The organism is Streptomyces sp. NPDC008137 (assembly GCF_042957035.1).
Classification (GTDB): domain Bacteria; phylum Actinomycetota; class Actinomycetes; order Streptomycetales; family Streptomycetaceae; genus Streptomyces.
Genome location: NZ_JBIBHN010000005.1, coordinates 1 through 230,686 on the forward strand (window position 1 = coordinate 1; position 230,686 = coordinate 230,686).

General features: G+C 70.5%; 180 protein-coding genes and 2 pseudogenes (1 of these 182 cut by a window edge). 80 read left to right on the plus strand and 102 right to left on the minus strand.

The annotated features are described in order from the left end of the window. Positions 1 to 125: 125 nt before the first annotated feature. The 9 genes from ACFZBT_RS10015 to ngcE all read right to left on the minus strand — a co-directional run bounded on the left by ACFZBT_RS10015 (position 126) and on the right by ngcE (position 12,474). Positions 126 to 1,625, minus strand: coding sequence for an amino acid permease (locus ACFZBT_RS10015; protein ID WP_391100761.1), 1,500 nt, complete (start codon positions 1,623 to 1,625; stop codon positions 126 to 128). A 145-nt stretch (positions 1,626 to 1,770) separates the two neighbouring features. After that, the gene (gene dxs, locus ACFZBT_RS10020) at positions 1,771 to 3,693 is read right to left on the minus strand and encodes a 1-deoxy-D-xylulose-5-phosphate synthase (RefSeq protein WP_391100764.1); all 1,923 of its coding nucleotides are present in this window, start codon (positions 3,691 to 3,693) and stop codon (positions 1,771 to 1,773) included. Positions 3,694 to 3,945: 252 nt separating this feature from the next. Continuing rightward, on the minus strand, positions 3,946 to 5,247 hold the full coding sequence (locus ACFZBT_RS10025; RefSeq protein ID WP_391100766.1) for a sugar ABC transporter permease: 1,302 nt from the start codon (positions 5,245 to 5,247) through the stop codon (positions 3,946 to 3,948). After that, positions 5,244 to 6,035 (minus strand): ATP-binding cassette domain-containing protein, encoded by a 792-nt coding sequence (locus ACFZBT_RS10030; RefSeq protein WP_391100768.1) that lies wholly within the window; start codon positions 6,033 to 6,035, stop codon positions 5,244 to 5,246. Before ACFZBT_RS10030 ends, ACFZBT_RS10025 begins: the two co-directional genes overlap by 4 nt. A 117-nt stretch (positions 6,036 to 6,152) precedes the next feature. Continuing rightward, the gene (locus ACFZBT_RS10035) at positions 6,153 to 7,259 is read right to left on the minus strand and encodes a substrate-binding domain-containing protein (RefSeq protein ID WP_391101467.1); all 1,107 of its coding nucleotides are present in this window, start codon (positions 7,257 to 7,259) and stop codon (positions 6,153 to 6,155) included. Positions 7,260 to 7,392: 133 nt separating this feature from the next. Continuing rightward, complete coding sequence (locus ACFZBT_RS10040; protein ID WP_391101469.1) at positions 7,393 to 8,604, minus strand: ROK family protein; 1,212 nt, start codon at positions 8,602 to 8,604, stop codon at positions 7,393 to 7,395. A gap of 519 nt (positions 8,605 to 9,123) precedes the next feature. Beyond that, entirely contained in the window at positions 9,124 to 10,047 is a 924-nt protein-coding gene (locus ACFZBT_RS10045; protein ID WP_391100770.1) for an ABC transporter permease subunit, read from the minus strand. Positions 10,048 to 10,050: 3 nt separating this feature from the next. Continuing rightward, the gene (locus tag ACFZBT_RS10050; RefSeq protein WP_391100773.1) at positions 10,051 to 10,977 is read right to left on the minus strand and encodes an ABC transporter permease subunit; all 927 of its coding nucleotides are present in this window, start codon (positions 10,975 to 10,977) and stop codon (positions 10,051 to 10,053) included. A 42-nt stretch (positions 10,978 to 11,019) separates the two neighbouring features. Beyond that, positions 11,020 to 12,474, minus strand: a complete 1,455-nt coding sequence (gene ngcE, locus ACFZBT_RS10055; protein ID WP_391100775.1) for an N-acetylglucosamine/diacetylchitobiose ABC transporter substrate-binding protein — start codon at positions 12,472 to 12,474, stop codon at positions 11,020 to 11,022. Between the two features lie 386 nt (positions 12,475 to 12,860). Here ngcE and ACFZBT_RS10060 point away from each other — a divergent pair, with 386 nt between their 5' ends. After that, positions 12,861 to 16,658, plus strand: coding sequence for a GH92 family glycosyl hydrolase (locus ACFZBT_RS10060; RefSeq protein WP_391100778.1), 3,798 nt, complete (start codon positions 12,861 to 12,863; stop codon positions 16,656 to 16,658). Between the two features lie 20 nt (positions 16,659 to 16,678). After that, positions 16,679 to 18,655, plus strand: a complete 1,977-nt coding sequence (locus ACFZBT_RS10065; RefSeq protein WP_391100780.1) for an alpha-glucuronidase — start codon at positions 16,679 to 16,681, stop codon at positions 18,653 to 18,655. Positions 18,656 to 18,680: 25 nt separating this feature from the next. On the opposite strand, the gene ACFZBT_RS10070 is transcribed toward ACFZBT_RS10065, so the two are convergent. From ACFZBT_RS10070 to ACFZBT_RS10090, 5 genes are read right to left on the minus strand one after another with little or no spacing between them, the layout of a single operon-like run. Further along, on the minus strand, positions 18,681 to 20,687 hold the full coding sequence (locus tag ACFZBT_RS10070) for a beta-galactosidase (protein ID WP_391100782.1): 2,007 nt from the start codon (positions 20,685 to 20,687) through the stop codon (positions 18,681 to 18,683). After that, positions 20,684 to 21,367, minus strand: a complete 684-nt coding sequence (locus ACFZBT_RS10075) for a hypothetical protein (protein WP_391100784.1) — start codon at positions 21,365 to 21,367, stop codon at positions 20,684 to 20,686. Before ACFZBT_RS10075 ends, ACFZBT_RS10070 begins: the two co-directional genes overlap by 4 nt. Positions 21,368 to 21,407: 40 nt before the next feature. After that, on the minus strand, positions 21,408 to 23,063 hold the full coding sequence (locus ACFZBT_RS10080) for an extracellular solute-binding protein (RefSeq protein WP_391100787.1): 1,656 nt from the start codon (positions 23,061 to 23,063) through the stop codon (positions 21,408 to 21,410). A 57-nt stretch (positions 23,064 to 23,120) separates the two neighbouring features. Beyond that, entirely contained in the window at positions 23,121 to 23,993 is an 873-nt protein-coding gene (locus ACFZBT_RS10085; RefSeq protein WP_391100790.1) for an ABC transporter permease subunit, read from the minus strand. Further along, the gene (locus ACFZBT_RS10090; protein ID WP_391100792.1) at positions 23,987 to 24,979 is read right to left on the minus strand and encodes an ABC transporter permease subunit; all 993 of its coding nucleotides are present in this window, start codon (positions 24,977 to 24,979) and stop codon (positions 23,987 to 23,989) included. Before ACFZBT_RS10090 ends, ACFZBT_RS10085 begins: the two co-directional genes overlap by 7 nt. Before the next feature lie 233 nt (positions 24,980 to 25,212). On the opposite strand from ACFZBT_RS10090, the gene ACFZBT_RS10095 reads away from it, so the two are divergent. Together ACFZBT_RS10095 and ACFZBT_RS10100 are read left to right on the plus strand one after the other, a co-directional pair. Continuing rightward, entirely contained in the window at positions 25,213 to 26,253 is a 1,041-nt protein-coding gene (locus tag ACFZBT_RS10095; protein ID WP_391100794.1) for an acetylxylan esterase, read from the plus strand. Positions 26,254 to 28,491: 2,238 nt separating this feature from the next. Beyond that, positions 28,492 to 29,223 carry a hypothetical protein gene (locus tag ACFZBT_RS10100; protein ID WP_391100797.1) on the plus strand — a complete coding sequence of 244 codons (732 nt, stop codon included), beginning with the start codon at positions 28,492 to 28,494 and terminating at the stop codon, positions 29,221 to 29,223. A 217-nt stretch (positions 29,224 to 29,440) separates the two neighbouring features. On the opposite strand, the gene ACFZBT_RS10105 is transcribed toward ACFZBT_RS10100, so the two are convergent. The 3 genes from ACFZBT_RS10105 to ACFZBT_RS10115 all read right to left on the minus strand — a co-directional run bounded on the left by ACFZBT_RS10105 (position 29,441) and on the right by ACFZBT_RS10115 (position 32,132). Beyond that, a complete protein-coding gene (locus ACFZBT_RS10105) occupies positions 29,441 to 29,905 on the minus strand; it encodes a hypothetical protein (RefSeq protein ID WP_391100800.1) in 465 nt (154 codons plus the stop codon). A gap of 281 nt (positions 29,906 to 30,186) precedes the next feature. Further along, entirely contained in the window at positions 30,187 to 30,699 is a 513-nt protein-coding gene (locus ACFZBT_RS10110) for a hypothetical protein (protein WP_391100802.1), read from the minus strand. 614 nt (positions 30,700 to 31,313) lie between these two features. After that, positions 31,314 to 32,132, minus strand: coding sequence for a hypothetical protein (locus tag ACFZBT_RS10115; protein ID WP_391100805.1), 819 nt, complete (start codon positions 32,130 to 32,132; stop codon positions 31,314 to 31,316). Between the two features lie 373 nt (positions 32,133 to 32,505). Here ACFZBT_RS10115 and ACFZBT_RS10120 point away from each other — a divergent pair, with 373 nt between their 5' ends. Beyond that, the gene (locus ACFZBT_RS10120) at positions 32,506 to 33,483 is read left to right on the plus strand and encodes a hypothetical protein (RefSeq protein WP_391100807.1); all 978 of its coding nucleotides are present in this window, start codon (positions 32,506 to 32,508) and stop codon (positions 33,481 to 33,483) included. A gap of 752 nt (positions 33,484 to 34,235) precedes the next feature. Here the strand turns inward: ACFZBT_RS10120 and ACFZBT_RS10125 are convergent. Both ACFZBT_RS10125 and ACFZBT_RS10130 read right to left on the minus strand, forming a co-directional pair. After that, positions 34,236 to 34,796: an HD domain-containing protein gene (locus ACFZBT_RS10125; RefSeq protein WP_391101471.1), complete on the minus strand. Its 561-nt coding sequence runs from the start codon at positions 34,794 to 34,796 to the stop codon at positions 34,236 to 34,238. Positions 34,797 to 34,822: 26 nt separating this feature from the next. Then, positions 34,823 to 35,938: a helix-turn-helix domain-containing protein gene (locus tag ACFZBT_RS10130; protein WP_391100810.1), complete on the minus strand. Its 1,116-nt coding sequence runs from the start codon at positions 35,936 to 35,938 to the stop codon at positions 34,823 to 34,825. Positions 35,939 to 36,123: 185 nt separating this feature from the next. Here ACFZBT_RS10130 and ACFZBT_RS10135 point away from each other — a divergent pair, with 185 nt between their 5' ends. From ACFZBT_RS10135 to ACFZBT_RS10145, 3 genes are all read left to right on the plus strand, one after another. Further along, positions 36,124 to 36,681, plus strand: a complete 558-nt coding sequence (locus ACFZBT_RS10135; protein ID WP_391100813.1) for a hypothetical protein — start codon at positions 36,124 to 36,126, stop codon at positions 36,679 to 36,681. Between the two features lie 3 nt (positions 36,682 to 36,684). Beyond that, entirely contained in the window at positions 36,685 to 36,897 is a 213-nt protein-coding gene (locus ACFZBT_RS10140) for a hypothetical protein (protein WP_391100816.1), read from the plus strand. A 563-nt stretch (positions 36,898 to 37,460) separates the two neighbouring features. Further along, the gene (locus ACFZBT_RS10145; protein WP_391100818.1) at positions 37,461 to 37,604 is read left to right on the plus strand and encodes a hypothetical protein; all 144 of its coding nucleotides are present in this window, start codon (positions 37,461 to 37,463) and stop codon (positions 37,602 to 37,604) included. 333 nt (positions 37,605 to 37,937) lie between these two features. On the opposite strand, the gene ACFZBT_RS10150 is transcribed toward ACFZBT_RS10145, so the two are convergent. Both ACFZBT_RS10150 and ACFZBT_RS10155 read right to left on the minus strand, forming a co-directional pair. After that, positions 37,938 to 38,189 carry a hypothetical protein gene (locus ACFZBT_RS10150; protein ID WP_391100821.1) on the minus strand — a complete coding sequence of 84 codons (252 nt, stop codon included), beginning with the start codon at positions 38,187 to 38,189 and terminating at the stop codon, positions 37,938 to 37,940. Positions 38,190 to 38,460: 271 nt separating this feature from the next. After that, a complete protein-coding gene (locus ACFZBT_RS10155; RefSeq protein ID WP_391100824.1) occupies positions 38,461 to 39,519 on the minus strand; it encodes a hypothetical protein in 1,059 nt (352 codons plus the stop codon). A gap of 601 nt (positions 39,520 to 40,120) precedes the next feature. Between ACFZBT_RS10155 and ACFZBT_RS10160 the strand changes: the two genes are divergently transcribed. Next, positions 40,121 to 41,227: an endonuclease NucS domain-containing protein gene (locus tag ACFZBT_RS10160; protein WP_391100826.1), complete on the plus strand. Its 1,107-nt coding sequence runs from the start codon at positions 40,121 to 40,123 to the stop codon at positions 41,225 to 41,227. Positions 41,228 to 41,356: 129 nt separating this feature from the next. On the opposite strand, the pseudogene ACFZBT_RS10165 reads toward ACFZBT_RS10160, so the two are convergent. Beyond that, positions 41,357 to 41,635 (minus strand): annotated as a pseudogene (locus tag ACFZBT_RS10165) (pentapeptide repeat-containing protein); the annotation flags it as partial. Positions 41,636 to 41,938: 303 nt separating this feature from the next. Between ACFZBT_RS10165 and ACFZBT_RS10170 the strand changes: the two are divergent. The 4 genes from ACFZBT_RS10170 to ACFZBT_RS10185 all read left to right on the plus strand — a co-directional run bounded on the left by ACFZBT_RS10170 (position 41,939) and on the right by ACFZBT_RS10185 (position 45,255). Beyond that, positions 41,939 to 42,544 carry a dihydrofolate reductase family protein gene (locus ACFZBT_RS10170; RefSeq protein WP_391100828.1) on the plus strand — a complete coding sequence of 202 codons (606 nt, stop codon included), beginning with the start codon at positions 41,939 to 41,941 and terminating at the stop codon, positions 42,542 to 42,544. Between the two features lie 156 nt (positions 42,545 to 42,700). Continuing rightward, on the plus strand, positions 42,701 to 42,844 hold the full coding sequence (locus ACFZBT_RS10175; RefSeq protein ID WP_391100830.1) for a hypothetical protein: 144 nt from the start codon (positions 42,701 to 42,703) through the stop codon (positions 42,842 to 42,844). Positions 42,845 to 43,006: 162 nt separating this feature from the next. Next, positions 43,007 to 43,906, plus strand: a complete 900-nt coding sequence (locus ACFZBT_RS10180) for a LysR substrate-binding domain-containing protein (protein WP_391100833.1) — start codon at positions 43,007 to 43,009, stop codon at positions 43,904 to 43,906. A gap of 257 nt (positions 43,907 to 44,163) precedes the next feature. Continuing rightward, entirely contained in the window at positions 44,164 to 45,255 is a 1,092-nt protein-coding gene (locus ACFZBT_RS10185) for a lytic polysaccharide monooxygenase (protein WP_391100836.1), read from the plus strand. A 79-nt stretch (positions 45,256 to 45,334) separates the two neighbouring features. Here ACFZBT_RS10185 and ACFZBT_RS10190 read toward each other — a convergent pair whose 3' ends face one another. Continuing rightward, positions 45,335 to 46,255, minus strand: coding sequence for a phosphotransferase (locus ACFZBT_RS10190; protein ID WP_391100839.1), 921 nt, complete (start codon positions 46,253 to 46,255; stop codon positions 45,335 to 45,337). 673 nt (positions 46,256 to 46,928) lie between these two features. Between ACFZBT_RS10190 and ACFZBT_RS10195 the strand changes: the two are divergent. From ACFZBT_RS10195 to ACFZBT_RS10215, 5 genes and pseudogenes are all read left to right on the plus strand, one after another. Beyond that, positions 46,929 to 49,106, plus strand: a pseudogene (locus tag ACFZBT_RS10195) (SpoIIE family protein phosphatase); the annotation flags it as partial. Between the two features lie 767 nt (positions 49,107 to 49,873). Then, positions 49,874 to 50,956 carry a substrate-binding domain-containing protein gene (locus ACFZBT_RS10200; protein ID WP_391100842.1) on the plus strand — a complete coding sequence of 361 codons (1,083 nt, stop codon included), beginning with the start codon at positions 49,874 to 49,876 and terminating at the stop codon, positions 50,954 to 50,956. Between the two features lie 15 nt (positions 50,957 to 50,971). Next, positions 50,972 to 51,751, plus strand: a complete 780-nt coding sequence (locus ACFZBT_RS10205; protein WP_382577918.1) for an ATP-binding cassette domain-containing protein — start codon at positions 50,972 to 50,974, stop codon at positions 51,749 to 51,751. Continuing rightward, positions 51,748 to 53,034, plus strand: a complete 1,287-nt coding sequence (locus ACFZBT_RS10210) for a sugar ABC transporter permease (RefSeq protein WP_391100844.1) — start codon at positions 51,748 to 51,750, stop codon at positions 53,032 to 53,034. Before ACFZBT_RS10205 ends, ACFZBT_RS10210 begins: the two co-directional genes overlap by 4 nt. Before the next feature lie 61 nt (positions 53,035 to 53,095). Beyond that, positions 53,096 to 54,448 carry an extracellular solute-binding protein gene (locus tag ACFZBT_RS10215; RefSeq protein ID WP_391100846.1) on the plus strand — a complete coding sequence of 451 codons (1,353 nt, stop codon included), beginning with the start codon at positions 53,096 to 53,098 and terminating at the stop codon, positions 54,446 to 54,448. A gap of 8 nt (positions 54,449 to 54,456) precedes the next feature. Here ACFZBT_RS10215 and ACFZBT_RS10220 read toward each other — a convergent pair whose 3' ends face one another. Both ACFZBT_RS10220 and acnA read right to left on the minus strand, forming a co-directional pair. Beyond that, positions 54,457 to 55,947: an ATP-binding protein gene (locus ACFZBT_RS10220; RefSeq protein WP_391100847.1), complete on the minus strand. Its 1,491-nt coding sequence runs from the start codon at positions 55,945 to 55,947 to the stop codon at positions 54,457 to 54,459. 144 nt (positions 55,948 to 56,091) lie between these two features. Further along, positions 56,092 to 58,809: an aconitate hydratase AcnA gene (gene acnA / locus ACFZBT_RS10225; RefSeq protein WP_391100849.1), complete on the minus strand. Its 2,718-nt coding sequence runs from the start codon at positions 58,807 to 58,809 to the stop codon at positions 56,092 to 56,094. A gap of 311 nt (positions 58,810 to 59,120) precedes the next feature. Here acnA and ACFZBT_RS10230 point away from each other — a divergent pair, with 311 nt between their 5' ends. The 8 genes from ACFZBT_RS10230 to ACFZBT_RS10265 all read left to right on the plus strand — a co-directional run bounded on the left by ACFZBT_RS10230 (position 59,121) and on the right by ACFZBT_RS10265 (position 77,799). Continuing rightward, a complete protein-coding gene (locus tag ACFZBT_RS10230; RefSeq protein WP_391100852.1) occupies positions 59,121 to 59,867 on the plus strand; it encodes a methyltransferase domain-containing protein in 747 nt (248 codons plus the stop codon). Positions 59,868 to 59,937: 70 nt separating this feature from the next. Then, on the plus strand, positions 59,938 to 60,138 hold the full coding sequence (locus tag ACFZBT_RS10235) for a DUF4236 domain-containing protein (protein ID WP_033308449.1): 201 nt from the start codon (positions 59,938 to 59,940) through the stop codon (positions 60,136 to 60,138). A 116-nt stretch (positions 60,139 to 60,254) separates the two neighbouring features. Next, a complete protein-coding gene (locus ACFZBT_RS10240; protein WP_215117971.1) occupies positions 60,255 to 61,784 on the plus strand; it encodes a UDP-N-acetylglucosamine 1-carboxyvinyltransferase in 1,530 nt (509 codons plus the stop codon). 221 nt (positions 61,785 to 62,005) lie between these two features. Next, complete coding sequence (locus tag ACFZBT_RS10245) at positions 62,006 to 68,323, plus strand: protein kinase (RefSeq protein WP_391100855.1); 6,318 nt, start codon at positions 62,006 to 62,008, stop codon at positions 68,321 to 68,323. A gap of 41 nt (positions 68,324 to 68,364) precedes the next feature. After that, positions 68,365 to 71,322 carry a helicase-related protein gene (locus ACFZBT_RS10250; protein ID WP_391100858.1) on the plus strand — a complete coding sequence of 986 codons (2,958 nt, stop codon included), beginning with the start codon at positions 68,365 to 68,367 and terminating at the stop codon, positions 71,320 to 71,322. Continuing rightward, the gene (locus ACFZBT_RS10255; RefSeq protein ID WP_391100861.1) at positions 71,322 to 75,503 is read left to right on the plus strand and encodes an Eco57I restriction-modification methylase domain-containing protein; all 4,182 of its coding nucleotides are present in this window, start codon (positions 71,322 to 71,324) and stop codon (positions 75,501 to 75,503) included. The genes ACFZBT_RS10250 and ACFZBT_RS10255 overlap by 1 nt, the downstream gene beginning before the upstream one ends. Before the next feature lie 65 nt (positions 75,504 to 75,568). Then, positions 75,569 to 76,081, plus strand: coding sequence for a hypothetical protein (locus ACFZBT_RS10260; protein ID WP_391100863.1), 513 nt, complete (start codon positions 75,569 to 75,571; stop codon positions 76,079 to 76,081). A 71-nt stretch (positions 76,082 to 76,152) separates the two neighbouring features. Beyond that, positions 76,153 to 77,799, plus strand: coding sequence for an OmpH family outer membrane protein (locus ACFZBT_RS10265; RefSeq protein ID WP_391100865.1), 1,647 nt, complete (start codon positions 76,153 to 76,155; stop codon positions 77,797 to 77,799). 70 nt (positions 77,800 to 77,869) lie between these two features. Here ACFZBT_RS10265 and ACFZBT_RS10270 read toward each other — a convergent pair whose 3' ends face one another. Together ACFZBT_RS10270 and ACFZBT_RS10275 are read right to left on the minus strand one after the other, a co-directional pair. Further along, positions 77,870 to 78,061: a DUF397 domain-containing protein gene (locus ACFZBT_RS10270; protein WP_391100867.1), complete on the minus strand. Its 192-nt coding sequence runs from the start codon at positions 78,059 to 78,061 to the stop codon at positions 77,870 to 77,872. Further along, a complete protein-coding gene (locus tag ACFZBT_RS10275) occupies positions 78,058 to 78,939 on the minus strand; it encodes a Scr1 family TA system antitoxin-like transcriptional regulator (protein WP_391100871.1) in 882 nt (293 codons plus the stop codon). Before ACFZBT_RS10275 ends, ACFZBT_RS10270 begins: the two co-directional genes overlap by 4 nt. A gap of 158 nt (positions 78,940 to 79,097) precedes the next feature. Here ACFZBT_RS10275 and ACFZBT_RS10280 point away from each other — a divergent pair, with 158 nt between their 5' ends. Genes ACFZBT_RS10280 through ACFZBT_RS10290 form a run of 3 tightly spaced genes read left to right on the plus strand, consistent with a single transcriptional unit; the run spans position 79,098 to position 80,309 of the window. Beyond that, positions 79,098 to 79,619, plus strand: coding sequence for an ATP-binding protein (locus ACFZBT_RS10280; RefSeq protein WP_391100873.1), 522 nt, complete (start codon positions 79,098 to 79,100; stop codon positions 79,617 to 79,619). Between the two features lie 28 nt (positions 79,620 to 79,647). Beyond that, positions 79,648 to 79,890 carry a type II toxin-antitoxin system VapB family antitoxin gene (locus ACFZBT_RS10285; RefSeq protein WP_391100875.1) on the plus strand — a complete coding sequence of 81 codons (243 nt, stop codon included), beginning with the start codon at positions 79,648 to 79,650 and terminating at the stop codon, positions 79,888 to 79,890. Further along, on the plus strand, positions 79,890 to 80,309 hold the full coding sequence (locus ACFZBT_RS10290) for a PIN domain-containing protein (RefSeq protein WP_391100877.1): 420 nt from the start codon (positions 79,890 to 79,892) through the stop codon (positions 80,307 to 80,309). Before ACFZBT_RS10285 ends, ACFZBT_RS10290 begins: the two co-directional genes overlap by 1 nt. A 37-nt stretch (positions 80,310 to 80,346) precedes the next feature. On the opposite strand, the gene ACFZBT_RS10295 is transcribed toward ACFZBT_RS10290, so the two are convergent. The 5 genes from ACFZBT_RS10295 to ACFZBT_RS10315 are packed head-to-tail and all read right to left on the minus strand — an operon-like array spanning position 80,347 to position 89,507. Continuing rightward, positions 80,347 to 81,657, minus strand: coding sequence for a hypothetical protein (locus ACFZBT_RS10295; RefSeq protein WP_391100880.1), 1,311 nt, complete (start codon positions 81,655 to 81,657; stop codon positions 80,347 to 80,349). A gap of 45 nt (positions 81,658 to 81,702) precedes the next feature. Further along, positions 81,703 to 82,839 (minus strand): hypothetical protein, encoded by a 1,137-nt coding sequence (locus tag ACFZBT_RS10300; RefSeq protein ID WP_391100882.1) that lies wholly within the window; start codon positions 82,837 to 82,839, stop codon positions 81,703 to 81,705. Beyond that, a complete protein-coding gene (gene drmB, locus ACFZBT_RS10305) occupies positions 82,836 to 84,728 on the minus strand; it encodes a DrmB family protein (protein WP_391100884.1) in 1,893 nt (630 codons plus the stop codon). The genes ACFZBT_RS10300 and drmB overlap by 4 nt, the downstream gene beginning before the upstream one ends. Beyond that, positions 84,725 to 87,874, minus strand: coding sequence for a helicase-related protein (locus tag ACFZBT_RS10310; protein WP_391100886.1), 3,150 nt, complete (start codon positions 87,872 to 87,874; stop codon positions 84,725 to 84,727). The genes drmB and ACFZBT_RS10310 overlap by 4 nt, the downstream gene beginning before the upstream one ends. Before the next feature lie 52 nt (positions 87,875 to 87,926). Beyond that, entirely contained in the window at positions 87,927 to 89,507 is a 1,581-nt protein-coding gene (locus tag ACFZBT_RS10315) for a sigma-70 family RNA polymerase sigma factor (protein WP_391100888.1), read from the minus strand. Positions 89,508 to 89,806: 299 nt separating this feature from the next. Here ACFZBT_RS10315 and ACFZBT_RS10320 point away from each other — a divergent pair, with 299 nt between their 5' ends. The 3 genes from ACFZBT_RS10320 to ACFZBT_RS10330 are packed head-to-tail and all read left to right on the plus strand — an operon-like array spanning position 89,807 to position 95,039. Continuing rightward, positions 89,807 to 91,633: an AAA family ATPase gene (locus ACFZBT_RS10320; RefSeq protein ID WP_391100890.1), complete on the plus strand. Its 1,827-nt coding sequence runs from the start codon at positions 89,807 to 89,809 to the stop codon at positions 91,631 to 91,633. Further along, complete coding sequence (locus ACFZBT_RS10325) at positions 91,630 to 92,904, plus strand: McrC family protein (RefSeq protein WP_391100893.1); 1,275 nt, start codon at positions 91,630 to 91,632, stop codon at positions 92,902 to 92,904. Before ACFZBT_RS10320 ends, ACFZBT_RS10325 begins: the two co-directional genes overlap by 4 nt. Next, entirely contained in the window at positions 92,904 to 95,039 is a 2,136-nt protein-coding gene (locus tag ACFZBT_RS10330; protein ID WP_391100896.1) for a UvrD-helicase domain-containing protein, read from the plus strand. The genes ACFZBT_RS10325 and ACFZBT_RS10330 overlap by 1 nt, the downstream gene beginning before the upstream one ends. Before the next feature lie 21 nt (positions 95,040 to 95,060). On the opposite strand, the gene ACFZBT_RS10335 is transcribed toward ACFZBT_RS10330, so the two are convergent. Further along, positions 95,061 to 96,716 carry an N-6 DNA methylase gene (locus ACFZBT_RS10335; RefSeq protein ID WP_391100898.1) on the minus strand — a complete coding sequence of 552 codons (1,656 nt, stop codon included), beginning with the start codon at positions 96,714 to 96,716 and terminating at the stop codon, positions 95,061 to 95,063. A gap of 155 nt (positions 96,717 to 96,871) precedes the next feature. Between ACFZBT_RS10335 and ACFZBT_RS10340 the strand changes: the two genes are divergently transcribed. Beyond that, positions 96,872 to 98,686, plus strand: coding sequence for a TIGR04141 family sporadically distributed protein (locus tag ACFZBT_RS10340; protein WP_391100900.1), 1,815 nt, complete (start codon positions 96,872 to 96,874; stop codon positions 98,684 to 98,686). A gap of 152 nt (positions 98,687 to 98,838) precedes the next feature. Here the strand turns inward: ACFZBT_RS10340 and ACFZBT_RS10345 are convergent, their stop codons facing one another. Next, the gene (locus ACFZBT_RS10345; protein ID WP_391100902.1) at positions 98,839 to 99,471 is read right to left on the minus strand and encodes a hypothetical protein; all 633 of its coding nucleotides are present in this window, start codon (positions 99,469 to 99,471) and stop codon (positions 98,839 to 98,841) included. A 258-nt stretch (positions 99,472 to 99,729) separates the two neighbouring features. Between ACFZBT_RS10345 and ACFZBT_RS10350 the strand changes: the two genes are divergently transcribed. The 6 genes from ACFZBT_RS10350 (at position 99,730) to ACFZBT_RS10375 (ending at position 106,595) form a co-directional block, all read left to right on the plus strand. Beyond that, the gene (locus ACFZBT_RS10350; RefSeq protein WP_391100904.1) at positions 99,730 to 101,175 is read left to right on the plus strand and encodes a protein kinase; all 1,446 of its coding nucleotides are present in this window, start codon (positions 99,730 to 99,732) and stop codon (positions 101,173 to 101,175) included. A 156-nt stretch (positions 101,176 to 101,331) separates the two neighbouring features. Next, complete coding sequence (locus tag ACFZBT_RS10355) at positions 101,332 to 102,810, plus strand: alanine racemase (protein WP_391100907.1); 1,479 nt, start codon at positions 101,332 to 101,334, stop codon at positions 102,808 to 102,810. After that, positions 102,807 to 104,126 (plus strand): pyridoxal-phosphate dependent enzyme, encoded by a 1,320-nt coding sequence (locus tag ACFZBT_RS10360; RefSeq protein WP_391100910.1) that lies wholly within the window; start codon positions 102,807 to 102,809, stop codon positions 104,124 to 104,126. The genes ACFZBT_RS10355 and ACFZBT_RS10360 overlap by 4 nt, the downstream gene beginning before the upstream one ends. A gap of 5 nt (positions 104,127 to 104,131) precedes the next feature. Continuing rightward, the gene (locus tag ACFZBT_RS10365; RefSeq protein WP_391100913.1) at positions 104,132 to 105,328 is read left to right on the plus strand and encodes an aminotransferase class V-fold PLP-dependent enzyme; all 1,197 of its coding nucleotides are present in this window, start codon (positions 104,132 to 104,134) and stop codon (positions 105,326 to 105,328) included. Between the two features lie 102 nt (positions 105,329 to 105,430). After that, positions 105,431 to 106,195 (plus strand): methyltransferase domain-containing protein, encoded by a 765-nt coding sequence (locus tag ACFZBT_RS10370; RefSeq protein ID WP_391100915.1) that lies wholly within the window; start codon positions 105,431 to 105,433, stop codon positions 106,193 to 106,195. A gap of 100 nt (positions 106,196 to 106,295) precedes the next feature. Further along, entirely contained in the window at positions 106,296 to 106,595 is a 300-nt protein-coding gene (locus tag ACFZBT_RS10375; RefSeq protein WP_391100918.1) for a hypothetical protein, read from the plus strand. 27 nt (positions 106,596 to 106,622) lie between these two features. Here the strand turns inward: ACFZBT_RS10375 and ACFZBT_RS10380 are convergent, their stop codons facing one another. The 6 genes from ACFZBT_RS10380 to ACFZBT_RS10405 all read right to left on the minus strand — a co-directional run bounded on the left by ACFZBT_RS10380 (position 106,623) and on the right by ACFZBT_RS10405 (position 112,319). Further along, positions 106,623 to 107,276: an ATP-binding cassette domain-containing protein gene (locus tag ACFZBT_RS10380; protein ID WP_391100920.1), complete on the minus strand. Its 654-nt coding sequence runs from the start codon at positions 107,274 to 107,276 to the stop codon at positions 106,623 to 106,625. Continuing rightward, positions 107,269 to 108,195 carry an oligopeptide/dipeptide ABC transporter ATP-binding protein gene (locus ACFZBT_RS10385; RefSeq protein ID WP_391101474.1) on the minus strand — a complete coding sequence of 309 codons (927 nt, stop codon included), beginning with the start codon at positions 108,193 to 108,195 and terminating at the stop codon, positions 107,269 to 107,271. Before ACFZBT_RS10385 ends, ACFZBT_RS10380 begins: the two co-directional genes overlap by 8 nt. Positions 108,196 to 108,290: 95 nt before the next feature. Beyond that, the gene (locus ACFZBT_RS10390) at positions 108,291 to 109,178 is read right to left on the minus strand and encodes an ABC transporter permease subunit (RefSeq protein WP_391100922.1); all 888 of its coding nucleotides are present in this window, start codon (positions 109,176 to 109,178) and stop codon (positions 108,291 to 108,293) included. Then, positions 109,168 to 110,136 (minus strand): ABC transporter permease subunit, encoded by a 969-nt coding sequence (locus tag ACFZBT_RS10395; RefSeq protein WP_391100924.1) that lies wholly within the window; start codon positions 110,134 to 110,136, stop codon positions 109,168 to 109,170. Before ACFZBT_RS10395 ends, ACFZBT_RS10390 begins: the two co-directional genes overlap by 11 nt. Before the next feature lie 20 nt (positions 110,137 to 110,156). Beyond that, positions 110,157 to 111,746: an ABC transporter substrate-binding protein gene (locus ACFZBT_RS10400; RefSeq protein ID WP_391100926.1), complete on the minus strand. Its 1,590-nt coding sequence runs from the start codon at positions 111,744 to 111,746 to the stop codon at positions 110,157 to 110,159. 129 nt (positions 111,747 to 111,875) lie between these two features. Beyond that, positions 111,876 to 112,319, minus strand: coding sequence for a DUF6299 family protein (locus tag ACFZBT_RS10405; RefSeq protein WP_391100929.1), 444 nt, complete (start codon positions 112,317 to 112,319; stop codon positions 111,876 to 111,878). Between the two features lie 243 nt (positions 112,320 to 112,562). On the opposite strand from ACFZBT_RS10405, the gene ACFZBT_RS10410 reads away from it, so the two are divergent. Next, complete coding sequence (locus ACFZBT_RS10410) at positions 112,563 to 112,754, plus strand: DUF5999 family protein (protein WP_391100931.1); 192 nt, start codon at positions 112,563 to 112,565, stop codon at positions 112,752 to 112,754. A gap of 11 nt (positions 112,755 to 112,765) precedes the next feature. On the opposite strand, the gene ACFZBT_RS10415 is transcribed toward ACFZBT_RS10410, so the two are convergent. Continuing rightward, entirely contained in the window at positions 112,766 to 113,164 is a 399-nt protein-coding gene (locus ACFZBT_RS10415) for a Rid family hydrolase (protein ID WP_391100933.1), read from the minus strand. Then, positions 113,161 to 114,312: an acyl-CoA dehydrogenase family protein gene (locus tag ACFZBT_RS10420; RefSeq protein ID WP_391100936.1), complete on the minus strand. Its 1,152-nt coding sequence runs from the start codon at positions 114,310 to 114,312 to the stop codon at positions 113,161 to 113,163. The genes ACFZBT_RS10415 and ACFZBT_RS10420 overlap by 4 nt, the downstream gene beginning before the upstream one ends. Before the next feature lie 127 nt (positions 114,313 to 114,439). Here ACFZBT_RS10420 and ACFZBT_RS10425 point away from each other — a divergent pair, with 127 nt between their 5' ends. The 3 genes from ACFZBT_RS10425 (at position 114,440) to ACFZBT_RS10435 (ending at position 117,575) form a co-directional block, all read left to right on the plus strand. Further along, positions 114,440 to 116,062, plus strand: a complete 1,623-nt coding sequence (locus ACFZBT_RS10425; RefSeq protein ID WP_391100938.1) for an AMP-binding protein — start codon at positions 114,440 to 114,442, stop codon at positions 116,060 to 116,062. A 15-nt stretch (positions 116,063 to 116,077) separates the two neighbouring features. After that, positions 116,078 to 116,890, plus strand: coding sequence for a PaaX family transcriptional regulator C-terminal domain-containing protein (locus tag ACFZBT_RS10430; protein ID WP_391100941.1), 813 nt, complete (start codon positions 116,078 to 116,080; stop codon positions 116,888 to 116,890). 115 nt (positions 116,891 to 117,005) lie between these two features. After that, positions 117,006 to 117,575 carry an isochorismatase family protein gene (locus ACFZBT_RS10435; RefSeq protein ID WP_391100943.1) on the plus strand — a complete coding sequence of 190 codons (570 nt, stop codon included), beginning with the start codon at positions 117,006 to 117,008 and terminating at the stop codon, positions 117,573 to 117,575. Here ACFZBT_RS10435 and ACFZBT_RS10440 read toward each other — a convergent pair. Both ACFZBT_RS10440 and ACFZBT_RS10445 read right to left on the minus strand, forming a co-directional pair. Then, positions 117,572 to 119,977, minus strand: coding sequence for a bifunctional salicylyl-CoA 5-hydroxylase/oxidoreductase (locus ACFZBT_RS10440; RefSeq protein WP_391100945.1), 2,406 nt, complete (start codon positions 119,975 to 119,977; stop codon positions 117,572 to 117,574). The genes ACFZBT_RS10435 and ACFZBT_RS10440 overlap by 4 nt on opposite strands. Further along, positions 119,962 to 120,789, minus strand: coding sequence for an enoyl-CoA hydratase family protein (locus ACFZBT_RS10445; protein WP_391100947.1), 828 nt, complete (start codon positions 120,787 to 120,789; stop codon positions 119,962 to 119,964). The genes ACFZBT_RS10440 and ACFZBT_RS10445 overlap by 16 nt, the downstream gene beginning before the upstream one ends. Positions 120,790 to 121,099: 310 nt before the next feature. On the opposite strand from ACFZBT_RS10445, the gene ACFZBT_RS10450 reads away from it, so the two are divergent. Further along, complete coding sequence (locus tag ACFZBT_RS10450; RefSeq protein ID WP_391100949.1) at positions 121,100 to 121,567, plus strand: ATP-binding protein; 468 nt, start codon at positions 121,100 to 121,102, stop codon at positions 121,565 to 121,567. 16 nt (positions 121,568 to 121,583) lie between these two features. Here ACFZBT_RS10450 and argF read toward each other — a convergent pair whose 3' ends face one another. From argF to ACFZBT_RS10475, 5 genes are all read right to left on the minus strand, one after another. Continuing rightward, the gene (gene argF / locus ACFZBT_RS10455; RefSeq protein WP_391100951.1) at positions 121,584 to 122,591 is read right to left on the minus strand and encodes an ornithine carbamoyltransferase; all 1,008 of its coding nucleotides are present in this window, start codon (positions 122,589 to 122,591) and stop codon (positions 121,584 to 121,586) included. Between the two features lie 77 nt (positions 122,592 to 122,668). After that, positions 122,669 to 123,892: an arginine deiminase gene (locus tag ACFZBT_RS10460; protein ID WP_391100953.1), complete on the minus strand. Its 1,224-nt coding sequence runs from the start codon at positions 123,890 to 123,892 to the stop codon at positions 122,669 to 122,671. Positions 123,893 to 123,985: 93 nt separating this feature from the next. Next, on the minus strand, positions 123,986 to 125,692 hold the full coding sequence (locus ACFZBT_RS10465; protein ID WP_391100956.1) for an aKG-HExxH-type peptide beta-hydroxylase: 1,707 nt from the start codon (positions 125,690 to 125,692) through the stop codon (positions 123,986 to 123,988). Positions 125,693 to 126,110: 418 nt separating this feature from the next. After that, a complete protein-coding gene (locus ACFZBT_RS10470; RefSeq protein WP_391100958.1) occupies positions 126,111 to 127,217 on the minus strand; it encodes a caspase family protein in 1,107 nt (368 codons plus the stop codon). Beyond that, a complete protein-coding gene (locus ACFZBT_RS10475) occupies positions 127,214 to 128,347 on the minus strand; it encodes a hypothetical protein (protein WP_391100961.1) in 1,134 nt (377 codons plus the stop codon). Before ACFZBT_RS10475 ends, ACFZBT_RS10470 begins: the two co-directional genes overlap by 4 nt. Before the next feature lie 185 nt (positions 128,348 to 128,532). Between ACFZBT_RS10475 and ACFZBT_RS10480 the strand changes: the two genes are divergently transcribed. Further along, positions 128,533 to 129,897: a cation:proton antiporter gene (locus tag ACFZBT_RS10480; protein ID WP_391100964.1), complete on the plus strand. Its 1,365-nt coding sequence runs from the start codon at positions 128,533 to 128,535 to the stop codon at positions 129,895 to 129,897. A 46-nt stretch (positions 129,898 to 129,943) separates the two neighbouring features. Here ACFZBT_RS10480 and fxsT read toward each other — a convergent pair whose 3' ends face one another. The 6 genes from fxsT to ACFZBT_RS10510 form a co-directional block, all read right to left on the minus strand. Beyond that, on the minus strand, positions 129,944 to 134,500 hold the full coding sequence (gene fxsT / locus ACFZBT_RS10485) for an FxSxx-COOH system tetratricopeptide repeat protein (protein WP_391100966.1): 4,557 nt from the start codon (positions 134,498 to 134,500) through the stop codon (positions 129,944 to 129,946). A 1-nt stretch (position 134,501) separates the two neighbouring features. Further along, positions 134,502 to 135,620, minus strand: coding sequence for a MoxR family ATPase (locus ACFZBT_RS10490; protein WP_391100968.1), 1,119 nt, complete (start codon positions 135,618 to 135,620; stop codon positions 134,502 to 134,504). Then, positions 135,617 to 137,167: a hypothetical protein gene (locus ACFZBT_RS10495; RefSeq protein WP_391100971.1), complete on the minus strand. Its 1,551-nt coding sequence runs from the start codon at positions 137,165 to 137,167 to the stop codon at positions 135,617 to 135,619. The genes ACFZBT_RS10490 and ACFZBT_RS10495 overlap by 4 nt, the downstream gene beginning before the upstream one ends. Before the next feature lie 179 nt (positions 137,168 to 137,346). After that, positions 137,347 to 139,890: a polynucleotide kinase-phosphatase gene (locus tag ACFZBT_RS10500; RefSeq protein WP_391100973.1), complete on the minus strand. Its 2,544-nt coding sequence runs from the start codon at positions 139,888 to 139,890 to the stop codon at positions 137,347 to 137,349. Further along, positions 139,887 to 141,350, minus strand: a complete 1,464-nt coding sequence (locus ACFZBT_RS10505; protein ID WP_391100976.1) for a 3' terminal RNA ribose 2'-O-methyltransferase Hen1 — start codon at positions 141,348 to 141,350, stop codon at positions 139,887 to 139,889. Before ACFZBT_RS10505 ends, ACFZBT_RS10500 begins: the two co-directional genes overlap by 4 nt. Positions 141,351 to 141,528: 178 nt before the next feature. After that, the gene (locus tag ACFZBT_RS10510; RefSeq protein ID WP_391100979.1) at positions 141,529 to 142,452 is read right to left on the minus strand and encodes a TIGR03560 family F420-dependent LLM class oxidoreductase; all 924 of its coding nucleotides are present in this window, start codon (positions 142,450 to 142,452) and stop codon (positions 141,529 to 141,531) included. Positions 142,453 to 142,691: 239 nt separating this feature from the next. Here ACFZBT_RS10510 and ACFZBT_RS10515 point away from each other — a divergent pair, with 239 nt between their 5' ends. After that, the gene (locus ACFZBT_RS10515; RefSeq protein ID WP_382498243.1) at positions 142,692 to 142,865 is read left to right on the plus strand and encodes a hypothetical protein; all 174 of its coding nucleotides are present in this window, start codon (positions 142,692 to 142,694) and stop codon (positions 142,863 to 142,865) included. Positions 142,866 to 143,178: 313 nt separating this feature from the next. Here ACFZBT_RS10515 and ACFZBT_RS10520 read toward each other — a convergent pair whose 3' ends face one another. The 4 genes from ACFZBT_RS10520 to ACFZBT_RS10535 form a co-directional block, all read right to left on the minus strand. Further along, positions 143,179 to 143,649 carry a DUF6099 family protein gene (locus ACFZBT_RS10520; RefSeq protein WP_215118006.1) on the minus strand — a complete coding sequence of 157 codons (471 nt, stop codon included), beginning with the start codon at positions 143,647 to 143,649 and terminating at the stop codon, positions 143,179 to 143,181. A 172-nt stretch (positions 143,650 to 143,821) separates the two neighbouring features. Next, a complete protein-coding gene (locus tag ACFZBT_RS10525; protein ID WP_391100982.1) occupies positions 143,822 to 144,151 on the minus strand; it encodes a MazG-like family protein in 330 nt (109 codons plus the stop codon). After that, a complete protein-coding gene (locus tag ACFZBT_RS10530; protein WP_391100984.1) occupies positions 144,144 to 145,313 on the minus strand; it encodes an ATP-binding protein in 1,170 nt (389 codons plus the stop codon). The genes ACFZBT_RS10525 and ACFZBT_RS10530 overlap by 8 nt, the downstream gene beginning before the upstream one ends. Positions 145,314 to 145,446: 133 nt before the next feature. Then, complete coding sequence (locus ACFZBT_RS10535; protein WP_031134653.1) at positions 145,447 to 145,842, minus strand: cell division protein SepF; 396 nt, start codon at positions 145,840 to 145,842, stop codon at positions 145,447 to 145,449. A gap of 193 nt (positions 145,843 to 146,035) precedes the next feature. Between ACFZBT_RS10535 and ACFZBT_RS10540 the strand changes: the two genes are divergently transcribed. Further along, entirely contained in the window at positions 146,036 to 150,118 is a 4,083-nt protein-coding gene (locus tag ACFZBT_RS10540; RefSeq protein WP_391100987.1) for a molybdopterin-dependent oxidoreductase, read from the plus strand. A 33-nt stretch (positions 150,119 to 150,151) separates the two neighbouring features. Here ACFZBT_RS10540 and ACFZBT_RS10545 read toward each other — a convergent pair whose 3' ends face one another. Next, positions 150,152 to 150,667 carry a YceI family protein gene (locus tag ACFZBT_RS10545; protein ID WP_391100989.1) on the minus strand — a complete coding sequence of 172 codons (516 nt, stop codon included), beginning with the start codon at positions 150,665 to 150,667 and terminating at the stop codon, positions 150,152 to 150,154. A gap of 128 nt (positions 150,668 to 150,795) precedes the next feature. Here ACFZBT_RS10545 and ACFZBT_RS10550 point away from each other — a divergent pair, with 128 nt between their 5' ends. The 5 genes from ACFZBT_RS10550 to ACFZBT_RS10570 all read left to right on the plus strand — a co-directional run bounded on the left by ACFZBT_RS10550 (position 150,796) and on the right by ACFZBT_RS10570 (position 154,777). After that, positions 150,796 to 151,299, plus strand: a complete 504-nt coding sequence (locus ACFZBT_RS10550; protein WP_391100992.1) for a MarR family winged helix-turn-helix transcriptional regulator — start codon at positions 150,796 to 150,798, stop codon at positions 151,297 to 151,299. Between the two features lie 148 nt (positions 151,300 to 151,447). Continuing rightward, the gene (locus ACFZBT_RS10555; protein ID WP_391100994.1) at positions 151,448 to 152,782 is read left to right on the plus strand and encodes a CNNM domain-containing protein; all 1,335 of its coding nucleotides are present in this window, start codon (positions 151,448 to 151,450) and stop codon (positions 152,780 to 152,782) included. Then, positions 152,779 to 153,801 (plus strand): CNNM domain-containing protein, encoded by a 1,023-nt coding sequence (locus tag ACFZBT_RS10560; RefSeq protein ID WP_391100996.1) that lies wholly within the window; start codon positions 152,779 to 152,781, stop codon positions 153,799 to 153,801. Before ACFZBT_RS10555 ends, ACFZBT_RS10560 begins: the two co-directional genes overlap by 4 nt. Positions 153,802 to 154,188: 387 nt before the next feature. Beyond that, entirely contained in the window at positions 154,189 to 154,416 is a 228-nt protein-coding gene (locus ACFZBT_RS10565) for a hypothetical protein (protein WP_391100998.1), read from the plus strand. A 193-nt stretch (positions 154,417 to 154,609) separates the two neighbouring features. Continuing rightward, complete coding sequence (locus ACFZBT_RS10570; RefSeq protein WP_391101002.1) at positions 154,610 to 154,777, plus strand: hypothetical protein; 168 nt, start codon at positions 154,610 to 154,612, stop codon at positions 154,775 to 154,777. 30 nt (positions 154,778 to 154,807) lie between these two features. On the opposite strand, the gene ACFZBT_RS10575 is transcribed toward ACFZBT_RS10570, so the two are convergent. The 11 genes from ACFZBT_RS10575 to ACFZBT_RS10625 form a co-directional block, all read right to left on the minus strand. After that, positions 154,808 to 155,899 (minus strand): acyltransferase family protein, encoded by a 1,092-nt coding sequence (locus ACFZBT_RS10575; RefSeq protein ID WP_391101004.1) that lies wholly within the window; start codon positions 155,897 to 155,899, stop codon positions 154,808 to 154,810. Positions 155,900 to 156,040: 141 nt separating this feature from the next. Next, positions 156,041 to 157,684: an ATP-binding cassette domain-containing protein gene (locus tag ACFZBT_RS10580; RefSeq protein WP_391101007.1), complete on the minus strand. Its 1,644-nt coding sequence runs from the start codon at positions 157,682 to 157,684 to the stop codon at positions 156,041 to 156,043. Beyond that, positions 157,681 to 158,472: an ABC transporter permease subunit gene (locus ACFZBT_RS10585; protein WP_391101010.1), complete on the minus strand. Its 792-nt coding sequence runs from the start codon at positions 158,470 to 158,472 to the stop codon at positions 157,681 to 157,683. The genes ACFZBT_RS10580 and ACFZBT_RS10585 overlap by 4 nt, the downstream gene beginning before the upstream one ends. Beyond that, the gene (locus ACFZBT_RS10590) at positions 158,469 to 159,365 is read right to left on the minus strand and encodes an ABC transporter permease subunit (protein ID WP_391101013.1); all 897 of its coding nucleotides are present in this window, start codon (positions 159,363 to 159,365) and stop codon (positions 158,469 to 158,471) included. Before ACFZBT_RS10590 ends, ACFZBT_RS10585 begins: the two co-directional genes overlap by 4 nt. 146 nt (positions 159,366 to 159,511) lie before the next feature. Then, entirely contained in the window at positions 159,512 to 161,080 is a 1,569-nt protein-coding gene (locus tag ACFZBT_RS10595; protein WP_391101015.1) for an ABC transporter substrate-binding protein, read from the minus strand. A 15-nt stretch (positions 161,081 to 161,095) separates the two neighbouring features. After that, positions 161,096 to 161,881 carry a methyltransferase domain-containing protein gene (locus ACFZBT_RS10600; protein WP_391101017.1) on the minus strand — a complete coding sequence of 262 codons (786 nt, stop codon included), beginning with the start codon at positions 161,879 to 161,881 and terminating at the stop codon, positions 161,096 to 161,098. Further along, positions 161,878 to 163,113 carry an MFS transporter gene (locus ACFZBT_RS10605; protein WP_391101019.1) on the minus strand — a complete coding sequence of 412 codons (1,236 nt, stop codon included), beginning with the start codon at positions 163,111 to 163,113 and terminating at the stop codon, positions 161,878 to 161,880. Before ACFZBT_RS10605 ends, ACFZBT_RS10600 begins: the two co-directional genes overlap by 4 nt. Beyond that, positions 163,097 to 164,149 carry an enolase C-terminal domain-like protein gene (locus ACFZBT_RS10610; protein WP_391101021.1) on the minus strand — a complete coding sequence of 351 codons (1,053 nt, stop codon included), beginning with the start codon at positions 164,147 to 164,149 and terminating at the stop codon, positions 163,097 to 163,099. Before ACFZBT_RS10610 ends, ACFZBT_RS10605 begins: the two co-directional genes overlap by 17 nt. Further along, complete coding sequence (locus ACFZBT_RS10615; RefSeq protein WP_391101023.1) at positions 164,146 to 165,234, minus strand: pyridoxal-phosphate dependent enzyme; 1,089 nt, start codon at positions 165,232 to 165,234, stop codon at positions 164,146 to 164,148. The genes ACFZBT_RS10610 and ACFZBT_RS10615 overlap by 4 nt, the downstream gene beginning before the upstream one ends. Beyond that, positions 165,231 to 166,070, minus strand: coding sequence for a Rossmann-like domain-containing protein (locus ACFZBT_RS10620; RefSeq protein WP_391101025.1), 840 nt, complete (start codon positions 166,068 to 166,070; stop codon positions 165,231 to 165,233). Before ACFZBT_RS10620 ends, ACFZBT_RS10615 begins: the two co-directional genes overlap by 4 nt. Further along, positions 166,067 to 167,323: an ATP-grasp domain-containing protein gene (locus ACFZBT_RS10625; protein ID WP_391101027.1), complete on the minus strand. Its 1,257-nt coding sequence runs from the start codon at positions 167,321 to 167,323 to the stop codon at positions 166,067 to 166,069. The genes ACFZBT_RS10620 and ACFZBT_RS10625 overlap by 4 nt, the downstream gene beginning before the upstream one ends. Positions 167,324 to 167,414: 91 nt before the next feature. Between ACFZBT_RS10625 and ACFZBT_RS10630 the strand changes: the two genes are divergently transcribed. After that, entirely contained in the window at positions 167,415 to 168,896 is a 1,482-nt protein-coding gene (locus tag ACFZBT_RS10630; RefSeq protein ID WP_391101029.1) for an alpha/beta fold hydrolase, read from the plus strand. Positions 168,897 to 168,909: 13 nt separating this feature from the next. Here the strand turns inward: ACFZBT_RS10630 and ACFZBT_RS10635 are convergent, their stop codons facing one another. Further along, on the minus strand, positions 168,910 to 169,971 hold the full coding sequence (locus ACFZBT_RS10635) for an N-acetylmuramoyl-L-alanine amidase (protein WP_391101031.1): 1,062 nt from the start codon (positions 169,969 to 169,971) through the stop codon (positions 168,910 to 168,912). A 373-nt stretch (positions 169,972 to 170,344) separates the two neighbouring features. Between ACFZBT_RS10635 and ACFZBT_RS10640 the strand changes: the two genes are divergently transcribed. Continuing rightward, a complete protein-coding gene (locus ACFZBT_RS10640) occupies positions 170,345 to 170,656 on the plus strand; it encodes a hypothetical protein (RefSeq protein ID WP_391101034.1) in 312 nt (103 codons plus the stop codon). A gap of 18 nt (positions 170,657 to 170,674) precedes the next feature. On the opposite strand, the gene ACFZBT_RS10645 is transcribed toward ACFZBT_RS10640, so the two are convergent. The 5 genes from ACFZBT_RS10645 to ACFZBT_RS10665 form a co-directional block, all read right to left on the minus strand. After that, a complete protein-coding gene (locus tag ACFZBT_RS10645; RefSeq protein ID WP_391101037.1) occupies positions 170,675 to 171,994 on the minus strand; it encodes a DUF5933 domain-containing protein in 1,320 nt (439 codons plus the stop codon). A gap of 162 nt (positions 171,995 to 172,156) precedes the next feature. Further along, entirely contained in the window at positions 172,157 to 172,810 is a 654-nt protein-coding gene (locus ACFZBT_RS10650) for a DUF3105 domain-containing protein (protein WP_391101040.1), read from the minus strand. A gap of 107 nt (positions 172,811 to 172,917) precedes the next feature. Further along, on the minus strand, positions 172,918 to 173,316 hold the full coding sequence (locus ACFZBT_RS10655; protein ID WP_391101042.1) for a hypothetical protein: 399 nt from the start codon (positions 173,314 to 173,316) through the stop codon (positions 172,918 to 172,920). A 41-nt stretch (positions 173,317 to 173,357) separates the two neighbouring features. Further along, positions 173,358 to 174,026 carry a thioredoxin domain-containing protein gene (locus ACFZBT_RS10660; RefSeq protein ID WP_391101044.1) on the minus strand — a complete coding sequence of 223 codons (669 nt, stop codon included), beginning with the start codon at positions 174,024 to 174,026 and terminating at the stop codon, positions 173,358 to 173,360. Positions 174,027 to 174,071: 45 nt separating this feature from the next. Further along, entirely contained in the window at positions 174,072 to 174,761 is a 690-nt protein-coding gene (locus ACFZBT_RS10665) for a hypothetical protein (RefSeq protein WP_391101047.1), read from the minus strand. Between the two features lie 444 nt (positions 174,762 to 175,205). Here ACFZBT_RS10665 and ACFZBT_RS10670 point away from each other — a divergent pair, with 444 nt between their 5' ends. From ACFZBT_RS10670 to ACFZBT_RS10680, 3 genes are all read left to right on the plus strand, one after another. Further along, positions 175,206 to 175,727, plus strand: a complete 522-nt coding sequence (locus tag ACFZBT_RS10670) for a DUF4232 domain-containing protein (protein WP_391101049.1) — start codon at positions 175,206 to 175,208, stop codon at positions 175,725 to 175,727. Positions 175,728 to 175,894: 167 nt separating this feature from the next. Next, positions 175,895 to 176,134: a hypothetical protein gene (locus tag ACFZBT_RS10675; protein ID WP_391101052.1), complete on the plus strand. Its 240-nt coding sequence runs from the start codon at positions 175,895 to 175,897 to the stop codon at positions 176,132 to 176,134. A 139-nt stretch (positions 176,135 to 176,273) separates the two neighbouring features. After that, positions 176,274 to 176,765, plus strand: coding sequence for a nicotinamide-nucleotide amidohydrolase family protein (locus ACFZBT_RS10680; protein ID WP_391101054.1), 492 nt, complete (start codon positions 176,274 to 176,276; stop codon positions 176,763 to 176,765). A gap of 101 nt (positions 176,766 to 176,866) precedes the next feature. Here ACFZBT_RS10680 and ACFZBT_RS10685 read toward each other — a convergent pair whose 3' ends face one another. From ACFZBT_RS10685 to ACFZBT_RS10700, 4 genes are read right to left on the minus strand one after another with little or no spacing between them, the layout of a single operon-like run. Next, positions 176,867 to 178,066: a cytochrome P450 gene (locus tag ACFZBT_RS10685; protein WP_391101057.1), complete on the minus strand. Its 1,200-nt coding sequence runs from the start codon at positions 178,064 to 178,066 to the stop codon at positions 176,867 to 176,869. Then, on the minus strand, positions 178,063 to 179,010 hold the full coding sequence (locus ACFZBT_RS10690; RefSeq protein WP_391101060.1) for a hypothetical protein: 948 nt from the start codon (positions 179,008 to 179,010) through the stop codon (positions 178,063 to 178,065). The genes ACFZBT_RS10685 and ACFZBT_RS10690 overlap by 4 nt, the downstream gene beginning before the upstream one ends. Further along, a complete protein-coding gene (locus ACFZBT_RS10695) occupies positions 179,007 to 179,705 on the minus strand; it encodes a phosphatase PAP2 family protein (RefSeq protein ID WP_391101063.1) in 699 nt (232 codons plus the stop codon). Before ACFZBT_RS10695 ends, ACFZBT_RS10690 begins: the two co-directional genes overlap by 4 nt. Before the next feature lie 58 nt (positions 179,706 to 179,763). Beyond that, on the minus strand, positions 179,764 to 181,032 hold the full coding sequence (locus ACFZBT_RS10700; RefSeq protein WP_391101065.1) for a hypothetical protein: 1,269 nt from the start codon (positions 181,030 to 181,032) through the stop codon (positions 179,764 to 179,766). Between the two features lie 539 nt (positions 181,033 to 181,571). On the opposite strand from ACFZBT_RS10700, the gene ACFZBT_RS10705 reads away from it, so the two are divergent. The 9 genes from ACFZBT_RS10705 to ACFZBT_RS10745 all read left to right on the plus strand — a co-directional run bounded on the left by ACFZBT_RS10705 (position 181,572) and on the right by ACFZBT_RS10745 (position 191,766). Continuing rightward, positions 181,572 to 182,531: a TauD/TfdA family dioxygenase gene (locus ACFZBT_RS10705; protein ID WP_391101067.1), complete on the plus strand. Its 960-nt coding sequence runs from the start codon at positions 181,572 to 181,574 to the stop codon at positions 182,529 to 182,531. Between the two features lie 217 nt (positions 182,532 to 182,748). Further along, positions 182,749 to 183,666, plus strand: coding sequence for a farnesyl diphosphate synthase (locus ACFZBT_RS10710; RefSeq protein WP_391101069.1), 918 nt, complete (start codon positions 182,749 to 182,751; stop codon positions 183,664 to 183,666). After that, positions 183,663 to 184,772 carry a Rieske 2Fe-2S domain-containing protein gene (locus ACFZBT_RS10715; protein ID WP_391101072.1) on the plus strand — a complete coding sequence of 370 codons (1,110 nt, stop codon included), beginning with the start codon at positions 183,663 to 183,665 and terminating at the stop codon, positions 184,770 to 184,772. Before ACFZBT_RS10710 ends, ACFZBT_RS10715 begins: the two co-directional genes overlap by 4 nt. Beyond that, entirely contained in the window at positions 184,769 to 185,773 is a 1,005-nt protein-coding gene (locus ACFZBT_RS10720; protein WP_391101074.1) for a Rieske 2Fe-2S domain-containing protein, read from the plus strand. The genes ACFZBT_RS10715 and ACFZBT_RS10720 overlap by 4 nt, the downstream gene beginning before the upstream one ends. Further along, complete coding sequence (locus ACFZBT_RS10725) at positions 185,770 to 186,822, plus strand: Rieske 2Fe-2S domain-containing protein (protein ID WP_391101077.1); 1,053 nt, start codon at positions 185,770 to 185,772, stop codon at positions 186,820 to 186,822. Before ACFZBT_RS10720 ends, ACFZBT_RS10725 begins: the two co-directional genes overlap by 4 nt. After that, the gene (locus ACFZBT_RS10730) at positions 186,815 to 189,199 is read left to right on the plus strand and encodes a PEP/pyruvate-binding domain-containing protein (RefSeq protein WP_391101079.1); all 2,385 of its coding nucleotides are present in this window, start codon (positions 186,815 to 186,817) and stop codon (positions 189,197 to 189,199) included. The genes ACFZBT_RS10725 and ACFZBT_RS10730 overlap by 8 nt, the downstream gene beginning before the upstream one ends. Continuing rightward, the gene (locus ACFZBT_RS10735; RefSeq protein WP_391101081.1) at positions 189,196 to 190,164 is read left to right on the plus strand and encodes a lysylphosphatidylglycerol synthase domain-containing protein; all 969 of its coding nucleotides are present in this window, start codon (positions 189,196 to 189,198) and stop codon (positions 190,162 to 190,164) included. The genes ACFZBT_RS10730 and ACFZBT_RS10735 overlap by 4 nt, the downstream gene beginning before the upstream one ends. Continuing rightward, a complete protein-coding gene (locus tag ACFZBT_RS10740; RefSeq protein ID WP_391101085.1) occupies positions 190,161 to 190,619 on the plus strand; it encodes a protein phosphatase in 459 nt (152 codons plus the stop codon). The genes ACFZBT_RS10735 and ACFZBT_RS10740 overlap by 4 nt, the downstream gene beginning before the upstream one ends. Positions 190,620 to 190,764: 145 nt before the next feature. Beyond that, positions 190,765 to 191,766 carry an NAD-dependent epimerase/dehydratase family protein gene (locus ACFZBT_RS10745; protein WP_391101088.1) on the plus strand — a complete coding sequence of 334 codons (1,002 nt, stop codon included), beginning with the start codon at positions 190,765 to 190,767 and terminating at the stop codon, positions 191,764 to 191,766. 31 nt (positions 191,767 to 191,797) lie between these two features. On the opposite strand, the gene ACFZBT_RS10750 is transcribed toward ACFZBT_RS10745, so the two are convergent. Together ACFZBT_RS10750 and ACFZBT_RS10755 are read right to left on the minus strand one after the other, a co-directional pair. After that, complete coding sequence (locus ACFZBT_RS10750; RefSeq protein WP_391101090.1) at positions 191,798 to 192,910, minus strand: ATP-binding protein; 1,113 nt, start codon at positions 192,908 to 192,910, stop codon at positions 191,798 to 191,800. Next, on the minus strand, positions 192,907 to 193,644 hold the full coding sequence (locus tag ACFZBT_RS10755; protein ID WP_391101093.1) for a response regulator: 738 nt from the start codon (positions 193,642 to 193,644) through the stop codon (positions 192,907 to 192,909). Before ACFZBT_RS10755 ends, ACFZBT_RS10750 begins: the two co-directional genes overlap by 4 nt. Before the next feature lie 127 nt (positions 193,645 to 193,771). Here ACFZBT_RS10755 and ACFZBT_RS10760 point away from each other — a divergent pair, with 127 nt between their 5' ends. Genes ACFZBT_RS10760 through ACFZBT_RS10770 form a run of 3 tightly spaced genes read left to right on the plus strand, consistent with a single transcriptional unit; the run spans position 193,772 to position 195,875 of the window. Next, positions 193,772 to 194,494: a glycosyltransferase gene (locus ACFZBT_RS10760; RefSeq protein ID WP_391101095.1), complete on the plus strand. Its 723-nt coding sequence runs from the start codon at positions 193,772 to 193,774 to the stop codon at positions 194,492 to 194,494. Next, positions 194,491 to 195,108 carry a DUF2064 domain-containing protein gene (locus ACFZBT_RS10765; protein ID WP_391101098.1) on the plus strand — a complete coding sequence of 206 codons (618 nt, stop codon included), beginning with the start codon at positions 194,491 to 194,493 and terminating at the stop codon, positions 195,106 to 195,108. Before ACFZBT_RS10760 ends, ACFZBT_RS10765 begins: the two co-directional genes overlap by 4 nt. Continuing rightward, positions 195,105 to 195,875: a methyltransferase domain-containing protein gene (locus ACFZBT_RS10770; protein ID WP_391101100.1), complete on the plus strand. Its 771-nt coding sequence runs from the start codon at positions 195,105 to 195,107 to the stop codon at positions 195,873 to 195,875. The genes ACFZBT_RS10765 and ACFZBT_RS10770 overlap by 4 nt, the downstream gene beginning before the upstream one ends. A gap of 316 nt (positions 195,876 to 196,191) precedes the next feature. On the opposite strand, the gene ACFZBT_RS10775 is transcribed toward ACFZBT_RS10770, so the two are convergent. Next, positions 196,192 to 197,460: a molybdopterin-dependent oxidoreductase gene (locus tag ACFZBT_RS10775; RefSeq protein ID WP_391101102.1), complete on the minus strand. Its 1,269-nt coding sequence runs from the start codon at positions 197,458 to 197,460 to the stop codon at positions 196,192 to 196,194. 113 nt (positions 197,461 to 197,573) lie between these two features. On the opposite strand from ACFZBT_RS10775, the gene ACFZBT_RS10780 reads away from it, so the two are divergent. Continuing rightward, on the plus strand, positions 197,574 to 198,989 hold the full coding sequence (locus ACFZBT_RS10780) for a hypothetical protein (RefSeq protein WP_391101104.1): 1,416 nt from the start codon (positions 197,574 to 197,576) through the stop codon (positions 198,987 to 198,989). 25 nt (positions 198,990 to 199,014) lie between these two features. Here the strand turns inward: ACFZBT_RS10780 and ACFZBT_RS10785 are convergent, their stop codons facing one another. The 5 genes from ACFZBT_RS10785 to ACFZBT_RS10805 form a co-directional block, all read right to left on the minus strand. Beyond that, positions 199,015 to 199,752: an NAD(P)H-dependent oxidoreductase gene (locus ACFZBT_RS10785; RefSeq protein ID WP_391101106.1), complete on the minus strand. Its 738-nt coding sequence runs from the start codon at positions 199,750 to 199,752 to the stop codon at positions 199,015 to 199,017. A 178-nt stretch (positions 199,753 to 199,930) separates the two neighbouring features. Continuing rightward, positions 199,931 to 200,494, minus strand: a complete 564-nt coding sequence (locus ACFZBT_RS10790) for a DM13 domain-containing protein (protein ID WP_391101108.1) — start codon at positions 200,492 to 200,494, stop codon at positions 199,931 to 199,933. 321 nt (positions 200,495 to 200,815) lie between these two features. Then, positions 200,816 to 201,925, minus strand: coding sequence for an SPFH domain-containing protein (locus tag ACFZBT_RS10795; protein WP_391101111.1), 1,110 nt, complete (start codon positions 201,923 to 201,925; stop codon positions 200,816 to 200,818). Between the two features lie 29 nt (positions 201,926 to 201,954). Continuing rightward, complete coding sequence (locus ACFZBT_RS10800; RefSeq protein WP_391101113.1) at positions 201,955 to 202,392, minus strand: NfeD family protein; 438 nt, start codon at positions 202,390 to 202,392, stop codon at positions 201,955 to 201,957. Positions 202,393 to 202,575: 183 nt separating this feature from the next. Continuing rightward, the gene (locus ACFZBT_RS10805; RefSeq protein WP_391101116.1) at positions 202,576 to 204,912 is read right to left on the minus strand and encodes an MMPL family transporter; all 2,337 of its coding nucleotides are present in this window, start codon (positions 204,910 to 204,912) and stop codon (positions 202,576 to 202,578) included. A gap of 144 nt (positions 204,913 to 205,056) precedes the next feature. On the opposite strand from ACFZBT_RS10805, the gene ACFZBT_RS10810 reads away from it, so the two are divergent. Next, positions 205,057 to 205,695, plus strand: coding sequence for a TetR family transcriptional regulator (locus ACFZBT_RS10810; RefSeq protein WP_391101118.1), 639 nt, complete (start codon positions 205,057 to 205,059; stop codon positions 205,693 to 205,695). An 89-nt stretch (positions 205,696 to 205,784) separates the two neighbouring features. After that, positions 205,785 to 206,729: a helix-turn-helix domain-containing protein gene (locus ACFZBT_RS10815; RefSeq protein ID WP_391101120.1), complete on the plus strand. Its 945-nt coding sequence runs from the start codon at positions 205,785 to 205,787 to the stop codon at positions 206,727 to 206,729. Between the two features lie 62 nt (positions 206,730 to 206,791). Here the strand turns inward: ACFZBT_RS10815 and ACFZBT_RS10820 are convergent, their stop codons facing one another. From ACFZBT_RS10820 to ACFZBT_RS10835, 4 genes are all read right to left on the minus strand, one after another. Then, positions 206,792 to 209,353, minus strand: coding sequence for an excinuclease ABC subunit UvrA (locus ACFZBT_RS10820; RefSeq protein ID WP_391101123.1), 2,562 nt, complete (start codon positions 209,351 to 209,353; stop codon positions 206,792 to 206,794). Positions 209,354 to 209,424: 71 nt separating this feature from the next. After that, a complete protein-coding gene (locus ACFZBT_RS10825; protein WP_391101125.1) occupies positions 209,425 to 209,856 on the minus strand; it encodes a nuclear transport factor 2 family protein in 432 nt (143 codons plus the stop codon). Between the two features lie 67 nt (positions 209,857 to 209,923). Further along, positions 209,924 to 210,904 (minus strand): alcohol dehydrogenase catalytic domain-containing protein, encoded by a 981-nt coding sequence (locus ACFZBT_RS10830; protein WP_391101476.1) that lies wholly within the window; start codon positions 210,902 to 210,904, stop codon positions 209,924 to 209,926. 672 nt (positions 210,905 to 211,576) lie between these two features. After that, positions 211,577 to 212,491: a LysR substrate-binding domain-containing protein gene (locus ACFZBT_RS10835; protein ID WP_391101127.1), complete on the minus strand. Its 915-nt coding sequence runs from the start codon at positions 212,489 to 212,491 to the stop codon at positions 211,577 to 211,579. 372 nt (positions 212,492 to 212,863) lie between these two features. On the opposite strand from ACFZBT_RS10835, the gene ACFZBT_RS10840 reads away from it, so the two are divergent. Together ACFZBT_RS10840 and ACFZBT_RS10845 are read left to right on the plus strand one after the other, a co-directional pair. After that, positions 212,864 to 213,703, plus strand: coding sequence for a hypothetical protein (locus tag ACFZBT_RS10840; RefSeq protein WP_391101129.1), 840 nt, complete (start codon positions 212,864 to 212,866; stop codon positions 213,701 to 213,703). A 34-nt stretch (positions 213,704 to 213,737) separates the two neighbouring features. Next, the gene (locus ACFZBT_RS10845) at positions 213,738 to 214,202 is read left to right on the plus strand and encodes a hypothetical protein (protein WP_391101132.1); all 465 of its coding nucleotides are present in this window, start codon (positions 213,738 to 213,740) and stop codon (positions 214,200 to 214,202) included. Between the two features lie 812 nt (positions 214,203 to 215,014). On the opposite strand, the gene ACFZBT_RS10850 is transcribed toward ACFZBT_RS10845, so the two are convergent. After that, positions 215,015 to 215,263 (minus strand): hypothetical protein, encoded by a 249-nt coding sequence (locus ACFZBT_RS10850; RefSeq protein ID WP_391101134.1) that lies wholly within the window; start codon positions 215,261 to 215,263, stop codon positions 215,015 to 215,017. Positions 215,264 to 216,133: 870 nt separating this feature from the next. On the opposite strand from ACFZBT_RS10850, the gene ACFZBT_RS10855 reads away from it, so the two are divergent. The 5 genes from ACFZBT_RS10855 (at position 216,134) to ACFZBT_RS10875 (ending at position 221,318) form a co-directional block, all read left to right on the plus strand. Further along, positions 216,134 to 217,585 (plus strand): four-carbon acid sugar kinase family protein, encoded by a 1,452-nt coding sequence (locus ACFZBT_RS10855; RefSeq protein ID WP_391101136.1) that lies wholly within the window; start codon positions 216,134 to 216,136, stop codon positions 217,583 to 217,585. Further along, positions 217,585 to 218,439, plus strand: coding sequence for a ketose-bisphosphate aldolase (locus ACFZBT_RS10860; RefSeq protein ID WP_391101138.1), 855 nt, complete (start codon positions 217,585 to 217,587; stop codon positions 218,437 to 218,439). The genes ACFZBT_RS10855 and ACFZBT_RS10860 overlap by 1 nt, the downstream gene beginning before the upstream one ends. A 167-nt stretch (positions 218,440 to 218,606) precedes the next feature. Beyond that, the gene (locus ACFZBT_RS10865) at positions 218,607 to 219,356 is read left to right on the plus strand and encodes an aspartate/glutamate racemase family protein (RefSeq protein ID WP_391101140.1); all 750 of its coding nucleotides are present in this window, start codon (positions 218,607 to 218,609) and stop codon (positions 219,354 to 219,356) included. Positions 219,357 to 219,641: 285 nt separating this feature from the next. Beyond that, positions 219,642 to 220,454, plus strand: coding sequence for a 2-oxo-tetronate isomerase (gene otnI, locus ACFZBT_RS10870; protein ID WP_391101142.1), 813 nt, complete (start codon positions 219,642 to 219,644; stop codon positions 220,452 to 220,454). A gap of 426 nt (positions 220,455 to 220,880) precedes the next feature. Next, entirely contained in the window at positions 220,881 to 221,318 is a 438-nt protein-coding gene (locus ACFZBT_RS10875) for a cupin domain-containing protein (protein WP_391101144.1), read from the plus strand. Between the two features lie 171 nt (positions 221,319 to 221,489). Here the strand turns inward: ACFZBT_RS10875 and ACFZBT_RS10880 are convergent, their stop codons facing one another. The 8 genes from ACFZBT_RS10880 to solA all read right to left on the minus strand — a co-directional run bounded on the left by ACFZBT_RS10880 (position 221,490) and on the right by solA (position 230,275). Beyond that, positions 221,490 to 222,473, minus strand: coding sequence for an NAD(P)-dependent oxidoreductase (locus ACFZBT_RS10880; protein ID WP_391101146.1), 984 nt, complete (start codon positions 222,471 to 222,473; stop codon positions 221,490 to 221,492). Position 222,474: 1 nt separating this feature from the next. Then, the gene (locus tag ACFZBT_RS10885) at positions 222,475 to 223,926 is read right to left on the minus strand and encodes an aldehyde dehydrogenase family protein (RefSeq protein WP_391101148.1); all 1,452 of its coding nucleotides are present in this window, start codon (positions 223,924 to 223,926) and stop codon (positions 222,475 to 222,477) included. A 41-nt stretch (positions 223,927 to 223,967) separates the two neighbouring features. Then, positions 223,968 to 225,248: an FAD-dependent oxidoreductase gene (locus ACFZBT_RS10890; protein WP_391101150.1), complete on the minus strand. Its 1,281-nt coding sequence runs from the start codon at positions 225,246 to 225,248 to the stop codon at positions 223,968 to 223,970. Between the two features lie 147 nt (positions 225,249 to 225,395). After that, entirely contained in the window at positions 225,396 to 226,163 is a 768-nt protein-coding gene (locus tag ACFZBT_RS10895; RefSeq protein ID WP_391101153.1) for an ATP-binding cassette domain-containing protein, read from the minus strand. Further along, positions 226,160 to 227,077, minus strand: a complete 918-nt coding sequence (locus ACFZBT_RS10900; RefSeq protein WP_391101155.1) for an ABC transporter permease subunit — start codon at positions 227,075 to 227,077, stop codon at positions 226,160 to 226,162. Before ACFZBT_RS10900 ends, ACFZBT_RS10895 begins: the two co-directional genes overlap by 4 nt. A 43-nt stretch (positions 227,078 to 227,120) precedes the next feature. Next, on the minus strand, positions 227,121 to 228,077 hold the full coding sequence (locus tag ACFZBT_RS10905) for a transporter substrate-binding domain-containing protein (RefSeq protein ID WP_391101157.1): 957 nt from the start codon (positions 228,075 to 228,077) through the stop codon (positions 227,121 to 227,123). 261 nt (positions 228,078 to 228,338) lie between these two features. Further along, a complete protein-coding gene (locus ACFZBT_RS10910; RefSeq protein WP_391101160.1) occupies positions 228,339 to 229,019 on the minus strand; it encodes a haloacid dehalogenase type II in 681 nt (226 codons plus the stop codon). 119 nt (positions 229,020 to 229,138) lie between these two features. Next, positions 229,139 to 230,275: an N-methyl-L-tryptophan oxidase gene (solA, locus tag ACFZBT_RS10915; protein ID WP_391101162.1), complete on the minus strand. Its 1,137-nt coding sequence runs from the start codon at positions 230,273 to 230,275 to the stop codon at positions 229,139 to 229,141. Between the two features lie 264 nt (positions 230,276 to 230,539). Here solA and ACFZBT_RS10920 point away from each other — a divergent pair, with 264 nt between their 5' ends. Further along, positions 230,540 to 230,686: the start of a PucR family transcriptional regulator ligand-binding domain-containing protein gene (locus ACFZBT_RS10920; protein ID WP_391101164.1), read on the plus strand. The gene runs 1,491 nt beyond the window's last position; the window shows 147 of its 1,638 coding nt (coding positions 1–147); it begins with the start codon at positions 230,540 to 230,542; its stop codon lies off the right edge, out of view.

Consider the following 230,686-nt stretch of genomic DNA (forward strand, 5'->3'; position numbering starts at 1 on the left):
GGTGTGGGCCGGCGGGGGTGGGGGGGTTACATGACTGTCAGTCGGCGTCCGACCCCATCGCGACGTTCCGAGGACGGACACCCCCCGGCGCGGCCCCGACCCCCCCACCCACCCGGCGACAACGACTACGGCGCGTCCCCGGCCTTCGGTTCCTCTCCCGTCGCGAGGCGGCTGTGCGTGCGGCCGTACAGGAAGTAGACAAGGAACCCGGCGGCCATCCAGATCCCGAACCGGACCCACGTCTCGGCGGGCAGGTTGATCATCAGCCAGAGCGAGGCGCCCACCGACAGGATGGGGATGACCGGCACCCACGGGGTCCGGAAGGCCCGCGGCAGATCGGGGCGCGTCCTGCGGAGGATGATCACACCGATCGCGACGACCACGAAGGCGAACAGCGTGCCGATGTTCACCAGCGCGGCGAGTTCGGTCAGCGGTGTGAAGCCCGCCAGCACCGCGATGATCACGCCGAGCAGGATCGTCGGCCGGTGCGGGGTCTTGAACCGCGGGTGCACACGGGAGAAGAACCGCGGCAGCAACCCGTCACGGCTCATCGCGAAGAACACCCGGGTCTGGCCGAGGAGCAGGATCATGCACACGGTCGTCAGACCGACCGCGGCCCCGAAGCTGATGAAGCCCGCGAACCACGGATGCCCGGTCGCCTTGAACGCGTCGGCCAGCGGCGCGTCGACCGACAGCTCGCTGTAGTGCTGCATACCGGTGACGACGATCGACACGAGGACGTACAACGTCGTGCAGATCACGAGCGAGCCCAGGATGCCGCGCGGCATGTCACGCTGCGGGTTCTTGGTCTCCTCCGCGGCCGTGGCCACGACGTCGAAGCCGATGAACGCGAAGAACACGACGGAGGCGGCGGTGAAGATGCCCATCACGCCGAAGTTGGACGGCGCCCAGCCGAACATGAGCTGGATCAGCGGGGAATCCAGACTGGAACCGGCCTCGACCGGCTTCTCCTTCGGAATGAACGGGTCGTAGTTCTTGCTCTCGATGAGGAACGCGCCCGCGATGATCACCACGAGGACGACCGTCACCTTGATGGCGACGACGACCGACGTGATCCGCGCGGACAGCTTCATGCCGATCACGAGGATGCCGGTGAGGACGAGGACGAGCGCGGCGGCGAGGATGTCGAAGCCGAAGGCGTCGGCGCCCTCACGGCTGCCCAGGCCCGCCGGCATCGTCCAGCCCGCGTTCTCCATGAGCGACTGGATGTAGCCCGACCAGCCGACGGCCACCACCGCCGTCCCCAGCGCGAACTCCAGAACCAGGTCCCAGCCGATGATCCAGGCGGTCAGTTCACCGAGGGACGCGTACGAGAACGTGTAGGCGGACCCGGCGACCGGGACCGTGGACGCGAACTCGGCGTAGCAGAGTGCGGCCAGGGCGCAGGCGACGCCGGCCGCGACGAACGCCAGGGCCGTCGCGGGCCCCGCGTTGTCCTTGGCGACAGTGCCGGTGAGTACGAAGATGCCGGTGCCGATGATCACGCCGACGCCGAAGACGGTCAGATCCAGCGCGGACAAGGACTTCTTCAGCGCGTGTTCTGGCTCCTCGGTGTCGAGGATGGACTGCTCGACCTTCTTCGTCCGGAAGAGGGTGCTGCTCACGGGGTACCTCCCACGCTCGTCGTCCTCGACATGATCGAGAGGTGGCACCATCCGTATGCCCCGGCACGGACGCATTCACGCCAATGGGCCGGTTCCACCACCCTCATGGTGGGGAAACCGGCCCATCCGAACCTGTTCGGCCGTGTCAGTCGCGCACGGAGTCGACGGACTCCACGGCATCGCCCTCGTAGCGCCCGTCCAGCTTGGCGACCAGCCCGGTCACCTGCCGGGCGATGTCCGGCGCGGTGAGGCCGATCTCGGCGAGGATCTCGGCACGCGTGGCGTGGTCGAGGAAACGCGGCGGGATGCCGAAGTCACGCAGCGGCACGTCCACGCCCGCGTCGCGCAGCGCCTGCGCGATCGCCGACCCCACGCCCCCGACCCGGCTGTTGTCCTCGACGGTGACGACCACGCGGTGCCGCTCGGCGAGCGGGGCCATGGCCTCGTCGACGGGCTTGACCCAGCGCGGGTCGACGACGGTGGCGGAGATGCCCTGCTTGTCGAGCAGTCCGGCGATCTCCAGGCACATCGGTGCGAGCGCGCCGACCGAGACCAGAAGCACGTCCGGCCGGTCGGTGCCGGGCTCGCGCAGCACGTCCATGCCGCCGACGCGGCCCACGGCGGGCACGGCGGGGCCGACGGCGCCCTTGGAGAAGCGGACCACGGTCGGCGCGTCGTCGACCGCGACGGCCTCACGCAGCTGCGCGCGCACCTGGTCGGCGTCCCGCGGCGCGGCGAGCCGCAGCCCGGGCACGACCTGCAGGATCGACATGTCCCACATGCCGTTGTGGGAGGCCCCGTCGGTGCCGGTGACACCGGCCCGGTCCAGCACGAAGGTGACACCGCACTTGTGCAGGGCCACATCCATCAGCACCTGGTCGAAGGCACGGTTGAGGAACGTGGCGTACACCGCGAACACGGGGTGCACTCCGCCCGTCGCCAGACCGGCCGCCGAGACGGCGCCGTGCTGCTCGGCGATGCCGACGTCGTAGACCCGGTCGGGGAAGCGCTTGGCGAACTTCTCCAGGCCCACCGGCTGGAGCATGGCCGCCGTGATGGCGACGATGTCCTCGCGCTCCTTGCCGAGTTCGACCATCTCGTCGCCGAAGACGGAGGTCCAGTCGGCGCCGGAACTCTTGATCGGCAGGCCGGTGTCGGGGTGGATCTTGCCGACGGCGTGGAAGCGGTCGGCCTCGTCCTGGAGGGCGGGCTGGTAGCCGCGGCCCTTCTCGGTGAGGCAGTGCACGATGACCGGCCCGCCGAACCGCTTGGCCTTGGCGAGCGCGGACTCCAGGGCCTCGACGTCGTGCCCGTCGATCGGGCCGACGTACTTCAGGCCGAGGTCCTCGAACATGCCCTGCGGGGCGATGAAGTCCTTCAGGCCCTTCTTGGCGCCGTGCAGGGTGTCGTAGAGCGCCTGGCCGACGACGGGGGTGCGCTCCAGCACCTCCTTGGTGCGGGCGAGGAACCGCTCGTAGCCGTCCGTCGTCCGCAGCGTCGCGAGGTGGTTGGCGAGGCCGCCGATGGTCGGCGCGTAGGACCGCTCGTTGTCGTTGACGACGATGACGAGCGGGCGTTCCTTGGCGTCGGCGATGTTGTTCAGCGCCTCCCAGGCCATGCCGCCGGTCAGGGCGCCGTCACCGATCACCGCGACCACGTGGTCGTCGCGGTCCTTGATCTGGTTGGCCTTGGCGATGCCGTCGGCCCAGCCGAGGACGGTCGAGGCGTGCGAGTTCTCGATGACGTCGTGCTCGGACTCGGCCTGCGAGGGGTAGCCGGACAGGCCGCCCTTCATCTTGAGCTTGGAGAAGTCCTGACGGCCGGTGAGCAGCTTGTGGACGTAGGACTGGTGGCCGGTGTCCCAGAGCACCTTGTCCCTGGGCGAGTCGAAGACCCGGTGCAGGGCGATGGTGAGCTCCACCACGCCGAGATTGGGGCCGAGGTGACCACCGGTCTTGGAGACCGCTTCGACGAGGAAGCTCCGGATCTCCTCCGCCAGCTGGTTCAGCTCCTCCAGGCTGAGCCGGTCCAGATCGCGCGGTCCCCTGATACGGGTCAGCAGCGGCACCCGTGCCTCCTTGCAGTAGAGCTGATCAGTTGCCGGGCGTGTCGAGTCTAATGTTCCGCCCCGGAGGACCGCGCCGAGGCCGTGGGGGATACATCACGCATTCGGCTGTACCCAACTTGTGCCACACCTACTACACAACTGTGCCCGGCACCTCACAGTGCCGGGCACAGACATGTACCTCAGGGGCGCGGGGAACTGCGCGGCAAGCCACGACGCATCCGCAGCCGCCCGCCCGGCGCAGCACCCACGGCGCTACGCGCGCCCAGCGGTCTTCTGCGTCTTGCGCGTCACCGCGTCGATCACGACCGTGGCCAACAGCACACCACCGGTGATCATGTACTGCACCGGAGAGGCGATGCCCTCCAGGGCGAGCCCGTACTGGATCGACACGATCACCAGCACGCCGAGCAGCGCGTTCCAGGTCCGGCCGCGACCACCGAACAGCGACGTACCGCCGATCACCGCCGCGGCGATCGCGTTCATCAGCAGGTCACCGCCGCCCGCGCCCTGGTTCGCCGCGGCGATCTTCGACGCGATGAACAGACCGCCCACCGCGGCGAACGTCCCGGAGATCGCGAACACCGAGATCCGGATCAGCTCCACGTTGATGCCGGCCCGTCGCGACGCCTCGACGCTGCCGCCGAGCGCGAACACCTTGCGCCCGTACGCCGTACGACGCAGCACGAAGTCCGTGACCAGCAGCACCACGATGAAGATCACCACGGCCAGCGGCAGGCCCTTGTACTGGTTGAAGACGATCGCGACGGCGAAGGCCAGGACCGCGAGGAGTGCCGTCCGCACCACCGTCTCGCTCAGCGGCTGCGACGGCACGCCCGCGGCCTCGCGCCGCCGGTTGCCGAGGAAGGAGCTGAGGAAGTACCCGGCGGTCACCACCGCGGCCAGCCCGTAGGCGGCGGCCACGTCGGAGAAGTAGTAGCTGGTCAGCTGGGCCACGACCCCGTCCGGGTCGAGGTTGATCGTGCCGTTGTCGCCCAGGATCTGGAGCATGAAGCCGTTCCAGAACAGCAGGCCGGCCAGCGTGACGGCGAAAGCGGGGACGCCGACCTTCGCGAAGAAGAAGCCGTGCAGCGCGCCGGCGACCGTGCCGGTGACGATGGCCAGCGCGAAGGCCAGCCACTCGTTCATGCCGTTGGTGACGTTGAGCACGGCGAAACTCGCGCCCGCGACACCGCTGACCGAGCCCACCGACAGGTCGATCTCGCCGAGCAGCAGCACGAACACGATGCCGACGGCGATCATGCCGGTGCCGACCATCGCGACGGACATGTCGGACAGGTTGCCCGCGGTGAGGAAGTTGGAGTTCAGACTCTGGAAGATGATCCAGATGATGGCCAGGCCGACGACCACGGGGATGGAGCCCAGGTCACCGGACTTCATCTTCCGCTTGAACTCGGTGACATAGCCCGCGAAGCCCTGCTCGCGCACCAGCAGCCGGGGGTCGACGACAGTGACGGCGGCCTTGGCCGCCTCGGGGTTCGCCACGACGTGGTCTTCGGGGGCTCCCGGAGCCGCGGAGGTCTTGTCGATGCTCACTTGGAAACCTCCCCGTTCGTGCGCGCCGCACGGCGGGTCACGGCGTTGTCGGTGGCGCCGGTGATGGCGGAGATGATCTCTTCCTGCGAGGTCGACTTGACCTCGAAGATGCCGTTGTTGCGCCCGAGGCGCAGCACGGCGACCTTGTCCGCGACGGCCTTGACGTCGGCCATGTTGTGGCTGATGAGGATGACGGCGTGGCCGCGCTCGCGCAGCCGCTCGACGAGGTCGAGGACCTGGGCGGTCTGCTCGACGCCGAGGGCGGCGGTGGGCTCGTCGAGGATGACCAGCTTCGGCTCGCCGAGCATGGACCGGGCGATGGCCACGGTCTGGCGCTGGCCGCCGGAGAGCGAGGCGATCGGGATGCGCACGCTCGGGATGCGGATCGACAGCGTGTGGAGGAGCTCGCGGGAGCGGCGCTCCATCTCCACCTCGTCCAGGACGCCGCGCTTGCGGATCTCCCGGCCCAGGTAGAGGTTGCCGACGACGTCGATGTTGTCGCACAGCGCGAGGTCCTGGTAGACGGTCGCGATGCCCAGGTTCTGGGCGTCGTGCGGCTTGTTGATCTGGACGGACCTGCCGTCCCATTCGATGACGCCCTCATCGATGGGGTGCACGCCGGCGATCGTCTTGACCAGCGTGGACTTTCCGGCTCCGTTGTCGCCCACCAGGGCGACCACCTCACCGGCGTGGACCTCAAGCTCTACGTCGGTGAGCGCCTGTACGGCACCGAACCGCTTGGAGACCCCGCGCAACGCCAGCACGGGCGTAGCGGACACGTGAACCATCTCCTTCGCCGCCTGACCGGCGGGAGGTTGTGCAGAGAGTGTGGGAGGAGTGATCACTCCGGCGCCCCGCGTAGCTTGCGGGGCTGGTGTGCGGGGCGCCGGAGGAACTCGGGGTGCCTACTTGAGGCCGATCTTGTCGCACGCGGCCTTGTACTTGCCGGTGCAGATCTCGCTCACGGTGTAGATGCCGTCCTTGATGACGGTGTCCTTGATGTTGTCCTTCGTCAGCGAGACGACCGGGACGAGGACGGAGGGGACGGCCTTGGTGGTCGGGCTGTCGACCTTGTCCTTGGCGATGGAGTCGAGCGACTTGCCCTGGGCGAGCGCGACGGCCATCTCCGCGGCGACGTCGGCCTCCTGCGGGTAGGGCTTGTAGACGCTCATGTACTGCTCACCGGTCACGATGCGCTGCACACCCGCGAGTTCGGCGTCCTGGCCGGTGACCGGGACGTCGGCGATGCCGGCGGCCTTCAGGGCCGTGATGATGCCGCCCGCCATGCCGTCGTTGGCGGAGTAGACGCCGACGATCTTGTCCTTGCCGAGGGCGGAGATGGCGCCTTCCATGTTGGAGTTGGCGTTCTCCGGCTTCCACTCCTTGGTGTCGTACTCGCGGCCGACCTTCACCTTGCCGTCGAGGACGGAGTGCGCGCCCTTCTTGAAGAGGGCGGCGTTGGGGTCGGTGGCCGACCCGTTCATCATGACGATCTGGCCGTCCTTGGCCTTGGAGCCCAGGGCCTTCAGCAGGGCCTCGCCCTGGGTCTTGCCGACGGTCACGTTGTCGAACGAGGTGTAGGCGTCGATCGGGCCCTCGGCCAGGCGGTCGTAGGCGACGACGGGGATGCCGGCGTCCTTGGCCTTCTTCACCGAGCCGGCGATGGCCTTGGAGTCCACCGCGTCCACGATCAGCACGTCGACCTTGTTGGAGATCATCGTGTCGACCTGCTGGTTCTGCTTGGCCGCGTCCTGGTTGGCGTTGGCGTAGACGACCTCGCCCTTGTCGCTCGTGAGTTCCTTGACCTTCTTCTCGATGAGCACCCGGTCGAACTTCTCGTAGCGCGCGGTCGCGTTCTCCGGAAGGAGCAGGGCGACCTTGATGTCGTCGCCCTTCTTGGCGGACCCGGACCCGGTGGAGTCGGCGTTGTCGCCGGACTCCTTGGCGCTGCCACAGGCAGCAAGCGAAACGGCCATCGCACCGGCGGCAATCGCAACGGCGGTGCGACGCATACGCGTGTTCACTTCAGAAACCTCCCTGACGAGGCCGCGACATTGCGGCCGAGGTGGCTGGAAGTCAACTCGGCCACACGTGCGACGTCAAGAAGTAAATCCTTAACGAGATGGCAACGGTGCCATCCGTTCTCTAAGTGAACGCGGGTGCGGCTGTCTGCAGCACGCCAGGGGCAGTTCCGTCCAAAAGCGTTGAATCGCCCATCTCGCTGAGGGCGAGAGCGAGCGCTCCGAGGACCTCCGCACGGCCTCCGAGGGCGCCCGGGAGGACGGACAACTGGCGTGCGGCGCTGGGGATCGCGTAGCGCCCGACCGACTCCCGGATGGGCCCGAGGACCAGCTCACCGGCCTCGGCGAGATCACCGCCGAGGACCACGCGGCTCGGGTTCAGCAGATTGCAGAGGTTGGCCACGCCGCTGCCGATGTGGCGGCCGACGTCGGCGACCACCCGACGGCAGCCCGGGTCTCCGTCCCGTGCGAGGCGCACGACGCCTTCCATCGTCAGGTCGGTGCCGTGGCTGGACTGCAGGAGCGGGAGCACGTAGCGCGCGGCCGCGAAGGTCTCCAGGCAGCCGCGGTTTCCGCAGCGGCAGACGGGGCCGGCTTCATCGAGGGTGATATGCCCGATTTCTCCGGCGGTGCCGCCTGGGCCGCGGTAGATCTTGCCGTTGATCACCAGGCCTGCGCCGACACCGCTGGCGACCTTGATGTACGCCAGGTCGCGCACCCCGCGGCCGCTGCCCCAGACCATCTCGCCGAGGGCGCCGAGGTTGGCGTCGTTGTCGACGTGCACGGGGACGCCGAGGCGGCCGCGCAGTTCCTCGGCGGGCTTGGTGCCGGTCCAGCCGGGCAGGATGGCGGTCGAGCCGAGGGTCCCGGACTCGACGTCGATGGGGCCGGGGACGCCGAGGCCGACGCCGGCGATCTTGGAGCGGTCGACGCCGGTGGCCTCGATCAGGCGGGTGACCAGTTGTTCCGCCCGGTCGAAGCCCTGGGTCGAGGAGGCGTCCACGTCCAGTGGCTCGGACTCCTCGGCGAGCACCTGGTGGGCGAGGTTCCCGACCGCGACGCGCAGGTGGGTGTGCCCGAAGTCGACTCCTATGACGATCCCGGCGTCGCCGCTCAGCGACACGCTGCGGGCTCGGCGCCCGCCCGCGGAGGTGGGCGTGACCTCGACGGTTCCGCCGTCCTTCAGTTCCCGGACGATGTTGGAGACCGTCGCCGCGGACAGGCCTGTCGTCCGCGCGATCTCGGCCTGGGTGAGGGAGCCCGCCAGACGCACGGCTCGTACGACCCGCTCCAGGTTGGCTCGGTGCAGCGACGACTGCGACCCCGGAGTCTCCACGACGACCTCCTGCGCGCGGGGCCGCTTCGATGAGACCCCGTCCATGTCCAACTAGTGAACTCTAAGCTGAGCTGTTCGGGTCGCCTCCCGTCAAGAGGTTGAACCGATTCCGGGGTGTGTACGGGTCGTCGCGGAGTGCTATGTGGGGGTACGCGCTTGCTGTGGGTGGGGGGTCGGGGCCGCGCCGGGGGGTGTCCGTCCTCGGAACGTCGCGATGGGGTCGGACGCCGACTGACTGTCCGTTGACGCGACAACCGCTGCGGGCGAACACCCCCCGACACGGCCCCTTGCGTCCGTCCGGCGGGTGCGGGCCGCCCCAGCTGACGCCGCCAGCCCCCGCGCCGCCCTAGCTGCGGGCATGCGTGCCTCCCCCAGTGCCTCAAGGGCCTGGGAGGTGCCCCCATGGGCGGCACGGGTGGGCGGTGGGGGTCCCCCCGCTCGAGCGAAGCCGAGAGTGGGGGGAGGCACCTCGTCGCGCCGAGTTGCGCACCCCCCGGCCTCATCCGACGTTGGCCCGTGCTACTTCAGCGCCCCCGCAGTCAACCCCTGCACCACCTGCCGCTGGAAGATGATGTACGCGGCCAGCACCGGCAGCATCGCCATCACCAGGCCCGCGAAGAGACCCGACCAGTCGCCCTTGTAGCCCTGGCTGACCGCCAGCTGCACGAGGCCCTGGGTGAGGACGCGCTTGTCCGGGTCCGTGTTGAGGACCGTGGGGAGCATGTACTGGTTCCACTGGCCCAGGAAGTTGAAGATGCCGACGCTGATCAGGCCCGGCTTGGCCATGGGGAGCATGATCTGGAAGAACGTACGGCTGTGGGAGGCGCCGTCGACGAAGGCCGCCTCGGCGATCGATGTCGGGAGCGTGCGGAAGAACGCCGTCAGGAAGAACACGGTGAACGGCAGCGAGTAGGCGATGTAGACCAGGATCAGCCCGTGGATGGTGTTCAGCAGGCCCATGTTGTTCACGACGTAGAACAGCGGGACCAGCGCGAGCATGATCGGGAAACTCATGCCGCCGATGAAGAGGAAGTAGATGAAGCGGTTGCCCGGGAAGTCGAAGCGGGCCAGGACGTAGGCCGCCATCGAGCCCAGGACCAGGGTGCCGATGAGTGAACCGCCCACCACGAGGACCGTGTTGAGGAAGTAGTCGCTCATGTTGGCCTGGGTCCACGCCCGCGACCAGTTGTCGAAGTGCAGGGTGTCCGGCAGCGACCAGGGCGAGGAGAAGATGGACCGGTCGTCCTTGAAGGACGTCATCACCGCCCACAGCAGCGGCATCACCACCATGAACGCCCAGATGACCAGGACGCCGTGGGAGAAGACGTTGAGGGCCGTGCCCTCCTTTTTCGTCTTCGGTGGCGGGCCCGGCGGGGTGTCCTGCTTGGTGACGGGCGCGCCGGACTCGGCCGGGAGAGGAGCGGGGGTTTCGGTCGTCTTCATTGATCAGTACTCCAGCCGCTCGCGACGGCCCAGCCGCATCACCACGGCGGCGAAGGCCAGCGTGACGACGAGCAGGGCTACACCGATGGTGGTGGCATAGGCGGCCTGCCCGTCACGGAACGCCTTCTGGTACACGTACAGGACCATGACGGTGGTCGAGTAGTCGGGGCCGCCCGGCCCGGTCGTCATGATCTGCACGACCGCGAACGACTCGGCGCCCAGGGCGAGGATGCCCATGTAGACCCAGCCGGACTGCACGGTGTCCCAGAGCAGGGGCAGGGTGACCCGGAAGAACGTGGTGACGCGGTTCGCGCCGTCCAGCAGTGCCGCCTCGTACATCTCCGCCGGGATGGAGGCCATGCCGGCGGAGAAGAGGACGACGAAGAAGCCGACCGTGGACCAGACGAGGACCCCCATCACGGCCCAGAGGGCCAGGTCGGGGTCGCCCAGCCACAGGGGCTGGACGTCGTCGAGGCCGATGCCGCGCAGGAGCGAGTTGATCGCGCCGCTGTCCGGGTTGTACGCGAACGCGAACAGCAGCGCGACGATGGCGATGGAGAGGACCTGCGGGAAGAAATAGACGATCTTGTAGAAGGAGGAGCCTCGGACGCCGGTGACGACCGGGCCGTTTCTCCGTTTTCTGCCGCCCACGTTGATCATGAAGGCGAAGAACAGGGCGAGGCTGATCGTCACCACCGGCAGCAGGAGGGCGAACAGCAGGCTGTGCTGCAACGATTTCCAGAAGATCTCGTCGTCGAGCATCCGGCTGTAGTTGTCGAAACCGACCATCTTGAATTCGGGGCTCAGGCCGGTCCAGTCCGTGAACGAGTAGTAGATGGACTGGATGAACGGCCAGACCACGAAAAGCGCGTACAGGCCGAGGGGCAGCGCTAGGAAGCCCACGATGAACCGGTACTTGCCGTGCTGCATCGCCACTCCGGTGCCGTTGCGGAAAATGGGTTTCCGGTGCTGTTACTGGTGCTTGTAGTGCTTGACGGAGTCGTCCTTGGCGGTCTCGTCGGCGAAGGCCTGGATCTTCTTGATGGCCTCGGCCGGAGTGAGGCGGCCGGCCATCATCTCGCCCAGGCCCGACACCCCGATCTTCTCCTTCTGCAACTGCACGTACCAGTCCTGCATACGGGGGTTCACCACGTTCTCGCCGGCCAGTTCCAGCGCCGCGACGCCCGACTTCAGACCGGGGGTGAGGGTGATGCCGTCGGTGCCGCCGTTGTACGCGGTCAGCGACTTCACCTTGCTGGTGAAGTTCTTCGAGGACGCCTCGCTGAGCATGATGCGCAGTTGCTCCATGCCACCGGCCGCGTTCTTCGCCTTGGCCGGGACGATGAACGGCTCGCCGCCGGAGGCCCAGATGGTGCCGAAGGGCAGCTTGTCGGAGGAGTCCAGGCCGGTGGGCGCGGAGACGGACAGGTCGAAGTCCTTCGGGATGACGCTGGCGGACTCGTTCTCCACCCAGGAGCCGTTCGGGATGAACAGCGCCTTGCCCTGGGCCCACGCGGTCTGCGACTGGATGTGGTCGAGACCCGGGGTGCCCTTGAGGACGTAGCCCTTCTTGTAGAGCTCGTAGTAGGCCTCGAAGCAGGCCTTGACGGCCGGGTGCTTCCAGGCGTTCGGCTCCAGGTTGTCGATGGCGTCGAGGACTTCGACGCCGCCGACCTTGCCGATCATCGGGTAGAGGGAGAAGGGGAGGTAGTACGGGTACTTGCCCGCGTACGTCCAGCCCGCCATGCCCTTCTTCTTGGCCTTCGCGCAGACCGCGAGCATCTGGTCCCAGGTCTGCGGGTACTCCGCGTCGAGCGAGTCCAGGGCCTTCTGCGAGTACCAGACGCCGTAGACCGTGTAGGCGTAGTACATGATCCAGACCGGGTCGCCGTCCAGCTGGCCCATCTCCACGATGCCGGGGCGCAGTGTGTCGCGGACCTTCTTGTCCGGGTCGTCGTAGGAGGGCGCGTCCAGCAGCGGGGTGAGGTCGGTGAGCTGGTCCTTGCTGGAGAGGATGCCCATGTCCATCTGCTCGGCGCCGGAGTTGTCGACGAGGTCCGGCGGGGTGCCCTGGTTGAAGCGGGGCTGGAGCGTGGACTGGATCTTCTGGGTGGCGGAGAACTTCACCTTCACCTTGGGGAAGTTCTTCTCGTAGATCTTCACCGCGTCCTCGGCGTACTCCTTGCCGAAGCCGCCGTCGAACAGGACGAATTCCATGCCCGCGGTGTCGTTGACGCCGAGCGGGTTCTTCGCGGTCTTCTTGCCCGCCTTGGCCTTGTCCCCGCTGTCGTCGCCGCCGCTGCTGGCGCAGGCGGACAGGAAGCTCATGGTGGGGACGGAGATCAGCCCGAGCGCGGCGGACCTTCTGATCAGATCACGGCGGCCGACACCCTCGGTGCCGTGGTTCTCGGCGGAGTTGGATCCCATGCTCAAGTCCTCGCCTTCTCCAGGACTCAGGCGGTGAACCGGATCCTCCCCGGCACCGCGATCGGGTCACGCTGGGTCGTGCAGGAAAGTGCGGGTGGTGCGGGTAGCGCGGGTGGTGGTGTGCGGATGGTGTGAATCGCCCGACAGGTATAGTCCACTTCCCGCCAGCGGATCAAGATCGAACACAAGGTTGGCCGTGGGTCTTATCCGAGTTGAGACCTCGCGGAAAGCCGAGCGGTCCGTGCGCTCCTCGGTGGAAATATCCCGGTCGTCGCGCCTGAATGCCACAACCAACACCCTTGACACTCCCCGGCACTTGGGCAACTACTGGTCCTTGCGCATCGAAGCTGACAACGTTGTCCACTGCGCAGGGAGGGTACCCGTTGATGCAACGGAAAGCTCGGCACAGATGGGGTTCGGCGGTCGTGTCGGCGACCGCCTTCGCCGTGGCCCTGGGTTCGCAGGGCGTCGCGGTCGCACTGCCCGGGGCCCCCGAGAAACCCGATCGGGGGTTCGCCTCCTCCTTCGAGGCGGACGACCCGGTTCCGGACTGGTTGAACACCGTCGACACGGCTCCCGACGGCAGCAAGCGGGCCTCGGGTGTCGACGGCGGTTACAGCAGCGGCATACCGGGCAATGTGACCGACCAGGTCACCGACGTCCGGGCCAGTGCCGAGAACACGGGCGGGGGTGAAGTGAAGGAGAACCTCGTCGACGGCGAGCCGAGCACCAAGTGGCTCACCTTCGAGCCCACCGGCTGGGCCGAGTTCGACCTGAGTAAATCGGTCAAAGTGGTGCGTTACGCATTGACGTCGGCCAATGATCACGACGAGCGCGATCCGAAGGCGTGGACCCTGAAGGGCTCCGCCGACGGCAAGGAGTGGAAGACGCTCGACACACGGTCTGGGGAGACCTTCTCCGAGCGGTTCCAGACGAAGACGTACGACCTCGCCGAGCCCGCCGAGTACCGGCATTTCCGGCTTGACATCACCGGCAACAACGGCGGCGACATCCTCCAGCTCGCCGACCTCCAGCTGTCCGCGGGCGGCGGCGAAGGGCCCGTCCCGCAGGACATGCTCTCCCTCGTCGACCGCGGTCCGAGCGGCTCCCCCACCGCCAAGGCGGGCGCCGGGTTCACCGGGAAGCGGGCCCTGCGCTACGCCGGCCGGCACACCGCCGACGGGCGGGCCTACTCGTACAACAAGGTCTTCGACGTGAATGTGGCCGTCGGCCGGAACACGGAGCTGGGCTACCGGATCTTCCCGTCGATGGCGGACGGCGACCTCGACTACGACGCGACGCACGTCTCCGTCGACCTCGCCTTCACCGACGGCACGCATCTGAGCGAGCTGCGCGCCACCGACCAGCACGGCTTCCCGCTGACCCCGCGGGGGCAGGGCGAGGCGAAGATCCTCTACGTCAACCAGTGGAACAACGTGGCCTCGCGGATCGGGTCGGTGGCGGCCGGGAAGACCGTGGACCGCATCCTGGTGGCGTACGACTCCCCGAAGGGCCCGGCGAAGTTCCGGGGGTGGCTGGACGATGTGAGTATCGCGTCCGTCGCTCCCGAGCGGCCGAAGGCGCATCTGTCCGACTACGCGGTGACGACCCGGGGGACGAACTCCAGCGGGGGCTTCTCACGGGGCAACAACTTCCCGGCGACGGCGGTGCCGCACGGCTTCAACTTCTGGACGCCGGTGACCAACGCGGGCTCGCTGAGCTGGCTGTACGACTACGCGCGAGCCAACAACTCCGACAACCTGCCGACGATCCAGGCGTTCAGCGCGAGTCATGAGCCGAGCCCCTGGATGGGTGACCGGCAGACCTTCCAGGTGATGCCGTCCGCGGCCGGCGGTACCCCTGACCTCGGCCGGGAGGCCCGGGAGCTGGCCTTCCGGCACGAGAACGAGACGGCGCGGCCCTACTACTACGGGGTGCGGTTCGAGAACGGGCTGAAGGCCGAGATGGCGCCGACGGATCATGCGGCGGCCCTGCGGTTCACGTACCCCGGCGACGACGCGAGTGTCCTCTTCGACAATGTGACCGACCAGGCGGGTCTGACCCTCGACAAGGAGAACGGGATCGTCACCGGCTACTCGGACGTAAAGTCCGGTCTTTCGACGGGGGCGACCCGGCTGTTCGTCTACGGCACGTTCGACAAGCCGGTGAGCGAGGGGTCGTCGTCCGGTGTGAAGGGCCATCTGCGCTTCGAGGCCGACGACCGGACCGTCACGCTGCGGCTCGCGACTTCGCTGATCAGCGTCGACCAGGCGAAGGACAACCTCCGCCAGGAGATCCCGGACGGCATGTCCTTCGAGGCCGTGAAGAGGAGCGCCCAGCGGCAGTGGGACCGGCTGCTCGGCAAGGTGGAGGTCGAGGGCGCGACACCCGACCAGCTGACCACGCTGTACTCCAGCCTCTACCGGCTGTACCTGTACCCGAACTCCGGGTTCGAGAAGGTCGGCGGGAAGCACCAGTACGCCTCGCCCTTCTCCCCCATGCCGAACCCGGACACCCCGACCCACACCGGCGCGAAGATCGTCGACGGCGAGGTGTACATCAACAACGGCTTCTGGGACACCTACCGGACGACCTGGCCCGCGTACTCGTTCCTGACGCCGTCGCGGGCGGGTGAGCTGGTGGACGGGTTCGTGCAGCAGTACAAGGACGGCGGCTGGACCTCGCGCTGGTCCTCCCCCGGCTACGCGGACCTCATGACGGGCACGTCCTCGGACGTGGCGTTCGCGGACGCGTACATCAAGGGCGTGGACTTCGACGCGAAGGCGGCGTACGACGCGGCCGTGAAGAACGCGACCGTCGTGCCCCCGAGCCCGGGCGTCGGCCGCAAGGGCATGGCCACCTCCCCCTTCCTCGGCTACACCAGCACCGAGACCCACGAGGGCCTGTCGTGGGCGCTGGAGGGCTACCTCAACGACTACGGCATCTCCCGCATGGGCCAAAAGCTCTACGAGGAGACCGGCGAGCGGCGCTACAAGGAGGAGTCGGAGTACTTCCGGAACCGCGCCCAGGACTATGTGAACCTCTTCGACACGAAGGCCGGCTTCTTCCAGGGCCGGGACGCCGAGGGCGACTGGCGGGTCGAGTCCTCGAAGTACGACCCGCGGGTCTGGGGGCACGACTACACCGAGACAAATGGGTATGGATACGCCTTTACCGCCCCACAGGACAGCCGGGGTCTGGCGAACCTGTACGGCGGCAGGAAGGGGCTCGCCGACAAGCTCGACGACTACTTCTCCACGCCGGAGACGGCCTCCCCGGAGTTCGTCGGCTCCTACGGCGGTGTCATCCATGAGATGACCGAGGCGCGGGACGTGCGGATGGGCATGTACGGGCACTCCAACCAGGTCGCCCACCACGCGATCTACATGTACGACGCGGCCGGGCAGCCCTGGAAGGCGCAGAAGAACGTCCGCGAGGTGCTGTCGCGCCTGTACACGGGCAGCGAGATCGGCCAGGGCTACCACGGTGACGAGGACAACGGCGAGCAGTCGGCCTGGTACCTGTTCTCCGCGCTCGGCTTCTACCCGCTGGTGATGGGCAGCGGTGAGTACGCGATCGGCTCACCGCTGTTCACGAAGGCGACCGTGCACCTGGAGAACGGGCGCGAGCTGGTGGTGAAGGCGCCCCGGAACAGCGCGAGGAACGTGTATGTGCAGGGGCTGAAGGTCAACGGCCGGAGCTGGAGCAAGACCTCCCTGCCGCACTCGGTCGTCGCCAAGGGCGGTGTCCTGGAGTTCGACATGGGCCCGCGGCCGTCGTCGTGGGGCACGGGCGAGCACGCCGCGCCCGTGTCGATCACCCGGAACGACGAGGTGCCGACGCCCCGCGCGGACGTGCTGAAGGGCGAGGGTGCCCTGTTCGACGACACGTCGGCGACGGACACGGCGGTGACGTCCGTAAATCTGCCGGTCCCGGAGGGCGCCGAGGCGGTCCAGTACACGCTGACGTCCTCGGCGGACCGGGCGAAGGCACCGGCCGGCTGGACGCTCCAGGGCTCCTCGGACGGTGAGACCTGGCGGACGCTGGACCGGCGCTCCGACGAGTCGTTCGCATGGGACAGGCAGACCCGCGCGTTCACGGTGAGGTCACCGGGTACGTACGAGAAATACCGCCTGGTCCTCGACGGCGAGGGCACCCTGGCGGAGGTCGAACTGCTCTCCTGAGCAATCGAGTTGGGGGTCTCATGCCGCTTCCCGTGCCCGTCCTGCCGGAAGGTGTCGACCCGGCCTGGCTGCCGCCCGCCGCCTTCCGGGCGATCGGCGGCCGGCGAACGCTGATCCGTGGCTCGGGTCCGCTGGTGGAGACGGTGCACGGGGAGGTGGCTCAGGCCGGCCGGAAGTTCGGGGGCCGGGTCGTGCGCGACGCCGGGCCGGAGGGCGGCGCGTACGACCTGGTCCTCGATCTCGGCGTCCATGACCTCGGTGACGAGGACTTCACGGTCGCCCGGGAGAACGGGACGACGACCGTCACCGCCTCCGGCGGGCGAGGGCTGCTCTACGGCCTGTTCCATGTCGTACGGCTCGGGGAGGCGGCGTTCGCCGGAGAGCGGGCGCGGGAGACCCATCGCCCCGCTCTCGCCCTGCGCATGCTCGACCACTGGGACAACGTCGCAGTGCACCCGGTCATGGGCCAGGTGGAACGCGGCTACGCGGGCGGGTCGCTGTTCTGGGAGGACGGGCGGGCGCGCGAGGATCTGGAACGGGTGCGGGCGTACGGCAGGCTGCTGGCGGCGTGCGGGATCAACGCGGTCGCCGTCAACAACGTCAACGTGCACGAGACCGAGGCGCGTCTGCTGACCGACCGGATCGGCGAGGTCGCCGCGATCGCCGATGTGCTGCGGCCCTATGGGGTCCGCACACACCTGTCGGTGTCCTTCGCCGCGCCGGTGGTGCTCGGCGGGCTGTCCACGGCCGATCCGCTGGACGAGGCCGTGCGCGGCTGGTGGGCCGGGGCCACGAGAGCGGTGTACGAGGCGATTCCCGACTTCGGCGGGTACGTGGTGAAGGCCGACTCGGAGGGCCAGCCGGGCCCGTTCGCCTACGGCCGCAGCCACGCCGACGGGGCGAACCTGCTGGCCGCCGCGCTGGAACCGTACGGCGGCACCGTGCACTGGAGGGCGTTCGTCTACGACCACCGCCAGGACTGGCGGGACCGGAGTACGGACCGGGCCCGGGCCGCCTACGACCACTTCGTGCCGCTGGACGGGGCGTTCGCCGACAACGCCGTGCTCCAGGTGAAGCACGGGCCGATCGACTTCCAGGTGCGCGAGCCGGTCTCGCCGCTGATCGGGGCGATGCCCGGCACCCGGCTGGCGGTGGAGCTGCAGGTCACCCAGGAGTACACCGGGCAGCAGCGGCATGTGTGCTGGCTGGGGCCGATGTGGAGCGAGGTGCTGCGGTTCACGGCTGAACAGGGGGCTTCTGTAGGCGAGTTGGCGCGGGGCGGGCTGATCGCCGTGTCCAACGCCGGTGACGACCCGTTCTGGACCGGGCATCCCCTCGCCCAGGCCAACCTCTACACCTTCGGTCGGCTGGCCTGGGGGCCGGACGCCGAGCCGGGCGAGGTGCTCGACGAGTGGATCGGGCTCACCTTCGGGCCGGGGCCGGCGGAAGGGCTGCACGCCGTGCTCGACCGCTCGTGGCGGACGTACGAGAAGTACACCGCTCCGCTCGGCGTGGGCTTCATGGTGCAGCCGGGGCACCACTACGGGCCGAGCGTGGACGGATACGAGTACAGCCCGTGGGGGACCTACCACTTCGCCGACCGGGACGGGATCGGCGTCGACCGCAGCGTGGCGACCGGGACCGGGTACGCCGGGCAGTACGCCAAGCCATGGGCCGAGCTGTACGAGTCGCCGGACACCTGCCCCGACGAGCTGCTGCTGTTCTTCCACCACGTGTCGTACGGGCACACCCTGCACAGCGGCAAGACGGTGATCCAGCACATCTACGACACGCGCTTCGAGGGCGTGGCGGAGGTCGAGGAGGCCCGGGAGGTGTGGGCCTCGCTGGCCGGGCTGGTGGATCCGGTGCGCCACGCGCGGGTGGCGGAGCGGTACGAGGAGCAGCTCCGCAGTGCCCGCGAGTGGTGCGACCAGGTCAACAGCTACTTCTTCCGCAAGTCCGGGGTGTTGGACGAGCGGGGGCGGCGGATCTACTGAAGAGCGAAGTCACCGGCGGGCGAACTCACTGAAGGATCGCCACGCCCAAGGGGTCGAGGACCAGGGGTTCGCCCTGGTCCACGCGCTTGCCGGTGAGCAGGTCGGTGGCGGTGGCGTGGGCGGTGAGGTGGGCGGGTTCGGGGGCGTGGTTGAGGAGGAAGAGCAGGCGGGTGCCGTCGGGGGTGACACGGGTGGCCGTCTCGACCTCCGGGTGGCCGGCGTAGGGGCCGAGCAGGTCGTGGCGGGTCAGGATCCGGCGGACGACGGCGTCGACGCCCGGCTGGTCGAGGGCGGTGGCGACGTACCAGCCCTCGCCGTCGCCGTAGCGGTTGCGGGTGACCGCGGGGGTGCCCGCGTAGAAGTCGGTGCCGTAGGTGGCGACCGGTTCGGCGCCGCGTGGGAGCACGATCTCGAAGACGAGTCGCGCCTCTGCCCCCAGCTCCGGGACGGTCTGGGTGAACTCCGTCGCTCGGGCGTCCCATTCGTCGACGCGGACGCCCATGAGGGGAGCGAGCGGGCCGGGGACGTCGGTGAGGAAGGCGCGGTCGTGTTCGTCGACGCGGCCGGAGAGGAAGGTGGCCAGGACCGTGCCGCCGCGTGCCGCCACGGCTTCGAGGCGGGTGGCGAGGTCGCCCTTGATCATGTACAGCGCGGGCGCGAGCACTACGTCGTAGGGCGTGAGGTCGGCGGTCTGCGGGATGACGTCGACGTCGGCGCCGGCCTCGCGGGCGGCCCGGTAGTAGGCGTGGACCACGTCCGGGTACTTGACCAGCCGGGACGGGCCGTCGGAGATCTCCAGGGCCCACCAGCTGTCCCAGTCGAAGAGGAGGGCGGTGCGGGCGGGGGTGCGGGCGCCGAGGGTCCGGTCGCCCAGGATCTCCAGCTCTCGTCCCACCTCGGCGACTTCGCGGAAGACGCGGGTGTCGTCGCGGCCCGCGTGGCCGATGACCGCCCCGTGATACTTCTCGCAGGCACCCCGTGAGGCGCGCATCTGGAAGTAGAGGGCGGCGTCGGCGCCGTGGGCTATGGCCTGGAAGGTGACGACGCGGAGTTCGCCGGGGCGCCGGAGCGGGTTGACGTCACGGCAGGCGGTGGTGGACGGCGTCTGCTCCATCAGCCAGAAGGGGGCACCGTCCTTCAGGCCGCGCATCAGGTCGTGGGCGAGGGCGGGCCGGGTCGGCGGTGCGTCCAGGGGCGGGTAGCTGTCCCAGGAGGCGAAGTCGAGGTATGGCGCCCAGCGGTGGTAGTCGAGGGGGCGAAAGGTGCCCATGAAGTTGGTGGTGACGGGCGTGTCGGGGTCGTGGGCGCGGATCACCTCCTTCTCGGCGAGGAAGCATCCGAGGAGGGCGTCGGTGGTGAAGCGGAAGTAGTCGAGGGTGATGCCCTGGAAGGCGGTGTGGTCGGGGCCGCGCCAGTGCTCGGTGAGGGCGTTGGGCGGCTCGATCTGGTCCCAGTCGGTGTAGCGGTGTGACCAGAAGGTGGTCCACCAGGCGTCGTTGAGGGCGTCGAGGGTGACGTGCCGGTCCCGGAGCCACTCCCGGAACGCCTCGGCGCACACGTCGCAGTAACAGGCGCCGCCGTACTCGTTGTTGATGTGCCAGGCGAGCAGGGCCGGGTGGTGCGCGTACCGTTCGGCGAGGCGGGAGGCCACCGCGGTGGAGTGCTCGCGGTACGCCGGTGAGCTGGGGCAGAAGTTGTGGCGCTGGCCGTAGCGGTGGCGGCGGCCCTCGAAGTCCGTGCGGTTGACCTCGGGGTGCCGCTTGGCGAGCCAGGGCGGGAGGGCGGCGGTGCCGGTGGCCAGGCAGATCCGGCGGCCCTCGGCGGCGGCCCGGTCCAGGACGCCGTCCAGGACCGTGAAGTCGTAGCTGTCCGGGGCCGGTTGGGTGAGGGACCAGGTGAAGACGCCGACGGTGAGGGTGTCGATGCCGGCCCGGGTGAACAGGCGGTGGTCGTCGTCCCGGACGTCCTCGGGCCACTGCTCGGGGTTGTAGTCGCCGCCGTACGGGACCTTCGGGGTGCGGGGCGCGCTCATGCCGTGAACTCCTCCTGGGTCTCGGTGATCACCGTGCGGCTGCCGTGCAGCAGGGACAGCAGCAGCGGGGCGGCCAGCAGGGCGGGCAGGGCCTCGGTCAGCAGGGCGGTCAGCGCGGCGGTCAGGATCAGCAGGGAGGAGGCGGCGAGGGTGGCGCGGCCGTGCCGGAACAGGAAGTACCCGGCGAGGCGGGCGGTGTCCCGGGCGCGGAAGGCGAACAGCGAGGTGAGGACGAGGGCGTGCGCGCCCCAGAGGAGGGCGCCCGCTCCGATCGCCGCGAGCAGCAGCGCCCACCAGCCGGGCAGGCCGGTGGCGGAGAAGTGAGTGAGGGTGAAGGTGATGACCGTCAGCCAGGCCAGCAGGGGCGTCCACAGCTTCAGGGCCGGTACGGCGTTGAGCCGCCAGCCGCGCAGGAAGGCGCGGGCCGGACGCAGTGCGGTGAGGTCGCGGCTGCGGTGGTGGAGGGCGTAGAGCGCGGCGGACAGGGCCGGGCCGAGGGGCAGCAGGCACAGGGCCGCGAGCGGCAGGTTGGCCGGGTCGGGGCCGAGCAGGAGCAGTCCTGCCAGGCCCGGGGACGCGGTGAGGAGCAGCAGCGCCTCGACGGTCAGGACGGTGTGGATCAGGGCGGAAGTGCGGGAGAGGGCGCCGGTACCGAAGTCGGAGGCGCTGACGGTGCTCATGTCGTCACCTCCCGGCCGAGCACATCGGGGACGCGGAGGATCACCCGTTCTCCTTCTTGAACCGCTCGTACGCCTTGTTGTGCAGGTCGACGAGCTGCTGCATGTTCTTCGACTTCAGCTCGGCGAGGTAGGCGTCCCACTGGGACATCGGGCGCTTGCCGAGGACGAACTGGAGGGTGTTCTGGATGACGGTGTCCTTGAGCGGGGTGTCCCAGAGGGTCGCCTGTTCCTGCTCGAAGGACTGGAGCGGGTGGGCCGGGTCGATGGGCAGTTGCTCGCGCTGCGCCATGGCGTCCTGGAACTTCTTCTCGTCCGGGCTGAACGAGGAGGAGACCAGGGCCCAGCTGCCGCCGTAGGTGAAGACGCCGTTGAAGAAGCCGTAGTCCTTCTGGAGGTCTTTCGGGGCGTCCGGGTCGGAGCCCATGAGGGAGATGCCCGGCTTCAGCTCGTAGCCGCCGCCGGAGCCGGTGTAGGTGACGCCCTCGACGCCCCACTTGCAGAACTTCTGGCCCTCGTCCGAGTACCAGAGCCAGTCGAGGAACTGCATCATCGCGACGAAGCTGTCGCTCCCCCGGGCCTTGCTGGAGACCATCACGCCGTTCTCCAGACGGCTGCCGCCCAGCACCACGGGACCGGCGGGTCCGAGGGGCACCGGGACCATCTCGATCTTCGCGCCCTTGACCTGCTTCTCCAGGTTGTAGCGGTAGTTCTGCACCAGCTCCTGGGGGTTGGCGCTCATCGCGTAGGTCTTCTCGGCGAGGAGCTTCTGCACGGCCTGGTCGTCGGTCTGGCTGAAGCTCTCGGGGTCCATGAGCTTCTCGGCGACGAGTCTGCGCAGGTACTCGATCATCTGGCGGTAGCTGTCCTGGGCGCCGGTGAAGACGTACTTCCGCGCCTTGTGGTCGAAGCTGATGTTGTCGTACGTCCAGCCGGCTCTGACACCGAAGGCCTGGCCGAGATAGCTGAACAGGGCGCCGCAGGGGAACGGGGTGTTGGTGCTCCAGCGGTCGGAGAAGGGGTACTTGCCGGGGTACTCCTCCTTGAGCGCCTTGAGGACGTCGTACACCTCGTCCCAGCTGGTGGGCAGGGTCAGCCCGTGCTTGTCGAGGACGTCCGTGCGGAAGGACAGCGAGTAGCCGGACTTGGCCTTCTCGTGCAGGCCGGGCAGCAGGTAGTACTTGCCGTCGGACTGGCGGATGGAGTCGAGTTCCGGCTCCAGCTTCCACTTGCGTACCTTGTCGCGGAAGTTGGGCATCAGATCGACGTACTCGCTGACCGCGAGGATCGCACCCGAGGAGACGAAGGCGACCTCCGATGGGTGGTAGGTCTTGGGTATGAGGAACGGGGCGTCCCCGGCCCCGATGAGGACACTGCGCTTCTTCTCGTAGTCGGCCAGCGGGACGTCGACCGGCTTGAGGGTGACTCCGGTGCGCTTGGTGAGTTCCTTCCAGAACAGCCAGCCGTCCTTCATCGGGTAGACCGGGTTGTTGTTGTGCAGCATCGAGAAGGACAGCGGCTTGGCCGCCTTGAACTGCTGGCCGGCCCGGTAGTTCTTCATGGCGCCGTGTCGCTTCTTGGAGAGGTCCTTGGAGTCGCCCCCGTCCTCGCCGCTGCCGCAGCCGGTGACCGTGGCGAGCCCGATGAAGCCGGCGGCCGCGAGGATCTGGCGCCGCGAGAGCTGTCCTGCGTTCTGCACGGAGACTCCTTTGTTCCGTAAGCGAGTTGAGGAGGCGGAGCTGAGGAGGCGGCGGCGTCAGCCCTTGACCGCGCCGAGCATCACGCCCGAGACGAAGTAGCGCTGGACGAAGGGGTACACGCAGAGGATCGGCAGGGCGGTGAGGACGATGGTCACCGACTGGATGTTCGCGCCGACCTGGCTGAGCTGCTCGGTGCCCGCGCCCGCGTTGCCGCCGCCCGTGGCGCCCTGGATGAGGTTGCGGAGGTAGACGGTGACCGGCATCAGATCGGTCCGGTCCATATAGAGGAACGCGCTGAACCAGGAGTTCCAGAAGGACACCGAGTAGAAGAGCACCATCGTCGCCACGACCGCCTTGGACAGCGGCAGGACGATCCTGAGGAGGGTGCCGTAGGTGCTCAGGCCGTCGATCTGCGCGGCCTCCTCCAGCTCGGTCGGCAGATTCTCGAAGAAGGCCTTCATGACCAGGAGGTTGAAGACGCTGATCGCGTTCGGCAGGGCGATCGCCCAGACGCTGTTCTTCAGGCCGAGGCTGGTGACCAGGATGTAGTTGGGGATCAGACCGCCGGTGAAGAACATGGTGAACACGGCGACGCCGACGAGCACGCCGCGCCCCTTGAGGTTCTTCTTCGACAGCACATAGGCGTAACACGTCGTCAGCACCATGGCCACGGCCGTCGCGACGACCGTGTACAGCACGGTGTTGCCGTAGTTCCGCCAGAACATCTCGTCCTGGAACACGATCTTGTACGTGGTGAGGTTGAACCCCTTGGGCAGCAGGGTCACCTCACCGGCCCGGATCTGCCGCTCCCCGCTGAAGGACCGCGCGAGGATATTGACGAACGGGTAGAGCGTCACCAGCACGACCAGGGTGAGGACCACCCCGTTGACGCCCTGGAAGACCCGGTAGGAACGACTCGGCTTCACCACAGGCTCGTCCCCACTGTGCGACGCGAGAGCTGGTTGGCGGAGGTGATGAGGACGAGGCCGATGATCGCCTCGAAGAGTCCGATGGCGGCGGCGTAGCTGAAGCTGTTGGACTCCACACCGGCCCGGTAGACATACGTCGAGATCACGTCGGCGGTCGGATACGTCAGCGGGTTGTACAGCAGCAGCACCTTCTCGAAGCCGACCACCATGAACGTGCCGATGTTGAGGATCAGCAGCGTGACCATGGTGGGCCGGATGCCGGGCAGGGTGACGTGCCAGATCTGCTGCCAGCGGTTGGCACCGTCGATGCGCGCCGCCTCGTACAGGTCCTCGTCGATCGTGGTGAGCGCGGCGAGGTAGAGGATCGTGCCCCAGCCCGCGGTCTGCCAGATCTCCGAGCCGACGTAGATGGTGCGGAACCACTCGGGTTCCTGGATGAAGCGGATCGGTTCGTGGCCGAACCAGCCGAGGGCGTGGTTGACGGGGCCGTCGCTGGCCAGCATCTGCATGGTGATGCCCGCGACGATCACGATCGACAGGAAGTGCGGCAGGTACGACACCGACTGCACGAACCGCTTCAGGGAGCGCCGGCGCACCTCGTTGAGCAGCAGCGCCAGCACGATCGGGACGGGGAAGCAGAACAGCAGGGTGAGCCCGCCGATCCACAGCGTGTTCCGGAACACCTGCCAGAAGGTGGGGTCGCTGAGGAACATCTCCACATAGCGCAGCCCCACCCAGTCCTCGCCGAAGATCGACCCTCCGGGCTCGAAGCGGCGGAAGGCGATCACATTGCCGATCATCGGCAGATAGCGGAAGACCAGGAAGAACAGCAGCGGCAGGATCGCCAGCGAGTACAACTGCCAGTCGCGGCGCAGCGCCCGCCGCCAGCCGGTGCGTGCGGAAACCCGTGTGCCGCGGCGGGGTGCGGCCCGTGCCGGAGGCGGGTCCTGGGTGCCCGGCGGGGCCGATGTGGTGGACGTGCTCATTGCTCGGGCCTCCCGTGGGCAAGGGACGGCGGAACCGAAACTTTCGAGCTCTTACCGGTAACTTCGCGGCAACCTAAGGGCAGCAGAAAGCGCTGTCAATGGGTGCTGCGGCAGTCAGGTGGGGCGTCCGTGGCGCGTTGGAAGTCCGTCGAACCTGGGTAGACCCCGAAGGTCTGCCGCCCGTCGTCCGTCGCAAGTTTCTGGATGACCACCGACTCCTGCGAGGTGCCGCCGTGCCCGCGTTCGACCTGCCCCTGACGGAACTGGAGCGCCATCGCCCGGACTTGGAGGAGCCCGCCGACTTCGACGCGTTCTGGCTGAGCACGCTGAAGGAGGCCGGGCAGGCGGATCCGCTGGTGTCGGTGCGGCCGGTGGAGACGGGGCTGCGGCTGACCCGGACCTGGGACGTGACGTTCCGGGGTTTCGCGGGCGACCCGGTGCGGGCGTGGTTCAGCCGTCCCGCCGGGGTCGGGGAACCCCTGCCCGCCGTGGTCGAGTTCGCCGGGTACGGGCGCGGGCGCGGGCTGCCGCACGAGCGTCTGACGTGGGTGAACGCCGGGTACGCACATCTGCTCATGGACAACCGCGGCCAGGGCGACCAGTACGGCTGCGGTGGCGACACCCCGGATCCACACGCCGGTGCGCCGGGCGGGCCCGGGCCTGCCGTGCGCGGGCTCCTCAAGCCCGAGGACTACCACTACCGGCGCCTGATCACCGACGCGGTGCGGGCGGTCTCGGCGGTACGGGCGCTGCCCGGCGTGGACGCCGGGCGGACCGTCGCGACCGGCAACAGTCAGGGGGGCGGGGTGGCGTTGGCCGTCGCGGGGCTCGTCCCCGATCTGGCGGCGCTGCTGGTCACGGCTCCCCTGCTGTGCGGGATCCGGCGGGCGCTGGACCTCACGGACGCGGGGCCGTACGGGGAGATCGCCGCGTATCTGTCCGTCCATCGGGGCGCGGAGCGAGAGGCGTACCGCACGCTGTCGTACGTGGAGGGCATCTCCTTCGCCCGCCGGGCCTCGGCCGCCGCCCACTTCGGCGTGGGGCTGCGGGACAGGGTGTGTCCGCCGAGCGGTGCGTACGGGGCGTTCAATGTTTATGGGGAGTTGGCGGGGTCGGGGTCGGGACCGGTGAAGGAGATCCATTCCTATCCGTTCAACGGGCACGAGGGTGGGGACGCGGTGCAGGTGCGGCGCCAGCTGGGGTGGTTGGCGGGGGTGGTTGGGGGTGGTGCGTCGTGGGGTGTGATGCCGGTTCGGAGGCACCTTGAGACTTGACCGATGCAGCAGGTAGAGACCTCGCGCACGGTGGCTGAGTCAGCCCGGCCCCCGGTCCACGAACAACCATCCGAGCACGGCCCGGTCTGGGGGTGCGGGTGCTGCTGCCCTCACGGGGCCTACCTGCTACCTGTCAACGGATGGGGCCACGGGCCAAGACCCGTGCGCTTGTCAAGGCCCCCGGGCTTCTCCAGGCAGCCGTCCACTACTGGCGTGTCGGTACGGCCCCAAGCGCTGGACGCGCCAAGCCAGGAGGCCTCGGCGCGCACACGCTGATGCCCGGACAGCGCCTTGGGCTCCTGGGGGTAAGGCAGAGGACGGCTGTCGCCGACACCCGCCTTAGGAGTTCGATCCCGTGCCCGTTCCGGCTACGGCCGTCGACTGGTGCGACGGTCGGACGAAGTGGCTGAGGTATGCCCCTGTCCCGTGTTGTTGATGTCAGCCGTGGATGTCAGAAGCGTCCTATTCCATAGATCCACGTGGATCGGTCGGGGACATACCGGTCGCGCGATGGCACCAGAAGGACGGTGCCGGACGTGAACGGTTGCCGGAGTTTCGGTTCTTGGCTGCTGTACAGATGTCGCTACCTGTTGGGCTCCGTGTGAGGCATGATCCAGGGCAACTACGGCTGAGGAGACTTCGGTGTGGGCAATGCGTACGAGGTTTGCTGTGCAGGGACTGCAATGCCCGCAGCCTGGCGTGGTACGAAAACCTCACGGCCGACATGCAATCGTGGGATCACATCAATGCCTACCTGGCTGATCCTCCAGCGCGCAGACCGGAGGCGGCAGTGCTGTTCCATGGTGATCTTCAGGGCGTACGCTCACGTGATGGCGCCTTTGCCGGGTGGCGCTCCAGCCGGCCCCTTTACAGGGGGCCCGACGCCCACTAGCGCAAGTCGCGACGGCGGAGCGTGGTGGCGAGGCATGGGCCATGACCTCGCCGTCCCGAACTATCGTCCGGAGAGTCATTGAGGTCTTACGGGCTAGTCAGTTAGCCATCGACGGTTGTTGGCGGTCGGCTGCTGTATATATCAACGGTTCCGGAGGCCGCTCGGGTCTCATACGATGCGGCTGGTCAGGAGTACTGCAGATGCCCGGGCGGCTGCGTCCGTCCACAGATAGTCCACGGTGCCTGCCCGCCGCCTTGAGGAGTTTGACCACGAAGGCTTCGATAACGGAAGCCCGTGAGGCAAGGTCATCGTGCGCTGATTGTGGCTGTTCCTTGTGCCCAGTAGTTGATGTCAGCTCTGGATGCCAAGCCGCGGTAGCCGGTGGCGCGTTCGTCCGGCTGGCCACAGTGAGCCTTGTTGGCCGCTGGTCGCCGGCCGCGTCCTGCCACCACTTATGTGCTGCACTGACCTCGTTGCCGCAGTCATCCGAAAGATTGGTCCTGGTGGTCGCCTCGCGTCGGGTCGCCTACCATTGGCGTCCACTCCGGGGAGGGATATGGGCTTAAGACCGCGGAAGACATACCTAGCAGCCTGCTGCGTGCTGTGCGCCTTTTTGGCCGCTGGCTGCACTCGGTCCACACCAGGCACTCAGGCGCCCTCATCGCCAACGGTTTCGTCCAGCCCCAGCTCCAGTCACTCCACTGCGAGCGAGGGTAGGCGCGGCAGCCGTGAGTCATCCGGGCCAGGTGCGAGCAGTGAGAGTCGTCTGAGCACTGGAGACCCTGAGGTGCCGCCGGTGGCTTCGCCCTCGGCGGAGACGACCGGACACGACGATCCCTACAACCCGAGCGTTGGGCCTACAGATGAACCCACCGACCCGTGCGAAGAAGGATCCGACTGTCCAGAACCGCCCGTCGTAGAGCCCGCGGATACGTGTGCCCCAGGCTCTGACTGCCCGGAGAGCCCAGCCATTAGCGCTTCGGCTACGCTGCATGATCCTTCTGCCAGGATCAGCTCACCCGGCGTGACACCGCCGCCACCTACCTCATAGAGGTACCATGCCGAATCCTGCAGCCTCAGGCCGATCGCCGCTGCCCCGGCCCCGTTTTCGACCGGGGCAGCCAAGTGCTCGCCGACCAACGGCCGTGAACGACCCGTCGATGGCTCCCAGACCCACACCGCGGCCTCGACGCCTACCTCCGCAGGCTGGTTCGAGAGCGCGCCCTGTCCGCCCATCGCGCCGCCCTCCTCTGCCGACAGAGGCGAACACCAACTCGGCCGAATGGATCAACACCGTTGTCGCCGCTGGATCGCTCTTCACAGCCTTGATGTTTTACGCGGGGGCAATGTACAACAACGCTTTCTACTCCTATTTCCGCCTGCAGTCCTTCTCGCTAGGCCTGAGCTTTACCGAGATTGCACTCAAGAGCCTGCAGCTGATCACCATGCCGGTACTTGCCGTAATGACCGTGATGGTGATCGTGCCTTGGCTGCCCCAGGCCTTGGCCTCTCTGGGACTCTCTGAACGGATCACGCGAAGCGCCCAACAGGTGGGCACAGAGATTGCCCGGCGGCACTTACTATTTGTCCTCGCCGGACTCTGTCTCATGGCCTTCTGGCCTTACGTCCAGCCTTTTGGTTGGACCGCCCCCGTCACCGTGGCCTTCGGCTTGCTGATGGGGTTATTCACGCCTGGCGACCAGAAGCCCTGGCAGCGGGGAATGAGCCTCACTATGGCAGCATTGCTGTTGGTGTGGGCGGCCGGTATGGCGGCAGGCCAGCAAGGCAGAGCAGCCGCAGAACGAACAGCCGACCATTTGGTGAGTCGCACTGCCGTGGTGGTCCTCAGCACCGATCGTCTCAGCATGCCGGGATCCCCCGGTCCACTGGTGGAGGATCTTGGAAAGGACCAGCACTACCGGTACCGGTACAGTCAACTGCGCTTGCTCGTCCAGCGCGACCAGCGCTATTACGCCCTACCTCTGGGCTGGCACCACCACACCGGCCCCACATACGTCATCGTCGATGACGACAGCCTGCGTATCGAGCTGTACCCAGGCACACAGGCACCTCGCTGAAGACTGCTCGTAGAACAATTTCGTGCTCTCAGCTTGGGAAGCTGCGGGCATTTGGCGCCTGTCCGGGCTATGACCTGGGGCCGGTTGCCGCCTCCTCAGGCTGGAGCGCTTTCACCATGATTTCCCCCCCCCTGTTCCCCACCTCGTCTGGTGCGCTTGTGGTGCGGCGCACGGCTCTGACGGGCTGACCCTACGTGCGGACGCATCGGCAGGCGCATTAGAGATGCCGCTTGGACGCTCTAACCAGTCGACTGATGTCGTCGCGGGTCTTCACCCTGCGCTGGTCCAGCTCGGTCCTGCTGTCCGTCTTGGGCAGGGTTGTGACGACCGCAAGTGCAGCTTCTGCCGCCTCGCTCAAAGCGTCGTCATCGGTGAGCATCTGCACCCGGAAGAGAGCTTCTTGGGCGTTGGAGCGCAGGTCGTATGCGCGGACTCGCACCATGCTGGGGTCTTCGTGTGGTGGTTGTTCGTGTTCGCAGAACCAGAGATGTACCAGGCAGCGGCGGTAGTTGATGAGTGCGCCGGCGTAGGCGGAGTAAGCATCGAGTCGCTCCTGCCGGAGCCTCTCATGGTGGGTGAACTGATGCCCCTTGTCGGTGGTGCGCTGCTGAAACGCCAGGGTGAGTCCCGAGCCGAGCAGGGTCCCCAGAACGGCTATGAAACTGGCGATGATGGTCTCCACACCCCAAGCTGATCACGTATCGCCGACCGGGCGCAGTACCCGCTCTGCTCTCCCGCCAACACGCTTTCCAACTGTGTTGGTGGGGTGGTGGGCGGAGTGCATGGGCGTTCACCTGGGTTCATGGCTGTCTCGTCACAAGGTGTCGATCGGCTCTGGGCCTCCCCTGAACTGCTGTGAACCAGGCTGAATGAGACGGAAACTGAGACGGAGGAAGGGAGCCAGGTGCTCGGCTCTATCCCAGGTGGACGAGGCAATCGGCGCTCGGTGGTCCTTAGCAGGACTCAGGCTGCGTCCCTCGGGGGAAGCGCGTGCAGCCCCAACTCGCTGTAAACGGTCTCTGGTCGGCGTGACGACACTCGCCACGCGAGGTCTTCGAAGTAGCGCATTGGGATTCGCTGGTGCTCTTGACGCTCCAAGTAGACGTAGGGCGCTAGCAAGGTCCATGCCCGTAGCAGACTCCCGCCGTAGGCGCCGATGATCAGGGATTCATCGACGAGACCGTGTGCTACCAGCTTGCCGAGATCGTTGTAGAACAGGCCTACGCGCTGGATCTTCCGCCTCGCTTCCTCGGGGAGTTGTAGGTAGGCGACAGGTTGCGGGTGCTCCATGGGCAGCCGGTACAGCACGTACTCAATCGCTTCAAGGTAGTCGTCACTCCGCGTGTCCCTGAACCCCTCCAAGATCATCGCCAGGACGGTCGACTTTCGGGATGACGTGAGCTGGCTCCATGCCAACCATGCCGAGGTGACCAGCGCGATTACCGATACCAGCAAGGTCACAACGTTCAGATTCATCGATCTCCCCCACTCTGCCCAACCGGCGGTGACAGCACAGTGCACCGTCCGGCGTTCTGACAGCAGACCCAAACGTCTCATCATGTCGCTCGGTTTGGCCTCGGCGTGTGGAGGCATCCAGAGGCCCCGCGACAATCGGGCCCACTCTGCACAGTTAGGGAGGGCGTGTGCCCCGACATCGGCCCGCGTTGGAGGTAGTTGCAAGTGGAACAATCACGGAACCGTCGACACGAGCCGCTTCACCGTTCGTGGATGACGTCCCGCTGAGCGTGGACATCGCGCCCGGCTTGTCCGTGCTTCGACGGAGTGACTTGGCGAGCTCTCAGCTTGGGAAGCTCGGGTTTCTTGGCGGTTGCTGCTGGGCTGACCTGCGACGGAGTGGTGTTGGAGTACTGGTCCTGCCCAGGCCCGGTTCCCGGTGTTCCCCATGGTTCCCCGCAGGATCTGGCACGCCAATGGCACGGTCCCTTCGCCTCGAACGTCGCTTGGCGGAGCAGGCCCCCCGGGGTGTCTGAGCCTCAGTCGACGACAGTTAGCCACGATGACGGGTCAGCCGATCAACCAGGCGCCCGTGTACCTCCCCGCGCCCCCGCCGATTCACGTTCTGGAATGATTCAGCCGACAATCAAGGTCCATCGCGCGAATTGTCCGGCAGCAAAGTCTTTGAGGTTGACGTATTCACCGTCGGAGCCGACCTCGCCCGATGCGGCAGCGGACGGCTCCGCACCACTGCCTTTGTTGTAGAAGAATAGCCGTTTGCGGTCGACGGTCACGATGTGAGTCCATTGCGAAAACTGCCCGGCAGGAAAGTCCCTGAGGGAAATATACGCACCGTCGGCACCCACCTTTCCCGACGCTGCTGCTCGCGTAAGTGAGTCATAGAAGAACAGTCGACCACCGCCGACGGGTACGACGTGGGTCCACTGTTCGAGCTCTTGCTCTCCGAAGTGCTGGAGGGGGAAGTACTCACCGTCGGCGGAAAGTTTGCCCGATGTGCCAGCTTGGGAGTCCCTGTCGTAGAAGAAGAGTCGCCCTCCCAACAGGCCAACGACGTGGCTGTACTGTTCGAATTGTCCGCCGCTGTAGCTTTGGAGATGTGCATAGCCGCCATCGGCGTTCAACATGCCTGATGCTGCGGCCCGCGATGCAGAATCATAGAAAAAAAGCAGACCTGCCTCGAGGGGTACGATCGCACTCCACTGCCCGAATTGCCCGTTGGGAAAGTCTGCGAGGTGGGTGAAATCGCCACCGTCTTCGACCCTCCCCACCGCGGCCGCTCTCGAATCCGAATTGTAGAAGAAGAGGAGCGCCTCGAGGCGGACGATATGGGTCCACTTCCCGAACGGGCCGAGACCCTTTAGATGGATGTAGTCGCCTTCAGCATTCAATGCCCCTGATGCGGCCACCCCCGAGTCCACATTGTAGAAGAACATGGTGGTTGGCCCTTCATCGTTGACGGCTCTACTTCTGCTCGTCAGGACTGTTCGCTCAAGTCCGTATCAAGGGTCGCACGAATCGGTAGCCGTAGCCACTCAGTGAAATATTGGCCGCCACGGCTGGGGTCTGCGACTGTGCGGTTACTTCTGGCGCAACTCATTTTGTTTTCGGGGTCGTTGACTAGCCGTCATAGTCCGGGTCGCCACCCCGATCGCCCGTCCGACCCTTGTGCCCGCGAGGAATGTAGCGGTCAGGCATTTTAAAAGAAGGAACACGTGTTGGCAATTGGGCATGCTGGACTTACCGTGAGGGATATACCGCGTGTACTGCTTCAATCGCCGTATGGAGTGCCGTAGAAGGGCGCGTACGATGGTCGATATCGATCTTGAGGACCTCGCGAAGCAGGTCCAGGCGGCGCGTGACATAATCGACGACGTGTCGGCGCTCTTGGAAGATGCGGCCCGATCGGTTGTCGTGGAGGTCATCAACGCTACCACTTGTAAGCTTCGATATGTCGGAAGGGATATTTCGCACGGTGCGTTCGAGGTGCTTCCTGCGGCCGTTATCGAACCCTTCTCGTCCAATGTTTTTGGTGCTAGGAGCGCTTCGGGAGGAATTGCAACCGGCACGGAGGGGATCGTTCGATATGCGATGGACGACGTGGGGACCGAGTGTCGCGTCCGCTGGGATAACCCGTTTTCGGGTGGCAACGAGGCGGAAGTGTTCATGGGGGGCCCGAACAGGGAGCTTTACTCCTACAATTCCGCGATCACGGGCGGCAATAAAAAGGTGCCTGCCCGCTTCATAATCGGCGAAAAGGCGCTTCTCAGGGAGCCCGAATCGGCCTGGATCACCTGCGGTAGATGTAAGGCGCTCTATCATGCGCCCGGCGGAAGTCAGGGAGCCTGCCCTCCCACGAAGCATACCGGTCAGACGACCATCACTTTCGATGACGGAACCTGGATTTCGGCCACCGGCGATGTGTGGGATCCGCATCAGCCTTCGGGATGGATCCTTGGAGTTCCGTATGGGCAGTACGCGCTGCACCGCTCGGAGGGATGGCGTAGGTGCCAGCGCTGCAAGATGCTCTACTGGGATGGCGTATTGAACGGCAGTCGAGGGGTTTGCCCGTCTGGGTACATCAACTCCGCTCACCTTCACGTGGCGGAGGGGCATGCCTATCTCCTGCCCTATGACGTAAGAACCGCCCCTGGTCTACAGAATGACTGGCGTTTCTGCGAGAAGTGTTTCGTTCTCTTCTTCGAACCCCATGACGTCGACAACAGTTGCGCCGCCGGGGGGAAGCACCGCGCGACTGCCCACAAATTCCAGGTCAATATCGTCTGAAGCCGCTCATCGCTGGGCGTTCCGGGCCGAAGGTTTCCATCTGGTCGCGGGTAGCCTCGGACAATGCTCTTACCTCGGCTGCCGCTCTGCCATGGAGCCGGCCTAAGGTTGCGACGCGGCCGCATTTTCGGGACGGCCCTCAGCCCACAACCTTCCCTAGCTGCCATCCCGTCCGCCGTCGACCCACACACCGTGGAGCGGGCGTGGTTCCTGGCGTCCAGGTGGAGCGCGCCACTGTACGAACGACCTGGACGCCAGGGGCCGCGTCTGCTCGGCTCTGCCTGGGTCGGCGGTGGACGGGATGGCAGCTCCCGCGCACGCCACTACGGCCCGCGGTCGGCGACGGTACCCCCTCCATCCCGGTGCCGGCCGATCCCCCGCCGGAGGCACTGCCTTGACCACGGGCCGCTCTGTGCAGTGCTCGCCTCATGGCTTCGGCCCTATCCACATGTGGCGCGCGTCGGCGCAGCGCGGGCGGAGCGGGCCGAAGGCAGGAGCGGCGCCCGGAGCGGAGCCGGGAAGCGCGCCCGGCGGAGCGGAGCGCAGCCGGGGCTTGAACCAGTAGAGAAAGTTTGTAACTCAGTCGGTGGCGCGGGGCTTGAAGTCATATGCACACGCTGGGAGTTCGCCGATTCGACGGTGAGCCAGGGGCAGGCAGAGCACTGGTCAAATCGTCCAGGTGGTGCAGGGGACGCGAAGGCCCTCTCACTCCAGAAGGCGAGAGGAACCTTGCGTTGTGTCCGGAGGCGTTGCTATTCCCCCATGGTGCTGCGCAGCCAGTCCAGGGGGTCCATCTGGAGGAGTTGGTCGGCGAGTTCGTTCGCGGTCTTCGTGGTGAGCCGGTTGCGGCTGTTGTCGATCCAGCGCTGGGCGAGTTCGTAGCCCTGGGCCTTGTACTCAATGCCCTGCAGCATGCACTCGAGCTTGTCCGCGTCTCGGGCGCAGACAGCCTCGGGGGACTCCCGGGCCTCGTACTCGCCGATCAGTTCTCGCACGGTGGCGGCGAGGATCTCGGGCATGCCTGTCACCTGGTCGGCCGTAACAGCCTGTGGGTCTGCCTCGCCGGCGTACTTCTTCGACAGGTGGTTGACGTCGCCGGTGCGGGTCTCCTGAGAGTCGTGCCACACCGCGAGGAAGGCGGCACGCGCGGGGTCCGCCCCTTCCAGCTTGGCGATGACGGAGGCGATCAGCGAGGTGCGCCAGGAGTGCTCGGCCACGCTCTCCGGGTCGCGTACTCCAGCCATCCACCAGCCGGTGCGCTTGGACTGCTTGAGCGTTCCCACTTCGTACAGGAACCGCGCGACCTGGGCCATCTCTTCTGCCACGGTTGAGTCCCCTCTCACGCCTCAGCGAGGCGGATCGCGTACCTGACGCTGTCCAGTTCACGGCGAGCGCGAGCAGACAGTTCCCGGCTATCCAACATCACGGGCAGCCGGTCGCTCAGGGCCCGGGCCGCAGCGCCCGATCTCAGAAGGTTCGGCCTGACGGCGAGCAGGGACCAGAGGGAGTGGATGTTCAGCTCGACGTACCCGTGGTGGGGCGTCAGCCCATGGGCCAGGTGCGACAGCAGTTTGTCCCCGGGCCAAGGCCCGGGGGTGTGAGAGGCGATGAAGTCGTCGGACAGCTCCAGGTGTTGGTTCTCGCCGATCCAGTAGGCCCAGTAGTTCAGGTTCGCTGCCTGCCCGCGGTCATCGTCGACCAGGACCGTGTCGATGAAGTGGCACATGCGGTCACGGTCGCCCTGCCGCGTGGCCACCGCCGCCACGGAGCGGGCGTTGAGCCAGTCGATGAGCCGGCCCCTGGGCCGTTCGGTGGCCTGCTGGTGGGCGAGCCACTCGGCGGTGTCGGCCTGGTCGTCGTAGCCGGACAGGTACAGCGCTTGGCGGCGCAACAAGAACCGTTCCTCGCCTCGTGCCTGCTCTGCGGTGTCCCGCATCCGTGCGAAGAATCGGCGCCGGTCGGTGGCCGGTAGTTCTGGAGCCGACGGCACCGGGCCACGGCGGGGCCGTGGAGGCGTGGGCAGATTGCGGACCGGTAGAGGTGGTACCCGCGTGAGCGGCCAGGCGAGGACCTCGACAAGGTCCCGTTGCATGACCCAGGCCCCGATTGCGCTTTCGTCAGCGGGCGTTTCATCGTCCAAGGCGCTCGCCAGGAGAACATCGGCCTCGATCGCCCTCTCGAGGGCCTGCAACAGGGATGGCGAGGTCCCCATCCGCATCAGGCGGCGCCGGTGCACGAGCATCTGCCCCAACGGCACTGCGGTCAGCGGCCTGCGCCCCGACTCCCAGCCTGCGATGGTGTCCGGCGAGACCTTCAACTGCTCGGCGACGTCCTCCTGTGTGTGACCGAGTTGCTCCCGGATGACGCGGAATACGTAGCCGGAGATGACCCCGATCCGTGGCCGTGAAGGCCTACCCCTACTGCCGGTCCGGGTTTCTTCCGGGCTCGACGGCATTACACCTACCTCTCCCCGCGCGGTCCCCGTCCGCACCCGTACCGCCAGTCACTTCAACTGCTGATACGGGTTCTCTACTGTCCAGGTAGTCACTCAACTACTGAGCGTATAGGGAAGGTGTTGCCGTGGACTCCGATTCGCCCGCGAGTACCCATCGAGGGACAGGCCCGTCGGGAGCGCTCGGCGTGCTGCGTCCGGTTGCCCCGGAGCCGAGGGTGCTCGTGCACCCCACCGCGGACCGGAGCTTGGCGACAGCGCACTGGCTGCTGTCGGCGCTGCCGAGCCCAAGCCGCGACCAGGCTTGGCTGGAGTGGCAGGAACACCAGGTGACGATGCTGCCGCTGGGCACCCTCTTCTCCGCCGTGCGGATCCCCGGGCGGCTGGTGGCCGCCCTGACGTCCTGCACCGGGGCCGCCGAGCTGGACGCGTTCATGGGGCAGGCCCTCGGCGGCGGCCCGGTCGTGTGCGATCCACGGCACTTCCGTTACTACGCGCTCGTGCCTGCCGGCATGCCGAAGAGGCGGCAGCGTGCGGCCGACGTCTGGCGCGCGATGGGGGTGGAGCTACTTGGCCTCGGCAGCTACCTCGGGGTACCTCAGGTGGACGCCGTGGAATGCACTCAGGCACGTGCCTCGTACTGGTCGGTGCCGATGGACTCGGCCGCGACGCTGTGTTCTCCGCCCGCCGTCGCCCGACTGATCGCCGCCGGACGGCGCAGCGAGGACCCCGGGATGGAGGAGTGAGCGATGCCGCATGCTTACCCTCACGCGGACTTCCTCCAAGTGTCCCCCAAGCAAGCCGCGTTCGTGCGCTTCGCGGACCACTGCGCCACCTGCCCGACGTGCTGTGCCATGGATGGCGAGGGCGCGAACCTGAACCTCCCCTGCGCGGAGCAGGACCGTCTGCACGAGGAGTACCGGCAGGCGTCCCGCGCCGACGCACGAGGAGGAGACCGGTGAACGGGTCCAAGAGTCCGGTGGAGCGGAGGCTGCCGCTCCCCGAGCCGGAGCCTGTGAGCGGGTGTCCGGAGTGCCAACGGTTTGCCCGCCAACGGGAGACCGCCAGGTCGGCGAGCGACATGTCGCTCGTCTCCGACTGTAATGTCCACATCCGCCGCCACCCTCACAGGCCGCGGGGGACGGGCCGCAGCCGTTAGCCCCCGGGGGTGGCTGGTGCCTGCCGATCACGTCGGCACCGTGGCGCATCTCCACCGCCGGGCTGCTTGACCGGTCTCGTGGGGATGTGGACTTCTTGTGGCATTCGATCATCAATCAGGCCCCCCGTTCGAATGGAACGAGGGGCCCGTGACTCTCTGACCTGCTATGCAAGCTGTGCCCCCGGCAGGATTCGAACCTGCGACACCCGCTTTAGGAGTTCGAGCGCTCCTCGGCACTGCCGGGGGAACCACCCGGCCACGCCAGCCATGCAGGACCGCTTAGGGGTGCTGGGGTCCGGGGTCGTTGATGTCACTTGTGAATGTCAGGGCGCTGTAACCGCACCCGCTCGCTGGCACAATGATCCTGTGGTTGATCTGGAGCGCATCAGAGCAGACAGCGTGGCGTACTTCCGATCTCTTGATGAGGGGGCCACCCTGCGGCACCACTTCCGCCACGCCGATGAGGACTGCCGCTTGTGGTACTTCGAGGCCGTACCCGACCCGCGGTGAGTGGATCGCCATCAAGCAGGCCGAGCTGACTCCGGTTGGTCGACTCCACCGGTACGGCTGGGAGCACTTGGAGGACGAGCACGGCTTCCTGACAGACCAGACGCTCGACCCTGAAGAGGACCCGCTGGAAGCCATCCCGGCCGAAGAGTTCCAGCGCGTCTGGACCAGTGACAGGGGTGGACAACCACTTTAGGAGAGCGGCTGGGTGATCTGCGGACTGAGCTGCGGCTTCGCCGGCTGAGGAACCGAAGGGCTACTCGACCGCAGGGCACCGGTGTTGACCGTGGTCGACCCCTGCATCTGGCACGGTTGCGGGCGTTGTGGTGCGGCGGGTTAAGCACCATGGTCTGGAGTCGGCTCGATGACGTCGGCCCAGACCAGATCGCCCCACGGGTTTCCCTCTACGCCAAGGCGTTCCGCGACGACATCATCGAGGAACTTCGCGTGAGCCACCTCAACCGCTTCGCCCGGCCACCACAGCGAGTCGCACTCGGTGCACAGCGAGAAGGATGTCCCATCGACCCTGAAGCGGTACGGGTGGATCCAGTCCTGCCCGCAGCGCGGACAGACTTGCTTGGTTGGCACGACTGGCACGGTATCCCAGCGGGGGCGCACTCTTTCCAAGTCTTCGTCTGGGGGTTCTGGTGCGTACGTAGGAGTCCTGACCTGCGGTGCAGCCGAGTCGAGCGGGGCTTTTGAACGGTGCTGTACGCCGGTGAGTGCAACCAGAACTGCAACCAAGGAAACGCGGCTGATCGGAGCATTCAAGCTTCGCGCTGAGGGAGTCGTTCGAGTCGCTGGCCAGTCCGCGCCGGACGACTGCTGGAGGCCGGCCCATCAGCTCTGGCGGCCATCGCTACTCGACGTCGGTATCCAGGTCGAGTGCCTCCTCCTCGACCGCGAGGTAGGTGTCCGAGGTCGCTGCCTCCAGGAAGCCCTCCTCGCTGGGGAGCGCGAGACGCGGAGTCAGATCGATGAGGTGCATCCAGGAGCCGCTGTCTCCCATCGTGAAACCTTCACGTACGGAGCGGAGCTGATCGTCTAGCTGTTCCGCTCGAACTCTGCGCGCGTACTCCTGAGCAGCAGCGGCTCTTTCCTCACGCACGCGATCGCTCATCTGCCGTTCGGGCCACTGCGCTACCGCGTTCTCCTGGCGCTGAACCCCACGGGGCAGCTCGTCCATGTACATGGGTCGTTCTTCCCGGACCCGTGCGATGACGCGACGCTCTGCGTAGGCCAGCTCGCGGCACGCGCCGTACAGACGTCGGGACATCCCCAGCATGAGATCCGTGCCCGGAATCCGTCCCGTCAGCATGTCCAGGCCGTGCCGTTGCCTGATGTCCGCGTCCCTGGAATCTGGTGCGACGTGGCGACGCAGCTCGGCTGTGGGCCCGTCGCTCTCCAGCAGTCGGATCGGGGCCCTTCGCGTTGCTGCCGCCTCCTCGGGCCTGCCGACTGCCGTGACGCGCAACCCGTCCCGCGGCAACGACGAAAGTGCCAGATACGTCAGCATGCGCGATCGAGCGAGCTCCAGGAGAGCCTCGTCGTCCTGCTGCAGCCTTTCCTCGTCGGAGGTGTTGCTGGGGTCCCCGGCCGGCGGGTCGCCCTCGACGTCGATCATCATGAACAGGCGCCGCTCCAAGCTGGTCCCGCACAGCACCTTCTGGTGTGCTACGGGGACGAGGGCGCCGACGTCCAGTTGCTGCGCCCCCTTGATCCTGGGCCCCATGCCGAGCCGACGGCTCCCCTTTGCCTCGACCAGCCAAAGCTCGGACGTGGCCGGGTGCGTGCCGAACAGGTCCGGCAGACTGGGCGCCTTGTCCCACCCGGGCGCCGCGCCTTGTGGTATCGCGCTCTCAGCGTGTGTGGTGGGGCCAAGCCCCATCGTCTGGCAGGCCCACTGGGCCATCGTCATGCCCACGTGGTATCCGAAGGCGGTACGAGTCGAGCTCTCCGTTCCGTGGGTGTAGACGACGCTGGGTACGACCTCGCGCCCGGCCCGTACCAGGTAGGCGGAGAGGGGGTACCGGCGTGCCTTGATCTCGTGGCGTGCGAGACGGGGCGTAGCGGTGATCCAGGAGCTGATGTCCCGTCCCACCGCGATCGTGGCATCCAGGAGCGCACGCCACGTCGTGCCGACCAGATACGCGCCGTCCGCAGGTATGCCAGCGCCCTGGGGTAATGGTTGGCGGGCCAAGGCCACCATCACAGGAGTGGGCCGCGGCGCGGGGGCCAGCGGTGAGCTACGGCGGAGGAACACGGGGACGTCGAAGGCGTCGGGCGCGGATAGTGGGGTATCCACGGTCCCCGCCCAGGCAGGCGGCTGCATGCGCTCACTGTGCCACTGGCGCCCTCGGCCGAGGGCGGCGGGGAGGGTGCGACTCCATTGGCCTCCGCACGGTGTGAACCACCGACGACGCGCTCATGGGCGGGGCCTGGAGGCTGACTTGCAGACCTCGCAGTCCGACAGGTCTGCTTGTCCTTCTGAGTGTGTCGGATCGGTTGGGGAGTACACGGTGCCGCTGGAGTTCGGGTTGTGGCGGGTGGATGAAGAGCCGGTGCGCGTGGTTACGCGGCCGATGCCACTGGAGTCGAGGCTGGAAGAACTGATAGAGGCCGATCCAGAGATCTTGGGGAGACCGCTCCTGTTGATCGGCCGACAGGTACAGACGGACCACGGCAAGGTCGTCGACCTGCTTGGCATGGACGCCGAGGGCAGCCTGCATGTGTTGGAGCTGAAGCGGGACCGTACGCCCCGGGAGGTTGTGGCGCAGGTCCTCGACTACGGCTCGTGGGTTCAGGAACTCACCAATGAGCAGGTGCGGGAGATCTACGCGGCGTACGCCCGTGGCCGGGACCTGGCTCGGGAACTGGACGAGGCGTTCGCGCTGCGGTTCGGCGGCAGCATTCCGGAAGCGCTGAACAGCACCCATGCCCTCACCATAGTTGCAAGCGAGATGGACGCCGCCACCGAGCGGATCGTCACCTACCTGGCCTCCGGCTACGGGGTTCCCGTCAATGTGCTCTTCTTCCGCTACTTCGAGGACGAGGGACGCTCCTATCTAGCGCGCACCTGGCTACTGGACGATGTCGAGGACGCGGCACCGTCTCCGGGAAAGAAGGGGCGGGGCAAACAGGAGCCGTGGAACGGCACGGACTGGTTCGTCTCCTTCGGCGACGAGTCGGGCCACCGGAGCTGGGAGGACGCGCTGCGCTACGGCTTTGTGTCGGCCGGTGGCGGTGACTGGTTCTCCCGCACGCTCCGTTCCCTGCCAGTGGGGGCGCGGGTCTTCACTCACATACCCAAAACGGGATACGTCGGCGTGGGCACGGTGTCCGGCGAGCCGCAGCCCTTCGAGAGCGCCGCTCTCACCGTCGACGGCGAGAGCCATCGGATGACCGACCTCCCCCTCAAGGGCAGCTACCGAGCCCACGACGGTACGGCAGCCGAGGAAGACGGGGAGGACCGTCGTGAGTGGATCGTGCCGGTCGACTGGGAACAGGCTGTGCCGCGCTCGAGAGCACTGTGGCGGACCGGATTCTTCGCCAACCAGAACTCCGCCTGCAAGCTCCGCGCCCGTTTCACGATCGACGAGGTATCTCGCCACTTCGGCATCATCTGACGACACAGGGGTCGCGGAGAGCTCGGCCGAGGATGAGTACCAAGTCGTCGTCATCCCTCACGAGCGTCGCGAAACCTCGGTGACAGACGTCTGGCATCCAGCTGATCGTCCTGGGTGAGGCACGAAGGATCAAAGAGCCGGAGCGGTCCTGGGAAGGCGGCCGGCGTTGGTGAGCATCAGCTTGGAAGCTGCGATCATTTGCGGGTGGTTCGGGTCGCTGATCTGGGCGAACGCTGGGGCTGCGGCTTCGTCGGCGGCACCCCAGGGTGGCGTCATCCCCCGCACCCCAGTCAGCTCGGCTCCGTTGAACTTTGCGTCGGCGACCCTGGCGCCCTTGAGGTCTGCATTGGTGAGATCCGCGCCCGTGAGGTTGGCACCGGTCAGGTCGGTACCCGTGAAGCTTGCTCCGAAAAGGTAGGCAGGGCGGCTTCAAGTTCTGGGATCGTGTAGATCGTCGGGGCCGTTCGCGGGTGGGGCTGAGCTGATGCTTTGACAGAAGTCGAACCGCCGTTCCCAGTCGCTTGGAGATCATTACCCAGGCTGCGCGCAAAGTGCAATCATGCAGGCGTCCGGCCTCCGAAGCAGTGCCGCTCCGCCGACCTGATCGGCTGCAGCGTCATGGGTGTTTTCTCGTTACTCCACAGCGCGGCCGATGAGTTTGTGGCTCCCGGCCGGTCCAAGCTCGTGACACCCTAAGAAAAGGACACTGCCATGTCGGAGCTTCTGGTCGACTTCATCACCTCCCTCGACGGCTACGCATCGGGAGAGGGATGGCCCGGGTTCTGGGGCCTCGAGGGCCCGGAGTACCTCGCGTGGCTCGGAGAGCAGCCCAAGGTCACCTACCTGATGGGAGCGAACACGTACCGTCTGATGTCGAGCTTCGCCGCAGGCGAGGTCCCGAGTGGCCAAGACGAGTTCAGGCCCGAGGAAGAGGCGTCCGTGGACGAGCTCACGCAGGCGTCCAAGGTGGTGTTCTCCTCCTCACTGGAGGAGCCACTGACGTGGGCCAACTCCACGCTGGTCCGCGACGACGCCGTCGAGGCCGTCCGCGCCATGAAGTCGGGTGGCTCGGGGATCCTCAGCACGATCGGCAGCCTCAGCCTGTGCCGGTCCCTGCTGCGAGCCGGACTCGTCGACCGCTTCCGGGTCGTGATGTTCCCGGTGATCACCGGGGCCACGGGCGAAGAACGCATCTACGACGGCTATCCGGACGTCGCCCTCGAGATGATCGAGCACCGCACCTTCGACGGCCGCATCCAGCTGGTCGAGTACAAGCCCCGTGTGCTCGAGCACCCGCCGCTCGGCGTCCCTGCGTGACTCGCCTCATCCGCCGGTCCGGACGGCCGCCAGGCCGGCGCCTGCGGGCGCGGAGCAAGACCTGACGGGGGCCGAACGGCCAACGTCGAGACGCCCAATCCATCGTCGCCGTGCGGCGGGAGTTGACGCCGCAGCAGAACACTCACGGAGCCGGCGATGTCGGACCCGTGCCCGTCGCTCGACGAGTTCGTGATGAGCCGGCGCTGCCATGAGGTAGCGACCCTCCGCGACGACGAGACAGCACGTCTGACCCGGCTGCCCGCCACGACGGCAGCAGCCGGCGAATCGCTCCCCGGCTGAGTTCCTGTCGGACAGCAGAGCCGATCACACGCGTGTGCGCGATCGATGTGGCTGGTCGCGCCCACGCGGCGGAGCCGCACATCGGTACAGCCCGCGCCCCTGAGAGGTGGGTTGCACCGAACGCGTTGGTAGCCTCGTGACCATGGCCGCACCAGGAGCGACGTGAGACATCCGAGCATCCAGCAGTTGCAGCTGTTCCTGCTCCTCGCCGAGGAGTTGCACTTCGGACGGGCGGCGCGGCGGGCCTTCATGGCGCAGCCGACGTTCTCGCGGCACATCACCGCTCTGGAGGAGCGGTTGGGTGTGGCCGTGGTGGAACGGACGACGCGCAGGGTCGTGTTGAGCGCGGCGGGTGAGGCGCTCGTGGGGCGGGCCCGGACCGTGGTGGAGGCTGCCGAGGAGTTGCGCCGCGAGGCGGAGCGCCGGGCCAACGCGGCCGCGGGCCGGATCGTGATCGGCTCGCTGGAGGCGATCACCTCGATGGACCCGATCCCGGCCGTCCTGGAGGAACTGCGGAAGGAGTTCCCGCAGTTGGAGGTCGACGTCGTACGCATGGGCTTCGACGCCGGCCAGGCGGTCCTGCGGGGCGACGTCGACGCCGCGTTCCTGTTCCTGCCCGTGCCCGACGGCGTCCAGACCCTGGCGCTGGCAGGCGGGCCGCGGTGCGTGGCGATGGCCGACAGCCACCCCTTCGCCGCCCGGGGCGCGCTGACCCTGGCGGACCTCGCCGACCAGCCCCGCATCGGCTGGTCGGAGCAGGTCCCGAGGGTGTTCCGGGACTTCTGGTCGGCCGGCCCGCGACCGGACGGCACCCCGGTGCGGTTCAGCCCGCACGCCGTCGTCGACTACGAGAGCGCCCTGCCGCTGATCGCCATGGGGCAGGGGATCCAGCTGCCGCCGGACGTCGCCCGCCGGCTCTACCCGCGCCATGGTGTGTCGTACGTCGACGTCACCGACCTCGCGCCCTGGACAGCCGCGCTGGGGTGGCTGCCGAGTCGCCGGGACGAGCCGCTCGTCGCCGCTCTGCGGCGGGCGGCCCAGCGCGCCCTGCGCCGGGCCTGACCGGCGGTACGAACCGGAGGCACGAACCGAAGGCGCGAAACCGGAGGCGCGAACCGGTCAGTCCGGGTGCGACAACCGTTTACAACCGCGTCTCTCGGCGCTAACTTCCGCAACAAGCGGGGTGGGAGCGCTCCCATTACGGTGGACCGGAACCCGCCCTGAAGTCGCTCCCACTCCGCATATCCGCACACACACCGCGCTCGTATCCCCACACACGCATCCGCAGGCCCGTATCCCAAGGAACGGATGATGCTGTCATGATCCTGACAAAAGAGCCCGGAAGGCTCTCGATGCGCCGATTAATGCTCCCCACCCGGGCCAGGTCCCTCTTCCTCGTCCTGCTCTCCCTGCTCGTCACGGTCCCGGCCCTCGGTCTGGTCATGACGGCCGGCGGTGAGGCGGAGGCCCACGGCACGCCCATGAAGCCCGGCAGCCGCACCTTCCTGTGCTGGCAGGACGGTCTGACCGACACCGGTGAGATCAAGCCGGTCAACCCGGCCTGCCGGAACGCCCAGCAGGTCAGCGGCACCACGCCGTTCTACAACTGGTTCTCGGTGCTCCGCTCGGACGGCGCCGGCCGCACCCGGGGCTTCGTGCCGGACGGCGAGCTGTGCAGCGGCGGCAACACCAACTTCACCGGGTTCAACGCCCCCAGCAAGGACTGGCCGCTCACCCATCTCACCTCGGGCGCGACCGTCGACTTCTCGTACAACGCCTGGGCGGCGCACCCGGGTTGGTTCTACGTCTACATCACCAAGGACGGCTTCGACCCGGCCAAGACGCTCACCTGGAACGACATGGAGGAACGGCCGTTCCTGAGCGTCGACCACCCGCCACTGAACGGCTCCCCGGGCACGGTCGAGGCCAACTACTCCTGGACCGGCAAGCTTCCCGCCAACAAGGACGGCCGCCACATCATCTACATGGTCTGGCAGCGCTCCGACAGCCAGGAGACCTTCTACTCCTGCTCCGACGTCGTCTTCGACGGCGGCAACGGCGAGGTGACCGGCATCAAGGAGCCGGGCAACCCGTCCGAGCCGGTGCCCGGCACGTGCACGGCCACCCGCAAGACGACCGGCAGCTGGAACGGCGGCTACCAGTCCGAGGTGACCGTCACCAACACCGGCACCGTCCCGATGCTCGGCTGGATGGTCGACTGGAACCTCCCCGCCGGCCACAAGATCGAAAGTTTGTGGAGCGGCAACGCGACCTACAACGGCCAGTCGGTGATGGTCCACAACGCCGGCTGGAACGGCTCCCTCGCGCCGGGCAAGAGCACGACCTTCGGCTACACCGCCACCGCGCCGGGCGGTGACAGTACGACGAGCCTGCCCTGCCGGGTGGGCTGAACCGTCACTCCGGGCGGGCCCGGTGACCGGCGCGACCTCGGTCGCCGGGCCCTTCGCCGGGTGACTGCACCCGCCGGGGTCACGCGTGGTCGGCCGTGTCCAGGAGGCGCTGCAGGGCGGCCCGGGCCGGCGGGCCCCACGTGGACTTGCCGCCTGGGCGGCCGTGGTCTCCGGCGTGCCCGATGGCCATGCAGGCGAGGGCCCGCGCGACGGCCCAGCCTCGGGCGCGGCGCCGGGTCGGGGGGTCAGCGGCCGGGCGGTAGAGGTCGAAGAAGCGATCGGCGGCGCCGTCCGGCAGCAGGGTCCAGGCGGCGGCGAGATCGCAGGCGGGGTCGCCGGCGCAGAGGTCGCCGAAGTCGATCACACCGCAGAAGGTGCCGTCGGCGGTGAGGACGTTGGCCGCGTGCAGGTCGGCGTGGAGCCAGACCGACGGGCCCGGCCAGTGGGGCGCCGCGACGGCGTCGTCCAGGATCGCGCGGACCGCCTCCGGATCCTCGACCAGGCCCAGCTCCGTGACCATGGCGAGCTGGTGGGCGAACCCCTCGGCGTGCTCGGACAACGGCCCGCCGCGGCTCCGGCCCACGGGTGCGTCCTCGGGGGCGGGGCGGTGCAGAGCCGTCAGGAAGGCGGCCAGGGCCTCGGCCGATTCCGCGGCGCGGGTGGCGGGGGCGCGGTCGGCGGGGGCGCCCTGCACCCACGTGGTGACGATCCAGGTGTGCGGAAAGCGGTCGGAGGGCTCACCGAGGCGCTGCGGGACCGGAATCTCCAGGGGCAGCGTCGGGGCGAGTACGGGGAGCCAGGTGTGCTCCTTGCGCAGCAGCGCGTCCACGGGACCCGTCGCCCAGGGCAGCCGCACGGCCAGGTCGTCACCGAGGCGCCAGAGCTGGTTGTCCCAGCCGCGCGCGCCGAGCCGCAGGGGGCGATCGGCCAGGTCGGGGTGCTGGTCGCGCAGCAGTTCCCGGATCAGTTCCGGCGTGATCTCGATCTCGGTGTGGGTCATGCGGGGCAACGGTAGCCGGGTGACGGTACGCAGGGGCACGAGTGGCCGGAAATCGCGGGGTGCGCCGACCGGGCCGGACCGGCTGCCCCATATGTCGCAGATATCCAGGTGTGCGATTCTGTTGTGTGGGTGCCCTGCCGCTCAGGCGCGGCGTGGATACGCCGTGTCGTCGTCGCCTGAGTTCCCGGGGACTCCCACCTGCCGGTGGCCGCGGCATGGACGGGAGGTGGATGCGGAGATGCCCCATTACGGCGATGCCCGGGCCGCGGTCCCCGGTCTCCGGGCGCCGGGGAACGGGGGCACCGGTCCGCCTCGCCCCGCGTCGGAGCTCGCCGCGCGGGAGCGGGTCCTGGCGTTCGCCGGCGTGGCATTGGCGGCGGTGTACGTACGGAGCGAGGACGGTACGGAACTCCGGTCCGTGGAATCGGCCGGAGCCGGGCCGGGGCGGTGGGGGCTGCCGGGGCGTGTGCCGGTGTCGCAGGGGTCGCCCCCTGGACCTTCCGAGTCGCCCCCGCCCTCCCCCGGAGTCGCACCCGGAACCGAGGGCCGAACCGCTGACGGAACCGAGGGCGGAACCGAAGGCCGAACCGCAGACGGAACCGAGGGCGGAACCGAAGGCCGAACCGAAGTCGGGGGGCCGGCCATCGCCCAGGCCTTCCGGAGTGGGCGGGCGGTGTGGCGCGGGAGTGTGGTGTTCGCCGGTCAGGAAGAAGGCGGAGCCTCGGCCGCGCCGCTCGGGGCGTTGCCGCTGGGGGCAGCGGGTGGGTGGCTGGGGTGCATTGTCGTGGTGGGAGAGGCCGGGGAGGGCTTCGGGGCCGAGCAGCGGGAGTTCCTGGAGCGGTACGCCGAGGCGGTCGCCGGGCGGCTCCGGGGCGAGGCCGACCGGTGCGCCCCCTCGCCCCTGCTGGATTCGGCGCTGCGCGCCATGGGCGTCGGTTCCTTCGCCCTGGCGCCTGGCACCGGCCTGGTCGAGACGGACCAGGCCCTGCTTGAACTCGTCGGCATCCCCGAGAGCGGCTTCGACGGCAAGACGGACACCCTGCTCTCGTGCAGCGTCCCCGAGGACGTGCCCGCCCTGCTGTCGGTGATCGAACCGTCCGCGCAGACCCCCGGCCGCCGGGAACTGGAGTTCCGTATCCGCCGGCCCACCGGTGAACTGTGCTGGCTGCGCCTGAACTGCCGCGTGCGGAAGGGGCCCGACGGCGCTCCGGAGCGGGTGCTCGGCGTGGTGACCGCCGCCCCCGTGCTGCGCCGGAGCGCCAGCGACGTCGCCCGGATCCAGTGGCTGACGGCCGCGCTCGACGACGCCGTGACGGTCCGGGACGTCAGCCGCGTGGTGGTCGCCGCGCTGCGCGAGCCGCTGGACGCCGACCGGGTGGCGCTCGCCGAGCTGCTGGAGGACCGGCTGGCGGTCACCGTGCTCGATCCGCCGAGTTCCGGGGCCTGGCCGGACCTGTGGCGTGCCGAGTGGCGCTCGGAGTGGCCCGACGCACCGGTTTCCGCCCTGCCCACGCTCCAGGCGGCGCTGCGGGACGGGCGGATGAGCCTGTGGCCGGCGGGTGCCGTACTGGAACCCGGGCTCGCGGGGATCGGCCCCGGCGGGCTCGCGGTCCTGCCGCTGCCGGCCAAGAGCCGCGTGACCGGGGTCTGCCTGGTCGGCTGGGACTCGCCGCACGAGTTCGCCCCCGAGGAGCGGGCCCTGCTGACGGCGACCGCGGGGCTGGTGGGGCAGGCCCTGAAACGCGCGCACGCCTACGACGCCGAGCAGGAGCTCGCGACGATGCTGCAGCGCAGCCTGCTGCCCCGCCGGCTCCCCCGGCTGCCCGGAGGCACCGCCGTGGCCCGCTATCTGCCCGCCCGGCGCGGGCTCCAGGTGGGCGGCGACTGGTACGACGTGATCGCGCTGTCGGAGAGCAAGGTGGCCCTGGTCATCGGTGATGTGCAGGGGCACAGCGCCGGGGCCGCGACGATCATGGGCCAGATGCGCACCGCGGTCCGGGCCTACGCCGTGGAGGGCCATCCTCCGGACGTGGTCGTCGGACACGCCAACCGGCTGCTCGTCGGCATGGAGACCGATCTCTTCGCCACCTGCTGCTATGTCGAACTGGACATGGAGGAGGGCAACGCGCTGTTCGTGCGGGCCGGGCATCTGTCCCCGCTGGTGCGCCTTCCGGACGGCGGCACCGAGGAGATCGCGGTGGAGGGTGGGCTTCCGCTGGGCGTCCTCGCGGACGCGGAGTTCCCGCTGACGGCGCTCGCCCTGGCCCCTGGCTCGGTGCTCGCGCTGGTGACGGACGGTCTGGTCGAGTCGGCCGATCTGCAGGTGGACGAGGGCATGCGGCTCGTGCGCGAGGCACTCGCCGCGGCCGATCCCTCCGACCCGGGACGGATGGCCGACGATCTGCTGGGTGACGCCGGCCGCCGTGAGGACGACGTGGCGTTGCTGCTGCTGCGCTACGACGGGATGCGGATCCGGCCGGTGCGGGCGGGCTGGGTGGTGTGGCGGCTGCCGGACGCGGTCATGCACGCCCGCCGGTTCAGCGCGCGCACGCTGCGCTCGTGGGACGTCGTCGCCGAGGCCGACACCGTCCTGCTGGTGGTGTCGGAACTGGTCACCAACGCGCTGGTGCACACGCAGGGCGCGGTCCGTCTGGACCTGACCCTGGCCGCGGACCGGCTGCGGGTGACGGTGAACGACTCCTCGCCGCGCGCGCCCGCCAAGCCGGTGGTGGTCGACTGGGAGTCGACGGGCGGCCGTGGGCTCTTCCTGGTCGAGGCGATGTCGACGGCCTGGGGTTCGGTGCCGGTCGGCGGCGGCAAGCAGGTGTGGAGCGAGATCGTCGTGTCCCGGCCGGATCCGGAACAGGAACCGGAACCCGAGCGGCGAGCGGAACCGCCGCCGGTCGAGCCGGAGCGTGTGCCGGAGCCGGGCCGGACCTGGGACCGCGGCTGGAGCCTGGTCCGCGACCGCGGCTGGGGCATGGGCCGCAACCGCGACCGGAACAAGGCCACGAACCCGACTCCGGCCCCGCCCTCGGGCCGCCGGCTCCGCGGCTGGACCAGGGACAGGAACCAGCCCCCCGACCGACGAAACCGCGACAGGAACCAGCCCCCCGACCGACGAAACCGCGACGGGAACCAGCCCCCCGACCGACGAAACCGCGACGGGGACCAAACCCCGGACCCGACCCGGACCCCGGGCCGACGAGACCGCCCCCGGAACCCGGACCAGACCCCGGCCCCAGCCCCGAGCCCGGGCCGACGAGACCCCGACCCCCGGAACAAGGACGAGAACCAGACCCCGGACCCGACGACCCCCACCCCAGACCGACGAAACAACGGCCGGGACCAGGCCCCGGACCCAACCCCTCACCCCGGCCGACGAGACCCCGACCCCCGGAACAAGGACGAGAACCAGACCCCGGACCCGACGACCCCCACCCCAGACCGACGAAACAACGGCCGGGACCGGGACATGGAGCAGCTCTCGGGCCGGCCCCGCGACCGTGAGACCGGCCGGAACAGGCACCGGGACCTGAGCCCGGAGCCGGCCCCGAGCCTGCGGTCCGACCGAACCCCCGGCCAGGGCCCGGTGCCGCCCGACGAAGGAGGCCCGCCGTGAGAGGGCGCGGATGGCGTGTGTTCGGCGCCCTGATGGCCGGTGTCCTGGCCACGTCCCTGGCCGGCTGCACCGACAGCGGCGGGGAGGGCGACGACAGCCTGACCCTCGGCCTGCTGCTGCCGAGCCGCGCGGTGCCCCGCTGGGAGCAGGCCGACAAGCCCCTGATCGAGAAGCGGGTCAAGGAGCTGTGCCCCGAGTGCTCGGTGGTGTACGCCAACGCCGAGAACGACGCGGCGCGCCAGCGGCAGCAGATGGACTCCATGATCACCAGGGGGGTCTCGGCCCTGATCCTGGACGTCGTGGATCCCAAGGCCCTGCGCTCCTCGGTGCGGGCGGCGGATGGCGAGGGCATCCCCGTGGTCGCCTACGACCGGCTGGCCGAGGGCCCGATCTCGGGTTTCGTCAGCTTCAACGGCGGCCAGGTCGGCCGGCTCCAGGGCGAGGAACTCCTGAAGGGCATGGGAGCCAAGGCCGACGGTGGCGGCGTCGTCATGATGAACGGCGATCCCTCCAGCCCCAACGCCGCCTGGTACGAGGGCGGGGCCCGGTCCGTCTTGAAGGGCAAGGTGCGGATACTCAAGTCGTACAACACCCTGGGGTGGCGCACGGAGAACGCGAACGACCACATGTCCGCCGCGATCAACGCCCTCGGCCCGAACCGGATCGACGGGGTGCTCGCGGCCAACGACTCGATCGCGGCCGGTGTCATCGCGGCGCTCAAGAGCGCCCGCGTCTCGCCGCTGCCCCCGGTCACCGGCCAGGACGCCGATCTCGACGCCCTGAGGCGCATCGTCGAGGGCGAGCAGTACATGACCGTCTACAAACCGTTCCGGCTGGAGACGGAGGCAGCCGCCGCGATGGCCGTCGCCCTGGCACGCGGCAACGACCTCGACGCCCTCGTCACGCGCACCATGGACACTCCGACCGAGCAGGACGTCCCGGCGGTGCTGCTCACCCCGATCGCCGTGACGGCCGGCACCATCGGGCAGACGCTGGTCCGGGACGGCGTCTACACGATCGACCAGATCTGCCCCCCGAAGCTCCGGCCGGCCTGTGACCGGATCGGGCTCACCCGGTGAGGGACGTGATTCCCCGTGGCCCATCCCCCCGTTCTGGCGTTGCGCGGCATCTCCAAGCGGTTCGGCGGCGTGCAGGCGCTCGTGGACGTCGACCTTCAGGTCCGGGCCGGTGAGGTCGTGGCCCTGGCGGGTGACAACGGCGCCGGCAAGTCCACGCTGATCAAGGTGATCTCCGGGGTCAGCCCCGCCGACCGGGGCGTCATCGAGTGGGAGGGGCGGCTCGTGCAGATCAAGCGCCCGCACGACGCCCACGCCCTGGGCATCGCGACCGTCTACCAGGACCTCGCCATGTGCGACAACCTGGACGTCGTAGGCAATCTCTTCCTCGGCCGCGAGATCGACCGGGTCGGTGTCCTCGACGAGGTGGAGATGGAGCGCCGCTCGCGGGACCTGATGCGCGCCCTGTCGATCCGGATCCCCGACGTTCGGGTGCCCGTCGCGGCGCTGTCCGCCGGTCAGCGGCAGGCCGTCGCGATCTCCCGCTCGCTCATGGGCGCGCCCAAGGTCCTGCTCCTCGACGAGCCCACCGCCGCCCTGGGCGTGGAGCAGACCAGCCATCTGCTCGACCTCATCGAGGAGGTGCGCGACCGCGGGATGGCGATCATCCTCATCAGTCACAACATGGGCGACATCAAGGCCGTCGCGGACCGGGTCGCCGTGCTGCGGCTCGGGCGCAACAACGGTCTGTTCGACGTGAGCACGGTGACGCAGGAGCAGATCATCTCCTCCGTCACCGGGGCGGCGGACAACGCCGTGGCGCACCGTTCGAAGGGCGACGAGGAGGCGTGGCCGTGAGCCGGGGCGGGCCGCACCGGGACGGCGGGCCGGGCAGCGCCGGTCCGGTCGCGCCCGACCGCGGGCCGCGCACCCGGGGCTGGTCCGGCAATCTGCGCGAGTACGCCCTGGAGGTGCGCGGCAGTGTGCGGGACGGCGAGCGCGAGCCGCTGCTGGTCATCGCCGGGCTGATCGTGATCTGGTGCGTCTTCCAGGGTCTGGACGACAAGTTCCTCTCGCCGCGCAACCTGTCCAACCTCGGCGTGGGCATCGTCGGGACCGGTCTGGTCGCCGTCGGCATCGTGTTCGTGCTGCTGATCCGGGAGATCGATCTGTCGGTCGGCTCGGTCAGCGGCCTGGCGGGGGCCTCGTTCGCCGTGCTGAACGTGAACCACGGGATGCCGGAGTGGCTCGCGGTGGTCGTGGCGGTGGCGGTGGGCATGGCCGTGGGCGCCTTCCACGGGTTCTTCTTCGCCTCGCTCGGCGTGCCCGCGTTCGTCGTGACGCTGGCGGGCCTGCTGATCTGGAACGGCCTGACGCTCTACCTGCTGGGCGCGAGCGGCACGATCAACATCGACGAGGAGGGGCTGGTCGCCTCCCTGACCAGCCGCCACTTCGAGGACGACGCGGCCGCCTACACGGTCGCGGCGCTCGGCACGGCCGGGTACTTCCTGGCCGCCCGGCGCAAGCGCGCCCGCCATCTGGCCGCCGGGATGCCGCACCGGCCGGCGGGTGACGTGTGGCTGCGCACCGGTCTTCTCGCGGCGGTCGCGTTCGCCGCCGCCTACACCCTGAACCGGTTCCAGGGGCTGCCGCTCGCGCTGCTGATCTTCCTGGTGGTCCTGGTCGTCTCGGACTACGTGCTGCGCCGCACCCGCCACGGGCGGCGGGTGTACGCGCTCGGCGGCGGGGTCGAGGCGGCGCGGCGGGCGGGCATCGGGGTGGAGCGGGTGCGGGTCGCGATGTTCATGGTGTCGGGGACGCTGGCCGCGTTCGGCGGGCTGTTCGTGGCCTCGGAGCTGACCTCGGCCAGCCCCACGACGGCCCGTGCGGCGGGTTCCGGGATGCTGCTGATCAACGCGATCGCGGCGGCCGTCATCGGCGGTACGAGTCTGTTCGGCGGGCGCGGCTCGCCCTGGTCGGTGCTGCTCGGGGTGCTGGTCATCCAGTCGATCGCCTCGGGCATGGGGCTGCTGGGGGTCGAGGACGCCGTGCAGTTCATGATCACCGGAGCGGTGCTGCTGGCCGCCGTGGCGGCCGACGCGCTCACCAGACGCGGGGAGGCCCACCGGAGCCGACCCTGAGTCATGCCTTTTATCCATATACGCCTAAGAAATGGCAAATATGGGTAAGGGCGGTGTTGTCATGAAACGCAGCCGCCTCGCCCGGATGGCCATGGCAGGCACGGCCGTCCTCGGCCTCGTTCTCGCCGGATGCGGTGACACCGACCCGCCCGGCGGCGAGCAGGCCGACCTCAAGGTGCTCGCGACGGACGTGCCCCAGGTGCAGACGCTCAAGAAGCTCACCAAGGAGCACTTCACGGCGGAGACCGGCATCACGGTCGACTACACCCTGCTGCCGGAGAACGAGGCGCGGGAGCGGATGAACCGCGAGTTCGCGACCCAGGGCGGCACGTACGACGTGGCGAGCGTCAGCGCGTACGAGGTGCCGATCTACTCGGACAACGGCTGGCTCGCCCCGCTGGACTCCTATGTGAAGGCGGACGAGGACTTCGACCAGGACGACGTCTTCCCCAACCTGGTGGCGTCGCTGACCGGCAAGGACGGCAAGATCTACGCCGAGCCCTTCTACGGCGAGGGCTCCTTCCTGATGTACCGCAAGGACCTCTTCCGCAAGGAGGGGCTGACCATGCCGCCGAACCCGACCTGGGAGCAGGTCGCCGGCCTCGCCGCCCGGGTCGACGGCGTCGACGGCGCCAGCGGCATCTGCCTGCGTGGTCTGCCCGGCTGGGGCCAGAACCTCGCCCCGATCAACACGGTCGTCAACACCTTCGGCGGCGCCTGGTACGACATGGACTGGAACGCCCGCCTGACCTCACCCGAGTTCAGGAAGGCCGTCGGGTTCTACGTCGACCTGCTGCGCTCCCACGGCCAGCCCGGCGCCGACCGGATGGGCGTGCTGGAGATCCTGGACAGCTTCGTCGAGGGCGAGTGCGCCATGATGTACGACGCCACGTCGCTGGCCTCGTCGGTGGAGGCCGACGGTTCCTCCGTCAAGGGCAAGGTGGGCTATGTCCCGGCCCCGCACGACAGGACCGACAAGGCCGGCTGGCTGTGGACCTGGGCGTGGGGCATCCAGAATGCCTCCGACGAGAAGGACGCGGCGTGGGAGTTCATCTCCTGGGCCTCGTCCAAGGAGTACCAGGAGCAGGTCGGCCAGGAGATGGGCTGGACCGCGGCGCCCGCCGGCAACCGCAAGTCGCTCTACGCCAACCCCGAGTACCAGCAGGCGGCCGGTGCCTGGTACCGGCAGGAGTACACGGCGGCGACCGACTCCGCCGACCCGAAGAGCCCCGGCGTGGGTCCCCGCCCGTACACCGGCATCGGCTTCCTGGGCATCCCCGAGTTCGCCGTGCTCGGCACGGCGGTCTCCCAGCAGATCGCCGCGGCCATCGCCGGGCAGCAGTCGGTGGACACGGCCCTGGACAAGGCGCAGGACCTCGCCCAGGCCGCGGCGGCGAAGTACCGGGGCGAGTGAGCCTGCGGTCAGCGCTGCTCGGAGAGCCTCAGCTCCTGGGCCGGCGCGGGGGCTTCGCTCCCGGGCGCGGGAGGCAGCTCCAGGGTGAACTCGGTGTGGCCGGGCTCGCTGCGCACCCCGGCCCGTCCGCCGTGCGCGGCGGCGATGGCCTCGACGACGGCCAGGCCGAGCCCGGATCCGCCGGTGTCCGGGCCGCTGCGGGAGCGGGAGGCGTCGGCGCGGGTGAAGCGTTCGAAGACCGTGCCGAGCAGGTGCGGCGGGATGCCGGGGCCGTCGTCCCGCACCCGGATCACATGGCGCTCGGCACCGGCCGCCACCTCGGCCGTGACCGTGGTGCCGGGCGGGGTGTGCGCGCGGGCGTTGGCGAGGAGGTTCGCCACGGCCTTGCCCAGGCCCGCCTCGTCGCCGGTGACCAGCGCCGGCGCGTCGAGGTGCAGGGTCAGCCGCCAGACGCGGTCCTGGTCCGCCACCCGGGCCTCCCAGACGGCCTCCGCGACCAGTGCCGTCAGATCCACCTCGGCACATCGCGGGGTGTGGCCCGCATCGAGGCGGGCCAGCAGCAGGAGGTCCTCGACCAGACCCGTCATACGCGCCGACTCGGCGGAGACCCGGCGCCAGGCCAGCGTCGGCTCGACCGGCCCGGCACCGCGGTTCATGAGTTCGGCGTATCCGGCGATCGACGCGAGCGGGGTACGGAGTTCATGGCCGGCGTCGGCGAGGAAGCGGCGCATGCGCTCCTCGCCGCGGCGGCGAGCGGCACGGTCGCCCTCGACCTGGTCGATCATGCGGTTGAGCGCGGCGCCGACCTGCCCCGCCTCGCTGCCGGGGTCGGTGTCCGCCTCTCCCACCCGGGGCAGCGGGGCCTGCCGGTCGTGGCCGAGCGGCGCCCGGGCGAGATCGGCCGCGGTGGCGGCGATCCGGCCGAGGGGGCGCAGCTGACGGCCTACGACCAGGGCACAGACGCAGCCCGCGACGGCGAGTCCGGCGGCTCCGACGACCGCCTCGACCACGACCAGACGGTTCAGCACGTCCCGTACGTCGTCCATGGGCAGCCCGGCGAGCATCCCGACCCCGCTCGCGTCCAGCCCCGTCACCCGGTAGGTGCCGAGGCCGGGGACGGTCCGGGTGTGGGGTGTGCCGTCGGGGGCGATGCCGCGCAGAGCGGCGCGCTGGCCTGCGGTGAGGGGCCGGGGTGTGCTGTCCGGGCGGGTCACCGCCGCCGCGGTGACCGTGCCGTCCGCGTCGAGCCGGGCCGCGAGCAGCCCCTCGGGGTGGCCGGTCCCGTCGAGGAACGTCAGGTCCCGGTCGTCGCCGGGCCGGACCGATGCCCCGGCCAGGCCGTGTTCGGCGGCGTCCATGACCCGGCCGTCGAGGTGGTCCAGCAGCAGGGCCCGCTGGGCGAGGACGGCGGCGAGGGCCGTCACGGCGCAGACGGCGACGAGGGCGGCGCCGATGCGGAGGAGGAGCCGGGTGCGCAGCGACCCGGGGGTGCCAGACATGTCCCGATCCTGTCCCGGTCCGCTGAGGGAACCCTGTGTTCAGGCTGAGCACCGGCGATGTCCCCGTACGAACGGCGCGGGCCGCGCCCCCGGTCACCCGGGAACGCGGCCCTCGAACTGCCTCCGACTGCCTTGCCGGCCCGCTTACTTGCGGATCAGGCTGCGCAGCACGTACTGCATGATGCCGCCGTTGCGGTAGTAGTCCGCCTCGCCGGGGGTGTCGATGCGGACGACCGCGTCGAACTCGACACCGGTGTCGGTGGTGACCTTCACCGTGCGCGGGGTGGTGCCGTTGTTGAGCTCCTCGACACCGGTGATGGAGAAGGTCTCCTCGCCGGTCAGACCGAGGGACTGGGCGGAGGCACCCTCCGGGAACTGCAGCGGGAGCACGCCCATGCCGATGAGGTTCGAGCGGTGGATGCGCTCGTACGACTCGGTGATGACGGCCTTGACGCCGAGGAGCGCGGTGCCCTTGGCGGCCCAGTCGCGGGACGAGCCGGAGCCGTACTCCTTGCCGCCCAGGATGACGAGCGGGATGCCCTGCTCGATGTAGTTGCGCGAGGCGTCGTAGATGAACGACACCGGACCGTCGGCCTGGGTGAAGTCGCGGGTGTAGCCGCCCTCGGTGCCCGGCGCGAGCTGGTTGCGCAGGCGGATGTTGGCGAACGTGCCGCGGATCATGACCTCGTGGTTGCCTCGGCGGGAGCCGTAGGAGTTGAAGTCACGACGCTCCACACCGTGCTCGGTGAGGTACTTGCCGGCCGGGGTGTCGGCCTTGATGGCACCGGCGGGCGAGATGTGGTCCGTCGTCACCGAGTCGCCCAGCTTGGCGAGCACGCGGGCGCCGGAGATGTCGGAGACCGGTGTGGTCTCCATCGTCATGCCCTCGAAGTAAGGGGGCTTGCGGACGTAGGTCGACTCGGCGTCCCACTCGAAGGTGTTGCCGGTCGGGATCGGCAGCGCCTGCCACTGGGCGTCGCCGGCGAAGACGTCCGAGTAGGACTTGGAGAACATGTCCTCGCCGATGGCGTTGGCGACGACGTCGTTCACCTCGGCCTCGGAGGGCCAGATGTCCGCGAGGAAGACCGGCTTGCCGTCCTGGTCGGTGCCCAGGGCCTCACGGGTGATGTCGACCTTCATGGAGCCGGCGATCGCGTAGGCCACGACCAGCGGCGGGGACGCCAGGTAGTTCATCTTGACGTCGGGGTTGATACGGCCCTCGAAGTTCCGGTTGCCGGAGAGGACCGAGGTGACCGCGAGGTCGTGGTCGTTGACGGCCTTGGAGACCTCGTCCGGCAGCGGGCCGGAGTTGCCGATGCAGGTGGTGCAGCCGTAGCCGACGAGGTTGAAGCCGACCTTGTCGAGGTAGGGGGTCAGGCCCGCCTTCTCGAAGTAGTCGGTGACGACCTTGGAGCCCGGGGCGAGGGTGGTCTTGACCCACGGCTTGCGGGTCAGGCCCTTCTCCACGGCCTTCTTAGCGACGAGCGCGGCGGCGACCATGACGTACGGGTTCGAGGTGTTGGTGCAGGAGGTGATGGCCGCGACCGTCACCGCACCGTGGTCGATCTCGTACGACGTCCCGTCGGGGGCGGTCACGGTGACCGGGTTGGACGGGGCGCCGTTCGGGGCGACGGCCGGGGCGTCGGAGGCCGGGAAGGACTCCTTGCCCGACTCGTCGACGGTGTCGACGTAGTTGAGGACGTCCTGCTTGAACTGCTCGGCGGCGTTGGCCAGGACGATACGGTCCTGCGGGCGCTTCGGGCCGGCGATGGACGGGACGACCGTCGACAGGTCGAGCTCGAGCTTCTCGGAGAAGTCGGGCTCGGCGGCCGGGTCGAGCCAGAGGCCCTGCTCCTTGGCGTACGCCTCGACGAGCGCGACCTGCTGCTCGGAGCGGCCGGTGAGCTTCAGGTAGTTCAGGGTCTCGCCGTCGATCGGGAAGATCGCGGCGGTGGAGCCGAACTCCGGCGACATGTTGCCGATGGTGGCGCGGTTGGCGAGCGAGGTGGCGGCGACACCCTCGCCGTAGAACTCGACGAACTTGCCGACGACGCCGTGCTTGCGCAGCATCTCGGTGATCGTGAGGACCAGGTCGGTGGCGGTGGTGCCCGGCTTCAGCTCACCGGTCAGCTTGAAGCCGACGACGCGCGGGATGAGCATGGAGACCGGCTGGCCGAGCATGGCGGCCTCGGCCTCGATGCCGCCGACGCCCCAGCCGAGGACGCCGAGGCCGTTGACCATGGTGGTGTGCGAGTCGGTGCCGACGAGGGTGTCGGGGTACGCCTGGCCGTTACGGACCATCACCGTGCGCGCCAGGTGCTCGATGTTCACCTGGTGGACGATGCCGGTGCCGGGCGGGACGACCTTGAAGTCGTCGAACGCGGTCTGGCCCCAGCGCAGGAACTGGTAGCGCTCGCGGTTGCGGCCGTACTCCAGCTCGACGTTCTGCGCGAAGGCGTCGTTGGTGCCGAACTTGTCGGCGATGACGGAGTGGTCGATGACCAGCTCGGCCGGGGAGAGCGGGTTGACCTTCGCCGGGTCACCGCCCAGCTCCTTGACGGCCTCACGCATGGTCGCGAGGTCCACGACACAGGGCACGCCGGTGAAGTCCTGCATGATCACGCGGGCCGGCGTGAACTGGATCTCCTGGGAGGGCTGGGCCTGCGAGTCCCAGCCGCCAAGGGCGCGGATGTGGTCGGCGGTGATGTTCGCGCCGTCCTCGGTGCGGAGGAGGTTCTCCAGCAGCACCTTCAGGCTGTAGGGGAGGCGCGCGGCGCCCTCGACCTTGTCCAGCCGGAAGATCTCGTACGACTCGTCGCCCACCTGCAGCGTGCTGCGGGCGTCGAAGCTGTTCGCCGACACGACAGTCTCCTTCATTGATGTGCGCGTACCACCACGATCCTGCCGTCACGACCACTTGGCCGATCCGCTAAGGTAAGGCTAAGTTAGGTAGCCCTTACCGACGGACCGGTGGTGCCGCGCGGCTGCGGTGTCACCTCGGCAGATATCTCGATGTCGAGATAACTCTAATACACGAGGGCCGGATGGTCATGCCCGGACCGGCACCCGTCTTCGCCGTACCTCCGCGCGCCTCGCGTTCGCGGGGCGGCGAGGCGCGCTGAGGCACGGCGTGAGCACTGTCCCGGCCGTCCGGGACGACACAGGATGGCCTCATGACGATCACCCCGCAGGCCCTCTCCTTCGACAAGGCCGCCGCGGACTACGCCGCGAACCGCCCCTCGTACCCGCCCGCACTGTTCGACTCCGTCGAGGAACTCACCGCCCGCCCCCTGAGCGGTGCCCGCGTCGCGGACATCGGCGCGGGCACCGGACTGGCGACCGCCCTCCTCCGTGACCGAGGCGCGCGCGTCGTCGCGGTCGAGCCCGGCCCCGGGATGGCCTCCCAGTTCCGTCGCGGACTGCCCGACGTCCCCCTCGTGCTCGGCAGCGGCAACGCCTTGCCGCTCGCCTCGGAATCCGCCGACCTCCTCACCTACGCCCAGGCCTGGCACTGGACCGACCCACGCCGCTCCGTCCCGGAGGCCCTGCGCGTCCTGCGCCCCGGCGGGGCGCTCGCCCTCTGGTGGAACGACGCGGACGGCACCACCCCCTGGATCGCCGGCCAGGACGCCCGCCTGCGCCGCCTCTTCGGCGCCGAGGACGGCGAACCCGACCCCCTGGCCCGCTTCCGCGGACTGCCGGCGGAACTCGACTTCGTCCGACGGCAGGTGTCGTGGACCCGGAGCGTCCCGCTCGACACCCATCTCGCCAACCTCGCCAGCTACTCCGACTTCCTGGTCCTCGGCGAGGACGCCACCAAGACGTTCCTGGCCGAGGAACGCGACCTGCTGACGGATGCCTTCCCGAACGGCACCGTCGAGGAGCGCTACGTGGTCAGCCTGGCCGTCGCCGCCCGTTGACGAGGTGCCTCAGCCCGATCCCGGGGTATCCGAACCAGGTATCCACGCCACGAACGGAAAGGAGACAGGCATGCCGCTCACGTTCCGCAAGAGTTTCCGGATCCTTCCGGGGGTGCGTCTGAACATCAACAAGCGCTCCTGGTCCATCACCACCGGCGGCGGGAAGAACGGCCCCCGGTACACGCGCAGCAGCACGGGACGTCGTACGACATCGATGGATTTGCCCGGACCTTTCGGATGGCGGCGCACCACGAAGGCGCGGCGGCACTGAGCCCGCCGGGCGGGAGGGGCAGCGGGATCGCGGGAGGGGCGGCGGGGTTGACGTCCCGTCACCCAGATGGACCCCCCAACCGGGCTCCATCTCATATCTGAGATAACCTCAACCACATGGCAGACGACTACCTCGTACGCATCGGCAAGCTCATCCGTGATGCCCGGCAGCACCGGGGCTGGACTCAGTCGCAACTGGCCGAGGCGCTCGGAACCAGTCAGAGCGCCGTCAACCGGATCGAGCGCGGCAACCAGAACATCAGCCTTGAGATGATCGCGCGCATCGGGGAGGCCCTCGACAGCGAGATCGTGTCGCTCGGCTACGCCGGTCCGATGCATCTGCGGGTGGTCGGCGGGCGTCGGTTGTCCGGTGCCATCGACGTGAAGACGAGCAAGAACGCGTGTGTGGCACTGCTGTGCGCCTCACTGCTCAACCAGGGGCGCACGGTGCTGCGCCGCGTCGCCCGCATCGAGGAGGTCTACCGCCTCCTGGAGGTGCTGGGCTCCATCGGTGTCCGCACCCGGTGGATCAACGACGGCGTCGACCTGGAGATCGTGCCGCCGGCCGAGCTGGACCTGGCGGCGATCGACGCGGACGCGGCCCGCCGCACCCGCTCGATCATCATGTTCCTCGGCCCGCTGCTGCACCGCATGGACCACTTCAAGCTGCCGTACGCCGGCGGCTGCGACCTCGGCACGCGCACGGTCGAGCCGCACATGATCGCGCTGCGCCGGTTCGGTCTCGACATCGCCGCGACCGAGGGCCAGTACCACGGCGTGGTGGACCGCTCGGTCCGCCCCGAACGTCCGATCGTGCTGACCGAGCGCGGCGACACGGTCACCGAGAACGCGCTGCTCGCCGCCGCCCGGCACGACGGCATCACCGTCATCCGCAACGCCTCCTCCAACTACATGGTCCAGGACCTGTGCTTCTTCCTGGAAGCGCTCGGCGTCAAGGTCGACGGCATCGGCACGACCACGCTCACCGTGCACGGCGTGCCCACCATCGACGTCGACGTGGACTACTCTCCCTCCGAGGACCCGGTCGAGGCGATGAGCCTGGTCGCCGCGGCCGTCGTCACCGAATCGCAGCTGACGGTGCGCCGGGTGCCGATCGAGTTCCTGGAGATCGAGCTGGCCGTGCTCGAGGAGATGGGCCTCGACCACGACCGCACGCCCGAGTACTTCGCCGACAACGGCCGCACCCGGCTGGTGGACCTCACTGTCCGGCCCTCCAAGCTGGAGGCGCCGATCGACAAGATCCACCCCATGCCGTTCCCCGGCCTCAACATCGACAACGTCCCGTTCTTCGCGGCCATCGCGGCGGTCGCCCAGGGCCAGACCCTCATCCACGACTGGGTCTACGACAACCGCGCCATCTACCTGACCGACCTCAACCGCCTCGGCGGCCGCCTCCAACTCCTCGACCCCCACCGCGTCCTGGTCGAGGGCCCGACCCGCTGGCGCGCCGCCGAGATGATGTGCCCACCCGCCCTGCGCCCCGCCGTGGTCGTCCTCCTGGCGATGATGGCGGCCGAGGGCACGTCGGTGCTGCGCAACGTGTACGTCATCAACCGGGGTTACGAGGATCTGGCGGAGCGGCTGAATTCCATTGGGGCGCAGATCGAGACGTTCCGGGACATCTGACGCGTCTCCGAATGAACGCCGCCCACCCCTCTCGACCAGAACAAACACAGGTCACCCTCGCCGTCGCGCCACGGCGGGGGGGGCGACGATTGCCGCACACCCGACCCCGAAAGCACGTTGACAACGTCAACGGAAGAATGTGATGCTCGTAACAGGTGACGGTATACGCTCCTCACGGAATGTACCCACCTTGTATGCGACGGGTGAAACGGGGAGGGCAAGTGCGCCTGGAGACGGTCGACGAACGGTTCCGGATCGTGGGGATCCTGGGCCGCGGGAACATGGGCGAGGTGCACCGGGCCGAAGACCTTCAGGCGGCTTCGGACTCCTCGCACCGGGAAGTCGCCGTCAAGACCGTGTTGCGCAGCCGGACGGGAGTCGCCGTCGACGCCTCGGGGTCCGGCAAGGAGATCGACCGCTTCCGCCGCGAAGTGCGGATCATGCGCATGCTCTCCCAGGGCCACCCGAACCTCACCCTGCTGATCGACGGTGGTGTGGACCGGGCACTTGGCGGCAGCGGACTGCCCTATCTGGCCATGGAGTTGCTGGAGGGCCATCCGCTCGCGGACCTCATCGACGAGGAGCCTCAGCTGCCGGTCTCCTGGGTCGCCGCCATCGGGGCGCAGCTCGCCTCCGGGCTCGCCGCCGCACACACCGCCGGGGTCGTCCACCGCGATCTGAAGCCGGCCAACGCGATGCTGACCCGCGACGGGACCATCAAGGTCCTCGACTTCGGCATGGGTTCGGTCGTCGACGATCCCGACCAGACCCGTCTGACCAGCACGGGCGTGAGTGTCGGCACGGCTCGCTACATGGCGCCCGAACAGTTCCGTGCCGAACGGGTCTCCGCGTCGGCCGATCTCTACGCGCTCGGCTGCATCCTGTACGAGCTGCTGATAGGGCGGCCCCCCTTCTCCGCCAGGACCCCCTACGAACTCTCCGAACAGCACCAGCACGAGAAGCCGCCGAGGCTCACCCTGGTGCGGCCGGACCTGCCCGCCGAACTGGTCCGGCTGGTGGACCGACTCCTGGAGAAGGACGCCGAACTGCGGCCCGAGAACGCCGCCCTGGTCCGTGAGGCGCTGGTCCCGCTCGCCCTCGCGCCGGACGACACGGCCGCCCTGCTGGCCCCGCACTGGCAGGTGATGGACCCGGTGGCACGGCTGCGCGCCCTGCTCCCCGAGCCTGCTCCGGCCGCCCCCGCACCCGTGGCGCGCAGGGAGCCGCGCCTGCCCGAGGCGATGGACGTCTTCGGCATCCATGCCGACCTGATCGGCGAGTACAAGGACTTCACGAAGAGCGCGACGGTGATCCGGGACGCCCGGATCGACAACTTCGTCGAGGAGGATCTGGCGGCGAAGTCGCAATGGCCCGACCCGTGGCTGTCGTTGAATCCGTTCTTCGCCGACGGCGGCCAGGTCACCGACCTCGTGCGCGACGGATTGCTGCATCCGAAGTGCGCGGAGATCTTCCAGGCCGGCAAGAAGGAGACCTCGCGGCGTCCGGACGGGCGGCCACTGACGTTCCACCTCCACCAGCGGCAGGCGATCGAGGCCGCGCAGGCGGGCGACTCCTACGTGCTCACCACGGGAACCGGCTCCGGCAAGTCACTGTCCTACATCGTCCCGATCGTGCACCACGTACTGAAGGAGCGTCAGGCGGCCGGGCCCGACGCCGGCGGCCGGGTGCGCGCGATCGTCGTGTACCCGATGAACGCGCTGGCCAACTCGCAGCTGGGCGAGTTGGAGAAGTACCTGCGCCACGGTTTCGGGAAGGGCCGCGAACCGGTCACCTTCGCCCGCTACACCGGTCAGGAGTCCGACGAGGACCGCCGGGCCCTGCGCAAGAACCCCCCGGACATCCTGCTGACCAACTACGTGATGCTGGAGCTGATGCTGACCCGGCCGGACGACCGGTCCAGCCTGATCCGCATGGCCGAGGGGCTCCAGTTCCTCGTCTTCGACGAACTGCACACCTACCGGGGCCGGCAGGGCGCGGACGTGGCGTTCCTGATCCGCCGGGTCCGTGAGGCCTGCCGCGCGTCCGCGACGCTGCAGTGCATCGGCACCTCGGCGACCATGTCCACCGAGGGCTCCTGGGAGGACCAGCAGCGTGAGGTGGCCAGGGTCGCGGGCCGGCTGTTCGGCACGACGGTCCTGCCGAAGCGGGTCATCGGCGAGACCCTGGTCCGGGCGACCGGGGAGGCTCCCGAGTCCGTGTCCGCCGAGCGGCTGCGGGTGCCGGCGGCGCCCCGCTCGTACGAGGCGTTGACAAAGGATCCACTGGCCCGCTGGGTGGAGTCCCGCTTCGGTCTGGAGCAGGAGAAGGGCACGGGACGGTTGCGCCGCTGCCCCCCGGCCACCGTCGAGGAGGCGGCGGCCGAGCTGGCCGAGGAGTCCGGGGTGCCCGAGGAGAGCGTGCGCGAGGCGATCCGCACGACACTGGAGGCGGGCGCGCAGGCCAAGCACCCCGTCACGGAGCGGCCGCTGTTCGCTTTCCGGCTGCACCAGTTCCTCTCCAAGGGCGACACCGTCTACACGACGCTGGAGGACCCGCTCACCCGGCCGCTGACCCGTACGTACCAGCTGGAGCAGCCGGACAGCGACGGCAAGCCGCTGTTCCCGCTGGCGTTCTGCCGCGAGTGCGGCCAGGAGTACCTGACCGTCTGGCGCACCGAGGACGGCGGCGCGTTCCGGTACGAGCCGCGCCGGGACACCTCCGCCTCCGGGGGCCGCGCGGGCGAGGGCTATCTGTACCTGGGCATGCCCGGGGAGGACTACGAGTGGCCCGCCGATCCGCAGAAGGCCGTGGACGACAGGCGGTTGCCGGAGTCATGGCTGGAGCCGGACGCGCAGGGCGTGACGGTCGTCAAGAAGTCCTACCGACCGCGTCTGCCCAAGCGGGTCGTCGTGGACGCCCATGGGAACGAGGCAGGCGAGGGACTGGTGGCGGCGTTCGTCCCGGCGCCGTTCCTGTTCTGCGTGCACTGCCAGGTCTCCTACGAGCAGACCCGCGGCCGGGACTTCGCCAAGCTGGCCACCCTGGATCAGGAGGGCCGTTCGTCGGCGACCTCGCTGATCTCCGCGTCGATCGTGAAGTCCCTGCGAGCCGTGCCGGAGGAAAGCCTCAGCAAGGAAGCGCGCAAGCTTCTCACCTTCGTCGACAACCGGCAGGACGCCTCGCTCCAGGCCGGACACTTCAACGACTTCGCTCAGGTGACCCAGTTGCGTGGCGCCCTGTACCAGGCCGCGGTGCGGGCCGGTGAGGAGGGACTGAGCCACGACGACCTGGCCGAGGCCGTCACCGAGGTCATGGGCCTGGCACCCCGCGAGTACGCGGCCGGCAGCGACCTGGCCCCGTCCATGGAGCGCCGAGCCGTGAAGGCCTTCCGCGACGTCGTGGGATATCGCCTCTACCGCGATCTCGAGCGCGGCTGGCGCATCACCATGCCGAACCTGGAGCAGACCGGGCTGCTCCGGATCGACTACGAGGATCTGGGATGGATCGCGGCCCACCCCGATCGCTGGCGGTCCGCGCACGCCGCGCTGCGCGACGCCGATCCGGCGCTGCGCGAGGAGATCGCCCGTACGCTGCTCGACTTCATGCGGCGGGCTCTCGCCATTGACGTGCAGTACTTCCGCGACGACTTCGACGCCTTGCAGCGGGCGAGCGAAGAGCGCCTGACCGGGCCGTGGGTGCTCGGTGAGAGTGACCGGCCGGCCGTCGGAACCGCCTACCCGTACGGTTCGCGGCCGGGTATGGAACGGACCGCGCAGTTCCTCTCCGCCCGGGGGAAGTTCGGCAAGTATCTGCGGCGGAACATGCCCGATCTGCGTGACCTTCCCCTCGACGACGTCCAGAAGATCATCGAGGACCTGTTGAAGGTGCTGCTCGACGCGCATCTGGTGTGCGAGGTGGACGCGACGCCCGAGCTGTCCGGTCCGGCCTACCGCCGCCGTGCGGCTCAGAAGCGCACCGGCTACCGGGTGTCGGCCGCCGCGTTGATCTGGCGGGCCGGAAACGGTGAGCGGGGCGCGATCGACCCCTTGGCGCGTACCTACACCAGCGGCGAGGGCCCTCGCGTCAACCCGTTCTTCCGGGACCTGTACCGGACCGCGGCGGCCGAACTGGCCGGCCTGTTCGCGCGGGAGCACACCGCTCAGGTCACTCCGGAGGACCGTCTGGAGCGCGAACGGCTGTTCCGGGACGCCGAACTCCCCCTGCTGTACTGCTCGCCGACGATGGAACTCGGCGTGGACATCTCCTCGCTCAACGCCGTGCTGATGCGCAATGTGCCGCCGACCCCGGCGAACTACGCACAGCGCTCGGGCCGGGCGGGCCGTTCAGGTCAGCCCGCGCTGGTGACGACGTACTGCGCGACGGGCAACAGCCACGACCAGTACTACTTCCGCCGCTCCCAGGACATGGTGTCGGGACAGGTGGCCCCGCCGCGGCTGGACCTGGCCAACGAGGATCTGGTCCGCTCGCATCTCCAGGGCATCTGGCTGGCGGAGACCGGCATGAAGCTGGGCACGGCGATCCCGGAGGTCGTCGATGTCGCCTACGACCCCGACGGCGACGACCGCCCCGATCCGCAGATGCCGCTGCCGCTCCGTTCCGAGATCCTCAGCGCCTCTCTCGACGAGGACGCCCGCAGGCGCGCGGCGGCCACCGCCCGTACCGTCCTGGCCCCGCTGATCGCGGACTTCGAGGCGACCACCTGGTGGTACGACGAGTGGATCGAGGACCGGATCGAGCGGGCCCCTGACAAGTTCGACGCCTCCTTCGACCGGTGGCGGGATCTTTTCCGGGCGGCCGTCATCGACCAGTACGAGCAGAACAAGCGCGTCGTCGACCACACCCTGTCCCCCGGTGAGCAGAGCCGGGCGCGCTCTCGCCGACGGGAGGCCGAGACGCAGACGAACCTGCTGCTGAACCGCTCCACCGACAACAAGTCGGTGATGAGCGACTTCAATCCATACCGCTACCTGGCGTCCGAGGGCTTCCTGCCGGGCTACAGCTTCCCGCGGCTGCCGCTGGCCGCGTACATCCCGCGCTCCGGCAACCGCCGCAACGCCGACGGCGACTATCTGCAGCGTCCGCGGTTCCTCGCGATCCGCGAGTTCGGCCCCGGGGCGCTCATCTACCACGAGGGCGCCCGCTACCAGGTCACCCGGGTGCAGTTGCCGCCGGACGCCTCGGGCGACCTGGCGACGGCGGAGGCCAGGCGCTGCGACGGCTGCGGCTACCACTACGCCGTCAAGCCCGGCTCCGACAAGTGCACGATGTGCGGGGAGGAGCTGCGCGGCAAGCGCACCGGCCTGCTCCACCTGCACACCGTGTACACGACGCCGCGCGAGCGGATCTCCTCCGACGAGGAGGAGCGCCGCCGGGCCGGTTTCCGCCTGGAGACCTCGTACGCGTTCCAGGACCACGGTGCCCGCAAGGGACGCCTCACCTCGCATGTCGCCGATGCCGGCGGGGCGCCCGTTCTCGACCTGGACTACGGCGACTCGGCGACGGTGCGCATCACCAACCTCGGCCGGGTCCGCGACAAGGAGGGCGAGCCGGACGGCTACTGGCTGGACCTGGGCGACGGCCGCTGGCTCAACGACCGGGCCGCCGCGGACGCCATCGAGGGCACCGGCATGCCGGTGGTCGACGAGGACGGCAACGAGAAGCGCCGCAAGAAGCGGGTGCTGCCCTTCGTGGAGGACCGCCGCAACATCCTCGTGGTCACCCTGGAGGAGCCGCTGCCCGAGCCGGTGGCGCTGTCGTTCCTGTACGCGCTGGAGCGGGGCATCGAGGCGGCGTTCGAGCTGGAGGACTCCGAGCTGACCGCGGAGCTGCTGCCACCGGACGAAGGGCCGCGCCGCCACATGCTGTTCACGGAGGCAGCCGAGGGCGGCGCCGGTGTGCTGCGCCGGATCCAGCACGACAGGGAGGCTCTCGCCAAGGCCGCCGAAACCGCCCTGGACATCTGCCACTTCGACCCGGAGACCGGCGAGGACGAGGGCGGTCCGGCGGACGGCGAGAGGTGCGCCCGCGGCTGCTACGCGTGTCTGCTGACGTACGCCAACCAGACGCACCACCGCCGGCTGAGCCGGCACGCCGCCCAGCCGCTGCTGGTGCGGCTGGCCGGCGCCCGTACCGAGCGGGAGGACCGCGGCGAATCCCGTAGCGAGCGGTTCCGCAGGCTGGCCCCCGCGGCCTCGCCGACCCCGGTGGAGGCGGATCTCGCGGCCCTGGTCGCACAGGGGGATCTGCTCGGCTGGCTGCGGGCGAAGGGCTACCGGCTGCCGGACGAGGTGGAAGTCCTCGTCCCGGAGGCCGGGGCCTGCCCCGACCTCGTCTTCCGGCTGGACGGAGCCAACCTCGCCGTGTTCGTCGACGTCCCCGGCCACCCGGCCGGCTCCACCCGTGACGTCGAGGCCGGGTATCGCCTGGAGGACGCCGGCTGGGACGTCCTGCGCTTCCCGGCGGACACCGACTGGGACGCCATCGCGGACCGCAACGCCGCCTACTTCCACCTCCGTTGATCGCCTCACCGGCTTCCGACCTTTAGGAACTGAGACATCTCATGAGCCTCACGTACACAGCCGGCTCCCTGGTCGCCGCCCGTGGCCGGGAATGGGTGGTGCTGCCCGAGAGCGCCCCCGACATGCTGGTGCTGCGCCCCCTGGGCGGGAGCGAGGACGACATCGCGGCCGTGTTCCCCACCTTCGAGGAGGTGCGGCCGGCCGAGTTCGCGGCGCCGAGCCCGGCCGACCTGGGCGACCAGCGGGCCGCCGGTCTGCTGCGTACGGCGCTGCGCATCGGGTTCCGGTCGGGAGCGGGCCCGTTCCGCTCGCTGGCGTCGATCGCCGTGGAGCCCCGGGCCTACCAGCTGGTTCCGCTGCTGATGGCGCTGCGGCAGCGCACCGTGCGCCTGCTCATCTCGGACGACGTGGGCATCGGCAAGACGGTCGAGGCAGGCCTGATCGCCAAGGAGCTGCTCGCCCAGGGCGAGGCGACCCGGCTGGCGGTGCTCTGCTCCCCCGCCCTGGCCGAGCAGTGGCAGGGCGAGCTGCGGGAGAAGTTCGGCATCGACGCCGAACTGGTCCTGGCCTCCACGGTGACCCGACTCGAACGCGGCCTGGAGCTGGGCCAGTCCCTGTTCGACAAACACCCCTGCACGATCATCTCGACGGACTTCATCAAGTCGACCCGGCACCGCGAGGACTTCGTACGCAACTGCCCTGACCTGGTGATCGTCGACGAGGCCCACGCCTGTGTGGCCGCCGACGACACCACGCAGGGCGGCACATCGTCCGCGGCGAACCAGCTCCGGTACGAGCTGCTGCGCAGGATCTCCGCCGATGCCGACCGGCATCTGCTGCTGCTGACCGCGACCCCGCACTCCGGCAAGGAGTCCGCGTTCCGTAACCTGCTCGGCCTGGTCCGTCCCGAACTCGCCACGCTGGACCTGGAGTCCCCGGCGGGGCGTGCGAAGCTCGCCGAGCACTTCGTGGCCCGCAAGCGCGCCGACGTCCGCGACTACCTCACCAAGGAGGACGGCCTCGCCGACGACTCCCTCGCCGAGCGGACCGCGTTCCCGTCCGACCGCTGGACCAAGGACGAGCCGTACAAGCTGACGCCCCCCTACCGGGCGCTGCTCGACGACGCCATCGCCTATGCGCGGGACCGCGTCACAGCAGCCGGTGAGCAGGGCAAGCGGGAGGCCCGGATCGCCTGGTGGTCGGTGATCGCGCTGCTGCGCTCGATGGTGTCCTCCCCCGCGGCCGCCGCACAGACCCTGAAGACCCGTTCCGAGTCCGCCACCGCCCGCACCGCGCAGGAGGCGGACGCGCTGGGCGCCCCCGTGGCCGCCGACTCCGCCGAGAACGACCGCCTCGAAGGCATGGACGTCGCGCCGGGCGCCGCCGAGTCGGAGGAGGCGGGTGCGCGGCTGCTCGAACTCTCGCAGCGGGCAGCTCAGTTGATGGGCCCGTCCGAGGACGCGAAGCTCAAGGCCCTCACCCGGCATCTGAAGGGCCTGGTCGCCGACGGCTACCACCCGATCGTCTTCTGCCGCTACATCCCCACCGCCGAGTATCTCGCCACACAGCTGGAGGGCAAGCTCGGCAAGAAGACGAAGATCGCCGCGGTGACCGGCACCCTCTCCCCGCAGCAGCGTCTGGAACGCATCGAGCAGCTCGCCGCCGAGTCCGCGGACTCCGGCGGGGAGGCCGGCGACCCGGCGGTCCGCCGCGTGCTGATCGCCACGGACTGCTTGTCCGAGGGCGTCAACCTCCAGCACTACTTCGACGCCGTCGTCCACTACGACCTGGCCTGGAACCCGACGCGCCACGACCAGCGCGAGGGCCGCGTCGACCGCTACGGGCAGAAGCGCGACCAGGTCCGTGTCATCACCATGTACGGCGAGGACAACGGCATCGACGGCAAGGTCCTGGAGGTGCTGTTCAAGAAGCACCGGCAGATCAAGAAGGACCTGGGCATCTCCGTCTCCGTCCCCGACGAGACGGCGTCCGGCGTCACCGACGCCGTCGTGGAGTGGCTGCTGCTGCACGGACGGCAGGGCAGCCAGGAGAGCCTGTTCGACCTGGACGGCCACCAGGAGTCGTTGGACCGTATCGAACGCGACTGGAACTCGGCGGCCGAGCGGGAGAAGACCTCCCGCTCCAAGTACGCCCAGCGGGCCATCCACCCGGAGGAGGTGGCCCGCGAGGTCGCCGCCGTACGGGCCGCGCTCGGCGGCGCCGACGAGGTGCGCGGTTTCGCCCTGGAGGCCCTGCGCGACCTGGACGCCCTCGTCCGCGAACCACGCGACGGCTCCGGCGACTTCACCGCTCAGGCCGGCGGCGCCCCCGCCGGGCTGCGCGACGCGCTCGCCGCCACCCTCGGCGGACGGCTGATCGAGGAGGACCGGGAGATCCCGTTCCGTACGACACCGGCGATCGCCCGCGGCGAGGCGGCACTGGTCCGCACCGACCCGGCGATCGGCGCCATCGCCTCGTACGTCCTGGACTCGGCCCTCGACGCGAACACCCCGGGGCCGCGACCGGCCCGCCGCTGCGGTGTGGTCACCACGGACGCGGTGACGATCCGCACCACGCTCCTCCTGGTCCGCTACCGCTTCCACCTCACCCTGCCGTCCCGCACGGGTGAGCGGCAGGTGGTGGCCGAGGACGCCCGGCTGCTCGCCTACGAGGGCATGCCGTCGCGGGCCCGCTGGCTGGACGACGACGCGGCCGCGGCTCTTCTGGCGGCCCGAGCCGCCGCAAACACCCACGAGCAGCTCGCCCGCAACCAGATCACCCGCGCCCTGGACGGCCTGCCGGACCTCTCCGCGCACCTCTCCGAGTACGGCACGCGCCTGGCCACCGAACTCGACGCCTCGCACCGCCGGGTACGCAAGGCCAACGAGGAGATCGTCCGCGGCCTGAAGGTCGTCCCGCAGGAGCCGGCCGACGTTCTCGGCGTGTACGTCTACCTGCCGCAGCAGCCCGTTCCCACGATGACCGGAGCCGAAGCCTGATGCCCGCCGCCGCCACTCGTACCGCCCTGGCCTTCACCGCCGTCACCACCGTCGGCGGGCTGCTCCCCGCCGACATGCTGCTGCGCATCGCCGAGGCACGGAACCTGCCCGGCACCAAGCCCGCCGACTACGGCCTGCCCGCCTCCGTCCCCGTGCGCGACGAGGCCGAGCGCGCCTGGGAGTACCTCAAGCCGCTCTGGCGCGACCTGCGGATGGCCCTGCCCTCGGACCCGACGACGGGGGCGCCCGCCGCCGACCCGACGGGCCGGGCGGGCACGGACTGGCTCGCCCAGCTGTTCCGCAAGCTGGACTTCGGGGCGCTGACGGAGGTCGGCGCGGCGGGCATCCCGGCCGACTCGGATCCGGAGAAGCGGTTCCCGGTCTCCCACCGCCACGGCCCGGCGTTGGTCCACCTGATCCCGTGGAACCAGGAGTTGGACAAGCGCCCGGCGGCAGGCCAGGTCCCCGCGCAATCGATGCTCCAGGACTGTCTCAACCGGACAGAGGCCCATCTGTGGGCGGTCCTGACCAACGGCCGCCGGCTGCGTCTGCTGCGCGACTCGTCGTCCTTCTCCACGGCCGCGTATGTCGAGTTCGACCTGGAGGCCTTGTTCGACGGTGAGCTGTTCAGCGAGTTCGTGCTGCTGTACAGCCTGCTGCACGCGTCGCGGTTCGCGGTGGCGGAGGGGGCGGTACCTGCCGGGTGCTGGTTGGAGAAGTGGCGCATGGTCGCCATCGAGTCCGGCAGCCGGGCGCTCGACCACTTCCGCGACGGCGTTCAGGCAGCCCTCACCGTCCTCGGCACCGGGTTCCTGAGCCACCCGCAGAACAACAAGCTGCGCGAACACCTGGACGTCCACGTCTTCCAGACGGCGCTGCTGCGGTTCATCTACCGCATGATCTTCCTTTTCGTCGCTGAGGACCGAGGCGCCCTGCTGGACCCCGAGGCTGGCGAGGTGACCCGCGACCGCTTCACCCGCTACTTCTCCACGGCACGCCTCCGCCGCCACGCCTTGCGCCGCCTGGGCACCGCCCACGACGATCAGTACCGCGCCCTGGAGCTACTGATCGAGGCGCTGGGTTCCGAGGAGGGCCGCCCCGAACTGGGCCTAAAGGGACTCGGCGGCCTCTTCAACGTCACCTCTGCCGACGAGCCGCTGCGCGGTGCCCGCCTGGCCAACCGCCACCTGTTCGAGGCAGTCAAGCACCTGGCCCGCGTGCGCGACGCCGGCTCGGCCCGCTGGCGCCCCGTCGACTATCTGCACATGGGCGCCGAGGAACTCGGCTCTGTGTACGAGGCACTCCTTGAGCTGGTGCCGAAGCACAGCGCTGCGGACCGCACCTTCGAGCTGGTCGACCGCCTCGGCAACGACCGGAAGAAGACTGGCAGTTACTACACCCCGACTGCACTCACCGAGACCCTGCTCGACTCGACGCTGAACCCGGTGATAGACGACGCCGTGAAGCGCGGGGAGCAGAACGCGAGCGCCAACGGCCGCCCGGACCCTGCCGACACGATCGTCGCGGAACTGCTTTCCCTCACGGTCTGCGACCCCGCCTGCGGGTCGGGCCACTTCCTCGTGGCGGCAGCTCGACGCATCGCCAAGCGCGTGGCCGCGGTGCGTGAGCGCAACCCCGAGCCCACGGCCGAGGCCGTGCGCCATGCCCTCCACGAAGTCGTCGCGCGGTGCGTGTACGGCGTGGACCTCAACCCCATGGCAGTCGAGCTGGCCAAAGTGTCCCTGTGGCTGGAGGCCATGGAGCCCGGCAAGCCCCTCAGCTTCCTGGACGCGCACATCAAGCACGGCAACGGCCTGATCGGGGCGACCCCGGCCCTGATGAGGGACGGTATCCCGGACAAGGCGTTCAAGAAGGCGGAGGGTGATGACGAGGGGTGGGCGCGGCAGCTACTCGCCCGGAACTCCGAGGAACGCCGAGGCCAGGGCGAGCTGTTCGAGGTCGAAGCGGAGACGAAGGTCGCCAACAGCTCGTTCGCCAGGGGCCTGCGCCGAATCATGACGGCCCCAGCCGGTGACCTCACCGACATCCGCCGGAAGGAGGACGCGTACCGGGACTGGTCGACTTCGGCCGAATATGTCCGAGCGCTTCATTTGGCGGACGGGTGGTGTGCGGCGTTCGTCTGGATGAAGTGCGAGGACTCGCCACCTGCCATTACGCACAAGGTGTTCCGGGGGCTGGAAGCCCCGGAGGGAGACGCGGCTCCGCAGTCGACGCACGATGAGATCGTGCAGCTGCGGGATCAGTACGCCTTTTTCCACTGGCACTTGGAGTTCCCTGAGGTCTTCGTGGTTCCGGAGGACGGCGACGTATTGGTGGGTGCGGATGCGGTCGATCCGACGACGGGGTGGGCCGGGGGGTTCTCGTGTGTGGTGGGGAATCCGCCGTGGGACAAGGTCGACTTCGAGGACAAGAAGTACTTCAGCGTGGTCGCTCCTGAGATCGCGGAGATCTCCGGTACGGCTCGGCGTACGCGGATCGCAGAGTGGGAGGTGGAGAACCCGGAGGCGGGTAAGCGGTATCGGCTAGCGCGGCGGGCGGTTAAGGGGACGTTCCATTTCGCGGGGGACTCCGGGGTGTTCCCGTTGTGCGCGAAGGGGTTGACGGTCAAGGGCGTCACCATGCTTCAGACGGAACAGCTCTTCGCTGAGCGGATGGCAAACGTGGTCGCACCTGAAGGGCGGTTCGGCCTGATCCTGCCGACTGTCATCGCGACTGGTGCAGGGTCGCAGTATTTGTTCTCGGACTTCACCCAGCGTGGAGTTCTGGCATCGCTGTACGACTTCGAGAACCGTCGCCCAAGGTCGCCAGCTCTCCCCAAGGGGGGCAGATGGTTCGAAAGCGTCCACTCCCACTACAAGTTCTGCCTGTTTTCGCTCACCGGCAAGGCCCTTCAGGCGGATGCCAGCCGCGTCGGCTTCTTTCTGTCCGACATCACGGATCTGGAGGACCCCCACCGTGTGTTCACGCTGGACCCTGAAGACCTGGCACGAATCAACCCGAACACTGGCACCCTTCCGGTGTTTCGCACGCAACGCGACGCAGACATCACGGCAGGCGTGTATCGGCGTATCCCGGTGCTGCGTAATGAAGCACGACGGGACGGCAACCCCTGGCAGGTAGCTTTTAAAGCAACCTTCTTTCATACGACAGACGACTCCGACCTGTTCCGCAGCCGCGAGCGTCTCGAAACCGAGGGGTGGGAACTGCGGGGCAACGTCTTCGAGCGGGACGGAGAGCGAATGCTGCCGCTCTACGAGGCGAAGATGGCGGACTTCTTCAACCATCGAGCCGCTCACGTAGTCAAGAGCCAGACAGCGGTCAACCGCCAGAACCAGCCCCGCTACCTGACTGCCGAAGAGTTGCAGGATCCTGCGCGCCCTGCGCTGCCGCTCCACTGGATTCAGCAGGACGGAAAGATTCCCACGCGCCGCAACAACAAGGACGTCAAAGTCAAGGGAGTGGAACTACGCCTCGCCGAAGAGAAGTGGGACCGCGAATGGCTCTGCGGGTGGTGCGACGTCACTGCCTCCACGAACGCACGCACGTCGATCCCGGCCTTCCTTCCTAGAACCGCAGTCGTCGAGACCTTTCCGCTCATGATGCCCAGAGTCTCCCCACCACTGGTTTCCGCGCTGATCGCTACTCAGTCTTCCCTGGTCTTTGACTTCGTGAGCCGCCAGAAGATCAATGGCGCCCACATGAAGCTCTACGCCTGGAAGCAGCTCCCCGTCCCCACCCCCACCGCCCTCGAACCCCATCTCTCCTTCCTACTCCCCCGCGTCCTAGAACTCGTCTACACCGCTTACGACATGACCCCCCTCGCCCGCGACCTGGACGACGAGGGCGAACCGTTCCAGTGGGACGAGACCCGCCGCGCCCAGCTGCGCGCCGAGCTGGACGCGTACTTCTTCCACCTCTACGGAATCTCACGTGAGGACACCGACTACATCCTGGAGTCCTTCCAGTCGGAGTCGGGCGGCCTGAAGAACAACGAGATCGCCAAGTTCGGCGAGTACCGCACCAAGCGCCTCGTCCTCGCCGAGTACGACCGCATGGCCGCCGCCGGCCTCACCATGGAGAACCCGCTCACCGAGGGCGAGTCCGGTACCTACCACTCCACTCTCACCCCGCCCCCCGGCCAGGGCCCCCGCCACGACTGACCCGCTCCGGGTGGCCGCAACTGCGGTCACCCAAAAGCGCCTCCCTCACCCAAGGAACACCGCCCGTGGTACGTCGAAGCCAGACCAGCAACCCCCGCTCGGTCGTCGTCCTGACCTCGGGTACTGACTGGGGCACCCGTGCCGCCGGGCAGCGGCGGAGCAGTGGGGCCGAGTCTCCGCTACCCCGGCGGCAGCCGGGGAAGATCAAGGCGTTGCAGCAGACCATCGAAGTGGCCCGCCTGGCCATCAACAAGAAGCGCTGGAACGAAGCCCGTTACGCGCTCAGCCGGGCTCGGGCCCTCACCACCGCTCTCCCCACCACCGTGGCAGTTCAGGAACGCGAGCAACTCGCGGCGCTCCGCAAGAAGTACGCGGCGCGCAAGACGCCGGCCGCGACGCAGGGCAAGAAGCCGAAACGCACACCATCCGCCCACTCGGGCGGTAAGAATTCTGTCGCGCAGAAGTCCACGGCGAGCGGCACGGCGCGGAAGCCGAAGCCCACGCCTGTTCGCGACCTCGGCGACCGCTTCATCAACCGTGCGGCCCTCGGCTACGAGCCGACCGAGGACAAGGCCTGAGGCAGCGGTAAGGCAGCCGACCTGTCCCGGACTGAGAACCGCCCCGCACCACTCCGCAGCAAGGAGCGCCCATGGAACCACGCGGCTACCGCATGGTGGTCTCGACCGAACTCAACTACGTCACAGCCATTGGCATCGCGGAGCGGCAGCTGATCGAATGGATACGCGGCAAGGGGTACGACCCGTCGGGGCTCGACGAGGGACGGACCGAGATCGCCCCGCACGCCACCCTCGACCGTGACTCGGAAGGCGGCCGCAAGGGCGCGTACAGCCGCTGGCGCATGCGGGAGACACCCTCCTCGACCTCCGGCACCTGGCAGTCCACGCTCATCGTGCGCTCCGGCCTGGAGGAGGACGAAGGCCGTACGTGGGTGCAGATCGACATCGAGCACCAGCCGGCCCGCGAAGGCGACGTACCGAAACGCGCCAAGACACCGAACATCGTCCGTTCCCTCCTGGACGCACTGGAGGCACGTGACGCTCTCGCCGATGTCGCCTCCGCGCCCGTCTTCATCGAAGCCGAGGACGTCGACGACGCCATCGAGGAACTCTGCGACACCAATCGCCGCCTGCCCGTCGTCGTCGCCACGGTGCCGTACGGCAAGGATCCCGACGTCTGGTCCCGGTCGGTCGTCGAGCCGCTCTTCTACTGTCTGCACGGGCTGGCCGTGCTCTACATCCTCACGCCGGAAGCGCAGGCCAAGTTCAACGCCGCGCTGGAGTACCACCCCGTGTTCGGCGGTGGCGTCCGCACCTACCTGCCGGGGCTCGACCCGGCGTGGAAACCCGACGCACAACGTCACCCCGTGATGTCGCGCCGCACCATCGAGGCCGACCCCCGTCGCGCCGCCTCCACCCTCGCGGCCCTCCCCCAGCGACTGTCCTCCCGGCAGCCGCTGCCCGCCGCTCTACTCAGCATTCCGCGCCAGCGCACTCGCCCCCGCTCGGCCTCGGACGGCACGGACGTCGCCAAGCTCCGCTCCGACAAGGCTGCCCTGAACGCCCTGTTGGACGAGGCGGAGCGCGCGGAGCAGAGCCGGGTCAACGAGATCAACGACCTGTACGCGGAGCTCGCGAAAGCCGAACAGGCCAGCAACGAACTGCGTGGCGAGAACGAAGAACTGTACGACAAGGCCCAGGAGTCCCAGCGGCTCATTCGGTTCCTGCGTGAACAGCTCCAGGAGGCAGGGCAGTTCGCCGTCGCTCACACGGCGGTCGTCGCTGCCGACATCACGTACCCGACGACCTTCTCCGAGCTGCTGGACCGCCTGGACGAGCTGCCCGGCATCTCGTTCACCGGGAATCCCAAGGTCACACGGTCCCTCGACAGCCAGTCGGTGGACAACTGGCTGTACGTCGCATGGGACGGGCTACTGGCCCTGGATCACTTCGCCCGGTCCTCCGCCGACGGCGCGACCTCCGGCGATTTCCTCAGCTGGTGCAAGTCCGACGCCTCAAGCGCCTTTCCCTTCCCGGCGGCCAAGGTGGCCATGCGCGAGTCGGACACCGTCGCCCGAAAACCGAAACTACGGGCTGAGCGCATGCTCCCGGTTCCGAAGGCGGTGAACCCCGACGGCCGGGTCTTCATGCAGGCCCACCTGAAGATCGGCGGGGGCAACACCATCGCCCCGCGCCTCCACTTCTACGACGACTGTCCCCGCTCGGGGAAGCTGTACGTCGGCCACCTGGGCCCGCACCTGCGCAACACACTCACCTGACGCCTCGCGCGCACGAAGGTGTGCTGTCCGCCGCTGCACCCTCAAACGCGGCGGACAGCACACCTCAAGCTCAACACTCCGACGCGAACCGCACGAACTGCCCCCAGCCCTCACGGCTCACCGCGAAGTCCGGCCGAGCCACGTCCTTGGAGTCCCGTATGTGGACAGCCTGTTCGGCGACCGCGACCTCCACGCAGTCGTCGCCCTGGCTACCGCTGTAGCTCGACTTGAACCAGGCGAGTTCCGTCGTACCGCTGCTCATAGCTCTCCTCGCAGTCGCTCCAGCAGGGCCCGGGATTCCGTAGGGCTCAGGGCCTGCGAGCGCAGTGTTTCATAGCGCTGGCAGAGCAGGCTCACCTCTTTCCGGTCCGAGATCAGTCGCCCGTTCTCCTGCCCCTCGGAGTACCCGAGCCGCTGCCCCGCAGGGGTCTCCAGAATCCGCACCGGCCCGTCCAGGCACGGGTGCAACCCAGCCTCCAACGGCACCACCTGCAGCGTCACATTGCGCGGAGCACTCAGCTCCAGCACGTGGTCGTACAGCTCACGCATGGCCTCCGCGTCCCCGAACCGCCGCCGGAACACATGCTCCTCGACGATGAAGCTGAACGGCACGGTCGGCCGCTCCCGCATCATCGCCTGCCTTTCCATTCGCGCCGCGAGCTGCTGCTCCAGCTCCTCATCGGTCCGCAGCGGGATCGTGCCCTCGAACACAGCCCGCGCGTACGCCTCCGACTGCAACAACCCTGGCACCAGCCGGCACTCGTACGTACACAGGCTCACCGCCTCCCGTTCCAGCCGGGCCCACTGCCGGAACCACGCGGCGAGGCCCGCCTCGCCCCGGGTGAGATGGCGGGCGGCCTTCCGCAGCGCACCGGTGTTGCCGAGTGCTTCCTCCGCGCGTTCCACGAACGCCTTGTCCGGCATCCGGCGGCCCAACTCCACGGATTCGACGGTGTGTTTGGAGTACCGCACCCGGTCTCCGAGGTCGACCCTGCTGAGCCCCACGTGCTCGCGCAACGCCTGGACGACCGCGCCGAAGGTGCGCAGACTGTCCGACGGATGGGGTTCCCGCTCCCACTCCCCTGCCGGGACCATCCGGGCGCCTACACCCTGGACCGCGTCCCCCTCGGCGATGTCCATCCGCCGCCCCTTTCTCCAGCCCCACTCGGGCCCGCACACGTTCGGCACTCAGAGTGACGGCTGAGCATGCGTACTGTCCACTCTTCGTGCCCGTACGCTGACTCCGTGTACGGGGCCCGAGGCTCGCAGCGAGGCATCACTGACGCCACGCTGGTGCCATGAACCAACCGGCTCCCCAACTCACCGGCTCCTCACTCACCTTCACGCAGCTGTTCTCCTCCACGCAGCGCGGCGCGCGGCTCGCCCGGCTGCTCGCCGTGAACGAACTCCACTCCTGGGGTGCCCCGCAGGGCATCACGGAGCGTGTCGAGATCGTCGTAGCGGAGCTCGCGGCGAACGCCGTGCTCCACGGCAGCGTGCCCGGTCGCAGCTTTCGGCTGACCCTCGTCCTCGACGCCTCACCCGGCCTCCTTCGCGTCGAGGTCACCGACGCCCGCGGGGAGCTCTACCCACAGATCGTGACGGGCACTGCCGCAGCCGACGCTCTCCGCCCCGGCGGACGCGGCCTGTCACTCGTCACCGCTCTCGCCGACCACTGGGACTGCGTCCCCTACGCACCCTCCGGCAAGACCGTCCGGGCAGTGTTCTCCTCCCCGTGGCGCCCCAGCCGACCCTCCTCGACGGGGTCGCTACCCTCGAACGATATCGATCAGAGTCAAGAAATGGTATCGTTTCGCTGACGGAATCGTCTGATAAGGGATCATCCGCATGGCCAGAACCGTCATCGACCTCGACGAGGACATGGTCGCCGAGGCCATGCGCATCTTCGGGACCACAACGAAAGCCAAGGCCGTCCGCCTCGCCATGGAAGACGCCGTCAAGAGGCACCTGCGGCAGGAGGGCTTCGACGCCATGGACGCCGGCGAGCTCGACTTCAGCGAGATCGTCGAGAACACCGGCCCCCGCAACGCGGACGGCTCCCTCAAGCGCGACGGAGGCCGCGCCGCCTGATGCAGGACCGCTATCTGATCGACAAGTCCGCCCTGGCCCGCTGGACGAAGCCGAGCGTCAAGGAGGTGCTCAAGCCTCTGCAGGAGCGCTGCCTCCTCGCCGTGTGCCGCCCCACCGAGTTCGAGATGATCCGCTCCGCACGGGACAGCGCGGAAGCGACACGCATCAGCACCTGGCTCCACGCCTTCGACTACCTCGGAACCGACGACGACGCCTTCACCCGCGCCCTTGAGATCCAGCGCCACGCCGCCAACGCGGGCTTCCACCGCGCCCTTTCCCTGCCCGACCTGCTGATCGCCGCCACGGCGGAACTGAACCAGCGAACGGTCCTCCACTACGACGGGGACTTCGACATGATCGCCTCCCTCACCGGCCAGCCCACCGAATGGGTCGTCCCACCCGGCAGTGCCGACCGGTAAGCGCGTGACCTCAGGTCGCCCTTGAGCGCGTCAACGCCTACGCGGGCAGCGCCGGGAGCACGACCACCGAGCCGTCCTTGTCGCGGGCGATCTCAATCGCCACGTCTGTCGCACGGCCGTTGGCCGTGACGCCGTCGCCCAGCTTGCGAATCCGGTATGCCGCGCTCATGAGGCGATCGACTTCACTGGTCGTGAAGACAGGGCGCCGACCGCTCGGGCGAGCCAGTTCCAGGTTCGACAGGCGCACAAGGACACCGGCGATACCCGACTCCAGTTCATCGAGGCGCTGCTGATCACGCTTCAGTGCGCGGGTGAAGTTCTCGAACGGATTGCCGGGGTCGCTCTGGGCGTGCTCGACGGCCTGGAGGACGACGACCCGCCGCTTCAGCGCGATGGCCAGGGAAGCGAGTTCGAGGTGGGTGCGGAACGTGCCGCCTTGGTCGTCGACGCCGGGGAACGACTTGGTCAGTGTGCCGAGCTCGACGGCCTCGCCCTCGGGCAGTCCGTCGAGTGCCGTCTGCCATCGGGCCAGGCGGCGCTCGGCTTTGCTCAGCGCCGTGTCGATGGCATGCACCGCCGAGTCGAGTCCCAGCGAGACACCGAGCCTGCCCTGGTCGAGCAGAATGGCCGTGGCTTTGTCGATGGCGCCGCGGCAGCCGTCGAGTGCGCTGTGCTCGTCGTCGAGCTTGTCCTCCTGAATTTGCTCCAGCAGTTCCGTGATGTGCTCGATGGCCTGCTGGCGTTTGTTGTCGGCGTGCGCGCTCACCCCCACCGCCACGGCCATGAGCACGAGCGGAGCGGCCACGGTGAGGGCCGTGCCGCCGGCGGCCAGGGCACCGGCGGTCGCCCCGGCCCCGCCGGCCGTTCCCGCCGCTGCCGCCCCTCCGACCGGCACGAACGTCGCGTGGGAGGCGATCCGGCCCGTCGAGTCCACCAGTGCACTGCGGATGCCACCGGCCGCCCCCCTTGCCGCCATCGATCGGACGAGGCCCTGCCCGAATTGGTCGGCGACCTTCGCCGGGACCACGATGCGATACAGCCCCTCGCCGGAAGCGGTCGCCCGGGCCGCAGTGAGGGAGCTTCGCGCCGACTGCGTGATGAACTGCGACAGGTGCTGCGCCAGGGGACTCGCGGCGTCGAGCGGGATACCACGGCCGCGGTCCATCTTGCCGGGCAGTGGATGTGCCTCAAGTGTGACGATCGGCTGGTCGGCCAGGACGGCCAGCACTCCGCGCAGTTCGGACAGGCGCTCAGCGGTCATCGACTCACCCGCCGTCAGCCCTGGCACCCGGACGTCGGCGGTTGCCAGCGTCCACACGGGCACGGTCGTCTTGCGGTCGTCAGTCATCGTCTCCCCTTGTTTTCCAGCATGCTTGTGGCCTCGGTCGCGCCGTCACCGCACGTGCGCCCACCCCTGCAGCCCCTCCAGATGCCGCGGCAGCCGACTCCCCTGCCAGCCCAGCACCAGCCGCTGCCGGGCGCGGGTGATCATGACGTAGTACGCCATGCGCAGGGTCGCCGACGTGGGGTCGGTGGCGGAGTCGGAGTCCGCGTCGGCGACGACGACGGTGTCGAAGTCGAGGCCCTTGGCGCTGGCGCGGTGGACGAGGACGACGCCGGGGCGGGAGAGGTCGAGGTCACGGTAGCGTCCGGAGGAGGCCTGCGAGCTGTAGAGCTGGGGTGCGTGGGCCAGACCGGCGCGTTCCAGGCGGCGCATCAGGTCGGCGGCCGTGCGCAGGGAGTTGACGATGACGCCGATGCGGTCCCGCGGGTGCCTCGCCGCCATGCCGGCGAGGTCGTCGGAAAGGTCTTTGACGCCCGGGTAGTGGCGGATCACGGGCAGGGCGCCGCTGCGCGAGGGGATGTCCGGGAGGGGGCCGCCCGTGCGGAAGTGCTCGGCGAGGGAGGCGATCTCGCGGCTGTTGCGGTGGTTCCCGGCGATCTCGACCCGTGTCGTGGAGCGGCCGAGGGCGTCGGTGATCTCGGTGAGGGTGGAGTTCGTCTCGGTGAGGCGCTGGCACTCGTCGGCGAAGACCGTGACGGAGGTGGCGGCGAGGCGGGCCATGCGGTAGAAGCCCGGCGAGAGGTCCTGGCCCTCGTCGACGACCAGGTGGGGGGTGGCCGCGTCGTTCTCGCCGAGAGCGGCGGCAGCCTGCTGGGTGAGGGCCGCCCAGTCGAACCAGCCGTCCTGGGTACGCGGTGCGCCGTATCCGAAGTGGCGCAGGATCCAGGCGTGGACGGTGGCGGTCTCGACGGGTGCGCCCGGGACTGTGAGGCCCTGGAGCATGCCGTCGAGGAGCCGGCGCAGCAGGTTGGAGCGCGAGAGCAAGAGGGTGGGGCGGCCGGTGAGGGCGAGGTGGACGGCGCGATGCGCGGCGAGCAGGCTCTTGCCGCTGCCGGGCGGGCCGCTGACGAGGTGGTTGCCGGTCAGTGGCAGGGCGTCCAGGCAGTCGCGCTGGGCCGGGGTGAGGTCGGAGTGGAGCACGGGGGTGTTCGCGGTGGTCATGGATGTGGTCTTGGGTGTGGTCATGAGTGTCCTCCCTGGGCGATGGCGGCGGCGTACTCGCGGCTCGCGTCGAGGACTTCGGTGAAGTAGCCGGGCACGCGGGCGGAGCCGACGACCAGGGCACGGTCCAGCAGGGTGTTGCCGGTCTGGCAGCTCGTCTCGGGCAGCAGCGTGCAGGCGTGGCAGGCGGCGCGGTTGAGGTTGCCGAAGCCCTGGCCGGTGTGCTCGGCGCACAGCGGGTCGGCGGAGCACCAGGCGGCGGCTTCCAGCATCCGGATGAGCGTCTCGGCGAAGTGCGGTGCCTCGCCCTGCCGGACCAGGCCGCCGAGGGTGCCCTCGGCGTCACCGGCGGCGGTGTAGATGAGCAGTCCGTGCTGGCCGTACTCGGGGCGGCCGTAGACGCGCTCGCGCAGGCTGGCGGTGGTGTAGCCGGAGTCGAAGGAGAGCTGGCGGATCAGGAGGTGGGCGAGGGTGTGCAGGAGCAGGAAGCGGGGCGAGAGTGCGCTGCCGGTCGTCTCGGCGAGCTGTTCGTCGCGGAACGACGCGTCGAGGTCCGTACGGACACCACGGACGTGGGCCCGTACACGGGGGTCGTTCTCCCAGGCGGTGAGGCGCTGTTCGTCGAGGGTGAGGACGATGCCCTCGCCGTACACCTCGGTCGCGGGGAGCCAGCGCAGGCGGCCGCTGGTGTCGGCGGGTACGAGGGTGCCTCCCGGCGAGTGCCGGCGGAAGCCGGTCAGCGCCCGCACCTCGCGCAGGCGGTCGGCCAGGATGATGCCGCCGATGTGCGCGTCCAGGGTGGCCCAGGGCTCCTCCTTCTCGCCGTCGAGGCCGAGTCCGCCACGGCGGATCGCGAACTCCGTTGTGGGTTCGGGGAGGTGTACCGCGTCGAAGGCGTACCACTCGTCGCGACTCAGGTCGACCTTCCCGGACTTTCCGGACTCCTGCCGGTCGGCGGGCGGCGCCGCGGGGGCACCCGTGGCCTCCGCGACGAGACCGTCGATGAGGCTGTCGGGAGCATCGGTGTCCTCCTTGATCATGCCGCGGAAGATGTCAGCCCTGGGCGTGCCGAGCGCGTCGATCAGGTTCGTCCAGTAGCCGTGCTCCAGGACGGCCTCCGCCATGGTCCGCTCCGCCCGCGGGGCTTCGGCGGTCTGCGGGATGTCGAGGGCCGAGTAGACGACCGGGTAGTAGACGTTTCCGGCGGTGCGCTGCACGATGTGCACCTGCTGGCCGCAGGAAGTTCTCGCATCCCGGTGCTGCCAGGGGTTGCGGCCCGAGCAGTGTCCGCCCTGGGGGCCGAGGACGTCGAGCAGGTCGCGTTCGGCGCCGCAGGTCTTGCCGCCCTCCCTGGTCGCTCCGCAACTCACCGAGAGCGCTTCGAGTCCGGAGGCGCGGTCGGCGACGCGGAAGCTCAGCCGATCCGCCTTCCAGGTGTGCTTCGACTCGGAGCAGGATTCCCGTAGTTCGGGTGCGAGCTTGGAGTGTGCCCAGTACCACCAGTCGACGTCGTCGAGGTGCCCGTCCGCGCAGATGCGGACGAACCGCATCGGGGTGAGGCGGGGCGCGGCGGCGCAGGACGTGCAGACGGGCGGCTCGCCCGGTTTCTCGTTCTCGCGCAGGAAGCGGACCATGGCCCGGCAGGAGCCGCAGAACAGCCAGCCCGGGAAGCGCACATAGGGGACGCCGGGGCGATCATCCTTGTCGTAGCGGTCGTTGAGGGTGTGGGGCGCGGCGTAGAAGCCCTTCACGCCGAGGCGGGTGGCGAGGCGTTCGGAGGGGACGGGGGTCTTGAGGTCCGGCCATCGCTCGATACCGGCGGCGACGAACGACTCGCCCTGGACGTCGAGTACCGCGCCGACACCGAACGGCAGCACGGTCTGTGCCTGGCGGACCCGGAGTTTGCGCTTCACTTTCCCGCTCCCGTCACGGTGATCTGGCACTCGCGGTCCACGCTGCGCATCGAGTTGAGGGTCTCCCACAGGCCGTAGCGCTGCTCGAAGCCCTTGAGCAGGTTGTGCTGGCCCTTGCCCTGGCTGCGGTAGTAGAGGTCCTTGCCCTCGGCGGCGGCGATGCCCGCCTGCCGGTACCAGTTGTCCAGGAGGTAGCCGAGTTCCGTTCGTACGTCGGCGCGTACGACGTCGGTGTCGGCTCCCGTGGCGCCGTGCTCGGCGGTCGCGGCACGATCGGCGAGGGCGTCGGCGATCCGCCCTGCCTCTTCCCTGTGGTCGGTGATCCGCCCGGCCCGGTTCTCGGCGGCCAGGCCGAGCCGGTGGCGGACCAGGATGACGAGCACGGCGTGCAGGGCCCTGCGGCGGGCGGGCGGGGACCAAGGCGTGACGCTGGCGGGTTCGACGTAGCGGTAGAGCGCCCGGTGGTAGTCCATGAAGGTCTCGTAGTGGGACCGGTCGCGCGGGCGCGTGGCGTTGAAGTAGGTGACGACGAGTCCGGGCACCTGGTGGCGGCCGACGCGGCTGGTGGCCTGGATGTACTCGGCGGTGGTCTTGGGCTGGCCCTGCATGAGCAGGTAGGCGAGCCGCTTCACGTCGACGCCGACGGAGAGCATGTTGGTGCACGGCAGGAACGACACCGACCGGGGGTCCGTCCAGGGCTTTTCGAGGCGGTCGAGAAGGATGGGCTGATCGGCGCGCTTCACACTGCTGTCGAGTTGCTGCACCTGCTCACCGACGAGTTCGCGCGTGCCCGCTCCCTCGTCGAGGCCGCGGAGCTGGGCGGGGATGTCGTCGCCGGCCGCGGTGACGGTACGACCGAGCTCGCGCAGGCTGTGGTGGTAGGCCACGAGCGTGAAGTAGTCGTCGCGGTGTTCCTCGGGGAGTTGGTGGACGCCCTGGAGCATGGCCGCCGTGGTGGCGACGGCGCCGCGGCCCGCGGTGTGGCCCTGCGCCATGACGCCGAGGTAGAGGCGGCCGGGGCGGCCGGTGTCGGGGACGGCGAAGAAGCTGTCGCGGGCGTCGAGTCCGGACGGCGGGAAGAGCTGGACGTCCTGGTGGTGCAGGGCGCGGACCTGTTCGGCGGAGCGCCGGATGGTGGCCGTCGCGGCGACGACCTTGGGCGGGCGGCCGTCCGGGCCGGTGCACAGCTCCAGGATGGCCGCCTCGTAGAGGCCGACCGTGGTGCCCAGCGGTCCGGTGAGCAGGTGCAGCTCGTCCTGGATGATCAGGGACGGGGGCGGGTTGCCGGTGCCCGCGCCGAAGAGGCGGCCGGAGTCGGGTTCCCAGGCGAGCCGGGCGAACTTGTCTACGGTGCCCAGGACGAAGGTGGGCGGATCCTCGTAGAGGTGCTGGTCGACGACGGCGACGGGTAGGACGTCGTGGAAGGCGCACTCGTCGCGTGTGCAGTAGAAGGCGAACTCGTCCGTCTTGGCGCGGACTCCGTAGTCGTCGCGGACGCTGGACTTGGCGGGCGGCAGGATGCGGGTGCCGCACCACGGGCAGCGGTCGAGGATGAAGACGTCCTCGGGGTGGCTGGCGTCGCGCTGCTCGTCGAAGGCGTCCTTGGCCGTCTGGAACTTGTTCGGGGTGGTGGTGTCGCCGACCCACAGGCCGATGGTGACGGGTTCGCCACCGAGACCGAGCTCCGGTTCAGTGCGGCGGAGGTAGTCCAGGGCGCAGATCGTGGTGGCGGCGCGCTGGAACTGCTGGGTGGTGAGCAGGCTGAGGGTGTAGCGGCTGAGCACGGTGGTTCCGTCGCCTTCGCCGCGGATCCGGCGCAGGGCGATGGTGTACGCGGCCAGGAGCAGATACGCCTCGGTCTTGCCACCGCCGGTGGGGAACCAGATCAGGTCGGTGGTCTCGCGGTCGCGGTGTCCGGGGTCGGCGACGCCGTCGAGGGCGAGGAGGAAGAAGGCGAGCTGGAAGGGGCGCCAGGTGGCCTCGGGGTCGACGGGCGGGTCGAGGGCAACGGGGTCCGCGCGAAGGCGCCGCTGACCGGCCTGGTCGGGGGCGGAGTGCCGCATCTGGAGCAGCATGGCGCGCTGGGCGATGCGGAAGGCGTCGAGGAGTTCGGGACGGTCGGGGTCGCACAGAGTACGCACGCCGGACTCGATGCGGGTGACCGCCTGGCGGACGCGGTCGAGGATCCGCTCGGCGGCCTCGCGGCCCCAGGGCGGCACCTCGACGGATCGCTGGCCCACGTACCAGGCGTGGTAGGAGGCGGCGAACTCCGCCAGTTCCTCGCGGAGCTGGTCCCTGTCGACGGCCGGGTCGGCGAGGTGGGAGATCGTGAGCGCGGGGGCGTCGAGCGGGCCTCCGGCCCGGACGGCGGGTACCTCGGCGCGGGGCAGGGCCTCGCAGGCGAGGAGTTCGACACCGCCGTCCTCGCCGCGGTCCTCGCGGACGGCGCAGCCGTGGCCGACGGCATGGGTGACGACGTGCCGGTACTGAAGTCGCAGTTCGCGTTCCTCGGGATCGCGGCTGGCGAGCCGGACGCTCGGATACGGCAGCACGGAACCATCGGCGGGGCGGACGCTGAGCCGGCACTGGAACAGCATGTCGTCCCAGTCCGGCGCCTTGTCGTCGGCACCGTCGTGGTGTCTCTCGTTCACCAGGGCCACGGTCAGGAGGGTGCCCTCGCCATAGGAGCGGCGGGTCACCTGGATCTTCGCGCGGCCGTCGAGGACGGGCACGTCGTCCCGGTCGGGGCCGACGGTGTGTGTCTCGGGCGTGAGGGGGACCCGCTTCCAGCGCCGCCCGCGCCCGGGTTCGTTCCGCTGCGTCTCGTAGCGTGCGGCGGCGCAGCTGACCTCGATGTCCACGGCATCGGTGTAGAAGCTGATGCCGAGGGAGGCGGGCAGCCAGCTGTTGGTCTCGGGCACGGGGTCGGCGGCCGGGTCCACGTCGGGAGCGTCCTGCTCGGCGCCTGGTGCCTCGGGGTCGTCGGCGGCGAGGTCGAGCCGGCGCCGGCGGTCCGCCTGTTGCGGGTAGAGCGTGCCCATCAGGTACTGCCGGTCCGGCGGTGCGTCGAGCACCTCGTCGTCACCGCCGACGGGGCCGACGAGCTGGCGGGTGAGGTAGTCGACCAGCTCTTGGCGCGGGTCCATGTGCGGGGTCCTTCGGATGAGGGGAGTCGGGAGGTTCGTGCGTCCGCAGGCTTCAGCGAGGCCTGGGCATCAGCCCATGACGGTCCAGCTGGCCGCGGAACTTCCACTTGACCTTCGACTCGATCTGGCGGATGCGCTCGCGGGTGACGCCGAAGACGGCCCCGATGTCCTCCAGCGTGTCCGGCTCGTCACCGTCGAGTCCCGTGCGCCGGACGACGACATGTCGTTCACGCTCGGTGAGGTGCTCCAGGACGTGCCGCAGGCAAGCCAGGTGCTCCTTGCGGACCACCACCTCGGCGGGGGTGGGAAGTCGGCTCGGCCCGATGATCAGGTCACCGAGGGCGGCATCGTCGCCGATGATCCGGTCGAGGGAGTCGGTGGGCCGGCTGATTCTGCGCACCTCTTCCACTTCGGCGAAGGTCAAGCCGCTGACATAGGCCACGTTGTCGATGGTCCTGGGGCGGCCTTCGCCCAGAAGCTTGCGCTCGGCCACGGCGACCTTGCTCACCTTTTCGTGCATGTGCACGGGTATCCGGATCATGGTGCCCTCGTCGGCGATGGCCCGGGTGATGGCCTGCCTGATCCACCACGTCGCGTAGGTCGACAGTTTGAAGCCCTTGCCGACGTCGAACTTGCGTACCGCACGCATCAGTCCGATGGTTCCGTGCTGGACGAGATCATCGACGTCCAACCCTCGCCCCTGGTAGCCCAGCGCGATCTTCCACACGAGCCGCTGGTTGTGCAGGACCAGGCACTCGTAGGCGCGCCACCGCTCGCCGTCGCGGGGAAGCGCCTTGATCTCCTCCGCCGGAACATCGCGGCCGAGGAGGTCGGCGCCGTCGCGGAGGAGCACGGCGAGGCCTACTTCCTCGTCCGCCGTGAGAATCGCCTTGCCCGGGTTCCGGCGCCACCGGTCGTCTTCCAGTACGGCCCGGGCCGCGCGCACGGCGTCCCGCAGTCGGTCGTCCGTGGCGGAGGCAACGGAACGGGCTGCGCGCTTCTTGCCGGTCGGCGGCTTCTGGGAAGCCGAGGAGGTGGACCCGGAGGCCGCCGAGCGGCCCGCGCGGCCGTCGGTGAGCGCCTGAGGGGACGTGCGGGGCGGCCGGGGACGGGTGATGGGGAAGTCCGCCGCCAGCTCACGCGCTTCGGAGGGACTGAGCCCATGGAGCCGTACGACGCCGTCGTGGGCGAGCTTGCCGACCGTGCCGTCGGTATCCGCGTAGCGGGCCAGCATCCGCCGGGCCCGGGCCAGGCGGCCGGCCGCTTCGCTGGGGACGAGCGCGGGTTCGGACGCGGCCTTCCGTTGTGGCCCCGCCGGCGGCACGACCCTCGTCGGCGGCACGGCCCCCGCCGCCGACACGACCCCTACCCCCGGCACGGCCCCCGCCGCCGACACGACCCCTACCCCCGGCACGGCCCCCGCCGCCGACACGACCCCTGCCGCCGGCACGGCCCCCGCGGCCTGCGGGACCGACGCGGCGACCGGTGTCACGGCGGAGGTCCGGCACGCCTTCCGGCGCGAGGACTTCACGTGCAGGCCGACAGCGGCGAGCCCGTTACGCAGCCTTCTCTGCTGCTCGTCGCTCGTGAGCCCCAGCCGATCCGCCTCCACGGCGAAGGCTCGATGGCTCACGAGCCCCGAACGAGACGCAGATCGTCTCAACCTCTCGATGACCGACGGCAACTCCGCCTCGATCGTGCGCCGTCTGACCTCAGTCGTCGGCTCCACACCCATAGTGCCCCCCACTTGAGCGTTCGAGTGCACGGACTTCCGGTGAAGTCGGCCCGGCACAGTCAGCACTGTAAGACCGGCACGTTTACACCGTCAACACATTCACCCGATATGTTGACGCCCAGGATGTAGGTCATTTGACGGCGTCAACAGGTACTGTGGAGGCGTCACCCAGGCCTCGCCAACCCGGAAGGTCACCCGTGCCTCAGCCCGAACTCCTCCCCGGCGCACCCGAGTTCCGCATCAAGCTGCCGAAGGACGGCGGCGAAGCACGCGGACACCTGCTCGCCGAGTTCGGCGGCAACGGCACCCACAAGTTCCTTCTGCGAGAGGGTTCCTCGGTGGCCGCCGAGGCCTGGCCCGGGCTCGGCGACCATGCCCGCCGCAACCGCGCGGAGCTGCGCGCGAGCGGGGGCATCGTCGACGATCCCGCCGACCCCGGGCCGCCACAGGCGGAGCGCCGTTGGGTGACGGCCCGGAACATCGAGTGCAATTCATCCTCGGCCGCCGCCGCGCTCGTCTACGGCTACGACGCCTCCGGCCCCGAGTCCTGGCGCACCGCGGAGGGCCACCCGCTCGCCGACTACCTGTCCACCGGCTGGCGTACCCCGCGCAAGGCGTGGCTGGTGCGCGGCTCCAATGTCTCCGGGCACAACCTGGTGCGGCAACTGTGGCTGACGGAGGATTTCGTCTCCCTCGCGGCCGCGCATCTCCCGCCGCTGGAGGAGACCGATCCGACCAAGAGCGCGCTGCGCCGCTTCGTGGAGGACGGATACGAGGGGGCGGCCTCGTACAACCAGAAGCGAGGCCTCGTCGACGATCTGCACGCCTTCCTGACACAGATGCGCGTCGGCGACACCGTCGCCACCATCGGCGACGGATGGCTGCACATCGGGCGGATCACCGGCGACGCCGTACAGACCTCGTCGCCGGGCGGGCTGTCCAACGTGCGCAGGACTGTCGCCTGGATGCCGCGGAGCCACGCGTATGAGGAGCTGCCGGAGGAGGTCCAGCAGAAGCTGTCCGTCCAGCACGACGTCGTCGATCTGACCGGCGTGCTGGACGCGCTCGACGGGCTCACCGGGCGGACGGACCCCACGACTCCGGTGGCGACCGGCGACACCGGCGAGCGGCCCGCCGTGGAACGGCCGGCACAACGCGAGCTGTCGCTGCCGCACATCACCGGGGAACTCGCCGCCGACCTCCTCGTCCACGATCGGGCCTGGCTGGAGGAGATGCGCGAACTGCTCATCGATGAAAGGCAGTTGGTGCTCTACGGCCCACCGGGCACCGGCAAGACCTACCTGGCGATGAAGCTCGCCGAGTACCTCGGTGGCGGTCCGGAGCAGGTCAAGATCGTGCAGTTCCATCCCTCGTACGCCTACGAGGACTTCTTCGAGGGGTTCCGGCCCGTGGAGGACCCCGAGACCCGGGAGGTGGCCTTCCGGCTGACGGCGGGCCCGCTCCGGGAGCTCGCCGATCTCGCCTCCCTCGAGGGCAACCGGCACATCCCGCACTTCCTGATCATCGACGAGATCAACCGTGCCAATCTGGCGAAGGTCTTCGGCGAGCTGTACTTCCTCCTGGAGTACCGGACGAGGTCGGTCCGGCTCACCTACTCCGGGGACGACTTCGCGTTGCCGCCCAACCTCTTCGTGATCGGCACGATGAACACCGCCGACCGGTCGATCGCCCTGGTGGACGCGGCGATGCGGCGCCGCTTCGCGTTCGTGGAGCTGTCCCCGCGTACCGAACCGACCGCCGGCCTGCTCGCGCGCTGGCTGAAGCGTGAGGGCAAGGACGCGGAGCCCGCCCTCCTCCTCGACGCCCTCAACGCCCGTATCGACGACGCCGACTTCGCCATCGGGCCGTCGTACCTGATGAAGCCGGGCGTGTACCGCGACGGCGGCCTCGAACGGACCTGGCGCACGAAGATCCTGCCGCTGCTGGAGGAACACCACTACGGCGAGGGCCTCGACATCACCGCACGCTACGGCCTCGACGCGCTGCGCGAGCAGTACCCGTGACCGTGTCAGCGTCCGTGCCCGCGCCTGTGCCCGAGGTGTCACTGCGCGAGTACGGGCCCGCCGTCTCCGTCCCCCTGGGACGCGAAGCCGGACAGGTCCTGGCCGCCTCTGGCATCCTCCAGAGCGCGACCCCCGATCCCCGCCGGGACGGGCACTGGCTGCTGCGGGCGGGCAGCCGGGTGGGCGCCGTGCGCATGCCTGAGGGCCCGGTCGTGAGGATCATGCCCAAGGTCTCGGTGAGCCGGCTGTTCTTCCTCCTCGGGTTCAGCCTCGACCCGGCCGGTGCCTGGCGCGACAGCGGTGAGGGCACGATCGACACCGGCGCGTACGACGACGTCGTCCCCGCACTCGCCCACGCCGTGGAGCGGCAGATCGACAGGGCACTGCGACAGGGGGTCCTCCAGGGCTACCGGGAGGTGCGGGAGTCCGCGCTGGTCGTGCGCGGCAGGCTGCGCGAGGCCGAGCAGATCCGGCGGCACTTCGGCCGTACACCGCCCGTGGAGATCGCCTACGACACGTACACCGCCGACACCGCCGAGAACCGCGTCCTGCGCGCGGCCGCCGAGCGGTTGCTGCGGCTGCCGGGCGTGCCCGGTCCCGTCCGGCGGCGCCTCGCCCATCAGCGCGTACGTCTGGCCGACGCGCTACCGCTGATACGGGGGCAGGAACTGCCGCGTTGGCAGCCGTCCCGCCTCAACTCCCGCTACCAGCCCGCCCTGCGGCTCGCCGAAGCCGTCCTGCGCGGAACCTCACCGGAGCACCGGCCGGCCGAGGCCGATCCGCTCTCCATGGACGGCTTCCTGCTCGACATGAACAAGCTGTTCGAGGACTTCGTGACCGTCGCCCTGCGCGAGGCGCTCCGGGAGCACGGTCTGACCGCGCGCCTCCAGGACCCCCATCACCTCGACATCGCGAGTCTCGTACGCATCCGTCCCGACCTGGTCGTCCGCACCGGTGACGGCCGTACTCCGCGCGCCGTCGTCGACGCCAAGTACAAGGTCGAGAAAGCCGACGGGCTCCTCAACGCCGACCTGTACCAGGCGCTCGCGTACGCCACCGTGCTCGGTCTGCGCGAGGCGCACCTCGTGTACGCGGCCGGACGGCGGACCGAGCGCTTCCACGAGGTGCGGTGCACGGCGGCGGGACCGGACGGGCGGGGGCTTCGGATCTACCAGCACAGCCTCGATCTCTCCCGCGAACCAGGACAACTCCTCACCTCTCTGAGGGAGATCGCCGGGCGGCTGGCGTCCGGTGGAAAGGAAGGGATCTGATGCCCCGGCTCGCCTTCGCCCAGAGCTTCTGGGACGGCTACGACACCCTGGAGAAGCCGGTCCGGGCCGGAGTGCGCAAGGCCATGGCGAAATTCCAGGCCATGAGCGCCGCCGAACTCAACGCGGACAAGGGACTGCACCTGGAGTCCGTCCACAACGCCCGCGACCCGCGGATGCGCACCATTCGCATCACCGACTTCTGGCGCGGCGTCGTCCTCGCCCCCGACGACGGCAGCGACATGTTCCTCCTCGTCAATGTCCTGCCGCACGACGACGCCTACACCTGGGCGGCGAAGCGCCTGTACAGCGCGAACTCCGCCACGCGGGCTCTGGAGGTGCGCAACGCCGTCGCCCTGGACGAGCTGACTCCGCTGTACGAGACGGCCGCCCGCACGGCTCCCCGGCTGCTGTTCGCGGACGTGTCCGACGGCACACTGCGCGAACTCGGCATCGACGACCAAGTCCTGCGCGCCGCACGCTCGATGGTCGACAAGGCCCAGCTGGAGGCCTTCTCCACCCTGTTGCCGGAGGATCAGCTGGAAGTGCTCCAGTACCTCGCCGAGGACTTCAGCCCGGAAGACGTCTACCGGGACGTCGTGGCCGTGCGTCGCCCCGCCGACGCGCCCGCCGAACCGGTCGAGGACCTGGCCACGGTGATCACCAACACGTCCGCCCGCATCCGGCTGGTCACCGGACCGCGGGAGCTGGAGGAGATGCTGGCGAAGCCGTTCGCGGCCTGGCGCGTCTTCCTCCACCCCTCCCAGCGGCGCGTCGCCTACCGCACCTCGTACGGCGGTCCCGTCCAGGTCACCGGGGGACCCGGCACGGGCAAGACCGTGGCGGCGCTGCACCGGGTCAAGCATCTGCTCGGCCGCTCCGCGGACGGCCGCGTCCTGCTCACCACGTACACGAACGCGCTCGCCGCCGGACTGCGCGAGATGCTCGGCCTGCTCCTCGACGATGACGAGAAGCTACTGGCCCGGGTCGATGTGACGACGGTGGACGCCTACGCGAACGGCATCGTGCGCGCGCACTCGGCGGCCGTGCCGAAGCCGATCGGGGACCGGGAACAGCGGCAGTTGTGGGAGAAGGCGGTCAAGCAGCTGGACCTGCCGTTCACCGCGCAGTTCCTGGCCCAGGAGTACCGCCACGTCGTCCTCGGCCAGAACCTCCGTGACCTCGACGCCTACCTCGGCGCGAGCCGCCGCGGCCGCGGCGTCGGACTCGGTCCCGCACGCCGGCGGCAGGTGTGGAGCGGCGTGGAGCGGTTCGAGAGATTCCTGCGTGACCGCGGTGAGACCACGCACCTGCGGATCTGCGCCCGCGCGGCGGAAGTCCCTGCCGACGGGCCGGCTCCGTACGCCCATGTCGTCGTCGACGAGGCACAGGACCTGCATCCCGCGCAGTGGCGGGTGCTGCGCGCCGCCGTCTCCCCCGGCCCGGACGACCTGTTCGTCACCGGCGACCCACATCAGCGGATCTACGACTCCCGGGTTTCGCTGGGCTCGCTGGGCATCGCCACGGTCGGCCGCAGTTTCCGGCTGCGCGTCAACTACCGCTCCACCGAGGAGATCCTCGCCTGGTCGGCCCGTCTCCTCGCACCCGTCACCGTCGACGCGCTCGAGGGCGACGGGACGGACTCGCTGGCCGGCTACCGCTCGCTGCTCCACGGCGGCCGCCCACGGGTGCGGGGCTACGCCACCCGGCAGGAGGAGACCGAGGCGCTGGTGGAGCGGGTGCGAACCCTGCTCGCCGAGGGCTTCGCGCCGCACGAGATCGGGGTGTGCGCGCGGTTCAACCTCGCCCTGGACTCGGCCGAGGAGAAGCTGAAGGCCGTCGGCATCCCTGTGCTACGGGTCAAGGGGCAGGTCGCGCAGGGGTCCCCGGGCGTGCGGCTGGCGACGATGCACGCGATGAAGGGGCTGGAGTTCCGGGCGGTGTCCGTGCTCGGTGTCGCCGAGGGCACCGTCCCGTTCGCCCGTGAGATCACCCCGCGTGAGGCGGACCCGCTCCAGCATGATGCCGACCTGCTCCGTGAGCGCTGTCTGCTCTTCGTCGCCTGCACGCGCGCTCGCGAAACCCTGAGTGTCACGTGGAGCGGGAACGCGAGCCCCTTCCTTCCGCCCCTCTCCTGATTCGGCCGGCCGGCTCGGCCCTCACTCCCCCGGCGCCAGGGCGCCGGTCGCGAGACCGTCACGGGCGACCTCGGCGAGCTGCCGGCTCAGCTCGTCGACCTTGCGCATTCCTTCCTCGAACGCGGACAGGGCCCGGAACGCGGAGCCGTACCGGCGTTGCTCGTCAATGCCCATACGGGGGATGCGTGAACCCCTGCCGTCGAAGCGGTAGGTCCCGCTCGCGCTCGTGGATCTGCGCACATTGGCGGAACTGCGCAGGAATCCCCGCAGATAGTCCGTGTCGAGCTGCTCGCTGGCCGAGACCGGCTCCGGACCGTCGTAGGCCACGAGCCCGGCGCGGGCGAGATCCGCGACGCTGGTGGTGGCGCCGTCCAGCGAGCCCGGCCCGCCGCCCGTCGCCAGCTCGGGCAGGAGGGCGTCGAGGCGACGGATCTGGTCCTCCAGTTCCTTGCGCAGGGCGGCATACTCACCGGGGTAGTCGCGGTGCCGGGAACGGAGATGGCTGCCGGGTGTCAGGTCGACGACGTCGTCCAGGAGTTCGATCAGCGGCACGTCGGCAACCTGGTCGGGGCGTGGCTCCAGATCTTCGTCGGGGCTGTTGTCCGTCAGGTCGACCATGCGCACGGCGTCATGTGTGTCGGCTCCTTCCGTGCTCTCGGGACGCCGCAGACACCACAGATGGACAGGCAGGGCATGCGAGGTCGCCGTACCCGGCGGCAGGGCGATCACTTGACGCACGATGCCCCGGCGTACGAGTTCCGCTCGGATGCGGCGGCCTGCCTTGCGGTAGGCGACCGAGGCCGGCATGACCATGAGAACGTGGCCGCCCGGCACGGTGTGCGCGTAGGCGTGCTGGAGCCACGCCAGCTCCCCTTCGGCCTTGGACGGGGTGCCGAGATCCCAGCGGGAGTCGAGCAGCAGTTCCTCTCGTCCCCACTCGGTCACGCCGGCCGGAGGATCACAGACGACCAGGTCCGCCTTGAGGTCCGGCCATTCATCCGCGCGCAGGGAATCACCGGCCACGATGCGCACGCCCGATCGGCCCAGGAGGTCGGCGCGGAGCTGTGCGAAGCGGGCGCTGTCGGTATCCAGCTCCTGGCCGCGGCAGAGAATCCCGGATCTGGCGGCGACGGAAAGAAGCAGCACCCCGATTCCGCAGGCGGGATCGAAGATCGTGGCGTCGTACGGCAGCTCGGGAGCGAAGTGGCACACGGCACGCACCACGCGCTCGGACGTCACCTGGTCGGACCCGGCGCGCCGAGCGGAGTCCATGAACCGTTCGGTCAGTCCGTCCACGAGGTCGACGGGCGATCCGGTTCGGGCGAGCTCCCGTACACGGGTGACCACGTCGCCGGGCAGCCCCGGGCCGGAGTGACCGGCCAGAACCTCGGCGACCTGTGCCAGTCCCGCGACCATCTGCTCCCCGTAAACGGCCCGCATGGCCTGCCAGAGCTCGACCTCGGGTGACACCTCCTGGCCTTTGCGCTGCCTGTCCAGCCACTCCTGGACCTCCGCGAGCGCGTAGAGCGGACTGTTCGCCGCACCTCCCGCCGGCGCGGGGAAGTCGTCGTAGCGCCGACGCCAGTTGGAGACAGCGGCCCGGGTGACTCCGGCGAGCCGTGCGATCTCGGCGCCGGTGACCAGTGGGCCGACCGATGAAGCGGCATTGTCCGTCATAGCCTCAGCGTACACGGATCGTGAAACCCTTTCCAGAGTCTGACGCGTTGACAACGTACACAGATCAGTGTCAGTCTCACTCGTGTACTTGGTTCCCCCTTGCACCAACACGCCGTCGAGCGCGTCTGAGCCACAGCTGTCCACGGAGGCACCCCATGGCATCGAACACCGCGGTTCGCACCGTTTACCGGCTGTCCCGCGTCGCCCCGACCACCGACGCCATGCTGTACGCCCTTGACCTCGAACTTCTCGACAGGCTCGATGCCGATCCGCATGTACCGGAGGTGCTCGGAGTCCCGGCCGTGTACGTCACCTGCGGGATGGAGCGCACCGAAGCCCCTTGGTGCGAACCCATGTCGCGCACCACCGGGATCACGGTCAACGAGAGCGTCCGCCGCACAGCAGCCGTGCTTCTGCTCGCCGTCGACGGCACGGTGTACGCCATCGGCTGTGACCAGGGCTACCGGCTGATCCCCGAACACCTCAAGGACAAGCGCTTCGGCCTCTCCTTCGCCATCCGGCAGATGGATCCGAACATGATCCGCGGGGCTGTGTCGAGGCCTCTCGGGCAGGCTCGCACCGACATCTCCCTGGTACCGGGGGGCACTCCAGCCCCGCAGCTGGGCATTCGTGACCACTCGCGCATCGTGCGCAGCCTGGGCGGATACCTCGACGACCTGCCGCTCACCCGGTCGCGGTACACCCGCGGAAAGGCAGTCAGTGCCCAGGGAGGGTGCGGCTTGAGAGTCGCCCTGGGCGTCGAGCCGGAGGCCTTGGTCTCCGACCTGCGGACCATCGCCAGGATCTGCCGCGAGGACATCCCGCACCAGGAACTGGAGTTCGTCGACCACATTGTGCCGGTCAGCGACACGGCGCTCCTCGACCAGAGCCTGGACGACCGTCTCGGCCGGCCCGCCGACGGAAGCGTCTCCGTCTGCGTCCCCGCCGAACATCACATGGCATACGCCGAGGCCACCACGTACACGACCCGGATCAACAGCAACAACGGAGCTCTGCGCTCCGACGACTTCGACCTCGAATACGTGCTCACCCGGGCCCGACTCGCACCACCCGGCGAACGCCTCAAGGTGCTGCGCGAGGGAACGGTGACCCTTGCCCGGGACCGCCGGGCGGGGGCCGCCGGCACACTCGCCGTCACCAGCGCGCTGAACTGGCTGGAGACCGGCGTATCGCTCGGCTCCAGGCGGTTCTTCCTGATGGACGGTGAGTGGTACGAGGCCGGCGCGGCCTATGTCGAAGAGTGCCGGGCCACCGTGCGTGCACTGTTCTCACCTTCCCCCTCCGTCTCCCTTCCCTCCTGGGCGGACGGCGAGTCGGAGAACATCTACAACAACAGGGTGGCTGACGACCGGCCCGACTGGCTCTGCCTCGACACCAAGAACGTCGCCAACCCTCTCCGGCCCAGGGACCAGGTCGAGATCTGCGATCTGCTCATGCCCGACGGCACCCTGATCCTCGTCAAGCGCGCGGGCTGTTCCGGTCCGCTGAGTCACCTGTTCAGCCAGGCCAGGGTGGCGGTGGAACTGCTCCAGGAGTCCGCCCAGGTCCGTGCGGAGTTCATCGCGAAAGTGGCCAGGCTGAGTCGCGGTGCACGCCTGCTTCCGGATGACTACACGCCCAAACGGATCGTCCTCGCGATGCTCCTCAAGAACCGCTCGACCCTGACTCCGGATTCCGTCTTCGGCTTCTCCCAGATCACCATCGCCCAGACCGCGAAAGCCCTCGCGGCACGGGGGGTGGCTGTCGAGGTGATCGGCATCCCGCAGGGTGGCGCCGACGTGCTTTCCCCGCCTTTGTGCGACGCGGGAACTCGTAGGGCGGCCGCGCTGAGCACCCTCCCGCAGGGAAGCCGCTTGACCACACGGAAGCCGACGTCCCACTCGCGGTCGGCATCGCGGATGGTGACGCCGACCGCGGTCGTGGAACCCGGCCTGCCGAACAGCCGGTAGCCGCGCTCCCTCGCGTGTGGCACGTTGGCGACCAAGCGCTCGAAGGCCCGCCTGCCGCGGACGGCGTCATGGACTGCGGGCCGGTCGGCGGAACCGACTTGTACGTCGCCGCCGGCGTGGCGGCAGAGATCAAGCGCCCGCGCCCGCACCCGTCAGTACAGCTTGTTGACGGCCGTGACGGTGGTCGTCTTGAAGTCGCCCACCTGGGCATGCTGGAAGTTGCCCATCTGGCCCCACAGGACCACCGTCACAGTCCGGCCGTCGCGGCCGACCGAGAACAGGCCGATGTCGGAGGAGCCCCACGCCGAGGCGGTGTGGAGGCCGTAGACGTGGGCGCCCTCCTCGACGTTCAGCCGGCCGTAGGACTTCTGCGTCGCCGTCAGGTCGGGGTCCCGCTCCATCAGCTTCTTCGCGCAGCCGGTGATGTCCTTGCGCAGCAGCGCCGCGAAGTCCTTGGCGCGCTGTTCCGTGCGCTCCACGACCGTGATCTGCTGGGCGCTGGTGTCGAACTCGGTCCAGTAGGAGCGGTGGCTCGCGATGGAGGGCAGGGCCTCGCCCACGCAGACCGGCAGCGGGTCCGGCTGACCGGCCGTGACGGGTCCGGCATACCAGGGCGAAGTCGGGTGCGGCGGCAGTTCGGCCGGCTCCAGGAACCGGGGTGTGGCGGAGGCGGGTGGCGTGGCGGCAGCGGCCGGTACGGCGACCGCCGCGACACCGGCCACGGCCGCCAGCGCGGCCACGGTGGTGCGGATGCCTCGGGCGCGGATCTTCACAGTCTCCCCCATGTTTCCCCCATGATCTTCTCGACGTCTTCGTCTCGAATGTGCGGGCTTCAGCCCTTGCACCCCGTACGACCCGCCACCGCCCGCAAACGTTGCCCCGCCCGTCCGCTACGGATTCGTCCCGAATGTCACCGGCGCGCTACGAGGGATCGGGACCCGTGATCCCCCTCACTCCCGGCCCAGGTCACCCCAGGTTCGGCAGTTATGGTGACCAGGGCGCAGGAAGCCGCCCGACACGGACAATGCGGCGGAGGTCATACGGTGTCGGACCAGGGGCGACTCGTCGCCGGGCGCTATCGGCTCGCCGAGCGGATCGGCCGGGGCGGTATGGGCACGGTGTGGCTGGCCGACGACGAGGTGCTGGGGCGCCGGGTCGCGCTGAAGCGGCTGCACGAGCAGCCGCACCTGTCGGCCGACGAGCTCGGCACGCGCGACGAGCGCATGCGCCGTGAGGCGCGCAGCGCCGCGCGCATCGTCCACCCCAACGTGATCGTCGTGCACGACGTCGTGGAGGACGAGGGCCGGCCCTGCGTCGTCATGGAGTACGTCCCCGGCCACACGCTCGCCGACCTCCTCCGGGACGGCCGCACCCTCCCGCCCCACGAGGCGGCCCGGATCGGCCTGGCCATGGTGTCCGCCCTGCGAGCCGCGCACGAGGCCGGAGTCCTGCACCGCGACGTCAAGCCCGGCAACGTGCTGCTGGGCTCGGGTGACCGGGTCGTGCTCACCGACTTCGGCATCGCCACCACGGCAGGCTCGCCCACCCTGACGAGGACCGGCGAGATGGTCGGATCCATCGACTACATGGCCCCGGAACGCGTCAGGGGCCTCACCCCCGGCCCGCCCTCGGACCTGTGGGCCCTGGGTGCGACGCTGTACCAGACGACGGAGGGTCACACCCCCTACCGCCGCCCCACGGCGATGGAGACGGCCTACGCCATCGCCACGGATCCCGTGACCCCACCGACCCAGGCCGGCCCCCTGGGCCCGCTCATAGAGTCCCTCCTGGCCAGAGAGCCGGAGGAACGCCCGTCGGCGGAGGAGACCGAACACTCCCTACGGACAGCAGTGGACGCCCTGAAGGGGCGCGGGGAACTGCGCGACCAGCCCCAACGAGCCCGCACCCGCCGTCGTCGCCGCATCACCACCATCGCTGCCGCACTCACCGCCACCCTCGCCGTAGCGGCCACCCTCTACGCAACAAACCCGCCCCAAGCCGACAAACCACGCAAAACCACAAGCCGACTCACCGCCACACCCAGCCCTGTCCCCCAGGGCTACCACCTCGTCCACGAGAAGAAGTTCGGCGCCTCCTTCCCCATCCCGAACGACTGGACCGCCCGCACCCGCACCGCGGAACAGGTCACCTACGCCGACCCCACCGGCCTCGCCGGCATCACCATCGGCACAGTCACCCCGGCAGGACCGAACCCGGCCGACCACTTCGCCGACATCGAGGCGAACACCAAGGTCAACTACCCCACGTACCGCAGACTGCGCATGCAGCGGACGACGTTCCGCGACCAGCCCGCCGCGATCTGGGAGTTCACCTTCCAGGGCCGGGCCCGCCCGTTCCGCGCCATCGACCTCGGCTACGGCCGTGAGGGCGGACGCGAGTTCGACATCTACCTCTCGGCGCCCGAGGCGGACTGGGACACCCACCGCCCCGTCTTCGACCATGTCAGGGACGGCTTCCGGACAAGCTGAAGAAGTTCGTGATCCGCTTCACACCGGCGACCGGACAGGACCGGGCCTTCAGGGCGTAAAGCGACCGAAGAATGGATATGGGCTATACGGCGAAACGCGGGGAGTGTCCGACGTGCCCGGATGCCGGGCGCAGCGGCTTCAGGGGAGGGAGCGCGCATGGACGGCCGGCCCTTGTACCTCGAACCGCGGCTGGAGCCACGGCTGAGGTCGCTCGTGGCGGCGACAGGGACGTTGCACTCGCTCACCGACGCGCTCGGTTCACCGCTGCACGTGGTGGTGCCGGACCAGATCGCCGAGAATCTGGAGCGCTTCCGGTCCGTGTACCGCGCGCATCACCTGTCGGGCCAGGTCTTCTACGCCCACAAGGCCAACCGGTCCAGCGCCCTGCTGCGCCGCCTCGCCGCGACTGACGCGGGTGTGGACGTCGCGTCGCTGGGCGAGTTGCAGCACGCGCTCGGTGCCGGGTTCACCGCCGACCGGATCATCGCCACCGGGCCGAAGAACCCCGAGTTCCTGTGGCTCGCGGCCCGTGCGGGGGTCACGGTCAGCGTCGACGGCGTGGCCGAGCTGGACCAACTCGCCACCCTGGTACGCAAGCACGCACTGGCCCCGGTGCGGGTCATGCTGCGGCTGTCGGGGTTCGAGACGGCGGGCGTGAGAGTGCTGAGCCGGCGCAGCCGGTTCGGTACGCCCGTACGGGAGTTGGAGCCGCTGCTGGAGGCGGTCGAGCGGCACGGGGACGCGGTGGAGCCGACGGGCGCGGCCTTCCATCTGGACACCACCAGCGTCGCGGAGAAGGCGGCAGCCCTCGAAGGGTGTCTGGCCGCTCTGGAGGCGTGCCGGAGCCGGGGACTCAGGCCCCGGGCCGTGGACGTCGGCGGCGGGTTCGGGGTCAGCTACCTCGCCGAGCGGGAGCAGTGGGAGGCGTACACGACCGCGCTCACGGCCGCCGTCCTGGGCCACCGCCCGCCCCTGACCTGGGGCGGGCACGGTTACGGGCTGCGGAACGAGTCCGGCACCCTGCGCGGCGCGCTCGGTCTCTACCCCGCCCACCGGCCCGTCGCCGGCGCGGCCTACCTCGACGAGCTGCTGGGCCGGCCCGCCGTCTCCCTGGGCGGCCGTCCGCTGGCCGGACTGCTGCTGGAGCACCTGTACGACCTGCACACCGAGCCCGGCCGGGCGCTGCTGGACCAGTGCGGGCTGACGCTGGCGAAGGTGCTGGAGGTCCGCGAGCAGGAGGGCGGCAGGGAGAACGGCGGCGAGCTGCTCGTGCGGCTGGCCGCCAAGGCCGACGACGTCGCCCTGGAGGACCACGGGGTGCTGATGGACCCCGTGGTCGTGCCCCGGAGTGGAGCAGGGCCGGGCGAGGGGCCCGTCGCCGTCCACCTCTTCGGCGGCCTCTGTCTGGAGACCGACCTGATCACCCGGCGCACGGTGTTCCTGCCCCGCCGTCCGGTCCCCGGCGACCTGCTGGCGTTCGCCAACACCGCCGGATACGCCATGGACTTCCACGCCACCCGCGCCCAGCACCAGCCCGCCGCCCGCAAGGTCGCCGCCTGGCAGGACGGCGACGGGTGGCGCTGGTGCCTCGACGACCAGTTCTGGCCGATCACGCCCTCGGGGGGAGCCCAGTGAGGTACGACAGCATCACGGAGGCGATAGGCAACACCCCGCTGGTACGGCTGGACCCGGCCGTGCACGGACTGCGGAACATCGACCTGTTCGCCAAGCTGGAGATGCTCAACCCCTGGGGCTCGGTCAAGGACCGGGCGGCCTGGAGCATGGCCCGTCCGCTGCTCTCCGAGGCTGTCGAACAGGGCAGCCAGGTCGTGGAGTTGTCCAGCGGGAACACGGCGAAGGCGCTGGCGGTCGTCGCGGGCATGCACGGACTGGGCTTCAAGAGCGTCACCAACCGGATGCGGGTACCGGAGATCAAGGACCTCCTGCTGCTGCTCGGCGCGGAGATCGAGGAGCTGCCCGGGCAGAGCGAGTGCCTGGACCCGACGGCGACGGACGATCCGCTGACCCTCTTCCACCGGACGCTGTCCGCCTCCGGCAGCGCCTATCTGCACACCGACCAGTACTTCAACCCGCGCAACACCGAGGCCCATCTGACCGGGACCGGGCCGGAGATCGTCAAGGACCTGGACGGCCGGGTGCCGGACTGGTTCGTCGCCTGTGTGGGCACGGCCGGTTCCTCCACGGGCGTGGCCCGCGCGCTGCGGGAGGAGGACCCCTCGGTGCGGGTGGTCGGGCTGGTCGCGGCCAAGTCCGACTTCATCCCCGGCATCCGCACGATCGACGAGGTGCAGGAGGTCGGCCTGTTCGATCCGGAGACCTACGACTCGATGGAGTCGGTGAGCGCCGACGAGGCCATCGAGGGGATGCTGACCCTCAACCGCCGCTGCGGCATCCTGGGCGGGCCCACCGGAGGGGCGGCCTACTTCGGGGCGGTGCGTCATCTGCGCGCCGTCGACGCGGAGTTGAGCGAGCGCCGCACCGCGGTGTTCATCGTCTGCGACCGGGTCGAGAGCTATCTGAGCTACGTCCGTGAGCGGCGGCCCGACCTGCTGGCCCGGCCGGCCCGGAGGAACTCGGTGGCCGACCTGACCGAGGCCGAGGTGCGCGGGGCTCCGTCGGTCGGTGTGGCCGACGCCCGGCGGTGGATCGAGACCGACCGGCCGCTCGTGGTCGACCTGCGCAGTCCGTTCGCGTACGCGGCGCTGCACATCGACGGGTCGGTCAACATCGTCGACGAGCTGTTCGCCGAACTCCTGCGGGGCGGCCTGCCGTTCAGCCGGAGCCGGCCGGTGCTGCTGGCATGTCCGGTGGGCGAGCAGTCGGCGCGGTACGCGGCGCTGCTGACCCGGATGGGGCATGCCGACGTGCGCAGCCTGAGCGGAGGCATCATCGCCTGGCGGGACGCGGGCGCGCCCCTGGTGCGGGACTGACGGCCATGACCGCACCGATCATCCGCGAGGACCTGCAGCAGTGGCAGCAGGCGCTGCGCGCCCAGTTCCCGATCGTCACCGGGCACCCGGAGCTGGCGTATCTGGACAGCGCGGCCACGGCACAGAAGCCGCAGGCCGTCCTGGACGCCGTGCAGGCGTATCTCACCACCAGCAATGCCAACTCCGCGCGCGGCACCTACACCTGGGCCAACCGGACCACGGAGCTGGTCGAGCGGACCCGGGAGCGCGTCGCCCGGTTCCTCGGGGACACCGGGCCGGAGCGCTCGGCCGTTCATTTCACGAGCGGCACGACGGAGGGGCTGCGGACGATCGCCCGCGACTGGCTGCCGGGGTTCCTGCGCGACGGCGACGAGATCGTCGTGCCCGAGGCGGACCACCAGGCCAACATCGCGCCCTGGCTGGAGGCCGAGCGGGTGCTCGCGGGGCAGGGCGTGCGCGTCCGGGTGCTGCCGATGCCGTACCAGAGCGGTTCCGGGGACTACGACCACACCGCGCTGGCCGAACGGGCCGGGCCGCGCACCCGGTTCGTCGCCACGACCCATGTGCACCATGTGTACGGCGGCGACATGAATGTGCGGCGGATCCGCGAGGCGGTCGGGCCGGACGCGGTGATCTGTCTGGACGCGGCCCAGAGTGTCGGGCATCTGCCGGTGTCCGTGGGCGACTTGGACGTCGACTTCGTGGTCTTCTCCGGGCACAAGGCGCTGGCCCTGCCGGGGTCGGGCGCGGTGTGGGCCCGGCAGGCGCGCGGTCCGGCGTTCACGCCCGGCGGGTGGAGCGGCACGCCGAACACCGTGGGCATCGCCTCGCTGGAGGCGGCCCTGGACTGGCTGGACGCCGCCGGTGTGGAGCGCGTCGAGCGGTGGACGGTCGCCCTGGCGGCCCGGCTCACCGACGGGCTGCGCCGACTGGACTCCTACGAGATCCTCGGCTGCCCGCTCAGCCTGGCGGCCGACTCGACCGTGCAGCGGCGCCAGAGCATCGTGACCCTGCGGCATCGCGCCATCGACTCGGGCGACCTGGGCTTCATCCTCTTCAGCCACGGTTTCATGGTCCGCTCCGACCACCACTGCCAGGGCGACGCGGGCGAGAAGACCGGTTCGGTGCGGGTGAGTCTGCATGTGTACAACACCGTGGAGGAGATCGACCGGCTGCTGACCGTCCTTGCGTCACTCCAGTGACTCCGCCGGCTGGGCGTTCCGCTGGGCGTAATGAGAACCGTTTCCACCTGTAGGCTCGGACCGGCAGGAGTCAGGTGCGAGACGGCGAGGTGGCGCGTCCGGATGGGACTGAGTCTGGCGACGGCGGAGCGGTGGGTGGAGCGCTGGGAGCTCCAGCAGCAGCGGTACGCCGTCGACCGCGAGGAGCGGTTCACGGTGATCGCCGATGTCGTCGAGCACGTCACGGCGGGTCGCGCGGGCCGGCCGCTCGTCGTCGACCTGGGCTGCGGGCCCGGCTCGCTGGCGGCCCGGCTGGTCAGGCGGCTGCCGGACGCGGAGATCGTGGCCGTGGACCGGGACCCCGTCCTGCTGGAGCTGGGCCGGACGCACCACCCGGACGCGGCCCGCTACGTCGACGCGGAGATCGGCGTACCCGGCTGGACCGGCGAACTGGGCCTGGACCGGCCCCTGGACGCGGCCGTCTCCACCACGGCCCTGCACTACCTCGACCGCGACACCCTGCTGCGCGTCTACCGGCAGCTCGCCTCGCTGCTGCGGCCCGGGGGCGTCCTCGTCAACGGCGACCATCTCCCCCAGGACGCCACGGGCCCGGCCGGGATCGCCGCGTATGTCGGGCAGTGCCGGGCCGACCGGCAGCGGGTGTTCGCCCATGAGGACTGGGGCTCCTGGTGGGCAGCCCTCTCCCGCGAGCCGGAGCTGACCGACCTCCTCGCGGAACGCCGCCGCCGGGAGGACGCGCTGAACAGCGGTCGCCCGGCCGAACTCCCCCTCTCCACCCATCTGGAGCTGCTGCGACAGGCGGGGTTCGGCACGGCGGGGCCGGTCTGGCAGTACGGGGACAGCTGCGTGGTCGTGGCGGTGCGTTAGGGCCGCATGGCCCCTCTCGCGCTCCGTCACATGGCGGACGGCGGCGAGCACTCGGACAATGTACGCAGAAATCGCCACATAGTCCCGAGGAGCCACCCCCATGACCACCGCCGAGCACATCACGCACGACGACCACCCCCACGCCCACGGCGAAGACTGCGGGCACGTCGCCTTCGCCCACGGCGACCACACCGACTACGCCCATGACGGCCACATCCACCGGATGCACGAGGGCCACGTCGACGAGTGCGCGAACGGCGGCCACACGGTGCACCAGAACCACGACCACCAGCATGGCGACGACTGCGGCCATCTGGCCGTGCGGCACGGCGACCACACCGACTACGTGCACGACGGTCACCGGCACGCCGGCCACCAGGGGCACTGGGACGATCACTGAACCCCGGCGAACCCCGGGTAGCGCGTATCAGGCCAGGCTGTCCCAGTCGACCGTGCGGTCGCACCAGCGCCCGAGCAGGGTGCGGTCGTGGCCGACGGCCAGCAGGGCGGCGCCGGTCGCCGACCGGTAGTCCTCGACGGCCGCGACCAGGGCGACGGCGGTGGAGGCGTCGAGCATGGCGGTCATCTCGTCGCACACCAGCAGGCGCGGGCGCAGCACGAGGGCGCGGGCGAGGCAGGCGCGTTGCAGCTGGCCGTCGCTGACCTCGTGCGGCCGTCGGGTCAGCAGGTCCGGGGTGAGGCCGACGGCGGGAGCCAACTCGGCCACGCGGTCGGGGATTTCCTTGCTCCGGCCGGTGGCGCGCAGGGGTTCGGCGATCAGGTCGGTGAGCGGCAGCCGGGGGTCGGCGGAGAGTCTGGCCTGCTGGAAGACGACCCCGAAGGCGGTGCGCAGAGCGCGCGGGGCGCGGTGGCGCCAGTGCCGTACGGGCTCGCCGTCGAGGACGAGGTTTCCGGAGTCGGGCCGGTGCAGCAGGGCCGCGACCCGCGCCAGGGTGGACTTGCCGCAGCCGCTCGGGCCGAGCAGGCCGACGGACTCGCCCGCTGCCACGGTCAGGGAGACGCCCCGGACCACCGGCGCGTTCTTGAGGTATCCGGCGGTGATGGAACGCAGTTCAAGCACGGGCGTCCTCCGGCAGGTGCGGGTGGTGGCAGGCGACCATGCCCGGGGGCGGCGGGGCGGCACAGGTGCCGGTGGCCCGGTCGCAGCGGGCGGCGAAGGCGCAGCCCTCGGGGAGGTCGCCGAGTTCGGGCGGCATGCCGGGGATGGCCTTGAAGGCGCGGTCGGGGAGGGCCTGGAGCAGCCCGCGGCTGTAGGGGTGGCGGGGCCCGGGTGAGCCGAAGAAGTCCTCGGCGGCGGCCAGTTCGACGATCCGGCCCGCGTACATCACGGCGACCCGGTCGGCGATGCGTTCGGCGGCGGCCAGGTCATGGGTGATCATCAGCAGGCCCCGGCCCCTGCTGCCCGTCTCCCCCGGCTCGTCGACGTGCCGCCGCAGTTCGTCGACCGTACGGTCCACCAGATCGCGGTCGAGCCCGGTGGTCGGTTCGTCGGCGAGCAGCAGGGGCGCGTCGCCCACGAGGGCGAGGGCGGTGGCGGCGCGCTGGGCCAGGCCTCCGGAGAGCTGGTGGGGGTGCCGGTCGAGGTGGTCCGCGGGGAACGCTGCCCGTTCGGCGGCGGCCTCGGCGGCGGCGCGCAGGGCGGCGCGTCCCCGGGTCGCGGTCAGCGCGGCGACCGTCTCCTCCAGTTGGGAACGGACCGTGCGCACGGGGGTGAGGTGGGCGGCCGGGCTCTGCGGTACGAGGCCGATGAGCCGGCCCCGTACGGTACGGGCGAGGGTCCGCTCGTCGGCCGTGAGCAGGTCCAGGTCGCCGAGGTGAGCCGCCCCGGCGGTCTGCGCGTTGCCGGGGAGCAGCCCGAGCAGGGCCGAGGCCAGCACGGACTTGCCGCAGCCGCTCTCCCCGATCAGCGCCAGGCACTCACCTGCCGCCACGTCGAACCGGGCGTCGGTGACGGCGGCGACACGTCGCCCGCCGGGCATGAGGAATCGCACGGAGAGGCCGCGCACGGACAACACGGGCCGGTCTCCGGCCGACGCCGCGGCGATGTCGCCCGGCCCGGTCTCGACTCCGGTGCTCAAAGCATCAGCTCCGATCGGTGTCGGGGATTGATCCGCTCCCGCCACGCCCCGGCCAGACCGGCCAGGGCGAGCGTGGGGACGATGAGGAACAGGCCCGGGAACAGGGTCGGCCACCACTGTCCGGCGAGCAGGGAGCCGCGGGCCGTCTGGATCAGGGTGCCGAGGCTCGCCGTGTGGGTGGGCAGCCCGAGTCCGAGGAAGGACAGCGCCGACTCGTGCCACATGGCGTGCGGCACCATCAGCACGGCGGCCAGGGCGGCTTGGGGAAGGACGGCGGGCAGCAGATGCCGTACCGTCACCCGCCACCGGGACGCCCCGCCGGACACGGCGGCGTCGACGTACGGCCTGGACCGCAGGGACAGCACCTCGGCGCGGACGATCCGGGCCGTGGACAGCCAGTGGGTCAGCGCCACCGAGATCACCACCGGCCAGACACCGGGGCGGAACATCGCGACGATGAAGATGCCGAGCAGCAGGTGCGGCACGGAGGAGAAGGCGTCGACGACCCGCATCAGGGCGCGGTCGGCCCAGCCGCCGAGCGCCCCGGCGGCCGCACCGACGGCCGTGCCGACCACCGTCGCGGTCAGCGCCGCCGCCACTCCGACGAGCAGCGAGACGCGCAGGCCGTAGACACAGCGCAGCAGCAGGTCGCGGCCGACGTCGTCCGTGCCGAAGGGGTGGGACCAGGACGGCGGCCGGAGCTTGGCGGCCAGGTCGACGGCCTGCTGGTCGAGCTGGACCAGCGGGGGTACGAGCAGCACGGCGAGGACGGTCGCGCCCACCAGCACGGCGGAGGTGCGCACGCGCAAGGTGCGGGTGGAGCGGCGTTTCGGGCCGTGCGAGCGCCACTCGGTCCCGGCCGGTGCCGGTGCGTCACATGTCACTGAGCTTCACCCTCGGGTCGAACAGTCCGTAGAGCAGGTCGGCGAGCAGGTTCCCGGCGAGGACGGCGGCCGTGGCCAGGGTCGTCAGGGCGGCGAGCAGCGGGAAGTCGACGGCGGTGGCCGCCTCGACGGTGGCGGCGGCGATGCCCGGCCAGCTGAAGACGCTCTCCACCAGCAGGGCCCCGGTGATGAGTTCGGGCACCCGGGAACCGATCAGGGTGAGCACCGGCAGCACTCCGGAGCGCAGGGCGTGGCCGAGCAGGACGGTGCGTTCGCTCAGGCCGCGGGCGCGGGCGCCGCGTACCGGGTCCTCGGCCAGGGCGTCGCCCACGCCCTGGCGGACGTAGAGCGTGAACCAGGGCAGCTGGGAGACCGCGAGGACTCCGGCGGGCAGGACGAGGTGGCTGGCGACCTGTCCCGACGTGACCTGTTCGCTGGAGGTGTCCGTCAGGCCGCCCGCCGGGAGGACGTCCCACTGGAGGGCGAACAGCCAGACGGCGAGCAGGGCGATCCAGAAGACCGGGGCCGCCTCCAGGGTGTAGGCGAGGGAGGTGACGGTCCGGTCGGTCAGCGAACCGGGGCGGCGGGCGGCGAGCACGCCGAGGACCGTGCCCACCAGGACAGCGGCGGCGAAGGCGACCGCGCACAGCAGTGAGGACCACACGAGCCGTTCGCCGATCACCTGGGCGACCGGCTGCCGCAGCACGCTGGAGTGGCCGAGGTCGCCGGTGAGCGCGGACGTGAGCCACTGCCACCAGCGGGCGGCGAAGGGCTGGTCCGCGCCGAGGTTCTCGCGCAGCCGGTCCAGGGTCTGCTGGTCGGCGCCGAGCGCGGCGGTGCCGGCGTATGCCTTGACGGGGTCGAAGGGGGAGGCGGCGGCGATCGCGAACACGCCGAAGGTGACGACGAGCAGGACGGGGACGGCGAACAGCGCCCGCCGCCCCGCCAGCCGTGCCATCGCTCCCCAGGGGAGGCGGGTCACTTCTTCGGCTGCCAGTCCTCGATGTTCCACCAGGGGCCGCTGGCGAAGCCGTGCTCGTGCGGTTCGAGCTGGGTGCTCAGGCCTTCCCAGCGGTCGGCCAGGACGTAGAGGTGGTCGATGTGGGTGAGGAAGGTGTAGCCGGGGTCCTGGACCAGGGCTCGCTGGAGCTTGTCGTAGGCGGCCCTGCGCTCCGCCGGGTCCTGGCCGCGGCGGCCGTTGTCGAGGGCGCGGTCCACGGCCGGGTTGTCGTAGCGGGCCATGTTGTTGAAGCCGTCGCCGGCGAGGGAGGAGTGCAGCAGGGTGTACAGGCCGAAGTCGGGGTCGCCGGTGCTGCCGAAGCCCGCGAGGACGGCGGTGTTCTTCATGCGCGGCTCGATGACCTCCCAGGTGGCGCTCTCCGCCTTCACCTCGATGCCGGCCTTCTTGGCGTCGGAGGCGTAGGCGAGGGCGTGGTCCTGGCGGACCTTGTCGCCGGAGGGGTAGAGCAGGGTGAAGGACGCCCGCTGTCCGTCCTTGGCGCGGATGCCGTCGCCGGCGGGCTTCCAGCCGGCCTCGTCCAGGATCTTCCTGGCCTTGCCGAGGTCCTGGGCGCGCTCGACGGCCTTGGTGAAGGCGGGGTCGTCGACGGGCAGCGGCCCGTACGCCGGGCGGCCGGCGCCGTCGAGGATCTTGTCGACCATGGTCTCGCGGTCCACGGCGGCGTCGAGGGCCTGCCGGATCGCGCGGTCGCCGGTGACCTTGTTCGGGGTGGGGAGGGTGACGGCCCGGAAGTCGTAGGAACGGGCCTCGTAGGTGCGCTTGGCGTCGTCGCCCTTGAACGTGGCGGCGAGGTTGGGCGGGAGGACCGCGCCGTCGAGGTCGCCGGAGCGCAGCCGGGTGGCGCGTACGTCGTCGTCGGCGATGACCGCCATGGTGAAGGTCTTCACCTTCGGCTCGCCGCCCCAGTAGCGGGGGTTGGCCTTGAAGGTGAGCTTCTCGCCCTTGCTCCACTTGGAGAGGACGTACGGACCGGTGCCGACCGGCTTCGTGTTGAAGGCGCCGGTGTTGGGGTCCTGCTCGCCCGCGATGTGCTCGGGGACGATGGGCAGCACGGTACGGGCGGCGAAGGCGGCGTAGGGGTACTTGAGGGTGAAGACGACCTTGTCGTCGCCGCTCGCCTCGACCTCCTTGACGGCGTCCAGCTCGCTCTTGAAGGTGTTGTTGGTCTTGGCGTCGAGGGCGGTGCGGTACGTGTAGACGACGTCGGCGGCCGTCAGCGGCTCGCCGTCGCTGAACTCCACGCCGTCGCGCAGGGTGTAGGTGTACGTGCGGCCGCCGTCGGAGACCTCGGGCAGCGCGGCCGCGAGGGCGGGCTTCAGCTTCAGGTCGGCGTCATGGGCGAGCAGCCCGTCGAAGATCTTGGAGTTGCCGTCCTTGCCGTAGCCGAGCAGCGGGCTGAGGGTGTCCGGCTCGGAGGCGACCCCGATGACGACGGACCCGGCGGACTTGGCGTCGCCCTGTCCGCCGCCGCTGGGGGCCGAGCAGGCGGTGACCGCCGCGGCCAGTGCCGCCGTGGCGGCGGCTCCTCGTATCCGACGGGTCGACATATGACCTCACCCCGTTGTTGCTGTCGTCATGTTCTTGCACAGGCCTCGCAATTAAACAGTCAAGAAGGGCCTCCGCGCACCACCTCGGTGCGGGAGGCCCAGGTCACCGGTGTGTTCACCGGCCCGTGCTCAGCGCCGGGTCAGGGTGATGTCCCGCCCGTGGACCGCGTGGAAGCTGGGCAGCGGCAGGCCGCTGAAGGTGCGCAGCTCCATCAGGGTGGCCTCGACGTGGGCCGCTCCGGGCGCGAGCGCGCCGGGCTTGGGCCGGCCCGTGTTCACCCAGCGGTGTTTCACGCCGTCGCACACGGCACGGGTGCCGCCGATGCCGTAGCGGGTGGTGGAGGTGCCCTGGCTGACGGAGGAACTGACGAAGACCGGGCCGACCGCGCTCCGGCAGCGGTAGGTGCCGGAGAGGGTGACCGTGCCGTCGGCGGTGATCCGGCCCACCGCGTCGACCGTCACGGCCTCGTACGGGGCCGCGGCGGTCGACGCGGTGGCGGGTGCCGCGCCGGCACCGGTGAGCAGGAGCAGCGCGGCACCGGCCGTCGCGCCGAGCAGGGGGCGAACACGCATGGGGGGAACCTCCCGAAAGGAGTGGTTTTGTGTTCCACTCGTACCCGGCGCCCGGGCCGACGCCCGTACCCCTCACTCCTTCGGTGGCGAATCCGCACCGGCCGTCGTGGAACGGTCCGGGGAATGTCCTGGGCGTGTCACGCTTCCTGACGAGCCGTTCCGATGAATTCGAGTCGGGAGCATGGTCTGTACGTAAGAGTCATACGAATCCTCCGGATGGCCCTACCGACGTGGAGGTGCGCCATGTGTGCCCACCAGACCCAGTGCCCCGCGACCGACTCCCTTGCGGCACATGTCGTCGCCGCCCACCCCGAGCAGGGCTGGAGCCTGCTGTGCGACGGGGTGATCGTCTTCGACGACACCGGTGAGCTGCTGCCGGACGGACGCGTGGTGGAGCCGCACCGGGTGACGGCGGGACTGACCGTCGCGGCCTGACCTCAAGAAGGTCAGGGCAGCACCGCGAAGCCGTCGAGCTCGACCAGCGCCTCCTCGTCCCACAGCCGGACGACCTGGACGACCGCCATGGCGGGGTAGTCGCGCCCGGCCGCCTCGCGCCACAGCCGCCCCAACTCGGGGGCGTGCGCGCGGTACGCGGCGACGTCCGTGGCGTAGACGGTGACGCGGGCGAGGTCGGACGGGGTGCCGCCGGCCGCCGTGAGAGCGGCCAGCAGGTTCGTCAGCGCCTTCTCGAACTGCTCCGGCAGGGTCGCGCCCACCACCTTGCCGTCGGTGTCCAGTGCGGTCTGGCCCGCCAGGAACACCACCCTCGACCCGGAGGCCACGACGGCGTGGGAGAAGCCGGCCGGCGGGGACAGCTCGGGCGGGTTGACGCGCTCGGTGGTCACCGGGCCTCCTGGTGGGCGTGCGACTCGGCGGACGACGTGGCGTACAACTCCTTGGCGATGATGCCGCGTTGCACCTCGCTGGCCCCTTCGTAGACGCGTGGGGCGCGCACCTCGCGGTAGAGGTGTTCGAGCAGGTGGCCGCGTTGCAGCGCCCGGGCGCCGTGCAACTGGACGGCCGTGTCGACGACGTACTGAGCGGTCTCGGTGGCGAGCAGTTTCGCCATGGCTGAGCGCTGGGGCACGTCCGGGGCGCCCTCGTCGTAGGCCGTCGCCGCCGCGTAGACCATCAGGCGGGCCGCCTCCGTGCGCAGGGCCATCTCGGCGACCTGGTGGGAGACGGCCTGGAGGTCCCTCAGCTTGCCGCCGAAGGCGTCCCGCCCGGCGGTGTGGGCGAGGGTCGCGTCGAGAGCGGCCCGGGCCATGCCGACGGCGAAGGCGCCGACGCTGGGGCGGAAGAGGTTGAGTGTCCCCATCGCGACCCGGAAGCCCCGGTCCGCCTCGCCGAGCACGTCCTCCGCCGTCACCGGTACGGCGTCGAAGTCGAGCGTGCCGATGGGGTGCGGGGAGAGCATGTCGAGGCCCGTGCCGGTCAGACCCGGGCGGTCGGCGGGCACCAGGAAGGCCGTGACCCCCCGGGCCCCGGCATCGGGGACGGTCCGGGCGAAGACGGTGTAGAAGTCGGCCTCGGGCGCGTTGGAGATCCAGCACTTCTCGCCGGTGAGGCGCCAGCGGGCCGGGCCGTCCCGCTCCGCCCGCAGGGTCAGGGCCGCCGCGTCCGACCCGGCGCCCGGCTCGCTCAGCGCGAACGCCGCGACCGCCGTGCCGTCCGCCACCCGAGGGAGCCAGCGGGCGCGCTGCGACTCGGTGCCGTGGGCGTGGACCGGGTGAGCGCCGAGACCCTGGAGGGCGAGGGCCGTCTCGGCCTCCGTGCAGCCGTGGGCCAGGGACTCGCGCATCAGGCACAGATCGAGGGCGCCGGACGTGAAGAGCCGCCCGAGCAGGCCCAGTCGGCCCAGTTCGGCGACCAGCGCGCGGTTCACATGACCCGGTTCCCCCTTCTCCGCCAGCGGGCGGAGCCGCTCGGCGGCCAGGGCGCGCAGCTCGGCACACCAGGCGAGTTGTGCCGGTTCGAGCGAGAATGCGGTCATTGCCGGTCCCTTCTCCGCCACCCTGCTTCCCGGCCGGGCCACTCCGAGGCTATCGCGGACCGTTGACTGTCGTCACCAACACGATACGCTCCAGGGGCGAGCCCACCACGCCAAGGGGGCGAACCGTATGAATCCACGGGACACGGCGCACGTCGACACCTTCACCCGCGACCATCTGCCGCCCCCGGACCACTGGCCCGAGCTCCGTTTCGATCTGCCGGAGCTGCGCTACCCCGAACGGCTCAACTGCGCCGCCGAACTGCTCCACGGCCCCGACGACGACCGGCCCGCGTTCCTCACCCCCACCGGTGAGCCCTGGACGTACGGCGAGCTGCGCGCCCGCGTCGACCGCATCGCCCATCTGCTCACCGGTGACCTCGGCGTCGTCCCCGGCAACCGGGTGCTGCTGCGCGGCCCCACCACACCGTGGCTCGCCGCCTGCTGGCTGGCCGTGCTGAAGGCGGGGGCCGTGGCGGTCACGGTGCTCGCCCAGCAGCGCCCGCACGAGCTGGGCACGATGTGCGAGATCGCCCGGGTCCGGCACGCGCTGTGCGACATCAGGGCCGTCGACGACCTCGCCAAGGCCGAGATCCCGGACCTGCGGATCACGACCTACGGCGGTGACGCCCCGGACGACCTGCTCAACCGCCCGGCGCCCGGCACGCCGTACGAGGCGGTGGGGACGGCGGCCGACGACGTGGCGCTGATCGCCTTCACCTCCGGCACCACCGGCCGCCCCAAGGGCTGTATGCACTTCCACCGGGACGTGCTGGCGATCGCCGACACCTTCTCCCGGCACGTGCTGAAGCCCCGCGCCGACGACGTCTTCACCGGCAGTCCGCCGCTCGGCTTCACCTTCGGGCTCGGCGGCCTTGTGGTCTTCCCGCTGCGGGCCGGGGCGAGCGCCCTGCTGTTGGAGCAGGCGGGCCCGAAGCAACTGCTGCCGGCCATAGCCCGGCACCGGGTCTCCGTCCTGTTCACCGCGCCGACGGCGTACCGCGCGATGCTCGACGCGCTCGACGGCCACGACGTCTCGTCCCTGCGCCGCTGCGTCTCCGCCGGCGAGAACCTGCCGGCGGCCACCTGGCAGGCCTGGCACGAACGCACCGGCGTGCGCGTCATCAACGGCATCGGCGCCACCGAACTCCTGCACATCTTCATCTCGGCGGCCGACGAACATATCCGGCCCGGGGCGACGGGCGTGCCCGTACCGGGCTGGCACGCGCGCGTGCAGGACGCGGACGGCCGGCCGGTGCCCGACGGGCAGCCGGGGCTGCTCGCGGTGCGCGGACCGGTCGGCTGCCGGTATCTCGCCGACCCGAGGCAGCGGGAGTACGTACGCGGCGGCTGGAACATCACCGGCGACACCTACGTCCGCGAACCCGACGGCTACTTCCGGTACGTCGCCCGCGCCGACGACATGATCATCTCGGCCGGGTACAACATCGCCGGACCCGAGGTCGAGGACGCGCTGCTGCGGCACCCGGACGTGCTGGAGGCGGCGGTCGTGGGACGGCCCGACGAGGCGCGCGGCCAGGTCGTGGTGGCCTACGCCGTCCTCAGGGAAGGCATGGAACGGGACGCCGGGGCGCTGCGCGCCTTCGTGAAGAGCGAGCTGGCGCCGTACAAGTGCCCGCGCGAGATCGTCTTCCTGGACGCGCTGCCCCGCACCGCCACCGGCAAGCTCCAGCGATTCCGGCTGCGCGGCGCGGGAGCCCCGGACGGCGGCACCGCGGGCGACCAGGACTGATCCGTACGACCTAAGATGATCAACGTGTCCGACCAGCATGCACCACGGTCTCTCATCGTCACGCTCTACGGCGCGTACGGCCGCTTCGTACCGGGCCCCGTGCCGGTAGCCGAACTGATCCGGCTGCTGGCCGCGGTCGGTGTGGACGCCCCGTCCGTACGCTCCTCGGTGTCGCGGCTCAAGAGACGCGGACTGCTCGTGCCCGCCCGCACCGCCCAGGGTGCCGCCGGGTACGCACTGTCACCGGACGCCCGGCAGCTGCTCGACGACGGCGACCGGCGCATCTACGCCACGGCTCCGCCCGAGGACGAGGGCTGGGTGCTCGCGGTGTTCTCCGTGCCGGAGTCGGAGCGGCAGAAGCGGCACGTGCTGCGCTCCCGGCTGGCCGGCCTCGGTTTCGGCACGGCCGCTCCTGGTGTGTGGATCGCGCCCGCGCGCCTGTACGAGGAGTCCCGGCACACCCTTGAGCGGCTGCGGCTCGACGGGTACGTCGACTTCTTCCGCGGCGGCCACCTCGGCTTCGCGCCGACCGCCGAGGCGGTCACCCGCTGGTGGGACCTGGCCGCCATCGCCAAGGAGCACGAGGCGTTCCTCGACCGCCACGCGCCCGTGCTGCTCGGCTGGGAGAAACGAGAGGACACCCCGCCCGAGGAGGCCTACCGCGACTACCTGCTCGCCCTGGACTCCTGGCGCCACCTCCCCTACACCGACCCCGGCCTGCCGTCCGCGCTGCTGCCCGGGGACTGGCCCGGGGAGCGCTCGTCGGCGGTGTTCCGGGGGCTGCACGAGCGGCTGCGGGACGCGGGGGCGGAATTCGTGGGGCTGTAGATCGCGTCCCGTGGCTCCCACCGCCCCCAGGACATCCGCGTAGCCCTGTTTGGTCCCACCGGGCCACCGGGTACCCGGTGGCCCGTACGACAGCACCGGACGGACGGCGGAGACGATGGAACGGCGGGCAGGTCCGACGCGGCCGGCTCTGATCGTGGTCGACATGATCAACACGTACGACCACGAGGACGCCGAGCTGCTCGTGCCGTCCGCCGAGCGGGTCGTGCCCGTCATCGCCGAGCTGATCGGCCGGGCCCGTGAGGCGGATGCGCCGGTGATCTACGCGAACGACAACTTCGGACGGTGGCGCTCGCACCACGGAGAGCTCGTGGAGTCGGCGCTGGCCCGACCGCACGGCGACCTGGTCGAGCCGATCCGGCCGGACGACGAGTCGCTGTTCGTGGTGAAGGCCCGCCATTCGGTCTTCTTCGAGACTCCGCTGTCCTACCTCCTGTGGAGCCTGGACGTCGGACACGTCGTGCTGACCGGCCAGGTCACCGAGCAGTGCGTCCTCTACTCGGCCCTCGACGCGCACATCCGCCATCTGGAGGTCACGGTGCCCAGGGACGCCGTCGCCTCCATCCACCCGCATCTGGCCTCCGCCGCCCTCGAGATGATGGAGCGCAATATGGGCGCCCGGATCACCGACGCGAAGGAGACGGACTTCGCGCCTGCCGCGAACTAGATACTCAATCGCGGTTTCGGTGCGTCAGTGCGGCCCGTCTGGGGTCGGCGGCTGCCCGCGCGGTACGGGGCCGGCCAGGCGACGCCCGGGCCCGTGTAGTCCTGTTCGGCCGCCGCGTGCAGGGTCCAGTGCGGGTCGTAGAGGTGCGGACGGGCCAGTGCGCACAGGTCCGTGCGGCCTGCCAGGATCAGGGAGTTGACGTCGTCCCAGGAGGAGATCGCGCCGACCGCGATCACCGGGACACCGGTGGCGCGCCGGACACGGTCCGCGAACGGCGTCTGGTACGACCGCCCGAACTCCGGCCGTTCGTCCGCCACGACCTGCCCCGTCGACACGTCGATCGCGTCGGCGCCGTGCGCGGCGAAGGCCCGGGCGATCTCGACGGCGTCCTCGGCCGTGGTGCCGCCTTCTGCCCAGTCGGTCGCCGAGACGCGGACCGTCATGGGCCGCTCCCCCGGCCACGCGTTCCGTACGGCGTCGAAGACCTCCAGCGGGAAACGGAGCCGCTTCTCCAGTGAGCCGCCGTACGCGTCGGTACGCCGGTTGGTCAGCGGGGAGAGGAATCCGGAGAGCAGGTAGCCGTGGGCGCAGTGCAGTTCGAGCAGATCGAAGCCGGCCCTGGCGGCGCGGCAGGCGGCTGCCGTGAACTGCTCACGGATGTCGGTGAGCTGGGCGCGGGACAGCGCGCGCGGGGTCTGGCTGTACGGCTTGTACGGGAGCGCGGAAGCGGCCACGAGCGGCCAGTTGCCCTCGTCGAGGGGCTCGTCCATGCCCTCCCACATCAGTTTCGTGGAGCCCTTGCGGCCGCTGTGGCCGAGTTGCACGCCGATCGCGGTGCCGGGCGCCTGGGCATGCACGAAGTCGGTGATACGCCGCCATGCCTCGGCCTGCCGGCCGGTGTAGAGGCCGGCGCAGCCGGGCGTGATCCGGCCCTCCTCGCTGACGCACACCATCTCGGTCATCACCAGCCCGGCCCCGCCCAGCGCCCTCGCGCCCAGATGGACGAGGTGGAAGTCGCCGGGGACGCCGTCGGCCGCCGAGTACATGTCCATGGGCGAGACGACGACCCGGTTGCGCAGGGTCAGACCGCGCAGCCGGAACGGGGTGAACATCGGGGGCGTGCCGGGCGGGCAGCCGAACTCGCGCTCCACCGCCGCCGTGAAGTCCGGGTCGCGCAACCGCAGGTTGTCGTGGGTGACGCGGCGGCTGCGGGTGAGCAGGTTGAAGGCGAACTGCCGGGGCGGCTGGTCCAGGTACAGGCCGAGGTTCTCGAACCACTCCAGGCTGGCGCGGGCCGCGCGCTGTGTGGAGGCGACGACGGGCCGCCGCTCCGCCTCGTACGCGGCCAGGGCCTCCTCCAGTGAGTCCCGCTCCTCCAGGCAGGCGGCCAGGGCCAGGGCGTCCTCGACGGCGAGCTTGGTGCCGGAGCCGATGGAGAAGTGGGCGGTGTGGGCGGCGTCGCCGAGCAGGACGAGGTTGCCGTGCGACCAGCGGTCGTTGACGACCGTGCGGAAGGTCGTCCACGCCGAGTTGTTGGAGCGCAGGGGGCGGCCGCGGAGGGCTTCCGCGAAGATCTTGCCGCAGCGTTCGATCGACTCGGTCTCGTCGAGCTCGTCGAAACCGGCCCGCTGCCAGACCTCCTCGCGCATCTCGATGATCACGGTGGAGGAGCCGAGTTGATTCTGCGGCCCGGAGGGCCTTGTTGAGGGGTGGTGGTCGGGCGACGGGCGGGCGTAGGGGTAGCCGTGCAGCTGCATCACGCCGTGTTCGGTCTCGGCGATGTCGAAGCGGAAGGAGTCGAAGGGGAAGTCGGTGGCGAGCCAGATGTAGCGGCAGTGGTGTGTGGTGACCCGGGGGCGGAAGACGTCCGCGTAGGTCTCGCGGGTGGTGCTGTGGACGCCGTCCGCGGCGATGACCAGGTCGTGGGTCTGCGGGAGGTCCTTCGGGGCTTCGGTGTGGAAGCGGAGGGCCACGCCGAGGTCGCGGCAGCGGGTGTGGAGGATTTCGAGGAGGCGTTTGCGACCGAGGGCGGCGAAGCCGTGGCCGCCGGAGGTGTGGCGGGTGTTGCGGTGGGTGATGTCGATGTCGTCCCAGCGGATGAAGTCTCGCTGGAGGGCCGCGTAGACCTGGGGGTCGGCGTGTTCTATGCCGCCGAGGGTTTCGTCGGAGAGGACGACTCCGAAGCCGAAGGTGTCGTCGGGGGCGTTGCGTTCCCAGACGGTGACTTCCCGGGTGGGGTCGAGGCGCTTGAGCAGGGCCGCGGAGTAGAGGCCTCCCGGGCCTCCGCCGATGATTGCGACGCGTAGGGGGTGGCTCGTGTCGTGGTGCGGCTGCGGGTGCGTGGGGGCTGGTCGCGCAGTTCCCCGCGCCCCTGAGGGGGTTGCCGTCACCGTCCGCTCCATTTCGGAGGGCGCTTCTCTGTGAATGCCGCGTGGAACTCCGCGTAGTCCGCGCTGTTCATCAGCAGCGCCTGGGTCGACGCGTCCAGTTCCACCGAGGCCGCCAGGGGCATGTCCAGTTCGGCCGTCAGCAGGGCCTTCGTCTGGGCGTACGCGAGGGCCGGGCCTTCCGCCAGGCGACGGGCCAGTCGCTGGGCCGTCTCGTCGGCGGCGCCCTCCTCCGTCAGTTCGCTGATCAGGCCGATGCGCTCGGCCTCGACGGCCCGGACCGGGTCGCCCAGCATCAGGAGGCGGGTCGCGTGGCCCAGGCCCACGACCCTGGGCAGGAGGTAGGCCGCGCCCATGTCGCCGCCGGAGAGACCGACCCGGGTGAAGAGGAAGGCGAAACGGGCCGTGGGGTCGGCGACGCGGAAGTCCGCTGCCAGGGCGAGCACCGCTCCGGCGCCCGCCGCCACGCCGTGCACCGCCGCGATCACCGGGAAGGGGCACTCCCGGACGGCGCGCACCACCTGGCCGGTCATGCGGTTGAAGTCCAGCAGCCGGGCGGTGTCCATGCCGAGGGTGGCGCCGATGATCTCGTCGACATCGCCGCCGGAGCAGAAGCCGCGTCCCTCGCCGGCCAGCACCAGGGCCCGTACGGCCCGCTCCCGGGACAGCTCCGCGAGCAGGTCGCGCAGGTCGGCGTAGGTGCCGAAGGTGAGCGCGTTGAGTTTCTCGGGGCGGGCCAGGGTGACGGTGGCGACGCCGTCGGTGAGATCGACGCGCAGGTGCCCCCAGCGGGGGGTGCGGGCGGCGGAGCCGGTGAAGGGACTCATGACGTGCGGCCTCCTCGGGCGGGCACTGTCTCACTGAGCTCTACCCCACGAAGCTATCACTCATCCGTGACTGTCGTCATGAGTGCGCGATAGGCCGTCCGGGTAGGACTTCCGTACGGAGCCCGGGTGACCCGGGCCGGTCACATCCGTCACAGATCATCCACACCGGCGTAACGGCGGGAGCAGCGGCGCGCGGCACCGCGTTCACCTGGGTAAGCCGTCCGGCAAGGGGGCGAAGGCGCTCCCCGACGACGGCCCCTCGGACGCCTCTGAAGAGCGGCGCCGTACCATTCATCAGGTTGAAAGCAGGATGTCCTGCTCCATGAACGGACCCGCCTTGCACGAACTCCCCTCAGCCCCCGCCTCCTGGCGTATCGCGCTGCCGCACACCGTCGCGGCGGTGCCCGTGGCCCGTGCCCTGGTCCGTACGGCGCTGGCCGAGCTGGAGTACGGGGCGGACTGCGACACGGCGGAGCTGCTCACGGCGGAGCTGGTGGCCAACGCGGTGGAGCACACCACCGGGGAGGCGCCGATAGAGCTGGTGGTGGAGCTGATGCCGTCGGGATGTCAGGTCGAGGTGCACGACACCGACCCGGCCCCGCCCGGCGACCTCACCCGCCCGGCCGACGGGCCGCCCGACCCCTGGCAGGAGCACGGGCGCGGGCTGCTGCTGATCCGCGCCCTGAGCTCCTCGTGCGGACACCGGCCGACCGAGTCCGGCAAGGCGGTGTGGTTCAGGCTGCCCGCGGTGCCGGAACAGCGACGCCCGTCGGCGTGAGGCCGCTTTCGGGCCCTCAGGCCAGGGTCGCCACCAGGACCGCCTTGATGGTGTGCATCCGGTTCTCCGCCTCGTCGAAGACCACCGAGTGCGCCGACTCGAAGACCTCGTCGGAGACCTCGAGGTAGCCCAGGCCGTGCGAGGCGTGGATCTCGCGGCCGATCTTGGTGCCCAGGTCGTGGAAGGCGGGCAGGCAGTGCAGGAACTTCACGTCCGGGTTGCCGGTGGCGCGCAGGACGTCCATGGTCACGGCGTACGGGCCGAGGGCGGAGATGCGCTCGTCCCAGACCTCCTTGGGCTCGCCCATCGAGACCCAGACGTCCGTGGCGACGAAGTCGGCGCCGCGGACGCCGTCGTCCAGGATCTCGGTGAGCGTGATGCGGGCGCCGCTGCTCTCGGCGAGCGCGCGGGCCCGGTCGACGATCTCCTCGGCCGGCCAGTAGGCCTTCGGCGCGACCAGACGCACGTCCATGCCGAGCAGGGCGCCGGTGACCAGGTAGGAGTTGCCCATGTTGAAGCGGGCGTCGCCCAGGTAGGCGAAGGCGATCTCGTTCAGCGGCTTGGCGCAGTGCTCGGTCATGGTCAGCACGTCGGCCAGCATCTGGGTGGGGTGCCAGTCGTCGGTGAGCCCGTTGAAGACCGGCACCCCGGCGTGCGCCGCCAGCTCCTCGACCTTCTGCTGGCTGTCACCCCGGTACTCGATCCCGTCGTACATCCGGCCCAGCACCCGCGCGGTGTCCCGGACGGACTCCTTGTGACCGATCTGGGATCCTGACGGGTCGAGGTACGTGGTCGAGGCGCCCTGGTCGGCGGCCGCGACCTCGAACGCGCAGCGGGTGCGGGTGGAGGTCTTCTCGAAGATCAGCGCGATGTTCCGGCCCCGCAGGTACTGGGTCTCGGTCCCGGCCTTCTTGGCGGCCTTCAGCTCGGCGGCCAGCTCGACCAGACCGCGGAACTCCTCCTCGGTGAAGTCGAGCTCCTTGAGGAAGTGGCGGCCGGCGAGGGCGCTCGGGGCTGTCGCCATGGGGGCGCTCCAGGGATACGGGGACAAGACTCCTGGAATACTATACGAAGCTCAGCATGCCTATACAGCCCGCATGCTTACACGGGCTCGCGTTCGACGGGGCAGCTCATACAGCGCGGCCCGCCCCTCCCCCGCCCCAGCTCACTGCCCGGGATCTCTATCACCTCGATGCCCTGCTTGCGCAGGTGTGTGTTGGTGGTGGCGTTCCGTTCGTAGGCGACCACGACGCCAGGTTCGACGGCCAGGACGTTGCAGCCGTCGTCCCACTGCTCGCGCTCGGCGGCGTGCACGTCCTGGGTGGCGGTCAGCACCCGGATCTCGTTCAGGCCGAGCGCGGCGGCGATCGCGCGGTGCATGTGCTCCGCCGGATGGTCGGTGACCTTCAGCTCCTTCTCGCCGACGCCCGGCTCGATGGTGTACGAGCGGAGCATGCCGAGGCCCGCGTACTGGGTGAAGGTGTCGCCGTCGACCATGGTCATCACGGTGTCGAGGTGCATGAAGGCACGCCGCTTGGGCATGTCGAGCGCCACGATCGTCTCGGCGGAACCGGCGGCGAACAGCTTGTGCGCCAGCATCTCGACGGCCTGCGGGGTGGTGCGCTCGCTCATCCCGATGAGGACGGCCCCGTTGCCGATGACCAGGACGTCCCCGCCCTCGATGGTCGACGGGTAGTCGGCCTGCCCCTCGGACCACACCTGGAAGGCCTCGTCCCGGAACAGCGGGTGGTGCCGGTAGATCGCCTCGAAGTGCACGGTCTCGCGCTGCCGGGCGGGCCAGCGCATGGCGTTGATGGAGACGCCGTCGTAGATCCAGGCGGAGGTGTCGCGGGTGAAGAGGTGGTTGGGCAGCGGGTCCAGCAGGAAGTCGTCCAGGTCCATGACGTGGAAGCGGACCGACGTCGGCTCCGGGTGCCCGTCCAGGAACTCGCGTTTCGTCATGCCGCCGACCAGGAGCTCGGCCAGTTCCCGCGCCGGCAGGTTCTCGAAGGCGGCTCTGAGATGGTCGGTGGCCAGCGGGCCGTACTCCTTCTCGTCGAAGACCCGGTCCAGGACGAGGGCTCTGGCCGCCGGGACCTGGAGGGTCTCGGCCAGGAGGTCACCGAAGAGGTGGACGGCGACGCCCCGGTCGCGCAGCACATCGGCGAATCCGTCGTGCTCGGCGCGGGCCCTGCGCACCCACAGCACGTCGTCGAAGAGCAGCGAGGTCTTGTTGCTGGGGGTGAGCCTTTTGAGCTCGAGATCGGGCCGGTGCAGGATGACGCGGCGCAGCCGCCCGGCCTCGGAGTGGACGTGGTATGCCATGCCTCCATCCTGACCACCGCGGCGCCCGTTGACTCGCTGCTCGCGCGTTTCCGCGAACTCTTGTTTGTGTCTGTGTGACGACAACCGGCACGGTCATCCGCTGGGCAGCGGCTGGAGCAGCTCCGGCCGGGCCAGCATCCGCCGGGTCGTCCGCCCCGGGTCGAGCACGGCGCGGGCGACGATCCAGCCGGCCAGGGCGTGCGGTTCGGCGGGGTCGGCGGCCAGCTGACCGGCGTAACGGGCGAGCGCGGCGGCGGCGTCCCCGGCGGCGAGTTGCTCGTCGGCGGTGTGCGGAGCGACGGGCCGGGCGGCGAACGCGTGGGTGCGGACGTCGGGCCAGGAGGTGCGGTCGAGGCGGAAGCGGGGGCCTCCGGAACCGGAGGACGGCGGGGCGACGTTGCGCAGACGCCACTCGGTGCGGTGCAGCGCCGCGGCCGTCCGGGCCCGGGTGAGCGCGGCGTACGGAACCGGCTCGCGCAGCCAGCCGTCGAGCGTACGGGCCAGCCCCGACACCAGGGCCCGGCCCTGCGGGGTGAGACGCCCCTCCATCAGCAGGGTGCGCACGACGAGCCGGCTCTGCAGACGGCGCAGCGCGAAGTGGTACCCGGCCGTGTCGGCCGCCCCGTCGTCCCGCGCCACGGCCAGGCGGTCCCGCCAGAAGCCCGCGACACCGGTGAAGGCGTACGCACCGTGCAGCAGACCGGTGAGATGCCGCGGGTCGGGCCGCCAGGGGGCGTAGTAGCGCTCCTCCCGGTCGTCGTCGAGCAGCGGGAACAGGTGCAGGAGGGCGGCGAGTTTGCTGTGCTGGAACTCGTGGACCAGGGTCTCGGCGAGGGCGAGCGGGCAGGAGGGGCGGGCGATGACCATGGCGCCGAAGGAGTCGCCGCTGGTGGCGGACACCAGGACGGTGGGCGGCGCGGGCGGCTCCGTGCTCGTACGCCCCCAGGGCACCACGGCCCGTATCGCGCCGGGGTCGAACCGGCCCGGCCCTTCGCCGCCCGGCGCGGCGAGCAGCGCGACGGCCTCCTCGAACAGCCGTTGCCAGGCCTCGGCTTCGCCGGTGTCGAGCCGTGCGGGCGGCAGGGGGTCGTCCAGGTCGCGGTAGGGGTCGAGGTCTTCGAGGGGGATGGCGACGGTTCCGACTGGGGTGGGGTGGGTGAGGGTGCGCAGGGGTGTCCAGGCGGCGTCGGCGTCCGACGCCGTCGGGGCCGGTCTCGGCAGGGGTTGCGTCGCCGGGCTGATCGTCACGGTGAGGGTGCCGCCGTCGCGACCCGGGCCGGACAGCGTCAGCTCGCCGCCGCTCGTACGGGCGTGGGCGACCGTCAACCCGTCCTCCGCTCCGGTGAGCCGGGCCAGTCCCAGCCCCGGCAGCGGCAGTGCGCCGTCGGTGAGGGGCACCCGGAGGTCCGCCCGCGTGCCGGCGCGCAGCGACGCCGCGACGGCCAGGGCGCACAGATGCCCGGCCTCCGCCCACAGCGGCGGGCCCGACGCGGTGCCGTGCAGCCGGCGCAGCGCATGGGCGAGCCAGCCGCCGGTCGCCGGGGCGAGCAGCAGCCGGTCGACCGGCCCGGGTGCCGCGGCGGCGGCCTCCTTGAGGACGTCCCAGGCCTCGGCGGCCGGGCTCAGCGGCGTGTGCAGGGTGCCGAGGCGGTCCAGCAGGGTCCGCAGAAGCAGCAGCCTGCGTGCCCGCTCCGCCCGTTCGAGGAAGGCGACCGCCTCTGCGGAGCCCCCTCCCGCGGCCAGTTCCGCGAAGAGCCGTTCGGGCATGCGGAACGGGGCGGGGCGCGGCTCGCTGGGCATGCGGGACCTCCGGTCGCGGTCAGGGAGTAGGGCCCCGGCGGTCTGTGAGGCCTCCCGGGCCGCCTGCCGTCGGGGACTGGAGGGCTATTCGGCCCGGGCGGTCCCCTCGTTGCCCCCTCTGATACTGCCGCGAGCGCGCAGTACCTCCCCGAGCAACCGGGCGGAGGTTCCCAACGGGGCGACACCGTCGAGGGCGGTCAGGGGCAGCCCCGTCAGGTCGGCAAGATCCGACTCCCAGACGTCGGTACCCGCAGCGGTGGCATGCTCACGGACGGCGGCTCCGGCGTGGCACAGAGCGGGCGGCTGGTCCAAGGTGCTCCCCCTTCTCGCACGGTGGCACGCGATGCCCCGCACTCGTCTCCTTTTCCATCATGGCCATTCCTGCCCGGGTCGAAAACCGTCCGATCACGCCACTCGATCATTTCCGATCACGTGGACGCATCATCGAGGACTCGAACTCCCTTAACGCAGCGTCCAGTTCGCCCCTGAGGTCCGGATCGTCATCGAGGGACACCACGGCGTCGAACAGCTGCCACAGCATCTCCGGCCGGCCCCGGGCCAGCCTGTTGAGGATGCCGACGACATCGGTGCGGGCCTTGCTGTGCCGGGGCAGCGTGGCAGTGACACGCGGGTCCAACGAGGCGACCACCGTCTGCCGTTCGGTGGGGTCCCCCATCAGCGGATAGGCGAGGAGCGCGTCCACGGCCCGCTGCAACGGCGAGGCCCGGCGCGGCTCGGGTGACGGTGCGGCCGGCGCCACGATCTCGGTGCGCTCGGGGCTCTGCAGCCGAATCTCCGGATACTGCAGAGTACGTCCCGCTTCCCTGAGGGCCGCGATACGTGTCCGGACGGCCGGAAACAGTCCCTCCGGATCGGGCAGCGCGGGCAGAACGGCGGCTCGGTCGGCCAGCAGCCCGAGCAGGACCTCCGAGAACAGCCCCGTGCCCCGCCCGGCGTCGTTGGCGGCGGCCCGCCCGCGCCCGGCCGCCCTCAGCACCGTCTGGCGATGCGCGAGGGTCCGTCGGCCCACCGGCAGGGCGTCCGGCGGCAGTTGCTCCCGGAAGGCCAGGTCCTCTTCGAAGGTCTCGCAGGCGTCCACGATCCACAGCTGATCGCCGAAGGCCGGTACGGCGTCCCCGGCGTACCGGTCGAGGGCGGAGTCCAGGTCGATGCCCAGTTTGTCGGCGGTACTGGCGTCCGCGCAGAACAGGCGCAGGTGCCCGGCCCGGTCGAGGACGCCGTGCCCGCCCCACCACACCCACAGGACATCGCCCTGGACCAGGGGCAGTTCGCGGACGAGGACGCGGCGCAGGGTGGCGTGGTCGGCGGGCTGGTACGGAACGCCCGGCGTGTACGGCGGCAACGGGGCGAGATGCAGCCGAAGCCGGTCGTCCGGCACCCCGGCCGCCCGCAACAGCCGGTGAAAGGCCACGGCATCGCGCGCCGGCCCGGGCAGGTCCCAGCCGGGACCGGCGTCGTACCGCTCGACACCGACGATCAGCGCGTGCACCCGGGCGGGGTTCACGGCAGCCGGTCCACGATGTGCCGGTAGACCTCGGGGTTCGTCCAATAGGCGCTGTGCGAGGCCGGGAAGGGCTGACGGCTGTCGACCGCCACGTCCGTGACCCGTCCGGGGAACAGGCCCCCGCCGAGATAGGAGAGCAGGTCACGGGAGTCGTACAGGTTCAACCAGTCCGGTACGTGGGACGGCAGGGGTGCGGGGTGTTCGAGGGAGGGCAGCGATCCCGACTCGTACAGGAACGGCCCCTGGGAGCCCGCCGTCACCAGGAGCCGGACCTGCGGCAGTGGGGCGGAGACCAGCGTGTCCAGGGCGATGATGCCGCCCAGGCTGTGGCCGACCAGGGTGACGGGCGGTTCGAGGCCCGTGACCAGGTGACGCAGTTCGGCGCGGACCGCGGCGCCGCGGCTGAGGTAGCGCAGGATGTCGGCGGCGGCGGGGTGGGCGGCCTCGGTGAGGGCGCGGCGGCGGCGCACGACGGCACGGGATGCCGCCGAACCCGCGACCCGCAGCACCAGGGAGCGCACCCCGCGTTCCGTGCCCCGGGGCTGTGCACCGAGTGCCACGGCGAGCCGGTCGACGACCGCGTCACGGCTGTCGCCGACCGGCACCAACGGGGCGTCGGAGTCCAGGGCGTCGGCGATGACCCGGGCCGCGAGACTGCGTCCGGCGAGCGCCGCGAGGTCGTCGGGGGCCAGGGCGTCGGCGGCCGGGGCGAGCAGCGGATGGGCGGCCAGATCGGTGGCGGCGCGGGCCAGACCGGGCCCCAGCTCGACGGCGGGGGCGTCACCTCCCGCCGCGAGGGAGGCCAGCCGCGCCCGTATCAGCTGGTCGGGAGGCAGGGAACCGGGCGGACGCTCGATGACCTGCGGCGCACCGGCCGCGGCGAGCACGAGTTCCGCGTACGGGTCGGCGTAGAGGGCGGCCCACGCGGCGGCCGACGCGTCGTCGGGGTCCCCCTCCGCCACGCCCCGGGCCGTGCCGCCCGGCTCGGCGGGAAGGCTGAGCCCGTCCGCCGCGAGCGTGGCGCCGTGCGTGCCGCCCCAGTAGTACGGCACGATGCGTAGTCCCTCGCGCAGGGCGGTCAGTCCGGCCGCCACGCGCCCCGCAAGCTTCGAGAAGCCTGGTTCGCGCACCCCTGTTCCATGGATGAAGACGACCGTCGCCATGTGCCCCCCGTGACACCGGTACAGAGTTGTGTACGACTGCCGATACGCCGTCAACTTACCAGTATCATAAGGAGGTTGGGGGTCGAGCACATGTGCGAGGACCCGCCCGGGGCCGAACCACCGGCCAAGACAACTGGACACAGGGGGACGCAGTGAGCGCTGACGCGGTGGTCACGCATTTCCTGTTCGCCTCGGCCCTGATCCTCGCGATCGGCCATGGCGCCGGCTGGGTGGCCCAGCGGCTGAAGCAGCCCTACATCGTGGGGCAGCTGACAGCGGGCATCGCCCTCGGTCCTTCGTTGCTCGGCAGTACGGCGCCGGATGCCTACCGGACGCTGTTCCCCGAGGAGATCGGCACCGCGCTGACCGGGCTCGCGCAGTTCGCCCTGGTGGTCTTCCTGTTCGCGGTGGGGTACGAGCTGGATCTGAAGATCCTGGGCGACCGGGCGCGCACCGTCGTGACGGTGGCACTGGCGGCGTTCGTGGTCCCGATGGTCGTGGGCAGCGGCTGTGCGCTGCTGTTCCGGGAGCAGTTGCGGGCCCTGGACATGCCCCCGCTCACCACCGGCATGGTGCTGTTCGCCGGGGTCGCCCTGTCGATAACGGCCGTACCGGTCCTGACGGCCATCGTGCGGGAGAACAATCTGGCCGACACGGTGCCGGGCGTCCTCGCGGTGTCCGCGGCCGGGCTGCTCGACGTGATCGGGTGGACGGTGCTGGCCGGGACGATGCTGGACGGCGACAGCGGAGAGCAGGGGCTCGGCTGGCAGTGGCGGGCCGTCATCGCGGCCGGTTTCGCCGTGCTGATGCTGCTGGCGGCCCGGCCCGTGCTGCGCGGGCTGCTGTGGCGGACCCGGATGGAGCCGTCCCTGCGGCTGGCGCTGCTCATCGGCTTCGCCTGCGCCTCGGCGTCCGTGACGCAGTTCCTCGGGCTGCACGCGATCTGCGGTGCGCTGCTCGCGGGGATCGTCTGCCCGCGTGAGGAGGGCGGCACCCTCGACCCGGATCTGCTGCGCCACCTGCATGTCGTCGGCTCGCTGCTGGTGCCCTACTTCTTCGTCTTCTCCGGGCAGTCCGTCACCCTCGACAGCATGGACGCCACCGGGTGGATCACCCTGCTGGTGGTGACGGTGCTGGCGATCACCACGAAGGTCGGCAGCGGCGTGGTGGCGGCCCGGATGGGCGGACTGGACCGCGACGACGCACGGACCGTCGGTGTCCTGCTGAGCGCCCGCGGTCTCACGGAGCTGATCGCCCTCAACGCCGGCTTCCAGGCGGGCCTGGTGAGCAAGCCCCTCTACACGGTGCTGGTCTTCATGGCCCTGGCCACGACACTGCTCACCCAGCCGCTGCTGATCCTGGTCCGCCGCCTGTCCGGCCACGAGCCCACCCGCGCCCCGCGCCGCACCGAGGTCGTGCCGGTACGTCTGACTCTCCCGGACCACGCGGGCGACGCCCCGGCACCCCGGCACCCCTCGGACGGCGCGCCCCCCACGCCGGTGGCGGACGCGGGCTGACGGGTCCGGGGCGGCACACGGGTGCCACCCCGGACGAGACAGCGGACTACAGCGGCATCGGCGCCATGTCGCACTCGATACGGCGGCCCTGGCGTGCGGCCACATGCCAGGGGTGGTCGGCACGCACCACACGGGAGAAGCCGTCCGTCGCCTTGCGCTGCAGTTCGTCGGCCTCCGCCCTGCGGCCCAGGCCGCGCAGGTCGAGGCCGAGGTTGGCCATGCAGGCCAGCGTCAGCGGGTGCTCCTCGCCGGCGATCTCGGCGAGCAGCGGCAGATTGGCCTCGTCGATCTCGTGCGCCCGCTCGAAGTCGACGCGTGCGTAGGCCGTGTTGGCCCGGCCGATGGCGACGGTCAGCGTGGTGATGTGCCGGGGGCCCACACCCGCGGACAGCCGGCGCTCCGCGTCGTCCTCCAGCTCCTGAGCCTGGTCCAGTGCGCCGAGGGCACGCAGGGTGGCGGCCAGGTTCGCCTTGGTCAGGAGGGTGTACGCGTGGCTCTCACCGAGGCGCTGCTCGAATCGCCGCAGCGTCTCCTCCGCCAGCTCCCGGGAGCCGTCGAGGTCACCGTTCAGGCGCCGGTCGACGGAGACGTTGGTCGCCGACGACACCGCGTCGAAGTGGTCCCTTCCGTAGCGGGAGACGAAGCGCCGCAGCGTCTCGTCCGAGAGCTTGGCCGCCTCTTCGTGGGCCCCGTCCCGGCGTCGGCAGACCGCGAGATTGCGGGCGATGCGCAAAGTGAGGGGATGTTCCTCACCGAGTTCGGCGCGCGCCCGGCGGTACGCGTCCTCCTGGAAGTCGCGGGCGCCGGGATAGTCCCCGCTCTCGCGCATGTCGATGGAGAGCGCGTTGAGGGTGTTGAGGGTGAAGAAGCTGGCGGGGCCGAACAGCAGCTCGCGCTGCTGGGCGTTCTCCTGGTCCAGCGGCAGGGCCTCCCTGAACCGGCCGCACAACCGCAGAGCGACTCCCCAGGCGTGGGTGGCACGCAGCGTCATCGGATCGTCCGGACCGAACAGGGACCGGGCCAGCTCGGTGGCCTCCTGCGTCAGCGCCCGGGCCTCCTCGAACCCGCCCTGATAACCGCGGGCGTCCGCCATCTCGCACAGCGAGTCGATCAGGTTCTCCGAGTCGATGTCGGTGCGGCGCGAGATCTCCAGGGCCTTCTCGGTGAGCGGGATGGACTCGGGGACCTGGCCGTTCTGCCGCAACAGGAAGCCGAGGCTCTTCGTCATCCGGAGGACGTGGAGGTCCTCCTCGCCCGAGGACCCGAGCCAGGCGCTCCAGGCCTGGCGGGCGAAGTCCGCGGCGCCGACGTGGTCTCCCCAGTAGTAGAGGAACCACACCGTGTCGAAGACCAGCTCCCGCACATAGGTGTCGGTGCTCGTCACGGCCTGTGAGGTGAGCACGTGGGGCAGCAGCGCCTGATACGCGCGCCATTCCAGTGACGAACCGGAGGGGCCGGGCTTGGCGGCCGACAGCAGCTGATGCGCGGCGTCGCGCATCCGCTCCCGCTCCTCGGCGCTCAGCTTGGCCAGGAGCACCGTCTGCAGCAGACGGTGCATCTGGAGGGTGTCGGACCGCGGGTCCACCCGGACCAGGGAGAACTGGCTCAGGTCGCGGACGGCGCGGTTGAGTTTGATCGATTCCCTCAGGAGGGGATCGACCTCGGGCGTGACGTTGACGCCGCGGCTGCCGCGCAGCATCGCCCTCGGGATGGGCTCGGGGGCCATGCTGGCGCAGATGTCCAGCAGCTGCCGGGCGCCGGGGTTGTTCTCCTTGATCCGCTCCAGCGAGATGTCCCATGCGGCGGCGACCGAGACCGGATAGTCGGGAGCCGGGTCGAGTTCGAGGATCTCGGGACTGCGCTGCGCGAGCAGATCGAGGTACTCGTCGACCTGCATGCCGGTCACCGCGCGCCAGGCTCCCGCCTGCTCCACCGCGAGCGGCAGGTCACCCAGCGCCTCGGCGAGCCGCCCGGCGTCGTCGACGGTCAGGTCGGGCGAGCGCCGCTGCAGCAGCTCGATCGACTCCTCGCGCTCGAACACGTTGACCGGCAGCGACGTGGCCACCCTCTCCCAGGCCCGGTTCCGGGACGTGACGATGACCTTGCCCGGTCCGTTGGCCGGAAAGTACTGGCGCACCGTGTCGACGTCCTCGGCGTTGTCGAAGACGAGCAGCCAGCTGTCGTACGGCGTCCCGGTGCTCAGCGCCTCCAGCACGGCGGGCACGGCGGTGTTGGCGGCGGGGGCGCCGAGGCTGTCCTGGCCGGTGGGGGCGACGCCCAGCTGTGCCGCCAGCTGGGCCAGCGCGGCGAGGATGAGGCTCTCCCGCTCGGCGGGGATCCAGCAGATCACCCGATAGTCGTGCTGGTGGGTGTAGACGTACTCGAGTGCCAGCTGGGACTTGCCGACGCCACCGAGGCCGTGCAGGGCGTTGGGCAGCACCGCCGCCGTGTCCTGAGCCCCCAGCTGCTCCTCCACGGCACTCAGCAGCGCCTGCCGGCCGACGAACGAGGTGTTGCGCAGAGGCACGTTCACCAGGAGGGCGGCGGGCGTTCCGGTCGTGGTGCTCGGCATGGGGGGCTCAGCCTCCGAGGGTTCTTGTGGGATGGCGTCGGATACCAGGGGTGGCACGGGTGGTTCTCCAGCTTCTTGGGGGGTCTTCGACGGTGGCAGACTTCCCGTTCCGTCGGACAATCCCCCAGGAGCCGCGCGGTTCACCTCAGAAGTTGTAACTCCGGACATTCCCGGACTCACTCGTTCGGCGTCACCGGGCCCTCGGGCCCTGGACAGACCGGGCTCGATACGGCGGGCCCGCTCGGAGTACGGGCCCGAGAGCGCGCGCATCACGGCCAGCTCGCTGCGCGCCCAGCCCCGCTCGGACGGGTCGGGCAGCGTGGCGCCCATCGGGTCGCGCAGGGCGGCACGCAGGGCGACACCCCGGGCGCCCGCGGCGGGCAGTTCGCCCACCACGCTGACGGTGTGGGCGAGTTGGCTGCGGGTGGTGGTGGCGAGCAGTTCCTCGCGGACTCCGTCGGCGAACTCGGGGCGCCCCTCGCCGCCGGTGTCCCAGTCGATCAGCCCGCCCATCAGGATCTCGGCGAGGTGGTCCGGGCCGGTCTCCGGCATGGTGCGCCGCCGCAGCTGCTCCACGAGGTCGAACTCGAAGGGGATGGTGGCGAGTTGGGCGGCCAGTCGGCGAGCCGCCGGAGTGGCCAGGGTGAAGAACCGGCGGACGGCGGCTTTGGCGGCGTGCGGGAAGCGCGGGGCGCGCAGGCCCGGTGCGGGCGATCCCTTGGTGAGGGTGCCGGCCAGCACGACGGGCAGGGCGCGGCGCACTCCGCGTTCCCCGGTGACGAGGTCGGCCCAGGCCGCGAGGGAGCCGGGTTTCAGGGAGAGCACGGGGACGGGCACGGAGCCGTCGCCGGCGTCGGGCAGCGGTCGCAGGGGGTCGGGGCCGCCGGGCGGCGCCCAGTGCTCGAGTCCGTCGTTGGCGGCGCCGAATCCGCCCGCCTCCAGAACGGCCGGATACGGGTAGAGCGAGGCGCGGTGGCGCAGGTGCGGCGGGAGCAGGTGCACCAGGGCCGTGGGGCCGGCGTGGGCGAGCCGGGCGAGCAAGTCGTCGGCGGCGGGTGAGGCCCAGCCGTGGGCGAGCCCGTCGGTGACCACGAGGAAGACGCGGTCGCCGCGTCCGTCGAGGAGTTCGGCGGGGTCGGCGGCGGCCCGGCCGGCGCTCCAGCGCAGGGTGGCGGTCCCGGTGCGCGGCACGTTCACCCGGACCGTCCGCACGGCCCGGAAGGCGCCGCTGTGCTCGGCGGCCTGGGCGAGACGGGCGGTGGACTCCTCCCAGATCCGCAGGGTCGGCGCGTCGTCGACCAGCAGGACCAGGTCGAACGCGGCCGTCCGGGCGGGACGCAGGAACGGCATCCACATGCCGTCGATGATCCCCTGCTCGGCCGTGGTCTCCTCGTCGAGTTCGAGGGTGTCGCGGGACGGCACACGGCGGGCCAGCTGGTGCAGGGCGCGGGCGAACCGGGCGGTGGTGCGGCCCGGGGCCTGCCGCGGGCGGTCGTCGGCGGGCAGCAGCGGCTGCCCGAGGCGCAGGGTGAGGCGGCCCCCGGCGTCGGGTAACAGGCGCGCCGAGGAGCCCTGCTCTGCGGGCGGGGCGGCGCCGCTCCCCGGCCGGTCGTCGGGGCCGTCGGGGGTGGCCGGCCCACCGGCATCGGCGGGCGGGCGCGGGGCGCGTACCGCGTCGGGGGCGGTGTCAGGGGAGGGGTCCGGCCGGCCGGCCGGTGGGGTGTCCGGCCGGTCCGCGTCGTCCGTTTCCCGCGGGCGTACGGGAGAAGGGGCGGGGGCTGCCGTCCGGCCCGGCGCCGGTTCCGCTCCGGAGGGGGCCGGGCCGCCGTGGCGGTTCCAGTGCGCGGCGAGCCAGACCGCGTCGGCGACGTCCTGCCAGCGCGGGAGGGACTGTTCCAGGGCGGGCGGTACCGCCACTCCGTGCTCAGCCGCCTGGTCGGCGGATTCGGGCAACGCCGAAGGAGGCGACGACCCCGAAACGGGAAATCCGTCGCCGAGCCCGGATGCGTGCTCCCTGGGATAGCCCTTCAATTCAGCGGCCCTTCGCGAGGTCGCGCAGGAGCATTTCCACGAGCTTACGCCCGTCACCATCCGCCTGGAAACCACCCGCGGTCGTCATCTGGACAGCGTTGAGCAACTGGTCCAGGGAGTGGGTTCCGCCGGCCTGGACCCGCTGAACGAACAGGTCGACGAGGTCTTCGGTGCCCTGCGGACGGGTTCCGAGGTGCCCTTCGACCATGGCCAGGAGTTGCTCCCGGGTGGGCGTGCGCATCTCCAGCGGCAGGCAGCGCCGGCGGAAGGCCGCGGGGAATTCCCGCTCTCCGTTGCTGGTGATCACCACGACCGGGAACTCCCGGCACTCGACCCGCCCGTCGCGCACCTCGGCACGGCCCCCGGGGTCGCTGGTGTGGACACGCGCGCTGTCCGCGGCGTCGCGTACCAGCTCGGGGACGTCATAGCTTCCGTTCTCCAGGACGTGCAACAGGTCGTTCGGCAGGTCGATGTCGCTCTTGTCGAGCTCGTCGACGAGAAGCACACGGGGACGATCGTAGGGCAGCAGCGCGGTCCCCAGGGGGCCGAGAGTGAGGAAGTCCCCCAGAACCGGGGGAAGTTGACGAGGATTTTGAGGAAGCGCGGTGTTGACGTCCGCGGCCGGCACGGCGTCGTCGTCCGGTTCCGGCGGCACGGCGCCGTCCGGTTCCAGGGACGCGGCGTGCCGCAGGCCCGCCCGCCAGGCGGCGATGGCCTGGGCGCGGCCCATGGCGTCGTGGGCGTAGAGGCCCTCGCGCAGGGTGGTGCGGCTGACGATGTTCCACTCCAGGACCCTGCCGAGGCCGAGTTCGCGGGAGATGAGGTAGGCGAGGGTGGACTTGCCGACACCGGGCGGGCCGGTGATCAGCAGGGGCCGGCGCAGCAACAGTGCGGCGTTGACGACGTCGATCTCCTCCTCGCCCAGCTGCGGGGTGACGTCGCCGGGGCCCAGCCGGCGCAGCGCGGCCTGGGGGTCGGCCGCCGGCACGGGTTGGGCCGGGTCACCCCGGAACCGGCGCCAGGGCGGCGGCGCGGGCAGGTCGGGCGGGACGGCGGGGGCGCTGCCCGTGCCGTGGAAGACCCGCCAGCCGTTCGGGACCGTCTGCTCCTGCCCGCTCATGCGGATGCCTCCTCGCTGGCGAGATCGCCTGGGTCGGTGGGCTGGAAGTCAACGGGACGTGTCGGATCGTCCCAGAGAAAGCCGATGTGCCGGCCGAGCAGCTCGCCGGGGCCCCGGCCCTCGCTCTCGGCGTTCCTGCGCAGGAGGTGGACGGCCACCGGGATCCTCGCCGGTGTAGGCGCCGCGGCGAACAGGGCGGTCACCACTTCCCGGCGCTCCTCGCGGAAGACGCCTCTGCGGTCCCAGATCGCGAGCCCCACCCCCTCCGCTATGGCGGCCTTGAGGGCCTCCAGTGCCAGGACGTCGGCCGGGGCGTCGAGCACCACCGCCGTATGTCTTGGTTCCCCGGCGAGCCCGGCCTGCCACGCGCCGAGCCGGCCACCGTCCGGTTCGCGCCAGCCGTGCACCAGGACGCCGTGCTCGCGCAGGGTTCGCCAACGCTCCCGCCACTGGTCCCGGACCAGGGCGTCGTCCGTGCGCATCCGCTCCAGACTGCGCAGGTGCACCCCGTACTTCAGGCTGAGCGGCAGCGGCTGCCCGTCACCGATCCGGAAGGTGAGACCGGCCACATCGTGGTTGAGGAGGTCGTACGGAAGGACGAACTCGATGTACGGCGGTGGCTGCCGGCGTCCGCCCGGGTCGGGGTCGCGGGGCGCCGACCAGAGGCGGGCGCCCTGCCGTAACGCGCGCTGGACGGCCGGGCCCAGCTCGTCGAGGGTGGTCGTGGCGGGTTCGCCGGGCTGCGGGTCCCAGCGGCCCGGGACGGTGTTGAGCCAGGGGCGGACGACGATCTCGCCGGAACCGTCCCGTGCCGGTTCGACGGCGACGACGAGGCAGCGCGGGATGTCCGGGTCGCTCTCGGTCGTGTCGCGGGCCTTGCGGCGTTCCTCCACCGGTCCGGTCAGGCCCGCGCGCCGGGCCCAGTCGTCGGTCCAGCCGGACAGGGCGGCGCGGTGCCCGGGGGTGGCGGCGAGCCGGGCGGCGTGGTCGATCAGGAGGACGGCGGGGGGCAGTCCGTCCGGCTGCACGTTCCAGTCCAGGACGTGCGCGAGGAGTTGTTCCGGGGCGAGTCCGGTGGGCAGGTCGAGGCCGTTGAGTTCCTCGACCAGGGCGTCGCGCAGCCGGGCGGCGGGGAGTTCGCCCTTGGCGAGGACGGCGCGGGCGCTGGTCTCGTCGGCGCGGGAGAGGGGCCCCTGGAGGGCGGGGGGCGGGGCGGGCGCGAGCCACTGGTCGAGCAGTCGGTCGAGTTCGTCGCCCGCCAGTTCGCCTTCGAGGATCCGCACCACCTCGACCAGTACGCGTTCGCCGCCCGGCATGTTCAGCGCGGCGCGCGTCAGCAGCACCACGTCCTCGCGCAGCTTGACGCCGCGCAGGTCGATCCGGCGCCCCAGCAGGTCTCCCAGGACGACACCGAAGTGCAGCCGCCCCTGCGCGTCCTCCATGCAGCTCAGGACGCACAGGGCGTTGGTCAGCCCCAGCAGCAGCCGTAAGCCGTCCGCACGCCCGGACCCGCCCTCGGGTTCGCCGAACCCCGCGTGTGTCTCCACCGACTTTCCCCCTGAGCCGGTATACCTGCCTGATCGACCAGCGAAGTTAGCACGGCAACCAGCGGTTAACCAGGGACGAATGGGACCGGAAGGGCGACGTCCGGCCAGGATCACCCCAGGCGGGACAAGCCTGGCCGGATTCGATCGGGCCCGGGCGCCGCGGACGTCGCCCTAGCGGCTCACAGCCTCGGGTCCACCGGCTCCGATTCCAGGGCCAGTACACCGAAGACCGCCTCGTGCACGCGCCACAGCGGTTCGCCTTCGGCCAGCCGGTCCAGGGCCTCCAGCCCCAGGGCGTACTCGCGGATCGCCAGGGACCGCTTGTGGTTGAGGAACCGTGAGCGCAGCCGGGCCAGGTTCTCCGGGCGGGTGTACTCGGGGCCGTAGATGATCCGCAGGTACTCGCGGCCCCGGCACTTGATGCCGGGCTGGACGAGGCGGCCCTGGGGGTCGCGGACGAGGGCGCCGATCGGCTTGACGACCATGCCCTCGCCGCCGCGGCCGGTCATCTCAAGCCACCAGTCGACTCCGGCCCGGACGGACTCGGGGTCGGCCGTGTCGACGTACAGCCGACGGGTGGTCCGGAGCAGTCCGCTGCCGTCGTGCTCGACGAGCCGGTCGAGCAGGGCGAGCTGCTCGTCGTGCGGCAGGGCGGCGAGGCTGCGGCCCTGGACCGCGAGGACCTGGAACGGCGCCAAGTGGACGCCGTCCAGACCGTCCGTGGTCCAGCAGTAGCGGCGGTACGCCTCGGTGAAGGCGGCGGCGTCGGCGGAGCGTTCGCGGGTACGGGCCAGCAGGCCCGTCACGTCCACGCCGCGTGCGGCCGTGCCCTCCAGCGCCGCCAGCGCGCCCGGCAGCACCGCGCCGGAGGCGGCGCCCACCGCCGCGTACTGCGACCGCAGCAGCCCGGACGCCTTCAGCGACCAGGGCATCAGCTCGGCGTCCAGCAGCAGCCAGTCGGTGGCCAGTTCGTCCCAGAGGCCGGCCTCGCCGATCGCCGTGCGCACCCGGTCGAGGATCTCCTCGGTGAGGGCGTCGTCGTCGAGGAACGGGCGGCCGGTGCGGGTGTAGAGGGACCCGGCGGGCCCTCCCCCGCCCCCGAAGTGCTTGCGCGCCGCGTCGGCGTCCCGGCACACCAGGGCCACCGCACGCGAACCCATGTGCTTCTCCTCGCACACGACCCGCTGGACGCCGTCCGCCGCGTACTGCGCGAAGGCCTCCACCGGGTGCTCGAGGTAGCCGTCGGCCTTGCTGGTCGCCGTCGGCGCCATGGTCGGCGGGAGGTACGGCAGCAGCCGCGGGTCCACCGCGAAGCGGCTCATCACCTCCAGGGCCGCCGCCGCGTTCTCCTCGCGGATCGAGATCCGGCCCTGGTGCCGGGTCTCCACGACCCGGCGGCCCTGTACGTCCGCCAGGTCCAGCGGACGGCCGTCCTGCCCGCCGGGGGCCTCGGTGAGCAGCGGCTTCACCGGCTCGTACCAGACGCGCTCCGCCGGTACGTCGACCAGCTCGCGCTCCGGCCAGCGCAGCGCGGTGAGCTTGCCGCCGAAGACGGCGCCCGTGTCCAGGCAGATGGTGTTGTTGAGCCAGGTGGCCTCCGGGACGGGGGTGTGGCCGTAGACGACGGCGGCGCGGCCCCGGTAGTCCTCCGCCCACGGGTAGCGCACCGGCAGCCCGAACTCGTCGGTCTCCCCGGTGGTGTCGCCGTACAGGGCGTGGCTGCGGACCCGGCCGGAGGTGCGGCCGTGGTACTTCTCGGGCAGCCCGGCGTGGCAGACGACCAGCCGGCCGCCGTCGAGGACGTAGTGGCTGACGAGGCCGTCGAGGAACTCCCGTACCTCGGCGACGAACTCCTCGCTCTCGCCCGCCATCTGCTCGATGGTCTCGGCGAGGCCGTGGGTCTGCTGGACCTTGCGACCGCGCAGGTGGCGGCCGTACTTGTTCTCGTGGTTGCCGGGCACGCACAGGGCGTTGCCGGACTTCACCATCGCCATGACGCGGCGCAGCACGCCCGGGCTGTCGGGGCCGCGGTCGACCAGGTCGCCGACGAAGACGGCGGTACGGCCCTCGGGGTGCACTCCGTCGGTGTAGCCCAGCTTGCCGAGCAGCGTCTCCAGTTCGGCGGCGCAGCCGTGGATGTCGCCGACGATGTCGAAGGGGCCGGTGAGGTGGGTCAGGTCGTTGAAGCGCTTCTCGGTGACGATCGTGGCGTGCTCGACCTCGTCGACGCCGCGCAGGACGTGCACCTTGCGGAAGCCCTCGCGCTCCAGGTGCCTGAGGGAGCGGCGCAGCTCCCTGGTGTGGCGCTGGATCACCCGGCGGGGCATGTCCGCGCGGTCGGTGCGGCCCGCGTTGCGCTCGGCGCACACCTCCTCGGGCACGTCGAGCACGACGGCTATCGGCAGGACGTCGTACTGCCTGGCCAGGTCGATCAGCTGGCGGCGGGCGTCGGGCTGCACGCTGGTCGCGTCCACGACCGTGCGGCGGCCGGCGGCGAGGCGCTTGCCCGCGATGTAGTGCAGGACGTCGAAGGCGTCCTTGGTGGCGCTCTGGTCGTTCTCGTCGTCCGAGACGAGACCGCGGCAGAAGTCGGACGAGATGATCTCGGTGGACTTGAAGTGCCTGCGGGCGAACGTGGACTTGCCGGAGCCGGAGGCGCCGACGAGCACCACCAGGGAGAGGTCGGTGACGGGCAGGACCCGTCCCTCGCGTACGTCGGTCATGCCGCCTTCGCCTCCTTCGGTGTGGTCAGGGTGAACACGGCCATCTGGGTGGGCGGGCCCACCTCGGGGTCGTCGGGGCCCACGGGTGTGAACTCGGCCGTGTAGCCGTGCCGTTCGGCGACCGCCTCCGCCCAGGAGCGGAACTCTGCGCGGGTCCATTCGAAGCGGTGGTCGCGGTGGCGGACGTGGCCGGCCGGGAGGCTCTCCCAGCGCACGTTGTACTCGACGTTGGGCGTTGTCACGAGGACCGTGCGCGGGCGGGCCGAGCCGAACACGGCGTACTCCAGGGCCGGCAGCCGGGGCAGGTCGAGGTGCTCGATGACCTCGCTGAGCACGGCGGCGTCATAGCCCTTGATCCGCCGGTCGGTGTAGGCGAGCGAGCCCTGGAAGAGCTTGACGCGCGCGGCCTGCCGCTCCCCCATGCGGTCCAGCTTGAGCCGCCGGGAGGCGATGGTCAGCGCCCGCATCGACACGTCCACGCCCACGATCTCGGTGAACGCCGGGTCCTTGAGCAGGGTCTGCACCAACTGGCCCTGCCCGCAGCCGAGGTCCAGGACGCGGGCCGCCCCGGACGCCTTGAGCGCCTCGGTGATGGCCTCCCGGCGCTGCACGGCCAGCGGGGTCGGCCGCTCCTCCATCTCGGTCTCCGCCTCGACCGCGTTGTCGATCTCCTCGACCTCGCTGTCGTCCGTCTCGGCCAGCCGCACCAGCTCCAGCCGCTCCGTCGCGGCACGGGTCAGCGACCAGCGGCGCGAGAGGTAGCGGCTGGTGATCAGCTTCTGCTCCGGGTGGCCGGGCAGCCAGCCCTCACCGGCACGCAGCAACTTGTCGACCTCGTCGGGGGCGACCCAGTAGTGCTTGGCGTCGTCCAGGACCGGGAGCAGGACGTAGAGGTGGCGCAGGGCCTCGGCGAGGGTACGGTCCGTGGACTCCAGTTCGAGCCGGACGTAGCGGGAGTCCCCCCACTGCGGGAACTCGGTGTCCAGCGGCACGGGCTCGGCGGTGACCGTCCAGCCCAGCGGCTCGAAGAGCCGCCGTACGAGCCCGGGGCCGCCGCGGGCGGGCAGCGCCGGTACCTCGACACGCAACGGCCGGGGTACGGCGGGCAGTTCGGGCCGGGCGTTGCAGACGCCCTTCATCGCGCTGGAGAAGACGTTGCTCAGTGCCACGGCGAGCAGGGAGGAGGCCGCGTAGGGGCGGTCGTTGACGTACTGCGCGAGTGCCGCGTCCGGGGCACCGCCCCGGCCCTTGCCCTTGCCGCGCCTGACCAGTGCCACCGCGTCCACCTCCAGCAACAGCGCCGCCGTGCAGCGCTCGGCTGTCGCCTCGGGGTAGAGGACGTGGGCCGTGCCGTAGGAGGTGGAGAACGTCTGGGCCTTCTCGGGGTGCTTGTGCAGGAGGAAGCCGAGATCGGTGGCGGGGCGTTCCGGGGTGCCGGTCGTGGTGATGGTCAGAAACACGGTGGGTCGACCTCTGATCAGTGGCCTGAACTGCGGGTACGCCCACACCGTACAGAGCGGGCACCGGCAGCACCCGGGAATTTCGCCGGCCGCCCGGTCGCCCTCGAGCCCTGGCGGAGGCCCGGCGGATCGCGCTCCTCGGCCCGACCCGCCGGACGGCCGGCCTGCCGCGCCCGCTTTACGACAGCTGCGACTGCACCTGCGAGGAGATCAGCTCCAGGTGGTCGAGGTCGTCCAGGTCGAGGATCTGGAGGTAGATCCGCTGAGCGCCGATCTCGGCGTAGCGGCCGATCTTGTCGACGACCTCGGACGGGGAGCCGGCCAGGCCGTTGAGCCTCAGCTCGTCGGACTCGCGGCCGATCGCGGCGGCGCGGCGGGCGATCTCCGCCTCGTCCCGGCCGACGCAGACGACGAGGGCGTTGGAGTAGGTCAGGTCGTCGCCGGCGCGGCCCGCCTCCTCGGCGGCGGCACGCACCCGGCCGAACTGGCGCTCGCTGTCCTCGACGGAGGCGAAGGGCATGTTGAACTCGTCGGCGTACTTCGCGGCCAGCCGCGGGGTGCGGCTGGCTCCGTGGCCGCCGATCAGCACGGGGATCTTCTGCTGCGCGGGCTTGGGCAGCGCGGGAGAGTCCGTGAGGTCGTAGTGGGTGCCGTGGAAGTCGAAGGTCTTGCCCAGTTCCGTCGCCCAGAGGCCGGTGACGATCTCCAGCTGCTCCTCGAGGCGGGAGAACTTCTCCTTCGGGAACGGGATGCCGTAGGCCTTGTGCTCCTCCTCGAACCATCCGGCGCCGAGGCCGAGTTCGACGCGGCCGCCGGACATCTGGTCGACCTGCGCGACCTGGATGGCGAGCACACCGGGCAGCCGGAAGGTGCCGGCGGTCATCAGGGTGCCGAGCCGGATGCGCTTGGTCTCGCGGGCGAGTCCGGCCAGGGTGAGCCAGGCGTCGGTGGGGCCGGGGAGGCCGTCGCCGCCGCCCATGCGGAGGTAGTGGTCCGAGCGGAAGAAGGCGTCGAAGCCGAGGTCCTCGGTGGCCTTGGCGACGGTGAGCAGCGTGTCATAGGTAGCCCCCTGCTGGGGCTCGGTGAAGATGCGGAGTTCCATGCTTCCATCCTGCACGCCGGGGGTGCGGGGCGAGGTGATCGGTCCCCCGTCCCACAGCGTCCCCGGTCGGGTGAAATTACCTGCATACCGCTGGCCCCGCGCGCCCCGGCCAGTGACCGGCCCCGGTGGTGATCGTTGGCTCGGGCGGAGCCGGAGCCCCCGGCTTCCGCGCCGGCCGGCGACCGCCGGGGCGTCACCCGCGTCGGCCTCCCCGGGGGCCATGGGCCGAGGAGGCCGTCATGTCCGAAGAGACCGTGCCGCAGCAGGGCGGTACCGGGCAGCCGAAAGGGCTGTTGCAGCAGATGGAGGAGCTGATGGCGGCGTTGAACGCAGATTTGTCGGCGTTGGACGCGGATCTTCAGGCAGCGGGGGATGCCGGCCGGGGGCCGGGCGAAGAGGGGTCTGTGGGCTGAGGGCCGGGGGCGGGGGTGTTCGGGGTGACGGCGTTGCCCTGGGGGCCGCGGGGAACGGCGCGAACACCCCCCACCGGCCCGCACCCGGACGGCGACCGCCCGGCCTAGGGCCTGTCGTTTGGATCACGCCGCAGACGCGGGGTCTGGCACGCGCATCTGCCGCGTTGTCGTCGGTTGCCGACTCCCCCACGCTCGGCTTCGCTCGCGCGGGCGGGGCCCCCATCGCGTCGACGCCCTCCTCCGCCTTGCAGCTGCACGCACCAGACCCCGCTCAAGGCGTGTCGCCCGTCACCAACGTCCCCGGACAGCACACCTAGCCCGCCTCCCGCTCCGGCACCACCTGCTCGCGGTCCGCGAGTCTGCGGAGCATTTCGAGGACGCGGTCGCGGGACTCGTCCGCCGCGTCGATGGCCTCCATGCACTGCCAGTACGTGCCTTCGTCGTCCGCGGCGCAGGCGAGGCCGACGAGGGCGATGCCGACCTCGCCGAGGAGGCCGCCGAGGAACATCAGGGTGTGGCGGGCGTCGCCCAACTCGGTGAGCTGGCCCGCCCGCAGCTCACCGGGGGCCAGTTCGGGCGGGTCCAGGACGCCGCAGCCCCGGCCCGCCAGCTCCGTCAATCCCAGTGCCTCGCCGCGTAGTTCGGGCGGTCCGGCGACCGCGAGGCGGCTGCCGATCGCCTGCGCGAGGGCCTGTGCCTGCCACACCTCGGCCAGGATCTCCCGCTGGTCCCCGCCCACGGCCAGGGACCGCCTGCTCGTCACGATGAGCCGCACCGCGTCCATGCGCTGCCCCGTCTGTCCCGACGCGCTTGCGCGCGTACGCCTGCCCGAACTCCCTTGTTCACTACCCAGAGTGAAGGGGCCTGAGACGAAAAGCCAGAGGAAGACGGAAATCTGCGGACAACAATTCGGATTCGGGCCGCATTTTGGTTACGCAGCGTACAAACGGACTTTGCTACTCCTGGATCGGGAACCTCCGCTCGTTCCGGTCGATCTTCGCGTTCAGCGCCGCCAGCGGGTCGATGCCGAGTACCTCGCACAGCTGGAGCAGATACGCGAGCACGTCGGCGACCTCGTCGGTGACACGGTGCGCGGAGCCGGGGTCGGTCATGACGCGGGCCGACTCCTCGGGGGTCAACCACTGGAAGATCTCGACCAGTTCGGAGGCCTCCACGCTGAGCGCGGCGACCAGGTTCTTGGGGGTGTGGTACTGCTGCCAGTTCCGCGCGGCCGCGAAATCGGCCAGGCGGCGTTGCAGTCCGGCCACGTCCAGGGGATCAGTCACGGTCCAGGTGTACCACCGTGACACCCTCCGTCCCGGCGGCCCACGAGGCGTCACTGACCGTGCCGACCAGCCGGATGTGGCCCCTGTCGCACATCCGGGCCGCCAGCCGCAGCAGTTCCAGCCGCTGCCGTCCGTCCAGGCCGCGGTCGAAGCCGTCGGCGAGGACGGTGAGTGTCTGGAGTGCGGCGGGCACCTCGCCGGCCGGGTCGACCTCCAGCACGCCCGGTCCGGTGAGCAGGACCAGCGCGAGGGCCACGTAGCGCAGTTCGCCGTCGCCGAGGCGCCGCAGGTCGGTGCGGACGCCGTCGCCCCGGTCGAGGGTCGCGCTGATCGTTCCCGTCGCCTCCTCCGCCCGGGCGAGGACGTCCGCGACCGGCCCGGCGCAGCCGGCGCGTACCGCGGCGACGAACAGCGCGTGCCGTCGTCCGCACTCGGCGCGGGTGCGGCCCAGTACGTCGGCCAGGTTGCCGCAGCCCCCGTACAGCCGGCCGGAGCCGGACGGTACGGGGCCGCGCATCCGGGCGGGCTGGGGGTCGCAGGCGAAGACGGAGCGCAGGGCGACCACCATCTGCTCGGCCGCGGCCAGCACCCGGCGCTGGCCGGGGGTCCTGCCGGCCACGCGCAGCGGCAGCAGGGCCGTGCCGAGCCGGTCGTCCGGCAACGGGCCCCGGGTCACCGGCGTCGGCCCGGCCGTGTGCCAGGAGGCCTGCACGGCACGTTTCCCTGGGTCGCGCAGGGCGGTCTCCAGGAGGATCAGGCCGTCGGCCGTCAGGCGCTCGCCCACGACCCGCAGTTCGGGCTCGGCCTGCACGGCCACGTCGAGCCGGACCGGGCCCGCGGGGCCGTCGGCCGTGCAGCCGATGCGGAAGCCGCGGCGGCGCTGCGCGTCGGGCCGGGCCCGCTCCGGGACACAGGCGACGGGGTCCGGGAACGCCTCGCCGAGCCCGGCGCCGCCGCCGAGCCGGGCCAGGGCCTCGTACGCCCGTAGCGCGCTGGTCTTGCCGCAGCCGCTGGGGCCGGCGAGGAGGGTGAGCGGTCCGAGCGGGAACGCGGCGCGGCGGTGGCTGGTGAAGGCGGTCAGGCGCAGCTCGGTGAGGCGGGGGCGGCCGGTGTGCGCGAGGGGCGCGTCAGCGGGCGAGGTGGCGGCGGGGGGCTGGGTCATATCCGGACGGTAGGGCTCCGGCGACAGGGCGAACCGTTCCGTCCCCGGGGCGTTCCTACGATCGAGCTACCGTCACACAGGTCGCATCGGCTTCACACGGGTCGAGTCGGCGTGAACACCGGTCGAGCCCGCGTCACACCCCGGGCAGCCCGGCCCCCTCCATCAGCCCCGTCACCTCGGTGCCGGCCGGTGTCAGCAGGAACACGTTGCGGTCCACCCGGTGCATTCCGCTGGCCAGGCCGAAGACGACGCCCGTGCTGAAGTCGAGGACGCGCTTGGCGACCTCCGTCTCCGCGCCGGTCAGGTCGAGCAGCACCGGGACACCCGCCATGAGCCGCTCGGCGACATCGCGGGCGTCGGCGAAGACGTTCACCCGCAGGACGACGAAGCGGCGGCGCGTCTCCGTCTCGGCCTCGGGTATGGAGCGGTGGCCGACGGAGGACGGCCAGGCGTCCCGGCCCCGCAGCGGCACGACCTGGGCGAGCCCCTCCCACTGTTCGTCGGTGACATCGTGGCTGTTCACCGGCATGCTCCGTCCTGGCTCGCGGTCGCTGTCTGCATCGGGCAATTCTTGCGCAGAGTCACCCGTTCGGCCCAATGCGACACGCTCCGCGACGTCAATGCACCTCACAACGGCCGGAAGGCGGCTGTGTGACGGGCTTAACTCCTCGTGATCAAGCGATGTGACACCTGCGTAACGGGGTCTTCGTACCGTCTACGGCATGACCACGACCCCCCGGCCGCAGCAGGAGACGCAGCAGGTGCGCACCGTCTGCTCCTACTGCGGTGTGGGCTGCGGTCTCGTCCTCGATGTCGGGGCAGGACCGGACGGCCGGCGCACGATCTTGAAGGCGTCCGGGGACAGGGCGCATCCGGCGAACGCGGGGCGGCTCTGCACCAAGGGCGCGACCACGGCCGACATGCTCGCCGCGCCCGGGCGGCTGACCAGCGCGCTGGTGCGGGACGACCGGGGAGAGGAGCCGGTCCCGGCACCGGTGGCCGACGCGATCGCCGAGACCGCCGCGCGGCTGCGGGCGATCGTCGACGAGCACGGGCCGGACGCGGTCGCCTTCTACGTCTCGGGGCAGCTGAGCCTGGAGGCGCAGTATCTGGCGAACAAGCTGGCCAAGGGGTTCGTGCGGACGAACGGGATCGAGTCGAACTCGCGGCTGTGCATGGCGAGCGCGGGCACCGGTTACAAGCTGTCGCTGGGCGCGGACGGGCCGCCCGGGTCGTACGAGGACTTCGATCAGGCGGATGCCTTTCTCGTCATCGGATCGAACATGGCCGACTGCCATCCGATCCTCTTCCTGCGGATGATGGAGCGGGTCAAGGCGGGCGCCAAGCTGATCGTCGTCGACCCGCGGCGGACCGCGACCGCGGCGAAGGCCGATCTGTTTTTGCAGGTCAAGCCCGGGACCGACCTGGCGCTGCTGAACGGACTGCTGCGTCTGCTGCACGAGGGCGGGCACACCGACCAGGAGTTCATCACCGCGCACACCGAGGGCTGGGAGGCCCTGCCCGGGTTTCTCGCCGACTACGCCCCGGCCGCCGTCGCGGAGATCACCGGGATCGCCGAGGACGATCTGCGCACCGCCGCCCGGCTGATCGGCGAGGCGGGCAAGCGGTGGATGAGCTGCTGGACCATGGGGCTCAACCAGTCCACGCACGGCACCTGGAACACCAACGCCCTGGTCAATCTGCATCTGGCGACGGGGGCGATCTGCCGGCCGGGCGCCGGGCCGTTCTCCCTCACCGGTCAGCCCAACGCCATGGGCGGGCGCGAGATGGGGTACATGGGCCCGGGGCTGCCGGGGCAGCGGTCGGTGCTCGTGGACGAGGAGCGGGCCTTCGTCGAGGACGTGTGGGAGCTGCCGCCGGGGACACTGCGCGAGGACGGCGTCGGGAAGGGCACCGTCGAGATGTTCCAGAAGATGGCCGACGGGGAGATCAAGGCCTGCTGGATCATCTGCACCAACCCGGTCGCCTCGGTCGCCAACCGCCGTACGGTCATCGAGGGTCTGGAGGCCGCCGAGTTCGTCGTCGCGCAGGACGTGTTCACCGACACCGAGACGAACGCGTACGCGGACGTCGTCCTGCCGGGCGCGATGTGGACCGAGGCGGAGGGCGTCTTCGTCAACAGCGAGCGCAACCTCACGCTGACACAGCCGGCCGCGGACCCGCCCGGGGAGGCGATGGCCGACTGGCGGATCATCGCGGAGGTGGCGTGCGCGATGGGGTACGAGAAGGGGTTCTCGTACGACAGCGCCGAGCAGGTCTTCGAGGAGATCCGGCGGTTCTGGAACCCGAAGACCGGGTGGGACCTGCGCGGGGTGTCCTACGAGCGGCTGCGCGAGACGCCCGTGCAGTGGCCGGCCGCGCGGGAGGACGGGCCGGAGCGCAATCCCATCCGGTACGTCGGTGACGACGGGCTCCGTTTCCCGACGGCCTCCGGGCGGGGTGTCTTCTTCGCGCGCCCGCATCTGCCCCCCGCCGAGATGCCGGACGACGACTATCCGTTCGTGCTCAACACCGGGCGGGTGCAGCACCAGTGGCACACGCTGACCAAGACCGGGAAGGTCGCGAAGCTCAACAAGCTTAACTCCGGGCCCTTCGTGGAGCTCCATCCGCTGGACGCGGCCGCGCTCGGCGTCACGGAGGGCGATCTGGTCGAGGTCGCCTCGCGGCGCGGGCGGGCCGTGCTGCCGGCGGTGGTGACGGACCGGGTGCGGCCGGGGTGCTGCTTCGCGCCGTTCCACTGGAACGACCTGTTCGGCGAGTATCTGAGCATCAACGCGGTGACGAGCGACGCGGTGGATCCGCTGTCGTTCCAGCCGGAGTTCAAGGTGTGTGCCGTCTCGCTGGCGAAGGTGGCCGCACCGGCGCCGGCACCGGCGCCTCTCCCCGCCGAGGCGCTCGTACCGACGGAGGTGACCCCGGGGGCCGCCGACCCCTTCGGTCTGGAGCCCTCCCCGCCGCCGGTCCTCTCCGCCCAGGAGCGCCGGTACCTCACCGGCTTCCTCGCCGGGCTCCGTTCGGGCACCCTCGGCGGTGTCCCGGTGCTGCCGCCCGACGCGCCCTTCTCCCCCGAGCACGCCCTGTGGGTCAACGGGGTCCTCGCCGGCATGTACTCCCGGACCGCGTCGGCGGGGGCCGCGCCGCAGGAGCCGGCCGGCCGCGAGATCGTCGTGCTGTGGGCCTCGCAGACCGGGAACGCGGAGGAGTTCGCCTCCGCCACCGCCGAGCGGCTGACCGCGACCGGGCATCGCGCGCGCCTCGTCGGCATGGACGAGGCCGACGTCGGCGCGCTGGCCCGCACGGCCGACCTGCTCTTCATCACCAGCACCTTCGGGGACGGCGACGCGCCCGACAACGGCAGCGGCCTCTGGGACACGCTCGCCGACGCCGGGGCCCCGCGGCTGGACGGCGTGCGGTACGCCGTGCTCGCCTTCGGGGACTCCTCGTACGACGACTTCTGCGGGCACGGGCGGCGGCTGGACGCGCGGCTCGACGAGCTGGGCGGGGTGCGGCTGGCCCCGCGCACGGACTGCGAGCCGGACTACGAGCCCTCCGCCGGGGAGTGGCTCGACCAGGTGCTCTCGGCGCTGGGCGACACGAGCACGGCCCCGGTGGCGACCTCGGCCCCCGCCTCGGCCCCGGCACCGGCTGAGCGGCCGAGGACCAGGTCCAAGCCCGCCGCCACCGCCGCCCGGCTCGTCGGCAACGAGTTGCTCAGCCGGCCCGGCGCGGGCAAGGAGGTCCGCCGGTTCACCTTCGACACCAGCGGGACGGACCTGACGTACGAGGCCGGGGACGCGCTCGGTGTGCGGCCGGTCAACGCACCCGCCCTGGTGGACGAGTGGCTGGCGGTGACCGGCCTGGACGCGACCGCGTCCGTACAGGTCAGGGGCGTGGGCGAGGTGCCGTTCGCCGAGGCCCTGCACCGGCACTTCGACATCACGAGGATCACGCCCGACCTGCTGCGCTTCGTCACCGAACGCGCCCGGGACAAGCACGAGTTGCGCAGACTGCTGCGGCCCGACAACAAGGACGGTCTCGCGCAGTGGAGCTGGGGCCGGCAGGCCGTGGACGTGGTCGCCGAGTACGCGGTGCGGGCGAGCGCCGAGGAGTGGGCCGGGGTGCTGCGGGGGCTTCAGCCGCGGCTGTACTCCATATCGTCCAGCCCGCTGGTCGACGCCCGGCGGGTGTCGCTGACGGTGTCCGTGGTGCGGTACGAGAACCTGCGCGGCCGGGCGCGCGGCGGGGTCTGCTCGCCCTTCCTCGCGGATGCCGAGGCGGACACGGAGGTGCCCGTGTTCGTGCAGCGCTCCCCGCACTTCCGGCCCCCGGGTGACGCCTCGACGCCGATGGTCATGGTCGGCCCGGGCACCGGCGTCGCGCCCTTCGTCGGCTTCCTCCAGGAGCGTCGGGCGCTCGGCCACCGGGCTCCCAACTGGCTGTTCTTCGGCGAGCAGCACCGCGCGACGGACTTCTACTACGAGGACGAGCTGACCGCGCTGCTCGACGAGGGTGTCCTCACCCGCCTGGACACCGCCTTCTCCCGCGACCAGCGCAACAAGGTGTATGTGCAGGACCGGATGTGCGAGCACGGGCCCGAGCTGTGGCACTGGCTGTGCGAGGGTGCCCGCTTCTACGTCTGCGGCGACGCCTCGCGCATGGCCAAGGACGTGGACCGCGCGCTCAGGGACATCGCGGTGACCCATGGCGGGCTGAGCGAGGCGGAGGCCGCCGCGTACGTGAAGCAGCTCGCGTCGGACAAGCGGTACGTGCGGGACGTGTACTGACCCGGGGGGCCGGGAGGGGTGCCGGCCCGGCCGTCAGCCCGTGGTGCGGACGAACCGGAGGGTGGCGGTGACCGCGGTCCGGCCGCGGATCATGCCCAGCTGGTTCCAGCCCATGCCGAACTGGTCCCGGTCCACGCTGAACTCGGTGTCCAGGGTGAGCCCGGTGGCGCCCCCGTCCGTCAGGCGGGCGGTGAGGGACAGCGGCCTGCTGATGCCGCGCACGGTCAGCTGACCGGTCACGTGCACCTGGTCGCCGTCGCGGAGCTCGGCACCGCGGGCCGCGAAGGTGATCTCGGGGTGGTGGTCGGCGTCGAAGAAGTCGGCGGACCTCAGGTGGGTGTCGCGCTTGGCGTTGCCGGTGTCGAGGGAGGCGACGTCGAAGGTGAGTGTGCCGACGGCCGAGCCGTCCGGCCGGACCTCGCCCGTGCCGCTCAACACGCCGAAGCCGCCCTTCACGGTGACCAGGCCCCACATGGTCTTGTGCCGGATGCCGACGGTCGAGGCGGTCGCGTCGAGCTGCCAGAGTCCGGTTTCCACGGCAACGGTCATGATCCTTCTCCCACTCGTATCGTCGTATCGTCCAAATTTGGATGACTGCGATGAGTGCACGCTAGTGGCTGGTCCAAATTTGAACAACCCTTCTGCTCCAAATTTGGACAACACGTAGACTGGACGGCATGGCCGACCCCGAGGAGCACCCCGCCGACCTGCCCGGATGCCCCTCCGCCGAGGGCAGCGGGCTGCTGCCCGCCGAGCTGCGCGCCTGGATGCTGCTGCTCGCCGCGACGGGAGCGGTGGAGCAGCGACTGCGGGCGGTCGTGAAGGAGAAGCTGGACATCTCGCACGACGAGTTCCTGATCCTGTGCCTGCTCGCCGAGCAGCCCGAGGGCGGCCTGCGCATGACGCGTGTCTCGGAGCTGCTGGGACGCCCCAAGACCCGCCTCACCTACCAGATCGCCTGCCTCCAGCACACCGGCCTCGTCACCCGCGGATCGGTGTGCGGTGACAAGCGCGGCATCGAGGTCGCCCTCACGGACAAGGCCCGTCGCCTCCTGACCGAGGCCTCCGCCCCGCTCGCCGAGACGGTCCGGCAGGCCCTCGCCCGCTTCATGGGCCCGGACCAGCGTGCGGCGCTGTGCGCACTGGTGCCGGACCTCGCCGAGGAGTCCCGCGCCGAGTGAGGGGCACCCGCCCTGCCCCGCAGGAGGGCCAGCTTCCTCTACACCGTCGTAGAATCCGGGAACACGGGCACGAGAAGGATCGTTGACCCGAGTACACACCCCACTTGAGGAGCGACTTCTTGTCCGCCAGAACGACGGACCCGCCGCGATGAGCGCCCCCGAGGCCCTGCTGGGCCTGCTCGCCGTGTTCCTGCTGACCGCCGGCACCGGTTACTTCGTGGCCCAGGAGTTCGCCTACGTCTCCGCCGACCGGCTCGCCCTCGCGCGTGCGGCCGAGGCCGGGGACCGCAAGGCGGCCGGGGCCCTGAAGGTGCTGGAGCGGCTGTCGTTCATGCTGTCGGGCGCGCAGCTCGGCATCACCGTCACCGGCCTGGTCGTCGGCTTCATCGCCGAGCCGTCGGTGTCCGCGCTGCTGCGGCCCGCTCTGTCCGGGCTCGGGCTGCCCGACGCGGCCGTCAGCGGAATCGCCGTCGTCCTCGCCTTCGTGCTGGCCACGGTCGTGCAGATGGTGCTGGGCGAGCTGGCCCCGAAGAACCTCGCGATCGCGGTTCCCGAGCGGCTGGCGAAGGCTCTGGCCCCGTCCACGCTGGCCTATCTGAAGGTCGTCGGCCCCGTCGTCCGCGTCTTCGACAACGCGGCGAACAAGCTGCTGCGCAAGGTCGGTATCGAGCCGGTCGAGGAACTGCACCACGGCGCCACGCTGGAGGAACTGGGCCATCTGATCGGCGAGTCCCATGAGCGGGGCGCGCTGCCGAAGGACACCGCGGCCCTGCTGGACCACGCACTGGAGTTCTCCGAGCGCACGCTCGACGAGGTGATGGTGCCGCGCGCCGACGCCGTGTTCGTCCGCAAGGACGCGGGCGCCGAGGAGGCGATCGGTCTGATCGCCGGGCACGGCCACTCCAATTACCCGGTCCTCGGCGACCACCCCGACGACATCGCGGGTGTGCTGGGCGTGCGCGAGCTGATGGCGCTGTCCGCCGCCCGTATCGCCGGCGCGACCGCCGGTGAGGTGGCCCGGCGGCCCCTGCTGCTGCCGGACACGCTCGCGCTGCCCGACGCGGTGACGCGGATGCGGGAGCAGGACGACGAGTTCGCGGTCGTCCTCGACGAGCACGGCGGCGTGGCGGGCATCGTCACCTACGAGGACATCGCCGAGGAACTGGTCGGTGACATCGCGGACGAGTCCGACACGGTGACCGTGCTCGCCGTCGCGGACGGCGACGGCTGGCTGGTGGACGCCGGCCGCCGACTGGACGAGGTGGCCGAGGCCACCGGTGTCCTGCTGCCCGAGGACGACGACTACGACACCGTGGCAGGCCTGGTCGTGGACCGGCTCGGCCGCTTCCCGACCGTCGGCGACAGCGTCACGGTCGAGCTGCCCGAGGGCGGCCGGGCCGTGATCGACGTCCGCACGCTCGACCGGCACGTGGCCGACCGGGTGCGGATCAGCCCGCTCGTGGAAGCCGAGGAGATGGCGTGAGTTTCCCCATGGCGGTCTTCGTGACCGTGCTGCTGCTCATCGGCAGCGGTTTCTTCGTGGCGGCCGAGTTCGCGCTGGTCGCCGCCAAACGGCACCGCATGGAGAAGGCGGCGGCCGAGGGGCGGCGGGGCGCCGGGGCGGCACTGGCCGGCATCCGCGAGCTGTCGCTGATGCTGGCCGGCGCGCAGCTGGGCATCACCGTGTGCACGCTGGGCCTCGGCTCGGTGTCGAAGCCGGCGATCTCGCACGAACTGGACCCGCTGCTGCACACGCTGGGCCTGCCCAGCGCCGTGAGCTACGGCGTGGCCTTCGCCGTGGCGATGGTCGTGGTGGTGTTCCTGCACATGGTCGTCGGCGAGATGGCGCCCAAGTCCTGGGCGATCGCCCATCCCGAGCGTTCGGCGATGCTGCTCTCCCCGCCCTTCCGGGCCGTGGTGCGGGCCGTGCGCCCGCTGATCCGGCTGCTCAACGCGGTGAGCAACGCGCTGGTACGGCTGTGCCGGGTGGCCCCGCGCGACGAGCTGGCCTCGGTGCACGACCGGGAGCAGCTGACGCGGCTGGTGGAGGAGTCCGAGCGACTGGGCCTGATCAGCGCGACCGACTCGGAGCTGCTGACCCGTTCGCTGACCGAGCCGGAGACACCGGTCGCGGCGTTGCGGATCCCGGCCGCCGAGATCACCTGGGCCGAGGGCGGCGCGGACGTCGACGCGCTGCTGCGTTTCGCCGCCGAGCACGACCGCACCCGGCTGCTCGTCCGGGAGAACGGCGTCGTCCTCGGCTCGGTCCACGCCCGTGACGCCCTGGTCGCCCGGGCCCGGGGGCGTGCCACGACCGCGCGGGAACTGGCCCGGCCGGTGCCCGAGCTGACGGAGGCGGCCACGGTCGCGGAAGCGATCGAGGTGCTGCGCCGCCGCCGGGCCTCCCTGGCCGTCGTCCGCGACCCCGCCGGCGGGCTCACCGGCCTGGTCACCCTGGACGACCTGCTGGCCCGTCTGATGCAGCCGGCCGCGGCGGCCTGACGGGGCGGGACCGAACCTCCAGCACATCTGCACACGGCGCACCAGGACGCCGCGGGGCGGTGCGCCCGGCACCAAGTCCGTCCCCCGGCATGGGGACTAGGCGCCGAAGTGCCCGCTTCGGAATACGGGGCGCAATACACGTGTGTGCCGCCGGTCGACGGGGTGTGTGAAGGAGTACGCGCAATTCGGTGGCTCCGTGGTCATGGCGGTGAAGGCGGTCGCCGAAATGCCGGGTGCCGCGAAGGCATGCGGCTGGCCCTCCGCCCAGGGGGATGCTTTGATCCTGCGCACGGCGGTGCCGCGGGTGCGGAACAGCCGGTACCGGAATTCCGCGACCACCCGCGCCGCTCCGCCATTGCGCACATTCACGCGAAGGGAAACACCCCCATGAACCTCACCCCCCGGGTCGACATCGCCGAGCTCTCCGACGCGGACCTGGAGCAGGTCTCCGGCGGCAACGCGGGCGCCGCCGCCTCCGCGGGCCTCGCGGGCGGCCTCTCCGCCGGCCTGGTCGGGCCGCTGACCGCCGAGGTCTGCGGGAACCTGCAGGCGGCGCTGTCGACGGAGGGCGCCGCGGCGGGCGCCAACGCGGGCGTTCACACGACCTCGCTCTGAACGAACCCCCCGCGAAGGGCCCCGGGAACGATTCCCGGGGCCCTTCGCGCTGTCCGTGGTCGCAATGTTGGGGAATTCGCGAAGCACGTGACGGAATTATGGACACGACGGGGGTGGGTAACACCGCGGAGGGTCATGCCGCAGACTTACACGGACCCCTCAGAACCGGCTGTAAAGCGATAGGACCAACCCTGTGAAACCCGACTCGATCCGGACCGAAGAACTTCCGATCTACGAGAGCCTCATCCGCGAACGCGGTGACGTCGTCGAGGAGGCCCGCGTAGTGGCCGAGGAGACGCAGCACCAGATGGCGGAGGCGCTGAACGGTGTCACACCGGCGGGCCACAACCCCAGTTCATGAGTGAGTGACGCCGGCCCGCGGGCTCGGCGCTCACCCCGCGGCCCGGCGGAAGGCCCACCGCATCCCGGGCTCCGTCACACAGCGGAACAGACGCCGTACGGACGGCGTGCACAGCCCGGCCATGACCGCGGCGGCCACCAGCGTGGCGATGAGCGCGCCGGCGGGTCCCCGGACCCAGGCCGGTTCGTACCAGCCCCAGTACTCGGCGGCCTGCGCGACGAAGCCGTGCAGCAGATAGCCGCACAGCGTGCCCGCGCCCAACGCGGTGAACCACATCCGGCGCCCCGGCACCCAGGCGAGGAAACAGGCGACCAGGACGACCGAGCAGCCGAAGGCGGCCAGGGTCATCAGGGGCCCGTACCAGAAGGGCGCGGCCAGGGCCCGGGCGCTGTCCGCGTGGAAGAACCAGGCGTAGTTCATCCTCGGAACGGCCCAGTACGCCACGGCGAGGGCGCAGACGGCGACCGGCACGGCGAGCAGGCGCACCTCGCGCCGGCGCACCAGCCGGAAGTGCTCCGGGCGCAGCAGCAGTCCGAGGACGAAGTACGGCAGGAACTGCAGGGTGCGTTGCAGGTCCAGGTCGTTGCCGATGGACGGCGAGAGCGTCGCCAGCATCGCGATGACGAAGGCCAGCGGCAGCGGCCACCGCACATGACGCCAGAGCGGCGTGGTCAGCCGCCAGACGAACAACGCCGCGAGGAACCAGGTCAGATACAGGGGATCCAGCAGGCTGACCGGGCGATCGGGATCCTGGCTGGTCCAGCGGGTGAACAGGGTGTACGCCGTCTCGAACACGACGTACGGGACGACGACGCCGGTGACCAGGCGCCTCAGCTTCCCCGGGCTCCCGTCGAAGGTGCGCGAGAAGTAGCCGGAGATGATGATGAACGCCGGCATGTGGAAGGCGTAGACGAGCATGTAGAGCGCGGTGACGGCCCTGCTGCCCGGCCGCAACGGCTCCCAGGCGTGCCCCACGGCCACCAGCACGATCGCCAGGTACTTGGCGTTGTCGAAGAACGCGTCCCGCTGCCGGACCGGCCGGGCCGGCGCGTCCTGCTCTTTCGTCCGGGTGGCCCGGGCTTCTTCGGCCGCCGGCCGGGCCGTCGCCACCGTGTCACTCACGGGCCCTCCCCCAGCGACTAGAAGCTGCCGTGCCTTGTCTTGCCTGGAGTAAAGGTGTGGTGTCTGCGCAGAACATCGCCCGCACCTTAATCACAGGGCCGCGCCCTCGTTCAACTCGTAACGGGTGTGAATCGCTTCGGCTCATGCCCGGGTATACGTACCGGGACGGGCGATCGTCTCCGCGAGGGCGGCGGTGAATGGATGCCGCGGCTCGGTCAGGACCCTTCGGGCCGGGCCCTGTTCGACGAGTTCGCCCCCGTCCAGTACGGCGATGCGGTGCGCGAGCGCCGCCGTGTCCAGGTCGTGGGTGATGAGCACGAGGGCGAGGTCGTCGCGGTCGCGGACGAGTGCGGTGAGCAGGTCGAGGATGCCGCGGCGGGTGACGGTGTCGAGGCCGGAGGTGATCTCGTCGCAGACCAGGACCCGGGGGCGGGCGAGGAGGGCGCGGGCGAGGGCGGCGCGCTGGAGTTCGCCGCCGGAGAGCTCGCCGGGGCTGCGGCGGACCGTACCGTCCGGGAGCCCGAGGCTCGCGAGCGTGGTCAGGGCCTCGTCCGTGGCCGTCTGCTCGTCGGCGCCGCGCAGCCGGACGGCGGTGCGGGCGACCTGGGCGAGGACGGGCCGGTGCTCGTCGAAGGCGGCCCGGGCGTCCTGGAAGACGTACTGCACGGCAGCCAGTTGGGCACGGCTTCGCCGCCGCAGGCTGCGCGGCAGCGCGGTCCCGTCGAGCAGGATCTCGCCGTCGTGGTCCCGGTGGAGTCCGGCCAGGCAGCGGGCGAGGGTGGTCTTTCCGCTCCCCGAGCGGCCCACGACGGCGAGGCATTCGCCGGAGTGCAGGTCGAGGTGCGGGGTGCGCAGGACCGTGGTGCTGCCGCCGCGGGCTCCCTCGCGGTGCCGGGCGGTGAGGTGACTGACGCGGAGGACGGGGTGACGGGCCGGGGCGGGGGCGTCCTCGCCGGCCGGGGCACGGGCGGGGCGGTCGGGTTGCGGCGGGGCGGGGCGGCGGTTCTGAGCCGAGTCAGCGCCTGCCTCGTCGGCGAGCGCCGGGACGTGTTCAGCGAGCAGGCGGCGGGTCCATGCGTGGCGGGGTGCGTGCCACAGGCGCTGCGCGGGGCCCGACTCCACGACCCGGCCGGCGCGCAGGACGAGGACCTCGTCGGCGAGCGCGCGGACCACGTCCAGGTCGTGGCTGAGCAGGACGACCGCGATGCCGCGGGCCGCGACGGCCGTCAGCCGGCCGGCGATGCCGCGCTTGGTGAGCGCGTCCTGGCCGGTGGTGGGTTCGTCGGCGACGATGACACGGGCGCCGAGGAGGAGGGCCTGGGCGAGGACGACGCGTTGCTGCTGGCCGCCGGAGAGCTGGTGGGGGTGGCGGCGCAACAGGGCTTCGGGGTCGGGGAGTTGTGCGGCGGCCAGCGCTTCGCGTACCCGTTCCCGGGCCGCCGTCGCGCGCTGGGCGCGGGGCAGGTGGCGTACTTGGGCGCGGGCGATGTCGTCGAGCAGGGCGCTGACGCGACGGGCCGGGTTGAGGACGGCTGCGGGGTGCTGGGGCACGTACCCGACCGGGCCGTCACCGGACCGGCGTACCTCCCCGGTGACCCGGGCGCCGGGCGGATACTCCCCCAGCAGCGCGAGACCGGTGGTGGTCTTGCCGCTCCCCGAGGCACCGACCAGGGCGGTCACCCGGCCGGGGACGACACGCAGATCCACCCCGTCGACGATGGCCCGGCCGGCGATCTCGACGCGCAGATCACGGATCTCGGCGACCAGGTCGGTCTCATGGCTCACGGGCGGCGCCCTTTCTTGTCCAGTGCGGCGTCGAAGAGCAGGTTGGTGCCCGTCGTCAGGGCGACGATCAGCAGGGCGGGCACGACCACGGCCCAGGGCTGGATGAACAGGCCCGTGCGGTTGCGGTCGACCATGACCGCCCAGTCGGCGGCGTCCGGGGCGACGCCCACGCCGAGGAACGCGGCCGTGGAGACCAGGTACAGCACTCCGGTCAGCCGGACTCCGGCGTCGGCGGCCAGGGTGCGCAGGGCGGAGCGGCCGACGTAGCCGACGGCGACGCGCCACCAGGACTCGCCCTGCATGCGCAGCGCCTCCACGGCGGGCCGGGCCGCCGCCTCGGCCGCCGCGGCCCGTACGATCCGGGCGGCGTCGGGCACGTTCACCAGCGCGACGAGCAGCGCGAGGCCGGCCGCGCCCGGCGAGAACACGGACGCCACCAGCAGGATCAGCAGCAGCGACGGTACGGCGAGCAGCACGTCCAGCGGCCGCATCAGCAGCTCCTCCAGCCACCGAGCCCGGGTGACGGCGGCGGCGAGCCCGACCGGCAGGGCGACGACGTAGGCGAGGGCGGTCGCCGCGAGGGCGGTCAGCACGACCGTACGGCCGCCGTGCAGCACCTGCCGCCAGACGTCCCGGCCGACGAAGTCGGTGCCGAGCCAGTGGCCGCCGCCGAGGGTGAAGGAGACGGCGCGGGGGCCGGGTTCACCGGCGAACACGGGCCCCAGAAGGGCGAGCAGCAGCGGGACCGCGACCACGACGAGGCCGGGCAGCAGCCGGCGCGCCCTCATGCCGCCACCCCCGCCCGCGGCGTCAGCCGGTACGCGACCGCGTCCGCGCCCAGGTTCAGTACGACGGTCAGTACGCCGAACACCACCGCCAGCCCCTGCACCACCGGCACGTCCCGCTCGGCGACCGCGTTGAGGAGGACCGTGCCCAGGCCGGGGATCACGAAGAGCGCCTCCACGACGATGACCCCGCACAGCAGCCAGTCGACGGTGCGGGCGAGTTGCTGGGCCGCCGGGGCGAGCGCGTTGGGCAGGGCGTGGGCGTAGCGGACGCGTGCGCCGGGGACGCCGTAGCGGCGGGCGTGGGCGGCGTAGGGCGAGGCGAGGGCGTCGACCATGCCGGCCCGGACCAGGCGGGACAGGGAGCAGACCGGGCGGGACAGCAGGACCAGCACGGGCAGGACGAGCACGGCCGGGTGGCCGAGCAGGTCCGTGCCGTAGCCCACCGCCGTCGGCGGCAGCCAGGCCAGTTTGAGTGCGACGACCGTCACCAGCAGTACCCCGAGGGCGAATTCGGGCACGGCGTACACGGCGAGCGTGACGGAGCTGATCAGCCGGTCGATCAGCCGCCCCTCGTGCCGGGCGGCCAGCACGCCGAGCCCGAAGCCGAGCGGGACGAGCAGGGCGACGGTGAGCGCGGCCAGCAGCAGGCTCGGGCCGAAACCGTCCGCGATGTACTGGGCCACCGGACGGCCGGAGGTCAGGGAGGTGCCGAAGTCGCCGTGCGGCAGGCCTGCGGCCCAGCTCAGCAGCCGTTCGTGGGCGGGGCGGTCGAGGTCCATGGCCTCGCGGATCGCCGCGATGCGGGTGGGGTCGGGCTGGTCGCCCGCGAGCGCGACGGCGGCGTCGCCGGGGAGGGCTTCGGTGAGGGCGAAGACCAGGAGGACGACGGCCACGGTTTGGGCTGCGCCCAGGGCAAGTCGTCGGGCGACGAAGGATGTGCCACGGTGTGTCGTCTGTCGGGTGCGGCTGCGTCGTGGCTTGTGGCGCCCCGCGGCGGAGCCGCATATCGATACAGCCCCGCGCCCCTTTAGGGCGCGTTTCACGCCAGCCATACCTTGTCGAAGCGGGCCCAGTCGAGGGTATTTGCGGGGGCCTTCGTCTCGACCCCCCTCACTGTCCTGGACGTTCCGAGGATCCAGTCGGCGAAGCCCCAGATCAGGAAGCCGCCCTCGGCATACAGGCGGCGCTGCATCCGCTCGTAGACGGCGGCCCGCCCGGCCTTGTCGCGGGTGGACTGCGCCTGCTGGTAGAGGGCGTCGAAGTCCTTGTGCCGCCAGTGGGTGGCGTTGGTCGTGGAGTCGGTGAGCAGCCGCTGGGAGATGTGGGCCTCGATGGGCATGGCGCCGGAGCGGTAGCAGCACAGGGTGCCGCCGTCGAGGATGTCGCTCCAGTAGGAGTCCTTGCTGCCCATCCGCACGTCGATCGTGACGCCGGCCTTGGCGGCCTGGTCGCGGAAGATGCCGGCCGCCTCGGTGAAGCCGGCGGCGACGGCCGAGGTGTCCAGGGTGACCTTCAGCTTCTCGGCGCCGGCCTTCTTCAGCAGGGCGCGGGCGCGGTCGAGGTCCTGCTCGCGCTGGGGCAGGCCGTCGGCGTAGTACTCGTAGCCCTTGCCGAACAGGTCGTTGCCGGTCTCGCCCGCGCCGGAGAGGGCGCCGTCGACGAGTTCCTTCCGGTCGGCGATGAGGAAGAACGCCTCGCGCACCCGCCGGTCGTCGAAGGGCGGCCGGTCGGTCTTCATGCAGAACGCCTGCATGGCGCTGTTGCGCAGCCGGACGATCTCGATCTGTCCCCGGCCCTCGTGGGCGCGTGCGGTGGTGGGGTTGAGTTCGTGGGCGTACTCGACCTGACCGGCGAGGAGGGCGTTGACGCGCGCGGACTCCTCGTTGGCGACCACGAACTCGAGTTCGTCGAGGTAGGGGGCGCCGTCCCAGTAGTCCTCGTGGCGGCGGAGGACGGCGGAGCGGCCGGGCGCGAAGGAGACGAAGCGGAAGGGGCCGGAGCCGATCGGCTTCTTGTCGAAGTCGCTCGCGTGCTCGGGGACGATGTACGCGCCGAACGCGGCCAGGATGTTGGGGAATTCGGCGGTGGGGCGCTTGAGGACGAACTCGACGGTCCGCTCGCCGGTGGCGCGGCTGGCGTCGAGGTCGATGGGTTCCAGGGACGCCTTGGCGCGGAACGCCTGCTTCGGGTCGGCGATCCGGCGGTAGCTGTGCAGGACGTCCTTGGCGGTGACCGGCCTGCCGTCGTGGAAGGCGGCCTCGCGCAGGGTGACCTGCCAGCGGTCGAGGGTCCTGTTCGGCTCCCACGCGGCGGCGAGGCGGGGGCTGGCGGAGAGGTCGGCGTCGTAGTCGGCGAGCTTGTCGTAGAGGGCCTTGGCGCGGGCGACGTCGGCGAACAGGCTGGCCAGATGCGGGGCGAGGGTCTCGCTCGCGCCGCCGCCGGCGAAGGCGGCGCGCAGCCGTCCGCCGCGCTTCGGCTTGTCCCCGCTGCCGCTGTCCGTCCTGTCGTCCGTGCCTCCGCCGCAGCCGGTGAGGGCGAGGGCGGCGGCGCCGGTGGTGGCGGCGAGGAAGCCGCGCCGGCGCAGGCCGGGGAAGTGTGCGTCGTGCATGACTGGTCCTTCGGGTCAGTGGGTGTGCGGGCGGCGGGCGACGAGGTGGAGCCGGTCCGCGTCGGTCGTCCGGCCGGGCGACTCGCCCTCCCGCCAGGGAGGTTCGGTGCGCGGTCCGGGACCGTCGTGGAGTTCGAGCACCTCGAATCCGTGCGCCGTGAGGAAGTGCCGCAGTTCGTGCGGGAAGAGCAGCCGCCAGGCGGAGTGCTGGGTGACGGGCTCGGATCCGTCGCCGGTGGTCCAGACGCGGGTGCGGCGCAGGAGTTGGGCCGTGCGGTCCACCGTCAGCGTCGTGGTGGAGCGGTACGGCGTGCCCTGCCAGGCGAAGGCGTTGGCGGTGGGCCGGTCCAGAAGGTCGGTGCGGCCGAGGAAGTACGCGCCGTTTCGCATCTCCGCGACCAGCAGGCCGCCCGGGCTGAGGGCCTTGTGGCAGGAGGCGAGGAAGCCGTCGAGCTGGTCGTTGGTGTGGCAGTACAGGAGGGAGCTGTCCAGGCACACGACGGCGTCGAAGGGGCCGAGGTCGAAGCCGTGCAGGTCGGCGCGGACGTACTGCGGGCCGGGGTGGTGTGCGCGGGCGTGGGTGAGCATCGCCTCGGACAGGTCGGCGCCGGTGACGATGCGCCCTGCCGCGTGCAGTCCGGCCGCGTCCCGGCCGGTGCCGCAGCCCATGTCCAGTACGCGCGGCCCGGCCCCGTGAAAGCGCAGGCGGTCCTCGGTCCACCGGGCGGCCAGCCGCTGGGCGTCGGGGAAGCGGGCCTCGTACAGCGCCGGATGGTCGGTGAGGAGGTTGCCGCTCGTCACGCCTTGCTCCTCTCCCCCGCCGGGGCGGGCACCTCCGGGGCCGGGATCGCGGGCAGGGCACCGAGCCGGCGCAGCCGGGCCACGCCGAGCGCGGAGGCGAGGCCGAAGCAGGCGCAGCACACCCAGGGCAGCCACCCGGCGCCGTCTTCACCCCTGTCCATGGCCCAGCCGACGGCGGTGTTGCCGAGGGCCGCGGCGATGCCGGAGACGACGTAGAAGATGCCGAAGTAGGTGCCGGTCAGTTCGGGGCGGCCGAAGCCGGGGACCAGCTCCATGACGAACGGCTGGGCGATCATGACGCCGAGGTAGAGCAGCAGGGCTCCGGCGAGCACCGGTACGACGCCCGCGAGGAAGGCCGGGAGCAGGAAGGCCAGCGCCATCACCGCGAGTCCGACCGCGATCCAGCGCCCTCGGTCGCCCCGGGCCTTGAGGGACCGTGTGATCCTCAGCTGAAGCGCCAGGTTGGCGACCGTGCCGACGAGGAAGACGATGCCCGCCGCCCCGTCCCAGCCGGTCGCCTCCCGGGCCCCGGCGGGCAGCAGCAGATACAGCTGGTTCTCCAGGGTGAACATGCCGACCATGGCGAGCGCGAAGGCGACGAAGGCGCGGTTGCCGAGCACTTCGCGCCAGTCACCGAGGACGCCGCTGCCGCTCGGCTCTACCTTCCGCGCGGGCAGGACGAGCGCCTGCGCCACGGTGAGGACGGCGAAGATCCCGGCCGCGGTGAGCGCGGAGGTGCGGAAGTCGACGAGCAGCAGGGCGCTGCCCAGCAACGGGCCGATGAGCGCTCCGGTCGTGGCGAACACGTTGAACAGCGCGAACGCCTCCGCCTTGCGCTCCCCGGACTCCTGCGCCAGATACGCCCGCACGGCCGGGTTGAACAGCGCTCCCGCGAGCCCGCTCAGCACGGACGCGGCGAGCAGTACCGTCAGCCCGTCGCCGAGCGCGAACAGCGCGAATCCGAGGGTGCGCAGGGCGCAGCCCGCGATGATCACGCCCCGTGCGCCGAGCCGGTCGGAGGCGGAGCCGCCGATGATGAACAGGCCCTGCTGGCTGAGGTTGCGGACGCCGAGGACGATGCCGACGACCGCCGCCGACAGGCCGAGGTTCTCGGTGAGGTGGGTGGCGAGGTAGGGGATGAGCAGGTAGAAGCCGGTGTTGACGCCGAGCTGGTTGACCAGCAGGAGCCGCACGGCGAGCGGGAAGCGCCGTATCTCATGCCACGTCCGCACGGACCGCCACCTCCTCGACGCCCAGGCCGGGGAGGCCACTGGTGCGGACGACGCCGTCGGTGCCGCCGATGCCGGTCCACGGGTCGTGGGCGAGCAGCAGATGCCCGTCGAGGTCGGCCCAGCGGGCCCGGTCGGCGAGGTGGACGGCGGGGGCGAGTCCGAGGGTGCCTGCGGTCAGGCAGCCGAGCATCAGGCCGGTGCCGCTGCCCTCGATGAGCTCGGCGATGCGCAGGGCCGCGTGGACGCCGCCGCACTTGGCGAGCTTGACGTTGACGCCCTGGACGCGTCCGGCGAGGCGGCGGACGTCCTCCAGGGTCACGGCGTCCTCGTCGGCGATGACGGGCAGCGGCGCGCGCTCCGCGAGGGCGCCCAGGGCGTCCGGGTCGCCGGGCGGGACGGGTTGCTCGACGGCCTCCACGCCGAGGTCGGCGAAGCGTGGCAGCAGGGCGTCCGCCCGTGCCACGGACCAGGCGCCGTTGGGGTCGAGGAGCAGCCGGGCGCGGGGCGCGGCGTCGCGGATGACGCGGACACGCTCGATGTCGTCCTCGGGGTCGGGGGCGCCCGCCTTGACCTTGATGATCTCGAAGCCGCTCGCTGCGAGACGCCGGGCCTCGGCCGCCGCACGGGCCAGGTCCGTGATGCCGATGGTGCGGGCGGTCGCGGCGACGGGCGGGGCGGTGGTGCCGAGGAGACGGTGCACGGGGACGCCCGCGCGCTTGCCGGCCAGGTCGAGCAGCGCCGACTCCACGGCGGCGGTGACCGCGGGCGGCGTGTCACTCGGGGTCAGCTCCCCGGCCCGCAGGGCCTCCAGGGCGCTCTCCGGACCGGCGAAACGGCTCAGGTCCACGGCGGAGAGGATCCGTACGAGCGTTTCGGTGCCGAGGCCGTAGTACACGCTGGTGACGGCCTCGCCGTGGCCGCGCAGTCCGTCGTGCTCGACGGTGAGCCATACGGCGTCGCGTGCGGTCATGGTGGAGCGGGAGATGCGCAGCGGCTCGGCGAGTTCGAGGCGTACGGTGCGCAGGCTGGACTTCACAAGGTCTCTTTCTTCGGGGCGGGGGCGGCGAGCGGATCGCTGACGCGGGTGCAGCGGACCCAGCCGGCGGCCTCCGCCGCGTGCGGGTGCGGTATCTCGACGGGCCGGGTGGCCGCGGCGTCCGGGTCGAGGCCGTGGTCTGCGGTGAAGTCGTCGTCGTAGACCGTGCCGAGGTAGCGGTGCGGGCCGTCGGGGAAGACGGTGGCGACGACCGCCCCGGGGTGGACGCGGGCGGCCCAGGCGGCGACCCGGGCGGCGGCGCCGGTGGACCAGCCGCCGCTGACGAAGGCGCCCCGCGCCAGAAGGCGGCAGCTGTCGACGGCCTCGGCCGGGCCCACCCAGTGGACCTCGTCGAAGGCGTCGTAGGCGACGTTGCGCGGGTGGATGCTGCTGCCGAGGCCGCGCATCAGCCGGGGCCGGGCGGGCTGGCCGAAGATGGTCGAGCCGGTGGCGTCCACGCCGATGAGCCGCAGGGCGGGCCAGTGCCGGCGCAGCGGGCCGATGATGCCCGCGCTGTGGCCGCCGGTGCCGACGCTGCACACCAGGATGTCCAGATGGTCGAGTTCGACGGCGATCTCGGCCGCCAGGGAGGCGTAACCGGCGGTGTTGTCGGGGTTGTTGTACTGGTCGGGCCAGTAGGCGCCGGGCAGTTCCGCCAGCAGTTCCCGCAGCCGGGCCAGGCGCGCGGCCTGCCAGCCGCCCCGCTCCAGCGGACGGTCGGCGATCTCAAGCCGTACTCCGTGGGAGCGCAGCAACTGGCGCATGGACGGCTCCAGTTCGCGGTCACCGACGAGCACTACGGGATGGCCGAGGGCCTGTCCGGCGAAGGCGAGCCCGATGCCGAGGGTGCCGGAGGTGGACTCCACCACCGGGGCGCCGGGCAGCAGTTCGCCGCGCTCGCGGGCGCCCAGCAGCATCGACACGGCGGCCCGGGCTTTCATCCCGCCCGCTGCGAGCCCTTCGAGCTTGGCCCAGAACCCGGGGTGCGGGCCCGGCAGATCGGCGGTGATGCGGGCCAGTGGGGTACGGCCGACCAGGGAGAGCAGTTCCCGTCGCGCGGCCGGTCGCAGCGCGGTCGCGGTCATCGCCCGCCTCCCGGACAGGAGCCGTCGTAGCGGTGCAGGACACCGGGGCCGCCGTCGAGCCAGAAGAAGGGGTACGGCTCCGCGCACACCGCGCTGACGCCGCCCTGCCCGAGGAAGCGCGGCAGCACGGCGCTCCCGGTCTGGGCGAACATCACGAGCTGCTTGCCGTGCGCCAGGGCGTGCCGCCGCAGCGGTTCGAAGGTGTCGTTGCCCAGCGTCATGCCTGAGACGAGCAGCGCGTCACACCGACCGGCCGCGGCGAGCGCGTCGGCGACGACCGGCTCGCCCCATTCGGTCGCGCCGCCCTTGAGGTCACAGGGGATGTAGCGCAGATCACGCGAACGCAGCGCTTCCAGGAGGGAGTTGACCACGCCCACCACGAGCACCGTGGCTCCGGGCGGCAGGTCGAGCAGGCCGACGACGGTTTGGGCGCGGGCCCGGGACTTGTCCAGGGAGGACCCCGCGGGGAGTGGGACGGGGTCGGCCCCGTTCTCCGGGGTGTGCGGCAGGACGTGCATCAGATAGGCGTCGAGGGCCGCCACCCGCACCGCGGGCAGCGGATGCTCCAGCAGCCGGGCCACGTCGGCGCCCACGCACTCCTCGACCGCGCTGTCGGGCAGCGCCCCGGGTTCGACCGCGCAGGAGCCGACCGCCTCGGCGAGGCGCAGGCTGAGCACCTCGTTGCGGTAGCCGGTGCCCCGCCCGTGGTGCCGGACTGCCTGCCGGGTGGTGAAGGCGACGGCGATGCTCAGCGTGCCGGGGTCGGGCCCGAGGGCTCCCGCGCGTACGAGCGTCACCAGGTGGTCGTAGGACAGGCCGGTGAGGGCGGTGGTCATCGGATCACCAGTCCCGCCCGCAGCCCGTCCAGCAGGGTCTCGACGCGTGCGCGTGCGCCGAGTCCTTCGGCGTCACCGGCCATGACGTGCCCCAGGTACTCGTTGTTGCTGCCCGCCGCCTTCACCGCCTTGCCGGGTTCGGCGAGTTGGACCTCCAGCACACCGGGCAGGTCGCGCACGCCGTCGTCGTCCAGGGCTTCGAGGGTGCCCGAGGAGTCCGGCACCAGGAAGCCGACGGCCGCGCTGCGCAGCCCGGTGTCCGTGGGCCGCAGGTCGGGTGCGCGGCCCAGGGCGACGTCCACGAAGGCGGCGGCGAGGTCGATCCCGGTGACATGCCGGATGAGCTCGGTGATGCGGTTCCCGGCGGGCCGGGGGTTGACCTCGACCACGCGCGGCCCGGCGGAGGTCAGCTTGATCTCCGTGTGCGCCACGACCCCGTCGGTCAGCCCGAGGGCCTTGAGGGCGGCAAGCGCGGTCTGTTCGGCGGCCTCGGCGTCGGCCGTCGTCAGTTCGGCGGGGAACATGTGGCCGGTCTCGACGAAGGCGGGCGCCCCGCCGACGCTCTTGTCGGTCACGCCCACCACATGGACCGCGCCCGCGTACGACACCGTCTCGACGCTGACCTCGGGACCGTCCAGCAGCTCTTCGAGCAGCACCGCGGGCGTCCGGCGCTGTCCGCGGGCGTTGACCGGGAAATCGGCCAGGGCCCGGCATGCGGCGGCGAGTTGAACCTCGTCGTCCACGCGGCGCACGTACATGCCCGCGCACAGGTCGACGGGCTTGACGACCAGCGGGTAGCCGATGTCCCGCGCGGCCCGCGCGATGTCGGCCCACTCCTCCCGGACGGCGAAGCGCGGGCCGGGCACTCCCGCGTCCCCGAGGACGCGGCGGGTTGCGTCCTTGCGGCAGGCGTTCCCGACCGCCTCGGGCCCGGGGCCGGGCAGACCGAGGCGCTCGGCGATCCGCGCCACGGCCGGCAGGTAGTAGTCGCAGGACGTGACGACGCCGTCGAAGCCGAGCACCCCGTGCAGCCGCTCGACCTCGGGCAGCAGCGCCTCGTTGTCGTTGGTGTCGGCGGTGATGACGTTGCGGGCGCCGAGCAGCGGATGGGCTGTCCCCTCCGGGGCCGAGCGCAGGTAGTGGTGCAGGTCACGGGTGAGGAACGTGAACGCGTGCCCGTTCTCCCGGATCGCCCGCGGCAGCAGTCGGCTCATGGACCCGACCCAGCTCTCGACCACCAACAGATGAGCCACAACTCCCCCTTTCAAAAGGTTGCCACCCGCAGACGCTATCGATAATCATTTTCATTGTCATCTTCTTGAGTGAAGTTCCCCGGAGACCCCCTTGACTCGTTCTCTGCGCCGCACCGCACTCCTGTGCGCTCTCACGGCCGCCACGGCCCTGCTCCCCGCGGGCCCGGTCCGGGCGGCCGAGCCGCCCACCCGCCTCCGCTTCTCCGCCTGCCCGGACTCCGTCCCCCGCCCGGCGGCACCGGACCGTGTCGAGTGCGGACGGCTCACGGTGCCGCTGGACTGGCACCACCCCTCCGGGTCCCGCATCGAGGTGGCGGTCTCACGGGTCCGCGCCTCGGGCACTCCCGCCGAACGGCGCGGCATCCTGCTGGTCAACCCGGGCGGACCGGGCGGCTCCGGGCTCCCCTACGCGGTCACGAAACGAGCCAAGCTCCCCGAGAGCGTGCGGCGTGCGTACGACGTGGTCGGCTTCGACCCGCGCGGCGTCGGGCGGAGCACCCCGGTCTCCTGCGGCCCGATGGGCGGTCTCTTCGACAGCCCGGGCGGGGACCCGGTCCCGGCCGGACCCCGGGCGGAGCGGGCGAACCTGTCGTCCCTGCGCGCGATGGCCGACGACTGCGCGAAGCACGCGGGCCGCCTGCTGCCCCATCTGTCCACCGAGCAGACGGCGTACGACATGGACGCGATACGCGAGGCCCTCGGCGAGCCGCGCACGAGCTTCCTCGGCGTCTCCTACGGCAGTTGGCTCGGCGCCGCCTACACCGCCCGCTTCCCGCACCGCGTCGGCCGGATGGTGCTGGACAGCGTGGTCGGGCCGTGGGACTGGTACGACTTCGACGTGATCCAGAGCCGGGCGCTGCTGCGGCAGCGCGACACCTTCTTCGCCTGGTCCGCGGGGCGTTTCGGCCTGGGAGAGACTCCCGCCGAGGTGCGTGCGTCCTATCTGCGGGTGCGCCGGGGACTGGCCGCGCGGCCCGTCGCGGGCTTCGGCGCGGCGGAGTTCGACCGGGCGGTGTACCGCGCGCTGGGCCGCACCGAACGCTGGGCGGGCCTCGCCGACGGACTGCGCGGCTACCTGGCCGCCGGCGACCCGGACGGGCTGCGCCCGGCCACCGCCTTCGACGGCCCGGAGTCCCGCAACTACGAGGCGGCCAACCGGGTCGTCAAGTGCGCCGACGGGCCGGGTCCCGGCCCGGGCGACATCGTCACGGACATCCGCCGCACCCGCCGACTCGACCCGCAGCCGGTCCTGACGGGGATGGAGGCGAACGCCTGCGCCTACTGGCACCACCGGCCCGGCCACCGCACACCGCTCGGCAGTCCGGACGCGCCGCCGGTCCTCCTCGTCGCCTCCGCGCACGATCCCGTCACGCCGGTCGAGGGAGCCCGTGCCCTGCGGCGCCTGCTGCCCGGGGCACGCCTGGTCACCCTCCAGGACGACTACTCCCACGGCGTGTTCGCGAGCCGGGGGAACGCCTGCGTGGACGACACCGTGGCGGATTATCTGGTGCGCGGAACGGTGCCCGGGGCGGACGTGCGCTGCGCGGGCCCGGGCCTGCCGACGGTTCCGTGACGGGCGCCGGCCCTCAGGCCTCCGTCCACACCAGCACGGTCAGCACCGCGTTCGCGACGGTGACGGGCACGGCGGCCTGGCTCAGCAGCCGCACCCGCATACTCCGCCCGGAGGCGAGCCGCTTGGTCAGGGGCACGACGACGAAGCTGCCGCCGCCGGTCCCGGTGATCTCGTGGATCGGGTGGTCCGCGCGGTGCTCGTCGCCCTCGTACTCCGACATGCGCGCCTGCACGACCGCGCCCGCCGGCAGACCGTCGATCTGGAGGCTGAGGGTCCCGCTGAAGCGGGCCGGGCCACGGGCGAACACGCTCCCGCCGGTGGCGTGGTGGCCGGTCTCGTCGGTCCACTCCGTGGTGAACTCGACCGAGTCCCAGGCGCCGGGCGCGAGTTCGTACTCCCCGGCGACACCTAAGTTGACGTACTGGGGCATGGGGTCCTCTCCTTCCCACCGGCCCGCCGGGAGGGCCAGGGCGTCGGCGACATCACGGCGGAAGTCGGCCATGTCGAATCCGCGCGGGTCGACCTTCCAGTCGCTCCACTCCAGGTGACCGATCGCGCTCTTGTGGCCCCAGCCGTGCGCGCGGCAGACCGCGGCGGTGGCCTTGACCATGGCGAGGTACTGCTCGCGCGGCCACGGGTCCTTGCCGTCGCCCTTGTTCTCGCACTCCCAGCCGTAGAACCGGGCGTTGCCGTCGACCGCGCCTGCCGAGCCGTCGTGCTCGTGCGTGGCCGGCGGGTACGTGCCGTACGACTCGCCTATGACGGCGTTCAGCACGTCACCGTCGCCGCCGCCGGCGTGGTTGGCCCGGCCGTTGCCGGTCAGGTGGACGACACCGTCCTTGGTGATGCACCCGGTGGCGAGCGGACCGGGCAGGGCGCTGTGGCCGTGGTAGATCAACTCGACGACGTCCGTGCTCGGGCCGGTGACGGTGTGGTGGATCATCACACCGTGCACCGGGCCCCAGGGGCCCTTGTGATTACGGTTGTTGGTACGCCAGCCGCCGACCTCGTGGACGGCGCAGCCCTCGGCCTTCAGCGCGGCGACGAGCCGGGGGGCGGTGAGTGGTGTGGCCATGCGTCGGTCCTCCGTTTCGGCGCGCTCGCGCCGGTCCGAAGACTGCGGGCCCGGCGGCGGAGCGTGCCTGCGGAACGCCTCGCCCGAACCAGCCCTGGAAACTCGCCAGGCCCTCACTCACCATTGTTCCGCCGCTTGCCGCCCCGCTCACCTCGCCGTAGCCCCGCACACAAATTCGGCGGGATTACGACCCTGCCGCCCCGGAATCGGCAGGGCAGGAGTCGTGGCTCCGCATAGCCGCCTGGCTGACCCGGCACGCTCCCCTCACCCGTGCCACCCTCCGCCCCCCGGCGGCCGAGGGCGGCATCGAGGCGGCCGAGCGCACGCTCGGCCAGCGCTCTGGTCCTGCCCCTCCTGGAGGCCCCGCAGGAGCGTGAACCCTGGCCGTGCGTCCGGGACTTCGACCTGGCCGGGCCCGTGGAACGCACCCCGCCGGGGCGACTGCGCACCGCCGTCGCGGACCCTGGTCACGGAGGTCCACGCGACCAGGACGACGCTCGCCGGCGGCGGCAGCGGCCCCGTAGCGGAGGAGGACCTCACGGCATGGGTCGCGGGAAGGGACGCGGCCGACGCCCTACGGTCCTTCCTCCGGCTCCCGTTGACCGTCGCCGCCGAGGCGGTACTGCAGCGGCGGGTCACCCTCCACTGGCGGGACGAACTCGCCGTCGACCTGCGCGGCACGTGACGAGGGGCCGTCCGGCGGTCAGACCAGCTCGGGCTGCGGTTCCGGCTTCGGCACCGGCGCGGGCTGGGGTTCCCACACCCGAGTGGTCCGCAGGTAGCCGTAGATCACGGAGGCCATCAAGGCGATGAGGAGGGGTCCGAACAGCTTCGGGTGCGCGGCCATCTCCACCGGCAGCCAGCGGTAGGACACCAGGAGCGCGGCGAACACCGTCGTGCCGTAGGTGACCAGCTGGATTCCCGAGCGGTCCCAGCCGCGCGCCTGGGCTCGCAGGGCCGCCTCGATGGTGAGCGTGAACACCACGCCGGCGACGAGGTCCACGCCGTAGTGGTAGCCGAAGCCGAGCGTCGCGGCGAGCGTGGCGATCAGCCAGAACGTGCCCCCGTAGCGCAGCAGGCGCGGGCCCCGACGGGAATGGAGGTAGATCGCGACGGCCCATGCCGTGTGCAGGCTGGGCATGCAGTTGCGCGGGGTGATCCCGTCGAACGGCATCGACTGCGGGGTGCCGATCGGCGGCGGCAGGTCGGGCCACAGGTTGGCCAGCGCCCAGTGGCCGCCGTCGGCACCGTAGGCGTAGACCGGCCCGACCACCGGGAAGATCATGTAGATGCCCGGCCCGAGGAGGCCGATCACCAGGAACGTGCGCACCAGATGATGTTTCGGGAAGCTGCGCTCGGCCGCCACGTTGCGCAGCTGGTACAGCGCGACGACGACCGCGCCCACCGCGAGCTGTGCGTAGACGACGTCGAGCACAGTGGTGCCGACCGGCCCGGTCGCCGTGACGATGCGGCCCACCAGCCACGACGGGTTGCCGAGCGCGTGATCGGCGGACGCCAGGTACTGGTCGAGGACCAGCGGGCGGGTCTTCGACGTGATGAGCAGCCAGGTGTCTCCGGTCTTACGGCCGGCCACCAGCAGCAGGCCGAGCCCGACGCCCTTCAGCAGCAGAACACGCTCCGCGCCGGTGCGGCGCGTGACGGCCATGACCGCGATGCCCAGGATCACCCACAACGCGCCGTTGCCGAAGGGGTGGCCGTCGGCCAGGAAGGGGGCGCCGATCGCCCACCGCACCAGCTGGAAGACGGCGTCGACGCCGACCGCGACGCCGACCGCGATGAACCGTTGCCGTCGGTTGAGGACGATCAGCGCCATCGCCAGGCAGGCATACAGCAGCCAGCCCGATTTGGGTGGAAGTATCACCTCTTGCACCTGGCAGGTGATCGGCCCCGGCACTCCGTAGTGACGCGCGGCGATCTCCAGGGCGACGAGGAATCCGAGGGTGATCACCCCCGCCACGGTCCATAGCAGCACTCGCGGTTGACGCCATGCGGCGAACGTCATTCTGCTGCTTATTCGCGCGAACAACCGCGATGCCATGGATATCAATTTTTTAGTCTGTTTTCCGGTGAAGAAGGGCGATGGGCACTCGTCACAAGCTCGAACATGCTAGCGGAGCGATGCGGATGAGTCTCGCGATTACGGGTGATTCGAGCCCACCCGCGCCTACTGGGTCAGTCCGTTCGTGCAGGCGGCGCCCGGCTCGGGAGTCTGCGAGCCCTGAACGTACCTGGTGAGGAACTGCTCGACCCGCGGGTCCGACGCCTTGTCCACGGTGAGCTGGTAGCCCCAGGCCGACAGCATGATCTTCCCGGACTGGTCGTCGACCGGACTCATCAGCGTGTAGGGGGTCTTGGAGACCTTGTCGCCGAGCGCCTTGACGTCGGCGTCGGCGGCCTTGTCGTTGTACGTCACCCAGACCGCCCCGTGTTCGAGGGAGTGGACGGCGTTCTCCTTGCCTATGGCCTTGGTGTAGACGGTGCCGTCGCAGGTCATCCACGCCTGGTTGTGGTCGCCGCCGACGGGCGGGTTCATCGGGTAGTCGACGGCGGCCTGGACGTGATCGCGGCCGAGCTTCTTCGCGTTCCAGGTCCGCTCGCCGCGTACGGGCTTCTTCGCCGCGGCGGCCTGCTGCTCGTCCTTCTCGTCGGCCTTGTTCAGGGCGTAGGCGCCGAAGCCGGCCACTGCGGCGACGATGACCGCGCTGAGCGTGATGGTGAGGACGCGGTTGCGGCGCTCGCGGGCTCTTTCCGCGCGTCGCATCTCCTCGATCCGGGCCTTGCGGGAAACGGCGGCGGCCTTCTTGCTGGTCTTGCTCATGACTGGCTCCTTCTTCCTGCACGCCGTACGGCGGTCGGTGCGGGGATGGCATGGATGTCGCGGGGCGCCGAGCGCGCACATGGGCGCACGGCGTCATGGCATCCGGCTCAGGTCCGCAGCACCTGAAGGACATGGAGGTCGGGAGCGCCGCTCGCGGGAGGAGGCTGGGCGACAGGCGCGGGGCCGCCCTGCCGCCTGGGGAGATCCGGCATGCGGGGCAGCAGCGCCGGCACCGGCTGGACGGGGGCCGCGAGCACCCCGGCCACCGGGTGCACGGCCGAGGCACAGCAGCTCTCGCCGGCGGGGCAGTCGTCCAGGTGCGCGGCCGCCGTGGTCATGGCGTGATGCCCGGCCCGGCTGTCGTCGCCGACGCCGTGTTCCGTGTGCCCCAGGCACATCACCACCGTCGCGAGCAGGACGGCGAGGGCAGGACGGAGGACCCGGGCGCACGTGGTCCACCACGCTCCGCGGGATCTGCGCTGTGCCGGCGGCGTCCTGCTCGTCATCACGGTGATGTTAAGCGGTTTCCGGGGGTGCCGGGGCGGGGTCAGTCGCCGAGCCTGTCCTCGATGAGCGCCTTGAACTCCTCGTAGGAGGCGGGAGGTTGGATCCTGGTCCCGTCGACGAGGAAGGTCGGCGTGCCCTGGACGCCGAGGCCCAGGCCGTCACGCTGGTCGGCCTGAACGCGTCCGGCCGTCTCCGGATCGGCGAAGTCGGCGTCGAACTTCTTCATGTCCAGACCGAGTTCCTTCGCGTAGCCGCGGAAGACGGGCTCCTTCCACTCCCGCGACTCGCCCCACTCCTTCTGCGAGGTGAAGAGCTTGGTGTACATGGCCTCGAACCTGCCCTGCCTCGCCGCGGCCTCGGCGGCGCGTGCGGCCGGCTCGGCGTTGCGGTGCCCGGGCATGGGGAAGTAGCGGGCGACGAAGGTGACCCGGTCGCCGTACTCCTCACGCAGCCGCTCCACGACCGGGTAGTACGCCCCGCACGCCTCGCACTCGAAGTCGAGGAACTCGACGATCGTGAGCTCGCTCCGCTCCGGCTCGGACAGCCGGTGGCTGGAGGGCCGGACGGGCAGCGCCTCGGCGACGGTCCGCGCGTCCGCCCCGGCGTCGCCACCGTCGTCGGGCCTGAGCAGCAGGTAGGAGCCGAGGGCCGCCGCGAAACCGGCCACGAGGACAGCGGCGACGATCAGGTGTTTGTACAGCTTCTTCATGGTTCCTCAAGGGGGAGGGAGGGCGGCCGTCCCGCCTCGTGCCCGTCAGGGCAGGCAGGGGCCGCCCGTCGGCATCAGCCGGGGCAGGGGCATGGGCAGGGGCGGGACCGACGGGCCGCGCCCGTGACGCGGGGGCGCCCTGCCCTCGTTCAGCCGTACCAGCAGCGCCGAGACCGGCGGAGCCGCGCTCTCGCGGACCGCGACCCGGGGGCCGTTGTCGTGGCGGCCGCTCAGCAGCGGCCACAGGAACAGCAGCAGATGTCGTACGGCCGCCCAGAGCGTCCTGCTCTGCCACAGCAGCCGCTCGGTGAGGCCCAGCAGGCGGGCGGCGAGCAGGAGCACGACCGCGTGACCGGCCAGCACCACCCCGGGCGACGGCCCGGCGACCGTGTCGTGCTCGATCAGCTGGGACAAACCGCCGCCGGAGTCGCCCCGTTCCGCGACCGCCGCGCACGCCCCGGGCAGGGAGTACGCGGCGTGACAGGCCAGTTGCGCGGCAGCGAGCACCACCGGCACCTGGGTGTCCGTCAGCCTCCGCCGCGTCAGCACCGTCGCGCCCGGCACGGCCACCGCGGCCGTCCCGGCCACGATGATCCACCGAGGAGCGTGGCACTGCGCCAGCACATGCCCGGCCAGCGGCAACAGCACACACAGCACGGCGAGCACACCCGCCCTGAGCCCGCGCAGCACACCGGACGCCGGGGAGGCGGGTCCTCGCGGGCTGTGCGGTCGCATCAGGGTCGGGCCTTCGGGAAGCGTCGGGCTGCGAGGGCCGGTTTCCCCGCACGCCTCGGCAGCGTACCGGGCCACGGCCGGCGTCCTTCTCGCGGTGCCCGCCGCTTCAGCCGGTCGTGCTGGTCATGGTGCCGGGCCTGGGACTGGCCATCGCCGGGCTGACGAACTCCCCCCTCACCCTGCTCAAGCGGCTGCTCCCCGACCGCTCGGCCCAGGGCGCCGGCTCTGTCGGCCCAGGACGCCGGCTCTGGACGCGAGCCGTCCCAGTCCTCCGTCCCAGTCCTCCGTTCCAGGCCACCTGCGTCTCTGCAGGTCAGACCCCGTTCCAGCGTTCCGGCGTCCCGCGATCACCGCCACCTGTGGCGGGCGGGACGGATCGCGGAACAAGCTGCGGTCGTCCCAGCAGCCCGCTGGACGACACACCTCTGCACGATGGAGATACCGATGCGTTCGCGCCTTGCCTCCCGCCCCGCCCGCCTCGCCCTGGCCGCCGTCGCGGCGGTGGCCCTCACCGCCACCGCGACCGCGACCGCCACGGCCGAAAGCCGAGGCAGCACCGCGCGGGCCTGCGTGACCAAGAACCTGACCTTCAAGATCACCACGGAGACGCAGGCGGGTGGCTACTACCTCCTCGCCGCCAAGGCCAAGCCGGGCGTCACCTGCTACCTGAAGGGCGTCTTCCCCTCCGCTTCCTTCGGCTCGGCCGCCGACACCGAGGTGGGACCGGCCGAGCACGCCGTCAGCGAGAACGTCGTCCTCTCCGGCTCCACCCGGGCCTACGCCGGCATCAACCCCAAGACCACCAACAACGACCACGGCAAGGAGTTCGAGCGGATCCACCTGTCCGTCACGGGCGACGAGGCCAACTCGGTCAGCCTCGACCTCCCCGACACCGCCCTGGTCGACCGGCCCGTCGCCACCAACTGGCACGCCGACCCGGCCGACGCGGTCCCGTTCTCCGGCTGACGGCTCGTTCCCCGGGGTACCGCGTCCGACGGCCGGTAGTCCGCCGGGGCGGTCCCGCGCACGGCCTCACCGGCGTGCGCGGTACCGCCCCGGCGGACGACGTCGGGCGACCGAGTAGCGCCGTTTTGGCCTAGTTACGCATACGGTCCCCCATCGTTCAGCAGTGCATGACCAACACACGACGCACGCTCGCCGCCCTGGCTCTCGCGGGAGCCGCCCTGACCACTGCCACCACAGCTCACGCCGCCGACCCCGGCGACAAGGGCGAGCAGACCAGCGCCCGGTCCGGCGGCACTGCCGTGAGCACGAGCGGGGACGACCTCCTCAGCAGGTCCACCCGCGCCCTCAACACCCTCAACCCCCTGACCAGCCTCCTCCCGGTGAACATCAACAACCTCTCCCGCTAGACGTACCGTGCCCCGGGGATCTGCTGACGATTCGATTCCCCGGGGCACGGCACGGCGTGACTCCGCCGCGTATCGGGTTGATTCAATGGGCGCACGCGGCGACGGGCACCCCGGCGCGGCCCGTGAGGGAGGAGTCTTTGTGACAGTGGAGGACATCGCGGCACAGCTCGGTTCGCTGCTCCGCGCCGGCGGACTGTCCGTCAGCACCGCGGAATCCCTCACCGGCGGCATGCTCGGAGCGACGATCACCGCAACCCCCGGCGCGTCGGACTACTACCGCGGCGGCGCCATCACCTACGCGACGGACTCCAAGGCCACGGTCCTCTCCGTGTCCGAGGCGACCCTCGCCTCGGACGGCCCCGTGAGCCCTGCGACGGCCGAGCAGATGGCGCGCGGCGTACGGGAGTTGTTCGGCAGTTCCCTCGGTCTCTCGACCACCGGCGTCGCCGGCCCCACCGGCCAGGACGGCAAGCCCGTGGGCCTCGTCCACATCGGCGTCTCCGACGCGGAGCGCACCGTCAGCCACGAGTTCACAAGCACCGGACGGACACGCGACGAGGTACGCCGCCAGGCCGTGGAGCGGGCGTTGAGCCTGCTTGTCGAGCATCTGGACCGGCCGGAGAAGTTCTGACGGCTGGGAGCGAGCGCGGCGAGAGCCGCATCCGCCGTACCCGGCCCCTGGGGCAGAGGCCCTCCGCCTACTGCCCCAGAGCCCCGCGCAGGGCGTGACGGTCAGACGCTGACGGGGAGGTGGGTGGCTCCGCGCAGACTCAGAAGGCCGTTCCAGCGGACCTCCCCCGCCTGTTCCAGGCCGGGGAAGCGGCGGACCAGGCCACCGACGGCGATCCTTCCCTGGATGCGGGCGAGCATCCCGCCGATGCAGTAATGGGCACCGCCGCCGAAGGAGACATGGCGGCGTGCGTTCTCGCGGTCCAACCGCAGTCGGCCGGCGTCCGGGCCCCAGAACTCCTCGTCGCGGTTGGCCCCGGCCAGGCTCGCCAGGACGACCGAACCGGCCGGGATCTCGTGCCCGCCCACCCGGTGGGGGTGCAGGGTGATGCGTCGGGCGAGGTGCACCGGAGGTTCGTAGCGGAGCAGTTCCTCGATCGCGTTCCGGTCGAGCTCGGGCGTGGCTCGCAGGAGTCCGAGCTGGTCGGGATTGCGCAGCAGCGCGAGTATCCCGCCCGAGAGCAGGTTGACGGTCGTCTCGTATCCGGCGACGTAGAGCATGGCGACCTGGGCGACCAGTTCGTCGTGGCTGAGCCGGTCACCGTCGTCCTCTGCGTCGATGAGGGCGGTGAGCAGGTCGTCGCCGCGATCCCGGTGCTTGCGGGAGATCGCGTCGGACACGAGCTCGACCATCTCCGCGTCGGCGGCCTCGATGTCCTCCTTCGAGCGGGAGTCGCCGCCCGGCTCGCCCAGCCGGATCAGCAGGCCGGTCAGCTCGCGCAGGCGTGCGGTGTCGATCTCCGGCATCCCCAGGATCCGGGTGATCACGGCGAACGGCAGGGGGAACGCGAGCTTTTCGACCAGGTCGCCGCCCCCGGCGGCGCCCAGATCGTCCAGCGCCTTGTCGACCAGGTCGTGCACCACCAGCTCGATGCCGCTCATCGCCCGCGGGGTGAACGCCTGGGAGACGAGTTTGCGCAGCCTGGTGTGGTGCGGGGGGTCCTGGTCGATCAGCGCGAGGCCCTTGAGGCGCGGTGCGCGGGCGGAGCCACCGGAACCCCGGGCCCTGCGTTTGTCGACCGAGTGCTCCGCGCGCAGCAGCGCCTCCACGTCCTCGTGCCGGGAGACCATCCAGAAGCCGCCCGGGTGCTCGTGCACCGGCGCGTGCCGCCGCACCTCGGCGTAGTGGGGGTGCGGGTCCTCCATGAACCCGTCGGAGAGCGGGTTGAACATGACCGGGGTCTGGCGCATCGCGCTGCTCATGCGGTGTGTCCTCTCGTCTTGCGCATCGTCTTGCGAAGCAATGCGGAGGTGAGCGACGGCCGGGGCCGTCCACGGCCGTACGCCGCCGCCGCGAGCGCGCCGACGGCCAGGGCCGCGCCGATGGCGGCCTTCTTGCGCGGGCTCGTGCCGGTCGGCCGGGCCGGGGAGGCGGGGGACGCGAGGGCCGGGGGCTGGGTGATCGCCCGGGGGTACGGCAGCACGGCCGCCGCATAGCGGCGCCGGCACACCTCCGCGACCCGCGCGCTCCGCTCGGGCGGCAGGGCCGAGAGGCGTTCCCGGAACATGGATTCGTACCGGTCGACCTCGCGGCGCAGTTCGGTGGCGGCCTTGTCGCCGTAGAGCTTCACGAAGGCGGAGTAGACGTTCAGGGTGCCCAGGGCGACATCCTGTTCGTAGTGTTGGAGATCGTTCGCGATGTCCGCGAGCACTTCCACCGGCCAGAGCAGGTCGCGGGTCGCGGGGTCCATCCTCCGTCCGCGCAGGGCGAAGGTCATGGCGCGCAGCAGGCGTACGTCGGTTGGCCGCAGTTCGACCAGGGCGAGGGTGTCCTGACGGGTGACGGTGCCGCGCGACGTGGTGGCGTTCTCCAGGCGGATGAACCGCTCCGCCTCGTCGACCAGGAAGGCCACGTCCTCACTCCACGCTCCGAGGGCCCGCAGGACTTTCTCGAAGGCCTTCTTGTACGTGTGGAACGCCTCGTAGTCGCTGTTGCGTTCGGCGTCGAGGTCCACGTCCGTATTGCGTTCCGCCAGTGAGTCGACGCGATAGACCAGGTACTCGACGGCGAGTAACACGGGCGTCAGGCGTAAGCGCTGTCTTCGCGGTACTTCGTCCACGACGTAGTACATCCGCGACACGTAGTCCCGGGTGATGCCCACCGCCTTCCCCAACGGGGTCGCCGCCAGGCGGGCCAAGCTGTTCATCGGGTTTCCTTTCCGGAGAGGTGCGGGGAGCGGGCGTCGACACGCCAGGCGACCGCGAAGCCGACCGCGAGCCCCAGGAGGACGCCGCCCGCGACATCGGCGGCGTGGTGGGCGTCTGCCAGCACGCGCGAGACGCCGACGGTCGCCACGAGGGCCGCGCCCAGGCCCAGGCACGACCACCACACTCGCGTACCGGTACGCAGCACGGCCAGGAGCACCATGAGGATGAGCGTCGCGGAGGCCACATGCCCGGACGGGAAGCTGTACCCGGGGTCGGGGGCAGAGCCGTCGGCCGGCAGCGGCATGGGCCGTCCCACCAGCGTCTCGAGTGCCGTCTCCGCCGCGAACTGCACGGTCAGGCCGACGAGCACCCACAGCGCGGCGCCGGGCCGGCGCCGGTACAGCAGGACTCCGAGCGCCGTGAGCAGGCCTGCCCCCAACAGGGCCGAGCCGACCGCGTCGGCCGGCCCGTCGGGGCCGAGCCAGGAACCGGCCGACGTCCCGAAGGCGCGGTCGGCCCCGGCACGGAACCGGTCGTCGAACATGCTGACGAGGTCGCTCCCGGAGGCGACCAGCGCGGCCAGTGCGGCGAGCGCCAGCGCCGCGACCGCCGATCCGAGGAGCGGTCCGGGGGCGGTCCCGGCCGCGGCGCCGGTCACGGCGTGGTCGGCGTCCTGCCGACGGGGCACGTTCACCACACTTCCCTCCTGTCGTGCGAGCGCGGACCGCAGCCTCGGTGCGGAGCGGAGATGCTCAGAGCCGGCGCCAGGGCGACATGCCGGCGGCCTTGAGGGAGCGGTGGAGCAGGACGCAGTAGGCGACGTCGAGCAGGAACGTCCAGGCGTACATGACGTTGATCAACGGCGTCAGCGGGTACGAACGATGCCCCAGCGACTTCCGTACGAACTCCGACCAGCTGGTGGGCCAGGTCCGCTGCGGTGAGGTGGTGACGGTGAGGGCCGTGGCGATCCAGGCGCACAGCGTGCCCAGCCACTTGCCGACGGCGATGTACATCGACTGGCCCGCGGGCGATCCGCGGTCCTCCAGCATCTTGAGGTAGAGGATGGACATCATGAGGTTGATGCCGAATCCGGTGTACTCCCCGTCGGGGTCCGCCAGATCGATGAACGCGTGGTAGTTGACCGACAGGGCGGCGGCCACGCACACCCCGAAGAGTGGCCGGAAATAGCGGCCGAGTGTGCTGTTCGGGAACTGCGCCGCACCGTACTTCCACACCTGCCAGGCGATCACGACGTCGACCAGGAAGCCGGCGATGCTCGCGGTGTGGAAGTAGTCGCCCAACGGGTCCAGGAGGAAGCCGTAGGCGAACTCCCAGGTGAGGTTGGCGAAGAAGGCCGCGAGTGGCACTCCGTACGTCTGGTCGGCGAATCCCCGGTAGACGATCGCCACATAGGCCACGAGCCATCCCAGGGCGCACAGCAGGCCGAACAGGACGACGGCGCTGGAGACGCCTTCAGCGGCGTTCCTCTCCTCGTGCCGGTCGGTGGCCGGATCCGGTAAGGCGTCCCGGAGCGGGGCGCAGTTGAGCGCAAACGCACGTTCGAGTCGCTCCCGGTCCGCCGCCCCGACCGATCGCAGCGCTTGCTCGAACCGCGCCTCGAAGTGGGCGACTTCCTCGCGTATTCGTTCCGCGGCCGTGTCGCCGTAGGTGTCGACGAAGGCGGCGTAGATGTTGGTGCGTTTGATCGGTCCGGTGGCGGAGGCGTACTGCGTCAGGTCCCACGCGACATAGGCCAGGCTCTCGGCGGGGCGCAGCGCCTCGCGGAGTTCCTCGTCACCGTCCCGGTCCCAGGGCCGGCCGAGGTCGCGGACGATGCGCAGTTCGCTGGGAGCCAACTCCACCAGTCGCCGCAGTTGTTCCGGCTTCGCCTCGCCCGCGCGGATCGCGAACTCCACTTCGGCGAGTTCCGTGACGTCCCGCTGGGCCCGCCCGCCCTCGGGGATACGGGCGCAAAGGCGGTTCAGGATCTTTTCGATACCTGCGTCCCGAAGTTCTGCCAAATGTCCGGACAGGTTGCCTCCAATGGGCTCCGGAGCGAGAGCCGCGAGGCGTGCGCGTTTCACCGCGAAGGCGAGATACCGCGCCGTCAACCTAACCGGGGTCGCGCGGAGTTGCCGCTTCAGGGAGGACCCGAGGACGGGGCCGTGCATACGCTCGCCGACGGCGGCCTCGGTGCCGCGTCGAATGGGCGGGGCCACTTGGGTGACGGCTGAAGCCAACAACCGTTTGGCGCGCCGAGAGGCCGCCAGCCTCAGATTTCGCATCGTGCTCAATCCAGCCTCCTAGAGCCGGGCCCCCGCACAGCGCGTCCGATCCGTGGACGCTCAACTGGGGTGCCAGGACGGGTCGTTCAGGACGACTCCACCTGAACGAGTCATGAACATGGTGTACCATCAAGATCCGCACCGTCCAGGCTCGCTCGGAAGACTGATACATAGATTCATGTCCAACCGACCATGGGGGACTCGCAATGGACGTCGCATCAGAAAAATCTCCGTCCGTCTTAGAGCACGTTCTGTCGGCTGAAGAAGCCGATGGTTTGTGCGCGGCGGCCCAGACAGCTCTGGCCGCCAAGGGGTCTCCCGCGAGGCCCTTTTTCCATGAAGGCCTGGAAGAGCACATTCATCGAATACCGGAGTCGATTCGCTCGGTACTGAATGAGTTCAAGGACTCTTCCTCTCTGTGCGCACTGCAGATCTCAGGGGCACGCGTCGACGCTGACCGGTGCGGGCCCACACCGCTCTCCTGGCAGGAAGCCCTCGACTGCGAACGCCAGGCGCTGGAGGAGGCGCAGCTGGCCCTGCTGGCCGCCGGTCTGGGCGAGGTCTTCGCATGGCCGACCATCCAGCGCGGCCGGATGGTGCAGAACCTCGTCCCGGTCGAGAGCGACCGGGAGGAGCAGAGCGGCCATGGTTCAGTCGCTCTGGAGTGGCACACCGAGGACGGCTTCCACCAGGACAGATGCCGCTATCTGGCGCTCCTGGGCATCAGGAACCCCGACCGGGTGCCGACCACGCTCGGCACGGTCAACGACGTGCGGCTGACCGAGCACCACCGGTCGGTGCTCCGCGAGCGCCGCTTCCTCATCCGGCCCGACCTGGAGCACCTGCGGCAACTGGCCAGGTTCGCCCCGGACAGCGACATGCTCCGGCGTGCGCGCGAGATGTACGAGAACCCGGAGCCGGTCGCGCTCCTCTTCGGTGACCCCGAGTCCCCCTGTCTGCGGATCGACGCACCGTACACGACCGCGGTGGCCGGCGACGGCGAGGCCGCCGACGCGCTGGCCGCGATCGTCGACGAGCTCACTCGCGCCCAGCAGGACGTGGTGGTCGGCCAGGGCGACGTGCTGATCGTGGACAACTACCGCGCCGTGCACGGCCGCCGGGCGTTCCTGCCGCGTTTCGACGGCACGGACCGCTGGCTGAAGCGCATGAGTGTGGCCGGCAGTCCGCTGTCCACGACGACGTCCGGCGCGAGCGCGCGAGTACTGACGATCTGAGCGGATCCGCCGGCACATCGCGGCCCCCGTCGTCATCTCCGCAATCTCCGCACGAAGGACCCCGGCGAGCCGAACGCAGCACTTCCGCAGCCCGGATGCATGCGATGGGCGCTGGAATCCGCCGTCAGTCTCTATTTCATCGCCGTCCAGCGGCGCCATCACCGTCCTCCGATCACTCGATGGCCCGTCGGCGTATCCATGGGGAGAGTGAGCATTCGTGTCTTTCGCGATCGACAGCACCCAAGCAGAAACAGACTTCCCGGCACCGATGGAAGAATTCCGTCGCCAGGTCAACGAAAAGCTTCGCTCCTCCGTCGACTCGGTGGAGCCGCCTCGACTGCGCGAGGCCATGGCCTACTCGCTGTTGGCCGACGGAAAGCGCGTCCGGCCGACTCTGTGCCTGTTGGCCTACCAGATATTCGCCACCGACGTATCGGTTGCGCTTCCCACCGCCTGCGGGCTGGAAATGCTGCATACGGCTTCGCTCATCCATGACGACCTGCCGGCCATGGACGACGACGACTTCCGCCGCGGCAGCCCTTCCAACCACCGGGTGTTCGGTGAGGGCATGGCGCTCCTGGCGGGCGACGCGCTGCTCGCCTACGCGCTGGAGTTCATACTCCAGAACTCCGGCTCACTGCATCCGGAAAGACTGCTGAGCGTCATGGCCAAACTGATCGAGGTGGTCGGCCCGTCCGGGCTGTCCGGCGGTCAGGCGATCGACCTCCATTCCCAGGGCCGCGACGATGTCGACCCGTTGACCGTGGAGGAGATGCACATCAAGAAGACCGGCGCGCTCATCGAGGCGTCCGTGGTCACCGGGGCGATTCTGGGAGGGGCGTCGCAGGCCGACATAGCGCGCCTCACCACCTATGCGCGAAACCTCGGGCTCGCCTATCAGATCGTCGACGACATTCTCGACGAGACATCGAGTTTTGAAGAGTTCGGCAAGGAGGTCGGCCAGGACCGGGCCGCGGGCAAGTGGACGTATCCCCGGCTGGTGGGGGTGGAGCAGGCTCGTGAGCGGGTGCGCGGACTGATCACGCAGGCAGTGGCCGAGCTCGACGGGTTCGGCGAGCGCGCGGCGATGCTTCGCTGGGCCGCGCAGGTGGTTCACGACCGGGCGGCGGCGTGATCGGCGCGGAGGGCTCCCAGGAAGAGCTGCGGACCGTCCCCGCCTCGGCCGCTCCGCCGAATCCCGCCGGAGCGAACATCGCCGCGTCCTGGTATGCCGCGATCAAGAGCACCCGGCTGGGCAAGGGGCCGCACCGGATGCGGTTGTTCGGGCGCGAGGTCGTGCTGTGGCGGGACCGGAAGGGAGCGGCGCGCTGTGTGGCCGCGCACTGCCCGCACCAGGGTGCCAACCTGGGCCTCGGGGACGTCGTCAAAGGCGAATTGCGCTGCCCCTTCCACCACTGGCGGTTCGACGGGAACGGGGTCTGCTCCGCCATCCCCGGTCTCTCACGCATCCCGACGACAGCCCGGATCCGGTCCTACCCCACCCGTGAGGCATACGGCTTCGTCTGGGTCTGGTACGGCACCGCCGAACCCCTCTTCGAACTCCCGGAGTTCCCGGCGCTGACCGACAGGCCCCGCCGCTACCTCGGCTTCCACTACGACGACGCCACCACCGGGACGATCCGCCAACTGCTGGAGAACGCGGTCGACCACCAGCACTTCAGCGCCCTGCACGGACTGTCTCTGGACGGGGTGGAGTTCCGCGTGCTGGCCGAACAGTCCGAGGCCGCGGACAACGGCCCGCCGCTGACGCGCGACGACGCCTGGTTCGGCGTCTGGTTCTCCGGCCGGCCCTGGCGGCCGCCGCTGCGCCGCTCGCCCCTGGGCTGGCTCACCGGTGTCGTCTCCACCTTCGCGATGGGCCGCCATATGCAGCTGCTGGTCGACGGGTGGCCGGGCGGCCAGCGCTTCACGGCGTACGTGGACGGCACCGAGATCTACAAGGTGATCATGGGCATCGTCCCCGAGGGCGACCGGGTCACCCGTCAGGTCGGCTGGGCGGGGGTGCGCCGCACCGGCCGCTGGTACCGCACTCTCTTCAACTACGTCCTGTTCTGGGTCCAGAACCGCGCCGGCACCTTCCAGGACGTACCGGTCTACGACTCCACCCGCACCGCCCAGCCCACCGTGTACGTGCGCTACGACAACGGACTGCTCCGGTTCCGTCGCTACTACCAGTCATGGGTCGACCGCGCCGCGGGAGACGGAAGGGTCGGCCGATGAGTCTCGCGCCGGTACGGGGGCGACCACCCCGCGATCTCGAACCGCCCCGCGATCTGGCGCGCGGCTGGTACGTGGCGGGGCGTTCCAGCCACGTCGGGCGGCGGCCCAGGGCCGCCGTGGTGGCCGGGCGGGAGGTGGTGCTCTGGCGCGCGGGAGACGGCGCGGCCGTGGTGATGGACCGCTTCTGTCCCCATCAGGGGGCCGCTCTGGAGCTGGGCCGGGTGGTCGACGGTGAGCTGCGGTGCACGTTCCACCACTGGCGGTTCGACGGCGAGGGGACGTGCGTGGCCGCGCCCGCCACCCGGAGGGTGCCGCGGGGGGCCTCGGCCCGGGTCCATCCCTCCTGGGAAGGGCTCGGCTACGTCTGGACATGGGTGGGCTCGGCGGACCCCGAGTACCCGCCGCCGGACTTCCCCCACCTGGACAGGCGCTCACCGGCCCACCGGCGCTACCGGTTCGCCTTCGACACCCCCGCACCGGCACGCCGGGTACTGGAGAACGGATTCGACGTACCCCACTTTCCGGTGGTGCACGGGCTCGCCGACGGTCTGCGGCTCACCTGGGACACCAAGGAGGACCCGCACACGATCGCGGCGCGCATCACGACGGACACGATCACCCTGCCGGCTCCCCTGGACCGGCGGCCGGGCGGTCTGGGCCGGCTCTGTCTGCACCTGCGGTCGACACCCTCCTACCAGGTGCTGACCTTCGAGCTGAACGACCGCCCGGTGGCACACGAGTTGCTCGCCGTGACACCGGTGGCGCAGGGGCGCACCACGATGCACGGCTGGACCGTCGTGCCGCGATCCGGTGGCCTGCTCGGCTCGTCCCCGGTCTTCTGGGGGTACCGGCTCCAGCACTGGTGGGGGACCCGGGCGGATCTGCGTATCTACCGGGACGCCGGGGAAACCGACGGTTCGATCAACACCGCCGACGACGAGGGAGTGCTGCGCTTCCGCCAGTTCCATCGCCGTTGGACGGGGCGGGGGGACACCCGATGAGGCGCAGTACGTCCGACCGGATCGCGGCGTCGGCGAAGCCGGTCACCAACCTCGCCTCGGGCTGGTACGTCGCGGTGCCCTCCGAGGAGCTGAAGCGGCGGCCGCGCCGGATCACCCTCTTCGGCGAGTCCTACGTGGGCTGGCGCGGCGCCGACGGCCGTGCCCACGTACAGAGCGCGATCTGCCCGCACGCGGGGGCCGCCCTGCACGGCGGCAAGGTGGTCGACGGCACGCTCGAATGCCCCTTCCACCGCTGGCGGTTCGACGAGTCCGGGGCCTGTGTCTTCGTGCCGGGGCGGCGTCCTCCGGCGCGGGCCGCCGTCACCGCGCTGCCCACCCGCGAATGCTCGGGTTATGTGTGGGCGTGGTACGGCGGCGGGGCGCCCCGTTACGAACCGCCGGATCTCCCGGACCTCGAATCGCGGCGGATTCCCGGCATCCGGAGGTTCCGGCTGGCCGACCCGACCCGGGCCACCACCCGGCGGATCCTGGAGAACACCTACGATCCCGACCACTTGGTGGCCTTGCACGGGCTGACGGTGACCGGGGAGGCCCGGATCACGTTCCAGGACCCGCGCGAGGAGACGGCCGGTGACGGGGCGCCGGACGACAAACCGGACCCCCGCTGCGACGCGACCCTGACCTGGCCCGCGTACCGGGGTGTGCTGGGCGCCGTATCGAATGTGTTCGGGCTCAACGCGGGCGAGTTCACCCTGCGGATGCGCGGCTGGGCAAGCTGCCAGGAGATCGAGTACTACGCGGACGGCCGGCGCCTGTACCGGATGATCCTGGCCGTCACCCCGATCGGGGAGCACCACAGCGTTCAGCACATCAACGCTGTCGTCGACCGCGACGGGGCGGGGGCCCTGGGGTTGCTGCGCGCGCTCGTCCACCGCGCGGAGGTGCGGGTGGCCGCCCGCCAGGACCTCCCGGTCTTCGACACCTTGCTGCCGGGGGACCGGCACGGCATCTACGTGCCCGGTGACGAGGCCGTACGGCGATTCAGGCGTTTCTATCAGCAGTGGGTGGAGGTCGCAGAACATGGCTGAGGGTGTCGTGAGCCTGGCCGAGGCCGCGGACCTGCCCGTCGAACGGATCGGGGGCAAGGCCAAGGGGCTGGGCCGCCTGGTGGCGGCGGGATTCCCCGTGCCTCCGGGGTTCTGTCTCCCGGTGGATGTCTTCACCACCACGGCGGGTCTGGAGGCAGGCGGGGACGGTGCGGAGAACACCGGCGGGTCGGGGCTGCGCGAGGACGCGGTCGCCCAGGTGAGGGCGTGCTGGGAGGCCCTGCCCTCCCCGCACGGCGTCGCCGTGCGGTCGTCGGCCACCAACGAGGACGGGGTGGCGGGCAGTGCCGCCGGCCAGTACGAGAGCGTGCTCGGTGTCCGCACCTTCGACGAGCTGCTGGCCGCCGTCGGCCGCTGCCAGCGGTCCCGGCACTCCGTCGCCTCCGAGGTCTACCGGGGCCGGCTCGGTCTTGCCGAGCAGGCCCCGGCGATGGCTGTCGTGGTCCAGGCGATGGTGGCCCCCGAGTGGGCCGGGGTGGTGTTCACCGCGGAGGCACCCGTCGCGGACGACGACCATCTGGTGCTCGTGGAGGCGGTCGAAGGGCTCGGCGATCAGCTCGTGGACGGGACCGCGGAGCCGAACCGGGCGGCGTTCTCCCGAAAGGCACCGCACGCGCCCGTGTTCAGCACCGCGTTCGGGGAACAGATGGGCGGGACGGACGGAAGCGAGGGACCTCTCCGTTCCCTGGTGCGCACCGCGCTGGCCGTGGAACGGGCCCTGGGTGGACCGCAGGACATCGAGTGGGCCCTGGACGGCACCGGGCTGCACCTGCTGCAGGCCCGCCCGATCACCGCGGCCGTCCCGCAGCCGACGCAGTTCGGCGACTGGGCGAGCGAGGTGCCCGGGGCACGGTGGGCCCGGATGAGTATCTGCGACTCGTGGCTGTCCGATCCGCTCTCCCCGCTCTTCGCCACGACGCTGTTCCCCTCGCTCATCGACCGGTGGGCGACGAACTGGGGAGGTCCGCGCAGACTGCGCGCGCGCAGCCCGCTCATCCCGGAGCCCATGCACGGGACCGTGAACGGATTCGCCTATCTGCGCTTCGACTTCCCCCTCTCCGAACATCCGCTGCGCACCCTGCGACTGACCGCGCGCTGGCTCGCCTTCCATCTCTCACCGGTGGAGCGGCGCTGGCGGGACGACATACTGCCCGCGCTCCGGGCGGGCCTGGAGCACGCGCGGGACACGCCTCTGGAGGACCTGACGTCCGCCGAAGTGCTGCGCCGGATCCGGGCGGTCGAGGACCTGAGCGCCCGCTACTGGGCGGTGATCGGCGGCCTCGCCTGGCACTGGAACACCACCGAGTGGCTGCTGGGGGTGGTCCTGGCACGCGGCGGCCGGCGCACGGCCGGGCTCACGCCCGGATCCCTCCTGGTCGGCGACGACCGGCTCGCCCACCAGGCCGACCGTGCCCTGGACCGGATCGCCGCGGCCGCCTCGGAGGACGAGGAACAGCTGCTGCAGGAGTACCTGCGGCGCTTCGGCCACCTGGTGTACAGCCTCGACCCGGCCGAACCCACCGCGGTCGACGATCCTTCGATGCTTCGCTCGGTGATCGCCGACCGCCGCGCCGGCGGCGAACCAGGCTCTCCGGCACCGGTATCGGGCCCTGGCGGCGTCCCGGCGCTCCGGCTCGGACGCGGTCCCCTGGGCCGGCTGCGGCGCGGGGTCCACCGGTGGGCGAACCACTGGAGCGGCGTACGGGACGAGGCCCTGCACTACTTCACGCTCGGCTGGCCGTTCATGCGGGCCGGATATCTCGAACTCGGCCGCCGGCTGGTCCTCGCCGGCCTGCTCGACGCCGACGAGGACGTGTTCTATCTGACCGGGAAGGAGCTGAGCGGCTGGGTGAACGCCGGCGCGGGCGACGCGCGGTGGCGCGAGCTGGTGCGTGAGCGCCGGCTGCGACGCCAGTGGCAGCGGCGGCTCGATCCGCCCGATGTGGTCCCCGCCGACGCCCGGATCATGCTCTTCGGGTCCGACATCACCTCCTTGGCGCTGTTCGGGACCGAGCGGGGGAATGACAAGGGCGACGGGCTGAGCGGATCAGCGGTGAGCCCGGGGAGCTACACGGGCCGGGCTCGCGTGATCCACGAGGTCGCGGACGCGGACGCACTGGAGTCGGGCGAGGTCCTCGTCGTCCGCCAGGTGACTCCGGCATGGGCGCCGCTGCTGACCCGGGCCGGGGCCGTGGTGGCCGATGTCGGGGGCGCGCTGTCCCACGGCTCGGTGGTGGCGCGCGAGTACGGCATCCCGGCGGTGATGGGCGTGCGGACCGCGACCTCGCGGATCGCGACCGGGGACATCGTGACCGTGGACGGCGACGCGGGCACCGTGCGGTCGCGGAGCGAGCCGTGACGCCGACGGATTCCCCGCCGAAGGATCACAGCACTCGCGACCGGGTGATCCGGGCGCTGCTGTTCGTGGCGGTCGGCGTCAGCCTGGTGGTCACCTTATGGGGAATGGACCTGGATCACCTGTGGGCGGCGCTGAAGGTCGCCGACTGGCGCTGGCTGCTCTTGGCGGCACTGGCCAACGTGGCTTCGCAGACGACCCGGGCCATGGGCTGGAACGCGATGTTCACCGAGCCCCGGATCCGGTTCCCCCTTCTGGTGCGGATCGAGTTCGCCGTCCAGGCGGCGGCGGCCGTCAGCCCGGAGGGGGTGGGCGAGTTCGTCCGGATCGGCTATCTGCTGCGCGAAGGGATAGCCAAGACGGTGACCGTCACGCTCATGCTGGTCCGCAAGTACTTCTCCAGCCTGGGCCTGGTGCCGTTCCTGGTGTTCGTCTGGTGGCCGGGGAGCGATGTGCCGGGCTGGGCGGTGGCCGTCGCCTGCTTGTACCTGGCCGTGCTGACGGTGGAGACGGTACTGATCGTGAGGGTCGCGCGCACTCCCTCCGCCCCCGCCCGCGAGGGCCGACTGCGCAAAATCGTGTTCGACGCGCGTACGGCACTCGGGCCGGTCCGGCGCCCGCGCGTCTTCGCGGAGGTGGGGGCGGCCGCGGTCGCCACCCGGGCACTGGACTTCCTGGCCGCGGTGGCCGTCGCGAAGGCTCTGGACCTACAGCTGTCGGTGGCCGTCCTGGTGGTGGTACTGCTGTCCATCGAGGTCTCCAACATCCTGCCGACCTTGCCGGGCCAGCTGGGTACCTTCGAGGCGGCCGTGCTGGGCGCTACAGCGGGCGTCCTCGGGCAGGCCGAGGGTCTAGCCTTCGCATTGGTCCTCCATGCTCAACAGGTTCTTCCCCAGATACCGCTGGGGATGATCGCCATGGCAGACACCTCGATCTTGCGAAACCGATCGAAACGGAATGCATCATGACCGAAATGTGGAACCCCGACACCCCCAAGGTAGTCACCCTCCCGTCAGGGCGGACGATTCGCGGACGCGGCCTCAGGTACGACCTGCCGGAGGGGCAAACCCCCACGTTAGCCGTGCACTTGACGGACCACGAGCCGCCCAAGCCGCCGTGGGAGTCCCTGTGGATTCCCTGGCGCGACTTCTGGCTGCCCGCCGACCCCATGGACGCGATGCGCAAGCTTCGCGTCGCCTGGGACCGGGCCGCGGACGAACGCGTGGAGATCTGCTGCGGAGGCGGCATCGGCCGGACCGGTACGGGCCTCTCCGCCCTCTGCGTCTTCGAGGGAATGGATCCCAAGGAGGCGGTCAAATGGGTGAGGCGGCACTACCACCCCCGTGCGGTGGAAGTGCCGTGGCAACGGCGCTTCATCCGCCAGGTCCACGCCGCCGACGCACCCGCCTCGGGACAGTCGTAGCCGGACGTTCCGCGAGCCCCACACCTGGCCGCCGGGCAGTGGCTCCGGCCGCGTGAACACCTCACCCGCTCGTACTGTCTTACGGACTCGTGACGGGTGAGCGCGGTGCCCTGGTGTGGGGCCTGCTCCGCCCTACCGTGGGCGCATGCGTGTACTGGTCTCCGGCGGTGCCGGGTTCATCGGGTCTCATGTCGTCGACGTGCTTCGGGCGCGCGGGCACGAGCCCCTCGTGTTCGACGTGCGCGAGGACCCGGGCTCGGACGTACGGGACCGGGACGCGGTGGTGCGCGCGCTGTCCCGTGTGGACGCCGTGTGCCATCAGGCCGCGATGGTGGGGCTGGGCACCGGGTTCGCCGATGCCGCTGACTACGTCTCCCACAACGACCTCGGGACGGCCGTGCTGCTGACGGCCATGGCCGAACAGGGCGTGCGGCGGCTGGTGCTGGCCGGTTCGATGGTGGTCTACGGGGAGGGACGGTACACCTGCGAGCGGCACGGCGTGGTGCGGCCCGGGCCCCGGGCCGCCACCGACCTCGCGGCGGGGCGCTTCGAGCCGCGGTGTCCGGTGTCCGGGGAGGACTTGGCGCCGGGGCTGGTCGGTGAGGACGCGCCGGTCGATCCGCGGAACGTCTACGCGACGACCAAGCTCGCTCAGGAGCATCTGGCTGCCGCCTGGGCGCGCTCGACCGGCGGGGCGGCGGTGTCGTTGCGGTATCACAACGTGTACGGCCCCGGAATGCCCCGGGACACGCCGTACGCCGGTGTCGCCTCCTTCTTCCGTTCGGCGCTCGCCCGGGGTGAGTCTCCGCGGGTGTTCGAAGACGGGCGGCAGCGGCGGGACTTCGTGCACGTCCGGGACGTGGCGATCGCCAACGCGGTGGCGTTGGAGGCGGAGACCGCCCCGGGTGCGCTCACGGCGTACAACACCGGCAGCGGCGACACGCACACCGTCGGGGACATGGCGCGGGCGCTGGCCGCGGCGTACGGCGGGCCCGAGCCGGTCGTGACCGGCGAGTACCGGCTCGGGGACGTCCGGCACATCACGGCTGACTCGTCCAGGCTGCGGGCGGAGCTGGGGTGGAAGCCGGAGGCCGGGTTCGACGAGGGCATGCGGGAGTTCGCGCGTTCCGATATGCGTGGCTCGTAGGGCCCTGACGGACCGGTGGTGCTGCCCGCATTCAGGAAGCGGCAGCGGGCAGCACCACCTCGAAGCGGCAGCCGCCGGGGATGTTGCGGACGGTGGCCCGGCCCTGGTGGGCCTCCACGATGCCGCGGACGATGGCCAGGCCCAGACCGGCGCCGGCGGGCGGGGTCCGGGCGTGGGTGCCGCGCCAGCCGGTGTCGAACACGCGGGGCAGGTCCTCCTCGGGGATGCCGCCGCAGCCGTCGGTGACGGACAGCACGACGCCGTCGGGCAGACGTTCGGCGGCCACCATGACGGTGCCGTCCGCCGGTGTCCGCCGGATCGCGTTGACCAGGAGGTTGCCCAGCACCCGGCTCATCTCCTTGCCGTCCACTTCCACCGGCACCGGCTCGACGCGGTCTCCGAGCAGTCGCACCCCGTGCTCGTGGGCCAGCGGATACGCCCCGGCGAGAGCATCGCCGACCAGGTCGTAGACGGACATCCGGGAGGGCGACAGCGCCAGGGTGCCGGCGTGGATGCGGGAGAGTTCGAAGAGGTCGCCGACCATGTCGTTGAGGCGTTCGACCTCGGTGCGCATCTGCTTCAGGTAGCGGTCGGGGTCGGCGGCGACACCGTCCTCCAGCGCCTCGGACATCGCGCGCAGCCCGGCCAGCGGGGTGCGCAGGTCGTGTGAGATCCAGGCGACCAGCTCACGGCGGGAGGTCTCCAGGGCGCGCTCACGCTCCCGGGACTCGGCGAGCTTCGCACTCGTGGCCTCCAGCTCTCGGCTGACGTCGGCGAGTTCGGCGGTGGCGGGACCCCGGGGCGCGTTGAAGTCGCCACCGTCACCGAAGGAGCGTGCGGCGAGGGCGAGTTCGCGGCTGCGGGCGACCACCCAGCGGCCCAGCAGCAACGCCGTGGCCAGCGACACGACGGCCGCCATCGCGACGACGGTCGTGACCACGGTCAGATCTTGCGCGGACAGGAACATCGCCCATGCCACGGCGAGCGTGCCCGCGAGCATCGCCGTCACGGCCACCGCCGCCACGACGGTGAGCGATACGGTCAGCGACCGGCGGCGCAGCAGCCACAGGGTTCCGGCGCCGAGCAGCCCGGCGGCGACGGCACCGGACAGGGCGTACAGGGCGATGAGGAGGGTGTCGTTCACGGTCCGGGCTCCTCTCCGGTGTCGAAGCGGTAGCCCAGGCCCCACACGGTCTGGATCAGGCGGGGCCTGGCCGGGTCGTCCTCGACCTTGCCGCGCAGTCGGCGGACGTGGACCGTGACGGTCGACAGGTCGCCGAAGTCCCAGCCCCACACCTCGCGCATCAGGTCCTCGCGGCTGTACGCCCGGCCCGGATGACGCAGGAAGAACGCGAGCAGGTCGAACTCACGCAGGGTGAGGGCCAGTTCGACGCCGTTCTTGGCGGCGCGGCGGGCGGCGGGCTCGACGGTGAGTCCGGCCGCGCTCAGGGGAGGCGTGCCCGCGAGGGGCCGCGCCCGGCGCAGCACCGACTCCACCCGCAGCACCAGCTCGCGGGGGCTGAACGGCTTGGTGACGTAGTCGTCCGCGCCCACTTCCAGGCCCATGATGCGGTCGTCCTCATCGCCGCGGGCGGTGAGCATGATGACCGGGACGGGCCCGCGTCCGCGCAGCCGACGGCACACCTCCAGGCCGTCCATGCCGGGCAGCATCAGATCGAGAACCACCAGGTCCGGCCAGTGCGCAGCGGCGCCGGCCAGTGCGCTCGGCCCGTCCCCGGCCCGGTCCACCACGTATCCGGCGCGGTCGAGGTAGCCCGAGACGACCTCCGCGACGGTGGGATCGTCGTCGACCACCAGGACCCGCCCGGCCCCGGCCGCACGGCCGGCCGCCACCGGCTCCGCAGGTTGCTTGTCCATGCCGCCAGCCTCCCACCGCCGGGCCTTCCGCGTCGCGCCGCGAGCCGGCCCCGGCCGCCGCCGTCCGCGTTTCGTAAGGAGCCGAAGACCGATATGCGCAGTTCGCGTTCGTAGGGTGAAAGCCGTGATGACCTCTTCCGCACCCGAGGACGTCGACGTCGTCCTCCCCTGTCTGAACGAGGCCGAAGCCCTGCCCTGGGTGCTCGACCGCGTCCCTCCCGGCTGGCGCGCCATCGTCGTGGACAACGGGTCCGCCGACGGCTCGGCCGACATCGCCCGCGCACTGGGCGCGACCGTCGTCGACGAGCCTCGCCGCGGCTTCGGCGCCGCCTGCCACGCGGGACTGACCGCCGCCACGGCCGGCATCGTGTGCTTCTGCGACTGCGACGCCTCCCTGGATCCGGCCCTGCTCGTGCCCTTCGTAAGCGAAGTGCGCGAGGGCTCGGCCGACCTGGTCCTCGGGCGGCGTCGGCCACAGGGCCGGGGCACCTGGCCCGCACACGCCAGGGCCGGCAACCTCGCGCTGTCCCTGATGCTGCGCCGCCGCACCGGCCTCCGGCTGCACGACCTCGGGCCCCTGCGCGCCGCCCGCCGCGAGTCACTGCTCGCCCTGGGACTCACCGACCGGCGCAGCGGCTACCCCCTGCAGATGGTCGTGCGCGCCGCCGACGCGGACTGGCGCATCACCGAGCACGACGTCCCCTACCTGCCTCGCAGTGGTGTCTCGAAGGTGACCGGCACCTGGCGCGGCACCTGGCAGGCGGTACGGGACATGAGCCGCGTGCTGGCCGAGGCGCCGGCCCGGCCCGCGCCGGCCGCGGCGCCCTCACGAGGAGGGAACCGTCGATGATCTCCCTGCTCGTCATCGCCAAGGAGCCCCTGCCGGGACGGGTGAAGACCCGGCTCTGTCCGCCGTTCACGCCCGAGGAGGCGGCGGCGCTCGCCGAGGCGGCCCTCACCGACACCCTGTGCGCGGTGGCCGCGGCGCCCGCGCGGCGCCGGATCCTGGTCCTGGAGGGGAAGGCCGGGCCCTGGCTGCCGCCGGGCTTCGATGTCGTGGCGCAGTGCTCGGGCGGCCTCGACGCACGGCTGGCCGCGGCTTTCGCCGGCTGCGACGGCCCGGCCCTGCTGATCGGAATGGACACGCCACAGGTCACGCCGGCCTTGCTCACCGTGGACTTCGACGGGTACGACGCCTGCTTCGGCGCCGCCGAGGACGGCGGCTTCTGGGCGCTCGGACTGGCCGTCCCGGATCCGGAGCTGGTGCGCGAGGTCCCGATGTCGACTCCCACGACCGGTGCCGTCCAGCGCTCCCGGCTCGTCGCCGCGGGACTGAAGGTGCGTGAGCTGCCGTGCCTGCGGGACGTGGACGACGCCGCCGACGCCGAAGCGGTCGCCGCCGCGGCGCCGCACGGTCGCTTCGCCGCCGAGCTGGCCAGGCTGCGGTCGGGCGACGGCCGATGAGCACCGTGGTCGCGCCGGGCACGGCCGGGCACAGCTGGTCCGCCGACCCCTACGCCGACGCCCTCCGGGCCGGCCGCGGGCCGCTCTTCCTGCGCCGTAGCGACGGATGGCTGCTGCCCCTTGAAGTGGAGCGGTGGTGTGCCCGCGCCGACGCCGTGGACCGGGAGGTGCTCGACCGGTGCGAGGGTGCCGTCCTCGACGTGGGCTGCGGTCCGGGGCGGCTGGTCGCGGAGCTGGCCGCACGGGGCCGGACAGCGCTCGGCATCGACGTCAGCCCTGCCGCGGTCGCCCACACCGTGGGCCTCGGCGGGCCGGCGCTGCTGCGTTCGGTCTTCGAACCGCTCCCGGGCGAGGGCCGGTGGGGCAGTGCCCTCCTCGTCGACGGGAACCTCGGGATCGGCGGTGACCCCTGTGCCCTGCTCGAACGGCTCGCCCGGCTCCTCGTCTCCGGCGGCCTGCTCATCGCCGAGACGGATCCGCTGGACATCGACGAGCGTGCCAGCGTCCGTCTCGTCGGTGTCACCGGCGAGACGGACGACTGCGGCTCCCCGTTCCCCTGGGCCCGGCTCGGTACGCCGGCGTTGCTCCGTCACGCCGGCCCGCTGGGCTGGCACACCGTCGCTCAGTGGTCGGCCGGCGGCCGCTGTTTCCTCGCCCTGCGCAACCGCAGTACCAGCAGCAGCGCCGAGCCGCCGAAGAGCACTGCCGTGATCAACAGCCAGCGGGTGAGGAAGCCGTCCGCCGACAGGCCCGTCGCCGCGGGGTAGTGGTCCGCCACCCGGCCGCTGATCAGGGGGAACCACACCAGCAGAAGCAGCAGGGACAGAGCGGCCGGCACCCTGACGTACATCGTCCGCTCCCGGTGGCCGGCCGCTCCGAGCGACCGGACGACCGCCCGGTCCGCCACCGCGTACAGCGGCAGCAAAACCAGGTCGTGCAGCAGCGCGGCGCCGACGAACCACAGCGCCACGCCGAACCAGTCGTCCGACAGCAGACGCACGCCCGCGTATCCCGCGAGCGCGAACGAGCAGGCCAGGAGCAGGATCTGCAGGGGGCTTCCCAGCGGCGGGACCACTTTGCGCATCACAGGTCTCCGAAGGTCATCCGGGCGACCCACTTGGTGTTGAGCACACCGGGCGCCGCGGGCACGATGATCCGGGCCGGGTGCCCGTGGTCGGGGCTGAGCGGTTCACCGTTGACGTCCAGCGCCAGCAGGGAGCGCGGGTCCCGGACCTGGTTGGCGCGCAGGGCCGCGCTGCGGAAGGCGCCGCTGCGCTGCAGGGACTCCACGAACACATCGGGCGCCGCGTCCGCGTCGTAGCCGACCAGGGCGGCGAGATCCCGCAGCCGTACGCCCCGCCACCACTGGTCGGAGGTCGACCAGCCCTCCACACAGGCGATGGGCAGAGCCGCACTGTGCAGGGGGAGCGCCAGCAGCTCGGCCCGGCTCAACCGGACCGTCCCGGAGCGCCCCCTGACCACCAGTCGCCACGCCGCCTCACTCGTCTCCGTCGCGCTGATCCCCCTGGACGCGGCCGTCTTGTTGATCTGGAAGCCGTTCGGGCCGCTGCCCGGGTCGGCGCCTCCGTGCGGCGCGAGCAGGGCCGTCCGCCGCAGCGGACCGTCGAAGCTCTGCCCCACCGTGGTCCCGAACAGCAGCAGCGAACCGCCCCCGACCAGCCACAGCCCGCCCCGCCGGGTAACTGTGGGCTCCGCGGGCCGCGGGGAGACGAGCGGGAACTCGGGCTGCGCGCCGGACTCCTCCTGCGGCCCCCGCCCTTCCCGCATGCGTCGCAGGTTGCGCACGGCGGCCGGCGCCCGCAGCACCACGTGCGCGAGGAACGCCGCGAGGAACACCCAGGCACCGTAGAAGTGCAGTGTGTAGAAGGAGCCGGGAAACACGTAGTCCAGCTGGATGTTGAGCATGCCCGTCACGAACTCGAACAGCGCGCCGCCGACCAGGAGGAGCAGCGAGATCCGCTCCAGGGCGTGGGCGAGCGACCGGGCGGGCGGCATGGCGAACAGCTTCGGCACCACCGACCACAGCTTGGCGAGCAGGACGGGGATCAGGGCGATGCCGAGGGTGACGTGGACGCCTTGGTTGAGCCGGTACAGCCAGTGCGGATGCGTGGGCCAGGCGAACAGGTAGAAGCCGAGGATCCCCTTGTCCGGTGTCTTGTCGTTCACCGGCGACAGGTCCGGGTTGTAGGCCGCGTACGAGACCAGGCCCGTCACGGTCAGCAGGGTGATGCCGACGAGCAGAACGAGGCCCAGCACCGAGGTGAACCAGGGGCCGCGCAGGGGGCTGCGCCAGAAGCCCGGTGAGGAGGGAAGTCGTGGGTCGTCTCGCATGGCCCGACGGTAGGCCCGGACCACCCCGGGAAAGGGCGCGCGACCCATGACGAAACGCTGACGTCCGCACGTGCAGCGGCCTCGGCATGGTCCGCGCGGCCTAGCGTTCCCCTGTGACCCGTGATCCTGCCCGTGACCTCCGCCATGGACCTGCCCGTGACCTCCCCCGTGGACCTGCCCGCGGCCTTCGCCGCGACCTGTACGCGACCACGGCCGCGGCACTGCTCGTCGTGGCGGCTGTGCTGGTCGGCGCCGCGATCGAACGGGAGCACGGCACCCTGCACGTGGACCTGCCTCCCCTCCTGGCCGACTGGGACCCTCACCTCGGATGGGGCACCCCGGCGGCGCTCGCCGTCGCCGTCACCGTCGTGGCGTACGGCCCGCGCGTGGCCGACCGGCTGCCGTGGCGCGCGCTCCTCGGCGCCGCCTGGGGTACGGCGATGGCCTGGACGTGGTCACTGGCGCTGATCGACGGCTGGGAGCGCGGGATCGCGGCCCGGCTCACGACCAGGCACGAGTACCTGCGGGTCATCGACCGCTTCCAGGACATCCCGGCAGCGCTGCGGGACTTCACCCACCACATCCTGCTCCAGTCCCCCGACCACTGGCCCGCGCATGTGGCCGGGCACCCTCCGGCGGCGCCCCTCACCTTCGTCCTGCTCGACCGGGCCGGACTCGGCGGCGGGGGCTGGGCCGGGACCTGGTGCATCACCGTCGGCGCGTCGGCATGCGTGGCGGTACTGGTCGCCGTACGGGCCCTCGCCGACGAGGCACTCGCGCGTCGGGCGGCGCCGTTCCTGGTGCTGACGCCGGCAGCCGTGTGGATGGGGACGTCCGCGGACGGCTACTTCACGGCCGTCGCCGCCTGGACCGTCGCCTTCCTCGCCCTCGCCGTCACGGGACTGCGGCCCCGGCTCACCGGTTTCGCCTCGGGCCTCCTCTTCGGCCTCACCTGCTACCTCTCCTACGGCCTCACCCTCTTCGCCGTCGTCGCGGGCGCCGTCCTGCTGCTCGGTCCGGAACGAGCCCGTCCCCTCCCCTACGCGCTCGCCGGAGTCATCGTCGTCCCGCTCGCCTTCACCCTCGCCGGTTTCAACTGGTGGGAGGCGTACCGGCTGCTCGTCGACCGCTACCACCAAGGAGCCGGCGGTGTCCGGCCGTACGCCTACTGGGTGTGGGCGAACCTGGCCTGCACCGTCCTGATCGTGGGCCCGGCAACGGTGGCGGGCCTGCGCCGCACCGGGGCCACGCTCCTGGGGTCGGCGGAGCGGCTCAGGGCACGTTCCCTCCTCAGCGCCCCCGACGCGACCCCTCACCTCCGCCTTGCCCTGCTGACCACCGCCGCTCTCGCCGCACTGCTCGTCGCCGATCTGTCCGGGATGAGCAAGGCGGAGACCGAGCGCATCTGGCTGCCGTTCGCGATGTGGCTGCCGGCCGCCTGCGCGTTCCTGCACCGCCCCCGCGCCTGGCTCGCCGCGCAGGCCGTGCTCGCCCTGCTCCTGAACCACCTGCTCATGACGGGCTGGTGACGAGGCGCGGTCGCATCCGGCCGGCTCAGCGGTGCTCGGGGTTGTCCGCCCCCGGGCGGCAGCCCGCGTCCCACTCCGTGCGCCGGTTGCCGTGGGCGGGAATGCCTCCGGCGCGCTTCAGCAGAGCGGCGAGGTGCATCAGGTTCCAGGTCATGAAGCTGGTGTTGCGGTTGGTGAAGTCGTTCTCCGGGCCGCCCGAGCCCGCGTCGAGGTACGACGGCCCGGGGCCGGCCGCGCCGATCCAGCCCGCGTCCGCCTGGGGCGGGATCGTGTAGCCGAGGTGCTGGAGGCTGTAGAGGAGGTTCATGGCGCAGTGCTTCACGCCGTCCTCGTTCCCCGTGATCAGGCAGCCTCCGACGCGACCGTAGTAGGCGTACTGCCCCTGGGAGTTCAGCAGGGAGGAACACGCGTAGAGGCGCTCCACGACCTGCTTGGTCACCGAGCTGTTGTCGCCCAGCCAGATCGGGCCGGCCAGCACGAGGATGTCCGCCGCCATCACCTTCTCGTACAACTCCGGCCAGGCGTCGGCGGCGAAGCCGTGCCGGGTCATGTCCGGGTGGACACCGGGTGCGATGTCGTGGTCGACGGCGCGGATCAGGTCCGTGGTCACACCCGCGCCGTCCATGATGGCCCGGCTCTTGTCGATCAGGCCTTGGGTGTGGCTGAGCCGCGGAGACGGCTTGAGGGTGCAGTTGACGTAGAGCGCGGTCAGGTCGTCGTAGTGGTGCACGGCATCGGTGGGAGAGGCGGGCTGCGCTGCCATGGCGGACTCCAGTGAGGAGAACGGACAGGTGGAGGACCGGGCTAGGGCAGCGTTCCGAGCCGCCCGGCGGCAGCGTCTCGTGAAACCCGCGCGATGTCCCGCTGCGACCCGCCTGCGGACGCCGCATTCCCCCCACCGCCTTGCGACCGCTCGCCGGGGAACCTGGGATGCGAACAGGTCAGGTGCGCGCGAGTTCGGCCGCGCCGAAGGACACGTCGAAGCGGGCGCACCAGATGCTCACGCTGGTGAACCGGGACGGGTCGACATCGGCGGGCACGGCGTAGTTCTGGCTCCCCTTGTTGCCCTTGAGCTTGCCGAGACTCACGTACGCGCCGTCGTCGAAGACGTGCCAGCCGGCCCGCCCCTCCCTCACCGGCGCGTCGCTCAGCCACACGCGCAGATCCGGGCCGTTGCTGGTGTCGAGGTCCTCCAGCCGTACGACATGGGATCCGTCGGCGAGCCGGACGAGCTGCACACTGCCCGAGGTGGCGTGCTCGTGGCTGATCAGTTCGCCGCCCGCCAGCGTCCGGGGCCGGGGAGCGGGAGAAGGCGACTCGGCGGGCGCTCCGGCGGGAGGAGCCGTAGGCGCCACGGCACCGGGCAGGGCCTCGTGCACGGTTTCGTCCTGCCACAGCTTCCACGGCTGGAACCAGTACAGCCCCAGGCCGACGCCGGCGACGGCTGCCACCAGCACCCCGATCACCAACGGCCTGCCGCCACGCGTCTTCCGTACCCGCCCCATGCCCGCCTCGCTTCCTGGCTGCTTCCTCCGCTCCATTCAACGGGGCACGGGCGGGGCGTCGTACCCCGACGCGAATGACGGAAGTCTTACGTCGCGGTACGAGAGTCTGACGCGACCCGCGTTCCCCACTCACCTCAGTGGCGCCACCGGCCACCCTTGCCCGTCCACGAACACCTACGCGGACGCACAGACGCCGGCGTGGCCACCCCGCCATCCGCGAAATCGCAGGGCGTGATCGGCATCGCCGTGACCGGGGACGCGTCCGGCATGGAGGGCATCGCCGCGATGTGACACCCCGTCCCTCGACGACCGACGGCCGGCTCAACCGCCGGGCGTCTGCCCCCGGCGCGGAGTCTGAGGCGACTTCGCCGCCTCGGCCTCGGCCTTGGCGTCGCTCACCGCGGCGGCGGCCTGCCTCCCTGCCTCGTCGGCAGCCGCCGCGGCGTCGAGCGAAGCCGTCGAGCCCGCACCGAGCTCCGGAGTCCGGCTTTCGTACGACGTGTCGCCGGGGCCGGCCGTGGCGGCTTCCTCGGGCTGCGCGGGTGGGGGCGGGCCCGCTGCCGACTGATCGCCGAACGCGGTGGTGACGGTCCGGATCGCCTCGGTCAGCTCCCCCGGGATCACCCAGAACGTGTTGTTGTCGCTGTTCGCCAGGTGCGGAAGCGTCTCCAGGTACTTGTAGGCCAGGATCTTCGCGTCGGCGTTGTTGCGGTGGACGGCCTGGAAGACCAGTTCCACCGCCTTCGCCTCACCGTCCGCCCGCAGGATCATGGCCTGCTGCGTGCCCTGCGCCTCCAGGATGTCCTTCTGCTTCGTGCCTTCCGCGGTGAGGATCTTGGCTTGGCGCTCCCCCTCGGCGTGCAGGATGGCCGCGCGCTTGTCACGCTCGGCCCGCATCTGCTTCTCCATCGCCTCCTTGATGGTGTGCGGTGGATCGATGGCCTTGATCTCGACCCGGTTGACCCGGATGCCCCACTTGCCGGTCGCGTCGTCGAGGACGGCGCGCAGCCGGGAGTTGATCTCCTCACGCGAGGTGAGCGTCTCCTCCAGGTCCATGCTGCCGATGACGTTCCGGAGCGTGGTCACGGTGAGCTGGTCGATCGCCTGCAGGTAGTCGGCGACCTCGTAGGCCGCCGACCGCGGGTCGGTGATCTGGTAGTAGAGCACGGTGTCGATGTTGACCACGAGGTTGTCCTCGGTGATCACCGGCCTGGGGTCGGACGAGTAGACCTGCTCGCGCACGTCGAGTTTGGTGTTGATCCGGTCGGCCACCGGCACGACCAGGTTCAGGCCGGGTTGCAGCGTCCGGCGGTACCGGCCGAACCGCTCGACGTTGTAGCGGCGGGCCTGCGGGACGATCCGCACGCTGGAGGCCACGAGGAAGACGACGACGATGGCCGCCACGAGGGCGAGGACGACAACTGGTTCCACAGTGCCTCCGTTGCTGTGCGTTCAGCCGTTCACGGAAGAAGCTCGCGGGGGTAGACGATGGCCGTGGCGCCTTCGATCTCCATGACGTCCACCAGCGCTCCCACCGGGATCACGAGGCTCTCGTCGAGCGCGCGGGCGGACCACTCCTCGCCGGAGAGCTTGATCAGACCGCGGGTCGCGGTGACCTCCTGCATGACCTCGGCCCGCTTGCCGATCAGCGCGTCGCTGCCGTCGCGGGTGAGGGGTTGCTGTGTCATCTGCCGCAGCGCGACAGGACGGACGACGAGAAGGCCCGCGGTCGCCGCGACTCCGAGGGCCACGAACTGGCCGAGTACGCCGATGCCCACACCCGCGACGACGGCGGCGACCAGCGCCGCACCCGCCAAGAGCCCGAAGACCAGGGTCAGGGTGAAGAACTCCGCGACGCCCAGTGCCGCGGCGACGAGCAGCCACGCGAACCACGCCATCGAATCGCCCTTCTTCAGGGGCCTTCTCCACCAAGCTACCGCCCGGAACTCCGGGCAGCACAGACGCGGGGCAGCAGCGGTTCTTGATCGTTGGACCTCTGCCCAGAGCAAGGCGGTCTGCCTGGGACCGTCTCCTCCTCACCGATGACGTGAGAGCGGTATGGGAGGAGACGGTGCCGCCGGTCAGCCGGCCGTCTGGGCCTGTTGGGCTGCGGTGGGGTGGGGCAGCGGGATCTTCTGCAGGAGCTTGTCGCCTTCGACGTCGAGGTCGGGCAGCCTGCGGTTCAGCCAGGCGGGAATCCACCAGGCTTTCTCCTGGGCGAGTGCCATGGTGGCCGGGATGAAGGTCATACGGATGACGAAGGCGTCGATGAGGATGCCTGCGGCCAGTGCGAAGCCGGCCTGTTTGATCATGGGTTGGGCGTTGAAGACGAAGCCGGCGAAGACCGAGACCATGATGGTGGCCGCCGCCAGTACGACGGAGCTGGCACGGGCGAAGCCGGTCACCGTGGCGTTGATGGCGGTGGCGCCGTGGACGTGCGCTTCGCGTATGGAGGTCACCAGGAACATCTGGTAGTCCATGGCCAGCCCGTAGAGGACGCCGGTGATGATGATGGGTAGCAGGCTCACGACCGGTGCGGTGGCGTCGAGTCCGATCAGGCTCTGCAGCCAGCCCCACTGGAAGACGGCCGTGGTGATGCCGAAGGTGGCGGCGATGCTCAGCAGGAAGCCGAGGGTGGCCATCACCGGGACCATGAGGGAGCGAAAGACCAGGAGCAGGACGATGAGGGACAGTCCGAGCACGGTGGCCACGTAGAGCGGAAGGACGTCGGCGAGCCGGTCGGAGACGTCGATCGCCAGGGCGGTGAAACCGGCGATGCCGATGACAGCACCGCGGGACTCGCGGATGTGCGCGCTCTTGTCCCGTACGGCGGTGACGAGGTCCTTGGTGGCGTCGTCGTTCGGGCCGCTGCCGGGGATCAGGCTGAGGATGGCGGTGCTGCCGGTCTGGTTCATGCCGGCCAGGGAGATCGAGGTGGCGCCCTTGACGCTTCGCAGGTCCGAGGTCACCGCGGCAAGAGTTGCCGGGGTCAGGGGCTGTCCGTCCGTGGTGGAACCAACGGCGATCAGGAGGGGGCCGTTGTAGCCGGGCCCGTAGGCGTCGCTGACCAAGTCGTAGCTGCGTCGCTGCCCGGTGTCGGTGTTGTAGCTGGCGCCGGAGGGCAGGCCGAGCTTCATGCCGGCGGCGGGAACCGCCAGGATCGCGGGGATCAGGATCGAGGCCGCGAGGGCGGCGTACCGGTGGCGGACCAGGAAGGCTCCCCAGCGGGCGGCCCGGGTGTACTCGGCCGTCCCTCTCCGCTCCGGTTCCCTTCGCCGGGTGCGGGCGGGGCAGATGCGTCCTTTGACCAGGCCCAGCAGGGCGGGGAGCAGGGTCAGCGCGAGCAGGACGGCGATGGCGATCGTGCCGGCCGCGACCAGGGCCATGGTGCTGAGCAGCGTGATGCCGATGACCAGGAGCCCGGCCAGAGCGATGACGACGGTGCTGCCGGCGAAGAAGACCGCGCTACCGGCGGTGCCGAGCGCCCGGCCGGTCGCTTCGTGGGGGTCCATACCCTGGTCGAGGATCAGTCGGCGTTCGCGGTTGACGATGAACAGTGCGTAGTCGATGCCGACGGCCAGCCCCAGCATCAGCGCCAGCACCGCTGCGAGTGAGTGGATCTCGAAGACGGTGGAGAGGGTGAAGGCGCCGCCGACTCCCACCGTGACGCCGGCCAGGGCGATGATCAGTGGCAGACCGGCCGCGACGACCGATCCCAGGGTGATCAGCAGGACAACGGCCGCCACAACGACGCCGACGATCTCCCCGACGCCGACGATGTCGGGGATCTCCATCATCGTCGCCGACGGCAGGACTTCCAGGTCGCCGGAGGCGGCCTGCCGCTCGGCAGCCCGGATGGTGCTGTCGATCGTCCCGGAAGGCAGTTCGAAGGTCTGCTCGTCGAACTGGAACTGCATCAGCGCCGTCGAGCCGTCGGCGGAGACGACGACTCCCGGCACCGGCTGACCACCCTGTCGCAAGGGGACGGGCGTGTTGCCGGAGGACGGCCTTCCAGCGGCTTGGGCAACTGCTGCCTGAGCCCGCACCAGTGGGCTGTTCTCGCCCTTGGCGGCCTCTCTGGCCAGCACTTTCCTCGCATCGATGACGTGGTCATGTCGGTAGACGGCGTCGACGGCGGCCATCAGGGCGGACCGCACCTTCTCGTCGTTGACGCGGGCACCTTCCGGAGCGGTGAAGAGCAGCATGCCCTGGCCGCCGGACGCCTCCGGCAGGGAGGTGGCCAAGCCGTCGATGACCTTCTGGGACGGGGTGCCGTCGATGCGTACTTCGTTGCTGAGCTTGACCGGATTGGCCACGAGCAGCAGTACGACCGCCGCCAGCACGGCAAGCCATCCTCCGATGACGTACCAGGGCTTGCCGTAGGCGAACTTTCCCAGCCGATACAGCAGAACGGACACGGACTTCTCCCTCTCGTTCGGGCGGCCTGACGAGCCAGGTCGCACCACGAAGTGAGAGGGTACTATTAAAACGATAGTTAACTATCGCCACGTAGAATGCCAGGGGCGGCAGCGGCCTCCTCGGACATCAGGGAGGAGTCACCAATGGCAACCACGGACGGCCGCACGCCTCGACGCCGGGTCGACGCCCGCTCCAGCATGGAGCGCATCACCGCCGCGGGGCGCACGGTGCTGGGCAGAGGCGATGCCTCTCTGGAGCAGATCGCGGCAGAAGCCGGCGTGGGCATCGCCACGCTCTACCGCCACTTCCCCAACCGCGAGGCCATCGTCCGGGCCGTCCTGGAGGACATCCTCGAGACCGACCTGCTCCCCCTCATCGAGCGAGCCGCCGACTCCCCGCACACCCGCCAGGCCCTTCAGGACATCGCCACGCATCTGCTCGACCTGATCACCGAGAAGCGGGGACTGGTCACCTTCGCCGGCAACTTCGCCGACGTCGCGGTGGAAGTCCTCCAGCGCTTCAGCGCCTCACTCCACCCCCTCCTGGTGCGCGCGCAGCAGGCCGGCGAGATCCGCTCCGACCTCACCGCCGAGGACATCCCTCACTTCCTCGTCATGGCCGTCGCCGGTCTCGCACTCCCCGGCGCCGCACCCTCGCTGCGCGCCCGCTTCATCGCCCTGCTCTTCGATTCGCTCAACCCGGCCAACGCAACCCCCCTTCCCCCGCTGCTCGTCGGAGAGGGCGACCTGCGCGCCTCGGTCGGCAACGTCGCACGCCCCTGATCCACGACACCCGCCCTCCTGGGCGAGGGCTCCCACGGCACGCCCATCCTTTCCCTGAAGCGAACGAAACGGGCGTAAGCTGCGGACACGTGATGGTCAGCAAGCGACACCTCAAGCGCTCTTCACGTGCCGGACGCAGCGGGCAGGCCGCGGTTCCGCTGTACGGTTTCCAGCCCCCGGTCGGTACTCCGTACGGCCTTGAGGTGAATACCGTCGAGGACTTCTTCGCCCAGCACGACGACTGGCCGTGGAATCCGCCCCGTCCGGGCCGCGCCACCTTCCACTACCTGATCCTGGTGACCGAAGGTGAGCTGCTCCACGATGTCGACCACGTCACGCGGACCGTTGCCTGCGGCCAGTGGCTGTGGGTGCGCCCCGGGCACGCGCAGCGCTGGCATCCGCCGGGCGCCGCCCGCGGCTTGTTCATCCTGTTCGAGCCGGACGTGCTGACGTCCGACGCCGCCCGCCTGCTGGCCCCGCTCACCGCACACGAGGCCCCTGCCGTGCTCAGCCCGCACCCCGATGACGCGGCCTGGCTGCGGCAGACGGCGCTCCAACTCCTGGACGAGCATCGTGCACTGGGGCGCCGTCGGCTCGACGTCCACCACGCCCTGCGGCGCAGCCTGCTCGAATCACTGCTGCTGCGCCTTGCCGGCTCCCCGGATGCCACGTCCACCCGCGCGTCGGCGGGCGGCACAGGCCGCAAGGACACGTACGCACACTTCGTGGACGCCCTGGAGCTGAACTTCCGGGAACTGCACCGGGCCGCGGACTATGCCGGGCTGCTCGGCTGTTCGGTCCGCACCCTCAGCCGCGCGGCCCGGGACGCCACCGGCAAAGGGGTGCGTGAGGTCATCGACGAGCGGCGCCTCCTCGAAGCCCGGCGCCTGCTGGGAGGCGCCGGTTGGGACGCCCGGGCTGTGGCCGTCCACCTCGGATTCACCGATCCCGCGAACTTCGGCCGCTTCTTCCGTAACCACACCGGTCTCACCCCGGCCGCCTTCACGGCCCGCGAAGCCGGGACCGGCATGTGAGGCGGGCTCGGCACCAGCCCGCATGGCCGCGGCCGCCACGCCCCTCGGGTCACAGCAGGCCGTCACGGCCGGCCTGAGGGAGCGAGCACCTCGCGCAGATAGCGGCCGGTGACACCGGCGGGGCTTTCGGCGATCTGGCCCGGGGTGCCGGTGGCGCTGATGCGTCCGCCTTCCACGCCACCGCCAGGGCCGAGGTCGATCACGAAGTCAGCGTTGGCGATCATGTCGAGGTCGTGCTCGATGAAGACGACGGTGGCCCCGTTGTCGACCAGCCGTTGCAGCACGCCGAGGAGGACGCGGACGTCGAGCGGGTGCAGCCCGACGCTGGGTTCGTCCAGGACGAACAGGGCGTCGTGCTGGTCGCGGTCGAGCTCGGTGGCGAGCTTGAGTCGCTGCGCCTCGCCGCCGGACAGGGCGGGAGTGGCCTCGCCGAGGGTGAGGTAGCCCAGGCCCAGGTCGACGAGAGTCTGCAGGCGGGAGCGGACCTTGTTCAGGTCGCCCGTGTGCTCGATGGCCTGGGTGACAGTGAGGGCCAGCAACTGCGGCAGGGTCAGCCTGTCGTCCGCCTCGCCTCCGCGCGGCACCCGGTGGATGGCGTCGGCCTCAGGGGCGTAGCGGGAGCCTTCGCAGTCGGGGCAGAGGATGTCGACGTCGGGAAGGAACTGGACGTCGAGTTCGATCTGGCCGGTGCCTTCGCAGGTGGGGCAGCGCAGGCTGCCGGTGTTGTAGGAGAAGTCCCCAGCCTTCAGGCCGCGTTCCTTCGCCGCGTGGGTGGCGGCGTAGGCGCGGCGCAGGTCGTCGAGGACGCCGCTGTAGGTGGCGACGGTGGAGCGGACGTTGATGCCGATGGGGGATGCGTCGACGACGTTGACGCGCGTAATGCCGTCCGGGGCGATCTTCCGGATGTGCTCCGGGAGCGGCTGCCCTGCGGCGCGCGCTTGCAGTGCCGGGACCAGGCTCTCCAGGACGAGGGTGGTCTTGCCGGAGCCGGAGGCACCGGTGACGGCGGTGAGCCGGCCGCGCGGAATGTACAGGTCGAGGGCGTGGACGGTGTGCAGCGGCGCGGTGCGCAGATGGATGCGGCCCGTTGTGAACACGTCGTTGGCGTCGGGCCGGGGGCGGACGAGGATCTCTGCGCGGCCGGCGAGGAACCCGGCGATCAGGGACGCCTTGCTTCGCTCCACGTTCTTGAGGGTTCCTTCCGCGATGACGGTGCCGCCGTCGCGTCCGGAGCCGGGCCCGATCTCGATGAGGTGGTCGGCTTGGCGCAGGATCTGGATGTCGTGGTCGACGACGATCACCGAGTTGCCGTCCGCGAGCAGGCTGCGGATGACGCCGAGGAGGCCGTCGACGTTGGCGGGGTGCAGGCCGATCGAGGGCTCGTCCAGGACGTACAGGACACCCGTGGTCCGGTTGCGGACCGCGCGGGACAGCGCGACGCGCTGGCGTTCTCCGGTGGACAGGGTGGCCGAGGCGCGGTCGAGGGTGAGGTAGCCCAGGCCGAGTTCGACGAGCCGCTGGGCGGTGGCGGCCATCTGGGAGACGATGCTCCGCGCCATGGAAGCCATCGGCTTCGGCACGGTGGCGGGGATCGTCTGCACCCACGCGGTGACGTCGTCGAGGGTCTTGGCGGTGGCCTCGGCGAGGTTGATGCCGTCGACGAGGCTGGAGCGGGCTTGCTCGCTCAACCGGGTGCCGTGGCAGTCCGGGCAGGTCTGGACGCTGAGGAATTTGTCGACACGGTCGAGCCCCTTCTTGGTGGTGGCCTTCTGCAACGCCTCCTCGACGGTCTGACGGGCGTTGCGGTAACGGGCGTTCAGCTCGAAGAGCTTGCCGTTCTTGGCCGGGTACAGGATGACGCGCTTGACCGGCTCCCCCTCGAAGACGATGCGGCGCTCCTTCTTCGTCAGCTTCGAGAACGGCACGTCGGTCCGCACACCGAGCTCGGCGGCCACCTTCGGCACGGCTGCCAGGCCGAACATCTGCCACGGCAGGACCGCGCCCTCGTCGATGGTGCGTGAGGGATCGGGTACGAGGGCGTCCTCGTCGACCTCCCGCACGGTCCCGGTGCCGGCGCAGCGCGGGCAGGCACCCTCGCTGTTGAAGGCGTACGACTCCGCGCTCGGCGGCCCGAACACCACCTGGCACTGGTGGCAGGTCAGGGGCAGGTCGAGGGCGACGTCCATGGTCGGCTCCAGGCGGTGCCCGTTGGGGCACTGGTGGTGGCCGAGCCGGGAGAAGATCAGGCGCAGGCTGTTGAGGAGTTCGGTGGAGGTGCCGAACGTGCTGCGCACCCCGGGAATGCCGGGCCGCTGGCGCAGCGCGAGCGCGGCGGGCACGTGCTCGACGCTGTCGACGGCCGCGTGTGCCGCCTGGGTCAGGCGGCGGCGGGTGTAGGTGGACAGCGCCTCCAGGTAGCGGCGCGATCCTTCGGCGTACAGCACACCGAGGGCGAGCGAGGACTTGCCCGAGCCGGAGACGCCGGCGATCGCGACGAGCTTGCCCAGCGGCACCGTGACGTCGATGTCCTTGAGGTTGTGCACGCGGGCCCCGTGCACGGTGATCGCGTCCGGCGCAGCGGCCGCCGCGGAGTCTTTCGTCTCCTTCTTCGCAGGCTTGCCCACGGGCTGGTCCTTTCACTGCGCACGACGGTCCGGACCCTCGGATGATGGTGTGTTGCCGGGGGGCGTCCCGGTCAGGAAGCGATCTTGTCCGTCACGGTCTCGGAGAATGCCCAGTTGGAGTGGACGATGCGCCATTGGTCATCCATGAGGCGGTAACCGTGTGTGGCGTTCCAGGCGCGCAGCTGCTCCTCCTTGCCGTCCGCGTCGAGAACGTAGGTGTTCAGGTTGTACGCCAGGACAGCGAAGTCGCCGCTGTCGCTGACGTGGACCTGTGGGTTGAGGTATTCGCTGCGAACGATGTGCGGGTCGGAGTAGATGGAGTCGATCCATGCGATGGCCCCGTCCCGGCCGACCACCATGTTCTTGAGGATCGGGTCGAAATAGCTGACCTCGTCGGCGAACGCGTCGAGGTAGCCGCGGTTGTCGCCGGCGCTCCACCGCTCGTTGAAGGACTTCTCCAGCTCGATGATGGTCTTGCTGATTTCTTCCTTGCTGACGCCCATGGCGCTTCCTTTCGTGCGTGCCGCGACGGGCCGGCTCCGACCTGACCGGCGCGGAATGGTGTGTTTCTCAGTCGTCGAGCAGCACCACGTGCTTGCCCGGCGTCGTACCGGCCTCGACGTCGGCCTGGGCATCGCGCACCTGCTCCAGGCCGTGGTGGACCTTCGCGACCGGGGCCTTGAGCCGCCCGTCGGCGATGGCTCGCAGCTGCTGCTGGAACACCTGCGCGGGCAGGTCGGTGGCCTCGCCCGCGTAGCTGGTCAGCCGCACCCCGTTGGGGATCATGAACGGGGTGAAGCCGGGGATCGTCCACTGGCCCGCCAGGGCTCCGGTGAAGCAGACGGCGCCGTGGCGGCGGACCGTGCGGAAGGTGTCGGCGAGGACCGAGCAGCCCACCAGTTCCAGTACGGCGTCGACGCCGTCCGGCACCAGCTCGCGCACCTGGTCGGCGATGGTGCCGTTGTCGACCAGGGGATGGTCGACGCCCGCAGCCCGCAATTCCCCCGCCCGCTCCGGGCTGCGGGTGGTGGACAGCACGGTGGCTCCGAGGTCCTTCGCGATCATGGCCGCGCTCAGCCCGACCGTGGAAGTGCCGCCGCGGATCAGCAAAGTCTGCCCCGCCTGCAGACCGAGGCCCGTGGCGAGGGAGCCGTAGGCGGTCTGGAACATCTCCGGCAGCGCGCCGGCCACTTCCCACGGGAGGCCGGTCTCGAAGGGGATGACCTGTCCCGCGGGGACGGTCACGTACTGCGCGTACGAGCCGTCGAAGGACCGGCCCATGCCGCCCATCATGGTCGCCACCTGCTGCCCCGGGCGCAGCCCGCTGTCCTCGTCGGCCTGGTCGACCACACCGACGCCCTCGATCCCGGGGATCCGCGGGTAGGTGACCTCCGGGTCCGACTCGCCCTTCCGGGTGGTGACTTCGGACTCGTTGACGCCGAACGCCTTCACCTTGATGCGCACCCATCCGGGCTGCGGCTCGGGCATCGGCACCGTGGTGACCCGCAGGGCATCCAGGCCGCCGGGCTGAGTGACGACGACCGCTCGCATCGTCGCAGAGGCGGCGCCTGTGGGCGCTGCACGCTTGTCCATGCCGGTTCCTTACTTATCGAGTACGACCCCGCAGGGCCGTCACGCTGGGCGCGGCGAGGCGGTCGCCGCAGCACCTCTCGATCCTCTGTCGGGATCCGGCGAATCGTTCAGTCGGTTGCGGACATCCAGTGGTCAAGGGGGGACACTCTCGTTGAAGCCCCGCGATCGCGGGCTTCACCGGGCCCTCATCCCGGCTCTGGAGGCTTGAGCGCCCGGAGGCCGCCTGGCATGTGGTGTGAGTGCAAGCCCCCGCCCATGCGAAGCGCTTGGCTCATGTGAAGCCCGCACCCGGCGTCTCGTACCACGAAGTCCCCACAACCTCTCCGCCGAGGCCGCCGACGGGGAAGCACGGGGAGCGCCGGCCGTCGGGCTCGGTCCTGGAGAAGCTGGACGGCGGCGGCGGTCCCGGCCAGGCGCGGGCGGCACCGTGCGGGTGCCCTTCCGCGACCGGTGGGACCGGCTCTCGGCAGGTCAACGTGCGGTCAAACACCGCGCGTACCCGCATCCGGGCCCTCGGCGAGCAGGCCATGGCTTGGGCACAGCGACATCCTTGCCACCCGCCCCACAGGGCAAGCCAGTTCAGATATAACCCGATCGTGCAGCAGACCCAAACTCGGGACAGCTCAGCTTTCAGCCTTGAAGGTTGACTTGTCGCGCAGCATGGCGCACAGCTCTGATCGTGGGTTCGGAACGTCTTCGCCGTAGCCAGGCGAGAGCGGATGTCGAGGGCGGGAGGTCAACCACCGTGCTGTATCGGATACCTGGGCGTGGGAAGTATTCGCGGGCGGCCGCCGGCAGAAAGTACATTGCTTCTCCGGTAGCCACCGTGTGCATCAGCGATTCCATGTCGGTGACCACGGGACCATATCGAACGCGACTGCCGTCAGGGCGTGGGTCAACCGCCCAGAAGTCCCGCCACAGCCGTGGAATCTGCTCGGGCATGCCGACCACCGGGATATCGGCGAGCTGGGCCAGAGTGAGCTGGGGCAGGGCTGCCAATGGGTGGTCGGCGGGGAGACAGGCCACTCGCGGTTCGGTGGCCAGGTGCTGCAGTTCTATGTCGTCCGTCGCGGGAGGACGGAGGAAAACCACATCGACCTGCTGATGTGCCAGCGCCGCCATGTGATCGGCGAAACTGAGGTTCATGAGATGCAGGGTCAGTTGAGGGTGGCGATCTCTGAGTAGGCCCAGCACTGCGCGGGTGTGCGCCATTGAGGCCTCAGCACCGATGGTTCCCACTATGACTCGGCCGGAGATCTGCCGCTGCTGTGCACCGGCGACGCGCTTCAGTCGATCGACAGCTTCGACCGCGGCACGGGCTTCAGGAAGCAGGGCTCTTCCTTCCTCGGTCAGGGCGAGCGTCCTGCTCGTGCGCTCGATCACCCGCACCCCCAGGCGCTTCTCCAGCTCCCTGATCTGCTGGCTGAGCGCCGGCTGGGTGATGAACAGGCGCGCCGCGGCGTTTCCGAAGTGAAGCTCCTCGCTCAGTGTGAGGTAGAGCCGAAGCTGATGGATGCTCGGTTCCCTTGCCAGGGACGCTCCCATTGCCGTGAACCCTTTCGCCGGTTCGACTTGCAGCCATAACCAATTCCTTATCGATCAGCAGACATCACGCCTCCCGGCATCGGCGACATCACAGAGTCGACCATGTGATAGTCGATGCGCGGGGAACAGCACTCTGGCATCAGCCGAAAGACGGTTTGCCGAAGCGCGGCTGATTCCCGCAACCCAGCGAATGTCCCCCGACCGATCCGGGGATGGTGACACAGGGGGCCACCACTAATGTCCGCGCAACCTCGCCTGCACAAATCCCGTGACCGCGCATCCCGGCATGCCTCAGGCAGCAGCGACGCAACCTGGCGCGCCCATCGCATCCGGCGTTCCGGCCGAAAGGCGTGCCTTGCCGCGCTCCTGTCCGTGGCGGTCACATGGATTACGGCCTGCGAACCCAACGGCTCGCGGACGGCTCAGGGTCAGCAGGAATCGCCACGACACCTCACCATCGCGGAACGAGAGGTTCTGGCCCAGGCGGAGAAGATTCTCACGCGTGACTGTATGAGAAAGGAGGGTTTCTCTTTCTGGGTCACCCCGGAACTCCCCGAACCTCTGGAGCGCCGGTTCCCGTACGTCATCGACGACAAGCAGTGGGCCGCCGCGAATGGTTACGGCCGCGGCATCAAAGAACGCCGGGAGGCGTCGGCTCGCAACGACCCCAACCGCCGCTATTTCGACCGGCTCTCCACCGACCGCAAAGCGGCCGCGATCACGGCACTCAACGGGCCGACCCCGGAAGGGCTGGAAGCCGACGTCCCCGGGATGGGCAGGATCCGGCACAGCGACAAAGGATGCGTCTCCTACGCCCAGCGTGAGCTCTACACCGACCTGCGTGCCTGGTTCCGGGCCAAGAAGGTCACCGACGCCCTTGACCGAACGGCCAGGGTGGCGGTCGTAGGCGATCCCAAACTCCTTCCCGCAACCCGGCAGTGGGCCACCTGCATGCATGAACGGGGCCTCCCCTACGACATGCCTCAGAAGACACGCGAACACTTCGCGCTCCGCCCTGAGGCCGGTGAGTTCGCCACGGCTCAGGCTGAGGCCGTCTGCGCGCGATCGACGGGCCTTGCCGCGACGCTCCGAGAGCTGAGCCGTGCACATCGCCAGCGGATGGACTCCCGCCATCCCACTGAGGTGAAGAACCGCGCCTTGCTCGAATACAAGGCGCTCAGCCGTGCCCGCGACATCGTCCGCCGCGGCTGATCAACCCGACAGCAGACAACGAGAGGAACAGGACATGAGCAAGCTCGCTTCACTCGCCGGCGTGGTCGCCCTGACGGCCGTCGCACTCACCGCTCCCACGGCTCAGGCCGCGGAACCGAGGCCGGCGGAGTCCCGCGCGCTCACCGCGGCCGCGGCAGACGGCAAGCTCCACGCCTGGATCGACCCCTACCGAGGCGGCGGCCACTGCGCATGGGAAGGGAACAACCGTAACTGGGACTATCCGGGCCCTGGTTGCCCGCACATGCGCAACCTCGCTTCCTCGGTGGAGAACCGGGGATACGCCGGCGGCTACGACGACGTCGACCTGTACTACAACGAGGACCAGAGCGGTGTGTACGCCTGCCTCGGCAACGGCGACATGTGGTTGGACCTGACACTCGGACGCGAAGTCTTCAGCCACGGCTTGCCTTGGTGGGACGGCTATGGCGAGTCCGTGAACGACAACATCTCCTCCCACAGCTGGACGGACAGCTGCTGACCGTTCACTCGAACAACGGAGGGCCCTCAGGGCCCTCCGTTGCCCTGCGCACCCGCCGGACCGCCGTGGCGGACCAGCGGTCCGGCGGAACACCCTGGACGCGATCATCTTCACCTCTGCAGAAAGAGCACCGATCGGCTCGTTGTGGGTCACGCCTGCAACCGTTCCGCAGCCGAACCCGAGCGCGAGCGTAGTGACGAACCGCGTCCACCGGTCCTGACACCTGTCTGGGCAACCTTGCCGCCGAGGCCCGGGCCGCGCGCGGTGGGCGGAGCGAGCCGCCGGGTTTACGCCAGCGCGCACAAGGTCGGCGTGACCGCCGGGGGGCCTCATCGCGAACTGGGCGCAAGGAAAGAGCCGAAGCAGCCCCCTACACCCCCGCGGGAGGCAGCTCCGGCCGGCGTAACGGCCTCAGCGCCAAGACTCCACAACGCCACCCGAGCCGAGCGCTGCGGATCTCAAGCTCTACCTCGCCGACCCTCGGAGCAACAGCGCGTCCCACCCCCACCGACCCGAAGACGGCACCGCCGAAGCCTCCCCCAGACAGGATCTGACGGCCAGTCAACTATATGGAACGGGCTCCTGACGTCCCATCAGAACATGCGTCAGGATATCGCCCGTAACGCACACGACGCACATCATGCACACTCGCCAAAACAGCAGGTCAGATGCCCTTTTCAGCAGGCTCAAGGATCGCCACGCACTCCACATGATGCGTCATCGGAAAGATGTCGGCCTGAACGGGTCCCAGAAAAGCCCAGCTCAGAGCCGGGTTTCTCGGCTCATCGTCCTCCGTGCAGACGCTCAGAGCGTCAATCGAGCGTCAAGACCGAGAGTCCGTCCTGCTGGGGCTGATCAGACTGCGGCAACCAGCTCACCGGGGATCCGCCCTCGCTCGCTCCGGACACCGGCTCGCACTCGGCTGCCGCCATCCCGGGGTGGGAGTGCGCGCCGCCTTCGCCGCACAGGACGTGGTCGACATGGTGCGCACCAACGCTGGGGAGCCGGGGCTGCTGACCACCGCCGGCCCACTGCGCGAGCAGGGGCTGGTGTCCCGTCATGCAGGAGTTGGTGTTGCTGACGCCACAGTTCCCTCCGGGAGGAGGGTGGCTCGCGAAGAGCCGGCCGGGCACCGGCTGATCATGGTGCAGAGGGGCGCGGCCGGGCGAGCCCATGTGAACGCCATATGCAAGCAACGGTGTTGTCGGTGCTCCCGATGGTGCCGGAGGCTGTGGGGCCGGCGGTGGTGACCGAGCCGGGCGGCGGACAGCAGAAGCGGGCGGGCGCCCTGGTGCTCGATCCGGAAGCGGACGGCGAACTGCGTATCGCGCTGATCAGCCGCCGCGGCCCACTGTCCCCGGCGGCGATGTCCTTCCCGGACGGAGCTGACGGAACCGCGGTAAAGCCGCCTTATAGGGCGCCCCTATAAGGCACATCGGCATTGCGTCTTGGACGCGCTGCCCGGCCCGCTGCTGCAATCGGCCGCATGACGAACCCGGCACCACCGCATCAGCCTCATCCCCGGTGACGGCATCGGGACCGCGGGACCGAGGTCCTGCCGCCCGCCCGGTTCCTGCCGTTCGGCCGCGCCTGCTGCAAGGCGAAGGAGAGGTCGTTCTGAGCCGATACCCACGGCCGTGACACTGCGCAGACTTCCGCCCCGTGATCGTGGGAAGTCCCCACCGCCCTGGCGGGTCGGCTCGCTCGCCTCCTTGCTGCACCCCACGAACACGCCCGCCTGAACATGCTCCGAGAGAAGGCCCGCCCCGCCATGACCGCCGTAGCTCACCGCAGCGAGCATGACCTGCTCGGCCACCGCGACGTACCCGCCAAGCCGTCGCGGGACCCGGTCAAGCCCTGGTGTGACGTGATCAGGCGCGACCTCGACTGACGTTCCCCCTCAACCCCTCGTAACAGACCAGGAATTCGCCATGTCTCCACCCCTTCATGCCCAGACGCGGCCCGTCCCCGAGGCAGCGGTGCTGGAAGGGCTGCCCCCGGTCCACGAGGTGAGCGCCGCGGAAGTGGCCGCCCGCATATCCGGCGGCCCCCGTCTCGTCGTCCTCGACGACGATCCGACCGGCACCCAGACGGTCGCCGACGTGCCCGTCCTGACGTCCTGGACGGTGGACGACCTGCGCTGGGCGCTGCACCAGGACCGCGCCGTCTTCTTCGTCCTCACCAACACCCGCAGCCTGTCCCCCGAGGACGCGGCCGCCCGCAACCGCGAGGTCGTCCGCGCCCTGCACGCGGCGTCGGCGGCCGAGGGCACCGGCTACGTCCTGGCCAGCCGCGGGGACTCCACGCTTCGCGGTCACTTCCCGCTGGAGACCGATGTCCTCGCAGAGGAGCTGACGGAGCTGGGCGCAGGTGCCCCGGACGGTGTGGTCCTGGTCCCCGCCTACATCGAGGCGGGTCGGCTGACCGTAGGCTCGAACCACTGGATGCGGACCGCCGATGGACTGCTCCCGGTCGGGATGAGCGAGTTCGCCCGCGACGCCACCTTCGGCTACCGCAGCTCCTCGCTGCCCGAGTGGGTCGAGGAGAAGACGGGCGGACGCATCCCCGCGGACGGGGTTCTGCGCGTCACCCTCGACGACCTGCGCGGCGGTGGCCCGGCGCACACGGCGCGGTTGCTGTCCTCGCTGCGCGGCGGACGCACTGCCGTGGTCGACGCGGTGTGCGACGACGATCTGCGGGTGCTGGCCCTGGCCCTCGCACAGGCGGAGGAGAACGGCACGCGGCTGGTGTACCGGGTCGGGCCGTCCTTCGTCAGGGCCCGCGCCGGACAAGCCGGGCGGGCACCGCTCACCCCGGCCGAACTGCGCCCGCTGCGCAGCAACGCCACGCCGCACGGTCTCATCGTCGTGGGGTCTCATGTGGCGCTGACCACAAGGCAGTTGGACCGGCTGCGGGAGCGAGGCGGGATCGCCGAGTACGAACTGGATGTGGCCCTGTTGCTCGACGAGGAGCGACGTGACGCCCACATCGCCGAGGTCGCGGCCGCGGCCGCCGGAGCGCTGTACTCGGCCGACGCCGTGATCCGTACCTCGCGCGTGCTGGTGACGGGTGCCGACGCGGACGACAGTCTCGCGATCTCCCGCAGGGTCTCCGCCGCGCTCGTCGAGGCCGTACGCCAGGTCAACGCCACCCGACGGCCCGCCTTCGTCGTCGCCAAGGGCGGTATCACCTCCAGCGACACCGCCACCCACGGCCTCGAGATCCGCCGTGCCTGGGCCCGGGGCACCCTGCTGCCGGGCATCGTCTCGCTCTGGGAGCCCGTGGACGGCCCCGCCGCCGGCATCCCCTACATCGTCTTCGCCGGGAACGTCGGGGGCGCCGACGCCCTCGCCGACGCCCTCGACCTGCTCAGGAGTGCCTGATGCTGCTGCATGGAACCGATGCTCTGAAGGAGGCCGCGGCCGCCGGTCACGCCCTGCCTGGCTTCGTCGCCTACAACCTGGAGACGGCCCAGGGCATCACGGCCGCCGCCGAGGCCGCCGGACGGCCGGTCGTCATCCAGGCGGGCTCCAGTCCCTTCAAGCACGCCGGGCGCGAAGCCCTGATGCGGCTGGCGCTGCACACGGCCGGACAGTCCACTGCCCGCCTCGGTGTGCACCTCGATCACAGCCGGGACCTGGAGGAGATCACCGACTGTCTGGAGGCGGGCTACACCTCCGTCATGGTCGACGGCTCCCATCTGCCGTTCGCCGAGAACATCGCGTTGACGAAGGAGGCGGTCCGCCGGGCCCGCAACCACGGTGCCTGGGTGGAGGCCGAGCTCGGTGCCCTGCCGGGCGACGAGGACGTCTCCACCGACGCCGTCGCCCAGGCCGCTGCGATGACGGATCCGCGGCAGGCGGCCGAATTCGTGGCCGCGACGGGCGTGGACGCACTCGCCGTCGCCGTCGGCAACGTCCACGGCTTCACCAAGCACCCGGTCCGCCTGGACCTGGAGCGGCTGGCCGCGATCCACGAGGCCGTGACCGTCCCGCTCGTCCTGCACGGCGCCAGCGGTCTGCCCGTCGAGGAGCTGCACGGCGCCCTCGCCAGAGGCGTCGCCAAGGTCAACGTCAACGCCGAACTGCGCCGCACCTACCTGGAGGCAGTCCGCGTGACCCTCCCGTCCGCGCTGCCCGGCTCCGACGTCGTCTCCCTGTGGGCGGCGGGCCGCGACGCGGTCCGGGACGCAGCCCTGGAGGTCATCGGCCGCCTCAGCCCCCACAACGAGGGGTAACGCGTGACCTGAACTCAGCCCCGCTGTCCGAGCCGCACCACAGCGACGGACACAAGACCGTCGTACGCCCCGGCCGTGCGCCTTGCGCGCGGTTCGCACCGCTTCGTCTCGTGCTCGTGTGCCCTCCTCGGCCCGCGGGCCGATACCACACCCTGTTGGAGCCACGCATGTCCAGCACTGCCTCGATCGCCGTTCTGCATACCAGTCTGCTGTTCGTCACCCCCGATTCGGTCATCAACGAGCACCTCGCGGAACTCGCGCCGGACGCCAAGGTCCTGCACTTCGTCGACAGCGACGTGCTCGCAGCCGTGGTGCGCGACGGTGAGGTCTCACCTGCCAGCACCCAGCGCATGGTGCACCTGGCCCAGGCGGCGGAGGCCGCGGGGGCCGATGTCATCTTCTCCGCCTGCTCCTCGGTCGGTCCGGCGATCGACGTGGCCCGACGCCTGGTCTCCGTCCCGATCGTCAAGATCGACGACGCGATGACCGCGTCAGCGGTCGAGACGGCTGACGCCATCGGCGTCCTCGCCACGGTCCCCACGACACTGCCGCCGACCCGTGCCCTCATCCAGGAGAAGGCCCGGGCGGCCGGTCGCGACATCACCGTCCAAGAACGGCTCTGCGACGGCGCCTTCTCGGTGCTGACGTCCGGTGACCGCGACCGCCACGACGCGATGGTGCTGGACGGGGCACGGGCGCTGGCCACCGAGGTCGACGTGATCGTGCTGGCCCAGGCGTCCATGGCACGGCTGGCTCCCGCGATCGCCGAAGCCGTCGGCAAGCCCGTGCTCGCCAGCCCACTCAGCGGAGCGGAGGACGCGGTGCGTGTGCTGAACGAGCAGGCGGCTGAACCTGTCCGTGCCCCAGCCAGGGCCTTCGAGACCATGGAATGGCAGGGAGGCTGCGGGGCCAGTTGATGGCACCGCATCACTGCGGTCCGGCTTTGATGACGCGGTCCATGGTGCTGCGATCTTTTCGGTGTGTGGCGCCGTGGCGGACCGGGCGAACCTCCGCAAGACCCCTCTTCTTGCGGATGGCCGCCTGGTCGGCCTGCTCCGGGATCACCGCCCAGATCTTCCGTCTACGCAGGTGAGCACGGCCGGCTCGGACCAGGAGTTCGCCTTGTCCCCTGCAACAGCCCTCAAGAAGCAGGCCGTCAACCACTGCCCTTGGCCGTCCCCGGCCGGAACACAGGAGCCAGCATGCCGAGGTTCGCAGCGAACCTGTCCATGATGTACACCGAGCACGATTTCCTCGACCGCTTCGCCGCGGCCTCGGCTGACGGCTTCGAGGCCGTGGAGTACCTCTTCCCTTATGCGTACGACGCCGCCGAGCTGCGCCGCCGCCTCGATGACCTCGGCCTGGAGCAGGTGCTCCTCAACGCCCCTCCCGGAGCGTGGGAGTCCGGAGAGCGCGGGATGGCAGCACTGCCCGGACGCGAGGCGGAGGTGCGTTCCGGGGTCGACCGGGCGCTGGAGTACGCGGCGGCGCTGGGCTGCCCGCGGGTGCACCTGATGGCCGGGCTGGTCCGGCCGGACGCGCCACCGGTCGAGCGGGCCAAGCACCGTGACACCTACCTGACCAACCTGGCCTGGGCCGCGGAGCGGGCCGCCGCGGCCGGCGTCGACATCCTGATCGAGCCGATCAACGGCCGCGACATGCCCGGGTACTTCCTGAGCACTCAGGCCGAGGCGCACGCCGTCGTTCAGGAGGTGGGAGCCTTGCATCTCAAGGTGCAGTTCGACCTCTACCACTGCCAGATCGTCGAGGGCGACCTCACCGCGACCCTGCGCCGCGACCTGCCCACCGGCCGGGTCGGTCATCTGCAGGTCGCGGGCGTGCCCGACCGGGGTGAGCCCGACCAGGGTGAGCTCAACGTCCGCCATCTGCTCGACGTGGTCGACGAGCTGGGCTTCGACGGGTGGATCGGCTGCGAGTACCGCCCACGCGCCGGCACGAGCGAAGGTCTCCGGTGGCTCCACAACTACCGGAGCCAGCGAGGGGAAAACGCATGAGCACCTCATCACGGGCGGCTTGGGCTTCCTGGGCGGACAGGTCGCCGCTGCACTGCTGAAGACGCGGTTCGTTCGCGTGGTGCGCCGAGGGACGGGCTGATGCTCGCAGACCCGTCCGTGCCGCTGGATGCGCCCGGGGCCACCGATCCGCTCGTGGCCATGAATACCCCTCTGACCTCCCGCCTGACACAACGTCCGGACATCGTGCCCGCAACGGACAGCTCACGCGTGGGCTCTGTGCGGGGCGTCAGAAATACTCGATGGGCCGGGGCAGTCGCGCTCCACACCGCCGGCGCAGGCCGGTTCCAGCATCATGCCCGGCACGGTCGATCCGGTGCTTGCCGAGGCCGCCCATCAGGTCGCCTTCGATGCCATCGTCCGGCACACCCGTGGCGGCAGCCGTCAGACCCTACTCCGAGATGCGCGATGAGTCTGGTCGAACCCGGCCCGGTGACGCCCGGTATGTCCGCTCCCGATTTTCGTCGTTGTCACATCCACTGGAGGATGAACATGTCGCTCCTGAAGACCATCGATCCCGACCCGTCCTTCGCACCCCAGGAGTCCGGTCCGCTGCCGGAACGCCTGATTTCCGGCCACCCGACTTACAAGACCTGGGCCCAGGACGCCGCCCGTGGGGAAACGATCAAAACGGGCGTCTGGGAAGCCACGCCCGGCGAGACGCACTCGATCAAGGGCGAGCTCTTCGAGTTCTGCCACATCCTGTCCGGCGTCATCGAACTCACGCCGGAAGGCGGCGAACCGGTGATCTACAAGGCGGGCGACAGCTTTGTCATGAAGCCGGGCTACGTCGGTGTCTGGAAGACCATCGAAACCGTGCGCAAGATCTACCTGACCGTTTCATAAGCCCGGCTCAGCGAAGCGGTACAGGGCGATGGGACCGGGCGGCTACCGCCCGGTCCCCTCCATGCTGCTCGGCGTCCGGGTCCAGCCAGGTGCCACAGGTGGGAGAGAGAAGGCGAGTAGCACGCGCCCCGGCCGGTAGGAGTCACCGGTCGGGGCGCGTGCTGCTCGCCTTCAGGCTGGGGGCGTGCCGTCGACCACGTATCCGCGCCGCTTGTCCACCACGTTGCGCAGCGGCCGGCCCTCAAGGTGCCGGGTGAGATTGTCGAGGAACACCTCGACGAGCGCCTCCCGCTCACTGGTGGTCTCTCCCGCCGTGTGCGGGGAGATCATCACGCCGGGCATGTCCCACAGAGGTGATTCGGCAGGCAGCGGTTCCTGGGCGAACACGTCCAGGGCCGCGCCGGCGAGCCGCCCGGCGGCGAGGTGGTCGACCAGCGCCTCCTCGTCGACGAGTCCGCCACGGCCTACGTTGATCAGTCGGGCGCCCGGCTTCATGGCGGCGAGCACGGAGGCGTCGACCATGCCCCGGGTGTCCTGGGTGAGGGGGGCGGCCAGGACGACGTAGTCCGCTTCCGTCAGCGCGGAGCGCAGGGTCCTCGCACCGTGGACCGTGCCGAAGTCGGGGTCGTCCGTGCGGGACTTGCGGCCCGCGCCGCTCACCCGCATCCTGACGGCGCGCAGCAGCCGGGCGATGGCCCGACCGATCGGCCCCGTTCCCCAGACCAGCACAGTGCGTCCGGTGATGCCGTCACTGGGGCGCGGACGCCACTCGCGGCGCCGCTGGTGCTCCCACGTGCCGGGGAAGTCCTTGGCGAGGGCGAGGATCAGGCCCAGCACGTACTCGGCGGTCGGCTGCTCGTAGACCCCACGGGCGTTGGTCAGGACAATCTGCGGATCGTCCACCAGGGCGGGGAACATGAAGGAGTCCACGCCCGCGGAGGACGCGTGGACCCAGCGGGGCGCCTTCTGCGGATCGTCGGGCCACGCCTCCCGGATGGCCGGGGTGATGGTCACCCAGGCCAGCAGGACGTCGGCGCCGGCGAGGAGGTAGGGCAGTTCCTCCTCGGTCGCGTAGACGGTGTCCGCGAGGCGCTCGATGCGGTCCGTGGCGGGCGGCCGGTTGCCGCGGTAGAGGACGACGAGTCGCTCGCCCATGTCAGGCTCCGACGGGGACGGCCATGTACTTGTACTCCAGGAACTCGTCGATGCCGACGAGTCCGCCTTCGCGGCCGAGGCCGGACTGCTTGACGCCGCCGAAGGGCGCGGCGGGGTTGGAGACCAGTCCGGTGTTGATGCCGATCATGCCGCTTTCGAGGCGTTCGGCGACACGCAGGGCACGGTCGAGGTTCTGGGTGAACAGGTAGGCGGCCAGACCGAATTCGGTGTCGTTGGCGGCGGTGACGGCCTCGTCCTCGGTCTCGAAGGCGCGGATCGCGGCGACGGGGCCGAAGATCTCGGTGTCGATGATCGCGGAGTCGGGGGCGATACCGGTGAGGACCGTGGGCGGGTAGAAGCAGCCCGGTCCCTCGGGGAGTTCACCGCCGGTCAGGGCGGTGGCACCGCGCTTGACGGCGTCCCGCACCAGGTCGTGCGCCTTGCTGCGGCCGGCGAGGTCGATGAGGGGGCCGACGTCGGTGCCGACGTCGGTGCCGGGCCCGACGGTGAGGGCGGCCATGCGGGCGGCGAGGCGGGAGGCGAACTCCTCGGCGACGGAAGCCTGGACAAGGATGCGGTTGGCCGCGCAGCAGGACTCGCCCATGTTGCGCATCTTGGCGACCATGGTGCCCTCGACGGCCACGTCGAGGTCGGCGTCGTCGAAGACGATGAGGGGTGCGTTGCCGCCCAGTTCCATGGAGGTGCGGATGACGGTGTCGGCGCACTGGGCCAGCAGGATCCGCCCGACCTGGGTGGAGCCGGTGAAGGAGAGCTTGCGGATCTTCCCGCCGCGAAGGAGGGGTTCGACGACGCCGGCGGCGTCGGAGGTGGTGACGATGTTCAGCACCCCGGCCGGCAGGCCCGCTTCGGTGAGGATCTCCGCCAGTGCGAGGCTGGTCAGGGGGGTCTGGGGGGCGGGTTTGAGGACGATGGTGCAGCCGGCGGCGATGGCAGGGCCGATCTTGCGGGTGCCCATCGCCAGGGGGAAGTTCCAGGGGGTGATGAGCAGGCAGGGGCCGACGGGCTGACGGGCGACCAGCAGACGGTTCCTGCCGTCGGGGGCGGTCATCATGCCGCCGTCGATACGGACGGCTTCCTCGGAGAACCAGCGGAAGAACTCCGCGCCGTAGGCGACCTCGGCACGCGCCTCGGCCAGGGGCTTGCCCATCTCCAGGGTTATCAGCAGCGCCAGGTCCTCGGTGCGCGCGATGATCAGGTCGTAGGCGCGGCGCAGGATCTCGCTGCGCACGCGCGGCGGGGTGGCGGCCCATGCGGCCTGCGCGGCGACCGCCGCCTCGACCGCACGACGGCCGTCGGCGGGTGAGGCGTCGGCGATCTGGCACAGTTCCTCGCCGGTGGCCGGGTTGTCGACGGACAGGGTGCGGCCGGACTCCGCGTCCTGCCAATCGCCGCCGACGAACAGCTGCTTGGGAACATCACGGACGACAGTCATCGTGGGTATCTCCTTGTAGGTGTAGAGAGGCTGCCGACCGGTCAGCGGATGCGATCGAGCGTCTTGTAGTAGGCGCCAGCGAAGGGCAGGAACCATGCGGTGCCGTTGTAGAGGGGGATGCGCGGCGGGGCGATGTCGCGGACGGGGCTGACCTCGGGGTGGCCGTCCATCACCTCGGCCATGACCTGCCCCATGTGGGTGGCCATCTGCACGCCGTGGCCGGCGTATCCCATGGAGTAGTAGACGCCGTCGTCGGTCTGCCCGGCGTGCACGATGCGGTCCATGGCGAAGCCGACGGAGCCGCCCCACACGTACTCGATCCTGGTACGGGAGAGCTGGGGGAAGATCTCGCACATCTCACGGAACAGGACGGCACCGCTCTTCTTGTCCGAGGTGGGGTCGGACGGCGCGAAACGGGCGCGGCCGCCGAACAGCAGCCGGTTGTCCGGGGTGAGCCGGAAGTAGTGGCAGACCTGGTTGGAGTCGACGATGAGGCGGGCCTTGGGGATGATGTCCCGGGCGAGTTCCTCGCCGAGCGGCTCGGTGACGATGATGAAGCTGCCCAGGCAGACCTGCTGGCGGCGCAGCCACGGGAAGTTCTTGTCGGTGTAGGCGTCGGTGGCCATCATGACCTGCCCGGTACGGATGACACCGCGCTCGGTGCTGACCTCGAACCGGCCGGCGGCGGTACGCCGCACGCCGATGGCCGCGTTGCGCTCGTGGATCTCGACACCGGTGCGCTCGCACGCCTCGGCCATACCGCGCACGAAACGGCCGACGTGGAGTGCGGCGCTGAACGGGTCGAGCAGGCCGCCGTGGTAGGCGTCGGATCCGATCTCGGAAGGCAGCTCGGACTTGCCGATCAGTTCGGTCTCGTGCCCGAAGTAGTTGGCCAGGTCGCGCTGCTGGGTCTTCTTGCTCTCGAAGTGCGCAGGGCGGGACGCGACGCCCAGGCGGCCGACGCGGCGGAACTGGCAGTCGATGGACTCCTCGCCCACGAGCCGCTCGACGGTGTCCACGGCCTCGCCGTAGGAGTTGTAGATCTCGCGGGCCCGTTCGAGTCCGTAACGGCGGATGGCCTGGCGCACGCCGATGGTGAAGCCCAGGTTGGCCATGCCGCCGTTGCGCGCGGAGGCGCCGGAGCCGACCTGGCCCTTCTCGACGAGGGTGACGCGGGCGCCTTTGCGGGCGGAGTGGAGGGCGGTGGAGAGGCCGGTGAGACCGGCGCCGACGACCACCAGGTCGGTGTCCTCGGTGACGGGCTTGCCGGATCGGTCGGGAAACGCCCCTGCGGTTTCCATCCAGTAGGGAATCGTCTTCATGTCGGGTCCTTAGCGGGGAGTTTCGAAGGGGGCGCGGCCGGGCAGCACCAGGGACCCGGCCGACGGCGATGTCAGCGGTGGCGCGGCCCGTGCCGGCGCGAGGCTCAGTGGCGGGTGCTACGAGGGGCCACCTGTCGGCGCCCCTGCCTACAGCACCGTTTCGAGGAAGGCCTGGGTGCGTTTCTCACGAGGGTTGGCCAGCACTTCGCGGGCGTCGCCGCGCTCGACGGCGATACCTTCGTCCATGAAGAGCACTTCGTCGGCGACCTCGCGGGCGAAGCCCATCTCGTGGGTGACGAGCAGCATGGTCATTCCGTTGCCGGCGAGGTCGCGCATGACGGCGAGTACTTCACCCACGCGTTCGGGGTCCAGCGCGCTGGTGGGTTCGTCGAACAGCATGATGGTGGGTTCCATCGCCAGCGCGCGGGCGATGGCCACGCGCTGCTGCTGGCCGCCGGAGAGTTGGGCGGGGTACTTGTGGCCACAGCCCTTGAGGCCGACCTTGGCCAGCAGCTCTTGTGCCTGCTCCCGGCAGGTGGCGCGGTCCTTCTTCTGCACCAGCACCGGTCCGGACATGACGTTGCTTTCGGCGGTCATGTTCGGGAACAGGTTGAACTGCTGGAACACCATGCCGATGCGGGCGCGTTGCTCGGCCAGCCGTTTCGGGCGGACGGCGTGGTAGGCGTCGTCCTTCTCGACGTAGCCGAAGTCCTCTCCGTTGACCTTCAGGACTCCGCGGTCGACGGTCTCCAGACCGTTGATGCACCGCAGCAGGGTGGATTTGCCGGATCCGCTGGGCCCGATGATGCAGGAGATCTCCCCGGCCGCGACGGTCAGGTCGATGTCACGCAGGACCTGGTGACGTCCGAAGCTCTTGCACAGCTTGCGTGCGACGATCGTTCCGTCGGCGTTCACAGCAGGGACTCCCTCGTGGTGGGAACGGGCTGGCCCGCCCCCGGCCCGGCCGGCGTGGCGGCCGGGGTCAGCCGCGTCCTGGTCGAGCGGGAGAAACGGCGCTCGATCATGGACTGCGGCACGCTCAGCACCAGCGTCATGATCAGGTACCAGAGGCTGGCCACGATCAGCAGCGGGATCGTCTGGTAGTTGCGGGCATAGATCGACTGTGCGCCGTTCAGCAGGTCGGCGACGCCGAGCACGCTCACCAGCGAGGTCTCCTTGAGCATGCCGATCACTTGGTTGCCGGTGGCCGGGATGACCGCCGGCATGGTCTGCGGGATGATCACACGCCGGAGCTTGGTGAACCCCGACATGCCCAAGGACTCCGCCGCCTCGTGCTGTCCCCGGGGAACCGAGGCGAACCCGCCACGGATGATCTCCGACATGTACGCGGCCTGATTCAGCGTCAGCCCCACCACGGCCGCGGTCATCGGCGTCATGATCGCGTTCACGTTCACCGGCGTGGAGATGTCGGTGAACGGGATACCGATGGAGATGTTCGGGTACAGCGCCGCGATGTTGAACCAGAAAATCAGCTGCACCAGCACCGGGGTGCCGCGGAAGAAGGCGATGTAGAGCTGGGCCAGCCCGGAAACGGGCCGCAGGTGCGACATCCGCATCACCGCCAGCACCAGCCCGAGCAGCGTGCCCAGAGCCATGCTCGCCACCGTCAGGAGGAGCGTGATCAGCAGGCCGTTGAGGATGGTCTCGGTGGTGAAGTAGCTGAACACCACCGGCCAGCGATAGTTCTCGTTCGTCACCACGGTCCACACCAGACCGGCGACGATCGCGATCGCGACGGCCCAGGCGACGTAGTCGCGCGGACGTTTCGGCGTGATCCGCTTCTTTTCTTCGGCCAGTAGTTGTGACACCGGTCGGCTCCTGGTCTTCGTACCGATCAGATCCGTGGACATGTCAGTCCTGCGGGACGGCCATGGCCGCGGTCTTGATCCCGAGGTCCTTGAGACCCCAGCGGCCCAGCGCCTCGGTGTACTTGGGGTCGTCGATGATCGACTGGATGGCGGCCTTCACCGCGGGGGTCAGCGGCGAGTCCTTCTTCAGCGCGACGGTCGCGAGCTTGGTGGCCACCAGGGGCTTGAGGACATCGAACGTCTTGGGCTGCTGCCGGGCCGCCCACTCGAGCGAGATGAAGTCGTACATCACCGCGTCGACCCGCTTGGAGACCAGCTGGGTCAGAGCGTCGTTCACGCTGGGCAGGGTCACCGACTTGATGGCCGGCTTGCCCTTGCGCGTACAGTCCTGCTTGGACAGCTGGGGCAGCCACTGCAGCTCCGCGGTGCTGCCGGAGGGGACGGCGACGCGGTGCCCGCACAGCGTGTGGGTGCCCAGCTTCTGCGGGTTGCCGTAAGGGACGGACACTCCGGTCCCGGAGTTGACGTAGCCGACCATGTCGAGCACCTTCAGCCGGTCGCTGGTGGCGCCCATGGTGGAGGCGGTGAAGTCGTACCGATCGGCCTGCAGGCCGGTGATGATGGTGTCGAACTTGACGTTGTTGATCTGCAGCTTCACGCCGAGCTTGGCGGCGATCAGCCGGGAGATGTCCGGGTTGAACCCGATCGGGGTCTTGTTGTCCGATGCCATGAACGTGGTGGGCGGGTACGACAGGTCCATGGCCACCGAGAGCTTGCCCTTGGCCTTCACCGCCGCGGGCAGCAGATTCACCGCCTTCGGGTCCGGCTTGACGCCCGCCGAGATGTCGTCGGTGTGCTCGGCCGACGCGCCGGATCCCCCACCCTGCGCCGTGCTCTTCGCCCCCACGTTCTGCGGGGTGCCGCTCGCCCCGCACGCGGCGAGCGCGAGGGCCAGGGCGGTCGTGACGATCGGGACGCCCAAGTGCCTGTTGCTGTGCATGGCGGCGGCCACAGCACCTGCGGTGCGGAGTACGGGTCTGCGGCCTGTCCGGTTGGTTTCCATGGCGGTGCCTCCTGGAGAACGCTGGGGATGCGGAGTTGCGGGGGATACGGGGAATCCGTGATGCGGGGACGACGTGGGGATCGGACGGGGGGGGCGTCGTCAGCCGACGGCCGGAAACGCGCGGGGCTCATGGGCGGCCACGCGAGACCGGGCGCCTGTCGGAAAGAAGGTGCTGAATGAGCGGGTGTGCGTCGCGGGTCAGACGCCCAGCATCTGGTTGAGCTCGTCGAGGGACTTGACGGTCACATAGTCGTAGCCGTGGGTGACCGGGTCGCAGCCGCGGTCCAGCAGGACGAGGTTGCGGAAGCCCATGTCGTGCATCGGCATCAGGTCGTAGCGGGTGTGCGAGGACACGTGGACGAAGTCCTCGGGGGCCGCGTCGAGCTGGTCGAGCATGTACTCGAACGCGGCGTAGCGGGGCTTGTAGTAGCCGGCCTGCTCGGCGGTGAAGACGGCGTGGAAGTCGGCGCCCAGCCGCGGCACGCTCTCCGCGAGGAAGGCGTCGTCGGCATTGGACAGGATCACCAGCTTGTAGTGCTCCCCCATCTTCTTCAGCGGCTCCGGCACGTCCGCGTGCGGGCCCCAGCTGCGCACGCCGTCGGCGAGCCGCTTGCCCGCGTCCGGGGCCGCCTTGACGCCCCACTTGCGGCAGACCCTCTCGAAGGCGGCCTGCAGCGTCTGCTCGTAGGGGTAGTACTTGTCGAGGATCGAGTCGTAGCGGTAGCCGCGGAACTCCTTGACGAACTGGTCCCAGTGCTCGGCCGGGATCTGGTCGCCGACGAGCTCACGTGTGATGGGGGTCATCGGCCACTCGATCAACGTGCCGTAGCAGTCGAACGAGACGTACTTCGGGCGGAACTGGAACGAGGGAATGGGCATGGAAGTGCTCCGCTTTCTTGCGTCGGGGAACGGGGCAGGGCCGATGCGCGGCCCTTTTTGGGCATGCTCACGACAGAGTTGTCAGGAGTGAGGGTGATGACGTCGACAACCGCCGGAGATCAGGCGGCGCCGACTCCTGCCGGAGCGAGGAAGTCGACAGGGTGCTGCGTGGTGCCGTCGAGCGCCAGGTCGGCGGCGATCTCTCCCATCGCGGGCGAGAACTTGAAACCGCTGCCGGAGAACCCGGCCATGACGATGATGTCGTCCTCGCCGGGGAGATGCCCGACGAGCGGGTTTCCGGACTCCGTGTAGCCCTCCATGTAGGCCGACATCCGGATGGGGTCGGGGTTCAGGTCGGGCATGAGTTCACCGATGAGCTCGCGGAAGACACCGAGTTCTTCGGGGCGGACGGTACGGTCGAGCCGATCGGGCTCGGGCACCGGCGCATGGTATTTGAAGGAGAGACCGAGCTTGACGGAGATTCCGTCGGGCGACGGGATTCCGAAGCAGTCGTGGGGTGCGGCGCGCACGAAGGAAGGGGCACCGCCCGCGAACCAGTCGTGGCGGGTGGGCAGGTGCCAGGAGCAGACCACCCGGCGGACGTCGACGGTCCGGGGGAGGTCCGGGATCAGGGTGTTGATCCAGGGGCCCACGGTCACCACGGCGGCGTCCACGTGGTCCGTGCCCAGGTCGGTCACGACCCGCACCCCGCCGCCCGCCGCGGGGACGACCTCGCGCACCGTGGTGTAGCGGTGCAGCCGGGCGCCCAGTTGCTCGGCACGGGCGGCGGCGGCCTGGATCGACGCCTCCGGCCTGATGACGGCGCCCAACCGGTCGAGGAGAGCGGTGTGTCCGTCCGGGAGCCGGTGCTGCGGGTGGCGGCGGGCCAGTTCCTCCCGGTCCAGGACCTCGTGATCCAGCCTGTGGGCGGCGCTGGTGGACAGGAGGAGGCGCATGGACGGTGAGGTGGTCTCTCCCATCACGAGGCTGCCGCTGCGGCGTCGCAGCGGCAGGCCCGTCTCCGCCTGGAGCTGCTCCCACATCCGGTCCGCCAGCCGCAGCAGCGGGATGTAGCCCGGCTCACCGAGGTGGGCGGCTCGGTAGATACGGCTCTCGCCCCCGGCCGCGCCGCGGTCGTGACCCGGTGCGTAGCGGTCGTAGCCGATGACCTCGGCTCCGCGGGCGGCCAGTCGCCACATGGCCTGGCTGCCCATGCTGCCGGCACCGATCACGGCGACGCGCTTCGGGACGCGCATGAGGTCGCTCCTCTCGATGGTGTGGTGGGTGGCAGTCGGGCCCCAGCACTGTGCGGACACCGTGCGGACCTTTCCGGTTCGCGTCCTGCTGGGGATGGCGTTCACTCTCCGCCCGGGGGAACCTGCAGGGCAACCCACACTGTGTTCCGCCTCGGGGCCTTCTTGAGACGGTCTGTCACTGCGGACGGCTGGGGCTGCCCACATGTCGGCCCCGCCCTTGTCACGATGAGTGGCCGATGCAAAGGTGAGCCCGATTCCCTTCGGATGAAAGCACCACCTATGCCACCCAGACGTCACGCAACCGGGCACTTCCCTACGCTCAGGGAGGTACTGCGCCTGCCCGTGCTCGCCGAAGGGATGCCTCGCGTGCTGGCAGGCGAGGCGCGGCTGGACAGCCCGGTGCGCTGGGTG

Excerpts from the sequence above, each read along its gene's own strand:
- ACFZBT_RS10645 (WP_391101037.1), bottom strand. The coding sequence starts at position 171,994 with ATGACGTTCGCCGCATGGCGTCAACCGCGAGTGCTGCTATGGACCGTG.
- ACFZBT_RS10565 (WP_391100998.1), top strand. The coding sequence starts at position 154,189 with ATGAACCTCACCCCCCGGGTCGACATCGCCGAGCTCTCCGACGCGGAC.
- ACFZBT_RS10115 (WP_391100805.1), bottom strand. The coding sequence starts at position 32,132 with ATGTTCTTCTACAATGTGGACTCGGGGGTGGCCGCATCAGGGGCATTG.
- ACFZBT_RS10460 (WP_391100953.1), bottom strand. The coding sequence starts at position 123,892 with ATGGCATACCACGTCCACTCCGAGGCCGGGCGGCTGCGCCGCGTCATC.
- ACFZBT_RS10540 (WP_391100987.1), top strand. The coding sequence starts at position 146,036 with ATGACCACGACCCCCCGGCCGCAGCAGGAGACGCAGCAGGTGCGCACC.
- ACFZBT_RS10100 (WP_391100797.1), top strand. The coding sequence starts at position 28,492 with ATGTACAACAACGCTTTCTACTCCTATTTCCGCCTGCAGTCCTTCTCG.
- ACFZBT_RS10615 (WP_391101023.1), bottom strand. The coding sequence starts at position 165,234 with ATGACCGCGACCGCGCTGCGACCGGCCGCGCGACGGGAACTGCTCTCC.
- ACFZBT_RS10690 (WP_391101060.1), bottom strand. The coding sequence starts at position 179,010 with ATGAACAGCTTGGCCCGCCTGGCGGCGACCCCGTTGGGGAAGGCGGTG.
- ACFZBT_RS10500 (WP_391100973.1), bottom strand. The coding sequence starts at position 139,890 with ATGACCGACGTACGCGAGGGACGGGTCCTGCCCGTCACCGACCTCTCC.
- ACFZBT_RS10675 (WP_391101052.1), top strand. The coding sequence starts at position 175,895 with ATGACCAACACACGACGCACGCTCGCCGCCCTGGCTCTCGCGGGAGCC.
- ACFZBT_RS10155 (WP_391100824.1), bottom strand. The coding sequence starts at position 39,519 with ATGACGATGGCCCAGTGGGCCTGCCAGACGATGGGGCTTGGCCCCACC.
- ACFZBT_RS10050 (WP_391100773.1), bottom strand. The coding sequence starts at position 10,977 with ATGCAGCACGGCAAGTACCGGTTCATCGTGGGCTTCCTAGCGCTGCCC.
- ACFZBT_RS10140 (WP_391100816.1), top strand. The coding sequence starts at position 36,685 with ATGCCGCATGCTTACCCTCACGCGGACTTCCTCCAAGTGTCCCCCAAG.
- ACFZBT_RS10595 (WP_391101015.1), bottom strand. The coding sequence starts at position 161,080 with ATGCACGACGCACACTTCCCCGGCCTGCGCCGGCGCGGCTTCCTCGCC.
- ACFZBT_RS10125 (WP_391101471.1), bottom strand. The coding sequence starts at position 34,796 with ATGGCCCAGGTCGCGCGGTTCCTGTACGAAGTGGGAACGCTCAAGCAG.
- ACFZBT_RS10775 (WP_391101102.1), bottom strand. The coding sequence starts at position 197,460 with ATGCGAGACGACCCACGACTTCCCTCCTCACCGGGCTTCTGGCGCAGC.
- ACFZBT_RS10855 (WP_391101136.1), top strand. The coding sequence starts at position 216,134 with ATGTCTCCACCCCTTCATGCCCAGACGCGGCCCGTCCCCGAGGCAGCG.
- ACFZBT_RS10230 (WP_391100852.1), top strand. The coding sequence starts at position 59,121 with ATGACGATCACCCCGCAGGCCCTCTCCTTCGACAAGGCCGCCGCGGAC.
- ACFZBT_RS10620 (WP_391101025.1), bottom strand. The coding sequence starts at position 166,070 with ATGACCACCGCCCTCACCGGCCTGTCCTACGACCACCTGGTGACGCTC.
- ACFZBT_RS10250 (WP_391100858.1), top strand. The coding sequence starts at position 68,365 with ATGAGCCTCACGTACACAGCCGGCTCCCTGGTCGCCGCCCGTGGCCGG.
- ACFZBT_RS10440 (WP_391100945.1), bottom strand. The coding sequence starts at position 119,977 with ATGGAGCGGACGGTGACGGCAACCCCCTCAGGGGCGCGGGGAACTGCG.
- ACFZBT_RS10845 (WP_391101132.1), top strand. The coding sequence starts at position 213,738 with ATGAGCAAGCTCGCTTCACTCGCCGGCGTGGTCGCCCTGACGGCCGTC.
- ACFZBT_RS10655 (WP_391101042.1), bottom strand. The coding sequence starts at position 173,316 with ATGACGAGCAGGACGCCGCCGGCACAGCGCAGATCCCGCGGAGCGTGG.
- ACFZBT_RS10365 (WP_391100913.1), top strand. The coding sequence starts at position 104,132 with ATGACCGCACCGATCATCCGCGAGGACCTGCAGCAGTGGCAGCAGGCG.
- ACFZBT_RS10585 (WP_391101010.1), bottom strand. The coding sequence starts at position 158,472 with ATGAGGGCGCGCCGGCTGCTGCCCGGCCTCGTCGTGGTCGCGGTCCCG.
- ACFZBT_RS10170 (WP_391100828.1), top strand. The coding sequence starts at position 41,939 with ATGTCGGAGCTTCTGGTCGACTTCATCACCTCCCTCGACGGCTACGCA.
- ACFZBT_RS10420 (WP_391100936.1), bottom strand. The coding sequence starts at position 114,312 with ATGACCGCATTCTCGCTCGAACCGGCACAACTCGCCTGGTGTGCCGAG.
- ACFZBT_RS10650 (WP_391101040.1), bottom strand. The coding sequence starts at position 172,810 with ATGAGCAAGACCAGCAAGAAGGCCGCCGCCGTTTCCCGCAAGGCCCGG.
- ACFZBT_RS10110 (WP_391100802.1), bottom strand. The coding sequence starts at position 30,699 with ATGAATCTGAACGTTGTGACCTTGCTGGTATCGGTAATCGCGCTGGTC.
- ACFZBT_RS10890 (WP_391101150.1), bottom strand. The coding sequence starts at position 225,248 with ATGAAGACGATTCCCTACTGGATGGAAACCGCAGGGGCGTTTCCCGAC.
- ACFZBT_RS10275 (WP_391100871.1), bottom strand. The coding sequence starts at position 78,939 with ATGGACATCGCCGAGGGGGACGCGGTCCAGGGTGTAGGCGCCCGGATG.
- ACFZBT_RS10255 (WP_391100861.1), top strand. The coding sequence starts at position 71,322 with ATGCCCGCCGCCGCCACTCGTACCGCCCTGGCCTTCACCGCCGTCACC.
- ACFZBT_RS10370 (WP_391100915.1), top strand. The coding sequence starts at position 105,431 with ATGGGACTGAGTCTGGCGACGGCGGAGCGGTGGGTGGAGCGCTGGGAG.
- ACFZBT_RS10905 (WP_391101157.1), bottom strand. The coding sequence starts at position 228,077 with ATGCACAGCAACAGGCACTTGGGCGTCCCGATCGTCACGACCGCCCTG.
- ACFZBT_RS10730 (WP_391101079.1), top strand. The coding sequence starts at position 186,815 with ATGGCTGAGGGTGTCGTGAGCCTGGCCGAGGCCGCGGACCTGCCCGTC.
- ACFZBT_RS10075 (WP_391100784.1), bottom strand. The coding sequence starts at position 21,367 with ATGAGCACCGTCAGCGCCTCCGACTTCGGTACCGGCGCCCTCTCCCGC.
- ACFZBT_RS10545 (WP_391100989.1), bottom strand. The coding sequence starts at position 150,667 with ATGACCGTTGCCGTGGAAACCGGACTCTGGCAGCTCGACGCGACCGCC.
- ACFZBT_RS10785 (WP_391101106.1), bottom strand. The coding sequence starts at position 199,752 with ATGGCAGCGCAGCCCGCCTCTCCCACCGATGCCGTGCACCACTACGAC.
- ACFZBT_RS10030 (WP_391100768.1), bottom strand. The coding sequence starts at position 6,035 with ATGGTTCACGTGTCCGCTACGCCCGTGCTGGCGTTGCGCGGGGTCTCC.
- ACFZBT_RS10515 (WP_382498243.1), top strand. The coding sequence starts at position 142,692 with ATGTCCGAAGAGACCGTGCCGCAGCAGGGCGGTACCGGGCAGCCGAAA.
- ACFZBT_RS10670 (WP_391101049.1), top strand. The coding sequence starts at position 175,206 with ATGCGTTCGCGCCTTGCCTCCCGCCCCGCCCGCCTCGCCCTGGCCGCC.
- ACFZBT_RS10790 (WP_391101108.1), bottom strand. The coding sequence starts at position 200,494 with ATGGGGCGGGTACGGAAGACGCGTGGCGGCAGGCCGTTGGTGATCGGG.
- ACFZBT_RS10740 (WP_391101085.1), top strand. The coding sequence starts at position 190,161 with ATGACCGAAATGTGGAACCCCGACACCCCCAAGGTAGTCACCCTCCCG.
- ACFZBT_RS10860 (WP_391101138.1), top strand. The coding sequence starts at position 217,585 with ATGCTGCTGCATGGAACCGATGCTCTGAAGGAGGCCGCGGCCGCCGGT.
- ngcE (WP_391100775.1), bottom strand. The coding sequence starts at position 12,474 with ATGGGATCCAACTCCGCCGAGAACCACGGCACCGAGGGTGTCGGCCGC.
- ACFZBT_RS10450 (WP_391100949.1), top strand. The coding sequence starts at position 121,100 with ATGTCCTGCTCCATGAACGGACCCGCCTTGCACGAACTCCCCTCAGCC.
- ACFZBT_RS10175 (WP_391100830.1), top strand. The coding sequence starts at position 42,701 with ATGTCGGACCCGTGCCCGTCGCTCGACGAGTTCGTGATGAGCCGGCGC.
- ACFZBT_RS10395 (WP_391100924.1), bottom strand. The coding sequence starts at position 110,136 with ATGGCACGGCTGGCGGGGCGGCGGGCGCTGTTCGCCGTCCCCGTCCTG.
- ACFZBT_RS10910 (WP_391101160.1), bottom strand. The coding sequence starts at position 229,019 with ATGCCCATTCCCTCGTTCCAGTTCCGCCCGAAGTACGTCTCGTTCGAC.
- ACFZBT_RS10335 (WP_391100898.1), bottom strand. The coding sequence starts at position 96,716 with ATGACGGACAATGCCGCTTCATCGGTCGGCCCACTGGTCACCGGCGCC.
- ACFZBT_RS10665 (WP_391101047.1), bottom strand. The coding sequence starts at position 174,761 with ATGCGACCGCACAGCCCGCGAGGACCCGCCTCCCCGGCGTCCGGTGTG.
- otnI (WP_391101142.1), top strand. The coding sequence starts at position 219,642 with ATGCCGAGGTTCGCAGCGAACCTGTCCATGATGTACACCGAGCACGAT.
- ACFZBT_RS10090 (WP_391100792.1), bottom strand. The coding sequence starts at position 24,979 with ATGAGCACGTCCACCACATCGGCCCCGCCGGGCACCCAGGACCCGCCT.
- ACFZBT_RS10310 (WP_391100886.1), bottom strand. The coding sequence starts at position 87,874 with ATGGACCCGCGCCAAGAGCTGGTCGACTACCTCACCCGCCAGCTCGTC.
- ACFZBT_RS10445 (WP_391100947.1), bottom strand. The coding sequence starts at position 120,789 with ATGAGTCCCTTCACCGGCTCCGCCGCCCGCACCCCCCGCTGGGGGCAC.
- ACFZBT_RS10300 (WP_391100882.1), bottom strand. The coding sequence starts at position 82,839 with ATGACCACACCCAAGACCACATCCATGACCACCGCGAACACCCCCGTG.
- ACFZBT_RS10295 (WP_391100880.1), bottom strand. The coding sequence starts at position 81,657 with ATGACTGACGACCGCAAGACGACCGTGCCCGTGTGGACGCTGGCAACC.
- ACFZBT_RS10800 (WP_391101113.1), bottom strand. The coding sequence starts at position 202,392 with ATGGCGTGGTTCGCGTGGCTGCTCGTCGCCGCGGCACTGGGCGTCGCG.
- ACFZBT_RS10215 (WP_391100846.1), top strand. The coding sequence starts at position 53,096 with ATGAAACGCAGCCGCCTCGCCCGGATGGCCATGGCAGGCACGGCCGTC.
- ACFZBT_RS10520 (WP_215118006.1), bottom strand. The coding sequence starts at position 143,649 with ATGGACGCGGTGCGGCTCATCGTGACGAGCAGGCGGTCCCTGGCCGTG.
- ACFZBT_RS10285 (WP_391100875.1), top strand. The coding sequence starts at position 79,648 with ATGGCCAGAACCGTCATCGACCTCGACGAGGACATGGTCGCCGAGGCC.
- ACFZBT_RS10555 (WP_391100994.1), top strand. The coding sequence starts at position 151,448 with ATGAGCGCCCCCGAGGCCCTGCTGGGCCTGCTCGCCGTGTTCCTGCTG.
- ACFZBT_RS10400 (WP_391100926.1), bottom strand. The coding sequence starts at position 111,746 with ATGTCGACCCGTCGGATACGAGGAGCCGCCGCCACGGCGGCACTGGCC.
- ACFZBT_RS10060 (WP_391100778.1), top strand. The coding sequence starts at position 12,861 with ATGCAACGGAAAGCTCGGCACAGATGGGGTTCGGCGGTCGTGTCGGCG.
- ACFZBT_RS10830 (WP_391101476.1), bottom strand. The coding sequence starts at position 210,904 with ATGCGAGCGGTCGTCGTCACTCAGCCCGGCGGCCTGGATGCCCTGCGG.
- ACFZBT_RS10345 (WP_391100902.1), bottom strand. The coding sequence starts at position 99,471 with ATGGGGGAGACTGTGAAGATCCGCGCCCGAGGCATCCGCACCACCGTG.
- ACFZBT_RS10265 (WP_391100865.1), top strand. The coding sequence starts at position 76,153 with ATGGAACCACGCGGCTACCGCATGGTGGTCTCGACCGAACTCAACTAC.
- ACFZBT_RS10240 (WP_215117971.1), top strand. The coding sequence starts at position 60,255 with ATGGCAGACGACTACCTCGTACGCATCGGCAAGCTCATCCGTGATGCC.
- ACFZBT_RS10535 (WP_031134653.1), bottom strand. The coding sequence starts at position 145,842 with ATGCCGGTGAACAGCCACGATGTCACCGACGAACAGTGGGAGGGGCTC.
- ACFZBT_RS10065 (WP_391100780.1), top strand. The coding sequence starts at position 16,679 with ATGCCGCTTCCCGTGCCCGTCCTGCCGGAAGGTGTCGACCCGGCCTGG.
- ACFZBT_RS10375 (WP_391100918.1), top strand. The coding sequence starts at position 106,296 with ATGACCACCGCCGAGCACATCACGCACGACGACCACCCCCACGCCCAC.
- ACFZBT_RS10270 (WP_391100867.1), bottom strand. The coding sequence starts at position 78,061 with ATGAGCAGCGGTACGACGGAACTCGCCTGGTTCAAGTCGAGCTACAGC.
- ACFZBT_RS10885 (WP_391101148.1), bottom strand. The coding sequence starts at position 223,926 with ATGACTGTCGTCCGTGATGTTCCCAAGCAGCTGTTCGTCGGCGGCGAT.
- ACFZBT_RS10865 (WP_391101140.1), top strand. The coding sequence starts at position 218,607 with ATGTCCAGCACTGCCTCGATCGCCGTTCTGCATACCAGTCTGCTGTTC.
- ACFZBT_RS10235 (WP_033308449.1), top strand. The coding sequence starts at position 59,938 with ATGCCGCTCACGTTCCGCAAGAGTTTCCGGATCCTTCCGGGGGTGCGT.
- ACFZBT_RS10120 (WP_391100807.1), top strand. The coding sequence starts at position 32,506 with ATGGTCGATATCGATCTTGAGGACCTCGCGAAGCAGGTCCAGGCGGCG.
- ACFZBT_RS10405 (WP_391100929.1), bottom strand. The coding sequence starts at position 112,319 with ATGCGTGTTCGCCCCCTGCTCGGCGCGACGGCCGGTGCCGCGCTGCTC.
- ACFZBT_RS10070 (WP_391100782.1), bottom strand. The coding sequence starts at position 20,687 with ATGAGCGCGCCCCGCACCCCGAAGGTCCCGTACGGCGGCGACTACAAC.
- ACFZBT_RS10510 (WP_391100979.1), bottom strand. The coding sequence starts at position 142,452 with ATGGAACTCCGCATCTTCACCGAGCCCCAGCAGGGGGCTACCTATGAC.
- ACFZBT_RS10385 (WP_391101474.1), bottom strand. The coding sequence starts at position 108,195 with ATGCCCGGCGGGCGACGTGTCGCCGCCGTCACCGACGCCCGGTTCGAC.
- ACFZBT_RS10190 (WP_391100839.1), bottom strand. The coding sequence starts at position 46,255 with ATGACCCACACCGAGATCGAGATCACGCCGGAACTGATCCGGGAACTG.
- ACFZBT_RS10770 (WP_391101100.1), top strand. The coding sequence starts at position 195,105 with ATGAGCACCGTGGTCGCGCCGGGCACGGCCGGGCACAGCTGGTCCGCC.
- solA (WP_391101162.1), bottom strand. The coding sequence starts at position 230,275 with ATGCGCGTCCCGAAGCGCGTCGCCGTGATCGGTGCCGGCAGCATGGGC.
- ACFZBT_RS10425 (WP_391100938.1), top strand. The coding sequence starts at position 114,440 with ATGAATCCACGGGACACGGCGCACGTCGACACCTTCACCCGCGACCAT.
- ACFZBT_RS10810 (WP_391101118.1), top strand. The coding sequence starts at position 205,057 with ATGGCAACCACGGACGGCCGCACGCCTCGACGCCGGGTCGACGCCCGC.
- ACFZBT_RS10875 (WP_391101144.1), top strand. The coding sequence starts at position 220,881 with ATGAGTCTGGTCGAACCCGGCCCGGTGACGCCCGGTATGTCCGCTCCC.
- ACFZBT_RS10430 (WP_391100941.1), top strand. The coding sequence starts at position 116,078 with ATGATCAACGTGTCCGACCAGCATGCACCACGGTCTCTCATCGTCACG.
- ACFZBT_RS10465 (WP_391100956.1), bottom strand. The coding sequence starts at position 125,692 with ATGCCCAGCGAGCCGCGCCCCGCCCCGTTCCGCATGCCCGAACGGCTC.
- ACFZBT_RS10720 (WP_391101074.1), top strand. The coding sequence starts at position 184,769 with ATGAGTCTCGCGCCGGTACGGGGGCGACCACCCCGCGATCTCGAACCG.
- ACFZBT_RS10490 (WP_391100968.1), bottom strand. The coding sequence starts at position 135,620 with ATGAGCGGGCAGGAGCAGACGGTCCCGAACGGCTGGCGGGTCTTCCAC.
- ACFZBT_RS10825 (WP_391101125.1), bottom strand. The coding sequence starts at position 209,856 with ATGGGCGTCAGCAAGGAAGAAATCAGCAAGACCATCATCGAGCTGGAG.
- ACFZBT_RS10660 (WP_391101044.1), bottom strand. The coding sequence starts at position 174,026 with ATGAAGAAGCTGTACAAACACCTGATCGTCGCCGCTGTCCTCGTGGCC.
- ACFZBT_RS10835 (WP_391101127.1), bottom strand. The coding sequence starts at position 212,491 with ATGGGAGCGTCCCTGGCAAGGGAACCGAGCATCCATCAGCTTCGGCTC.
- ACFZBT_RS10850 (WP_391101134.1), bottom strand. The coding sequence starts at position 215,263 with ATGACGGGACACCAGCCCCTGCTCGCGCAGTGGGCCGGCGGTGGTCAG.
- ACFZBT_RS10755 (WP_391101093.1), bottom strand. The coding sequence starts at position 193,644 with ATGGACAAGCAACCTGCGGAGCCGGTGGCGGCCGGCCGTGCGGCCGGG.
- ACFZBT_RS10340 (WP_391100900.1), top strand. The coding sequence starts at position 96,872 with ATGGCATCGAACACCGCGGTTCGCACCGTTTACCGGCTGTCCCGCGTC.
- ACFZBT_RS10725 (WP_391101077.1), top strand. The coding sequence starts at position 185,770 with ATGAGGCGCAGTACGTCCGACCGGATCGCGGCGTCGGCGAAGCCGGTC.
- ACFZBT_RS10330 (WP_391100896.1), top strand. The coding sequence starts at position 92,904 with ATGCCCCGGCTCGCCTTCGCCCAGAGCTTCTGGGACGGCTACGACACC.
- ACFZBT_RS10035 (WP_391101467.1), bottom strand. The coding sequence starts at position 7,259 with ATGCGTCGCACCGCCGTTGCGATTGCCGCCGGTGCGATGGCCGTTTCG.
- ACFZBT_RS10130 (WP_391100810.1), bottom strand. The coding sequence starts at position 35,938 with ATGCCGTCGAGCCCGGAAGAAACCCGGACCGGCAGTAGGGGTAGGCCT.
- ACFZBT_RS10435 (WP_391100943.1), top strand. The coding sequence starts at position 117,006 with ATGGAACGGCGGGCAGGTCCGACGCGGCCGGCTCTGATCGTGGTCGAC.
- ACFZBT_RS10745 (WP_391101088.1), top strand. The coding sequence starts at position 190,765 with ATGCGTGTACTGGTCTCCGGCGGTGCCGGGTTCATCGGGTCTCATGTC.
- ACFZBT_RS10355 (WP_391100907.1), top strand. The coding sequence starts at position 101,332 with ATGGACGGCCGGCCCTTGTACCTCGAACCGCGGCTGGAGCCACGGCTG.
- ACFZBT_RS10045 (WP_391100770.1), bottom strand. The coding sequence starts at position 10,047 with ATGAAGACGACCGAAACCCCCGCTCCTCTCCCGGCCGAGTCCGGCGCG.
- ACFZBT_RS10765 (WP_391101098.1), top strand. The coding sequence starts at position 194,491 with ATGATCTCCCTGCTCGTCATCGCCAAGGAGCCCCTGCCGGGACGGGTG.
- ACFZBT_RS10410 (WP_391100931.1), top strand. The coding sequence starts at position 112,563 with ATGTGTGCCCACCAGACCCAGTGCCCCGCGACCGACTCCCTTGCGGCA.
- ACFZBT_RS10220 (WP_391100847.1), bottom strand. The coding sequence starts at position 55,947 with ATGTCTGGCACCCCCGGGTCGCTGCGCACCCGGCTCCTCCTCCGCATC.
- ACFZBT_RS10760 (WP_391101095.1), top strand. The coding sequence starts at position 193,772 with ATGACCTCTTCCGCACCCGAGGACGTCGACGTCGTCCTCCCCTGTCTG.
- ACFZBT_RS10550 (WP_391100992.1), top strand. The coding sequence starts at position 150,796 with ATGGCCGACCCCGAGGAGCACCCCGCCGACCTGCCCGGATGCCCCTCC.
- ACFZBT_RS10530 (WP_391100984.1), bottom strand. The coding sequence starts at position 145,313 with ATGACCCAGCCCCCCGCCGCCACCTCGCCCGCTGACGCGCCCCTCGCG.
- ACFZBT_RS10685 (WP_391101057.1), bottom strand. The coding sequence starts at position 178,066 with ATGAGCAGCGCGATGCGCCAGACCCCGGTCATGTTCAACCCGCTCTCC.
- ACFZBT_RS10290 (WP_391100877.1), top strand. The coding sequence starts at position 79,890 with ATGCAGGACCGCTATCTGATCGACAAGTCCGCCCTGGCCCGCTGGACG.
- ACFZBT_RS10635 (WP_391101031.1), bottom strand. The coding sequence starts at position 169,971 with ATGGCCACACCACTCACCGCCCCCCGGCTCGTCGCCGCGCTGAAGGCC.
- ACFZBT_RS10185 (WP_391100836.1), top strand. The coding sequence starts at position 44,164 with ATGATCCTGACAAAAGAGCCCGGAAGGCTCTCGATGCGCCGATTAATG.
- ACFZBT_RS10280 (WP_391100873.1), top strand. The coding sequence starts at position 79,098 with ATGAACCAACCGGCTCCCCAACTCACCGGCTCCTCACTCACCTTCACG.
- ACFZBT_RS10880 (WP_391101146.1), bottom strand. The coding sequence starts at position 222,473 with ATGGGCGAGCGACTCGTCGTCCTCTACCGCGGCAACCGGCCGCCCGCC.
- argF (WP_391100951.1), bottom strand. The coding sequence starts at position 122,591 with ATGGCGACAGCCCCGAGCGCCCTCGCCGGCCGCCACTTCCTCAAGGAG.